The sequence below is a fragment of the Litoreibacter janthinus genome (assembly GCF_900111945.1).
GTDB classification, from domain to species: Bacteria; Pseudomonadota; Alphaproteobacteria; order Rhodobacterales; family Rhodobacteraceae; genus Litoreibacter; species Litoreibacter janthinus.
This window is the reverse complement of record NZ_FOYO01000001.1, coordinates 2517156-2744905: the sequence shown is the minus strand read 5'-3', so window position 1 is coordinate 2744905 and position 227750 is coordinate 2517156. Positions and strand designations below refer to the sequence as shown.

The 227750-nt window shown below is 58.2% G+C and carries 212 protein-coding genes, 3 tRNA genes, 1 other RNA gene and 1 pseudogene (1 of these 217 only partly in view); 109 read left to right on the top strand and 108 right to left on the bottom strand.

Annotation, left to right across the window (positions count from 1 at the left end; genetic code table 11):
• Positions 1 to 151 precede the first annotated feature (151 nt).
• From fabD to BM352_RS13660, 5 genes are all read left to right on the top strand, one after another.
• Positions 152 to 1090, top strand: a complete 939-nt coding sequence (gene fabD, locus BM352_RS13680; protein WP_090217833.1) for an ACP S-malonyltransferase — start codon at positions 152 to 154, stop codon at positions 1088 to 1090.
• Positions 1083 to 1643, top strand: coding sequence for a hypothetical protein (locus BM352_RS13675; RefSeq protein WP_090217831.1), 561 nt, complete (start codon positions 1083 to 1085; stop codon positions 1641 to 1643). The genes fabD and BM352_RS13675 overlap by 8 nt, the downstream gene beginning before the upstream one ends.
• A 24-nt stretch (positions 1644 to 1667) precedes the next feature.
• On the top strand, positions 1668 to 2405 hold the full coding sequence (gene fabG, locus BM352_RS13670) for a 3-oxoacyl-ACP reductase FabG (protein WP_090217828.1): 738 nt from the start codon (positions 1668 to 1670) through the stop codon (positions 2403 to 2405).
• A gap of 218 nt (positions 2406 to 2623) precedes the next feature.
• A complete protein-coding gene (locus BM352_RS13665; RefSeq protein ID WP_090217826.1) occupies positions 2624 to 2857 on the top strand; it encodes an acyl carrier protein in 234 nt (77 codons plus the stop codon).
• 230 nt (positions 2858 to 3087) lie between these two features.
• Positions 3088 to 3441 (top strand): VOC family protein, encoded by a 354-nt coding sequence (locus tag BM352_RS13660; protein WP_090217823.1) that lies wholly within the window; start codon positions 3088 to 3090, stop codon positions 3439 to 3441.
• 392 nt (positions 3442 to 3833) lie between these two features.
• Here BM352_RS13660 and BM352_RS13655 read toward each other — a convergent pair whose 3' ends face one another.
• The gene (locus tag BM352_RS13655) at positions 3834 to 4514 is read right to left on the bottom strand and encodes a glutathione S-transferase family protein (protein ID WP_090217820.1); all 681 of its coding nucleotides are present in this window, start codon (positions 4512 to 4514) and stop codon (positions 3834 to 3836) included.
• 105 nt (positions 4515 to 4619) lie between these two features.
• Here BM352_RS13655 and fabF point away from each other — a divergent pair, with 105 nt between their 5' ends.
• From fabF to cysE, 5 genes are all read left to right on the top strand, one after another.
• Positions 4620 to 5873, top strand: coding sequence for a beta-ketoacyl-ACP synthase II (fabF, locus tag BM352_RS13650; RefSeq protein WP_090217817.1), 1254 nt, complete (start codon positions 4620 to 4622; stop codon positions 5871 to 5873).
• Positions 5874 to 5880: 7 nt separating this feature from the next.
• Complete coding sequence (mltG, locus tag BM352_RS13645) at positions 5881 to 7038, top strand: endolytic transglycosylase MltG (protein WP_090217815.1); 1158 nt, start codon at positions 5881 to 5883, stop codon at positions 7036 to 7038.
• A gap of 443 nt (positions 7039 to 7481) precedes the next feature.
• Positions 7482 to 9986 (top strand): phage tail protein, encoded by a 2505-nt coding sequence (locus BM352_RS13640; protein ID WP_090217812.1) that lies wholly within the window; start codon positions 7482 to 7484, stop codon positions 9984 to 9986.
• Positions 9979 to 10689 (top strand): DUF2793 domain-containing protein, encoded by a 711-nt coding sequence (locus tag BM352_RS13635; protein WP_090217810.1) that lies wholly within the window; start codon positions 9979 to 9981, stop codon positions 10687 to 10689. The genes BM352_RS13640 and BM352_RS13635 overlap by 8 nt, the downstream gene beginning before the upstream one ends.
• A 106-nt stretch (positions 10690 to 10795) precedes the next feature.
• Positions 10796 to 11605: a serine O-acetyltransferase gene (gene cysE / locus BM352_RS13630; RefSeq protein WP_090217807.1), complete on the top strand. Its 810-nt coding sequence runs from the start codon at positions 10796 to 10798 to the stop codon at positions 11603 to 11605.
• Between the two features lie 69 nt (positions 11606 to 11674).
• Here the strand turns inward: cysE and BM352_RS13625 are convergent, their stop codons facing one another.
• The 14 genes from BM352_RS13625 to BM352_RS13560 all read right to left on the bottom strand — a co-directional run bounded on the left by BM352_RS13625 (position 11675) and on the right by BM352_RS13560 (position 23891).
• On the bottom strand, positions 11675 to 12973 hold the full coding sequence (locus tag BM352_RS13625; protein WP_090217804.1) for a pyruvate dehydrogenase complex dihydrolipoamide acetyltransferase: 1299 nt from the start codon (positions 12971 to 12973) through the stop codon (positions 11675 to 11677).
• Between the two features lie 12 nt (positions 12974 to 12985).
• Positions 12986 to 14359, bottom strand: coding sequence for a pyruvate dehydrogenase complex E1 component subunit beta (locus BM352_RS13620; RefSeq protein ID WP_090217801.1), 1374 nt, complete (start codon positions 14357 to 14359; stop codon positions 12986 to 12988).
• A 3-nt stretch (positions 14360 to 14362) separates the two neighbouring features.
• On the bottom strand, positions 14363 to 15364 hold the full coding sequence (gene pdhA, locus BM352_RS13615; protein ID WP_090217797.1) for a pyruvate dehydrogenase (acetyl-transferring) E1 component subunit alpha: 1002 nt from the start codon (positions 15362 to 15364) through the stop codon (positions 14363 to 14365).
• Between the two features lie 159 nt (positions 15365 to 15523).
• Entirely contained in the window at positions 15524 to 15826 is a 303-nt protein-coding gene (locus tag BM352_RS13610) for an FtsB family cell division protein (RefSeq protein ID WP_090217796.1), read from the bottom strand.
• 115 nt (positions 15827 to 15941) lie between these two features.
• Positions 15942 to 16835, bottom strand: coding sequence for a fructose bisphosphate aldolase (locus BM352_RS13605; protein WP_090217794.1), 894 nt, complete (start codon positions 16833 to 16835; stop codon positions 15942 to 15944).
• 92 nt (positions 16836 to 16927) lie between these two features.
• Positions 16928 to 17698: an SDR family NAD(P)-dependent oxidoreductase gene (locus BM352_RS13600; protein WP_090217792.1), complete on the bottom strand. Its 771-nt coding sequence runs from the start codon at positions 17696 to 17698 to the stop codon at positions 16928 to 16930.
• 3 nt (positions 17699 to 17701) lie between these two features.
• Complete coding sequence (locus BM352_RS13595; protein ID WP_090217789.1) at positions 17702 to 18880, bottom strand: phosphoglycerate kinase; 1179 nt, start codon at positions 18878 to 18880, stop codon at positions 17702 to 17704.
• A gap of 94 nt (positions 18881 to 18974) precedes the next feature.
• The gene (gene gap / locus BM352_RS13590; RefSeq protein ID WP_090217787.1) at positions 18975 to 19979 is read right to left on the bottom strand and encodes a type I glyceraldehyde-3-phosphate dehydrogenase; all 1005 of its coding nucleotides are present in this window, start codon (positions 19977 to 19979) and stop codon (positions 18975 to 18977) included.
• A gap of 492 nt (positions 19980 to 20471) precedes the next feature.
• Complete coding sequence (locus BM352_RS18980; protein WP_175500691.1) at positions 20472 to 20615, bottom strand: hypothetical protein; 144 nt, start codon at positions 20613 to 20615, stop codon at positions 20472 to 20474.
• A gap of 24 nt (positions 20616 to 20639) precedes the next feature.
• Positions 20640 to 21638 carry a type I glyceraldehyde-3-phosphate dehydrogenase gene (gene gap / locus BM352_RS13580; protein WP_090217783.1) on the bottom strand — a complete coding sequence of 333 codons (999 nt, stop codon included), beginning with the start codon at positions 21636 to 21638 and terminating at the stop codon, positions 20640 to 20642.
• A 196-nt stretch (positions 21639 to 21834) separates the two neighbouring features.
• The gene (msrB, locus tag BM352_RS13575) at positions 21835 to 22308 is read right to left on the bottom strand and encodes a peptide-methionine (R)-S-oxide reductase MsrB (protein ID WP_090217780.1); all 474 of its coding nucleotides are present in this window, start codon (positions 22306 to 22308) and stop codon (positions 21835 to 21837) included.
• A gap of 71 nt (positions 22309 to 22379) precedes the next feature.
• Entirely contained in the window at positions 22380 to 22928 is a 549-nt protein-coding gene (locus BM352_RS13570; RefSeq protein ID WP_090217778.1) for a fasciclin domain-containing protein, read from the bottom strand.
• A gap of 126 nt (positions 22929 to 23054) precedes the next feature.
• Positions 23055 to 23438 (bottom strand): cell division protein ZapA, encoded by a 384-nt coding sequence (locus BM352_RS13565; protein ID WP_090217775.1) that lies wholly within the window; start codon positions 23436 to 23438, stop codon positions 23055 to 23057.
• A gap of 3 nt (positions 23439 to 23441) precedes the next feature.
• Positions 23442 to 23891, bottom strand: a complete 450-nt coding sequence (locus BM352_RS13560; RefSeq protein WP_090217774.1) for a hypothetical protein — start codon at positions 23889 to 23891, stop codon at positions 23442 to 23444.
• Between the two features lie 213 nt (positions 23892 to 24104).
• Here BM352_RS13560 and tkt point away from each other — a divergent pair, with 213 nt between their 5' ends.
• Entirely contained in the window at positions 24105 to 26120 is a 2016-nt protein-coding gene (tkt, locus tag BM352_RS13555) for a transketolase (RefSeq protein WP_090220267.1), read from the top strand.
• 72 nt (positions 26121 to 26192) lie between these two features.
• Here the strand turns inward: tkt and BM352_RS13550 are convergent, their stop codons facing one another.
• The 6 genes from BM352_RS13550 to BM352_RS13525 form a co-directional block, all read right to left on the bottom strand.
• Positions 26193 to 26558, bottom strand: a complete 366-nt coding sequence (locus BM352_RS13550) for a glutaredoxin (protein ID WP_090217771.1) — start codon at positions 26556 to 26558, stop codon at positions 26193 to 26195.
• A gap of 12 nt (positions 26559 to 26570) precedes the next feature.
• A complete protein-coding gene (grxD, locus tag BM352_RS13545; RefSeq protein ID WP_090217768.1) occupies positions 26571 to 26933 on the bottom strand; it encodes a Grx4 family monothiol glutaredoxin in 363 nt (120 codons plus the stop codon).
• Between the two features lie 3 nt (positions 26934 to 26936).
• Positions 26937 to 27161, bottom strand: coding sequence for a BolA family protein (locus BM352_RS13540; protein WP_090217766.1), 225 nt, complete (start codon positions 27159 to 27161; stop codon positions 26937 to 26939).
• 72 nt (positions 27162 to 27233) lie between these two features.
• A complete protein-coding gene (purL, locus tag BM352_RS13535; protein WP_090217763.1) occupies positions 27234 to 29393 on the bottom strand; it encodes a phosphoribosylformylglycinamidine synthase subunit PurL in 2160 nt (719 codons plus the stop codon).
• A gap of 75 nt (positions 29394 to 29468) precedes the next feature.
• Complete coding sequence (locus tag BM352_RS13530; protein ID WP_175500690.1) at positions 29469 to 29912, bottom strand: hypothetical protein; 444 nt, start codon at positions 29910 to 29912, stop codon at positions 29469 to 29471.
• A gap of 148 nt (positions 29913 to 30060) precedes the next feature.
• A complete protein-coding gene (locus tag BM352_RS13525; RefSeq protein WP_090220264.1) occupies positions 30061 to 30966 on the bottom strand; it encodes a LysR family transcriptional regulator in 906 nt (301 codons plus the stop codon).
• Between the two features lie 149 nt (positions 30967 to 31115).
• Between BM352_RS13525 and BM352_RS13520 the strand changes: the two genes are divergently transcribed.
• Positions 31116 to 34523 (top strand): indolepyruvate ferredoxin oxidoreductase family protein, encoded by a 3408-nt coding sequence (locus tag BM352_RS13520; RefSeq protein ID WP_090217758.1) that lies wholly within the window; start codon positions 31116 to 31118, stop codon positions 34521 to 34523.
• 5 nt (positions 34524 to 34528) lie between these two features.
• Here BM352_RS13520 and BM352_RS13515 read toward each other — a convergent pair whose 3' ends face one another.
• Entirely contained in the window at positions 34529 to 34756 is a 228-nt protein-coding gene (locus tag BM352_RS13515; RefSeq protein ID WP_090217755.1) for a sulfurtransferase TusA family protein, read from the bottom strand.
• 82 nt (positions 34757 to 34838) lie between these two features.
• Here BM352_RS13515 and BM352_RS13510 point away from each other — a divergent pair, with 82 nt between their 5' ends.
• The 4 genes from BM352_RS13510 (at position 34839) to BM352_RS13495 (ending at position 38508) form a co-directional block, all read left to right on the top strand.
• Positions 34839 to 36119: a hypothetical protein gene (locus tag BM352_RS13510; protein ID WP_175500689.1), complete on the top strand. Its 1281-nt coding sequence runs from the start codon at positions 34839 to 34841 to the stop codon at positions 36117 to 36119.
• A complete protein-coding gene (locus BM352_RS13505; RefSeq protein WP_090217752.1) occupies positions 36116 to 37468 on the top strand; it encodes a cytochrome P450 in 1353 nt (450 codons plus the stop codon). Before BM352_RS13510 ends, BM352_RS13505 begins: the two co-directional genes overlap by 4 nt.
• Positions 37461 to 37940 (top strand): DUF3592 domain-containing protein, encoded by a 480-nt coding sequence (locus tag BM352_RS13500; RefSeq protein WP_090217750.1) that lies wholly within the window; start codon positions 37461 to 37463, stop codon positions 37938 to 37940. Before BM352_RS13505 ends, BM352_RS13500 begins: the two co-directional genes overlap by 8 nt.
• 289 nt (positions 37941 to 38229) lie before the next feature.
• Positions 38230 to 38508, top strand: a complete 279-nt coding sequence (locus tag BM352_RS13495; RefSeq protein ID WP_090217747.1) for a hypothetical protein — start codon at positions 38230 to 38232, stop codon at positions 38506 to 38508.
• Here the strand turns inward: BM352_RS13495 and BM352_RS13490 are convergent.
• The 8 genes from BM352_RS13490 to BM352_RS13455 all read right to left on the bottom strand — a co-directional run bounded on the left by BM352_RS13490 (position 38505) and on the right by BM352_RS13455 (position 43741).
• Positions 38505 to 38720 carry a ribbon-helix-helix domain-containing protein gene (locus BM352_RS13490; RefSeq protein ID WP_090217745.1) on the bottom strand — a complete coding sequence of 72 codons (216 nt, stop codon included), beginning with the start codon at positions 38718 to 38720 and terminating at the stop codon, positions 38505 to 38507. The two genes, BM352_RS13495 and BM352_RS13490, sit on opposite strands and share 4 nt — an antisense overlap.
• Positions 38717 to 38890, bottom strand: a complete 174-nt coding sequence (locus BM352_RS13485) for a DUF4169 family protein (protein ID WP_090217743.1) — start codon at positions 38888 to 38890, stop codon at positions 38717 to 38719. The genes BM352_RS13490 and BM352_RS13485 overlap by 4 nt, the downstream gene beginning before the upstream one ends.
• Entirely contained in the window at positions 38887 to 40278 is a 1392-nt protein-coding gene (fumC, locus tag BM352_RS13480) for a class II fumarate hydratase (RefSeq protein WP_090217741.1), read from the bottom strand. The genes BM352_RS13485 and fumC overlap by 4 nt, the downstream gene beginning before the upstream one ends.
• A 96-nt stretch (positions 40279 to 40374) precedes the next feature.
• Positions 40375 to 40890, bottom strand: coding sequence for an SspB family protein (locus BM352_RS13475; protein WP_090217738.1), 516 nt, complete (start codon positions 40888 to 40890; stop codon positions 40375 to 40377).
• 70 nt (positions 40891 to 40960) lie between these two features.
• Positions 40961 to 42166: a chromate efflux transporter gene (chrA, locus tag BM352_RS13470; protein WP_090217736.1), complete on the bottom strand. Its 1206-nt coding sequence runs from the start codon at positions 42164 to 42166 to the stop codon at positions 40961 to 40963.
• Positions 42163 to 42948 (bottom strand): chromate resistance protein ChrB domain-containing protein, encoded by a 786-nt coding sequence (locus BM352_RS13465; protein ID WP_090217734.1) that lies wholly within the window; start codon positions 42946 to 42948, stop codon positions 42163 to 42165. The genes chrA and BM352_RS13465 overlap by 4 nt, the downstream gene beginning before the upstream one ends.
• A gap of 110 nt (positions 42949 to 43058) precedes the next feature.
• Entirely contained in the window at positions 43059 to 43421 is a 363-nt protein-coding gene (locus BM352_RS13460; RefSeq protein ID WP_090217732.1) for an antibiotic biosynthesis monooxygenase family protein, read from the bottom strand.
• The gene (locus BM352_RS13455; protein WP_090217729.1) at positions 43418 to 43741 is read right to left on the bottom strand and encodes an NIPSNAP family protein; all 324 of its coding nucleotides are present in this window, start codon (positions 43739 to 43741) and stop codon (positions 43418 to 43420) included. The genes BM352_RS13460 and BM352_RS13455 overlap by 4 nt, the downstream gene beginning before the upstream one ends.
• 131 nt (positions 43742 to 43872) lie before the next feature.
• On the opposite strand from BM352_RS13455, the gene BM352_RS13450 reads away from it, so the two are divergent.
• On the top strand, positions 43873 to 44547 hold the full coding sequence (locus BM352_RS13450; RefSeq protein ID WP_090217727.1) for an ArsR/SmtB family transcription factor: 675 nt from the start codon (positions 43873 to 43875) through the stop codon (positions 44545 to 44547).
• Between the two features lie 5 nt (positions 44548 to 44552).
• On the opposite strand, the gene ssrA is transcribed toward BM352_RS13450, so the two are convergent.
• Positions 44553 to 44902, bottom strand: a transfer-messenger RNA (tmRNA) gene (gene ssrA, locus BM352_RS13445).
• Between the two features lie 122 nt (positions 44903 to 45024).
• On the opposite strand from ssrA, the gene BM352_RS13440 reads away from it, so the two are divergent.
• On the top strand, positions 45025 to 47052 hold the full coding sequence (locus BM352_RS13440) for an FG-GAP-like repeat-containing protein (RefSeq protein ID WP_175500688.1): 2028 nt from the start codon (positions 45025 to 45027) through the stop codon (positions 47050 to 47052).
• A gap of 57 nt (positions 47053 to 47109) precedes the next feature.
• On the opposite strand, the gene BM352_RS13435 is transcribed toward BM352_RS13440, so the two are convergent.
• Together BM352_RS13435 and BM352_RS13430 are read right to left on the bottom strand one after the other, a co-directional pair.
• Positions 47110 to 48159 (bottom strand): extracellular solute-binding protein, encoded by a 1050-nt coding sequence (locus tag BM352_RS13435; protein ID WP_090217721.1) that lies wholly within the window; start codon positions 48157 to 48159, stop codon positions 47110 to 47112.
• An 89-nt stretch (positions 48160 to 48248) separates the two neighbouring features.
• The gene (locus BM352_RS13430) at positions 48249 to 48977 is read right to left on the bottom strand and encodes a FadR/GntR family transcriptional regulator (protein WP_090217719.1); all 729 of its coding nucleotides are present in this window, start codon (positions 48975 to 48977) and stop codon (positions 48249 to 48251) included.
• Positions 48978 to 49083: 106 nt separating this feature from the next.
• On the opposite strand from BM352_RS13430, the gene BM352_RS13425 reads away from it, so the two are divergent.
• The 5 genes from BM352_RS13425 to acuI all read left to right on the top strand — a co-directional run bounded on the left by BM352_RS13425 (position 49084) and on the right by acuI (position 53334).
• Positions 49084 to 49821, top strand: coding sequence for a DUF2182 domain-containing protein (locus tag BM352_RS13425; RefSeq protein ID WP_090217716.1), 738 nt, complete (start codon positions 49084 to 49086; stop codon positions 49819 to 49821).
• A gap of 15 nt (positions 49822 to 49836) precedes the next feature.
• A complete protein-coding gene (locus BM352_RS13420; RefSeq protein WP_090217713.1) occupies positions 49837 to 50478 on the top strand; it encodes a DUF1326 domain-containing protein in 642 nt (213 codons plus the stop codon).
• The gene (locus tag BM352_RS13415) at positions 50475 to 50981 is read left to right on the top strand and encodes a DinB family protein (RefSeq protein WP_090217710.1); all 507 of its coding nucleotides are present in this window, start codon (positions 50475 to 50477) and stop codon (positions 50979 to 50981) included. The genes BM352_RS13420 and BM352_RS13415 overlap by 4 nt, the downstream gene beginning before the upstream one ends.
• 256 nt (positions 50982 to 51237) lie before the next feature.
• On the top strand, positions 51238 to 52338 hold the full coding sequence (locus BM352_RS13405) for a dimethylsulfoniopropionate demethylase (protein WP_090217705.1): 1101 nt from the start codon (positions 51238 to 51240) through the stop codon (positions 52336 to 52338).
• Between the two features lie 12 nt (positions 52339 to 52350).
• Positions 52351 to 53334: an acryloyl-CoA reductase gene (gene acuI / locus BM352_RS13400; protein ID WP_090217701.1), complete on the top strand. Its 984-nt coding sequence runs from the start codon at positions 52351 to 52353 to the stop codon at positions 53332 to 53334.
• Between the two features lie 71 nt (positions 53335 to 53405).
• Here acuI and BM352_RS13395 read toward each other — a convergent pair whose 3' ends face one another.
• Positions 53406 to 55229, bottom strand: a complete 1824-nt coding sequence (locus tag BM352_RS13395) for a BCCT family transporter (RefSeq protein WP_090217699.1) — start codon at positions 55227 to 55229, stop codon at positions 53406 to 53408.
• A 206-nt stretch (positions 55230 to 55435) separates the two neighbouring features.
• Between BM352_RS13395 and BM352_RS13390 the strand changes: the two genes are divergently transcribed.
• The 9 genes from BM352_RS13390 (at position 55436) to BM352_RS13350 (ending at position 65428) form a co-directional block, all read left to right on the top strand.
• Complete coding sequence (locus BM352_RS13390; RefSeq protein ID WP_090220259.1) at positions 55436 to 56659, top strand: aminotransferase class V-fold PLP-dependent enzyme; 1224 nt, start codon at positions 55436 to 55438, stop codon at positions 56657 to 56659.
• Positions 56656 to 58074, top strand: a complete 1419-nt coding sequence (locus BM352_RS13385) for a cryptochrome/photolyase family protein (RefSeq protein WP_090217696.1) — start codon at positions 56656 to 56658, stop codon at positions 58072 to 58074. Before BM352_RS13390 ends, BM352_RS13385 begins: the two co-directional genes overlap by 4 nt.
• 104 nt (positions 58075 to 58178) lie before the next feature.
• Positions 58179 to 59414 (top strand): SAM-dependent methyltransferase, encoded by a 1236-nt coding sequence (locus tag BM352_RS13380; protein ID WP_090217694.1) that lies wholly within the window; start codon positions 58179 to 58181, stop codon positions 59412 to 59414.
• A gap of 8 nt (positions 59415 to 59422) precedes the next feature.
• Positions 59423 to 59881, top strand: coding sequence for a TrgA family protein (locus BM352_RS13375; protein WP_090217692.1), 459 nt, complete (start codon positions 59423 to 59425; stop codon positions 59879 to 59881).
• A gap of 4 nt (positions 59882 to 59885) precedes the next feature.
• Positions 59886 to 61022: an NUDIX domain-containing protein gene (locus BM352_RS13370; RefSeq protein WP_090217690.1), complete on the top strand. Its 1137-nt coding sequence runs from the start codon at positions 59886 to 59888 to the stop codon at positions 61020 to 61022.
• A gap of 55 nt (positions 61023 to 61077) precedes the next feature.
• On the top strand, positions 61078 to 62106 hold the full coding sequence (locus tag BM352_RS13365) for a cysteine synthase A (protein ID WP_090217688.1): 1029 nt from the start codon (positions 61078 to 61080) through the stop codon (positions 62104 to 62106).
• On the top strand, positions 62107 to 64533 hold the full coding sequence (locus BM352_RS13360) for a DUF3772 domain-containing protein (protein ID WP_090217685.1): 2427 nt from the start codon (positions 62107 to 62109) through the stop codon (positions 64531 to 64533). It begins immediately after the preceding gene.
• Positions 64530 to 65243: an alanyl-tRNA editing protein gene (locus BM352_RS13355; protein WP_090217682.1), complete on the top strand. Its 714-nt coding sequence runs from the start codon at positions 64530 to 64532 to the stop codon at positions 65241 to 65243. The genes BM352_RS13360 and BM352_RS13355 overlap by 4 nt, the downstream gene beginning before the upstream one ends.
• Positions 65244 to 65338: 95 nt before the next feature.
• Positions 65339 to 65428 (top strand) — tRNA-Ser (locus BM352_RS13350).
• Between the two features lie 200 nt (positions 65429 to 65628).
• On the opposite strand, the gene BM352_RS13345 is transcribed toward BM352_RS13350, so the two are convergent.
• Together BM352_RS13345 and BM352_RS13340 are read right to left on the bottom strand one after the other, a co-directional pair.
• Positions 65629 to 66225, bottom strand: coding sequence for an SRPBCC family protein (locus tag BM352_RS13345; protein WP_175500687.1), 597 nt, complete (start codon positions 66223 to 66225; stop codon positions 65629 to 65631).
• 40 nt (positions 66226 to 66265) lie between these two features.
• Positions 66266 to 67171, bottom strand: coding sequence for an SDR family oxidoreductase (locus BM352_RS13340; RefSeq protein ID WP_090217676.1), 906 nt, complete (start codon positions 67169 to 67171; stop codon positions 66266 to 66268).
• Between the two features lie 119 nt (positions 67172 to 67290).
• On the opposite strand from BM352_RS13340, the gene BM352_RS13335 reads away from it, so the two are divergent.
• On the top strand, positions 67291 to 67902 hold the full coding sequence (locus BM352_RS13335) for a helix-turn-helix transcriptional regulator (protein WP_090217673.1): 612 nt from the start codon (positions 67291 to 67293) through the stop codon (positions 67900 to 67902).
• 148 nt (positions 67903 to 68050) lie between these two features.
• Here the strand turns inward: BM352_RS13335 and BM352_RS13330 are convergent, their stop codons facing one another.
• Positions 68051 to 68680: an MSMEG_1061 family FMN-dependent PPOX-type flavoprotein gene (locus tag BM352_RS13330; RefSeq protein WP_090217671.1), complete on the bottom strand. Its 630-nt coding sequence runs from the start codon at positions 68678 to 68680 to the stop codon at positions 68051 to 68053.
• A 332-nt stretch (positions 68681 to 69012) separates the two neighbouring features.
• On the opposite strand from BM352_RS13330, the gene BM352_RS13325 reads away from it, so the two are divergent.
• The gene (locus tag BM352_RS13325; protein WP_090217668.1) at positions 69013 to 69639 is read left to right on the top strand and encodes a YdeI/OmpD-associated family protein; all 627 of its coding nucleotides are present in this window, start codon (positions 69013 to 69015) and stop codon (positions 69637 to 69639) included.
• A 48-nt stretch (positions 69640 to 69687) separates the two neighbouring features.
• On the opposite strand, the gene BM352_RS13320 is transcribed toward BM352_RS13325, so the two are convergent.
• The gene (locus tag BM352_RS13320) at positions 69688 to 70359 is read right to left on the bottom strand and encodes a TetR/AcrR family transcriptional regulator (protein ID WP_245780991.1); all 672 of its coding nucleotides are present in this window, start codon (positions 70357 to 70359) and stop codon (positions 69688 to 69690) included.
• A gap of 77 nt (positions 70360 to 70436) precedes the next feature.
• Here BM352_RS13320 and BM352_RS13315 point away from each other — a divergent pair, with 77 nt between their 5' ends.
• The 5 genes from BM352_RS13315 to BM352_RS13295 all read left to right on the top strand — a co-directional run bounded on the left by BM352_RS13315 (position 70437) and on the right by BM352_RS13295 (position 75861).
• The gene (locus BM352_RS13315) at positions 70437 to 71777 is read left to right on the top strand and encodes a flavin-containing monooxygenase (RefSeq protein WP_175500686.1); all 1341 of its coding nucleotides are present in this window, start codon (positions 70437 to 70439) and stop codon (positions 71775 to 71777) included.
• Positions 71777 to 72679 carry a bile acid:sodium symporter family protein gene (locus BM352_RS13310; protein WP_090217664.1) on the top strand — a complete coding sequence of 301 codons (903 nt, stop codon included), beginning with the start codon at positions 71777 to 71779 and terminating at the stop codon, positions 72677 to 72679. Before BM352_RS13315 ends, BM352_RS13310 begins: the two co-directional genes overlap by 1 nt.
• A complete protein-coding gene (locus BM352_RS13305; RefSeq protein WP_090217662.1) occupies positions 72676 to 73611 on the top strand; it encodes an SDR family oxidoreductase in 936 nt (311 codons plus the stop codon). Before BM352_RS13310 ends, BM352_RS13305 begins: the two co-directional genes overlap by 4 nt.
• Entirely contained in the window at positions 73608 to 74372 is a 765-nt protein-coding gene (locus BM352_RS13300; protein ID WP_090220254.1) for an SDR family NAD(P)-dependent oxidoreductase, read from the top strand. The genes BM352_RS13305 and BM352_RS13300 overlap by 4 nt, the downstream gene beginning before the upstream one ends.
• A gap of 106 nt (positions 74373 to 74478) precedes the next feature.
• On the top strand, positions 74479 to 75861 hold the full coding sequence (locus BM352_RS13295; RefSeq protein WP_175500685.1) for an MmgE/PrpD family protein: 1383 nt from the start codon (positions 74479 to 74481) through the stop codon (positions 75859 to 75861).
• On the opposite strand, the gene BM352_RS13290 is transcribed toward BM352_RS13295, so the two are convergent.
• The 3 genes from BM352_RS13290 to BM352_RS13280 are packed head-to-tail and all read right to left on the bottom strand — an operon-like array spanning position 75858 to position 78517.
• Positions 75858 to 76625 (bottom strand): hydroxypyruvate isomerase family protein, encoded by a 768-nt coding sequence (locus BM352_RS13290; protein ID WP_090217657.1) that lies wholly within the window; start codon positions 76623 to 76625, stop codon positions 75858 to 75860. The genes BM352_RS13295 and BM352_RS13290 overlap by 4 nt on opposite strands.
• Positions 76625 to 77269: a 3-oxo-tetronate 4-phosphate decarboxylase gene (gene otnC / locus BM352_RS13285; protein ID WP_090217655.1), complete on the bottom strand. Its 645-nt coding sequence runs from the start codon at positions 77267 to 77269 to the stop codon at positions 76625 to 76627. Before otnC ends, BM352_RS13290 begins: the two co-directional genes overlap by 1 nt.
• A gap of 57 nt (positions 77270 to 77326) precedes the next feature.
• The gene (locus tag BM352_RS13280; protein WP_090217654.1) at positions 77327 to 78517 is read right to left on the bottom strand and encodes a winged helix-turn-helix domain-containing protein; all 1191 of its coding nucleotides are present in this window, start codon (positions 78515 to 78517) and stop codon (positions 77327 to 77329) included.
• Between the two features lie 117 nt (positions 78518 to 78634).
• On the opposite strand from BM352_RS13280, the gene BM352_RS13275 reads away from it, so the two are divergent.
• Positions 78635 to 79819 (top strand): FAD-dependent monooxygenase, encoded by a 1185-nt coding sequence (locus tag BM352_RS13275; RefSeq protein WP_175500684.1) that lies wholly within the window; start codon positions 78635 to 78637, stop codon positions 79817 to 79819.
• Positions 79820 to 79835: 16 nt separating this feature from the next.
• On the opposite strand, the gene BM352_RS13270 is transcribed toward BM352_RS13275, so the two are convergent.
• From BM352_RS13270 to BM352_RS13160, 23 genes are all read right to left on the bottom strand, one after another.
• Complete coding sequence (locus tag BM352_RS13270) at positions 79836 to 81458, bottom strand: ComEC/Rec2 family competence protein (RefSeq protein ID WP_090217649.1); 1623 nt, start codon at positions 81456 to 81458, stop codon at positions 79836 to 79838.
• Positions 81455 to 83668 (bottom strand): gluzincin family metallopeptidase, encoded by a 2214-nt coding sequence (locus BM352_RS13265; protein ID WP_139229832.1) that lies wholly within the window; start codon positions 83666 to 83668, stop codon positions 81455 to 81457. The genes BM352_RS13270 and BM352_RS13265 overlap by 4 nt, the downstream gene beginning before the upstream one ends.
• A complete protein-coding gene (locus tag BM352_RS13260) occupies positions 83665 to 84831 on the bottom strand; it encodes a patatin-like phospholipase family protein (protein WP_090217643.1) in 1167 nt (388 codons plus the stop codon). The genes BM352_RS13265 and BM352_RS13260 overlap by 4 nt, the downstream gene beginning before the upstream one ends.
• A gap of 27 nt (positions 84832 to 84858) precedes the next feature.
• The gene (locus BM352_RS13255; RefSeq protein WP_090217640.1) at positions 84859 to 88782 is read right to left on the bottom strand and encodes an eCIS core domain-containing protein; all 3924 of its coding nucleotides are present in this window, start codon (positions 88780 to 88782) and stop codon (positions 84859 to 84861) included.
• 29 nt (positions 88783 to 88811) lie between these two features.
• Positions 88812 to 92081 carry a hypothetical protein gene (locus tag BM352_RS13250; protein WP_090217638.1) on the bottom strand — a complete coding sequence of 1090 codons (3270 nt, stop codon included), beginning with the start codon at positions 92079 to 92081 and terminating at the stop codon, positions 88812 to 88814.
• Between the two features lie 88 nt (positions 92082 to 92169).
• A complete protein-coding gene (locus BM352_RS13245; protein WP_090217636.1) occupies positions 92170 to 93804 on the bottom strand; it encodes a hypothetical protein in 1635 nt (544 codons plus the stop codon).
• Positions 93797 to 96805 carry a baseplate J/gp47 family protein gene (locus BM352_RS13240; protein WP_090217633.1) on the bottom strand — a complete coding sequence of 1003 codons (3009 nt, stop codon included), beginning with the start codon at positions 96803 to 96805 and terminating at the stop codon, positions 93797 to 93799. The genes BM352_RS13245 and BM352_RS13240 overlap by 8 nt, the downstream gene beginning before the upstream one ends.
• Entirely contained in the window at positions 96802 to 98010 is a 1209-nt protein-coding gene (locus BM352_RS13235) for a baseplate J/gp47 family protein (protein WP_090217630.1), read from the bottom strand. The genes BM352_RS13240 and BM352_RS13235 overlap by 4 nt, the downstream gene beginning before the upstream one ends.
• Positions 98010 to 98408 (bottom strand): GPW/gp25 family protein, encoded by a 399-nt coding sequence (locus tag BM352_RS13230; protein ID WP_090217628.1) that lies wholly within the window; start codon positions 98406 to 98408, stop codon positions 98010 to 98012. The genes BM352_RS13235 and BM352_RS13230 overlap by 1 nt, the downstream gene beginning before the upstream one ends.
• Positions 98408 to 99232, bottom strand: coding sequence for a phage baseplate assembly protein V (locus BM352_RS13225; RefSeq protein WP_090217626.1), 825 nt, complete (start codon positions 99230 to 99232; stop codon positions 98408 to 98410). The genes BM352_RS13230 and BM352_RS13225 overlap by 1 nt, the downstream gene beginning before the upstream one ends.
• A 10-nt stretch (positions 99233 to 99242) precedes the next feature.
• Entirely contained in the window at positions 99243 to 100412 is a 1170-nt protein-coding gene (locus BM352_RS13220) for a phage late control D family protein (RefSeq protein WP_090217622.1), read from the bottom strand.
• Positions 100412 to 100747: a LysM peptidoglycan-binding domain-containing protein gene (locus BM352_RS13215; protein ID WP_090217620.1), complete on the bottom strand. Its 336-nt coding sequence runs from the start codon at positions 100745 to 100747 to the stop codon at positions 100412 to 100414. Before BM352_RS13215 ends, BM352_RS13220 begins: the two co-directional genes overlap by 1 nt.
• Before the next feature lie 4 nt (positions 100748 to 100751).
• On the bottom strand, positions 100752 to 101381 hold the full coding sequence (locus tag BM352_RS13210) for a hypothetical protein (protein ID WP_090217617.1): 630 nt from the start codon (positions 101379 to 101381) through the stop codon (positions 100752 to 100754).
• Positions 101371 to 101583 carry a hypothetical protein gene (locus BM352_RS13205; protein ID WP_090217614.1) on the bottom strand — a complete coding sequence of 71 codons (213 nt, stop codon included), beginning with the start codon at positions 101581 to 101583 and terminating at the stop codon, positions 101371 to 101373. The genes BM352_RS13210 and BM352_RS13205 overlap by 11 nt, the downstream gene beginning before the upstream one ends.
• Positions 101580 to 102965, bottom strand: a complete 1386-nt coding sequence (locus BM352_RS13200; RefSeq protein ID WP_090217612.1) for an ATP-binding protein — start codon at positions 102963 to 102965, stop codon at positions 101580 to 101582. The genes BM352_RS13205 and BM352_RS13200 overlap by 4 nt, the downstream gene beginning before the upstream one ends.
• Positions 102962 to 103921: a Pvc16 family protein gene (locus BM352_RS13195; protein WP_175500683.1), complete on the bottom strand. Its 960-nt coding sequence runs from the start codon at positions 103919 to 103921 to the stop codon at positions 102962 to 102964. Before BM352_RS13195 ends, BM352_RS13200 begins: the two co-directional genes overlap by 4 nt.
• 1 nt (position 103922) lies before the next feature.
• On the bottom strand, positions 103923 to 104897 hold the full coding sequence (locus BM352_RS13190) for a hypothetical protein (protein ID WP_090217607.1): 975 nt from the start codon (positions 104895 to 104897) through the stop codon (positions 103923 to 103925).
• Positions 104894 to 105682 carry a hypothetical protein gene (locus BM352_RS13185; RefSeq protein WP_090217604.1) on the bottom strand — a complete coding sequence of 263 codons (789 nt, stop codon included), beginning with the start codon at positions 105680 to 105682 and terminating at the stop codon, positions 104894 to 104896. Before BM352_RS13185 ends, BM352_RS13190 begins: the two co-directional genes overlap by 4 nt.
• Positions 105682 to 106194, bottom strand: coding sequence for a phage tail protein (locus BM352_RS13180; protein ID WP_090217602.1), 513 nt, complete (start codon positions 106192 to 106194; stop codon positions 105682 to 105684). Before BM352_RS13180 ends, BM352_RS13185 begins: the two co-directional genes overlap by 1 nt.
• A gap of 55 nt (positions 106195 to 106249) precedes the next feature.
• Positions 106250 to 107848 (bottom strand): phage tail sheath family protein, encoded by a 1599-nt coding sequence (locus BM352_RS13175; protein ID WP_090217599.1) that lies wholly within the window; start codon positions 107846 to 107848, stop codon positions 106250 to 106252.
• 523 nt (positions 107849 to 108371) lie between these two features.
• Positions 108372 to 109343, bottom strand: a complete 972-nt coding sequence (locus tag BM352_RS13170) for a glucokinase (protein WP_090217597.1) — start codon at positions 109341 to 109343, stop codon at positions 108372 to 108374.
• A 5-nt stretch (positions 109344 to 109348) separates the two neighbouring features.
• On the bottom strand, positions 109349 to 110662 hold the full coding sequence (locus BM352_RS13165) for a GH1 family beta-glucosidase (RefSeq protein ID WP_175500681.1): 1314 nt from the start codon (positions 110660 to 110662) through the stop codon (positions 109349 to 109351).
• On the bottom strand, positions 110662 to 111708 hold the full coding sequence (locus tag BM352_RS13160; protein ID WP_090217594.1) for a substrate-binding domain-containing protein: 1047 nt from the start codon (positions 111706 to 111708) through the stop codon (positions 110662 to 110664). Before BM352_RS13160 ends, BM352_RS13165 begins: the two co-directional genes overlap by 1 nt.
• A gap of 285 nt (positions 111709 to 111993) precedes the next feature.
• On the opposite strand from BM352_RS13160, the gene BM352_RS13155 reads away from it, so the two are divergent.
• The 7 genes from BM352_RS13155 to BM352_RS13125 all read left to right on the top strand — a co-directional run bounded on the left by BM352_RS13155 (position 111994) and on the right by BM352_RS13125 (position 121341).
• Positions 111994 to 113349 carry an ABC transporter substrate-binding protein gene (locus BM352_RS13155; RefSeq protein WP_090217592.1) on the top strand — a complete coding sequence of 452 codons (1356 nt, stop codon included), beginning with the start codon at positions 111994 to 111996 and terminating at the stop codon, positions 113347 to 113349.
• A gap of 502 nt (positions 113350 to 113851) precedes the next feature.
• The gene (locus BM352_RS13150) at positions 113852 to 114754 is read left to right on the top strand and encodes a carbohydrate ABC transporter permease (RefSeq protein ID WP_425434557.1); all 903 of its coding nucleotides are present in this window, start codon (positions 113852 to 113854) and stop codon (positions 114752 to 114754) included.
• Positions 114754 to 115878 carry a carbohydrate ABC transporter permease gene (locus tag BM352_RS13145; RefSeq protein ID WP_090217590.1) on the top strand — a complete coding sequence of 375 codons (1125 nt, stop codon included), beginning with the start codon at positions 114754 to 114756 and terminating at the stop codon, positions 115876 to 115878. Before BM352_RS13150 ends, BM352_RS13145 begins: the two co-directional genes overlap by 1 nt.
• A 12-nt stretch (positions 115879 to 115890) precedes the next feature.
• On the top strand, positions 115891 to 117543 hold the full coding sequence (locus tag BM352_RS13140; RefSeq protein ID WP_090217588.1) for an alpha-amylase family glycosyl hydrolase: 1653 nt from the start codon (positions 115891 to 115893) through the stop codon (positions 117541 to 117543).
• A 16-nt stretch (positions 117544 to 117559) separates the two neighbouring features.
• Positions 117560 to 118657 (top strand): ABC transporter ATP-binding protein, encoded by a 1098-nt coding sequence (locus BM352_RS13135; protein WP_090217585.1) that lies wholly within the window; start codon positions 117560 to 117562, stop codon positions 118655 to 118657.
• 168 nt (positions 118658 to 118825) lie between these two features.
• Entirely contained in the window at positions 118826 to 120631 is a 1806-nt protein-coding gene (edd, locus tag BM352_RS13130) for a phosphogluconate dehydratase (RefSeq protein ID WP_090217582.1), read from the top strand.
• A gap of 65 nt (positions 120632 to 120696) precedes the next feature.
• Entirely contained in the window at positions 120697 to 121341 is a 645-nt protein-coding gene (locus BM352_RS13125; RefSeq protein ID WP_090217579.1) for a bifunctional 4-hydroxy-2-oxoglutarate aldolase/2-dehydro-3-deoxy-phosphogluconate aldolase, read from the top strand.
• A 69-nt stretch (positions 121342 to 121410) separates the two neighbouring features.
• Here BM352_RS13125 and BM352_RS13120 read toward each other — a convergent pair whose 3' ends face one another.
• The 4 genes from BM352_RS13120 to BM352_RS13105 form a co-directional block, all read right to left on the bottom strand.
• A complete protein-coding gene (locus tag BM352_RS13120; protein ID WP_090217577.1) occupies positions 121411 to 122973 on the bottom strand; it encodes a trimethylamine methyltransferase family protein in 1563 nt (520 codons plus the stop codon).
• A 221-nt stretch (positions 122974 to 123194) separates the two neighbouring features.
• Entirely contained in the window at positions 123195 to 124355 is a 1161-nt protein-coding gene (locus BM352_RS13115; RefSeq protein WP_090217576.1) for a TPM domain-containing protein, read from the bottom strand.
• A 42-nt stretch (positions 124356 to 124397) separates the two neighbouring features.
• On the bottom strand, positions 124398 to 125192 hold the full coding sequence (locus BM352_RS13110) for an isocitrate lyase/PEP mutase family protein (RefSeq protein ID WP_090217573.1): 795 nt from the start codon (positions 125190 to 125192) through the stop codon (positions 124398 to 124400).
• On the bottom strand, positions 125189 to 126361 hold the full coding sequence (locus tag BM352_RS13105; protein ID WP_090217570.1) for a pyridoxal phosphate-dependent aminotransferase: 1173 nt from the start codon (positions 126359 to 126361) through the stop codon (positions 125189 to 125191). Before BM352_RS13105 ends, BM352_RS13110 begins: the two co-directional genes overlap by 4 nt.
• Positions 126362 to 126619: 258 nt before the next feature.
• Here BM352_RS13105 and cysS point away from each other — a divergent pair, with 258 nt between their 5' ends.
• The 3 genes from cysS to BM352_RS13090 are packed head-to-tail and all read left to right on the top strand — an operon-like array spanning position 126620 to position 130381.
• Complete coding sequence (gene cysS / locus BM352_RS13100) at positions 126620 to 128023, top strand: cysteine--tRNA ligase (RefSeq protein WP_090217567.1); 1404 nt, start codon at positions 126620 to 126622, stop codon at positions 128021 to 128023.
• A complete protein-coding gene (gene cimA, locus BM352_RS13095) occupies positions 128020 to 129639 on the top strand; it encodes a citramalate synthase (protein WP_090217565.1) in 1620 nt (539 codons plus the stop codon). The genes cysS and cimA overlap by 4 nt, the downstream gene beginning before the upstream one ends.
• Positions 129629 to 130381 (top strand): squalene/phytoene synthase family protein, encoded by a 753-nt coding sequence (locus BM352_RS13090; protein ID WP_090217562.1) that lies wholly within the window; start codon positions 129629 to 129631, stop codon positions 130379 to 130381. Before cimA ends, BM352_RS13090 begins: the two co-directional genes overlap by 11 nt.
• Here BM352_RS13090 and BM352_RS13085 read toward each other — a convergent pair.
• From BM352_RS13085 to cobA, 3 genes are read right to left on the bottom strand one after another with little or no spacing between them, the layout of a single operon-like run.
• Positions 130374 to 131615: an MFS transporter gene (locus BM352_RS13085; RefSeq protein ID WP_090217559.1), complete on the bottom strand. Its 1242-nt coding sequence runs from the start codon at positions 131613 to 131615 to the stop codon at positions 130374 to 130376. The two genes, BM352_RS13090 and BM352_RS13085, sit on opposite strands and share 8 nt — an antisense overlap.
• Before the next feature lie 9 nt (positions 131616 to 131624).
• Positions 131625 to 132914 (bottom strand): cobyrinic acid a,c-diamide synthase CobB, encoded by a 1290-nt coding sequence (locus tag BM352_RS13080; protein ID WP_090217557.1) that lies wholly within the window; start codon positions 132912 to 132914, stop codon positions 131625 to 131627.
• Positions 132911 to 133762 (bottom strand): uroporphyrinogen-III C-methyltransferase, encoded by an 852-nt coding sequence (cobA, locus tag BM352_RS13075; RefSeq protein ID WP_090217554.1) that lies wholly within the window; start codon positions 133760 to 133762, stop codon positions 132911 to 132913. Before cobA ends, BM352_RS13080 begins: the two co-directional genes overlap by 4 nt.
• 97 nt (positions 133763 to 133859) lie before the next feature.
• Between cobA and BM352_RS13070 the strand changes: the two genes are divergently transcribed.
• From BM352_RS13070 to BM352_RS13055, 4 genes are read left to right on the top strand one after another with little or no spacing between them, the layout of a single operon-like run.
• Positions 133860 to 134903, top strand: coding sequence for a cobalt-precorrin-5B (C(1))-methyltransferase (locus tag BM352_RS13070; RefSeq protein WP_090217551.1), 1044 nt, complete (start codon positions 133860 to 133862; stop codon positions 134901 to 134903).
• Entirely contained in the window at positions 134900 to 135631 is a 732-nt protein-coding gene (locus tag BM352_RS13065; protein WP_090217549.1) for a cobalt-precorrin-6A reductase, read from the top strand. The genes BM352_RS13070 and BM352_RS13065 overlap by 4 nt, the downstream gene beginning before the upstream one ends.
• The gene (locus tag BM352_RS13060) at positions 135618 to 136241 is read left to right on the top strand and encodes a DNA-3-methyladenine glycosylase family protein (RefSeq protein ID WP_090217546.1); all 624 of its coding nucleotides are present in this window, start codon (positions 135618 to 135620) and stop codon (positions 136239 to 136241) included. The genes BM352_RS13065 and BM352_RS13060 overlap by 14 nt, the downstream gene beginning before the upstream one ends.
• Entirely contained in the window at positions 136238 to 136909 is a 672-nt protein-coding gene (locus BM352_RS13055; RefSeq protein ID WP_090217543.1) for an alpha/beta hydrolase, read from the top strand. The genes BM352_RS13060 and BM352_RS13055 overlap by 4 nt, the downstream gene beginning before the upstream one ends.
• On the opposite strand, the gene BM352_RS13050 is transcribed toward BM352_RS13055, so the two are convergent.
• A complete protein-coding gene (locus BM352_RS13050) occupies positions 136875 to 137390 on the bottom strand; it encodes a hypothetical protein (protein ID WP_217643019.1) in 516 nt (171 codons plus the stop codon). The two genes, BM352_RS13055 and BM352_RS13050, sit on opposite strands and share 35 nt — an antisense overlap.
• A gap of 231 nt (positions 137391 to 137621) precedes the next feature.
• On the opposite strand from BM352_RS13050, the gene BM352_RS13045 reads away from it, so the two are divergent.
• Positions 137622 to 138206: an HNH endonuclease gene (locus BM352_RS13045; protein WP_090217541.1), complete on the top strand. Its 585-nt coding sequence runs from the start codon at positions 137622 to 137624 to the stop codon at positions 138204 to 138206.
• Here the strand turns inward: BM352_RS13045 and BM352_RS13040 are convergent.
• Positions 138203 to 139105: a cation diffusion facilitator family transporter gene (locus tag BM352_RS13040; RefSeq protein WP_090217538.1), complete on the bottom strand. Its 903-nt coding sequence runs from the start codon at positions 139103 to 139105 to the stop codon at positions 138203 to 138205. The two genes, BM352_RS13045 and BM352_RS13040, sit on opposite strands and share 4 nt — an antisense overlap.
• Before the next feature lie 9 nt (positions 139106 to 139114).
• Positions 139115 to 140074, bottom strand: a complete 960-nt coding sequence (locus BM352_RS13035; protein ID WP_090217534.1) for a radical SAM protein — start codon at positions 140072 to 140074, stop codon at positions 139115 to 139117.
• A gap of 191 nt (positions 140075 to 140265) precedes the next feature.
• Between BM352_RS13035 and zwf the strand changes: the two genes are divergently transcribed.
• The 3 genes from zwf to pgi are packed head-to-tail and all read left to right on the top strand — an operon-like array spanning position 140266 to position 143959.
• Positions 140266 to 141717: a glucose-6-phosphate dehydrogenase gene (zwf, locus tag BM352_RS13030; protein ID WP_090217530.1), complete on the top strand. Its 1452-nt coding sequence runs from the start codon at positions 140266 to 140268 to the stop codon at positions 141715 to 141717.
• Positions 141717 to 142364 carry a 6-phosphogluconolactonase gene (gene pgl, locus BM352_RS13025; RefSeq protein ID WP_090217528.1) on the top strand — a complete coding sequence of 216 codons (648 nt, stop codon included), beginning with the start codon at positions 141717 to 141719 and terminating at the stop codon, positions 142362 to 142364. The genes zwf and pgl overlap by 1 nt, the downstream gene beginning before the upstream one ends.
• The gene (gene pgi / locus BM352_RS13020) at positions 142364 to 143959 is read left to right on the top strand and encodes a glucose-6-phosphate isomerase (RefSeq protein WP_090217525.1); all 1596 of its coding nucleotides are present in this window, start codon (positions 142364 to 142366) and stop codon (positions 143957 to 143959) included. Before pgl ends, pgi begins: the two co-directional genes overlap by 1 nt.
• A gap of 6 nt (positions 143960 to 143965) precedes the next feature.
• On the opposite strand, the gene BM352_RS13015 is transcribed toward pgi, so the two are convergent.
• From BM352_RS13015 to BM352_RS12990, 6 genes are all read right to left on the bottom strand, one after another.
• Entirely contained in the window at positions 143966 to 144439 is a 474-nt protein-coding gene (locus BM352_RS13015) for an acyl-CoA thioesterase (protein WP_090217522.1), read from the bottom strand.
• A 6-nt stretch (positions 144440 to 144445) separates the two neighbouring features.
• Positions 144446 to 144519: transfer RNA gene (locus BM352_RS13010), tRNA-Gly, on the bottom strand.
• A gap of 35 nt (positions 144520 to 144554) precedes the next feature.
• Positions 144555 to 146585 (bottom strand): ASKHA domain-containing protein, encoded by a 2031-nt coding sequence (locus BM352_RS13005; protein WP_090217519.1) that lies wholly within the window; start codon positions 146583 to 146585, stop codon positions 144555 to 144557.
• A 288-nt stretch (positions 146586 to 146873) separates the two neighbouring features.
• Positions 146874 to 147956 carry a methyltetrahydrofolate cobalamin methyltransferase gene (locus BM352_RS13000; protein WP_090217517.1) on the bottom strand — a complete coding sequence of 361 codons (1083 nt, stop codon included), beginning with the start codon at positions 147954 to 147956 and terminating at the stop codon, positions 146874 to 146876.
• 12 nt (positions 147957 to 147968) lie between these two features.
• A complete protein-coding gene (locus BM352_RS12995; RefSeq protein WP_090217514.1) occupies positions 147969 to 148898 on the bottom strand; it encodes a methylenetetrahydrofolate reductase in 930 nt (309 codons plus the stop codon).
• A 31-nt stretch (positions 148899 to 148929) separates the two neighbouring features.
• A complete protein-coding gene (locus BM352_RS12990) occupies positions 148930 to 149229 on the bottom strand; it encodes a virulence factor (protein ID WP_090217512.1) in 300 nt (99 codons plus the stop codon).
• Between the two features lie 263 nt (positions 149230 to 149492).
• Here BM352_RS12990 and BM352_RS12985 point away from each other — a divergent pair, with 263 nt between their 5' ends.
• Positions 149493 to 150635 carry a Ppx/GppA phosphatase family protein gene (locus BM352_RS12985; protein WP_090217509.1) on the top strand — a complete coding sequence of 381 codons (1143 nt, stop codon included), beginning with the start codon at positions 149493 to 149495 and terminating at the stop codon, positions 150633 to 150635.
• A 72-nt stretch (positions 150636 to 150707) separates the two neighbouring features.
• Positions 150708 to 151451, top strand: coding sequence for an RlmE family RNA methyltransferase (locus tag BM352_RS12980; RefSeq protein WP_090217507.1), 744 nt, complete (start codon positions 150708 to 150710; stop codon positions 151449 to 151451).
• Here the strand turns inward: BM352_RS12980 and BM352_RS12975 are convergent.
• On the bottom strand, positions 151448 to 151990 hold the full coding sequence (locus BM352_RS12975; RefSeq protein WP_245780990.1) for a YaiI/YqxD family protein: 543 nt from the start codon (positions 151988 to 151990) through the stop codon (positions 151448 to 151450). The genes BM352_RS12980 and BM352_RS12975 overlap by 4 nt on opposite strands.
• A gap of 26 nt (positions 151991 to 152016) precedes the next feature.
• On the opposite strand from BM352_RS12975, the gene guaB reads away from it, so the two are divergent.
• The 4 genes and pseudogenes from guaB to BM352_RS19160 all read left to right on the top strand — a co-directional run bounded on the left by guaB (position 152017) and on the right by BM352_RS19160 (position 157035).
• Positions 152017 to 153465, top strand: a complete 1449-nt coding sequence (gene guaB, locus BM352_RS12970; RefSeq protein WP_090217505.1) for an IMP dehydrogenase — start codon at positions 152017 to 152019, stop codon at positions 153463 to 153465.
• Positions 153466 to 154647 carry an RsmB/NOP family class I SAM-dependent RNA methyltransferase gene (locus BM352_RS12965; protein ID WP_090217503.1) on the top strand — a complete coding sequence of 394 codons (1182 nt, stop codon included), beginning with the start codon at positions 153466 to 153468 and terminating at the stop codon, positions 154645 to 154647.
• A gap of 157 nt (positions 154648 to 154804) precedes the next feature.
• A pseudogene (locus tag BM352_RS12960) lies at positions 154805 to 156534 on the top strand (two-component system sensor histidine kinase NtrB); the annotation flags it as partial.
• 21 nt (positions 156535 to 156555) lie between these two features.
• The gene (locus tag BM352_RS19160) at positions 156556 to 157035 is read left to right on the top strand and encodes a response regulator (protein ID WP_245780988.1); all 480 of its coding nucleotides are present in this window, start codon (positions 156556 to 156558) and stop codon (positions 157033 to 157035) included.
• Between the two features lie 13 nt (positions 157036 to 157048).
• Here BM352_RS19160 and BM352_RS12955 read toward each other — a convergent pair whose 3' ends face one another.
• Positions 157049 to 157663, bottom strand: coding sequence for a sulfotransferase family protein (locus BM352_RS12955; RefSeq protein WP_090217501.1), 615 nt, complete (start codon positions 157661 to 157663; stop codon positions 157049 to 157051).
• Positions 157664 to 157842: 179 nt separating this feature from the next.
• On the opposite strand from BM352_RS12955, the gene recA reads away from it, so the two are divergent.
• From recA to BM352_RS12940, 3 genes are all read left to right on the top strand, one after another.
• On the top strand, positions 157843 to 158940 hold the full coding sequence (gene recA, locus BM352_RS12950) for a recombinase RecA (protein ID WP_090217498.1): 1098 nt from the start codon (positions 157843 to 157845) through the stop codon (positions 158938 to 158940).
• A gap of 152 nt (positions 158941 to 159092) precedes the next feature.
• Positions 159093 to 161741, top strand: coding sequence for an alanine--tRNA ligase (gene alaS / locus BM352_RS12945; protein ID WP_090217496.1), 2649 nt, complete (start codon positions 159093 to 159095; stop codon positions 161739 to 161741).
• 1 nt (position 161742) lies between these two features.
• Entirely contained in the window at positions 161743 to 162033 is a 291-nt protein-coding gene (locus tag BM352_RS12940; RefSeq protein WP_090217494.1) for a DUF1330 domain-containing protein, read from the top strand.
• 67 nt (positions 162034 to 162100) lie between these two features.
• Here BM352_RS12940 and BM352_RS12935 read toward each other — a convergent pair whose 3' ends face one another.
• Entirely contained in the window at positions 162101 to 164509 is a 2409-nt protein-coding gene (locus tag BM352_RS12935) for a GcvT family protein (RefSeq protein WP_090217492.1), read from the bottom strand.
• A 100-nt stretch (positions 164510 to 164609) separates the two neighbouring features.
• Between BM352_RS12935 and BM352_RS12930 the strand changes: the two genes are divergently transcribed.
• Together BM352_RS12930 and BM352_RS12925 are read left to right on the top strand one after the other, a co-directional pair.
• Entirely contained in the window at positions 164610 to 165941 is a 1332-nt protein-coding gene (locus BM352_RS12930) for a DUF2254 domain-containing protein (protein WP_090217490.1), read from the top strand.
• 109 nt (positions 165942 to 166050) lie between these two features.
• The gene (locus BM352_RS12925) at positions 166051 to 168462 is read left to right on the top strand and encodes a GcvT family protein (RefSeq protein ID WP_090217488.1); all 2412 of its coding nucleotides are present in this window, start codon (positions 166051 to 166053) and stop codon (positions 168460 to 168462) included.
• Here BM352_RS12925 and BM352_RS12920 read toward each other — a convergent pair.
• The 8 genes from BM352_RS12920 to BM352_RS12885 all read right to left on the bottom strand — a co-directional run bounded on the left by BM352_RS12920 (position 168459) and on the right by BM352_RS12885 (position 174841).
• Entirely contained in the window at positions 168459 to 168821 is a 363-nt protein-coding gene (locus BM352_RS12920) for a DUF1304 domain-containing protein (protein ID WP_090217485.1), read from the bottom strand. The two genes, BM352_RS12925 and BM352_RS12920, sit on opposite strands and share 4 nt — an antisense overlap.
• 79 nt (positions 168822 to 168900) lie before the next feature.
• The gene (locus BM352_RS12915) at positions 168901 to 170205 is read right to left on the bottom strand and encodes a branched-chain amino acid ABC transporter permease (RefSeq protein WP_090217482.1); all 1305 of its coding nucleotides are present in this window, start codon (positions 170203 to 170205) and stop codon (positions 168901 to 168903) included.
• Positions 170202 to 171212, bottom strand: coding sequence for a branched-chain amino acid ABC transporter permease (locus tag BM352_RS12910; protein ID WP_090217479.1), 1011 nt, complete (start codon positions 171210 to 171212; stop codon positions 170202 to 170204). The genes BM352_RS12915 and BM352_RS12910 overlap by 4 nt, the downstream gene beginning before the upstream one ends.
• On the bottom strand, positions 171212 to 171571 hold the full coding sequence (locus BM352_RS12905; RefSeq protein ID WP_090217476.1) for a hypothetical protein: 360 nt from the start codon (positions 171569 to 171571) through the stop codon (positions 171212 to 171214). Before BM352_RS12905 ends, BM352_RS12910 begins: the two co-directional genes overlap by 1 nt.
• On the bottom strand, positions 171571 to 171996 hold the full coding sequence (locus tag BM352_RS12900) for a hypothetical protein (protein WP_090217474.1): 426 nt from the start codon (positions 171994 to 171996) through the stop codon (positions 171571 to 171573). Before BM352_RS12900 ends, BM352_RS12905 begins: the two co-directional genes overlap by 1 nt.
• Positions 171959 to 172795, bottom strand: a complete 837-nt coding sequence (locus tag BM352_RS12895) for an ABC transporter ATP-binding protein (RefSeq protein WP_090217472.1) — start codon at positions 172793 to 172795, stop codon at positions 171959 to 171961. The genes BM352_RS12900 and BM352_RS12895 overlap by 38 nt, the downstream gene beginning before the upstream one ends.
• Positions 172792 to 173571, bottom strand: a complete 780-nt coding sequence (locus BM352_RS12890; protein ID WP_090217470.1) for an ABC transporter ATP-binding protein — start codon at positions 173569 to 173571, stop codon at positions 172792 to 172794. The genes BM352_RS12895 and BM352_RS12890 overlap by 4 nt, the downstream gene beginning before the upstream one ends.
• Positions 173572 to 173644: 73 nt before the next feature.
• On the bottom strand, positions 173645 to 174841 hold the full coding sequence (locus BM352_RS12885; protein ID WP_090217467.1) for an ABC transporter substrate-binding protein: 1197 nt from the start codon (positions 174839 to 174841) through the stop codon (positions 173645 to 173647).
• Between the two features lie 195 nt (positions 174842 to 175036).
• Between BM352_RS12885 and BM352_RS12880 the strand changes: the two genes are divergently transcribed.
• Positions 175037 to 176125, top strand: coding sequence for a PQQ-dependent sugar dehydrogenase (locus BM352_RS12880; protein ID WP_090217465.1), 1089 nt, complete (start codon positions 175037 to 175039; stop codon positions 176123 to 176125).
• A 59-nt stretch (positions 176126 to 176184) separates the two neighbouring features.
• Here the strand turns inward: BM352_RS12880 and BM352_RS12875 are convergent, their stop codons facing one another.
• From BM352_RS12875 to BM352_RS12865, 3 genes are all read right to left on the bottom strand, one after another.
• Entirely contained in the window at positions 176185 to 177582 is a 1398-nt protein-coding gene (locus BM352_RS12875) for a TRAP transporter large permease (RefSeq protein ID WP_090217463.1), read from the bottom strand.
• Positions 177582 to 178211 (bottom strand): TRAP transporter small permease subunit, encoded by a 630-nt coding sequence (locus BM352_RS12870; RefSeq protein WP_090217460.1) that lies wholly within the window; start codon positions 178209 to 178211, stop codon positions 177582 to 177584. Before BM352_RS12870 ends, BM352_RS12875 begins: the two co-directional genes overlap by 1 nt.
• Before the next feature lie 100 nt (positions 178212 to 178311).
• Positions 178312 to 179325, bottom strand: coding sequence for a C4-dicarboxylate TRAP transporter substrate-binding protein (locus BM352_RS12865; protein ID WP_090217458.1), 1014 nt, complete (start codon positions 179323 to 179325; stop codon positions 178312 to 178314).
• 102 nt (positions 179326 to 179427) lie between these two features.
• Here BM352_RS12865 and BM352_RS12860 point away from each other — a divergent pair, with 102 nt between their 5' ends.
• Positions 179428 to 180183 (top strand): HpcH/HpaI aldolase family protein, encoded by a 756-nt coding sequence (locus BM352_RS12860; protein ID WP_090220241.1) that lies wholly within the window; start codon positions 179428 to 179430, stop codon positions 180181 to 180183.
• A 66-nt stretch (positions 180184 to 180249) separates the two neighbouring features.
• Positions 180250 to 181005, top strand: coding sequence for a hydroxyacylglutathione hydrolase (gene gloB / locus BM352_RS12855; RefSeq protein ID WP_090217456.1), 756 nt, complete (start codon positions 180250 to 180252; stop codon positions 181003 to 181005).
• 61 nt (positions 181006 to 181066) lie between these two features.
• On the opposite strand, the gene BM352_RS19295 is transcribed toward gloB, so the two are convergent.
• The 4 genes from BM352_RS19295 to BM352_RS12835 form a co-directional block, all read right to left on the bottom strand.
• On the bottom strand, positions 181067 to 181243 hold the full coding sequence (locus BM352_RS19295) for an invasion associated locus B family protein (RefSeq protein WP_090217453.1): 177 nt from the start codon (positions 181241 to 181243) through the stop codon (positions 181067 to 181069).
• An 89-nt stretch (positions 181244 to 181332) separates the two neighbouring features.
• The gene (locus BM352_RS12845; RefSeq protein ID WP_090217450.1) at positions 181333 to 182079 is read right to left on the bottom strand and encodes a formylglycine-generating enzyme family protein; all 747 of its coding nucleotides are present in this window, start codon (positions 182077 to 182079) and stop codon (positions 181333 to 181335) included.
• 17 nt (positions 182080 to 182096) lie between these two features.
• The gene (gene nirK / locus BM352_RS12840; RefSeq protein ID WP_090217447.1) at positions 182097 to 183320 is read right to left on the bottom strand and encodes a copper-containing nitrite reductase; all 1224 of its coding nucleotides are present in this window, start codon (positions 183318 to 183320) and stop codon (positions 182097 to 182099) included.
• A 59-nt stretch (positions 183321 to 183379) separates the two neighbouring features.
• Positions 183380 to 183811 (bottom strand): pseudoazurin, encoded by a 432-nt coding sequence (locus tag BM352_RS12835; protein WP_090217445.1) that lies wholly within the window; start codon positions 183809 to 183811, stop codon positions 183380 to 183382.
• Positions 183812 to 183968: 157 nt separating this feature from the next.
• On the opposite strand from BM352_RS12835, the gene BM352_RS12830 reads away from it, so the two are divergent.
• Entirely contained in the window at positions 183969 to 184688 is a 720-nt protein-coding gene (locus BM352_RS12830; protein WP_090217443.1) for a Crp/Fnr family transcriptional regulator, read from the top strand.
• Between the two features lie 9 nt (positions 184689 to 184697).
• Here the strand turns inward: BM352_RS12830 and BM352_RS12825 are convergent, their stop codons facing one another.
• Positions 184698 to 184913, bottom strand: coding sequence for a DUF1858 domain-containing protein (locus BM352_RS12825; protein ID WP_090217439.1), 216 nt, complete (start codon positions 184911 to 184913; stop codon positions 184698 to 184700).
• Between the two features lie 121 nt (positions 184914 to 185034).
• Between BM352_RS12825 and BM352_RS12820 the strand changes: the two genes are divergently transcribed.
• From BM352_RS12820 to BM352_RS12785, 8 genes are read left to right on the top strand one after another with little or no spacing between them, the layout of a single operon-like run.
• Complete coding sequence (locus BM352_RS12820) at positions 185035 to 185487, top strand: c-type cytochrome (RefSeq protein WP_090217437.1); 453 nt, start codon at positions 185035 to 185037, stop codon at positions 185485 to 185487.
• A gap of 12 nt (positions 185488 to 185499) precedes the next feature.
• Positions 185500 to 186849 carry a cbb3-type cytochrome c oxidase subunit I gene (locus BM352_RS12815; protein WP_090217435.1) on the top strand — a complete coding sequence of 450 codons (1350 nt, stop codon included), beginning with the start codon at positions 185500 to 185502 and terminating at the stop codon, positions 186847 to 186849.
• A gap of 2 nt (positions 186850 to 186851) precedes the next feature.
• Entirely contained in the window at positions 186852 to 187646 is a 795-nt protein-coding gene (locus tag BM352_RS12810; RefSeq protein WP_090217433.1) for a CbbQ/NirQ/NorQ/GpvN family protein, read from the top strand.
• A 5-nt stretch (positions 187647 to 187651) separates the two neighbouring features.
• Complete coding sequence (locus BM352_RS12805; protein ID WP_090217430.1) at positions 187652 to 189535, top strand: nitric oxide reductase activation protein NorD; 1884 nt, start codon at positions 187652 to 187654, stop codon at positions 189533 to 189535.
• A gap of 1 nt (position 189536) precedes the next feature.
• Positions 189537 to 189710 carry a protein NnrT gene (locus BM352_RS12800; protein ID WP_090217428.1) on the top strand — a complete coding sequence of 58 codons (174 nt, stop codon included), beginning with the start codon at positions 189537 to 189539 and terminating at the stop codon, positions 189708 to 189710.
• Positions 189707 to 189946 (top strand): NnrT protein, encoded by a 240-nt coding sequence (locus BM352_RS12795; RefSeq protein WP_090217423.1) that lies wholly within the window; start codon positions 189707 to 189709, stop codon positions 189944 to 189946. The genes BM352_RS12800 and BM352_RS12795 overlap by 4 nt, the downstream gene beginning before the upstream one ends.
• Positions 189947 to 189958: 12 nt before the next feature.
• Positions 189959 to 191146 carry an NnrS family protein gene (locus tag BM352_RS12790; protein WP_090217420.1) on the top strand — a complete coding sequence of 396 codons (1188 nt, stop codon included), beginning with the start codon at positions 189959 to 189961 and terminating at the stop codon, positions 191144 to 191146.
• Positions 191147 to 191149: 3 nt separating this feature from the next.
• Positions 191150 to 191818 carry an NnrU family protein gene (locus tag BM352_RS12785; protein WP_090217418.1) on the top strand — a complete coding sequence of 223 codons (669 nt, stop codon included), beginning with the start codon at positions 191150 to 191152 and terminating at the stop codon, positions 191816 to 191818.
• Between the two features lie 293 nt (positions 191819 to 192111).
• On the opposite strand, the gene BM352_RS12780 is transcribed toward BM352_RS12785, so the two are convergent.
• From BM352_RS12780 to BM352_RS12770, 3 genes are all read right to left on the bottom strand, one after another.
• Positions 192112 to 193215: a sensor histidine kinase gene (locus tag BM352_RS12780; protein ID WP_090217415.1), complete on the bottom strand. Its 1104-nt coding sequence runs from the start codon at positions 193213 to 193215 to the stop codon at positions 192112 to 192114.
• Positions 193215 to 194003 (bottom strand): alpha/beta fold hydrolase, encoded by a 789-nt coding sequence (locus tag BM352_RS12775; protein WP_090217413.1) that lies wholly within the window; start codon positions 194001 to 194003, stop codon positions 193215 to 193217. The genes BM352_RS12780 and BM352_RS12775 overlap by 1 nt, the downstream gene beginning before the upstream one ends.
• Positions 194004 to 194296: 293 nt before the next feature.
• Positions 194297 to 194386, bottom strand: a tRNA-Ser gene (locus BM352_RS12770).
• Positions 194387 to 194566: 180 nt separating this feature from the next.
• Between BM352_RS12770 and BM352_RS12765 the strand changes: the two genes are divergently transcribed.
• Positions 194567 to 195388 (top strand): DUF2059 domain-containing protein, encoded by an 822-nt coding sequence (locus tag BM352_RS12765; RefSeq protein ID WP_090217410.1) that lies wholly within the window; start codon positions 194567 to 194569, stop codon positions 195386 to 195388.
• Here the strand turns inward: BM352_RS12765 and BM352_RS12760 are convergent.
• Entirely contained in the window at positions 195385 to 195669 is a 285-nt protein-coding gene (locus BM352_RS12760) for a hypothetical protein (RefSeq protein WP_139229830.1), read from the bottom strand. The genes BM352_RS12765 and BM352_RS12760 overlap by 4 nt on opposite strands.
• A gap of 249 nt (positions 195670 to 195918) precedes the next feature.
• Between BM352_RS12760 and BM352_RS12755 the strand changes: the two genes are divergently transcribed.
• The 16 genes from BM352_RS12755 (at position 195919) to BM352_RS12680 (ending at position 210925) form a co-directional block, all read left to right on the top strand.
• Positions 195919 to 196620: a 50S ribosomal protein L21 gene (locus BM352_RS12755; protein WP_090217405.1), complete on the top strand. Its 702-nt coding sequence runs from the start codon at positions 195919 to 195921 to the stop codon at positions 196618 to 196620.
• Positions 196621 to 196631: 11 nt separating this feature from the next.
• Positions 196632 to 196901, top strand: coding sequence for a 50S ribosomal protein L27 (gene rpmA, locus BM352_RS12750; protein ID WP_090217402.1), 270 nt, complete (start codon positions 196632 to 196634; stop codon positions 196899 to 196901).
• 81 nt (positions 196902 to 196982) lie between these two features.
• The gene (locus tag BM352_RS12745; RefSeq protein ID WP_090217400.1) at positions 196983 to 197582 is read left to right on the top strand and encodes a LysE family translocator; all 600 of its coding nucleotides are present in this window, start codon (positions 196983 to 196985) and stop codon (positions 197580 to 197582) included.
• Positions 197582 to 198118, top strand: a complete 537-nt coding sequence (locus BM352_RS12740; RefSeq protein WP_090217397.1) for a GNAT family N-acetyltransferase — start codon at positions 197582 to 197584, stop codon at positions 198116 to 198118. Before BM352_RS12745 ends, BM352_RS12740 begins: the two co-directional genes overlap by 1 nt.
• Before the next feature lie 55 nt (positions 198119 to 198173).
• Positions 198174 to 199211: a GTPase ObgE gene (obgE, locus tag BM352_RS12735; RefSeq protein WP_090217394.1), complete on the top strand. Its 1038-nt coding sequence runs from the start codon at positions 198174 to 198176 to the stop codon at positions 199209 to 199211.
• Entirely contained in the window at positions 199199 to 200317 is a 1119-nt protein-coding gene (gene proB, locus BM352_RS12730; protein ID WP_090217391.1) for a glutamate 5-kinase, read from the top strand. The genes obgE and proB overlap by 13 nt, the downstream gene beginning before the upstream one ends.
• 33 nt (positions 200318 to 200350) lie before the next feature.
• On the top strand, positions 200351 to 201619 hold the full coding sequence (locus BM352_RS12725) for a glutamate-5-semialdehyde dehydrogenase (protein WP_090217388.1): 1269 nt from the start codon (positions 200351 to 200353) through the stop codon (positions 201617 to 201619).
• A 96-nt stretch (positions 201620 to 201715) separates the two neighbouring features.
• Positions 201716 to 202738, top strand: coding sequence for an ATP-binding protein (locus tag BM352_RS12720; protein WP_090217385.1), 1023 nt, complete (start codon positions 201716 to 201718; stop codon positions 202736 to 202738).
• A 141-nt stretch (positions 202739 to 202879) separates the two neighbouring features.
• Positions 202880 to 203863: a PstS family phosphate ABC transporter substrate-binding protein gene (locus BM352_RS12715; RefSeq protein WP_090217383.1), complete on the top strand. Its 984-nt coding sequence runs from the start codon at positions 202880 to 202882 to the stop codon at positions 203861 to 203863.
• Between the two features lie 91 nt (positions 203864 to 203954).
• Positions 203955 to 205331, top strand: coding sequence for a phosphate ABC transporter permease subunit PstC (gene pstC, locus BM352_RS12710; protein ID WP_090217381.1), 1377 nt, complete (start codon positions 203955 to 203957; stop codon positions 205329 to 205331).
• A 12-nt stretch (positions 205332 to 205343) separates the two neighbouring features.
• The gene (gene pstA / locus BM352_RS12705; protein WP_090217379.1) at positions 205344 to 207122 is read left to right on the top strand and encodes a phosphate ABC transporter permease PstA; all 1779 of its coding nucleotides are present in this window, start codon (positions 205344 to 205346) and stop codon (positions 207120 to 207122) included.
• Positions 207123 to 207164: 42 nt separating this feature from the next.
• On the top strand, positions 207165 to 207929 hold the full coding sequence (gene pstB / locus BM352_RS12700) for a phosphate ABC transporter ATP-binding protein PstB (protein ID WP_245780987.1): 765 nt from the start codon (positions 207165 to 207167) through the stop codon (positions 207927 to 207929).
• 13 nt (positions 207930 to 207942) lie between these two features.
• On the top strand, positions 207943 to 208662 hold the full coding sequence (gene phoU, locus BM352_RS12695; protein ID WP_175500678.1) for a phosphate signaling complex protein PhoU: 720 nt from the start codon (positions 207943 to 207945) through the stop codon (positions 208660 to 208662).
• A 1-nt stretch (position 208663) separates the two neighbouring features.
• Positions 208664 to 209350: a phosphate regulon transcriptional regulator PhoB gene (gene phoB, locus BM352_RS12690; protein ID WP_090217373.1), complete on the top strand. Its 687-nt coding sequence runs from the start codon at positions 208664 to 208666 to the stop codon at positions 209348 to 209350.
• 379 nt (positions 209351 to 209729) lie between these two features.
• Entirely contained in the window at positions 209730 to 210173 is a 444-nt protein-coding gene (aroQ, locus tag BM352_RS12685; RefSeq protein WP_090217371.1) for a type II 3-dehydroquinate dehydratase, read from the top strand.
• Positions 210170 to 210925 (top strand): LuxR family transcriptional regulator, encoded by a 756-nt coding sequence (locus BM352_RS12680; protein WP_090217369.1) that lies wholly within the window; start codon positions 210170 to 210172, stop codon positions 210923 to 210925. Before aroQ ends, BM352_RS12680 begins: the two co-directional genes overlap by 4 nt.
• 359 nt (positions 210926 to 211284) lie before the next feature.
• On the opposite strand, the gene tsf is transcribed toward BM352_RS12680, so the two are convergent.
• Both tsf and rpsB read right to left on the bottom strand, forming a co-directional pair.
• Entirely contained in the window at positions 211285 to 212160 is an 876-nt protein-coding gene (tsf, locus tag BM352_RS12675; RefSeq protein ID WP_090217366.1) for a translation elongation factor Ts, read from the bottom strand.
• 78 nt (positions 212161 to 212238) lie between these two features.
• On the bottom strand, positions 212239 to 213012 hold the full coding sequence (gene rpsB / locus BM352_RS12670; RefSeq protein WP_090217364.1) for a 30S ribosomal protein S2: 774 nt from the start codon (positions 213010 to 213012) through the stop codon (positions 212239 to 212241).
• Between the two features lie 293 nt (positions 213013 to 213305).
• Between rpsB and BM352_RS12665 the strand changes: the two genes are divergently transcribed.
• From BM352_RS12665 to BM352_RS12650, 4 genes are all read left to right on the top strand, one after another.
• On the top strand, positions 213306 to 213710 hold the full coding sequence (locus BM352_RS12665; protein ID WP_090217362.1) for a hypothetical protein: 405 nt from the start codon (positions 213306 to 213308) through the stop codon (positions 213708 to 213710).
• A 45-nt stretch (positions 213711 to 213755) separates the two neighbouring features.
• Entirely contained in the window at positions 213756 to 214631 is an 876-nt protein-coding gene (locus tag BM352_RS12660) for a PfkB family carbohydrate kinase (RefSeq protein ID WP_090217360.1), read from the top strand.
• Entirely contained in the window at positions 214628 to 215530 is a 903-nt protein-coding gene (locus BM352_RS12655) for a pseudouridine-5'-phosphate glycosidase (RefSeq protein ID WP_090217358.1), read from the top strand. The genes BM352_RS12660 and BM352_RS12655 overlap by 4 nt, the downstream gene beginning before the upstream one ends.
• A gap of 99 nt (positions 215531 to 215629) precedes the next feature.
• On the top strand, positions 215630 to 216337 hold the full coding sequence (locus tag BM352_RS12650; RefSeq protein ID WP_090217356.1) for a DUF502 domain-containing protein: 708 nt from the start codon (positions 215630 to 215632) through the stop codon (positions 216335 to 216337).
• A gap of 71 nt (positions 216338 to 216408) precedes the next feature.
• On the opposite strand, the gene BM352_RS12645 is transcribed toward BM352_RS12650, so the two are convergent.
• Positions 216409 to 218220: an extracellular solute-binding protein gene (locus tag BM352_RS12645; protein WP_090217354.1), complete on the bottom strand. Its 1812-nt coding sequence runs from the start codon at positions 218218 to 218220 to the stop codon at positions 216409 to 216411.
• A gap of 292 nt (positions 218221 to 218512) precedes the next feature.
• Here BM352_RS12645 and BM352_RS12640 point away from each other — a divergent pair, with 292 nt between their 5' ends.
• The 3 genes from BM352_RS12640 to BM352_RS12630 all read left to right on the top strand — a co-directional run bounded on the left by BM352_RS12640 (position 218513) and on the right by BM352_RS12630 (position 221146).
• On the top strand, positions 218513 to 219298 hold the full coding sequence (locus BM352_RS12640; protein WP_090217352.1) for a 3-hydroxybutyrate dehydrogenase: 786 nt from the start codon (positions 218513 to 218515) through the stop codon (positions 219296 to 219298).
• A gap of 28 nt (positions 219299 to 219326) precedes the next feature.
• On the top strand, positions 219327 to 220355 hold the full coding sequence (locus tag BM352_RS12635) for a patatin-like phospholipase family protein (RefSeq protein ID WP_090217350.1): 1029 nt from the start codon (positions 219327 to 219329) through the stop codon (positions 220353 to 220355).
• A gap of 134 nt (positions 220356 to 220489) precedes the next feature.
• Positions 220490 to 221146 (top strand): aquaporin, encoded by a 657-nt coding sequence (locus BM352_RS12630; RefSeq protein ID WP_090217348.1) that lies wholly within the window; start codon positions 220490 to 220492, stop codon positions 221144 to 221146.
• On the opposite strand, the gene BM352_RS12625 is transcribed toward BM352_RS12630, so the two are convergent.
• The gene (locus BM352_RS12625; RefSeq protein WP_090217346.1) at positions 221130 to 221753 is read right to left on the bottom strand and encodes a helix-turn-helix domain-containing protein; all 624 of its coding nucleotides are present in this window, start codon (positions 221751 to 221753) and stop codon (positions 221130 to 221132) included. The two genes, BM352_RS12630 and BM352_RS12625, sit on opposite strands and share 17 nt — an antisense overlap.
• A gap of 58 nt (positions 221754 to 221811) precedes the next feature.
• Between BM352_RS12625 and BM352_RS12620 the strand changes: the two genes are divergently transcribed.
• From BM352_RS12620 to BM352_RS12605, 4 genes are read left to right on the top strand one after another with little or no spacing between them, the layout of a single operon-like run.
• A complete protein-coding gene (locus tag BM352_RS12620; RefSeq protein ID WP_090220237.1) occupies positions 221812 to 223296 on the top strand; it encodes a class I adenylate-forming enzyme family protein in 1485 nt (494 codons plus the stop codon).
• Positions 223289 to 223933: a DsbA family oxidoreductase gene (locus BM352_RS12615; protein ID WP_090217343.1), complete on the top strand. Its 645-nt coding sequence runs from the start codon at positions 223289 to 223291 to the stop codon at positions 223931 to 223933. The genes BM352_RS12620 and BM352_RS12615 overlap by 8 nt, the downstream gene beginning before the upstream one ends.
• Positions 223930 to 224406: a metal-dependent hydrolase gene (locus tag BM352_RS12610; protein WP_090217341.1), complete on the top strand. Its 477-nt coding sequence runs from the start codon at positions 223930 to 223932 to the stop codon at positions 224404 to 224406. Before BM352_RS12615 ends, BM352_RS12610 begins: the two co-directional genes overlap by 4 nt.
• A complete protein-coding gene (locus BM352_RS12605; protein ID WP_090217339.1) occupies positions 224403 to 225590 on the top strand; it encodes a multidrug effflux MFS transporter in 1188 nt (395 codons plus the stop codon). Before BM352_RS12610 ends, BM352_RS12605 begins: the two co-directional genes overlap by 4 nt.
• Here the strand turns inward: BM352_RS12605 and mfd are convergent.
• A protein-coding gene (gene mfd / locus BM352_RS12600; RefSeq protein ID WP_090217337.1) for a transcription-repair coupling factor crosses the window boundary here: on the bottom strand, positions 225587 to 227750 show its 3' portion. It continues 1277 nt past the right edge of the window; the window shows 2164 of its 3441 coding nt (coding positions 1278-3441); its start codon lies off the right edge, out of view; the stop codon is at positions 225587 to 225589. The two genes, BM352_RS12605 and mfd, sit on opposite strands and share 4 nt — an antisense overlap.

Here is a 227750-nt window from a genome sequence, read left to right as displayed (position 1 = left end):
GGGTTTCCGGTTAGGCTATGGCGAAACTCATGTCGATCCTATCTCAGAATTGCGCACAGGATTTGTGCACTTAGGGGTCGGGGCGCTTGTGAGGGGGGATCGTGTCGGCTAGACCCGTATAAAACGCCTAATCCATGAAGGGGAGCAGCCAATGCGCGCATTTGTATTTCCGGGCCAAGGGGCCCAGACCATCGGGATGGGGCGCGATTTGGCCGAGTCCTACCCAGAGGCAAAAGCCGTCTTCGACGAGGTCGACGAGGCGTTGGGCGAAAAGCTGTCCAAGCTGATCTGGGAGGGCGAGCAAGATACGCTGACTCTTACCCAAAACGCACAACCCGCGCTGATGGCAACGTCCTTGGCTGTCATGGCCGCGCTGAAATCCGAAGGGGTGAGCATTGACGCTGCTGCCTACGTCGCAGGCCATTCGCTGGGCGAGTATTCTGCCTTGGCCGCTGCTGGCTCTATTACCGTTGCGGACACTGCTCGGTTGCTGCGGACCCGCGGCTTGGCAATGCAAGAGGCTGTGCCGGTCGGTGTCGGTGCAATGGCGGCGCTGCTGGGTTTGGACTTCGCGACAGTGCAAGAGGTGGCCGCGGAGGCCGCAGGGGACGACGTTTGCCAAGCCGCGAATGACAATGATCCGGGCCAAGTTGTTGTGTCCGGTCATAAAGCTGCGGTGGAGCGCGCGGTGGAGATCGCCAAGGCGCGCGGTGCGAAGCGTGCGGTGCTTTTGCCTGTTAGCGCTCCATTCCATTGCGCTCTTATGGAGCCTGCCGCCCGCGTAATGGCAGGGGCGTTGGACGATGTGGATATCGAAGTCCCAGCTGTTCCGGTGGTGGTGAACGTGCTTGCCTCCGCCGTGAATGACCCGCTGACCATTCGCAACCTGCTGGTCGAGCAAATCACCAGTTCCGTGCGCTGGCGCGAAAGCATTGGGTACATGGGCGATCATGGTGTGACCGAGATTTGGGAGATCGGTGCAGGCAAAGCGTTGTCGGGTATGATCCGACGCATCAATCGCGACATCGGCACCCTTGCGGTTGGAACGGCTGACGATGTGAAGGCGGCCGTGGAGTCGCTGAGTGCATAAAGCCCGCCTTCTTTCGCTGGCCCTTCTGGCGGGCTGCGGGACGGTCGAGAACATGTCCCAAACCCTGAACTTGCAGGTTGAAGGGCAGGTTCTGCGCATGGATGGCATCATCAACACCCGCGCGCTCAGGCAGTTTGTGGGGGTGTTGGACGATAATCCGACGCTGAGAGAAGTCGTTTTAGGCAAGGTTGAGGGTTCTCTGGACGACGACGTGGTCGCTGAGATGGGATACACGTTGCGGGACCGCGGCTTGGCGACACGGATGCTGCCATCCTCCGAGGTGTATTCGGGCGGGGTCGATCTATTCTTGGCCGGTGTGCAGCGCACGGTGCCTGCGGGCGCTGTTGTGGGTGTGCATGAATGGGAAACCGGGTTCGGCACGGCTCGAGACTATCCGCGCGGTGCCAAGCAGCACGAGCCAACGCGCGGCTACATTGAAGATATGTTGGGCTCTGACGCCTTTTACTGGTTCACAGTGGAGGCCGCACCGTTTGACAGTGTGCATGTTATGACCCGAAATGAGTTAATCAAATACGGTGTGGTCACACGCTAACGAAGTTTAAGAAAGGGCAGTAAGATGTTTAACCTAGAAGGAAAATCGGCGCTGGTAACGGGTGCGTCCGGTGGTATCGGCGGCGAGATCGCCAAAGTGTTACACGCACAAGGCGCAACGGTCGCGCTGTCTGGCACACGGGTAGAACCGCTGGAGGCATTGGCAGCTGAGCTGGGCGACCGTGCGCATGTACTACCTTGCAACCTGAGCGACTTTGAAGCCGTCGACGCGCTTCCCAAGCAGGCAGTCGAGGCGATGGGCGCGGTGGATATTCTGGTCAACAACGCGGGGATCACGCGGGACAACCTGTTCATGCGCATGTCGGATGACGAGTGGCAATCGGTGATCGATGTCAACCTGACCTCGACCTTCAAGCTGTGCAAAGGCGTTTTGCGCGGCATGATGAAGGCGCGTTGGGGGCGGATCGTGAATATCTCCAGCGTTGTCGGGGCCACGGGCAATCCGGGGCAGGGGAACTACGCGGCATCCAAGGCTGGAATGGTGGGGATGTCCAAGTCGCTGGCCTATGAGGTCGCGTCGCGCGGGATCACAGTCAATTGCATCGCGCCGGGCTTTATCACCACCCCAATGACAGAAAAGCTGACGGATGACCAAAAAGCTGGCATCCTTGGGCAAATTCCGGCTGGCCGGATGGGCGACGCAGGTGAAATTGCTTCGGCCGCACTCTATCTTGCCAGCGCCGAGGCGGGCTATACTACAGGGACGACGCTGCATGTGAACGGCGGAATGGCAATGATCTAAGCGCTGCGGCGCGGCGATTTCCCTAAGGTCAAATGAGGGTTGTATAAGCGTTTGCGTTCCCCATTTGGTGTGCTATAGGCGGCGCAGATACGCTAGGGGGTTTCCTCTGGTGGCCGCGTTTGCGGCGAGATAACAGGCCAAATGGCCGATACCAACTGGGCGGGGAAACCTGCCCGCCACAAATCGGGGCCTTCCCGAGCAACTACGAGGAATACAACATGAGCGATATCGCAGACCGCGTTAAAAAGATCGTTGTCGAGCACCTTGGTGTAGAAGAAGACAAAGTTGTTGAAAACGCATCGTTCATCGACGATCTGGGCGCAGACAGCCTCGACACCGTTGAGCTGGTTATGGCGTTCGAAGAAGAGTTCGGGATCGAGATCCCAGACGACGCTGCAGAAACCATCCAGACTTTCGGCGACGCGACGAAATTCATCACCGAAGCTTCCTAAGTTCACCTTACAGCTTTGACGAGATTAAAGATGGCGCTCTTCGGGGCGCCATTTTTTGTTTTGGGAAAAGATGTTTGATTGTCGGCTTTGCGGACGAAGCACCAATTCGCTGCGGCTGCGCCAATGTCTGCTTTTGGACGGCGACTTCGACGTAATTGCCTTTATAGTCTTCGGCCATATGGCGAAGTCTTGATAGAAGAGGTGGGCAGCAAGTCCTTTGGGAGGAAGAGATGGCCGTCGAGAAAGTTGGTTTTGTTGGTTTTCGTTCGACTGATCTAGAAGCCTTACGTGAGATTTTTGAAGAGGGTCTCGAAATGGTTCCGACTGATACATCACCTGATCAGGTCGGGTATCTTCTATCAGACGGTACGCGGTTGGAAGCTTACGGCTATGCAAACGCCTTCCACAGTTTCTTCACGACGGGGCCAGTCGTCGGTTTCTCAGTTCCGGATTTCCAAAGAAGCTGGGAGCGACTGACGCGGATCGGAGTTGAGCAACTCACCGAAATCCAATCCGAAGATGACCGTCATTGGGTGCACTTCCGATTGCCCGATGGAACAGTGGCTGAACTCGTTGGCTCCTAGACGGGGATGATCGGAATATCAGACAAAAGCCCCTTGCCACAACTTATGTGCCCAAGTTGGCCGTACATGGCGGCTTATACTCGCTCAATCAACCGGCGAATACTTTCAGTTTTCTGGCCGTCCCGCCATGAACGGTTCGGAATGACGCGTGGCTTCGTTCATTGCGCTATCAAGAGCTTTTGCTTTGCCCCGTTTATGCATCAAATCCGGCCTTAGAAACATCGATGTACCGCTGTCCGCACAGAAACGAATGTGAACAGGCTACCCACTTCCGTCAGATATGCAGGTACTTCTGAGGGCGTGTCAAAACCGGACATTCGTGCACTGTGCCGCATCCGGCAAGTTGGGCTCAAAATGGACATTCACCTAAGCTATTTACTGATCAAGTTGCCTCACCCCAACTTCCCCTCCATCCACTCCCGCATATGCGGGCGGTAGAACGCCAGTTCCTGCACGACCTGGGGAAGGGCGGACATCTGCGCGCGGTAGGTGCGCACGGTGTCTGACCAGTGCAACAGGGGCAGGACGGTGTGGGTCTCCATTAGCTCCAGCCATTCCAACGTGACGATCAAGCCGCAATCACTTAGCCAGAGGCGGTCGCGGGGGAGCGGGCTTTGGTCTAGCAGCGTGCTCAGCGCAGTCAGGCGTTTGGTGATCTCGGCGTGCGCTGCCTGCACCTCGGACGCAACGCGCGTAGCCGGCGAGACATTGCGGAACAGCAACCGTAGCGCCGGTTCCAGTCTTGTGTCGTGAAAGCGCGACAGCTCGCGGCATTTGGCGCGCGGGATAAGGCCCTTGGGCAGCATCGCGGGGTCGGGGTGTTTTTCGTCGAGGTATTCGGCAATCGCCTCGCTGTCTGTCAGGATCAGCTCTTTGTCGGCCAACGCGGGAAGGTTCCCCGTGGGGACCAGCGACAGGTAATCCTCGGGCGGGGCCAGGTCGCGCCAGTTCAGCCCCTTGGTGCGCAGCACGAGGCGGAGTTTGGCACAATAGAGTGAATGATCGACGGAATAGATGTCATACATAGCCCAAGTGTAACCTTCCCCCTTGCAGGCGTGAAGTTGCCAATCCATCTTGTGCGCAGTTATGAATTCCCATGCTGACGCCTTGCCCCTTTGGGTCGTGGGCGTGTAAGACGCGGGGGATAAACCTTGTGCTATAGAAAAAAGGGGTGGGGTATGCGTCGAGTTGTTGTGACCGGTCTTGGGATGGTAACGCCTTTGGGCGACGGCGTGGAGACCACGTGGAAGAATGCGCTGGCAGGAAAATCCGGGGCGCGGACTATTCAGAAATTTGATGCCTCCCATCTGGGGACGGGCTACGCCTGCGAAGTGCCGCGCGGTGAGGGCGAAGGCGAGTTCAACGCCGACATCTATATGGAGCCCAAAGAGCAGCGTAAGGTTGACGACTTCATCCTTTACGGGATGGCTGCAGCCCAACAGGCTGTGGAAGACGCAGGCTGGACCCCCGAGGACCAAACCGAACTGGAACGCACCGGCGTGATGATCGGCTCTGGCATTGGCGGGCTATCCTCGATTGCCGACACGGCTGTGCTGATCAAGGAACGCGGCCCACGCCGCGTGTCGCCGTTCTTTATTCCGGGGGCCTTGGTGAACCTGGTGTCCGGGCAAGTGTCCATCCGCTATGGCTTCAAGGGACCGAACCACGCTGTTGTGACGGCGTGTTCCACCGGTGCGCATGCCATTGGCGACGCCGCACGGTTGATTGCGCTGGACGACGCCGATGTGATGATTGCAGGCGGTGCGGAGAGCCCGATTTGCGAGATTGGCATTGCGGGCTTCAACGCATGCAAAGCACTGTCGACGACTGGCGCGGAAGATCCAACCAAAGCCTCTCGGCCTTGGGATGCGGACCGCGACGGCTTCGTGATGGGCGAGGGCGCGGGCGTTGTCGTGCTGGAAGAGTACGAACATGCCAAAGCGCGCGGTGCGAAGATTTACGCCGAAGTGCTGGGCTACGGCCTGTCGGGCGATGCCTATCACATCACGGCACCGCCCCCTGACCACGAGGGTGCAGAGCGGGCGATGCGGGCGGCAGTGAAACGCGCGGGGATCAAGCCGTCGCAGATCGACTATATCAACGCGCATGGCACCTCGACCATGGCCGACACGATTGAGTTGAGCGCCGTGGAGCGGCTGCTGGGCGATGCCTGTAAGGGCGCGACCATGTCGTCAACCAAATCAATGACGGGCCACCTGCTGGGTGCTGCCGGCGCGATCGAGGCGATCTTCTGCATTCTAGCATTGCGTGACCAGATTTGCCCGCCCACGATCAACCTTGATAATCCGGCGACAGAAACGGACATTGATCTGTGTGCAAACAAGGCTGTAGAGCGCGAAGTTAATGTCGTTTTATCCAACAGCTTCGGCTTCGGCGGCACCAATGCTTGCCTGATTATGGGGAAAGTGTAATCCGCTCATGTGGAAATCTATCGCCTCGAACTTTCTGACTCTGTTTATCTTGCTGCTGATTGCTGCCGGCGCATTGGTGGGCTGGGGGCAGTCGCAATACAGCAAAACAGGCCCTTTGGACGACGCGATTTGCGTTCGGGTTCCTTTGGGCGGTTCGATGGCGCTGGTGTCGCGCGAGCTTGAGGCGAAAGGCGCGGTGTCCAACGGGCGCATCTTCCGCATTGGCGCGGACTATGCGGACAAGTCGCAGAAACTCAAAGCGGGCAGCTTTCTGGTGCCAGCCGGCGCATCGATGGAAGAGATCGTTGATATCGTGACCCGCGGCGGTCAGAACACCTGTGGCACGGAAGTGGTTTACCGCATTGGCGTGACCTCGCGCCGCGCGGTGGTGCGTGAGTTGGACCCTTCAACGAACGCATATGTGGAAACCGCGAACTACACCCCCGGTGTGGATGAAGTTCCGGCGGAGTATCTTGAAGCGCGCGACGACCGTGATGTCCGATACCGCGTTACCGTGGCTGAGGGCGCGACCAGCTGGCAGATTGTCGACAGCCTGCGTGCGCTGGACGTGCTGGAAGGCGAGATCGACGCAACGCCCGCAGAGGGGAGCCTTGCCCCCGACAGCTATGAAGTGGTGCCCGGAGCGCAGCGCGAAGAGTTGATTGCGCGGATGACGGCGGCTCAGGAACGGATTTTGGCTGAGGCTTGGGAAAACAGAGACCCTGATGTTCCGCTGAAATCCCCTGAGGAGGCGCTGGTGCTTGCCTCAATCATCGAGAAAGAGACCGGCATTGCCGAGGAGCGGCGTCAGGTTGCCAGCGTGTTCACCAACCGTTTACGCCAAGGAATCAAGCTGCAAACCGACCCTGCTGTGATCTACGGGATTACCCGGGGGGAAGGCGTTCTTGGACGCGGCCTGCGGCAGTCGGAGTTGCGCCGCGAGACGCCCTTCAACACCTACGTGATCCCGGCCTTGCCACCGACGCCGATTGCCAACCCTGGCCGGTTGTCGATCGAGGCGGCGCTGAACCCAGACGAAACCCCGTTCATCTTCTTTGTGGCGGATGGCACCGGCGGCCATGCGTTTGCTGTGACGATCCAAGAGCACAACGAAAACGTGGCGAAGTGGCGCAAGATCGAAGCAGAACGCAACGCCAATAACTAGGCAGGAATTGACGTTAACGCATTGTTAACAAACGGCGTTCGCAACTTCTGGTGAGGCGCAACTTCTTGACTTTTGCCCTTTGGTGAGAGACAAGTCTTCTCAAGACGGACGAATAGAGAAAGCGGCTCGGGTCACGAGGATCCAAGGCCGCTTTTTTGTTTTTCCGTCCCTAGACTGAGCCTCCCCGCCGCTGGCGAGGGACGCAGGAGGCCCCATGACAGAGACCCCTGATTCACCCGGCTCGCCGGACACATTGGTGACGAAGACTGTAGACGAGATTTTGGAGGACCTAACGATCATGGCCCATGACCTGACGATGGAAGTCAGACGGGAATGGCGGCGTGTGCGTACAGACCAATCGGTTCCTTCAACCCTGAAAGCAAAGCTGAAGACGGATCTTCAGCATCTGTTGAACACGAGTAGAGACGCAGAAGGAAAACTGGATGAACACCGCAGAAAGCGTGCCGGTCGAGCTGGAGAATACGCCCTCGACCTTGGAGCAGCCCGAATTGAGATCAGGCGCCGCCTTGATAGCATCCGCGCCGCGAGCGGTGCAGGACGCCTTTCTTGACGGGTTGAGCGAGCAGGAAATGTCGGCTCTGCCGTTCCTGTTCGACTTTTGGGCCCATCCGCATCAGCTGCCACCGCAAGTCGATTGGCGATCTTGGGTGATTATGGGCGGGCGCGGCGCGGGTAAGACACGTGCCGGCGCCGAATGGGTGCGGATGATGGTCGAAGGCAACATGCCCGGTGACGCGGGCCGTGCGCGGCGCGTGGCGTTGGTGGGCGAGACGTTTGACCAAGTAAGGGACGTGATGATTTTTGGCGACAGCGGGATACTGGCATGCTCGCCCCCTGATCGGCGCCCTGAATGGCAAGCGACACGGCGTCGCCTTGTGTGGCCGAACGGAGCTGTCGCGGAGGCGCATAGCGCGTCCTCGCCTGAGCATATGCGCGGCCCGCAGTTTGACGCGGCTTGGGTGGATGAGATTGGCTGCGCCGCAATCAACAAAGCTCCGAACGAGCCGAACAAGTTTCTAGATCCGAAATCTAGCGAAAGCGCGATCCCGCATTTCTCAAGCGGCAAGCGGGATGACTATGTTCAAATGCAGTACTTGCGCGCCTATTACGGCTTTTTTGGTGAATCCGAGAACAATCCCGAGAGCTCTCTTTACGACGGCCCGATGGTGGACATGTCGCGGGCTTTCGTTTGGGCGTGGGATGCGCGACCTTGGCCGAATTTTCCAAGCGATCTTTCGATTTGGAGTGACGGGCAAAATCACGTGACGGGGCATTGGCTGACCGGTCGGACCTCTGTGATGCCGTTGGCGCATGTCGTTGGTGAAATCTGTGAAAGTGTCAGCTTCATAGATTATGACGCGACCAACCTTCATGGCATCGTGCGCGGTTTTAGCGTCGCCGATTTCGATACACCCCGCGCGGCATTGCAGCCGTTGATGATCGCGCTGGGTTTCGATGCGATCGAACGCGGCGGCAAGATTGTGTTTCAAACCCGAAAGGATGCGAGCGAACATGGCGTGAGCGATGCGGAGTTGGTGGTCAATTCCGGGGACGCCACGCTTGAGAAGGTTCGCGCGCCAATGGCAGAGGTCGTGGGAGAAGTGCGTCTTGGCTATGTCGAGGCCGAAGGTGAGTTTGTCGCGCGTATTGCAGACGCTCGGTTCCCCCATGATGGCACATCTGACGTAACCCAGAACGAATTACCGCTGGCGCTAACCGAAGCGGAGGCGACCACAATTGCCGAGCGTTGGTTGTCGGAAGCCCGGGTTTCACGGGATGCGGTCAGCTTTTCTTTGCCACCCTCTCGCAGCGATCTGAGGGCAGGCGACCTGGCAGAGCTCACGGATGCGCGGGGTGACACGACATTGTACCGTGTTGACCGGATAGAGGATCGCGGTGCGCGCCGGATTGAGGCAGTGCGGGTGGAGCGCCACATTTACACACCAAGCGAAGCAGTCGAGACAGTCGGCGAGGTGCGCCCCTTTGCGGTGCCTGTTCCGGTGGTGGCTCAGTTCATGGACCTGCCGCTTCTTAAAGGGGACGAGGTTGCGCATGCCCCATATGTGGCAGCGTTCGCACGACCTTGGCCGGGCGGCGTTGCTGTCTATGGCTCGTCAGAGGATAGCGGCTACGACCTAAACTCGGTGATCGAGCAGCCCTCGAGGATTGGGGTGTTGGAGACTCCCCTTTTGGCGGCGAAAGCAGGTATCTGGCAACGGGGAGAACCACTGAGGGTCAAGATTTCGGGAGCTCCATTGAGCTCCGTTACCCGAGAGGCAGTTCTGAACGGGACCAATGTTGCGGCGATCGGTGACGGCTCGTCAGATAATTGGGAGATCATCCAGTTCGCTCAAGCAAACCTTGTTGGCACAGACATGTTCGACCTGTCGGATCTGTTGCGGGGGCAGGCGGGGAGCGACGGTCTGATACCAGAGCTTTGGCCCGCAGGTAGCCGGATTGTGATGCTTGATGGCGGGCCAGCCCAAATTACAGCGCAACTATCCAATCGTGGGTTGGCGCGGCATTACCGGATTGGCCCCTCGCTTCGGCCGTACGATGACCCGTCCTACAGATATTATGTCGAGGCATTTCAGGGGATTGGATTGCGACCGTACGCGCCGACGCGGCTCAAGGCCCACAACACTGGCAGCGATCTGGCCCTAAGCTGGATCCGCCGCACGCGGATCGACGGAGATAGTTGGGCTTCGGTGGAAGTTCCATTGGGTGAAGAAGTCGAGCGCTATCTCGTACGGATAAGCCAAGGCGGAAGCGTCAAGCGAGAGATCGAAACGGCCACCCCATCTTGGATCTATTCAAGCGCAGCGCAAGCCGCCGACGGGCTGACAGGCCCCTATGACATCGAAGTAGCGCAAGTGTCGTTGCGCTTTGGACCGGGATTATTCTCAAGGATCGAAATCAATGGCTGAAACAACAACTCTGAAGCTTCCTTTGCTTGCGGCATCACAGGCTCAGAAGCATGTAACCGTGAACGAGGCGCTGGCAAGGATTGACGCGGCACTGCAACTTAGCGTGCTCAGCCGGTCCTTGGCAACGCCGCCCGCCTTGGCCGAGGAAGGGGATTGTTATCTCGTTCCGGCGGGCGGGGTGAATGCTTGGGACAATGAAGACGGTAATCTTGCGTTCTTCCTGAACGGCGGATGGGAGTTCCTGACGCCGCTGGTCGGGTGGCGCCTTTACGTGGCTGATGAAGCGGTCAGGGTTAGTTTCGACGGCATTGAATGGCAGGATAACGTGCTGTCATCATCGCCCTTTGGTGCCTCGATGCGGGCCGAAACTGTCGAATTCGACTTTGATATTGGTGCCGGAGCTAACGCCCTTACGGGTTTTGTTATTCCAAACGGCTCTGTCGTGCTTGCGATTACTGGGTTGGTCGTCGCGCCGATAACAGGAACTTTGAACGATTGGTCGTTAGGAGTGGATGTCTCCGATACGCGCTACGGAAGCGGCCTTGGCATAGGCGCGGGGTCTTGGCTGCGCGGGATAACAGGGCAGCCACAGGCCTATTTTAGCAACACGCAGCTTAAACTTACGGCGAATGGCGGGGATTTTGCTGGGGGCACAGTTCGGCTTGCGGTGCATCTGCTTCGGTTTGATTTGCCGCGCGCCTAACCAGCCGTGATGGGCGAGATCACGCTTTTGCGCGTGACACGGGATTGGAATTGCCAGATTTTGCCTATGTAGTGTAAGGAAGCAGTGACACCTGAAAGGATAACTGATGGCACATTCCAACCCGAAGCTGGCCGAGGTTGACCCGGTCTGGGCCCAGATCACGGATGAAGCACGCACTGCCATCACGGCGGAGCCGCTTTTAGGGGGGCTTGTCCACGGCTCTGTTTTACATCACAAAAAGCTGGAAGCAGCCCTTGCGTATCGCTTTTCGCAGAAACTCGCATCCCCTGAAATGTCAGAGCAAATCCTGCGTGAGATCGCGGATGAAGCCTATGCCGTAGAGCCCTGGCTGGGCGAGGCCGCACGGGCCGATATCGTTGCAGTTTACGATCGTGACCCTGCTTGCGACCGGTTCATTCAGCCTGTTTTATTCTTCAAGGGGTTCCAAGCCATTCAGGCCTACCGCATTGGTCACTGGCTTTGGCATCAAGGGCGCAAAGACATGGCCTATTTTGTCCAGATGCGAACATCCGAGGCATTTGGCGTAGACATTCACCCTGCCGCCAAGATTGGCAAAGGCATTATGATTGACCATGCCCACTCCATTGTGATTGGCGAGACGGCTGTGGTGGGTGACAACGTATCAATGTTGCACTCGGTCACGCTGGGCGGGACCGGTAAAGAGCATGATGACAGACATCCCAAGATCGAGAACGGGGTGTTGATTGGAGCGGGTGCCAAGGTGCTTGGCAATATCATAGTCGGCCACTGCTCGCGGATTGCTGCTGGTTCGGTTGTGCTGGAGGCAGTGCCGCCTATGAAAACCGTAGCTGGCGTTCCTGCCAAGATCGTGGGCGAGGCGGGCTGTGCACAGCCGTCGATTTCTATGGATCAGATACTCGGCCGAAAGAGCTAATCTTAAAGACTTAAAGCAAAAAAGGCCGGATCCCTCGATCCGGCCTTTTTCGTTCATATGAGTACTTGATTATGCGAGCATGCCCATCGGGTTCTCAAGGTTATCCTTGATCGCGTTGAGCAAATTGGCCCCGAGCGCGCCGTCAATCACACGGTGATCGACGCTGAGCGTGGTGGACATCACAGTTGCGACTTTCAGCTCTCCGTCATCGCCAACAACAGGCTTCTTCGCACCAGCTCCAACTGCCAAGATCGCGGCATGCGGCGGGTTAATGATGGCGTCGAAATTGTCGATACCGAACATGCCCAGGTTGGAGATTGCGAAGCTGCCGCCTTGGTATTCGTGCGGCGCAAGTTTGCGGTCGCGGGCGCGGGCTGCAAGGTCTTTCATCTCGGTCGACAAAGCCGATAGGGACTTCATCTCGGCGTCTTTGAGCACAGGCGTAAATAGGCCGCCCTCGATTGCCACAGCGACGGCAACGTCCGATGGCTTCAGGCTAAGCGTCCGATCACCGGCCCAGACAGCGTTCGCATCCGGCACCTGTTGCAACGCCAGAGCGCACGCTTTGATGATGAAGTCGTTAACGGACAGTTTGATGCCGCGAGGCTCCAGCGTTTTGTTCAGCGTAGAGCGGAACTTGAGCAAGGAATCCAGTTGGATGTCGCGACGCAGGTAGAAATGCGGCACCGACTGCTTCGCTTCTGTAAGGCGCGCTGCAATAGTTTTGCGCATCCCGTCGAGTGGCTGTTCCTCGTATTCGCGGCCCTCGTACATCTTGCGTACTTGATCAGTTGTCGGACCTGAGGCCATTGCGGCGCCAGCGGGCGCTGCTGACGGCGCAGCGGTGGCCGGAGCTGCTTTGGGGGCTGCGTTCGCGTTCTCGACGTCGGCTTTGACGATGCGGCCTTTCGGACCCGAGCCCTTTACGCCAGCAAGATCAATCCCTTTGTCGGCGGCGATACGGCGTGCCAGAGGGGAGGCAAAAACGCGGTCGCCGTCGGCGCGGGCAGGGGCAGCGGGCGCAGAGGATGCTGCCGGTGCGGCTGCTTGTGCAGCTTTGGGCGCCGCTGCAGGGGCTTCGGCAGGTGCCGCAGAGGAGGACGAGCCGATATCGTCGGCGCTCTCGCCATCTTCCAACAACACAGCGATTGGCGTATTCACTTTGACGCCATCTGTGCCTTCGGCAATCAGGATTTTGCCAACGACGCCTTCGTCGACGGCCTCAAATTCCATGGTCGCCTTGTCGGTTTCGATCTCGGCCATGATGTCGCCGGAGTTAACCGTGTCGCCTTCTTTAACCAGCCATTTGGCCAGTGTGCCTTCTTCCATGGTCGGGGAAAGCGCGGGCATGAGAATTTCGATGGGCATGATCTGCGCTCCTTAACGGTAGGTGACAGCTTTGACGGCGTCGATGACCTCTTTGGTCGTCGTCAGCGCCAGCTTTTCGAGGTTTGCAGCGTAAGGCATCGGGACATCCTTGCCGGTGCAATTGATCACAGGCGCGTCGAGGTAGTCGAACGCCTCTTGCATCAGGACCGAGCTGATATAGCTGCCGATGGAACACACGGGGAAGCCTTCCTCGACTGTCACGCAGCGGTTGGTTTTCTTGACGCTTTCGATGATCGCACCGGTGTCCATCGGACGCAGCGTGCGCAGGTCCAGAACTTCTGCGCTGATGCCGTCTTCTGCAAGCTTATCAGCAGCTTCCAGCGCATACCTCATCCCGATGCCGAAGCTGACAATGGTAACATCTGTGCCTTCGCGCCAGATTTTGGCTTTGCCGAAGGGAACGGTATAGTCGTCCATCACCGGCACGTCGAAGCTCTGACCGTAAAGGATCTCGTTTTCGAGGAAGATCACCGGGTTCGGATCGCGGATCGCCGATTTCAGCAGACCTTTGGCGTCGGCTGCGGAGTAGGGCATGACAACTTTCAAGCCTGGAATTTGGCTATACCAAGCAGCGTAGTCTTGCGAGTGTTGTGCGCCGACGCGTGCTGCTGCACCGTTGGGGCCACGGAACACAATTGGGCATCCCATTTGGCCGCCGGACATATATAGCGTCTTCGCAGCGGAGTTGATGATGTGGTCAATGGCCTGCATGGCGAAGTTGAAGGTCATGAACTCCACGATCGGGTTCAAACCACCAAAGGCGGCTCCCGTCGCGATGCCGGCAAAGCCGTGCTCGGTGATCGGCGTATCGATGACCCGCTTGGCGCCGAATTCGTCCAGCAGACCTTGGGAGATTTTGTAAGCGCCTTGATACTCGGCGACTTCTTCACCCATCAAGAACACGTCTTCGCTGCGGCGCATTTCCTCGGCCATGGCGTCGCGTAACGCCTCGCGGACCGTGGTGGGCTTCATTTCAGTGCCTTCAGGAATTTCTGTTTCAGCCGGGACGACCACGGCAACAGGTGCGCCAGGATTGGCGGCAACTGGTTCGTCGATCGGGGCCTTGTCGCCAGCATCGCTTGACCCGCCGCCGGACGAGGCTTGAAGATCGTCGGCGCTTTCGCCTTCTTCCACCAGAATGGCGATAGGCGTGTTCACTTTGACGCCCTCGGTGCCTTCGGCGACTAGGATTTTGCCGACAACTCCTTCGTCGACGGCTTCAAATTCCATCGTGGCTTTGTCAGTTTCGATTTCGGCCATGATGTCGCCGGAGGAGACCGTGTCGCCCTCCTTGACCAGCCATTTTGCAAGTGTGCCTTCTTCCATGGTGGGGGAGAGGGCGGGCATTAGAATTTCGGTCGCCATGTCTTAAGCCTCCGCTTCCATGTAAATGTCGGTGTAAAGCTCGTCCAAGCTTGGCTCCGGGCTCTCTTTAGAGAACTCAGCGGCCTCGTTGACGATGGCTTTGATTTCTTTGTCGATCGCTTTCAAATCATCGTCGGACGCATGCTTGCCGGTCAGCAGCATGTCGCGCACTTGCTCGATGCAATCACGTTCGTCGCGCATTTTCTGAACTTCTTCACGGGTCCGGTATTTTGCCGGATCAGACATGGAGTGACCACGGTAGCGGTATGTTTTGACTTCCAGAATGTAGGGGCCTTTACCTGCGCGGCAGTGCGCGACGGCTTTTTCGGACGCTTCTTTGACCGCAAGTACGTCCATCCCATCGACCGCTTCGCCTTTGATGCCGAAAGCCGCGCCGCGTGTGTAAATGTCGGGGGAAGACGTGGAGCGGGCCATCGCCGTGCCCATGGCATATTGGTTATTCTCGATCACGAAAATCACTGGCAAGTCCCACAGTGCTGCCATGTTGAAGGCTTCGTAGACCTGACCTTGGTTCGCCGCGCCGTCGCCGAAATAAGTAAAGGTTACGTTGTCGTTCCCTTTGTATTTGTCAGAGAAGGCCAAGCCCGCGCCGAGCGGAACCTGTGCTGCTACAATCCCGTGGCCGCCGTAGAAATGCTTCTCCTTGGAGAACATGTGCATCGAGCCGCCCTTACCTTTGGAGTAGCCGCCTTCGCGGCCGGTCAGCTCTGCCATGACGCCTTTCGGGTCCATCCCACAGGCCAGCATATGGCCGTGGTCGCGGTAGGAGGTAATGCGCTTGTCGCCCTCTTTGGTCGCTGCTTCCAATCCAACCACAACAGCCTCTTGGCCGATATAGAGGTGGCAGAACCCGCCGATGAGGCCCATGCCGTAAAGCTGGCCTGCTTTTTCTTCGAAACGGCGGATCAAAAGCATGTCACGGTAGTAGCTAAGAAGCTCTTCCTTCGAGACATTCGCTTTCTTGGTGGTTTTCTTGGCAGCCATGCTGGCAGTCCTCCCAGAGTGTAAGCGCAAAAGGGTATAGTTTAACGTTAAACTATCTTTTACCAGAGCTTTTTGGAAAGATCACCCCTCTTTAATTGCCGCAAGGTAAATTTCCCTGAGGCACGAGCATGGGCCGAAAAATATTTTTGTTATAAGTGCTTAGCGCAGAAGAATCTCGTCGGAACGCATCAGCCCAAGCGTGGAGCGGGCCTGCATGTCCAAAAGATCCAAATCCAGATAGGTGTCAGAGAGTCGGCGCGTTTTGTTGCGCATGTCGGCAACCTCGGCTTCCAAAGTGTCCAATTCGGTGCGCAAGGTTTCTATCTCGGCTTCGACTTGCACGCGACGAAAAATGCCGTAGTCGCCCTGAACCGCGGCGAACACGAAATACGCCCCCATCAGGAAGAGAAGTGAGAAAATCAGCAATGGTGTAATACCGAAAGCGGTGCGCGGGTTGGTCATGTTAAGCCTCAGGCGCGTCTCTTACTGGACGCTGCCCTTCATGACTCGCACATGCGATTCGGTTTGTGAATCCCCAAATTGCAAAAAACGCAATTTTTATTGGGGTTTTCGGCAATTATCCCGCGACAGATGCGTCATAGATGCTGTCGATCGTGCCTGCGATCATCTCGTTGAACTCTGCATCGCTTTGCTGGGCCGAAAGCCCTTCCGTCAAAGCGCGCGAGAAACTGGCAATGACACCGGCGTTTTGCGACAGGCGGTTGTTGGCTTCCTCGCGTGAGTAGCCACCAGACAATGCCACAACGCGCATCACGCGGGGGTGGCTAACGAGTGGCGCATAAAGGTTCGCGACTTCTGGCAAGGTCAGCTTCAGCATGACGTCTTTGCCTTCGGGCAGAGCATCCAGCTGTTTGGTCAACTCAGCCAACAGGATCGCCTCTGCTTTGGCCTTATCGGTGATAGAGATCGTGACCTCCGGCTCGATAATTGGAACAAGGCCGTAGCCCAAAACTTGGCGACCCACGTCGAATTGCTGTGCTGCAATGGCGGCGATACCGGTTTCCGACGCGGCAGAGATGACAGAGCGCATCTTGGTGCCAAACATACCTTTGTCGCGGCCACGCTTCAGAAGTGCGTCCAATCCGCCAATATGTTTCATCAACTGCACGCCGTCTGCTTCGGCTTCGAGCCCTTTGTCGATCTTGAGGAACGGGACCACGCCGCTGTCTTCCCAGATAAACTGACCTGAAGGCACGCCGTCCATTTCGCGGTCCATGGTTTTCTCGAACAGGATCGCTCCAATGACCTTCTTTCCATTAAATGCAGGGGCCTTCACGATCCGCGTGCGCATCTGATGGATTTGGTCGAACATCTCTTCGTCATTGGCGTAAGCGTCTTCCTCGACGCCATAAAGCCGCAAGGCCTTTGGGGTCGACCCGCCGCTTTGGTCCAAGGCGGCGATAAAGCCATTGCCGTTACGGATTTGTTCGAGCTGTTCGGAATTCGACATGTGGTCCTCGCCTTGGATGCGCTAAGTTGAGCAATCTCTAGGGGAGGCTCGATTACGTTGCAATCATGCTTGCGCTAACATGGCGCAACCAATCAAGATCGCACGTAAAACTGGGCCACTACCCACGTTAAAACGCGTCCTGGTAGAAAACGCGGTAGGATCGAGAATACTTTATTGGACAACCCCGGGACGACCACCCGCTTGCCGCGCACCATACCGGCCCAGCCTGCGTCTGCCACGGACTCCGCGCTCATCATTAGCCCCAGCTTAAGCAATCGAACGTCTTTCATGTCAGCGTCACGGAAAAACTCGGTCTTTGTCGGGCCAGGGCAAAGGGCCGTTATGGTGACACCGCTGCCCGCCAATTCTTGCGCAACAGCCTCAGACAGCGACAAAACATAGGACTTGCTGGCGTGATAGACGGCCATTTGCGGGCCGGGCATGAACGCGGCAGTCGAGGACACATTCAGGATTTTGCCCGCGCCGTTGGCGACCATGTGCTGAACAGCGGCTTTCATCAACTGCGTCGGCGCGATCATGTTGACCTGCGACGATGCCTCTTCACGTGCCGTGTCGGTCGTGGAGAAGGGGCCGTTGATCGCAAGCCCAGCGTTGTTCACCAGAACCTCGATCTGGCCTATCTGGCGTGCTTCGGCCCAAAGGCTTTTCGCGCCATGGGGATCGTTCAGGTCCGCCACGATGACATGCACTTCGCGGCCTGCTTGTAGCAGCTCGCCGGCCAATGCGTTCAGCTTGTCTTTGGAGCGCGCACTCAGGATCAAGTCGCACCCGTCCTGAGCTGCGCGGCGGGCGATGGCTTTGCCGATCCCCTCAGATGCTCCGGTGATCAGCACATAGCCCATCGGTTATCCCTCTAATGCCGCTACGCCGGGAAGGGTTTTGCCTTCCATCCATTCGAGAAACGCCCCACCTGCGGTCGAGATGTAGGTGAAATCCGCTGCCGCATCCGCGCCGTTGAGCGCAGCCACGGTATCGCCACCGCCAGCAACCGAGATCAGTTTGCCAGCGCGGGTCAGGTCCGCCGCCTTGCGGGCCGCGGCGTTGGTTGCCGCGTTGAAAGGCTGGATTTCGAACGCACCCAAAGGGCCATTCCAGATCAGCGTGTTGCTGTCGCTAAAGACCTGCTCCAACGCCGCCACGGTGTCGGGGCCTGCATCAAGGATCATCGCATCGGCGGGGCATTGGTCAACGGGCAGGATTTGGTGATCCGCGCCAGCTTTGAATTCGCGGGCGACGACGATGTCAGTCGGCAGGTGAATTTTGCACTCGGCGGCGTCGGCCTTGGCGAGGATGTCGCGCGCGGTGTCGGCCAGATCATGTTCGCAAAGGGATTTTCCGACATCGATCCCTTGCGCGGCAAGAAAGGTGTTCGCCATGCCGCCACCGATCACCAGATGGTTCACCTTGCTGACGAGATTGCCCAACAAGTCCAGCTTGGTCGATACCTTCGCACCGCCAACAACAGCGCAGACGGGGCGCTTGGGCGTGGCCAAAGCACCTTCCAGAGCGCTCAGTTCGGCCTGCATCAGGCGGCCAGCACAGGCTGGCAGCAGCTTTGCAAGCGCTTCGGTCGAGGCGTGGGCGCGGTGTGCCGCTGAAAACGCGTCATTTACATAGACGTCGCCCAGACCGGCAAGGCGCTGCGCGAAGCTCGCGTCATTGGCCTCTTCGCCCGGATTGAAGCGCAGGTTTTCCAGCAACGCGATTTCGCCGGGCTTCATTGCCGCGACGCGCTCGCCGTAATTGCCGTCGATAAAGATGACAGGTTGGCCCAGAATGTCGGACAGGGTAGGGGCGACGTGGCTCAGCGACATCTCGGGGACGACCTTGCCCTTCGGGCGGCCGTAATGGGCCATCAGGATCGGCTTGCCGCCAGCGGCCAGAACATCCTGCACTGTTGGCACGATACGGTCGATCCGGGTCGTGTCGGTGACACGTCCATCCTCCATCGGCACGTTGATATCCACGCGGATCAGCACGCGTTTGCCGTTCAGATCCATATCGTCGAGAGTTTTCCAAGCCATCAGTGCCGTCTCCATAAATGCCTACGGCCCGCTTCTATAAGGAGCGGGCCGCGTGATCTAGTCATGTGATAGGTAAGGGGAAACAAATCCGACCTTAGATCAGCTTGCCCATTGCAACAGCCGTGTCAGCCATACGGTTGGAGAAGCCCCATTCGTTGTCATACCAAGTCAGGATGCGGACCATGGTGCCATCCATAACTTTGGTTTGATCTGCCGCGAAAATGGAAGAGCGTGGATCATGGTTGAAGTCGGAGCTGACCAGCTTCTTGTCAGTGTAGCCGAGAATGCCCTTCAAAGGGCCGTTGGCAGCGGCGGCTGACATTAACTCGTTGATCTCTTCGACAGTGGTGGCACGAGCTGCCTCAAATGTCAGATCGACGACGGACACGTTCGGTGTCGGGACGCGGATCGCCACACCGTCCAGCTTGCCGTCAAGTTCGGGCAGAACCAGACCAACAGCTTTGGCCGCTCCGGTAGAGGTCGGGATCATCGACAAAGCCGCCGCGCGGGCGCGGTACAGGTCTTTGTGCATTGTGTCCAACGTCGGCTGGTCGCCTGTATAGCTGTGAATAGTGGTCATGAAGCCTTTGACGATGCCGATATTGTCTTGCAGCACATGGGCAACGGGCGACAGGCAGTTGGTGGTGCAGGACGCGTTGGAGACAACGATATCGTTCGACGTCAGAGTGTCGTGGTTCACACCGTAAACGATGGTTTTATCTGCATCCTTGCCGGGGGCAGAGATCAGAACACGCGAAGAGCCGTTTTCCAGATGTGCTTGGCAGGCTTCTTTAGAAGTAAAGATACCGGTGCATTCCAAGACGATATCCACGTCGGCCCATGGCAGGTCCGCAGGATTGCGAAGAGCGGTCACAGTGATCGGGCCACGGCCGACGTCAATCGTGTCGCCGCGTACGGTGACTTCCTGAGGGAAGCGACCATGAACGCTATCATATTGCAGCAGGTGGGCGTTGGTCTCGACCGGCCCCAAATCATTGATTGCGACAACTTCGATATCGGTGCGGCCGCTTTCAACAATAGCGCGCAAGACGTTACGCCCGATCCGGCCAAAACCGTTGATGGCTACTTTAACTGACATGGGGGAAACCCTCCTGATGGGAGATTGGAGAAACTGTTACCGCTAACAATTACATTTTGGGGCAAAGGTCAAGCTTTGGGTCGTTCACATGAAGCAGGAGGGGAGAAGGATTTTCGAGGGGGAATTGGCGGTCGGGCCTTGCGGGGCTTGCGCTTATTGTCATCAAATTACCAACGTGTTTGTTTAACAGTAAGGCGGTCTTCGACATATCGTAACATACATCTAGGATTCCTCAGAATGCTCAAGAAGCCAAAAACGAGAGAATCTCTAGAAGTTATGCTGGCCTCCTGCTCAGACCCCCTTTTTCCCGAGGGGATGGGAGAAGCACGCGTGACTTTGAATAGTCGCGATGTTTCTGGCCTGTCCGAGTTTGGACGGTCACCGCGTGACCTTGCGGAAGAGCTGGGAGGGAAGGCGCGCCGACTTTTCAAGACAGCGAAGGGGGCCTAGTTTCTCGATCACCAAAGCCGTCTCCGGCAGCCCGGCCACCACTTACCGCCAGAACGCCATATACTCGGTCAGGACCATGAGTTTCTTGCCCAGGAAGATGTGCAAATCCCAGCCGAAAACGAAAAGATCAGCGGCAAGAATGCCGCCGATCAGAAGCGCCAGAATTATGGCAATCTTGTTGGTCATGTAAGGCGCGGGCCCTCTGAGGTGTCAGAGGCGTCCCATTGCAGAGGCCACGTCGGCCATGCGGCAGGAAAAGCCCCATTCGTTGTCATACCAAGCCAATACCCGAACCGTGCGACCGCCGACAACCTTTGTCTGGTCTGGCGCGAAGATGGAGGAGTAATTGGTGTGGTTAAAGTCGATGGAAACTTTCTGCTCTGGGTCGTAGCTCAGCACGGCGCCCATGTGGCCAGCAGCGGCTTCGCGCACCACTTCGTTCACGTCTTCGACGGTCACGTCCTTGGACGCCTCGAACGTGAGGTCGACGGCGGAGACATTGGGCGTAGGGACGCGCATCGCGGTGCCGTCCAGCTTGCCTGCCAGCTCTGGAAGAACTTCACCCAAGGCTTTGGCGGCACCGGTAGAAGTCGGGATCATCGCCATGGCCGCTGCGCGGGCGCGATACAGGTCAGAGTGGCGACGGTCCAGCGTTGGCTGGTCGCCTGTGTAGCTGTGGATCGTCGTCATGATGCCGCGCTCGATGCCGATGGTGTCGTTCAGGACTTTTGCCAAGGGGGCGAGGCAGTTGGTGGTGCAAGACCCGTTGGAGATCACTTTGTGCTCCGGCAAAAGGTCACGGTGGTTCACGCCGTAGACAATGGTGCGATCCACGTTACTGGCAGGGGCCGAGATCAACACGCGCTTGGCGCCGCGCGACAGGTGCACTTCGGATTGCTCTTTGGAGTTGAACTTGCCGGTGCATTCCAGAACCACGTCTACGCCGCTCCAGTCCAGTTCTTCGGGGTTGTAGGTCGAGAAAACCTTCATTGGACCGCGGCCGATATCCATCGTGTCACCGTCGACGCGAACCTCTTGGCCAAAGCGACCGTGGACACTGTCGTATTTCAGCAGGTGGGCGTTGGTCTCGATAGGACCGGTGGCGTTGATGGCGACGACTTGAACATCGTTGCGCGCGCTTTCAGCGATATGGGCCAATGTGCAACGGCCGATACGGCCAAACCCGTTGATAGCTACGGTGGTGGTCATGGTCACTGGTCCCTTTACGCTCCGTTCAATCTAGTCACGGGGTATAAGGTGCGAGACCCAGTCTGGATAGGCAGATTTTGCTGAAAAATGAGGCTGTTAGCGTTAACAGGTAAACAATTCGCATGCGCAGAATGCCGCAGTTTCCGTGTTAGCGTTAACGAATTGGAACGCTTTGCAAGAGGCGTCCGAGACCGACTCACCCCGTGCGGAAGATCAGGCTCGAGCCGTTGAGGCAGTGACGTTTGCCGGTGGGCGCGGGGCCGTCATCGAAAATGTGGCCCAAATGACTGCCACACCGACGGCAATGAACCTCGGTGCGCGACGTGAATAGGTTGTTGTCAGGTTTGGTGGCCACTGCGTTCTTCAGCGATGCCGTGAAGCTGGGCCAGCCGGTGCCAGAATCGAACTTGGTTTGCGAGGAATAAAGCGGCAAATTGCAGCCACGACAGATATAGGTTCCAGCGCGTTTTTCGTCGTTGAGGGGGCTGAAATAGGGCTTCTCGGTCTTTTCCTTTCGCATGACCAGATACTGGGTGTCGCTCAGCATGGCCCGCCATTCCGCCTCGGTCCGAGTGATCTCGAAATTTCCTCCTGCCGCATGACCTGTACGGGAAACGCAGATGGCAGCAGTCGCGCTGAGCAAAAAAAGTCGGCGGGTCTGGGATGGCATGGTTTAGAACTCCTCGGATGGCTGAATGTGGGGGAGGGTGGCCCGACCGGGCCACCCGTAGATCGTTGCAATTATTTCGGCACGAGTACCGAGTTTACCACGTGGATAACGCCGTTCGACTGGTTCACGTCAGGGATGACCACGCCAGCGCCGTTGCCGCTTTCGTCAACGATATAGAGTTTGCCGCCCTTCACTGTGGCCGACAGCGTGTCGCCGGACACTGTCAGGAACTGGTAAAACCCGCTGTCGGAGGCTTTCGCCTTGGCGACCAGATCGGCGCCCGACATCTTGCCGGCCACGACATGGGCTGTCAGCACTTTGGTGAGAGTGGCTTTGTTTTCGGGCTGCAGCAGGGTTTCGACGGTGCCAGCTGGCAGGGCGTCGAAGGCAGAATTGACTGGCGCGAACACGGTGAACGGCCCAGGGCTGGCTAGGGTGTCAACCAAGCCTGCGGCCTTGACGGCGGCGACCAGCGTTGTGTGATCGGCGGAGTTCACTGCGTTCTCGACGATATTCTTGCTCTCGAACATCGGAGCGCCGCCCACATCTGGGTTCGCAGCGAAGGCTGTTGCTGTCAGGGCAAGGGTGGCTGTGGTGGCTGCGATGAAGTGCTTGATCATTAGTGTTGTCCTTTGCAAAGAGCCAGACGAACTGTCCGGTCATGCAAGAACACACGAGCACTGCGTTATAAGAGTTTCATGCCACCTGCGGAAAAGCGGTCACGTATCCGTGACCGCCCGCATCGGTCAGGCGCGTTTGGCTTCCAGCGACTCTGCCAGAGCTTCGGATCGCGCAGCCAGCTCTGCCAACGTATCGGTGACAGAAGCAGGCACTACGGGCACTTCTACTGTCTGCACAGGGGTTGATTTCACGCTTTCCAACTCGCGGCGCATCTTGTCCAGACGGTCTTCGGCGGCGCTGAGATCCTCTTCAAGACCGGCGGTCTTGTCGGCCAGCATCAGACCCGCCATCAACAGCATCCGCGTCTCGGGCATCCGTCCGATCTGTTCGGCCAGCACGCTGGCTTCGTTATCTAGAAGTTTGGCGGCGGTCTGCAAGAAATGCTCTTCGCCAGTCTGGCAGGCGACTTGGAATGTCCGGCCGCCGATCTCAATGTTAATCTCCGGCATAGCTTATCCTTCCTTAACCAGTGGGGCGATGTCGCTCAGAATTTCTTCCATCTCCGCCAGATCGGCGGCGCGGGCGGCGTGCAGGGCGGCGTTCTCGGTTTCAAGCGCAGTGTTGATCGCGGTATCGGCCCCTTGGTGTTCGGCATTGGCGGTGCGCAACTGCTTGTTGGTTTCGCGCAGCGCTCCCATAACAGCCTGAAGGCGCTTGTTCTCGGCATCAAGGAATTCCAGCCTGTCCGTCAGGCGGGCCACACGGGTTTCAAGCCGTTCCATACGAGCTAGGCTTTGTTGGCCCGCTTCCACCAGCCGCGCATTGGTGTCGCGCTCGATTTCCAGCTCTTCAACCAGATCGGCATCAGGTGCTGCGGGTGCGCTGGCGATCTGGTCGGCGCTATACGCAATTCGGTCCAACGCAGTGATAATGCGCTGCTCTAGCTCGGTGACATCAGTCATATGGGTCCCTCGTCTCGTAGGAGCGTCAGAAGGCGGTTTTTACCGCTACGAATCAACTCCGTGCCTCACAGGCTTGATTTTAACCACAGATTGCGGTGAATGCCTCCTCTTTCGGTGGATCAAGCGGCGAAGGGGTGGCTTCCAAGTCTTGAACTTCGCGTGAACGCTGGTATCACCGCCTTCGACATATACCGCCAAATAAGGATCAGGCCTTTGGATATTGCTGCTTTGCGCAAAGCCCACCCCGAACACTGGATGCGCGCTGCCGCCATCCGTACTCTGACGCTGGACGCTGTTGCTGCGGCAAATTCCGGCCACTCTGGTATGCCGATGGGCATGGCCGACGTTGCGACGGTTCTTTACGAAAAGCACCTGAAATTCGACGCCTCCGCCCCTGATTGGCCTGACCGGGACCGCTTCATCCTGTCGGCGGGCCACGGCTCCATGTTGATCTATTCGCTGCTGCACCTCACCGGCTATTCCGACATGACGCTGGAACAGGTCAAAAACTTCCGCCAGCTGGGCGCGATCACCGCAGGCCACCCTGAATACGGCCACGCCAAAGGCATTGAAACAACCACTGGCCCACTTGGGCAAGGTATCGCCAACGCTGTGGGTTTTGCCTTGGCAGAAGAAAACCAGCGCGCTCGTTTCGGCAAGAAGCTGGTTGACCACTACACCTACTGCATCGCGGGCGACGGGTGCCTGATGGAGGGCGTCAGCCAAGAGGCGATCGGCATTGCTGGCCGTCACGAACTCGGTCACTTGATCGTGCTCTGGGACAACAACAACATCACCATCGACGGCACGGTAGAGCTGTCCGACCGCACCGACCAAGTCCAGCGTTTCAAGGCGTCTGGCTGGCATGTGCAGGAGATCGACGGTCACGACCCAGAGCAAATCGATGCGGCCATCGAGAAAGCCAAGAAGACCAAAAAGCCGTCTATGATCGCGTGTAAAACCCATATCGCGCTTGGCTCTTCGGCCCAGGACACGTCCAAAGGCCACGGTGCCCTGACCTCCGCAGACCTGATCCGCGACACCAAAGAGGCTTACGGCTGGTCTTACGGTCCGTTTGAAATCCCTGACGACGTCAAATCGCAATGGGAAGCCATCGGCAAGCGCGGCGCGTCAGAGCGTCAGGCTTGGGAAGCCCGTTTGCTTGAGGTGTCCGGCTCCAAGCAAAAGGAATTCGCCCGTTGCTACGCAGGGGATGTGCCCAAAAAGCTGTCCGCGACGATCAAAGCGCTGAAAAAACAGATCAGTGAAAGCCAGCCCAAGGTTGCCACGCGTAAAGCATCCGAAATGGCGTTGGAGGTTATCAACCCGATCATGGGCGAAACCTTTGGCGGCTCGGCTGACCTGACAGGTTCCAACAACACGCTCACATCGGATATGGGCGTGTTTGGCCCCGACAACCGCAAGGGCCGCTACATGTATTACGGCATCCGTGAGCATGGCATGGCTGCGGCGATGAACGGCATGGCTTTGCATGGCGGAACAAAGGCTTACGGCGGAACATTCATGTGTTTCACTGACTATGCGCGCGGGGCAATCCGCTTGTCCGCGCTGATGGGCGTCCCGGTTACATACGTAATGACTCATGACAGCATCGGTCTTGGTGAAGACGGCCCGACCCACCAACCGGTCGAGCATCTTGCCATGTTGCGCGCGACACCAAACCTGAACGTGATCCGCCCGGCGGATGCCGTTGAGACGGCGGAAGCTTGGGAGCTTGCATTGGCGTCAAAATCAACGCCAACGGTCATGGCGCTGTCACGTCAGAACCTGCCAACCGTGCGCACAGATCACACGCTGAAGAACCAGACCTCCATGGGGGCCTATGTTCTGGCGGAGGCCGAAAGCAAGCGACAGGCGATCCTTATGGCAACCGGCTCTGAAGTGGAAATCGCTTTGGCTGCCCGCGATTTGCTTGAGGCAGAGGGCATCGGCACTCGCGTCGTTTCCATGCCATGCTGGGAATTGTTCGATCAGCAAGACGAAAGCTACCGCCGCAAAATTCTGCCAGCAGGGCCGGTGCGGGTTGCCGTTGAGGCCGCTGTTGGCTTTGGCTGGGATCGCTGGCTCTTTGGCGAGCGCGGCAAGCGCGACAAGGGTGGCTTTGTCGGGATGGAGGGCTTCGGCGCCTCTGCACCAGCTGAAACCCTTTACGAGCATTTCGGAATCACAGCGCAGGCCGTGGCCGATAAGGTAAAGAGCCTTCTCTAAGGGGCTAACCTAAAACAAAAAAAGCCCGGCAGAAGAGGTCTTCAGCCGGGCTTTTTTGTGGACGGCGTCACCCTAAGGGTTCATGTCGCGGAACTGCTGGGCCACGGCCTCGTCAAAAGGAACCTTTTTCGAGGTCAGGATTTTGTCCAGCTGTTTGGACTTCAGCGCGGGCGTCAGGTTGTAGCTGTCACAGATGAACTGGCCATCGATGAAAAACTGCGCCACTTGTTGCCAGTCCGAACGTTGCTGAACAGCGGCAAGCAAGCGCGGATCGCGGCTGACATCGACGGGATGGAAATCAATTTTCAACGCGCCAAGAATGTCGCGCGCCATCATCGACTCCGCGTCCGTCGGGGCTTGAACCCCGCCATTCATGAACAAGACCACGCGATGCTCAGAGAAGATATCATTCAGGTATTCTTCAATCTCATCGCTCATGATCTTGGCCCTTTAGCTGTTATGTTCGCGGATCTTGTTGGCCGCGTCCTTGTCGAAGCTAACACCGTTTTGCTCAAGCAGGGTATCCAACTCGCCGGACAGCGTCATCTCGGTGATGATATCGCAGCCGCCGACGAATTCGCCTTTGACGTAAAGCTGCGGGATCGTCGGCCAATCCGAGAATTCCTTGATGCCGGACCGGATTGCGTCATCGGCCAGCACGTTCACGTCCTTGTAGTCGACGCCCATGTAGTTCAGAACGCCCGCCACTTTGGACGAAAAGCCACATTGCGGCATCTGAGACGTGCCTTTCATGAACAAGACAACATCGTTGCTGTCCACGGTTTCTTTGATCTGGGTGTTTGCGTCAGTCATCACTTACTCCGGTGCTTTTGTTGTCAGGGCCAGCGCGTGCAATTCGCCGCTGTCCACTTTGTCTTTTACTGAGGCCATGACCGCGCGCTGTTGTTGCACGCGGTTCTGACCTTTGAAGCTTTCATCCACCACGAGCGCCGAGAAATGCGCGCCATCATCGCCCTCAACGGCGATTTTAGCATTGGGGAACGCGACGCGGATCAAATCCTCGATATCTTTGGGTTGCATGGGCGCACGGGGCTCCTGTGAGGTTCGTTCGTTATGAAGGTAGGCAGCCGTTCGGTGGGTGACAACCCACGTTCACGCGACGGCGGCCTCAAAGCTTGTATGATAGACTTCGGACAGCTCTGCCAGCGGCGCGGACGAGGCCCCGATGGTCACGGCATCCCCTCCAAATTTGCCGATGCTGGCGAGGGTGACACCGGCCTGACCTGCGGCGGTCATCAAAGCCTCGGCCTTGTCAAAGGAGCAGGCGATCAGATAGCGGCCCTGGTCTTCGCCAAAGGCCATCTGCGTCGCGTCGTCATCCAATGTCACGCCAACGCCTGCGGCATCAGCCATCTCGAAGGCGGCCACGGCCACGCCGCCATCGGACACGTCGGTGCAGACGTCGATCCACTGGCGTTCAGCGCGAATGAAGTCGCCATTGCGCTTTTCGGCGTCCAGATCGACATGCGGCGCATCGCCGTCCTCACGGTTAAACACCTCGGCGAGCAGGGCGGACTGGCCCAAATGACCAACCGTATCGCCAAGCATCAACAAGACATGGCCCTCGCGCACGGTGCCCGCGATGATGTCGTCGAGATGCTGGATCAGACCGACCGCTCCGATTGTTGGGGTTGGAAGGATGCCGGTGCCGTCTGTCTCGTTGTACAGCGAAACATTGCCCGACACGATCGGCATGTCCAAAGCTTTAACGGCAAGGCCTATGCCTTTGATGGCACCCACAAATTGCCCCATGATCTCGGGCTTTTCAGGGTTGCCGAAATTCATGTTGTCGGTGGTCGCCAGTGGCACAGCACCCACAGCGGTCAGGTTGCGGTAGGCTTCGGCCACAGCCTGCTTGCCGCCTTCAACGGGGTTCGCTTTGACGTAGCGCGGGGTCACGTCGGAGGTAAATGCAATTGCCTTGTCTGTGCCATGCACCCGCACGATGCCAGCACCCGCGCCGGGCGCGTTGATGGTGTCGGCCATGACTTGGCTGTCATATTGCTCCCACACCCATTGTTTGCGCGCATAGTTCGGGCTGGTCAGGATCATTCGCAATGCGTCGATAGCGTCGACCTGCGGGATATCCTCCAACGGCGCGGCGGCAGGGGTTTCTACCCAAGGGCGGTCATATTCAGGGGCAGAGCCGGACAGCGTTTTCAGCGGCAGGTCGGCTTTGACCTCGTTGTTATGCATGATCAGGAAGCGGTCTTCGTCGATCGTCTCGCCGACAATGGCGAAATCGAGGTCCCATTTCTCGAACACCGCGCGGGCTTCGGCCTCAAGCTCTGGCTTCAGCACCATCAACATGCGTTCTTGAGACTCGGACAGCATCATCTCGTAGGCGCTCATGTTCTCTTCGCGCTGCGGCACGTTTTCGAGATAGAGCTTTACGCCAAGGTTCCCCTTGTCGCCCATTTCCACAGCGGAGCAGGTGAGGCCAGCAGCCCCCATATCTTGGATCGAGATCACAGCACCGGTCGCCATCAGTTCCAGCGTGGCTTCCATCAGGCGTTTCTCGGTGAACGGGTCGCCAACTTGCACGGTGGGGCGCTTGTCTTCGATCGTGTCGTCGAACTCTGCAGAGGCCATGGTCGCGCCGCCCACACCGTCACGGCCGGTTTTTGCGCCCAGATAGACCACGGGCATGCCCACGCCCGACGCGGCGGAGTAGAAGATCTTGTCGGTGTCCGCGATGCCAGCGGCAAAGGCGTTCACTAGACAGTTGCCATTATAAGCAGGGTGGAAGCGCACTTCGCCGCCCACGGTCGGCACGCCAAAGCAGTTGCCATAGCCGCCCACGCCCGCCACCACGCCGGACACAAGCTGGCGGGTTTTCGGGTGGGCTGGCTCCCCGAAGGACAGGGAGTTCATCGCTGCAATCGGTCGCGCGCCCATGGTGAACACATCCCTAAGAATGCCGCCCACACCGGTCGCGGCGCCTTGGTAAGGCTCGATGTAGGACGGGTGGTTGTGGCTCTCCATCTTGAAGACCACGCATTGGCCGTCGCCGATATCTACGATGCCTGCGTTCTCGCCCGGACCGCAAATGACCTGAGGGCCTTCGGTGGGCAACGTACGCAGCCATTTCTTGGAGGATTTGTAAGAGCAGTGCTCGTTCCACATGGCCGAAAAAATGCCGAGCTCGGTAAAGGTCGGCTCGCGGCCTATGATCTCCAGAATGCGCTGGTATTCGTCAGGCGAAAGCCCATGCGCTGCGATGAGATCATCGGTGATTTGTGGTTCCTGCATTCCGTGAATTCCCCAGATCAGTTCTGCTTGCGCACCTCATATTGCACAGGGGCCGCAGGGGGAAGGGGGGATGGGCTATTCTTCTTTCGTCAGGGACGCGATCCAAGCTTGCAGGGCAATTATGACTTTCTGTCGCCACGCCGCTGAATTTCGCCCGCCATTGGCTTTTTCCTGACTGTTGAAGACATTAAAAAGGAGTTGCGCTTCTTCTTTCGACAATTTCAAAGCTGCGACTTGGCGCGACACCTCATCCTGGCTGGGGTTTTTTCCGGCCATGCCCGACAATTCTTGGTAGCCGATAGCTGTGTCGACCTGCTGTTTCGGAGAAAAGCGATTGAACGCGCCTAGATACTCCATAACCCCGATCGCAAGTAAGACGAGCATCAGGATAAGCACGACCCAAGGTGTGATGCCGTCCAAACCGAATACAACGAGTAACATTTGAATCTCCTGATATCGGGAAAAAGAATACCACAAGGGCAAGCTAAAACCTAATTGCCCAAAAAAAAGGCCGAGCATAAAGCTCGGCCGAAGTCCAACAGGGAGGTGGGAAACACATAATGTCTCCCGATGACTGTGAAGTAGGCATCCAGACCGCTTGGATCAAGAAAAATAGGCAGTTTTTAAAGCATAACCGGTATGCGCTCAGCGCATATCAACCCCTAAATTAATCCTTTTCAGACATTTGCACGCGTTTCTTCTGTTCACTGATCTGCTCAACGACGAAGTCGCGGAAGGCCGAAATGCGTTTGGACTGCCGGAGTTCTTCGGGAAAGGCGAGGAAAACCGGCACGGCGTTCGATTCGACTTCCGGCAGCACACGCACCAGTTCCGGGTCGTCGATTGCCACGTAATCCGGCAGGACGCCCACGCCCAGATCGTTGCGCACCGCTTGAAGACAGCCAAAATAGTTGTTCACCGTTAAAAGATTGGGCAGGTCGTAGCTGATCAGTTCGCGCACCAAAGTCGCACCAGCTGAAACCTGCTCGGAATTGACGTTTTGGCAGATCAGGCGGTGGTTCTGCAGGTCTTCCATGGTTTGCGGAATATCGTGCGTGGTCAGATAGTGACGCGACGCATAAAGGCGCATCCGAACCGACATCAGCCGTTTGCGCACCAGATCAGCCTGCGACGGCTCTTTCATTCGGATCGCAACATCTGCTTCGCGCATGGGCAAATCCAGCACGCGCTCGTCCAGCATCAGGTCGATATTCAGATCGGGATAGTTGGCATAGAAACTCGACAAGCGCGGAGCCAGCCAAAGCGAGCCGAAGCCGATGGTTGTGGTCACGCGCAGTTCGCCGAACACTTCTTCTTCGCTGTCTCGAATGCGGGCCGATGCAGCATCAAGGCGCTTGGTCATGGCGCGGGTCGCGTCAAACAGCAACTCGCCTTGCTCCGTCAGGATCAGGCCGCGCGCATGGCGGTGGAACAGGGTGGTGTTAAGAGAGTCTTCCAACGCGCGCACCTGCCGCGACACGGCGGATTGTGATAGGTGTAGGGTGTCGCCCGCATGTGTCAGGCTGCCCGCATCAGCAACCGCATGAAAAATTCTCAACTTGTCCCAATCCATAAAGGACCCACTTTCTATCATAACGCGTTCGATTTCGCCCATGTAACCTGTCGGGGGCTAAACCGAAAAGAGATCATTTGGAAAAATCATTTGATAGGTCAGCTTTTGTGACCTATAATGCGAATAACCTGAGCACTGGGAGGCGCGGCATGGGCGATCAATCTATTTCACTGAATGACCGGTATGACCTTGAGAAGTCACCAGTTCTCCTGAACGGCACTCAGGCGCTTGTGCGTTTGATGCTGATGCAAAAGGCGCGGGACGCCGCGGCAGGGCTGAACACCGCCGGATTCGTTACGGGGTATCGCGGCTCGCCTTTGGGCGCGGTCGACATGCAGATGACCAAAGCCGCCAAAGTGCTTGGGCCTGCCGATATCAAGTTTCAACTTGGTCTGAACGAAGACCTGGCCGCGACCGCGATCTGGGGCTCCCAGCAGGCGGAACTGCGGGGCGAGGGGCGATATGACGGCGTCTTTGGCCTTTGGTACGGCAAAGGCCCGGGTGTGGACCGATCCGGCGACGTGATGCGCCACGCCAATATGGCGGGCACGTCCCCCAATGGGGGGGTGCTGATGGCGATGGGGGATGACCATACGGGTGAATCCTCGACCACGTTGCACCAATCCGACTGGGCAATGGTTGATGCCTATATGCCGGTTCTGTCGCCAGCAGGTGTGCAGGAAATACTTGACTACGGCATGTATGGCTGGGCCCTGTCGCGGTTCTCCGGCCTGTGGGTCGGGCTTAAGACCATGAAAGACACGATCGAGGTTACGTCCGTCGTCGATGGTCGTCCCGACCGGATGCAATTCATCACGCCAGAGTTTGATATGCCTGAAGGCGGGCTGAATATCCGGCTGGTTGATACGCCGCAGCTGCAAGAGGCGCGCGTGATTGATCACCGCAGGTTTGCAGCGGAAGCCTTTGCAAAGGCGAATAAAATCGACAAACGTGTTTGGGGAAAGCCCGGCGCGAAGATTGGCTTTGTGGCTGCCGGCAAGAACTACCTTGATCTGGTCCACGCGCTGTCGCTGCTCGGCATCGACGCAGCCGAGGCCGAGCGGCTTGGCATCACCACCTACAAAGTCGGACAGGTCTGGCCGCTGGACATGGACAGCTTCCACGATTTCGCGGAAGAACTGGATTTGATCATCGTCGTCGAGGAAAAGCGCAAGCTGATCGAGGTGCAGGTCAAAGAGGCGCTGTTTGACGATCACCACGGCCAGCGCGTCTATGGCTGGCACAAGGGTGATACTTGGGAACATGGACGCCGGATGGAGTTGTTCCCGACGCGCGCAGCGCTTGATCCCATTGATATTGCCGAAAAAATCGGAGGTATCCTGATCGAAGAGGGGCGCCGCACCGACCGGATCGAGGCTGGCTTGGCGAAGCTGGCAGAGGCACGGCGGTCCGACAATGCTCAGGACATCGCGGCGCGCCTGCCGTATTTCTGCTCCGGCTGCCCGCATAACTCCTCGACCAAGGTGCCCGAAGGCTCTCGCGCCTATGCGGGGATCGGGTGTCACTACATGGTGCAATGGATGGATCGGGAGACCGTCGGTTTCACTCAGATGGGCGGCGAGGGCGCAAACTGGATTGGCGAAGCGCCATTCAGCACCCGTGATCACGTTTTTCAGAACATTGGCGACGGGACCTATAACCACTCCGGCATTCAGGCCATCCGCGCGGCCGTCGCGGCGGGCACCAACATCACTTATAAAGTCCTCTATAATGACGCCGTGGCGATGACCGGCGGGCAAGGCAATGATGGCGGGCTGGATGCCCCGCGCATCGTGGCTGAACTGCGCGCGATGGGCATCAAGGATTTGGTGGTGGTCTATGACGAGAAGGAAGATGTCGACTTCTCGCAATTCCCGTCCGACGTGGAGCGTTTTGAGCGCGACCAGATGCCCGTTGTTCAGGAAAAACTGAGCAAGGTCAAAGGTGTATCTGCCATTGTTTACATTCAAACCTGCGCCGCCGAGAAGCGTCGCCGCCGCAAGCGTGGTCTGTTTCCCGACCCAGACAAGCGCGTATTCATCAACACGGATGTTTGCGAGGGCTGTGGCGATTGCGGCGTTCAATCCAACTGCGTTTCGATCATTCCGGCAGAGACAGAGCTTGGCCGTAAACGCGCCATTGACCAGTCCTCCTGCAACAAGGACTTCTCCTGCGTGAACGGCTTCTGCCCGTCCTTCGTGACGGTGGAAGGCGCGCAATTAAAGAAACAAGCCACCGCAGAGGTGGATCTACCCGATCTTCCCTCACCAACGCTTCCGGTGATCGCAGGCACCCATAACGTTGTGATCACAGGTGTCGGCGGCACGGGCGTCGTAACCATCGGTGCTGTTTTGGCGATGGCGGCTCATATCGACGGAAAAGGCGCGGGGATGATGGAAATGGCGGGGCTCGCGCAGAAGGGCGGCGCGGTTCATATCCATTGCCGCCTTGCGAATGCTCCCGAAGACATCAGCGCGATCCGCGTCGCCACAGGCGAGGCTGACGCTGTCATTGGCGGTGATTTGGTGGTGACGGCTGGGGCCAAAACCATGGGGCTGATGACGACCAATCGCACCGGCGCTGTCGTGAACAATCATGAGATCGTCACAGGCGATTTCACCCGTGACACAGAGTTCAAGATACCCTCGGATCGTCTACAGCTTTCACTTCAGGCGCGGCTACAAGATGAGGTGCAGTTCTTTGATGCGTCGGAACTCGCCCGTGTGCTGATGGGCGACAGCATTTACTCCAACATGATGATCTTCGGGGCGGCGTGGCAGCGTGGTTTGCTTCCGATCAGCCATGACGCGCTGATGCAGGCGATCGAGTTGAACGGTGCCGCGCCAGAGCGCAACAAACGTGCGTTCGAGCTTGGCCGCTGGGCCGCTGAGCACCCGCAAGATGCGGCAAGCTACACTGAAAACAAGGTTTTGGGCCTGCCCAAGTCGTTGGATGACAAAATAGCGTTTCGTAGCAGGCATTTGCAGGCCTATCAGTCTGGCCGTCTGGCAAAACGGTATGAGAACGCTTTAACCAAAATCGACGATCCAGCGCTGAAGGAAGCCGTAGCAAAAGGCTACCACAAGCTCTTGAGCTACAAGGATGAATACGAAGTCGCGCGCCTGCACCTGGAGACCGAGGCGAAGGCCCGTGAGGCGTTTGATGGTGACTTGAAGCTCACCTACCACCTCGCTCCTCCGATCTTGTCGAAGATGGGTGCGAACGGCCGCCCGATCAAACGGGAATACGGCCCTTGGATGGTCCGCGCGTTCCGGATTCTGGCGAAGATGAAAGGCCTGCGTGGCACTCCGTTCGATCCGTTTGGCTATAGCGCCGAGCGCAAGACGGAGCGCGCGTTGATCAAGCAATATGAGGCTGATTTACCTAAGATCCTTGCCGCCTCCAACCGTGAAGCAGCTATCGCTCTGGCGGAATTGCCGCTGCAAATTCGCGGTTTCGGACCGGTGAAGGATGCCAACGAAAAGAAAGCGGCGAAACGGCGGGAAGAATTGCTGGCGGCCTTGAACGCGGCAGAGCCGTCAATGGCGGCACAGTAAGCGCGTTAGCCCTTGCGCAAATGGTAGATTTGATGCGCGTCTGCGTCGGCCACTGACACCAGTTCATGGCCGGCTTCGGCGCAGAAATGTGGCATGTCGATCAGGGCTGCCGGATCGTCAGCCAATACGCGCAAAACCTGCCCCGAAGACAAGGCCTGCAACCGCTTGCGTGCCTTCAGCACCGGCAGGGGGCAAAGCAGCCCCAAAGCGTCAAGTTCAGCGTCAAAATCCATAGTAGTGATCTAGGGGACACGACTGTGCTTGTCCACGTGCACGGTTCTTACTTTTGCCCAAAACGCGGGCTAACGTGCGGCAATGAATGAGGTGGCAGATCACAAGCAGGCACAAAGCGTGCAAAGACGGCGGGTGTTTTACATCCCCGGCTATGATCCCATTCATCCCCGCCGCTACCGAGAGCTTTACCGGAAAGAGGGCGCGGAGCAGGCGAAGATCAGCGGTTATCAGGTTGATCTAAAACCGAAAACAGGTGAAGAAATCTACGGCTGGTATGCCGCATCAGAGATCGACGGGAAGCGCACCAACGCGCAGGTCGATGTGTTGGTGTGGTCTGACATCGTGCGCAGTTCAATGTCGAATTCCATCCCAGCAACCTACTTGCAGCTTCTGCGCACAGCGTTTGCTTATATCTCGACAGGGGCTCTGTTCCGGCTGATGCGCCTGCGCAAAGGGCCAATCATCGCGGCGCTGTATCCCATTGGCATGTTGCTATTGCAACTGCTGGTGGCATGGGTGCTGGGCCGCGTCGCGGGACGGGTTTTGGAATGGGGCGGCGAGCGGCTGCTTCGCTGGGTTTTCGGCCCGTTGATATCCGGCCATTATGTGTGGATATTCGAAGCCTTGGGCTGGGCGCTGACGTTGTCCATCGTGGTGTTGATCCTGCGATGGTTCAAATCCAAAGACGGTAAAATCTACGCGTACTATCTGATGCATGATTACGCCTATTCCGCCCGCTGGATGGGGGCCAACCCGCCCGCACTGGAAGAGCGCATGGCGGAATTTGTCGACGTCATCGCAGCGGCTTTGCAAGACGACGTGGACGAAGTTCTGGTTGTGGGCCATTCTTCCGGCGCGCATTTGGCGGTGTCGATCCTCGCTGACTTGATCCGCGAGGGCGGCGTGCCTGCAAACGGGCCGAAACTGGCATTTCTGAGTTTAGGGCAGGTGGTGCCGATGGTCTCCTTCCTGCCCAAGGCGGATCGATTGCGTGGCGACTTACACTTCTTGTCGTCCAGCGATGCGCTTACATGGATTGATGTCACTGCGCCGGGGGATGGCTGCGCCTTTGCGCTGTGCGATCCGGTATCCGTGAGCGGCGTTGAGCCTAAGGGTAAGAAATGGCCGCTGGTGTTTTCTGCCGCCTTCACACAAAGCCTCAGCCCTGAGCGGTGGGCGGAGTTGCGCTGGCGCTTCTTCCGGCTGCATTTCCAGTATCTTTGCGCCTTTGACCGGCCTAAAGACTACGATTACTTCCAGATCACGGCAGGACCGTTGACGCTCTATGATCGCTATCATGATCGCCCGCAGTCGCGGTCGCGCATCGATGTGCCTGCCTCCGGCTACACGTCCATGACATGATCCCTCCCAAACCGCCATCACGCCCCGAAAAGGTTTCGCTGCTAAAGTATGTGCGGCTGTTCCGGCAGGACATTCTGTCAGCACAGCCCGCGAAATTGTATCGCGCGTGGATGGCTGAGTTCAAAACGCCCTTCTTTCGCAGCTACATGATCAACCAGCCGTCACTGGTGAAGACGGTCTTAAACGAGCGTCCGCGGGACTTCCCGAAATCCGACCGCATTGGCGCCGGGCTAAGACCGCTGCTCGGCAATTCTGTCTTTCTGACCAATGGCGAGACGTGGGAACGGCAGCGCCGCATCATTGATCCGTCCTTTGAGGGAGGGCGTCTGCGCGACACGTTTCCTGCCATGTGGGATGCGGGGCAGGCGGCCACTGCGCGCTTGGGCGAGGGAATCCAAGAGGTCGAGGAAGTCACGAGCTTTGCCGCCGCCGATGTGATCTTCCGTACGCTCTTTTCTATTCCGATCGAAGACCGCATTGCGCAGGCCGTGTTCACCGAGTTTCGCGACTACCAGCGCACGCAACCCATTCTGAACCTTGCCGCCTTTGTCAAAGGCCCCAGATGGATGCCACGTCTGTTTCGAAAGCGCACGAAAGACACCGCGCGCTCTATCCGTGCGCTGATCACGCAGCTGACCGAAACGCGCATGGTGCAGATCAAAGACGGCACCGCGCCCGATGATCTGGCGACCAAGATCATGACGACCGCCGACCCCAAAACCGGCGAGACTTTCACAACGGAAGAAATGGTCGACCAAGTGGCGATCTTCTTCCTCGCAGGGCACGAGACCAGCGCGTCCGCCCTTGCATGGACGCTCTATCTTTTGGCGCTGTTCCCCGAATGGCAGGACAAGCTGGCGGACGAGGCCAAAGCCTTGGATGAAGGGTGTGATTTCAAAGTCATGTCCAAGCTGCGGGTCTCGCGTGATGTGTTCCGTGAGGCCCTGCGGCTTTATCCACCGGTGCCGATGATGGTGCGCGAGAGCACATGTCCCGAAACGTTCCGTGACCGCGCGATCAAGCCCGGGGCGCAGGTGGTGATCTCGCCGTGGCACCTGCATCGTCACGAACGCCTGTGGGACAACCCCGACGGGTTCGATCCCGCACGATGGGCAACAGAGAACGGAAAACAATGTATGCGCGAGGCGTTCATACCGTTCTCCAGCGGGCCACGTGTTTGCACAGGAGCGGGCTTCGCGATGGTCGAGGGGCCGTTGTTGCTATCTATGCTGGTGCGCACTTTCCGGTTCGAGACCACCGACCGCACCCCGGTTCCCGTCGCGCATTTGACCGTGCGCTCAAAAGACGGAATATGGTTAAACCTGACAAAGAGAGCGCGCGATGAATGATGACCCTTCGGATTACCGCAAAGAATACGTCCCGCCTTGGGGCGTGATTGCGATCTGCTTTGCTCTGGGGCTCGTGTTCCTAGGGATGGGCAATGCTGACCGTGTGTTCTGGCATCTGACCTCGGTGGGCGATCCTGTGCCCGGGCGTGTTGTGGAGACCCGCAGCCATCGAGTGTCGCCCAGAGATACCTACCTTACCTTTACGCCCCGTGTAGAGTTCACCGATCCCGGCGGTGTGCAGCGCGAGATGAACGTCGAGACCGGCTCCAGCCATTACAACTTCCGCAAAGGCGACAGGGTCACGGTTCTTTGGAGGGCAGAGGATCAGTCGATCGCCATTGAGCTTCCGTTCAAGCGGCATTTCGGTCTGTCGATCCTCTTGTGGACCTTCACTTTGATCGGCGCGGGGCTGGTGTTGCTGTCTTTCTGGTTCATTTTCGGTCGATGGCGCGGACGGCGACGTCAGGATTAAGGCTGCCGAATTGTCGCCAAAGTGGAAACAAATAACGTAGCCTCAACGGCATTGGTTCTCGGAGCGGGTTCGATCCAAGTGTCGGATTTGACAGCATTTGGCATGTGACGCGGCGTCATAAGTGGCGCATATCGATCCGCCGACGTCAAATAAATCTTTCTTTTACATAGACATACCGATCTCTCGTTTTTGCCAGCTGGGCATTTGGGGGAATTCGGGTTGCTGTTCCCCCTGAAAGCCACACAGGCAATGGCCGACATTTGCATCACTGATCGAAAGGGATGCTGCCATGATGACCTTTGATAAATTCGCAACGACCGCCAGACAGCTGTTTGGTGCGATGACACTGCCCCGCATTCGCATTGCCGTGCCAGCGCTAGGCCGAAGATCCACTGTGGATCACGCACCAGTCGCGGAGGACAGGCTTGGCCGAGATGAATTGATGCAGCTGTTCAAATCAGACCTCACGGCGATGAAGACCTTGAAGTCCACGCCCGCGAAAAAGAACGTGGTCCCGCTGCGACCCGTTCGTGTTGCTGCTTTGGCAGGGCTGAACCGCGCGGCCTAGGGCGTTGTCAGGTCGCGCAAAACGAAAAGGCGGATGGCTGAAGCGAGGCCGATATCTGTCCCGCGTTCGCGATCAATCTGTGCCGCGAGGTCGTTGATTGGCCGGCCGTCCTGCGCCGCAATCCGGCGGAACTCGGCCCAGAATTCGTCCTCAAGGGACACCGACGTGCGGTGCCCCTTGAGGGTCAGAGAGCGTTTCTTAGGTCTGCTCACTTGTCCAGCTTATGGCCGTCGAGCTTGGTGCGAGCGGCAAGCTGCGCTTTCATGTCAGCCTGCTTTTGCTCTTTGGTGCGCCCGAATTTGAGAGCATTGGCATCGCCCTGCGCCCGTTTGTCGGCGCGTGTGCGTTCCTTGCGAGCCTTGCTCAGGTTCTTGGCTTTCATTTTGGTCCAATCATATCTTCAGGCCGCACCACGCGGTCGAAGGTTTCCGCATCAACCAACCCAAGTGCAATCGCCTCTTCCTTGAGGGTCGTGCCGTTCTTATGGGCGGTTTTGGCGACTTTTGTTGCGTTGTCGTAGCCGATGGTGGGGGCCAGCGCGGTCACCAGCATCAGTGACTCTTTCATCAGCTTGTCGATCCGTTCCACATTGGCCTGCGTGCCAACCACCATGTTGTCGGTGAAGCTGCCAGCGGCGTCGCCAAGCAGTTGCATGGACTGGATGACATTGTAGCTCATCATCGGGTTGTAGACGTTTAGCTCAAAATGGCCCTGAGAGCCAGCGAAGCCCACGGCTGCGTCGTTGCCCATGACGTGGGCGCAGACCATGGTCAGCGCTTCTGCCTGCGTCGGGTTCACTTTGCCCGGCATGATGGAGGACCCAGGCTCGTTTTCCGGCAGGATCAACTCGCCCAAGCCCGAACGCGGGCCGGAACCCAGCAAACGCATGTCGTTGGCGATCTTGAACATCGACGCGGCGACGGTTTTCAAGGCGCCGGAGAACATGACCATTGCGTCATGCGCGGCCAACGCTTCAAACTTGTTTGGCGCGGTGACGAAGGGCAGGCCGGTGATGGCGGCGATCTCTGCCGCGACTTTCTCGGCAAAGCCTTTACGGGTGTTAAGGCCGGTGCCAACTGCCGTGCCGCCTTGGGCCAGCTCGTAGATGTCAGGCAGGCAGGCTTCGACCCGCTCGATGCCTTTTTTCATTTGGTGCGCATAGCCACCGAACTCTTGGCCCAGCGTCAATGGCGTCGCATCTTGGGTGTGCGTGCGGCCGATCTTGATGATGTCTTTGAACTCTACGGATTTCGCTTCGAGTGCGGCGTGCAGTTTGCGCAGGCCGGGCAGCAGCGTGTCACGGGCAACCATGCCGATCCCGACGTGCATCGCAGTCGGAAAGGTGTCGTTGGACGACTGGCCCATGTTGCAGTGGTCGTTCGGGTGGACGGGGGATTTGGAGCCCATCACGCCACCCAGAATTTCGATCGCGCGGTTCGAGATCACCTCGTTGGAGTTCATGTTGGATTGTGTGCCGGACCCCGTCTGCCAGACAACCAGCGGGAAGTTATCGTCGAACTTGCCGTCGATCACCTCTTGGGCGGCCTGCTGGATTGCGGGCGCCAGATCGGCATCCAGATCCCCGAACTCAAGGTTGACTGCGGCGGCGGCTTTCTTGATCACACCAAGCGCGCGGACGATGGCAACCGGCTGTCGCTCCCAGCCAATTGGAAAATTCATGATTGAGCGTTGCGTTTGCGCGCCCCAGTATTTGTCGGCAGGGACCTCTAGGGGGCCAAAGCTGTCGGTCTCGGTGCGGGTCGCGGTCATGAGGGTCGTCCTTCCAAATGCAAGTTTGGCCCCGATGTAGCGGGGTGCGGGCGACTTGACAATTAGCGGATGACGTAAGGTTGCGCTAACAGGCGCTCAAGGCTTGCGAAAAGCGTCGAGCGAGACGACTTCTGCTTCTTTTGCCGCGCTTTTTGCGTGGTCATGCTTGCTGACAGGCTCTTCGGCCTTGTCCAGATCAAGCGCCTCTGCGAGGTCGACATCCGGTAGCTCTACCACCTCGTGCTCTTCGTCCTCATCGTCTTGGCTTTCGAACCGCAGGCCGAATTCCACAGACGGGTCCACGAAGGTTCGGATGGCATCAAACGGGATCGCCAATGGTTCGGGATTGTCGCCGAAATTCAGGGTGATCTGGAAGCCGTCCGGGGCCACGATCAGATTGTCGAACCAGTGCTGCACCACGATCGTCATCTCCGACGGGTAGCGGTCGAATAGCCAATCTGCCATTTCAACATCGGGGTGACGCGTGTCGAAGGTAATGAAGAAATGATGGTCGCCCGGCAGCCCATTTGCCCCGACATCTTCCAACACCTCAGCAATCAAGCCGCGCATCGCGCGATGCATCTTATTGCCATAGTCGATTGTGTCGGACATGTCGTCTTAGCCCTCTGGTTTGACCTCGGAACCTACCATGCGCGGATTCGCAGGGAAGGGAAAGGGGGACTCAAACCAGCCCGTTCAAAACCAAGCCAAGTGCCGCGCAAACGGGCAAAACCACGAGCATATCCCATTTGCGCCAAAGCAGCAGAGCGGCGGCGACCAGCGCAATTGTGATCGGAATTGGCTGCGGTGTGCTTGTCTCAAGAAACACAGCTCCAGCGAACCATAGCCCCAGATTGGCGATGACACCGACCACGGCGGCTGTGATCGCGCTCAGCGCTCCCGACAGGCGCGGCATATGGGCGAGGCGGTCAATATAAGGGGCACCCGCGAAGATCCACAAAAAGCACGGCGCGAAGGTCACCCACAACGTCACCAATCCCGCGATCAACGCCAGCGCCACACCGCCTGCCTTGAAGCCAGCGACCATGGCCACGAATTGCGTCACGAGGATCAACGGGCCGGGGGTGGTCTCTGCCAGCCCCAAAGCATCTACCATTTGCGCCGTGGTCAGCCAGCCGAACTCTCCGACGACCGCTTGCGTCATATAGGCCAGCACCGCATAGGCCCCGCCAAAAGTTACGACCGCTAGGGTCGAGAAAAACAGCGCCATCTCCACCAAGATGGCGGGCGCGGTCAGCGCCAGCAGCACAACAGGCGCAAACCAGATCACCAGCCAAAGCGCCACGGTCTTGAGCGTGTCGCTGGCAGAGGCTTTCGGGGCAGGGGCTCCGCCTTCCGCTTCTCCCTTTAGGGCAAGGGCTCCAATGGCAGCGGCAACCAAAATGACCAGCGGGAAGGGCGCGTTAAGCGCGAACAACGCCAGAAAGCTGGCGGCTGCGATCATGTAGTGGATCAGGCCGTTCAGGGCCTTCTTCGCGACCTTGATAAGGGCTTGGATCACGATCACGACGACGCAGGCTTTCACGCCGATGAACAGCGACTGCACAAGCGGAAGCTGGCCATAGACCCCATAAGCCAAGGCCAGTGCCATGATCACCAAGGCGCCAGGCACGACAAACAACAGCCCAGCTAAAAGCCCGCCGGTCACCCCGCGCATCCGCCAGCCGGAATAGGTGGCAAGTTGCATCGCCTCCGGCCCAGGCAACAACATGCAAAAGGACAGCGCGCGCAGGAATTGCGCCTCGGTCAGCCAAGCGCGGTCTTCCACCAGTTCCTTGTGCATCAACGCAATCTGCGCGGCAGGGCCACCAAAGGACAGCACCCCTATGCGCCCGAACACGCGGGTCATTTCGGCCAGCGTTGTCATGCGCCCGCTCCGGGCCAGTCATGCCCTTCGCCTTGTCCATCCCGCGCCCAGCGGTAGAGCGCGTCATAGAGTGCCATGCCTGTCTCCAGTTGCGCGGTGTCGTCTCTATATTGCCGTGACAACCCCACCGATAGGGCCAGCAGGCCCGCAGCCTCCGGCGCGAGGTCGTGGCGATTGGTATCCGCCGCGCGGATGACGGTTGCCATGGTTTGCAGTGGTGGCGTGTCGAGCTTGAAGGTGGTGAGCATGGTGTCAAAGGTGCACCGCTCGCCCTCATGGGAAAACGCAACACCATCGACATCGAACGGTGTTGCATCGAATTTTTCGGCGACGTTGAGCACCTCGGCGGGCGGCACAAACAGAAACTGCGCCATTGGGTCTACAAACCGCCGGATCAGCCATGGGCAGGCGATGCGGTCGATCTTCGGGCGGTGACGCGTGACCCATAGGGGCGCGGGGATGGCGGCGGCGGGGATCAACGGCAATCCTGCGTCGCGCCACGCGACATTGCCCCCCTCAAGGGCTTCGGCTTGAAGGCCCTTGGCGCGCAAAAGTGCCGCCGCGCCATGGCTGAGCTTCCGGCCTTTCTGACAGACAACGACCACAGGACCATCGCCCGTAAATTGGTCGATTTGCGTATGTGGCCACCGTTGCGCTGTGGGGATCAGACGCGGATCCTCGGCAAAATCAGCGTCGATGCAGACGTCCAGAAGGGTCGGCGCCTCGGGCGTGCCGATCAGGCGCATCAATGCGGTGGGAGTAATTTCTGTAAAGCCAGCCATGGTAAAGCACCCCGTGTTTTCGTGGCAAAAGGGTGCGAACTTTCGGCTGTCGCCTCACGGGGTGTCGCGGGGTCCCCATGCGGCCAGAGTGCCTTGCAGCTCGAAAGCCGTCAAGGGCGGTAAGGGCATCCATGCGCCGCGTTGCTGTCGGCGGGAGCCTGATCGCGCCGCTCGTCCAGCCCGTAATCTCGGATGACAGACCCGATGCGCAGTCGGTAGTTCTCGAAGATGCCACTACGGCCTGCGTTTTGCGCCGCGCGGTGTTCCGCCAGTGACCGCCAGTTTGCCAAAGCCTCTTCGTCGCGAAAGAAGCTGAGGGACAGCATTTTGCTTGGATCGGTGATGGACTGGAACCGTTCGACAGATATGAACCCGTCTACCTCCTCCAGCAGCGGCCGCAGGCCCGCGGCGATGTCCAAATAGGCGTCTTTCTTGCCCTCGGCGGGGGTGACTTCGAAGATGACGGCGATCATGTGCGGCTCCCATGGGGTGTGCTGGCCAGCTTCAGGAAGGTGCGGTCCTCGCGCAAGATAAACTTTTCGGATTGGGCGAACTCATAGTTCTCACGGCCCAAGGGATCGGCGGCAAGCCTCGCGCGGTAGGCCTCGTATTCAGCCAAGGACGGGATGTTGTAGACCCCATAAGCCAGCGTGGAGGAGCCTTCGTGAGGTGCGTAATACCCGATCAGGTCCGCCCCGTTGCGCGGGATGGCTTGGCCCCAATTGCGGGCATACTGCTCGAATTGGGCGCGTTTGGTGGGGTCGATCTGGTAGCGGATGAAGCAAGTCAGCATGGGGGTGTCTCCTTTGGTGCTGACCCTTCATAGCTGTTCGGTGTGCTTGGATAGTTCGTTACAGGCCGAACTGTACTTGCAAATCTCTGTTGCTCATGGTTCGGTCTGTCCCGAACTATGGAGTGCGCATTATGAAAGACGGCCCCGACATTGCCCGTATCGCCAGCTTGATCGGAGATCCCGGTCGCGCCAACATGCTCGCCGCCTTGATGAGTGGCAAAGCCCTGACGGCGGGCGAGTTGGCATCTGAAGCGGGGGTAACCATGCAAACTGCGTCGGGCCATCTGACGCGTCTGGAAGAGGGCGGATTGATCGCACGGGAGCGCCAAGGGCGGCATCATTACTTCCGGCTTGCCGATACGGATGTGGCGGGGGTGCTGGAAGCCTTGATGGGGTTGGCGGCGGCCAAAGGACAGTTGCGCACCCGCACCGGCCCGCGCGATCCAGAGCTGCGCCGCGCGCGGGTGTGCTACAACCATCTGGCGGGCGAGGTTGGCGTAATGCTTTACGACGGCCTGCGCGCGCGCGGCGTTCTGACGGGGGAGGGCGATGGTATCACGCTCAGCGAGGCTGGGCGGGCAGAGATGACTGCACTTGGCGTCGAACTGAACCAAATGTCGCGCAGTCCCGAGTGTAAATCCTGCCTCGACTGGTCGGCGCGGCGGTCGCATCTGGCTGGGCGTCTGGGACGGGGCATTCTGGATTTCACCTTCGCGCAAGGCTGGGCCGTGCGGCCAACAGGGACACGCATCGTGCGCTTTACCGGCATCGGCGAGGGCGCGTTTCGCAAGGCGTTTCAGGTGTGAGGGTAAGCGCAGGTTTCTGTTGCCAGGTACCTGCAAACCCCGCCTTAAGCTGCTAGGCCTAAGGGCTTAAGTTTTCAATAGTTCCGACTGCTTACGCAGCCATCGCCATTGGAGCTTTGTTGTCGTTTGCAACTAGCTTGAATGTACCGATAACGGTGGTAACTCACCGAGACAAAGCTTACCCCTTTAGACGTTCGTCGATCCTATTTCGACCCCATGATCCCCAAACGAGGGAGTGTTGGTGGAGTCGCCGGGTACCGCCCCCGGGTCCGATCCGCTTATTACGAGCGCGTTTATGTCCATAGTCCCGAAGGACCTCTAATATATAGGAGGGACAGGCTGCGGTTGCAATTGCTCATCCTAAGTCTTTGAAACCACCCTCGTTCCGCACTTCTTAAATTTTTCCTTGTTTTGAAGGCCAAGTGCGGGAATGCTGATCCAATAGTTAACGGTTTTTTAAGCTTTTGGAGGGTTGCAGTGATTGTTCAGCCGGATTGGGCCTTTACAGGACAGGCCAGCACCGACGAATTAGGGATTGAAGTTGCAACCGCTGGAGATGTGAACGGCGACGGCTATGACGACGTGGTTGTGGGCGCCTATCAGGAAGGGGCCGCAGGTGCGCCCGGCGGGGCTTACGTTTTTTTCGGCAGCGCTGACGGGCTGTCCGAAACGCCTGACTGGCACTATCAACACGACATGCCACTTGCCAATTTCGGACGCTCCGTCCGCTCGGCGGGTGATCTGAATGGTGACGGCTTTGATGACATTGTTGTCGGTGCACCGACCTTTTCCAATCGACCCTCAGACATGGTTCCGGGCTCTGCTTATGTGTTCTTTGGTGGCGTAAATGGGCCATCGGCCACGCCTGACTGGTCGGTGACCTCGCCGCAATTTGGCGACCGGTTCGCGCGGGCTGTGGGCGGCGTCGGGGATACTGACGGGGACGGGTTCGACGATTTGCTGGTCGGAGGCTACTTCCACGACATCATGTTCGAGAATGAAGGCGGGATTATCCTGTATTCAGGTGGCGTCGATGGGCCATCAAATCATCACGATTGGGTCGGACTTGGCGGAGGCGTCGGGGCCGGGCTTGGCTGGGCTGCGGGGGCGGGTGGCGACATCAATGGCGATGGCTACGCAGACGTAATCGCCGGCGCACCGAAGTTTGATGCAGGCGAAGGGCCGGAAGGGCGGTTGTTTGTCTATTACGGCGGTGAGAACGGATTGAACACCACGCCTGACTGGACATGGGATATGGGCGACCGTGGTGCTGATCTGGGACGCAGCTTTGCCTCCGCCGGTGACATAAACGGGGACGGGTTCGACGACGTGATTGCGGGCGCACGGCTGGCAGATGACCCTAGCGGTATCGCGAAATCCGGCGCGGCAATGGTCTTCTTCGGCTCTGCCGACGGGTTGCTTGAGGAGCCAGCGCTGGTGCTACGTGGGGAACACACTCTGTCGTTCTTCGGCAATTACGTCACGGGACTGGGCGACATCAACGGCGACGGGTTTGACGACTTTGCGGTCGGAGCACCGGGGGCGTCGTCGTTTTCCGGCCGGATTTATGTCTATTTGGGCGCGGCGGACGGGTTGTCCGAAGATCCCGCTTTGATCTTGGAGAGCCCGGACCAAGGCAGCGCCTTCGGTTTTTCCGTCTGGAGCGCAGGCGACATCGACGGCGACGGGCTTGGCGACATGATCGTCGGTGCGCCGTTCACCGATGTCGGCGATCTGGAGTCGGCGGGGGCTGCCTATGTCTACACGGGCGCCACGCTGAGCGCGATGATCGCATCGCCGTCTGATCTTGAGTGGCAGGTCGTGGCGGGCAACGTTCTTGATGATGTGTTGGTCGGCGGTGACACCAACGATCTGCTCATCGGCCATGGGGGGCAGGACAGCCTCACGGGTGGGGCGGGCAACGACCGCTTTGTGATTATGCCGAACAGCCCGTTGACCGTGATCGAAGACTTCATGACCGGTGAAGACGTGCTGGACCTGAGCTATCTTGGCATCCGCCGCGCCGAATTGGGATATCGGATGTCGGCCGAAGGCGAGTTGATCTTGCTGGTCGGGCAGGGCGACGAGGTGCTGCTGCGTGGCGTTACCTCTGGAAGCCAGTTCAACGACGAGACGGACATCATGTTCTACGAGGGCGAGTTGGAAAGTGGCTTGGACATCGTCGGGACGCCAGGCGACGACCTTTTGGAAGGGCTTCACACGTCCGACAATCTGGTTGGCGGAGCGGGTGACGATGTTCTAACGGGCGGCGGCGGTGCGGACCATTTCATCTTTGCGCCCGGGTCGGGCCATGATGTCATCACGGATTTCGTCAGCCGCGTCGACAAGGTCGACCTGACGGGCTACGCGACGGATGCCTCAGCCTTAAGCGTCGGGTTCACTGCGGAGGGGTTTGTGCAATTGACCATGCCCGATGGCAGTCAGATCGTTTTGCAGGGCCATGACAGCAGCACGGGCTTTTCGGGCGACGACATACTGTTTTAGGGCACAAGAAGGAGCGGGCCATGCTTGCACAGCCACGCTCCGAGGTCTTGAAACGGCTTAGAAACCGGCTTTGATGCGCTCGAATTCCTTGATCATCATTTCACGCAGAGAAATGTCCATCGGCAGCTGTTGCAGCTGCGGGGCAGTGATCTGGTTCAGTCCCACTTCGGTCAGGGTTTCTTCGCTGAAGCTGCCCATCGCGGTGGTGTTGGAGTGACCGTAGCCCCATTCGTTGACGATGTAGTCGGCTGTTTCCTGCGACAGGAAGCTCTCGATGAAATCATGGGCTTTCTCTTCGGAGCCGGGACCGTCTTTGAGGTTCACGTAGCCACAGAACCAAGCGGACGAGCCTTCTTTGGCCTGACGCTCGAACCCGATATTGTAGCCGTCGCCGACCATTTGCACCGGCGTTTCGTTCCACGACCAAGCAATCAGCACTTCGCCGGTAGCCATAAGCTGAGCCAGCTCTGCACCGTCTGCCCAATAGGCGCGGGCGTTTGCATGGGCCTTGCGCAACCATTCGGAGGCTTTCTTGAAATCTTCCTCCGTGGCTTTGGTCCAGTCAGAAGTGCCGGTCGCGAGATAGGCCAGCGCGTAGGAATCCTCGACGTTATCCGGCAGCGAGGTGCGTCCAGACATTTCAGGGTCGGTAAAGACTTCGAGCGAGGCGACCTGCTCTGGTTTGATCTCATCGGCGTTGTAGGCAATGCCCGTCATGCCCAGATCGGTCGGAATGAAATAGACGGCACCGTCGCGGACGAATGTCGGATCGGTCCGGTAGTTCTCTGCCAGTGTCGCGTAGCTTGGCACTTTGGAAATGTCCCAAGGTTCCAGCAGGCCAGCCTGAAACCATTTCTCGATGGACTGGGAGCATGGATGTGCGATGTCTGCCTTAAAGCCGGAGCGCAGTTTCTGAAAAGCTTCTTCCTCCTCACCGAAGAACGCGTAGGTCGGGCCGGAGCCGTGCTTTGCAGCGTAATTGATAAAGAAGCCTTCTTCCTCGAAGCCGGACCAGTCAAAGACCAAAAGGTCAGGGTCGGCAGCGAAAGCTGCGGTTGAGGCCAAGGTAAGGGCTGCGGTGCCCAGCAGTTTGGTCAGGCGGTTCATTTGTTGAAGTCTCCCAGATGGATAAAGGCGATACTGGGATCGGAGCCTAGGCGAGCTATCGAGGGGCGGCAAGCGGTAAACTCACCGCATTATCGGTGGGCCCGGGCGTCCATCACATCCTTCGCAAGCGAAATGGTGTAGGTCTCCAGCGCCAGCAGGGCCGCGTCGGCTTGGGCGGCGTTCTGGGCTTCCAGCGCATCGGCGATTTGGCCGTGCAGAGCGACGATCCGTTCGCGCGATCTTGCTGTGAAAGTGATCATGTTCATCAAGGGTTGCATCGCCTCGACAGCGCCGGCCAACTGGTAGGACATCACAGGATTCTGCGCACCGTCGACTAGTGCACGGTGGAAGGCGACATCGGAGGCGCAAAACGCCTCGTCGCTGAGGCCGGGTTGGGACTGGCGGAATATCTCGGCACGCATGGTGGCCAGATGGTCGGCGCTGCGACGTTCGGCGGACAGAAGGGTGCAGGCCCGTTCCAGCGCGAACCGAGCTTCACAGGCGGTGGCAAAGGACACCTCATTCATCGACAAAAGAAGTGTCGAGGTGGTGATCTGCTGTGCATAGGCGTCGGGGTAGGTCAGATGGTTGACGAAGGCGCCACCCGTCGCGCCACGCTGCGTGCGGATCAATGCTTGTGCGGCCAGCCGCTTCAGCGCCTCGCGCACGGTGGGGCGGGAGACGTTGAACTGTTCTGCAAGCTCCGCCTCGGAGGGGAGGCGGGCGTCTACGATCAACTCGCCCGCGATAATGGCGTCGCGGATGGAGCCTGCGATCTGGGCGGATAGATCGCCTTGTGGAGTAGAAGGGTTTTTCATCTGTCTCGCGTCAAATTCAATTGTCAGACATATAAAAGTCTGACACCTTAACCTAACAGGTCGTGGGGGAGTCGCAACGCGCATGTGGTCAGATAGGATCAGAGCAATGTCTGGAGCGCACTGGCTCGTGCTCTTTGGACTTATACTGGCCTCTTGGGCTGCGCTTTATGCGATGTCCGTGCCCGCCGAGATGCGTCTGCTCGAACAAGTCTATGGCCGTGATTTCTGGATCGCGCTTTGCACCATTACGCCTGATGCGGCTGGCTTCCTGCGCATGATCTTGATGTGGTGTTTGATGTCCGCAGCGATGATGGCCCCCACAATCTTGCCTGCCTTGGCGACTTATGACGATCTGACCCATGTGAGTGACCGCGCGCATTTCGGGACTTTGGTGTCGGGCTATCTGGCCGTCTGGTTCGGCTTTTCGATCCTTGCGGCAGGGCTGCAAATGGCGCTGTTTCAGGCGGGATTGATCGGAACATTCGGCGACAGTCTGTCCGGCGTGTTGTCCGGCGCTTTGCTTGTTATGGCGGGGCTGTACCAGTTCTCGACCCTGAAAGAGGCTTGCCTGAGCAAATGTCGCCAACCGATGACCTTTTTCATGCAGCATTTTGACGAAGGCCCGTGGCGGAATGGCGTGCGTTTGGGCTTGGTCTGTCTGGGATGCTGCTGGGCGTTGATGCTTTTGGCCTTTGTCGGCGGCGTGATGAGCGTCGGCTTCATGGGGCTCGCGACACTGATCATGGTGGTTGAAAAACTGCCTGATCTGGGGCGCTATATAACGAAACCACTGGGGGGGCTCTTGCTGATGGCAGGGGCGTGGACTCTCATGACTGCGATTTAAGGGAAGGAAACTACCATGGCGTTAGACGCGCAAGAGCTTGGGACTGTTCCGTGGAACATCAAGGGCGAGCTTATTCTCAACTGTAACTGCACGGTGTTTTGCCCCTGCGTCGTGTCGCTGGGCAAACATCCGCCCACCGAGGGCTATTGCCAGGCGTGGTTGGGCATTCGCATCGACGAAGGCCATTACGGCGACGAAGACCTGTCCGGCACGGCTGTTGGCATGTTGATGGACATTCCTGGCAACATGGGGCGCGGCAACTGGAAAGCTGCGGCCTACATCGACGATCAGGTGTCCGAGGCGGCTTATGACGGTCTGGTCGCGATTTTATCGGGGGCCGCACGTGGCACAACCGGCCTGTTCAGCATGTTGGTCGGGGAGTTCCTTGGGGCCGAGCGCGCGCCGGTGTCCTTCACCACTGAAGGCAACGCGCGCCGCCTGATGGTTGGCAAGAAGATCCAAGGCGAAGTTGTGCCCGTGTCCGGCAAAGACGGCAAGGACATGGTGATCACCAACACCGAATACTGGATGGGGCCGGACATCACCGTGGCGACTGCAAACAAAGGCAAAGTGCGGGCTTACGGACGCGTCTGGGACTTTGACGGTCGCTCCGCCGAGATTTGCCAGATCGATTGGGGAGGGCCTGCGCCAAAATGATTACTGTTGAATATTGCCGCATGATGGCCCGCTACAATGCGTGGCAGAACCGCGGGCAGATGGATGTGATGAAATCCCTTAAGCCCGCAGATCTGACGCGGGACCGCAAGGCGTTCTTTGGCTCGATCTTCGGGACGGCGAACCATTTGCTGTGGGCGGACCGGCTTTGGATGTCGCGCTTTGATGGTGGGTTCGCGCCTCGTGAAACCGCTGCGGAAAGCGCGCAACTACATGACAACTTGCAACTTTACTTCGATGACCGAATGCGCACCGATGCACATATCAACCGGTGGGTGGCGGGGCTGTCTCAGGTCAGCCTGATTGGCCCTTTGACCTATCATTCGGTTGTGGCTGATCGCGAAATCAGCAAGCCGGTAGCCATGTGTGTGTCGCATTTCTTCAACCACCAGACCCATCATCGCGGGCAGATCCACGCGATGATGACAGCGGCGGGTCACACGCCCGGTGATACAGATCTGGTGTTTTTGCCGGATGACGATTGATGCCAGTTGTTCTGGCAGCAGTGCTGGCAGTCGCGGGCTTTGTCTGGTGGAGTTGGGGGCGCCGACGCGCAGGGGATGAGGTCGCGTTTCGGCTCGACTCCCTGTTCAGGCGTAAACCTTGCAAATGGAAAGCAACGGGCGACGCCAAAGGGGCGCTGGAAGACTATCAATGTGCCGTTTGCGGCGTCACCGCGTTCAGTCGCACGGGCCAAGGACCCGTTGATTGCAAGCGCAGCCTGAGAGGAGGGCTTTGAACATGGCCACTATCGCACCATCGCGCCGCGTGCGCCGAACGCCGTTCTCTGACGGGGTCGAGGCAGCGGGCGTCAAAGGTTACACGGTTTATAACCATATGCTGTTGCCGACGGTGTTCCGTTCGGTTGTCGAGGATTACCACCATCTGAAATCGGCCGTTCAGGTCTGGGACGTGGCGTGTGAGAGGCAAGTAGAGCTGCGCGGGCCGGATGCGGGCCGCTTGATGCAAATGCTGACGCCCCGCGATCTGCGCGGGATGCTGCCGGGCATGTGCTACTACGTGCCCACAGTGGACGAAACGGGCGGGATGCTGAACGATCCCGTAGCGCTTATGCTGTCGGATGACCGCTATTGGGTGTCCATTGCCGACAGCGATATGTTGCTTTGGGTCAAGGGGATAGCCTACGCCTTTCATCTAGATGTGATCGTGGACGAGCCGGATGTCTCCCCCCTTGCGATCCAAGGGCCGAAGGCCGATGAACTGGCGGCGCGGGTCTTTGGAGACGGTGTCAAAGATCTGCGCTTTTTCCGCTATGGCTATTTCGACTTCCAAGGCCAGCAGATGCTCGTGGCGCGGTCGGGTTACTCCAAGCAAGGCGGATTCGAAATCTACGTCGAAGGGGCCGAAAACGGCATGCCGCTTTGGAACGCGCTGATGGAGGCAGGCAAGGATCTGGACGTCCATGCGGGCTGTCCAAACTTGATCGAGCGGGTCGAAGGCGGGCTGCTGTCCTATGGCAACGACATGACACGCGACAACACCCCGCATGAATGTGGTTTGGGGCGGTTCTGTTCAACGCAGACGGCGATCGGCTGTGTCGGGCGCGATGCGCTGCTCAGGGTGGCCAAAGAGGGGCCTGTCAAACAAATCCGCGCGATCAGCATCGAGGGCGAGTTGCCCCCCTGCGACCGGCTTTGGAAGATCACCGCAAAGGACAAGGTGATCGGGCAGGTGACCTCGGCAGCGAAAAGCCCTGATTTCAACACCAATGTCGCCATCGGCATGGTCCGCATGACCCACTGGGACGAAGGCACGCAAATACAGGTGGAAACACAAGACGGGCCGCGCATGGCGACGGTTCACGAAGAATTCTGGATATAATGGAGAGAGCATATGTTTAACGCACTGATCGTCGAGAAGGATGAAGAGGGCAAAACCAGCGCCTCCGTCCAAAGCATCGGCGAGGACCGCTTGCCCGAAGGAGACGTTACTGTTGCCGTGGAATACTCCACGGTGAACTACAAAGACGGTCTGTGCATCGGGCCGGGCGGTGGCTTGGTGCGCAATTATCCTCATGTGCCTGGCATCGACTTTGCGGGGACCGTTGAGACGTCCGATGACGACCGATACAAGCCCGGCGACAAGGTTGTTCTGACCGGCTGGCGCGTGGGCGAGGCCTATTGGGGCGGCTACTCCCAGAAGGCCCGCGTAAAGGCGGATTGGCTGGTGCCATTGCCCAAAGGGTTGGACACGCGTCAGGCCATGGCGGTTGGCACCGCTGGCTTCACCGCGATGTTGGCGGTGATGGCGCTGGAAGATCACGGCATCAAAGACGGGCCCGTATTGGTGACGGGGGCTGCTGGGGGCGTTGGCTCCGTGGCGACGGCCATCTTGGCCAATCTTGGCCATGAGGTTGCTGCAGTGACGGGGCGGCCAGAAACAGCGGATTATCTCAAAAGTCTCGGCGCGACACAGATCGTAGCGCGTGACGAGATTAACGAGACCACCAAACGTCCGCTTGAAGCGGAAACCTGGGGCGGGTGCGTCGATGCCGTGGGCGGCGAGATGCTGGCGCGGTTGCTCGGACAGATGAAATACGGCGCGTCCGTTTCGGCCGTGGGTCTCGCGGGCGGGGCTGGCCTGCCTGCGACGGTCATTCCATTCCTGCTGCGTGGGGTGAACCTGTTGGGGATCGACAGCGTGATGCAGCCCTATGACAACCGCCTGCGGGCGTGGCAGCGGATCGCGAAAGACCTGCCGATGGACAAGCTGGAGGCCATGGTTCAGCCCGCGACGCTTTCGGATTTGCCGCAACTGGGCAAGGACATCCTCAAGGGGCAGGTGAAGGGTCGCGTTGTAGTTGACGTCAACGCGTAGACCACCGCATCCGAAGAACGCAAAACGGCGCCCGATCTGGGCGCCGTTTCTATTTGTGGCCGTCTGATTGTTTACTCCGCCGGCTGACTTCCTGCGGCGAACTTGTCGCGCTTGCCGTCGCGGTATAGCGCCTTTGTCAACGAGATCATCATTAGCCCCATGACCATTGTAAACGGAAGCGCGCCGATAATCATCGCGTTGCGCAATGCATCCATCGGGTTGTTGTCCCCCGCAGCAAGCAGCAATGTGCCGATCACCAAGGTCAGGATGACGCCCCAAACGATGCGGTGCTTGATGCCGGTTTCCTGTGCGCCGCCGGACATGATGGTGTTCATCACCAAGATGCCAGAGTCGGCAGAGGTCACGAGGAAGGTCATGATCAGAACCACACACATGATGGTGATGGCAGACAAGAACCCGCCGGAGATCATCTCGCTCAGTGTGACGAACAGCTTGGCGGTGTTGGAGGCTCCGATGATGGCACCATCTGCGCCACCTGTAAGCTCTAGGTCGATCGCAGTGCCGCCAAGGATGGTCATCCATGCAAAGCACACCAGCGACGGCGCGATGACGCAACCGATGATGAACTCACGTACCGAACGGCCTTTGGAGATGCGCGCAAGGAACAGACCCACGAATGGCGAAAACGCGATCCACCAAGCCCAATAGAAGGTTGACCACCCGGATTGCCAGCCGAACTGGCGACCTTGGTTGCCCGCCTCATAGGCCGCAGCCAGAACATCGTCTGGCAGCTCTGCCGCAGCCCCTTCAAGGCCGGATTTAAACCCGTCGAAAGAGCCCCAAGCATTCGTCGCCCCAGCCATCAGATCACCGGCCAGGGGTTTGGCGGCGTCTGGCAACGCGGCTGCAAACGCTTCAGCCGATTGCGGCCCATAGGCGCCGAAGGACAGTTGCACGAAGTTCAAGATGTAGTCGATGAAGGCCGCGCCATAAGTCGACAATGCGAAGGTGAACGATCCGAACACGATGAACACCAGCAGCAAGATCAACGAGAGGACCAAGTTTAGGTTGGAAAGATACTTAACGCCTTTGCCCACACCCGACACCGCCGAGATGATCGACATGGCCATGATCACGACAAGGCCAGCGACTAGGCCAACTTTGCCCGGTGCTGGGGCGTCGCCCTCCATATTCATCATCCACTCCATTCCGGTGATCGCGTAGACCCCGTCAATGAACTGGCTGACCCCAAAACCGATCGTCACGGACACGCCAAGGATCGTCGCAACAACACCAAGCACGTCGACGACATGGCCCAAGAAACCGTTCATCGCACTGCCGAACAACGGTGTCAGAGCCGAGCGGATCGTCAATGGCATGTCGCGCGTGTAGGCGTAATAGGCAAGGCTCAGCCCGGTGATGACGTAGATTGCCCAAGCATGGAAGCCGTAGTGCAGGAACGTATAGCGATAAGCCGATTGCAATGCTTCCTCCGAATTGGCCGGAACGTCGCCTGCCAGCACGACAGGGTTGGAGCCCCAAAGACCCAGCGGCTCGGCGGTTGCGAAGACCATGAGGCCGACGCCCAGACCGGCGCCAAACATCATCGAGAACCAAGAGAAATTCGAAAACTCCGGCTTTTCTCCGGGCGCGCCCATGACGCGGCTGCCCGTTGACGGAATGATTGCGATGATCGCGAGGAAGAAGAAGAACAGCCCCGTGATTATGACGTAGAATGAGTTGAAGCCCGCGAGTATGAGGCTGTTCCAACTGCCAAGCGTGCTGTTGGCATTGCCCGGAAAGACCAATGCCCACAACACCAAAGCGACCATGATCCCTTTGGAGATCAAGGCGATTGGAACACTGTTTCCGTGGTAGAAGCCGCCATCAGCGGTCCTGATGTCTAAGTCGGTGAAGGGTGGTTTGATACTCATGTTTCCCTGTCCTTTTTTGGGCGGGGCATTCAGTCTGTTGTTCTTAGAGATCTTGTGCGCCCCGACTTTCCGTCCTTCTGTGACGGATCATGGCGAGAGCCTAGGCTGGTGACAGAATGTCGCAACGCCTGAATGCGGTGCGATTCCGCCCAATGACGACAGATTGGGCGCTTGCACCTAGAAAACTGGCAGGCCAATGTTGCAATATGAAGCTAGATATTGAATTCGTTCGGGCGCAATTCCCGGCTTTCGACGCTGCCCCGTTGAAGGGGCAGGCTTTCTTTGAAAACGCAGGCGGCTCTTACACTTGCCGGCATGTTATTGACCGGCTGCACCGGTTCTATACGGAGCGCAAAGTGCAGCCCTATGCCCCTTACGAGGCGTCGACCCTTGGTGGTAGCGAAATGGACGAGGCGCGGGTCCGTCTGGCGGCCATTCTGGGGGTTGATACGGACGAGCTGTCTTTCGGGCCGTCGACCACCCAGAACACATACGTTCTGGCGCAGGCCTTCGGGCAATGGATGCAGCCCGGCGATGCGTTCATCGTGACCAATCAGGATCACGAGGCGAATTCCGGCCCTTGGCGCAGACTGGCAGAGCGCGGATTCGAGATGCGCGAATGGAAGATCAATCCCGAGACAGGGCATCTGGACCCCGCCGATCTGGCGAACCTGTTAGACGACAAAGTGCGGGTGGTGGCATTCCCGCATTGCTCCAATGTGGTGGGGGAGATCAACGATGTCGCTGCGATCTGCAAGATCATCCATCAGGCTGGCGCGGTCGCCTGCGTCGATGGCGTCTCCTATGCGCCACACGGGTTGCCCGACGTGGGCAAGCTGGGCGCGGATATCTATCTGTTCTCGGCCTATAAGACTTACGGGCCGCATCAGGGCATCATGGTGATCCGCCGCGATCTGGGGTTCAAGCTGCCTAATCAGGGCCACCATTTCAACGGTGACAGCCTCTACAAGCGCTTCACACCCGCGGGGCCGGATCATGCGCAAGTCGCCGCCAGCGCAGGTATGGCGGATTACATTGACGCCCTTTATGCGCACCACGTCGGCGGAGACGCTGCACCATCCGTAAAAGGAGCGGCGGTGCATGATTTGATGCAAGCCCATGAGCATGAGGTGCTGCAACCGCTGCTCGACTACGCATCGGCCAAGAACTCGGTCCGTTTGATCGGGCCTGAACAGGCGGCGTCACGAGCACCGACCGTTGCGCTGGCGCTGCAAGCGAACGCCGAAGAGGCCGCAGCGCAATTGGCACCGCACGGTATCATGGCGGGCGGCGGTGATTTCTATGCGCAGCGTCCGCTGGGGGCGATGGGTGTGGATATGGATCTTGGCGTGCTGCGCTTGTCTTTTGTGCACTATACTTCAAAAGCAGAGGTTGACCGGCTGATTGAGGCGCTAGATCACGTTCTATGAGTGATACACCAATTCTGTTCTGGTTCCGCCGTGACTTGCGTCTGGGTGACCATGAAGGCCTGAGTGCCGCTGCCGCCACGGGACGCCCCGTTATTCCTGTTTTCATCCACGACGAGGTTGTTGAGACCCACGGCGCCGCGCCCAAATGGCGGTTAGGTCTCGGGGTCGAGCATTTTGCAGGAACGCTGGAAGGGATCGGCTCCAAACTGATCTTGCGGCGTGGCAAGGCGCTGGACGTGTTGCGCGATCTGATCGCGCAGACAGGGGCAGGGGCCGTTTGGTGGTCGCGCGCCTATGACCCTGCCGCGATCGCGCGGGACACAGGCGTAAAAGAGGCGCTCAAAGATGACGGGATCGACGCGCAGAGTTTCAGGGGGCATTTGCTGTTCCAACCTTGGTCGGTGGAGACCAAGACAGGGGGCTTTTACAAGGTCTTCACCCCGATGTGGAAATCCGTGCGCGGGCGGGAGCTTGCGGCGGACATCTCGGCGGTGAGCGAACTATGCGCGCCCAGCACATGGCCCGCCTCGGACGACATTGAAGATTGGCAAATGGGCGCTGCAATGAATCGCGGCGCGGATATTGTCGGCAAGCATGTGGCGGTCGGGGAGCAGGAAGCCTCTACCCGGCTGGCCACGTTCATTCGGGACCGCATTGCCGGATACAAGGACGCCCGCGATCAGATGGCGGAGCGCGGCACCTCCATGCTGTCGGAGAATCTGACCTATGGCGAAATCTCGCCCCGACGGTGCTGGCACGCCGGATGGCGGGCACTGCATGACGGCAAGTCCGGGGCAGAAACCTTCCTGAAAGAGCTGGTCTGGCGGGAATTTGCCTATCATCTGGCCTACCACACTCCGCGCATTATCGACCAGAACTGGCGCGAGGAATGGGACGCATTTCCGTGGAAAGATGACGAGCGCGCCGCCGAGGTGAAAGCGTGGAAACAGGGGCGCACGGGCATTCAATTGGTCGATGCCGCCATGCGCGAGATGTATGTCACCGGTTACATGCACAACCGCGGGCGGATGATTGTGGCGTCTTACCTGACCAAACATTTGATGACCCATTGGAAAGTGGGGCAGGCGTGGTTCGATGACTGCCTGATCGACTGGGATCCGGCTTCTAATGCAATGGGATGGCAGTGGTCTGCGGGATCCGGCCCCGATGCGACACCCTATTTCAGGGTGTTCAACCCGGCGACGCAGGCCGAGAAGTTCGACGAGGACCGCAGTTACCGCGCGCGATATCTGGGGGAGCTTTTCGCCAATCATGGCGCAGAGGCCGAGGACTATTTTGCAGCTATTCCGAAGTCGTGGAACATGGCGATCAGTGACGACTATCCCAAACCCGTTGTTGCTTTGGACGAGGGGCGGCAGCGTGCATTGGACGCCTATCAGCAGCGCGACGAGTAGAGCGCAGTAAAATCTCACGAAGAAACACGACCCTGTTGCTTTACTTGAGAAATTTCGGGCTATCTGTCAAAATTCTAAGAGTGTCTTAGTTTGGGAGGCAGGGCATGAATGCTCTCACAGGCGAGGTTATGACCCAAGAGGTGCTGACGCACACGCAAGGTCACAGTCATCTGCCGCGGTACTTTGCACAGGCGTTTTCGACTGCGCAGAAAATGCGGGCGGGGCGGCTGGATATGAAGCTGCCGGATGGACGGGTGTTCCGCGCGGAAGGCCGCGAGGCTGGCATTTGTGCCGAGATCGACATTCACAACAATGATCTGTTCGCCCGCCTGATCCGCGAAGGGGATTTGGGATTTTGCGATGCCTATCTGGACGGCTGGTGGACGACACCGGACCTGCAGGCCTTCATGGACCTCATGCACGCAGATAACGAGGAGGTCTATGACGGCTTCCCCGGGCTGGGCTTGGTGCGGGCCTATGAGAAAATGCGCTTTTGGATGCAACGCAATTCCAAAACCCAAGCGCGCAAGAATATCTCCTACCACTACGATCTGGGAAACGAGTTTTACGCGCTGTGGCTGGACAAAACGATGAGCTATAGCTCAGCATTGTTCAAAGGCGATGAAAGCCACGAGCAGGCCCAAGAGAACAAGTATGCGTCGATGCTCGAGCAGATGGGCGCGCAAGCGGGCGACCACGTGCTTGAAATTGGCTGCGGCTGGGGCGGATTTGCGGAACATGCCGCTCGCAAAGGGATCAAGGTCACGGGCCTGACAATTAGCCAAGAGCAGCATGATTACGCAGTGGAGCGCGTTGCGAAGGCGGGCCTAAGTGATCTCGTTGAGATCAAGATGCAGGATTACCGCGACGAACGCGGCGAGTATGACGGCATTGCCTCTATCGAAATGTTTGAAGCTGTGGGCGAGAAATACTGGCCTGTCTATTTCGACACGATCCGCGACCGCCTGAAGCCCGGAAAATGTGCCACCTTGCAGATCATCACAGTCGAGGATCGCCGCTGGGAGGTCTATAACCGTCAGGTGGATTTCATCCAGAAGTACATCTTCCCGGGTGGTATGTTGCCATGCCCCTCGGTTCTGCGACAACAGATTGATCGGGCGGGACTGGAGCTGGTCGGATCTATTGAATTTGGAGAAAGCTACTCGAAAACCCTGCGGATCTGGCACGACACATTCAACGGCAGATGGGAGGAGGTCGCGGCTTTGGGCTTTGATCAGCGGTTCCGCAATATGTGGAATTTCTATCTGACCTCTTGCGCCGCTACGTTTTGGAGTGGAAACTGCGATGTGACGCAGATCACCATGAAAAAAACCGAGTAGTTTCTAAAATGACCACCACTGCCAAGATGCCCACCGCAGCGAAACTTGTTGCCGGCGTCATTTTTGCTGTCACCGGATATTTGGTGGCAGAATTCATCCGGCCGACCCTTCCTGAAGGGCAACCGTTGAAATGGTTGTTGCCCGTTTGTGTTGGTGTTCCTTTGGTTGTCGGCTGGCGCGTGATGGGCAAGCTGGTTGGTAAAAACTATGGCGCGAGCATGAACAACGGCTTGTATGTTGTTGTTTTATCTACGGTATCAGTCACGTTTATTTTCGCTGTCGCTCTGATGATCAAAAAGTCGCGCCGCCTGCAATATGACGGCCCGATGGAAGCCTTGGTTGATGTGTTTGCGTTAATGCTCGAATACGGTTTGCTTTTGCTGAACCCGTTCGTACTGGCGACTTTGGTGATCGGCGGCTTCTTCGGCGGCATCGCCTCCGAGTGGGCGCATCGCAAGTTCGAGTGATCGCGTGAGCCAAGCGAATATCCCGACCGACATCGTTGTTTTCGGCACCCTAAGGGATCCCGAACTGCTTCAAGCCGTCATAGGCGCTGTGGCAGATGCGCAACCCGTGGCGTTGCAAGACCACGGCGTTTTCGCGGCCGCCGGAGAGACCTTTCCGCTGCTTTTGCCTATCAAAGGCGATCAGGCGGAAGGGCTGCTGTTACAAAACCTGACCGACGAGCAGGTGGCGCGGCTGGATTACTACGAAGCGCCGTATGGCTATTATTTGGACCCGGTTGTGCTGGCAGATGGCCGCGCGGCGCGGCTCTACAGGCCCGCTGAAAACCTCTATGAGCGCGGTACGCCGTGGAGTTTAGCGCACTGGCAGGCCACTCAAGGCCCGATGACGCGGGAGGCTGCACGCGAGATTATGGGGTTGTTCGGCGCGGTTTCCGTTTCGGACTTGATGCCGCTGCTGGGGCCGATCCGGTCTCGGGCGCAGGCTCGGGTGAATGCGGTCACCGACCCTGTGGCAAACACATTGCGCCAAGGGTTTACACGTGAGGACGTCGTGCTGGAGGCGCGGCATCGTCCGTATTCAAAGTTCTTTGCTGTTGATGATCTGTCGCTGCGCCACCGCCGATTTGACGGCGGAGAAAACGTTGTTGACCGGACCGTGTTTGTGGCGGTCGATGCGGTTGTGGTGCTGCCTTATGATCCGGTGCGTGACACGGTTTTGCTGGTCGAGCAGTTCCGTCCAGCGCCCTATGCGCGCGGGGATCTGAACCCTTGGTGCCTTGAAGCTGTTGCGGGCCGGATCGACGGGGGTGAAACTGCGGAAGCTGCCGCCCGCCGTGAGGCGCTTGAAGAAACCGGCGTGGCGCTGTCGAAACTGCTTCCAGCCGCCAATTTCTACCCGTCACCAGGGGCGCTCACCGAGTATCTCTATTGCTATATCGGCCTTGCTGATTTGCCCGATGATGCCGCAGGGCATGGCGGTTTGGCCTCGGAGGCGGAAGACATCCGGTCGATTGTCATCAGCTTTGACGTGCTGATGGAGGCGGTGCGCCGAGGCGAAGTCCAAAACGGGCCGTTGCTGATCTGCGCGCTATGTCTGGAACGTGAACGCACGCAACTGCGTTCGGACGCAACACCTGCTTGAGTTCGCTCCGTGCGATGCCTATCAAAGGCTAAGTGCTGAACAGGAGTTGTCGCTGATGACCATCAGAAAGAATCTAGTCGAGTTGGTGGGCAACACGCCGCTGATCCGGTTGAACGCGGCCAGCGAGGCAACGGGCTGCGAAATCCTCGGTAAGGCCGAATTCATGAACCCCGGCCAATCGGTCAAGGATCGCCCCGCGCTTTATATCATTCGCGAGGCCATTGCCTCGGGTGCGCTGAAACCGGGCGGCACAATCGTTGAAGGCACGGCGGGCAACACGGGCATCGGTCTTGCATTGGTGGGCGCGTCCATGGGGTTCAAGACGGTGATCGTCATCCCAGAGACGCAGAGCCAAGAAAAGAAAGACATGTTGCGCCTCGCGGGGGCCGAACTGGTGCAGGTGCCCGCGGCGCCTTACCGCAACCCGAACAACTTCGTGCGCTATTCCGAGCGGCTTGCAAACAAGTTGAACGCGACGGAACCGAACGGGGCCATTTGGGCCAACCAGTTCGACAATGTTGCCAACCGTCAGGCGCATATCGAAACGACTGGCCCTGAGATTTGGGAGCAAACCGGCGGCAAAGTTGACGGCTTCATCTGCGCTGTGGGCTCTGGCGGCACTTTGGCGGGGATCGCCATGGCGTTGCAGCCCAAGGGTGTGAAGATCGGTTTGGCCGACCCGATGGGCGCCGCGCTTTACGACTGGTACACCAAGGGCGAGTTGACCATGGAAGGCGGCTCGATTGCCGAAGGCATCGGTCAGGTGCGCATCACCAAGAACCTTGAGGGGCTGACGCCGGACTACAATTATCAGATCCCTGACGAAGAGGCTTTGCCGATTGTCTTCGACATGCTGGAGCATGAGGGCCTGTGCCTTGGCGCATCCTCTGGCGTGAACATTGCGGGCGCGATCCGGCTGGCAACAGACATGGGGCCGGGCCACACAATCGTGACGATCCTTTGCGACTATGGCACGCGGTATCAATCGAAGCTCTGGAACCCGGAGTTCCTGAAAGAAAAGGGCCTGCCATTCCCTGAGTGGCTGGCGCGCGAGCCTCAGTTAATGCCAAGCGTCTACGAATAGATGACCGGTTTTGGTTTGTTGCGCGCGCTGCTTATTGCGCTGACGTTGTGTTTCGGCGTTGTTGCAGGGCATGGCCCCGTTTTGGCGCAAGCAGTCACATTAGAGACAGGCGCGCCGGATTATGAGGCGTGGGAGCAGGACGCGACGCGGGCCAATGACGTTTTGGAGGCCAACCGTGCTTCTCTTGACGGGCTTCAGACGCTACGTGCACAGCTGGTCAGTTGGCGCGAGCTGTTTTTGCGCCGCCAGTCTGTCAACAAAGACCGTATTGCCACTCTGAAAAGCCAGATCGAAGCGCTTGGGGCCGCCCCCGCTGACGGCGAAACTGAAGCGGTCGAGATTTCCAACCGTCGTAACGAGCTCAATACAGAGCTTGAAACGATTACAGCGCCGATCCGACGGGCGGAAGAAGCGTATACGCGCGCGGATGGTTTGATCTCTCGGCTCGATAGTATCGTCAGGGACAGGCAAACCAACCAGATCCTAGAACTTAATCCGACGCCTGTGAATCCGGCTCTCTGGCCCGAAGCGGCGCTATCGCTTGCCGACGTCTGGGGCAAGGTCGTGGCCGAGGTGAAGACCAACTACGCGTCGACCCTTCGCTCCGAAGAATTGAAAGGCAATCTGCCGCTGATCGTGGTGTTGCTTGTGGCAGGCCTTGCGCTGGTTTTGCGCGGAGGTGCGTGGGTCGAGCGGGGGCTGACTGCGCTGCGGGGCAGTCGCCATTCCAGCCGTGCCCGTGTCAGGGTCGGCGTTTTCCTGATCTCGCTTGTCGCTGTGGTGTTGCCCATCACCGGCCTGATCCTGCTGCTGACTGCCGCGGATCAGAGCCAGTTGAGCGGTCTCGCGGGGTCATCGCTGCTTGATATTCTGTCCGCTGTGGTCATCATCATCTACGTCGCCCGCTGGCTTGGCCGTCAGATCGCGCCTCCCGCATATCCGCCTCATGCACTGCTTTTGCTTAGCGAGGGGCAGAGCCTGCAGATGCGGGTCTTGATTAATTTCGGGGGCCTACTGATTGCGGCGAACGCGGCGGTGACAGGCCTTCTGACCGCAGGGTTGATGTCCGAAACAGCCGCCTCCGTGTTGGGGTTGCCAGTCATTGTTTTGGCTGGGTTGATACTGTTCCGCATTGCGCAGCTGATGGTGACGTCGGCCAAAGCCGCACAAGCCAAAGCGGCCGAGGATGCAGCGCTGGCAGAGGGCGACAATCCTTCGGCGGAAGCCCCGTCTGGCGTCGTCGTTCGCTATCTGGGGCGCGGCGCACGGGTCGTGGCCATTTTGGGGCCAGTGCTTGCAGCGATCGGATACACGTTTGCTGCAAACGCCTTGGTCTATTCTTCCTATCTGACGCTCGCGTTGATGGCTGGCGTTGCGATCCTTCAACGTCTGGTGCGCGACATCTATGCCATGATCCGTGGAGAGGAAGCAGGCTCCACAGGCCTGATCCCTGTCCTCATCGGCTTTGGCCTTGTGCTGTGTGCGCTGCCAATTCTTGCTTTGATCTGGGGCGCACGCGTCACCGACCTGAGCGAGGCGTGGAAGCTTGTGGCCGCAGGTGTGCCTTTGGGCGAAAGCCGTATCTCGCCAGTGGATTTCCTGAAGTTTGCGATCATATTCATCCTCGGCTATGGCCTGACCCGCTTGATGCAAAGCACGCTCAGAGGCCAGATTTTGCCACGGACCAAGCTTGATACGGGCGGGCGCAATGCCATGGTCGCGGGGACCGGCTATATCGGGATTTTCCTCGCGGCGCTGATTGCGATCACCAGCGCGGGGATTGATCTGTCGTCGCTAGCAATTGTGGCTGGTGCGCTGTCGGTGGGTATTGGTTTCGGCCTTCAAACCATCGTGTCGAACTTCGTGTCAGGGATCATTCTGTTGATCGAGCGACCGATTTCCGAAGGCGACTGGATCGAAGTCGGCGGCACCATGGGGGTCGTGCGCGATATTTCGGTGCGGGCGACGCGGGTAGAGACCTTTGATCGTCGCGATGTTATCGTGCCGAACGCCGACCTGATCTCCACCTCGGTCACGAACTGGACCAAAGGCAACCTGACAGGGCGGATTATTTTGCCCGTAGGGGTCGCCTATGGAACCGACACCCGCAAGGTTGAGCGGATTTTACGCGAGATCGCAGAGGCGGAGCCTTTGGTGATCCTGAACCCGCCACCGAATGTCTTGTTTACGGGATTTGGGGCTGACTCACTGGATTTCGAAGTGCGCGCCATTATCCGCGATGTGAACTACGTGGTGAAAGTGCCCTCGGAGATGAGGCATGAAATCGCACGCCGCTTTGCTGCGGAAGGGATCGAGATACCGTTTGCCCAACGCGATGTCTGGCTGCGCAACCCCGAAGCGCTGAACCCGCCTCCCGCCGAGAAACCAGCTGCGAAGAAAACCACAAAGAAGGACCCGGACGCATGAGCCTGTTGTTTCGCGATGACGCCTACATGCAACAGGCGCAAGGGTCCGTTCTTGCGCTGTCCGGCCAAGGTATCGTTCTTGACCGCGCGCTGTTCTACCCCACAGGGGGCGGGCAGCCCGCAGACACGGGTAAGCTGGAATGGGATGGCGGTGGTTGTCGTATCATAGATGCGCGCAAAGGCGACGGTGAACAGGTCATTCTGGTCCCGGAAGAGGGCGCTGAACGTCCGGAGCATGATGCGGTCGTGACTCAAGTGCTCGACTGGGATCGCCGCCATGCGCATATGCGGATTCACACGGCGCTGCACCTGCTATCTGTGGTGATCCCTTTGGGGGTGACTGGCGGTCAGATCGGCGCAGAGAAGGGCCGCCTCGATTTTGATATGCCAGAGCCGCCTGAAGACAAGGCTGCGCTGGAGGACGAGCTGAATGCGCTCATCGCCCGCGATCTAGACGTGACTGAGCAGTGGATTTCCGACGCAGAGCTGGAGGCGAACCCCGGGTTGGTGAAAACTATGTCGGTGCAGCCGCCCAAAGGGGCAGGGCGCGTGCGCCTCGTGCGGATCGGAACCGAGCGGGAGCAGATTGACTTGCAACCCTGTGGCGGGACCCATGTGGCCCGCACGTCAGAGATTGGCCGCGTGCGCATTGGCAAGATCGAAAACAAGGGCCGCAATAACCGACGGGTGCACCTGCATCTGGACGGCTAAGATGGCCCTGCGGCGACACGGGTTTAATATCTATCTGAAAAGAGCCGATTTGCCCCTTGCGCTTCCCCCGTGCTTTTGGCTAAACCCTGCGCCACGGACAGGTGGCCGAGTGGTCGAAGGCGCACGCCTGGAAAGTGTGTAGGCGGGAGACCGTCTCCAGGGTTCGAATCCCTGTCTGTCCGCCACCACCCCTTTTTTTGTAGAGTTTGATCCGTATGGCGCGCAGCGCTGGATCGGGTGGATGCTTGTGAACGATCAGACGGAAAAGACTGATGCTTCCGAAGGTCACGACGTCGCGTTGAAGAGCGGCGAGCAGATCTGTCATCGTTAGGCGACGTCCACGACTGCACCAAACTGAGGCAATCGTGGGCCGCCAAGATGCAGGTTACTTCTCTGCGGCGGCCTTCAGCTCTGCATTGAATAATTGATACATCGGCAAAAGTTGGGTGACGAAGTTTGCGGCATAAGGGTTGTCGACAATGCCGTCGGATTGAATGAACAGCGTTCTGTCGTCACAGGGCTGGACTTGATAGAAATGATTGTCGTGCCCACCCCCGATGTCCGCTGGGAATGGATCAGACCATCCGATTTTGCTGCCCTCTTCATAGATCAGTGTGTGCGGAATTTCGTTCGCAACAGGGTCGCCATTTTCGTCAACCCCGAAGAGGAAAGTGATCACGACGCGTCCGCCATTTCGGATGTCGCCGGTCATGCCCTGCAAGGTGCCCGTGCTCCAATCTGCCATAGCCTCGAAATCGGTTAGGGTGGCCCAAACATCTGCCGCTGGGGCGTCGATTAGGATGGATGTATTTACAGTGGCATGGGTCGCGTTCAGTTGCGCGATGCTGCCGCTCATCATCGTGGCATCACAGGCCAATTCTGCGCCTTGGCCAGACGTTTCGGCAAATATCGGGGTGCCGCTGGTAACTACGACAAGGGATGCGACAAGGCAGGCGGACTTGGAGAGGCGAGGGTGTGTCATGTTCATTCCTGTGACTTCAGAGATTGGCTGTTTTGAGGTGTTACGCTTTGGCGCGCAGTCGGTTCACCAGCAGGTCGTCCCGCAATATTTCGGGTTTGAGCGCGGTAAGCTCTGTGACATCCCAGTTGGCGCTCAGGTATCGTCCTTTGGCCCAATCCGCGTCGCCAGTGCTCAGCCAGACAGCAAAGCTCGCGGCCAAACTCGGGTCGTCGACAAGATACTCATGCATATGGGCGGGCATGCTGTGCCCGATATCCGTCGCGACGCCACCTGGATGGACAGCAAAGCACTTGATCCCGTCCTCGTCGTGGTCACTTTGCACGAACTCGCACAGACGGTTGATAGCATGTTTGGAGGTTTGGTAGTCGGACGCGCCCGGCATTACAAACTGCGCACCGATTGACGAGATGAGGATAAGATGGCCGCCGCTGCGGCCCTCGGCGCCCCGTGTCTTGGCGCTCTCGATCAGATGGGGCAAGGTGTAGCGGATAACGTGGTAGCTGCCCTGCATATTGACCTCCCAGTTGCGCCACCAGCCTTCCGGATCGCTTTCACCGATCTTAACCCACGGCCCAAGATATCCCGCGTTGGCATCTGCGACATCGATGGCTCCGAACTGTGCTGCGCAATCCTTTACTGCAGCTTCAACTTGGCGTGCATCCGTGACATCACAAACCGCGTAAGCGCATCGTGTGTTCGGGTTGGCAGTCCTCACAAGGTTCTGCGTCTCTTTCAGGGCTTCCTCAGAGCGTGCTGTGAGGTAGACCGCTTTGGCACCTGCTTGCGCAAAAGCCGTGGCGGTGGCCTGACCGATCCCCTTTGACGCACCAGCGATGAATATGACTTTATCTGAGGCGCTGTCTTTGAGCGCCACTTGCGGATCGATTGCGTCATAGCAGGTGTTATGCGCCGTAAGATCGAGGAACTGGGATTGAATGGATGACATGGGACTACTCCTGGCTTCCCCTACGTAAAGATTCGCCTGCTAATCTATCTAGACTTTGAGCTTTACTTCACGCCTCATTTTCAGAACTGTACGATCGTACAGTTTTAAAGAGGGCGCGGATGAGTTCGGGATTTAGCGATGCACTCTTGCGTGACATAAAAAACCTTGCACCATCAGGGTTTAGGGTCGTTCGAAATGCAAGCATCACTGATGCGGTCAGCGACTTCGTCGAAGGTATGCCAGAGGCGTGGGTCAAGGTTTACGTCAAAGGCGGCTATGCAATGGGCGACCCGGTCTTTCTGTGGTCGGTCCTGAACAGCGGTTCCAAACGCTGGTCGGAAATCAGAATAAACGACTTCCACGGGGTCCTTGAAAAATCAAAAGAGTATGGGCTGAATTTCGGTGTTGTCACTTCGCGACTAGAGAACGGACGGTTCTCTATTCTGTCAGTGGCGCGCGCCGACCGAGAGTACACGGACGCAGAGATCGATTTATGCAAAGGCCTGTTAGACAAGGCGGTTTTGGAAGGGGGCACGATCGCCTTATTGAAGCCTACCGAACGGGACGTTTTGTGGGCCTTGTCACAAGGCGAGACTCTCAAGGATTTCGCAGAGCAAACGGGTGTCCCGATCTCTACGATCAAGGATCGCCTGAGACGGGCGCGTATTGCGCTTGGAGCCAAAACCGCAGCTCAGGCTGTCGCAGAGGCGATACGAAAGAAGCTGCTCTAGCAGACGGTCGGCGTAGGAGGCGTTTGGGGCAAAGTGGTGGTTTGTTCTTACGAGCGAGGCGGAGCTGTTCAAGCGCTCTTGAGGTTCTGAAAGAACTTACCATTCACGCAGCAAAGTTCCGCAGCACCGGAAAGCTAAATACCATTATTCAGTATAGGCGAGCGCCTTCATCGGCAGAGTGATCTTCCTGAACGTCGTCGAGCGTTTGCTCTCTATCAACCGTCTCAATTACCCACTCTGCAAGCGTCGGCGCAGACTTCCGCGGGGGCCAATGATCCGGATGCCACAATCGAGAGCGGATGAAAGACTTCGAGCAATGCATGAAGGCTTCTTCGACTTCGATCACCAAGGCGAGCAATGGCTCTTTTCCGTTTACCGCATGCCTTTTGCTAATGGCTGCGTCCTTCACGATGCGGGCCTTTCCAGCAATTCGGAGTGTGTCTCCATGGCCGGGCACGATGAACAATAGCGCCACATTGGGGTCTTCCAAAAGGTTTTGAAACCCGTCGACCCGATGGTTGCCAAGCCTATCGGGGATGATAAGCGTCTTGTCGTCGTAAACCTCTACAAACCCTGCCGGGTCGCCCTTGGGCGACACATCGATGAGGCCGTCGGTTGCTTTGGTGGCCACAATAACAAATGGCGCAAGTTCGATGAATTTTCGGGCCACGTCATTCAAGCGGTCACTCACCTTGAGGAAAGTGTTGGTGAAACCCTCGGTTGGCAATAGCTCCCTGAGGCGTTCGACGGTCTCGATCTGTTCATCAATTTTCAGCACGACACGCTCCGGATAAGTGTTTGGAACGAGTCTACGCCCAAAGCCCTATTTCTCAAAGCCGCCCTGGTTGGCCGACTTCCAGTACACTCTTTGGCTGGCGCATCGAGTCTCGCGAGACTTGTCGTATCAAGTGAAAAGCCTTGGAAGTGGATATAGTATGAACGGCTGTGCGCGATACTCAGGCATTCCAAATCAAGTTCGGGAGCTTGCGTTCCCGCACAAAAAAACGGTTCCGCCGCGCGATCACACTCAATGAAATCATTCGCGCGCTCGGCCAAGGGGAGTAATGTGCCTCAGAGGGTGCGGCTCGGGTGCGAAAGGAGCGACTGGGGATGGCGATGATCACCGACGCGGATGATTTCTTTACCAAGGGGTGTGGTCGGTGCGGCCGCTTCGACACGCCGCAATGTTCAGTGCAGCGGTGGGTCGACGGGCTGCGCGATCTGCGCCGCATTTGCCTTGATATGGGGTTGGTAGAAACTGTGAAGTGGGCGCACCCCACCTATATGCACGCTGACCGCAACATCGCGATCCTCGGCGCCTTCAAGGGCGATTTCAGGCTTAGCTTCATGAACCCTGGACTTCTGAAAGACACCGAAGGCGTGTTGGAGAAGCTGGGACCGAACAGTCAGACGCCCGGAACAATCCGCTTTAGGGATTTTGCACAGGTTAGCATCATGGAACCGGTGATCCGGTCATATCTGGGGCAGTTGATGGCTCATGCCGAGGCAGGGACGAAACCACCGAAAGTCGACCGCAAGAGCGATATGCCCGATGAGCTGAGCGCGGCGCTGGACGATGATCCGGAGTTGGCTGACGCGTTTCACGCCCTGACACCGGGTCGGCAGAAGAGCTACATGTTCAACCTCAATCAGGCCAAGACATCCGCGACCCGCGTGGCCCGGATCGAGAAGTTTCGTGACAAAATACTTGCGGGCAAGGGCGCGATGGAGCGTTAAGGGTCGCGTCGTTGCAGCCATTAAAGTGCGACCAACATACGACGCGCCTTAGCTGGCGTTCGACAAGAGAGCCATGTAGCCCGCGGCTGCGTATGTGACTAAGCCGTCTAGCCCAACGTGCGCGCCGCCTTGTGCGGGTTGCCCTGCAAGCGCGGCGATGCGCCAGCGCGACGTTGACAGGGCCAGCATCGAGGAGACCGTGTAGACAAATCCCTGAGAAATGGCCAAGGGCTGCGCATCCGGAAAACGGGATTGTAGCGCTACCAAGAAATGCTGCGCCGTAGGATCGAAATAGGTCGCGGCCAAATCCGACCATCGCACATCGGAGGAGATTTGCGCCACAAGCCGTGCATAGGCCCGCCAGCCCAGATCATCCTCAGCAAGATGCAAGAACGGCCCGATAAATGCAGTTAGAATGGCGCTCAAGGCAGCGTCATCAGAGACGGTCGATAAGGTCGGTGCAATCAGAGTGAGTTGCTCTTGTCTCAACACGGCCAATGGTTGGGCGCGGCGGGCGACAATGGCCTCGAAAAACACTTCCTTCGGGCCGCCGTGGTGGTTCACCAGAGCGGTCTGCACATCGGCTGCTTTCGCAATATCGCGGATCGATGCGCCCTCGAATCCCCGCTCTGCAAACAACTGCTCGGCGGCGTCGAATATCCGCTGACGGGTGGCCAAGGACCGTTTGGACGGCGCTCTTTTTCTTTCTAATTCATTCACTTCACGTCCTTTCAAAATACATCTTGCCTTAGTTTGAACGATCGTTCAATTTAATTTGCGACGGAGGAGACATTTCCATGACACAGGCGAAGGTCCCGGCAGTGCTGACGGGGACAGAAAATTCCTATGCGCTGATCGGAGCGGGCCCGATGGGCCTAGCGATGGCAAAGAACCTTGCAGAGCAAGGCATCGCGTTTCACGGGTTCGAGCTACACAGCGATGTGGGTGGGCTGTGGGATATAGATGCGCCGCTGTCCACAATGTATGACACCGCGCACCTGATCTCGTCCAAAACCATGACAGAATTCGCCGATTATCCGATGGATGACAGTGTCGCCGAATACCCGTCGCACCGCGAATTACGCGATTACTTTCGAGGGTTCGCAAAGGAATTTGGCCTTTATGAGCACTATACCTTTGGCGCAAAAATCCTGTCCGCTGAGCCGCTTGGGGATAGCGGTGACGGCTGGCGCGTCACTTGGGACTGTGATGGTGCAACGCAATCTGCCGTCTTTGCGGGGGTTTTGATCGCCAACGGCACTTTGTCAGAACCCAATATGCCAGACTTCAATGGCGCATTTGATGGCGAGTTGATTCATTCCAGCGCCTATCGTTCCCCCAAGCAGTTCGAACGAAAGCGCGTGCTGATTGTGGGGGCGGGCAACTCTGGCTGCGACATTGCGGTGGATGCCATTCACCACGGAGTGTCGTGCGAATTGTCGATGCGGCGCGGCTATTATTTTGTCCCCAAATATGTGTTTGGCAAACCTGCGGACACGATGGGCGGGGCGATCAAGCTGCCGATGTGGCTCAAGCGCAAAGTTGACGGGACCATTCTGAAGTGGTTCGTCGGCGACCCTCAGAAATACGGGTTCCCGAAACCGGATTATGCGCTCTACGAAAGCCACCCAGTGGTGAATTCGCTTATCCTGTTCCACGCAGGGCACGGGGATATCAAGATCCGCGCCGACATTGAGCGGCTGGACGGGAAGACCGTTCATTTTAAGGATGGCACGCAGGGTGAGTACGACATGATCCTCGCGGCGACAGGCTACAAGTTGCACTATCCGTTTATCGATGATGCCCTGCTCAACTGGCAGGGCTCTGCCCCGCATCTGTATCTGAATGCCATGCATCCCACACGGGATGATCTGTTCGTGCTGGGTATGGTCGAAGCGTCAGGCCTTGGTTGGCAAGGGCGGCATGAGCAAGCCGAAATGGTCGCGCGCTATATTGCAGGCTTGGGTAAGGGGACTGCCGCCGCCAAGGCGCTTCAGGCCGAAAAGGCTGAGGGGTTTGAGCGTGCGACTGGTGGGATGAATTATATCGACCTGCCGCGCATGGCTTATTACGTTGATAAAAACACCTACCGGAACGCGGTGACAAAGCAGATCAGAACGCTGAAAGCGGGGGCGTGATGGGCGACGTAGACGGCATCTTGCTGAATTTCAGCCCCGGAAGCCTCATGCTTCTGAATGCCATTCTGGCGGTGGTGATGTTCTCGGTTGCGCTGGATTTGAAGCCGGACGATTTCCGTCGTGTCGCAAGCTCGCCCAAGGCCTTGATCACCGGCTTGTTCTCGCAATTTCTGGTGTTGCCTGCGCTGACATTTCTTATGGTGCTAGCGTTGAATCCACGGCCCTCCATCGCGTTGGGGTTGATCCTCGTGGCGGCGTGTCCGGGTGGAAACATTTCCAATTTCATCACGCACCGTGCGGGGGGGAACTCCGCGTTGTCGGTGTCGATGACAGCGTTCGCAACAGTGGGTGCGGTGCTGCTTACACCTCTCAACATCGCGTTTTGGGGCGGGCTCTACGGCCCGACGCGCGAGATTTTGAAAGCGACGGCAATCGACCCGATCCAGATCGCGATCACCGTAACGCTGATGCTGTTCTTGCCCTTGGTGCTTGGCATCTGGCTCAACAACGCCAGACCCGAGCTTGCGGCGCGTTTGCGCAAGCCGTTGCAGCATGTGTCGCTGGGGATTTTCGTGGCCTTTGTCATTCTGGCCTTGGCGGCAAACTGGGCGTTCTTTTTGCAGTATGCGTGGATGGTGGCAGGGCTAGTCGTCCTGCACAATGCGTTGGCGCTGTCGGGTGGGTTCATAGCCGCAACGCTGGCAGGCCTCAGCCCCTATGACCGTCGCGCGATTACCATCGAGACAGGCATTCAGAATTCCGGCCTTGGCTTGGTGCTGATCTTCGGCTTTTTCGGCGGGCTTGGTGGGATGGCGGTCGTAGCCGCGTTCTGGGGAATCTGGCACGCGATTTCTGGCATCGCACTGGCGGCATTGTTTAACCGGACCGAGGCGGCGCGATGACGCGGATTCTAATCACCGGAGCTGCGGGCGCTGTTGGGCAGGCGCTGATGCAGGAACTGGCAGGCACAGGGCATGAGGTGATCGCCACTGACTTGCGTCGCCCGACCTTGCCCGACGGGGTGCGGTTCGAGGTGCTGGATGTCACCACCGACGCGCCGGACCATGTGATCGGGGCGGTGAAGCCAGATACAGTTGTCCATCTCGCCTCCATCGTGTCGCCGCCGAAAAACTCCACGCGCGAGTTCGAGTATGACGTTGACGTGAATGGCAGCCGTGCCGTCATTGGGGCCTGTGTGACGCACGGGGTGGGGCGCATCGTGGTTACGTCATCGGGGGCCGCCTATGGCTATCATGCGGACAATGCGGTGCCGCTGACCGAAACGGACCCGATCCGCGGCAATGAGGCGTTTCCCTATTCGCACCACAAGCGCTTGGTCGAAGAGATGCTGGCCGAGGCGCGACGCGATCATCCTGAGTTGCAGCAGGTGATCTTGCGTGTTGGCACAGTGCTGGGGGCAGGGGTTGAGAACCAGATCACGGCATTGTTCCGCAGCCCAAAGCTGCTGATGCTAAGGGGCTATGAAAGCCCGTTTGTATTTATCTGGACCAAAGACCTTGCCCGAATTTTGCTCCGCGCGGCCACAAACGGGCCTGCAGGCATTTTTAACGTTGCTGGCGATGGCGCGTTGGGTCTGCCGGATTTGGCCAAAGCAATGGGCAAGCCGCTGCGCCAACTGCCCGCGTGGTTGATTGAAGCCGCATTGCGGGTGGCCAAACCGCTCGGCCTGGCACGGTACGGGCCGGAGCAGGTGCGGTTCCTGAAATATCGCCCTGTGCTGGACAACACCGCCTTGAAGCAGGATTTCGGATATACGCCGGAGTTGACAAGCGCCGAGGTTTTCGAGCTTTGGAAAAGGGCGGCGGGCCTTTGAAAACGGCCGTAATTACAGGCGGTGCCGGCGGGCTGGGACAGGCGTTGACCCATGATCTTTTGCGCGCGGGCTGGCATGTGGTGGTGCTAGACCTTCCAGGTCCCGAGCTTGACCGAATTGCCGCCCAAAACGGCGTGACCGCGCTAGCGAGCGACCTGTGCCGCGAGGAAGACTTGTGCGAGGCCGTTGGTTCGATCCTCAAGGCGCGGCCCAGCATCGATCTGGTGATTTACAATGCGGGTCTGACCCTGATTGGTGCGTTCGACCAGCAAGAAATGGCGGCCCATCGCAAGTTGTTCGAGGTGAATTATTTCGCCGCGGTGTCCTGTGCCGCGTTGTTCTTGGAGGCGGTCCGCAAATCCAAGGGCACCCATCTGGCAGTGTCTTCGGTTGCGGGCTTTGCGCCGCTGACGCGCCGGACGGCCTATGCCGCTAGCAAACATGCTCTGGAGGGGTTCTTTAAATCCCTTCGCTCGGAAGAACGCCCCTATGGCGTGCGGGTTCAAATCGCGGCGCCGTCCTTTGTGGGCACAAATATCGGTCGGCCCGATGATCAGGGGAATGGGCTGTCGCGGCCCGGCGCGGCCTCGGATGCGGTTGATATCATGACACCGGAGCAAGCCAGTGCCGTCATCTTGCGTGGTGTGTCCAAAGGGGCGGATATGATTCCCGTGGGACGGGTGGCTTGGATGGCGTGGTGGCTGAACGGCTTGGTGCCAAGGCTGTATCAGCGGGTCATGGAACGGAAGATTTCGGACTAGCGCTTTTTGCTCCCATTGACCGAGGGTTGGCCGCAATCCCGGCTTGCATGACACTGCAACCGCGCTAGCGTGGCGAAGGATGGTCTTTGCGACAGGGAAATCTCTTATGACCGAAATGGAAGTGCTCGCCGGCCCCAAACCGATTTTTGATGATCTGAGCAAATGGCTGCACGGGCTGGATGCGGATGCACTACCGGTAGAGGTCATGAGCACAGCCAAGTTGCTGGTTCTGGACCTGCTTGGCGTTCTGGCCGCAGCGCACCGCTTAGAGGCAGGGCGCATCGCACGTGATCACGCCGTCCGCCACTGGGCCGCTGGGCCAGACGCCCCGAAAGCGCGGCTGGCATTTGACGGTCGCGTGGCGTCCTTGCCCGGGGCGGCGTTTGCGATGGCGACGCAGTTAGACAACCTTGATGCACATGACGGCTGGCAGCCATCCAAGGGCCACGCAGGGGCGGCGCTGTTGCCTGCGCTGCTCGCGTTGGCAGAGGATGCAAAAGCGCTGTCTGGCCGCGAGGCTCTTGTGCTGATGATCGCGGGTTACGAGACCGCTTATCGCGCCGCTGCTGCCTTACACGGGACGGTGCCGGACTATCACACATCGGGCGCGTGGAATGCCCTTGGCTGTGTCGTGATGGGCGCTCGGTTGCGCGGGGTATCGGACGACGTCTTCCGGCACGCGCTTGGTATTGCGGAATATCACGCCCCGCGCAGCCAGATGATGCGCGAGATCGCCAATCCGACGATGTTGCATGACGGAACCGGTTTCGGTGCGCCGGTGGGGCTCTATGCGCTGCTTATCGCAGAGGATGGCTTTACCGGAGCGCCCGCTGCAACGATCGAGTTTGACGACGCAGCAGGATACTGGGCCGATCTGGGAAAGTCATGGCTGACCTGCCAACAATATGTGAAACCCTATCCGATCTGTCGGTGGGCTCATGCGCCCATTGATGCCGCCTTGGGACTTAAGGTGGCCCACGAAATTGATGCCAAAGACATTGCGGCGGTCGAGGTTCATACCTTCAAATACAGCGCTGACCTGAGCATGAGCGTGCCTGACACCGCGCCCAAGGCGCAGTATTCGTTGGCTTGGCCCGTGGCCTGCGCCTTTGCGTGCGGCGTGGTCGGGGTGGATGAGGTGATGCCCGAAGCTTTCGAGGATAAAGAGCTGATCCGGCTCACACATCTGACCACCGCCCATGTCGATCCCGCATTGGAAGCTGACTATCCGGCGCGGCGGCAAGCCTCCGTGCGGGTGACGTTGACCGATGGACGTCGTTTCGACAGCGGCGTCGTGGAGGCATCGGGCGGGCCTGACCCACAGCCCACCGAAGCCGAGATCGTTGCAAAATTCAGACGCTTTGCGGGCAGCGTCCTGAGCGTTGCACAAGTGGAAGAATTAGAGCGCGCGGTGATGAGTTTGGACAGCCAAGACGCGGACTTCAAAGCTTTGGTGAAGCTTGTAGCAGAGATGAAGATCGCGCCCTAACTGTATGAATTCATCCAGCTAAGACCAGATTCTACAGCGCCACGCGGCTTGTATTCTGCGCCGAATGGGGTGGCCCATCCCAGCTTCGCCAGTTCAGGCAGAAGCCTCGGGAAATTCACCTCGCCCGTGTCGGGCTCACCACGATCAGGCACGGCGGCGAATTGCACGTGGCCGACCTGCTTCTGACACCCTTTGAAAAGGTTCAGAAGATCGCCCTGCATGATTTGCAGGTGATAGCAGTCAAACATGATTTTCAGATTTGGCAGATCGACGTCTGCTAGCGCCTCCTGCGCCTGCGGGACGGTGCCGATGTGATAGCCATTTGCATCGCGGTGGTTCAACGGCTCGATCAAGATCGTGCGTTGCGTCAGGGCGGCTTGGGCGCAGGCATAGCGCAAATTCTGGGCGAAGGTGGCCTTAGTCGCAGCGCTTTGGTCGGTAAAGCCCGCCATGACATGGACATTCATAGCCCCGATCTCGCGGGCGTAGGCCAACGCCTCGTCAATGTAACCTCGCGCTTCGGACTCGCGTCCGGGAATGGCGGCGCAGCCGTTGTCTCCGGCGGCAACGTCACCGCGCTGTGTGTTCAGGCCCAGACACGGCAAGCCGGTTTCGTCCAAAGCAGCTTTGACCTCGGCGGAAGGCGTGGCGTAAGGCCAGTGCAGCTCCACAGCGACAAAGCCTGCCTCTTTGGCATTGTGGATCGCATCGGGTAAGGGCAGGTCGTTCCATAGAAAGCCCAGATTGGCTGAAAACTTCACCATTATTCCCACTCCACATCGAATTTGGTTACGAGGTTTTGGACCTGTTTTGCACTGAGCATCCGCGGGTTGTATCCGCGCATCAGCAGGGCGAGGCGGGCGGTGTCTTCCAGCTCTTCAATCGCATTGCAGGCGGCTTCGACATCCTTGCCAGCCACCACGGGCCCGTGATTGGCAAGCATTACCGCGGTCCGTTTACCTTCTAGCCCGCGCACGGCTTCACCCATCGCAGGATCGCCGGGCATGAAGAAGGGCAGCAGTTTGACCTTGCCCAGCTTCATGATCGCATAGGGGGTGAGCGGCGGCAGGAAATTATCCTCGTCCGCATCGGGCATCATCGACCACGCAACAGAGTGGCAGGCATGAAGGTGGACAACGGCCCCCGCGCTCGAACGTGTGTCGTAAAAGGCAGCGTGGAGGGGCATTTCCTTGGTTGGCGGGTCGCCGTCCACTAACTGGCCGCTTGGATCAAAGCGGGACAGACGGGCAGGGTCCAGACGCCCGAACGATGTGCCGGTGGGCGACACAAGCAAACCACCATCCTCGGTGCGGGCCGAGATGTTACCAGTCGAGCCTCCAGTGAGGCCGCGATCAAACATGGATTTCGCCAGCAGGCAAATCTGCTCACGCAGTTGGGTCTCGGTCATGGGGCCTCCAAATGCAGTCAGATGTTCATCGCCGTAAAGCGCAAAGAAATCAACCTTTTACCGCAGCCAACCTTTTGCGAACTCCAGGTTGGTGGTGCCTGCAAGGGCTGCGCTGCGGGCGATCGCAGTTTCCAGCGCTTTGATGCGACCGCTGCCCATGCGCACGCCACGTTCGGGCCAAAAAGCGCGCACGGACATCACATCTTGCGCTCGGTTGGCCTTCATATCAATGCGTCCGATCATGCGGTCGCCTTCCATCACCGGGAACACGTAGTAGCCGTATTGCCTCTTGGCCTCCGGAACAAAAACCTCGATCCGGTAGTGGAAGCCGAACAGGCGTTCGGTCCGTTTGCGATCCCGTAACGCAGGATCGAACGGGGAGAGAATGCGCACGCGCTTGGTCGGCTCCATCAGTGGCACATCCAGCACGTCCGGCCGCGCGAAGGAGCGGCGGGGTTTGCCTTGGGCGGTGTCCAACATCACCTCGATCAGGTCGCCCGCTGCGAGTTGGGCGGCACACCAGTCCCGCGCCTCGGCTGGGGTGATGATATCCCAAAAGGCGGCCAGTTCGCCCGAGGTGGCAAAGCCCAAACAGTCCATCGCCGTGGTGCAGGCGTGGTCGATCGTCTCTTCGGGAGTGAACCTTTGGTTGAGATGCTCGGGGGGAATAACCCGTTCTGTCAGGTCGTAGAACTTGCGAAAGCCCTCGCGGCGGGTGACGGAAAGCTCACCCGCGCGCCACAGATATTCCAGCGCGGTTTTTGACGGATGCCAATCCCACCAGCCGCCAGAGCCCTTTTTTTCATCTTCGCCCACATCAGCGGAACAGCAGGGACCATAATCGGAAATGCGTTTGAGGACTGTCGCAAATCTTTCTTCGAACCCGTCGCGGTGCCAATTCTTGTAGCGCACCCGCAGATTGGCCGCATCACGCGCGAATTTCAGCCGCCAATGACCAAAATTATCCATATCAATCACTGAGGCATCATGGGTCCAGTGCTCGAAGACGAGGCGGTCTGCCAATAGCTTGTCGAGCGCTTTGGGGCGATAATTGGTCCGGCGGGCGTGCAGGATCATATGGTGGGCGCGCGCGACGGTGTTGATGCTATCAAGTTGCACGAAAGTCAGGTCTTGCAGCATCTGGTGCAAATCACCGGCTTTCCCAAGTCCGGTCGGCGCTTCACATAGCCTATGCCGCGCCAGATGATGGTGGCGCACAGTGGAAAGCGGAATAACGGGCAGGGTCATGCGTGGCTCCAGCGGTGTTTTGCCACTATGGCGCAGCAGGGGTCTTTCGCGCCACCCGGAACCTGCGTATCGTCGCGAAAAAGACATCGGCAAGAAAAATCGGGGCGGCTAAGTTTCATGACCAAAAAACGCGCAGTAGTTGCGGGCGGCGGTATCGGCGGTCTGGCTTGTGGTCTGGCGCTGGCGCAAACGGGCTGGGAAGTCGAGGTATTGGAGCAGGCGCCAGAGCTGGCAGAAGTTGGCGCAGGCCTTCAAATCAGCCCGAACGGGATGGCCGTGCTTGATCGTTTGGGCGTGACCCCGTTGATTGAAGGTGCGTTGTTCGAGCCTGAGGCAATCGAGCTGCGAATGGGGCGCACAGGCCGACAAATATTCCGGCTGCCGATGAAAGGCACTGCCGAAGCGCGTTGGGGCAACCGGTTTATCCAGATACACCGTGCGGACCTCCACTCGGCGCTGGCAAAAGCGCTGCGTGCGCAGCCATCCGCACGGGTGCGGACCAACGCGCGCATCACGGGATATGTGCGGGAGCGCGGCGGCGCGTCTGTCTATCTGGACCGTGGTGACCGCGTGTTTGGCGACATCCTTGTCGGGGCGGATGGCGTGCGCTCTCAAATCCGCCAGCAAATGTGCGGTGGGGATCGCGCTCGTTTTACAGGAAACGTGGCGTGGCGCGCTGTGGTGCCCGTGGCGGCTTTAGGGGAAAACGCCCCGCCGCCAATTGGCGTCATCTGGGCTGGCCGCAAAAAACATGCGGTGACCACGCGGATCAAAGGCGGCAGCCATGTGAACTTCGTGGGCATCGTCGAGCAGGACAGCTGGACCGAAGAAGGCTGGTCCATTCCGGGCAACGTTGAAGAGGCATTGGCCGATTTTGGCGATTGGCAACCTTGTTTAAGGTCGGTGCTGGAGGCGTCGACCGGATTGTTCCGGTGGGCGCTGTATGGTCGACCCCCGCTTGCCAAATGGTGCGATGGGCCGGTGACACTGCTGGGCGATGCGGCACATCCGATGCTTCCGTCTATGGCGCAAGGTGCGGTAATGGCCTTGGAAGATGCGGTGGTTCTGGCAGATGCTCTGTCACAGGACGGCGATAAGACAAGCGCGCTGCAAAGCTACGAAGCGACGCGCAAACCGCGGGTCACCAAGGTTCAGGCCCGATCTGTCGCAAATTCGCACATGTTCCACCGTCACAGCACGCTGTCACAGGTTGCAACTTACGCTCCAATGGCCGTTGCGTCCCGCTTGTCGCCCGCCTTAATACACCGCCAGCAAGACTGGATTTATGGATATAAAACATAATCTTGCGACCCGCTTCTTACGGAGCCACCGGGGTGTCCTCGACCACATACTCGATCGCCACCTCTTCACTGCGGGTGGCGTTCAGGAAAGCCTCCCACATCGCGTCGAATTCCGGCCCTGCATGAGCGTCGTGACGCTCAGGTGTGTGGGGTTCAATCATCAGCAATCTGGATCGTGTTTTATCGATCAGCGCGTGTTCGATCGCCTTCATGGGATGCCGCCACGGTCGCGATTTGCCCCAGGCCCAAGTTTTGTTGGACGGCACCATCGCCACAAAATCATTCGCATAAGCGCCTTGGGCCATCCAGTTGAGGTTGGGGTGGGCGCTGTCCAGCGAGCCGTTGAGCGTGGCATTGTGAGACCCGTGATGCCCCGCCTTGTAAAATGTGCAGCGGGCCAGCAGATCTTTTGCGGTGATCGTCGCGCCGTCGATCTGCCATGACAGATCAGCCCAAGACACCCATGATCCGCGCTGCGCATCGCCGGTGAACAGCATGGTCTTGCCGCTCTTTTCCAATTCAAAAGCAAGCACTAACGAGGTGTTGTTCACTTCGGAATTCAGCCGAAGCGCCAACCCTTCGGCCTCTCCCATCCAGTCGCCATCGATGCGGCGGTCCGCTGCATCCTCGGCCAAATAGGTCCTCGAAAGATAAGACCGCTCGGGTGCTGCGTCTTCCTTCACGCTGTCGCTGATCTCGCCTTCGGCAATGACGTAGCGCGGTGCGAAGGGCGAAGAGCTTTTGCCCTTCGTGTCCCCGTCAAACGCTGCGAACAAGCCTGCGCCGACATCGCCCATGGCAAATGGCCCAAGGTGAAACTCCTCGGATTGGCGTGGATCGAGGCTGGTGAGCAAGTGTTGGTCGCGCGGTGGGCCGAAGGGGAAGACGCGCACATCTTTCACGCCTTTCAGCGCAAGAGGCGGATCACCGGGGGACAAGAACTTAATCTCGCCTTTCACCATCGATCGCAGCCCGGCAAGCCGTTCCTTGTAGCGTTTGCCGCGAATTTTGGTGCTGCGCGCGGCGGCAAAAGCGTGTTCCGGCCCTTCGATCATGTCGCGTGGGGCGACGCCCATTTCGATACAGGCCTCTTTCAAGACCGCCGCGCCGGTTCTGTGGCCCGTCTCAAGCTCCAGAAACTCCGCGATCTCTTCTGCTGCCCCTTCGGGCGCACCGATGCCCTGCAACGCGGTGAGCTTCTCGTGGGCGAGGGCCAAGGTCAGCAGCTTGTCTCCGTAAATCTCGCGGTAACGGTTGGCATCCGCGTCGGTTTCGTCTTCCGTCCAAGCAAGCCAGAGGTCTTCGACATGAAACTTCGAGAACGGATGTGTGTCGTCGCCCGCCTTGGGAAAGCCGGAGACGTGATCCTCATGCTCGTGCGTGACCACAACCACATCCAACTTGCCGCCAGTGTCTTTCCAGATCTCTTCAATGACGGCGTCGATGTCGATCTCTTTTGCCACCAAGTCATCCGGCGTGCTGCCTTTCTTGCGACCGCAATCGATCAGCATAAAGAATGGCTTAGGGCTGCGGCTGCGCTTGAAGGTCAGCAAGAAACAGTCGCCATGGCCTTGCCGATACATTCTGACGCGTGCGCCGGATTTCGGGGCCTTCAGTCGTGGGGTCGGGGGCTTGGTCATTGGAAACCGTCCTTCACATGGGGCGGGTGGTGCAGATCGGCAAAGGCCGCCGCGCGCGAGGAGCGACCGGAGTAGAATGCATTGGCTGTGCGCGCGTCGGTGCTGTCGATATAGGTGCGGCAGGAGGCAAGCCCGGCCGGATCGTCCACCGCATGGGTGGAGCGGATCAGCCGTGTGATCTTGAAGCTGCGCGCGTCGACCAAAAAGGTGGTTCCTGCGCGAAATTTGAAGTCGCAATCGCGATTGGAGTCTCTTGGATCAATGGGGCGGGCATCCTCATGGGCCTGCCTGTCTGGGTCTAGGTAGCCGCGCCGCGTCTGGATCACCTCGATCACGTATTCACGTTCCGGCCGCCCGCCTTGGCCCAGCCTGCGGGCGATGCGCAAGGCTGCGACATGCAGCGAGGGCAATTCGGTGGTGCGGGAGCGGCGCACGGTGGCGGGGGCGTCAGGCGAAAAGGTCAGCCCGCTGAGTTCGGCAAAGCGGGGCGAGCTTGCAGAGTTCATCAGTAGCCACAACAGCCGCTGATAGTGGCTGGAGGCGTGGTAGACGATTTCGCGGTCGCGGCTGTCATCAACCTCCAGCAAGTTTAGATCCAGTTGCAATGCACGGGCTGGCACCTTTTCCTTGACCGTCATGGTCGTGCTCGCGTCGTTGAAGCGGGTCAGACGTTCATGCACCAACAAGCCGACGCGTTGCGCCTCAAGCTCCGCGCGTTGCACTTCGGCCTGATAGCGCGCGCGGCGTTCTTTGCCGGTGTGGCTCATCGGGCTGGCGAAGTGGGACAGCATTTTTCGGGGCTGGGACAGCATAAGCCCTAGATTGGAATGGATTTTGTCGAGCCAGTCCATGTTTTCGGAAATTCCGCGCAGGGCCTGACGGTCGGCTTCGGCCACGGCAAGGGTCGGCCAGCATAATGCGGGCTCCGATATGGCAGGCATGCCTTCGGGCAGGATGCCCCAGCTGGCGAAGGCTTCGATAAACGCCGCGCGGTAGCTCTGGGTGTCTTCAGGGAACAGATCGCTATCTGCGGTTATGATTGCGCGTAGGTAATCCCCAAAGCTGACATTGACCGGCGGGGTATAGTCCATCGCACGGATGCAGATGCGCATGACACGGCGCGCACATTGAGCGGCTTCTGCCGCAAGGCGACGCTTCAGGTCTGGGTCAATCGCGCCGTCACGCAGAACACCAGACCCGTTGGAGGCGATGCGGAATAGATCACCGACGCGGGTTTTGTAGATCGTCAGAAAGGCGCGGAACACCGCTGCAACAAGGACCGCGCCGCGTTCATGCGGGCCTGTCGCATCGCGCAGTTTTGTCGGGTCGGGTTCTTTGGCTTTCCAAACCCCATGCTCGTTCACGCCACCCAAAAAGTCGCGCAATGCGCCACCGCGCCCGACGGCTTGGCCAAATTCCTGCGCCAGTTCGCCCAGCAGGTTCTGTCGACTGAGATCGCCACGGGTCTTGGCGATCTGATCCTCCAGCACCGAAGGGAACGAGAACAGCTGGAACAGCGCAATAATATCGGCGAACGCCTCGTGCAGCGCCCGCATGTCAGGGTTGGCGTCTTCAGCGAAGCTGGGATGAAGCCCGTCCAAGATGGCGTGGACGGTCTCGTGGACAATGATGTCATGGCTCAGGCAAGTGAAAACCGTGGTGCCGGACGGGGCGCTGGTGCTGTTGGGGCCTGCGGTGAAATAGCCGAAGAGCAGGGCCTTTTTGTCGGGATTGTAGTAGGCGTTGGCCTCGCGCAAAGCGTGGGGATAGATGCGCAAACGTCGGGTGAATTCATAGCTCCAGTCAGGGTCTTTGCCCTTGGTTTCGATCTTGCGCACCGTTGGAGCCCACTGGATCACGCGACCCAAAGCCTCTTCGAACGCGGCGATCGTGTTCATCGAGACTGCATAGACCATTTGCTGGTGGAACTGCGGGTTCTCGGGCGAGGGGCGCAACCCGTCATTGAACATGGTCGCATCGTCATTGAGATTGACCGGCGCGTAAAAGGCTCGGCTGGCGGGGTCGAAATCCACCACTTCGACATAGTTGCCTTTGGGGCCGAAAAACGGCTTGGCCGGATCCTGCGGGTCCAATTCGAACGGCAGGGTGATCTTGACGGTGCGTGCGCCCCGATGGGCGAAGCTGCGCGCGGTGGATGGATCAAACGCAAAGACGTTCAGCCTGCGCGGTGGTCGGAAGTCTGGCATCATGGCAGCACCGGCGCGGCGTCAGGGGCAGGGGCTTCTGGCATCACGAATTTGCGGATCGTGGCATCGGCATAGGAATAGCCTGCCAAGACCGCCGCGCGTTGGTTATCTATCGGGAACTTTTTCAGGCGTGTCGCCATGTCTGAGGCCAGTTTGAGTTGTGCGGGGCTTGCTTTGAAACCGTCCCATGCCAGATTGGTTGTTGGTGTCTTTATGGTCCAATACGCGCCGTTGCGCTCTTTCAACCCGTCTGACAGTTGGTTGCGGAACATGTTGACCAGCATCCTTTCGCGCCAGTTTACCGACACGTCCAGAAACGTGTTCACGATGCGCATCATCATGCCCAGCCGGAATTGCGAGGCCTTGGCGGGGTTGTTCGATCCCGCGTTGGAAGCGAACAGGATACCGCATCGCTTCCAGATCGGCTCCAGCCCGATATTGTCATAGACGCCGCCATCAACCAGCACAGGGTTCGTGCGCAATGCTTCGGAGTCGTAGCGTGCGCCTGCGGGGGCGGTCACGGTCTCGTCGCTCAGGTCGAGGCGCAGCGGGGCAAGTATCGGCGGGAAGCCGGAGGAGGCCGCAACGGCTTCGCTGAGTTTGACATTGTGGGTGGTCGATATGAACGCCTGCCAATCCGCCACATATTCCTTGGTGAACCGCACCAGCCCACCGGTCTGAAGGTTTGACGCACAAAACAGAAAACGGCGACTGGCGGTGATCGTGTTCAGCTTCTTGTTGTGAAAGATGTGTTTGTCATAAGATCTCGCCAGTTGGTTGCCGCCCGAAATCCCGGGCACCAGCCCAAGCACCGACACGCCAACATCTATGCTCAGACTTGTCGCGGCCATCAGCGGCTTGATGAAATGCTCGCTCATGGCTTCATGGGTCGCGACGTGGGGGGCTTTGCCGTTCCAATCGATCTTGTCCCAGTTCATCGCCAGAATACCGGTGGTGATTGACCCGCCCGAGACTGAAGCGATGCGCGATGCACGAGACAGGATGCCCAACTCGTTCAGGCGGATTACTGCGCCTGCGTGGAACAATGACGCACGATATCCGCCGCCAGAGAAGGCAAGACCAATAGCAGAAGGATCGTATTTGCTGTCGCGGCTTTCTGACGAGCGAAAGAAGCCGAGTTCAGTGGAGGCGGGGGATAGGGGCATGTGTCATTCTCCAAATCAAATTTCGTTTTATTGGAAGAGCTTGACGGTTTCGGATTCCGCCTTTCTCAGGGAAACATACAGATTCTTTAATACAATTTTCATCTTACGCTCGGCACCGGCCGGGTCCGAATTGATGGTCTTCACCTTTGCCACTTCGGGCAAATATACCTCCCGCACCGCGCTGGCGTGGTTGGCGGTCCGCGACTCCAAAACACGCTGGATTGCGGCCCGTTTCTTGGCGACGAAGCTTAACCGTGCTGCGGGAATGCCAGATCGCACATATTCCGCGGCGTCGCTTTGATAGTCGGCGGTCTTGACCGGTGCTCTCACGGTGTCGACGGGTTGCTTGACGGCCGAAGTCACTTCAGTCGCCAGCGGTCGATAAATGGGCACGGCAAAGCCGTCATCGTCAGCATAGCCCAAAACTTTGGGTTTGTCGGAAAATAGAGGCGTGGCCTCCAGCTCAGCCAAACGGTCCAAACGGGCTTGAAGTTTTGACGTCGCGTTTTTGTCGGAGGCTAGTTTGACCGGCAATTTTTCGTGTGCGTCGATGATTTTATGGCTCTTGGCGGCATGGACGAAGGCCTTGTCGAGGATGTGATCATACTCGATAAAGTCTCCTATCTTCGATGAGCGCGCGCCGTATTTCATGCCAATTCCTTCGATTTTGATCAGGTCATTTCCATTCGCCTGACCGCCTTCGAACAGGATGTCGCTGCCGTTATTGGCCTTGGCGGTGGCGAGTGTGTGTGGCGTTCGTTTGGGTTGCACGCGGTCGAGCCCGTAAAGCGCCATGTTCTGTGCCTTCAGTGCTTCTATCCCCTTAATGACGTTGGTTTTTACGAGATCAGAAGCAGACGGATCGGCTTGATAAATTGCTTTGATATCCTCGGCCTCGGCGTTGAGTTGTGCTTTGATCGCTGATTTGACATCACTCACCCGCTCGTCGACAGTTTTCTTTGACAGGGCAGCTTTTATGATCGTGCTGGCGTCTGGAAGGTTCTTGCCTTTGCCCTGAATATGGTTGCGGTGGTAGACCGCCATAGCAGGGAAGCCTCCGGCGTCCGGGCCGATCTTGTCGCCTGTGGCTTTACTGTTGAGCAGTCCCAGTACGGGAGCCGCTTCTTTCTGAACGCTGGCTTCCAGGCTGGTGCCCGGCAACGCATTGATGCCGGTTTTATTCGCCTTTTTCTGCCGCGATGCCCGTAAGAATTCAGAGTCCAGCTGTGGTGTTCCTGACAGATCATTCAGAACATGGAGCTGTTCGAAGACCCCCAAGGGAAACCGCTTTTCGATGGTGTGATCCAGTTCGTAGAATCTTGAAAGCCGATAGCCGTCTTTGGGATCATTCTTCGAGGCAGCAGCAGTGAGTTTACTATAGGTGTCGACCGTACCCTCGAAAAACTCGGAACGCGGCTCTTTGTTGCGCAGGAGGGACTGACCTTTGCCCGAGGTATCGAGGAAGGGGTTCTTTTCGATATCCAAGCCCAAGCGTTCGAACTCCTCTGCCGCTTCGATGAGCTCGGCGTGCAGGGTTGCGTATTTGGTTTGATTGTTCTGCTTTTGGGATTGCGGGTCGATGCCGCTGGTAACTTCTCCGGTTTCGGACGCGGATTCATTGCTGGATTTCTCCAGAGTGTTGGACGCTTCGGTCGCGCTTTTCTCTTTGTTATCGGCAGTCTCGGCATTTGTGGCTGGGCCTTTGCCGCTTAGTGGCCCGTCTTCGGAGGCCATATACACCTCGACCTTCTTGCCGACATACTTGCCATAAAGGGTGTGAGGGGTGCGTCCGATCTTGAATGCCTTGGACGGCAGCTTTCGCTTGCCGTTCAGCTTGCCGATCAGTTTCGAAAAGAGCGCTTTCGCTTTCTTGATGACGAAGCCGATCATTTTGCCCATAGCCTTTTTCACCGGCGCTTGAAGTCTGGCGATGATCTCTCTGATTTTGGTGGATATTCCGGTGATGCCGAACGCCGCTGCGAGGAATGAAATGACAACCGGCACCGTGCGCCCGATCGTCTCTTCAATGAAGTTTGCGGCAGACGAAACCTGACCTCTGGCGATGGCACCAATGGACGAGAAAATGGACTGGGCAACGGCCATGATCTGGTCGAGCCGCTCAACAAAGGCGACAATCAGGTTGTAGATGGACAACACCACCTTCACCACTGCGCCAATCGGGTTCGAGAGCCCGGCAAGCAGGCCAATGCCCGCCTTGACGATCGACGTCGTAACCATGCTGATCAGCCCGCCGATCAACGTGGATTTGAAGTTCTCGATCATCTCCAGCATTTTTTGCCAGATGCCTGCGAACCCTTCCTTCAGCAGGACACGCACGATTTCGACCGATGCCTCGATCATCGCGACTTTACGCTCACCTGATGGGCCGAGCTTTTTGACCAGCTCTTTGCGAAAATTGGCATAGGTGATGCCAAGAAGTTGCATCGCAAGCGACATAAGCCCTTTGAAATCCAGCTTTTCGGGCATGGTGATGCCTGCCTTGGCGACGGCCCCGAAAAGCCAGCCCAGAAGGCCCTTTTTTAGATGCGCCAGAATGTTGGTGCCGAACTGCTTGAACCCGCCGACGACGGCCCTGACAAGGTTCATGGCGAAGCCAAGTGGATCTTTCACGATCAGACCAAGCACCTGACCTGCGCCTTGCAAGACGCCCCAAACCTTCGCGGCCCAAGGCCCAGCGAGCTTCAACGCGCCTTGCACGATCAGCTCCAGAACCTTTTTGCCGACATCGGTGGCGAACGTGATGATATCGCGCACCAAGGGCGCGAACAGGCCGATGATGTATTTGATCGTCCCGGACCAAGGCGCGTCCCAGATCTTGTCGATCAGGCCGCTGACGCGACTCCATGTGATGTTCAACTGAGACAGTCGCAGCTTGGTCCACGCGAACGCATCTTCAACGACTTTGGCTTCTTTGAGCTTGTCGAACAGGACGGTGCCAAGCGGGATCAGGCCAAATAGCCCTTCCAGCAGGTTGGAGGCGGTCATCGGGACCTTCTTGCCGGAGATCAGGCGCTTGCCGACCAGCACAGTGATCAGCGTGTAGCCCGGCACATGGCGCGCGTAGCCTTCCAATTTACCTGACAGCCAGCCTTCCTCCTCCTCGCGGCGTATCGGCTCGCGCTGCACAACACCGTCTTGGCCCTGCCTGCGGTTGATGGGCAGGCGATCCGCGCCTTCGGTCTGTTGCACGACGTGCGTCAGTTCATGAGCCATGAGCCGCGTGTTGGTGGGGCTTTCGCCACGCCCCAGCCAGATGCGGTTGCGGTGGGCAAAGGCGCGGGCACCAATGCGGGCAGCGGCGTCTTGATCGGCGGGGCCGTCATGGAGGCGGACATGCTCGAAGCTGGTGCCAAAATGAGGCTCGATCCTCTGCCGCACCCCGTTTGGCAAGGGGCGACCGGGGCCGGGGTTGGCGACAAGGCGCGATACATCGGCGGGTGCCCGGCCACCCATGCGTCCGACGGCAGCCTGCGGAGCGGCAGAGGCCTGAACCGCGCCTTCGGCACTGCCGCCAGCGGCCATAGGCTCGCCACTTTCCAGCTCGTCCATGTCAGTGGCTTCCAGACCGTCGGCCGCAACATCGTTTTCTGTGGGCAGTTCGAAATCCTGATGCTCCGCAGGGGCGGGGTCGGGGGTGAGCTCATCCAGATTGGGCTGGCTGGTGGCGTCGCGCCGTAGGGGGGCGGCGGTGGCTGGTCCAGCCCCACCGGCAGCGGCAACAGGGGGGGAGGTCTGAGTTGGTGCCGTCGCCCCAACGACGCGCGCGGCCATGGTTTCGGCCTCCCGTTCCGCCGGATCATTGACCGCCCCAACAGTGAGCGAAGGCTGAATAAGGACCGCGCGCGCAAGCGATGGCTGCGGGCGGCGCACAGGAACCACCGACCTTTGGGGCCGTGCCGTTCGGGTGACTGTGCGCGCCTTGGTTTTCATGATTTATCCACCTTGCATTTCAACGTCACCTAAGATGACCTTTTGGGCTTGGTGGTGCGCCGCCTCGCTGCACGTTCAGCGCGGAGTGCGCGCTTTTTCGTGCGAGTTTCCGTTGGGGTGGGCGGCGTAGTAGCGCTCGCTCCCGTTCCCAAATTTCGCGCGGGAGGCATTGACAGGATGACGTTCGTCTCTCGGTTGATGGCCGCCGCGGGCGTCGTTGCCCGTTTGGCTTCGTCCTTGCGAGTGTCTTCCTTCGGCTGGTTTTCAAGCGCGATTGCAATGGCAGCGGCGGTGACCTTGGCGTTTGCCAGTAACCCCGGCTGAAAGACAATATCCGTATCCTTGGCTTTCGTATCACTCGCGGCTGAGCCACTACTGCGCTTACCAGTTTCAGTTGTGTCGGCCGCAAGCTGCCCGCCTAGGAACGTCCCTGTGAAGAGCGGCACCATGAGCCTACCGAAGAAGAACGCTTGTTTGATGACAACAAACTCGATCGCCGTCTCGCCTTTGGCGAGCAATGCAACGGTGTCGCCCTTCTGCGGGCGGCGGTTGAGCAATGGTTTGCCCTCTGGGGCGAGTGCTAGCAATTCGTCGATGCTCGATACCACTGGCGGTTCCGAAAGCTCGAAACCTGCGTTCTTGAGCAGTGACAGCGAATCCTCGACGGTTTTGCCTGTCACGTCCTCGATTTCTGGGTTGTCGGCGCGTTGCCACTGGTTCAGCACGGACGCCGCGCCACCGATGGTTTGACCACTGTTCGTGGTCGTCACGCTGCCGCCATAGGTTGGCTTCGGGGGCCAAAGCGGAGTGCCATAGGGCGGATCCCACGGGGCGGCGCCCGCTTCGCGCAACCATTCGCGAAGGCGGACGGCAGGACTGGCTTCGGCGCGCAATTGTTCTTCGGCGCAAAGCTCTTTGACGCCTGCCAGAATATCGCCCACGACATCGCCCAAATAGAAGCGCTGGCTGCGAGGTGTGTTGGCCTGCTTGCGACAGCACATCATGCAAACATCCGTGGCCGCGACCTTTCCTGCGGAGTAGTTGGACAAGGTCACGCAGGCGAGCGGGATCAAGCTCCATTCGTTCGTGTCCAGTCCGGGGCAATCGGGGATAACATTATCGCACAGGCAATCGAGGCGGAACTCTTCGTCCTTTTTCATGATCGCCGCATAGCGCAATGTCATGCTGACCAGATCGCGCTGTCCCTCAGAGCCCTTGATGCCGGAATCGCGGAGATCCTTGTCCAACGTCTCGTTAATGGTTTGCAGCTCGTTCTTTTTTGCCTCCCACAGTGGGTCGCCAGAGTTCTTCAGGGCGCGCCCGTATTCGTCGATCAACTCGTTCAAAAGCAGATTGCCTTGTTTCACTTCGGTTGACGTTAGTTCGACATTGTCGATGACGCTGATTGCGTTGCGCAGGCAGATGTGAATTTTGGTAAGCGTGCGCATCCGAACGGGTTGGTCTGGCAGCTTTTCGAACAGTTCGCTCTTGGTGAGGGCACCTTTTCCTTGCAGGCAAATCTGTACCTGGTCCGACAAGGTGAGGTCCGCATCTCGGTAGATCAGGTGCGCGGGGGCCAGAAAGATGGTCTGCGCATTTCCGTTCACCCCGAGCGCGAGGCAGATTTCATCATTCGTTTTGGAATAGGCCTCGAAGTTCTTCACATCCTTGGCGTGCAAGAGCTGTTCCGGCGAGAGGCCGTCGAGCTTGATCGTCTGACGCGTCACCTCGTGCAGGGTGCCGTTGCGATCCAGTGCGACGCCGCCGCCAAGCTCGATGCCATCAGGGGTGAGTTGTGCGCTCAGTCCGCATACCACGCCCCAATCCATCATCGTGCGGAGCATCAGTTGTAGCTGTTTGTTGTCGTCAGCGCGGCACAGTGCGTTCAAAGCATCATCGACGGAACTGGAATTTTTCAGCGTGTCACATGCCTCGTCGGAGGGAGTGAAGGCCACGTGCGTCGCGTCGATCTCGCAGACACGATCCAGCGCGTCCTGGACAGTTTCGGTGCCGCCCAACAGATCGCAATCGGGATCGGAGTCATAGCTGACATGACCCGCAGGCAAATCTGCAAGCGTCGGAAACGAGAGGCGACGACGCAAGGTGTCAGGAAGAGGGAGAAGTGTTTCGGAGTCGCTAAAGCCCAACGGGCAGAAATGGTGCAATGGACCCAAAGGCGGCTGCGGGCGGCCCAATGGCTCACCGTTCAGTAAGGCTTGCTCGTCTTCGGGGGCATATCGGCGCAACTCCGCCAACCAGTAGTCACCCGCGACCATTTCTTTGCCGCCATGCTCAAGCTGCACAGTGAAGAACTCGGTGGTCAACGTAATTTCGGCGGTGTTGACGCTTGGCTTGGCGCTCGCGGCACTGGGACCGGTGACTTTGGATTTGGTGTCCAGCGGCAATCGCACCATGCCGTCCCAACGGCGCACATGGGTGTAGCCAAGCGCTGGCGTGTTCTTGGGCAGTGTCGGATCATCTGGAGTGTCGGAGCTCAGGTCCGTCGAGAAGGCACCGCGCGCGGGGACGTGGGCCTCATGGAAATAGCCCAGTTGGGCTTCGGTGGAGGCGGAAAAATACTCGTATACGGCTTTATCCCGCTCTAGCGCTGTGCGGGTGTCGAGCGGCTCCACCGCCTCCGCGTTTTCGGACGACCAAGCAAGACGGATGGCGGACAGACTTCCCTTGCCGTCGCGTTCTACAGAGATAACTTCAAAGCGGATCAGAGCATTCGGCAGCACCTTGTCGATGCTGATCAGTTCAGCGCAGGGATCGCAGGCGTCAAACTCTGTCGTAGTTTGCGCCAGCTTTAGGGATAATTCTGCGTTTCCTTTTGCCCTGAAGGCCGGGTGCCCGGATAGGGCCTTTGGTAAGTCTTCCACACTGCTGAACTCGGGCAGGCTTTTAATCTGGACCAGCGTGCGGGTCCGGTATGAGGTTTCGGCCCCGTGAAGCCCTGCATCGGCCAAGTAGGGCTGCTCATGCGCCATAATCGGGCGCTCCCAGACATCCACATAGACCAACCCCTTGGTCAGGTCAGGGCCGTTTGGTAGATCTTCTTGCAAGGCAAATGCGGACGAGAGGTCACGGCCTTCTTTCTCAGTTGCCCCAAGCCTGAAATGCCCTTGTTTGCCTTGGGCAAATACGGTGCCGGGTTGAACGAAAGCGTCGCCCTCTTTATTGAACGCGATCATGCCTCCTGCTGCGGGGACGCCAGACCCTGCGAACGCCGCACCTTGGGCTTCGTCGCGGTCTTGATGGATTTGTCCGGCCTCGGTCAGATCCGCGTCGGTAAGCATTGCCCCTTGGACGTGACCAATATTCGAGTAGCGGTTTGCTTCGTGAAAACTGAGCCTAGAATGTGAGCCCTTCATCTGAAATCCCTCTCTATGTGTCGCTGTCAGCGGAGCCCGAAATGGGTGGGCTCAGGGCCAGCATGGGGTCGTAAAAAATGGCGATCTCCTGCCCAAGCGGCAGGAATTGTTCGAGCTTCTTTCTCAGCGCTCGTAGGCTCGCGGCGTGATAAAGCCCGTGCCCCACGCCGATCTCACCTTCATCTTCCGCGCCGGCGGTGATAGCGGCCGGTGTGTCGGTATCGAGCACCGCATATCCAGCCTCGCCATATCGGGCAATGCGCTTGACGCAGGTCTTGCCGGACTTATGCCAACGGTCGATGAATTGGGGCAGGGCCGTGGTGTTCGAGCCGCTGCGCGCATCAAGGCATTGTTTTGTCCGTTTGCGACCCGGATCGCGCGGAGCGAAGCGGGAATAGCGGATGCAGCTTGGCGCGGTCTCCCCATCGGCACAGACCAGCGTGTCGGCGAGCGAGGCGAACAAGCAATCGGACGCATCGAGACGGGTGAAATCCGCGGCCTCCATCACGGTGCAAAATTCCATCTGGCCATGGCGACGGTCCGCGAGGATCAGCTCGAAGACCGAATTTTGCGCGCGAAAGCTCACTTCGCGAGTTTTGGGCAGCGCGAGGTCAACTGTGTGCACGGCGCAATCAATAAAGCTAACAACGGTGTTGGCTGCGCCTTTCAATGTGACCGGACCCTTTGCGCTGACAAAACGGATGCCTTCGAACGTCACAGCGCGGTTGGGCAGGTTCAGTTTGGCGGGCGTTCTGGCTATGACGGCAGGGCCGGTGATCCCTTCGCCGAGCTGCTCCATCGGGAGCAGATCTTCAGCCCGCAACACCTGCTTTTCGCCTAGCAACGTATTTAGAGATTTCTGGCTCAGAGCGACCTCAGGCAGCGCGTCATGAAAGATGCCTTGCGGCGGGCGCACATGAATCAACGTGCGTCGCGGATGGGGGCCGATGCGGCGCACACGCTCGGGGTCGCGCAGATCGGGCGTGCGGGCGGTGCTGTCGTCATAGGCGCGTGGAAAGCAGGGCACGCCGCCCTGTGCCAGCGCGCGCCAGTACAGGTCGGATGCGTCAGGATCATTCCTGTCAGGCTTCAGATGATACAACGGATTGGAGCCGTCCTTATCGACAACCGCACGGTCAAGCTTGCGAAAATCCGGTGTGATGACATTGGCGCTGCCGGTTGTCTCGGGGCGTTGGGTGAAGGGCGGCAAATCCATACGCGGGGTTTGCGCCGTCATCCTCCAGCCTTCCTTGGCCACGGTTTCGGTGCGGGCGACCACATCGCCGATATCGTCAATCGACGCCAATGTGCCTTTCGATTTGAACCACGCGACGGAATGGTTCAATTCCTCGGCGCGGGCGACGGGGTCCGGGGCCGTCAGCTCCGCCCCCAGCAGTTCCGCCAGATAAGGGACAACCCAAGGCTGGATCGTGCGCCCGTCGTCCAGTGGTTCGGCAAAGCTGTCGGCATGAGCCTGTTCTGTGGTGGCGCGGATCTGGTCCAGCAGATGGCCGAACCCGTGCAAAAGGGCCTCAAGATCGCCCAGTTCGTCGGGTGTGGCTGTATCACGATACCGGTATTCTTCGGGTAGTTCCCGATACAGGATGCGGCCAGCCCGCGAGCGCAGATCATTGAAGCTGTCAGTCATGTAAACCTCGCACATTCACGGAAATGGAGGGCGCGCCGGAAATCGCCGCGGCGGTGGAATTTTCGCCGATATGGGCCACCTCATTTGCGCGGGGGAAAATGGTGACGATCTGGTCGTCGCGCACCATCACATGGGGCAGGCTGCGCGGGGTGTCGGGACCATAGTCAAAGCGGGTGATGATGCTGGTGGCGACGCCGGGGACGGCCTCCAGCGCGGCGATCGCCTCCGAGATATACGCAGGCTGGCCGAAATCACGACCTTCGAGCGCGAAGCGCGACCGCAGGGCGGAATCACACGCCCCTGCGATGTCGGTGGCGTCATAAGAGGTCAGGTCGGCCCGCACATCGGCCCAGATGCGCAGGTAAAGCGGCGCGTAGGCTTCGAAGGCCAGCGATACACCGGGCAGGACTCTCGCGCCCAAGGCTTCCTGCAAGTCACGCTTGAGTTGCGCGCTTAGCTCGGCGCCGCCTGCGGGAACGACATGGAGCTTGACCAAACGTGAGCGCCGCGCGCTGGCCACTTCCTTGGCCCGCGCCCGCCAGATGGCCGCGTGACGCATACACAGCATCTCGGTATCGCGCAAAGACACGGCCCGCCCGTTGGAAGAGAGGCGCGCCGGCGCAGAGCTGCGCAGGCTGTCCACAGGCTCGCGGTTGGCTCCACCGGAGGAGGCAAAAGGCTGGTAGATCGCTTTGACATGCGCGTGCTTTTTTGCGGGCTCTACCAGCGAGAAGGGCGGCACGCCCGACCCGCGCGCGCCTGTGCCGATGCGGTGCCGCAGCAGTGCTACATTGTTGGTGCCGGTTGGCAGGCGGCGGCGGAAATGGATCGTCAGAAACCCGTCTTCGCCAAGCGTGGAAGACCAACTGCGCGTCCCGTCCGCCGCAGGGTTGATATAGTCGGCATAGGGCCAGACTTCGCCTTCAACGGTGACATCAAGTGCTGGCATGACGCCGCTTTCTGCAACTGGGGACGGGACGTGGCTGACATCGGCCAATTGCAGCAAGAAGCTCTGGCGCATACGTTCGCCATCGCCCGATCCCAGCGTCTTGGGACCTTTGCTTTCCCCGTGGCCTGCGACCACCGTATTCAGCCGGAACACTGTGTCCCCGCGGCTCATCTCGGCAATCGATCCGGCAATGTCCAAACTGACCTGCACGCGGTTTTGACCCAATGGTTTGATCGTCGCGAGACTGGCTTGGACGTTGGTGGTGCCATCAGTGATGATCAAAGGCCGCCCGGGGCGCAGGATGTCCAGCGCCTCATCTGGGATGTTCTCAAGCGTCAGAAGCGCCAGATTGCCGAATTCGGCTGGGTTGTAGTCGTGATCTTCAGGTCGCAAAGACATGCGCATCGGGCCGATGAATTCCGACGCGTGCGGGGCAGGGACGGCGGCGTCGAATTCGATATGAAACTGCCCCTTGTCCTGCCGCAGGCCTAGAACGCGCAGGGCTTGCATCGTGCGGTTTGTGCGGTGACGTCGAATGAAATGTGCGCCGCGTGACAGGCCCTTGGGCAGGGTGCCCCGAAAACTTGCGACTTTGCGGCTGCTTTCGCCCGTCACCTTCGGATCTTGGGAAAGTTTGGCATCGATCGCTTTCTCACCGCGCAATCGCATGTAAACGACATCGGGGCGTTCGGGTGGACGGAATGTGTAGCCCATAACCTTCGCGCCCGAGGTATCTGCGATGACTGCGCTCACGCCATCTCGAACCGCTCGCAGCCCCTCAAGCCCGAAGTCATCTGAGCTTTTCTCCCAGACTTGTGCGACGACCTCGCTTCCATCGAGATAGAACACGCGGTCGATGTCGGGGCTGGGGCCTTGGAATACCCCTGCTTTGATGCTGGCGAGCGGCGTCAGCGCCGCCAGTTGGAACGCTTCCGGAAGATCCAGCCCTTCGGGCAGTGCAAGGGAAACGCGGGTCTCATCGCGATCCACAACGGCTAGGATGCGTGAGGGTGTCAGGCCGCGCAATTCGACAAGATCACCCTTTTGGAGCGCATTGGACGTGTCGAGTTCGACGACCGCAATACCAGCTGAGCTACGCGGCAGAGCGCGCAAAACATCCGCCGGATCGCGCCACAGACGCGCGGACGAAATCGCGGGTCGGCGGGTCAGGCCTTGGGCAAAGTTCAGCTCCAAGATGGTGTCGTCATTTTCCTCGCTCAGGTCGTCAACACCCGACAGCGTTACGACCTGATCCTTGCCTTTGCCCGAAATGATCGCCAACTCACCCGGTGCCAAGGCTCCGGCGTCAGGGTTTAACCAGACGCTGTCTCGCGCGGGTAGGGGTGTTGCATTGACGTTCCAGCCTTCCACCCGCGCGGCGTTTAAGGCGGGGTGGGCAAGGAGCTTGTTCAACGTCTCGAAGATCAGGGGTTTGCCCGTTGCGGGGCTGTGTTTCATCGCCAGACCCGCTGTGATTTCTACAGCGCCTAACTCGGGCTTTAGATCAAGCGCGACAAGCGTGCTCGCAGAGGCTGCTGGCGTAGGTTGGTAGTTTACCAAAGCGGCAAGGCGGCGCAGGTTGTCCCATTGAGTTGCAGTGCGCAGGTAGCCCTCGTTGGCGTAGGCGTTCAGATGGCCAAGTGTGACGTGGCTGGCCCGCGCGAAGGCGCGCAGGATGTCCCATGTGTAATCCCCGTCGCTGGTATTCATATATTGTGCGCGGATGCGGATACCGCGCTGGCCGCGGCTTTCCAGTGTTGGGCCGGTCTCGGTCTCGGCGGGCAGCGCGCGGGCCAGCCGCTGCCAGACAACCGCATTGCGCAAGGCTTCAGTATCGACCTGCGCGCGGGCCAGGTCTGCAGTTTCGTTCAGAAACAGATCGCGTAAGACATCGGGCTGGCGCATTTCGACTGGGACACCCTTTGCATAAAGCCCCGTCAGTATTTCGCGTAGGCGTTCGAGCCAGATGGCGGCGTCCCCGTCGACATAGTCAAACCGGCTCATCCCCGAGCGATTCCAGCGTGTAAGATCTGTGGAGGTTGTGCGGCTCATCCGGTCTCTCCTCCTTGGACTGTGACGCGGAACGCTCCTCGCTCTGGGGCGCGGGTGTCACCTGCGCATAGAACGTAGCTGTCAGGATCAACTGCAATGAACCCCTCCGCACCGCGATCCTCGAACGCGCGTCCGACGCGGCGGAAGCGGTTCAGGCACGCCACAGCCACGCCCTCGATCTGCATGGCACTCTCAATGATGTCGGAGGCATAGATCGCCTGGCCAAAGTCGAACCGGCCGGGCTCGAAGAAGCCGCCCTGATCTGATGTGAACACTGCCGCTACGGCCTGACGCAGCTCTGACCGGAAGAAGCCCGGCTTGGCGCGAACGGACAGCGTGACGTTGATGGGCGCGGCGCGGGCGGGTTCCAGAAAAACCTCCGATCCGATCATCCGATAGGCATCGACCAGAACCCGAAGGATGGCGCGGCCTGTCAGCTTTGGGCCAAGCGGGGGGAGCGCCAGATTGCGATTGGAATGAAAGCCGGTGATCTGATCCCACAAGTCCGCCCTCAAACGGTTGGGTCGCGGTGCTGACGTTGGCCCGTCATGGAGGGGCGCATCCATCGGCAAGTCATCCTCAAGAAGTGTTGCGATCAGGATGGAGTTCCATGCGCCGGACCAAACCAAACGCGTCTGGGCAAGCGCCACAAGCGGGTGGCTTTGCAATATCGCGCTGTGATCTTCGAGCGTTACCATCCGGTGTTGCGCCGCGATCTGGCTGGGGCCTTCATGGCGCGCACGATCCATAGCGGACGGGACGCGGAGCCAGTATTGCTCCAATGCCTGTGCGTCTGTGGGGTTTGTCCCAACGGGGCGATATAGGCGGTGTGCCTCGGCTAGGTCTGCGTCATCGGGCTGCCAGCCGATCATCGCAAGGAGCCTGCGCACCGATCCAGGTTGGCGCGCTGTGTCCAGGAACCGTTCAGCCTGCACGCGATCAAGCGCATGGGAGGCGCGGTCCAGAGCGGCTGAGAGCAGCTCGACCAGCACAACTTCCATGTCCGCAGGGGTCCAGCGGCGCCGGTCAGGATAGCGCGAGGCGAGTTCTTGCATCATGAACAGACGGAAGCTGTCATAGTCGCGCACCTTCCAGTCGAAATCGTCTTCGACGCCGGGGATGGGCAAGGGCAAGACCTGTTCGCGGCTGCCACAGTCAGGGCAGGTGCCATCGAATATTAGCTTGGCTGGGGCAAGGTCGGCCATCACGTCACCTCAAATCGATGGGTTTCTTCTCGGGCCAGCGCCGCGATGGTGTAGCTGATCTCAACCATCAGAACTTCGGGTTGATCGGGCGGAGCGCCCACATCCACGCGGATTGTTTTGGGGTCCACTTCGCCCGCCAGAGCCTCTGCAAGTGCACCGTAAAGGCGGTTTTGCGCCAACTCCCATAGCCCAACCGCGTTAGGCTCGAACACATGCTGGCGCGCGCCAAACCCGTATTCTGGGCGGAACACCCGCTCTCCCGGTGAGGTGAACAGAACCTGCTCGACCTGCTGGCGGATGTGGTCGAACCGCGCCACCTGCGCCGCGCCGCTTTCCGTCATGCGGAAGGGGAAGGCCATGTAGCGGACGCGCGGCAGGGTGTTTTCATGCTGGGCCATCAGCTTGCCGTGCTCTTGGTGGTCAGGACCGACGGGGTCAGCGGTACAATCGGCGGCGAGGTCGGCGCGCCGATCGAGGTCGCGTTATGGGTGTGGGCATTAAACAGCGACAGGAAAGTGGTGCCTTTGATCAGCGGCTCGCCCCCCGATCCGGCGACCGTCACCATGGAGCCTTCAATGTTCACGGTTGCCGAAGATTTCACTTCAACACCGCTGCCTGACATGCTGATTTCGTTGCCATTCGCATCGGTGCAGGTGACGCCGGACGACGTCATGACCAATTCGTTGCCGTTGCCGTCGGCCACGGTGAGCTCCCCGTCTGCGGCGTTGAGCGTGACGGTCGACCCGGCAGAGTCTGTCAGCACCATGGAGCCGTCCTGGTCCATCACGACCGTCGCTTCGGCGGCGGATCTCAGGGTCACGACCTCTGCGTCTTCCGTGTCATCAAGCGACAATACGTGGCCACTTTCGGTTTTGATCAGCTTCACTGACTGTCCTGTGTGCTCCTCCGGGACTTCACCACCCGTGCGCCAGAATGTGCCGGTCCACATCGGGCTGGCGGCGTCGCCTTCAAGAAACTCGGCCACAACCTGCGAGCCGACGGGGGGGATGGCGAGCGTGCCGAAGCCTTCCCCTCCGCCATAGGCAACTACGGGCAGAGCCCAATCAGACGTCTCTGAGCCCAGAACAGACGGGATCACAAGCTTGCAACGCCCGCGCAATTCCGGGTCTTCGACATCAGCCACAAAGGCGCGGTACTTGCCAAAATAGCTGCGTTGCTGCTTGCGGATCGTGCTTTCGAGGGCTTGGAAAACCTCTGACATCTCAAACTCCTCAGAACAGGTTCTGGATGGCGGACAAAACGGACGACAACGGTGGTGCGCCGATCGCTTCGGTCTCGCCCACGGCGTTGCGGATCAACTGGAATTGTTGGCGGTAGCCATCGGGAGAAAACTGGTGCGTGACAGTGTCGACGTAGTAGATCCCACCATTGCGAGAGCCGACGCCATCGACCGTGACCGTTCCGCCGACGCGCAAGACATGGCCGTAGAGGGTCCCGTCCAATTCGCCACTGGCTTTGATGCGAAAGCTGGCCTCATTGACCAAACCTTGCGCGCGCGCGGTGACTTCATCCACGGTCTCGTCGCCTTCGCCTTTGATGCGGGCAATCGCTGGGGTGCCGAGTCCAGCGCCCTCTGACGCGGCGGGGTATCTTCCCAACAGCGGCAGGTCCGCCACGGCTTCGCCAGTCACGGCCTCGGCACCGTCCGTCGCTGGGGCTTTTTCCCACGCCACGATGTCAGGTTTGTTGGCCTCATCTGACACCTCGAAGTTGAGGCAATTCGTGGCGCTACCGGCATAAACCATGATCTTGGCCTGTGGGTCGGACTCCAGACGCTTGGGGCCAAAGTAAATCTCGCCACGCTCGAAGATCATCTCGAACCCGTTGGCTTTGGCGCGGTCCTGCAAGAAGGCAATCGGGGTTGCGTCTTGGGTCAGCGCGCGTGCGCTGGCGCCCTCTGGGCCGCTGGCAAGGGTCAAAGGCAGGGGGCTGATTAACTCTTCCAGAATGGCGCGATCGGTCATGGGGGCGGTCTCGTCCCCCCAGATGCGGCGCTGGTGCTCGCGGGACAACGCGGCGCTGTCGTCGAGACATTCGATCACCAGCTTCGCTTCACCACCATTTTGGGGATAACTGGGTTTCAGTTCCATGATGTAGCCACGAAAAACTTCTTCGATATGGGTTTGGAAGTCTGCGTTGATGACGATTGCGGCCCAGCGGGCGAACAAGCCTGAATCCGCCGCCATGTAGTCCCCGTTGGTGTCGCGCCGGTCATCGATGGTGATCGACGCACTCGCGGCCTCCATGCGTGCGGAGCGCACCTCGATGGAGGAGACCAAGTCGGCTAAGCTTCCCAGATCGGCTTGTTCAGCCCCCACAAGGATTTCGACCGAAGCGGCCTGACGAAATCCGGGGTCTAGGAGTTGATCCAGCAAGCCCATCACCGCACCTCACGCCTGCGCGGCACAAGAAGTGTAGCGCCGGCTTTCTCTGCTGCTACTTCGGGTTTGTCGGGATGACCGTCGGGGCCATAGATCAAATCTTCGGGGAACATGATTTGCGTGTTGCAGTCTGCGAGACGTCGCCAATCCCTTGGGTTAGCGTAATAATTTTGCGCCATCTGGTCGAGACGGTCGCCTATTTTAACGCTGTGTTCCAGCACAGCTTCGGGGTTGGCAATCGCGCGGCCCCGCACGCCGCGAAAGCCGCGCGTACCGTCTTCCGGTGGCTCGAATAGGGCGGTTGTTTCGTAGTAGCTGCCTTTGAAAAATGCCATCGCGCTATCCCCCCAAGCCAGAGACAAGGTTTAGCCCTGTGCCGATGGTCTGGCGGACCTTGTCGGCAAGGAAGAACGGGTTGGCGCTTTCGATGACCTGCATCGTCAGCCCCATTTCGGCGCGGTAGGGCATCAAGTTGGGCAGATGCAGCGTCTCCTTTTGCGTGACACCGGTCAGGAAGACCGGAAGCAACTGCATCCCCCAAGCGAACACAAGAACGGAGGCCGTTTCGTCCCGCTCGAACGCCCGCGCGCCGGACAGCCCCAAAGACGCAAGTACTTTCACGCCGCCGGGGCCTTGGGCTTTGGGCTCTGCCATGGACCGCAAGGTGTCAATCTGGGGCTGAACACCAAAGGTCTTGGCAATGGCGTCCCCGTCATTGAGGGCATCTGTGGCGTCCAACAAGATCGTGACCGAAAAGCTCTCGGCCTGCATTTCAACGCCTTGGGCCACGCGGGAGGTTTCCAGAGGTGAGAGGAAGTCATAGCCGCCGCGCGATCCCGGTGCGTTCCCCGTTTTGACCGTCACTGTGCGAGAGCGGCTGATTTCCTGCGGGTTGAACTTGAAGATCAACGCCAAGGGAGGGAGTGTCAGCCCGTATTCGAACAACATGCCTTTCGTTTCAACGGCCATGACGCCCGCCTTTCAGCCCTGCGGTGACCTGACTGGCCAGCACGGTTCCGCGTTGGCCGTGGCTATGGATCGCAATCGGCCCGTTCGGTTGCGCCCCTTTGGCCAAGGCCTGTCCAACTGCCTCTGCAATGGCGCGGGCATCATGGGACGCGGTGGCCGCCATTGAGGCAGGAAGTTTAACAGTTAAGCGCTTGAGCTTCATCGCGTAACCTCCAGATATTCAGAAAGATATCCGATTTCTGAGGGGCGCACTTGGCGCGTGTCTTTGGTGAGCTCTGCCCAGATCGCGCGGGCAATGTGGGGCAGGTCGATATCGCCTTTCTCAGCATAGGCGAGCATCGCTGCATAGGTCGCTGCGTTGGCAATAGCGCCGCCTGACAGGCGTGCGGCCGCACCAAGGCGTTCGAGGTCCAGTCGTTCTGCCAATGGCGCTTGAGGGGGAAGAAGCACCCGCCACAGCGCAGTGCGGGCTTCGTCATCCGGGGTTGGGAAGTCCACTACAAGCTGGAAGCGGCGCAGGAAGGCGGGGTCGACATTGGCACGCAGGTTGGTGGTCAGGATTACGGGGCCGGAATGCCGCTCGAACCGCGCGAGCATGTGACTAACCTCAAGGTTGGCATAGCGATCGCGGGCGTCACTGACTTCGCCGCGCTTGCCCAGCAAGCCGTCCGCCTCGTCGATCTGCAAAATGGCGTTGCGACCTTCGAGACTGTCTAGCAGCGCGTTGAGGTTCTTCTCTGTCTCGCCCACGTATTTCGACATAATGCGGCCAAGATCGAGGCTGTAGAGCGCCCAAGGCGTGCCAGTGCGTACAGTGAGCTCAGTTGCGAGAACTGTGGCCGCGAAGCTCTTTCCCGTGCCGGAGGCACCGGAGAACAGCGCCAAGGGGCCATGCACGGCACGCGCTCCCCAGTCGCGGGTCAGTGCGTGGCGATGCTCCACCCACGCCCCAAACTCGCGCAGCTGGCGCAAAATCGGCTCCGGTAGCACCAGCTGATCCCAAGTGCCGCGCGCCGTCGATAGCGATGCACCAGGCGGGGGCGACAGCTCTGGATCGCGGCCCAGAAGGGTGCGGATCAAAACGGGGCCGGGGCGGAGCGTTTGTGCGGGCGTGTTCCCTTCGACCTTCAGCAGACCCGACGCCACCATCGGGGCGGTAGGCGTCAGGCGCGCAATCAGGGCGGCGATTTCGTCGCTGGTCTCAAGCATCAACAGCTCTTGCACCAAGGCCAGACCCGGCCACGGCGTGCCAAGTTCGGGCTGTAAGGATTGGATGCGTGGTGCGAAGGCCGGGCGCGCGACAGGGGCGAGTGCCAAGGCCATCAGGTCTATGTCCTGCGGGGTCAATTGCTCCAGCACATCACCAGAGATCATAGCGCTTAGGCCTTGCCAGCTGCCTGCTGCGCGCGCGTCCGAGACGCACGATGATAAGGCCGCAAAGCGGTTTGAAAATTCGTCATCTAAGCTCGTGCCCGTCCGCAATGCTTCGGCCAAGGACAGCATGTCGTGCACACGCGCCCATTCAAGATCCATGCTTGAGGAAATCGCGTCGACGCTTGTCACGGGAGGGGTCTCGACATTCATGTGATCACCACCCGCACAGTGTTGCCCGCTGGCATATCCGCGCCGTCGGGACGGATGATCAACGTGGCCACGTCTCCGGAGGCAGCATCCGTCAAAACGACAGATGTGGTCGGTGTGTCGAGATCCAGCGCTGTAGCCGCGATTGTAGCGGGCTGGGCGGCTTGGATCTGCGGCGTTCCATCCGACCTGACCCAAGCGACGGTGATCTGCACATCCTCATTTTTTGGGCCGGCGATAGCGAGTTGAACCTGAGCCGTGCCGGTTGGCACCGATGCGTCCGAGGAGAGCATGTTGCCGTCGCGGATCATCGAGAAGGGTAGCCAGTTGGAAAGGGCATTCGGGGCCGTGATGGCGATAGGTGTCGGGCCAATCTCGGTATCAGGGACCGCGTCCGGGCCAAGATCCAGAACAACGCTTTCCACCGGTGTCGGCGGCGGCAGATATGTCAATGGTTCCAGCGGGATAAGTGCCAATTCGTAAGCGACGGATAGCCTGTAAGAGATTTCGTTCCCCTGAATGGACCAGATGTGGTTCATCTCCTCCATTTCGGTCGCTTGCAGGACTGCTTGAAGGCGATACTGGCTGACCTCCGGCGCGGGCACGCCGCCGGGCAGGATTGTCGGGATGACTGGTTGCGACTGCAATACCCGCACCGCGTGGCCCAGCACGCGCAAATCCTTATCCTTAACTTGCGCATCAGTGGCGTTGGAGAACGCCGTCAGCAGAACGTGGGCCCGAACGAAGGCCGGTTCATTCAATGTCAGGTCCGGATGGATGCCAGATGGTGAAATCCTGTAGCAAAACACGTTCAGTACGGCCTTGTCGGAGCCTTTGGCCTGCTCGGCCGCTGCGTTCGGGCTTTCGACTGTGACGGTCACATCTTGTGTGAAACTTGCCGCCAGATGGTCGGCAAAGCCTTGCATGGCTACGGAAAGGGAGCTTGCGTCGATCGCCATCTCAGAAGCCCCCAAGATAGCGGCGGCGCGCCATTGCGGACAGGTCAGCCATCGGCGAGGACGGCGCAGCTGCGCGTGCGGACTCATGAATGACAACGTCGACTTGGTCGATGACCACTTTGGCGGGGCCGTGCTGTTCTGGCGCGGCGTCGCGGGGCGGATCAAAGCGGGCAGGCGGTTCTATGGCGCTGTCATGGATAGCCTGCTCGAACGGTGCAGGTGTGGTGTCGGATTCCTGTGATGGCAATGGTCCGGCCTCGGTCATCGCCGGGATAACTGGGGCGCTTGGCATTGCTGCGGGGCCGGGCGTGTGCTCGCGGCGCAGGGCCATTGCGGCAGGTTGCTCGTCCATGCCAGACATGTTGGCAGGCTTTGGGCTGCTTTCGGCCGTCAGGTTCTGCTCATCGGGGGGGCTGAGCCGCGCCAGGGGCTGGGCGTCCTCCTCCTCCATGCGGTGGAGGGGTCGTGCCTCGTCGTCATATGCGCGGTGTAAGGGCTGTGCCTGCTCTTCTTCCATTCGGCGTAAGGGTTGAGCCTCTACTTCTTCGTCCGCGGCGCGGCGCATGGGCTGCGCCTCGTCCTGCTCTGTATCCGTGCGCTGCAGGGTTTGGGCTTCTTCCTGCTCAGCGCGGCGTGCGGGTTGGGCTTGGTCTTCCTCTGACCGGCGCAGGGGTTGGGCTTCATCCTCGGGTGCACGGTGCAGGGGTTGGGCTTCGTCCTCTTCCGCGCGACGTAAAGGATGCGCTTCTTTTTCGTCTAGACGGGCAAGCGATGGTGCAGGGCTGTTCTGCCGCCTCAATGGTGTGATCTCTTCCTTGGTTTCTTGCCGCTTAAGGGTCTGTGCCTCTTCCTCCTCTGCCCTTCGTAGAGGTTGTGCCTCGTCCATCGGTTCCGCTGAGCGGGCGATGCCCTTAACGCGGGCGGTTGCGATAGTCCCGTGACCTGCGCGGGGTAATAGGCGGCTCAGCAAGCTCATCGTCCCGCGGCCTCTGCGATGAGGCCCGCGTAGGCCTTGCGGCGGGCTGAAGGCATGTCGAGGATTGCGTCCTCGGCCCAGTGATAGGTTTTGGCCAACAGATGAACCTGACGGAGCAAGCGGCCCGCGTCGGGGAAGGCGAAAGTCAGCGGGTCTAGTCGAACTTCCGTCTCGGCGTCGCAGGTTGGGCAGGTGCTGGTTACAGTTTCGGTGATGTCAGGGGTTGCGGCATCAAGCTGGTTGTCGATGAGTTTAAGGTCAGAGGGGTTGAACAGCGCGGCCTGTGCTGGGGCCTCGCTGTCCAACCCGCACGATGCCGCCAACACTTGAGGGGCGTCATGTGGGGCGGCATGGGCCAGAGCGCGTTCCGTCGTCCCGTTGGGAACTTCGAACCGGCGCGGACCGAGAGATGTTTCAACTTCGACAACTGGAAACGCATCGGGGATGTCGGAGCGTGGCGTGTCGGCTAGCGATAGCGACAGATCGAAGACCTCCCCGCACGACGTGCAACTGGCTTGGTACCAGCGTTGGCCGGGCAGGAAGGTCAGCGCCGCACGGGTGAGACACCACGCACGGGCACCGGTGGCCAGACGCTCTACTAGGTCACGGGTTACTGGCAGGCCACCAATGGTTGAAAACAGCGCGCCTAAGACTCCGGTGACCCGCTCGGGCCGGGTCGGCAGGCGCATGGCGTCGGCCAAGGCTAGCTCGACCCGACCCGTTAGGGCACGGGGGTCCGCTGTGGGAAATCCCACGGCGAGGGTAATGGGCGCGCGGTCTGGCATCAGGTTTCAGATGGCTCGGCGACAGCGGCGTCACGGGTGAAACCTTCATAGGCAAGCGTAATGGATTGAATTCCAACAGCATTCATGCTGTTCGCATCCATTTCTGGCAGGGCCTGATACTCGGTCACGAAGGCACGGCGCAGCACGTAGGAGATCGCAGGCGTGCCTTGAAGATTGAGCACATTGATCACCACATCGCGGCGGAAGTTCAGCAGGCTCATGCCTGCGTCGCCATCGGCCACGTTGTTGACCGCATTGGCCCATTCCTCAAACACGGGGTCGTGGCTTAAGCCTTGTTCCAGAGTGACATTTTCGAACTTCGTGCCACCGGGCATGGCGCGTTGGTAACTGGGATCACCAGCAGCGCGCCAGTTGACGACTTCGGTGGTTTTTTTCAGGGCACCCATTTTGGAGAGACCCGCGACCACCTTACCGCTGATCACCACCTGAAACTTGAAGGTGCGGTAGGGGTCGTAGCGGTGCGCATTGGCAGAGAACATAGGGGCTGGCATTTGAAATAGTCCTTTCGGCAGAAAGCGTTATGTCTGAAAACTCATGTGACCGGCGCTAGGCGGTTTGCCCGACCTTCTGGCTGATCTGAACCACGACAAATTCGGCTGGTTTCAACGGTGCGAACCCGACAGCGACCCGAACGATACCGGCGTCGATGTCGCCTTGGGTCATGGTCGATCCCAGCCCGCAATTAACGAAGTATGCGTCACTGGACTTCGCGCCTTGGAATGCGCCTGCGCGGTGCAGCCCATCCATGAAGTTGCCGACCGAGGCGCGTAATCCGCCCCAAAGCTTGTGATCGTTCGGCTCGAACACAACGGCTTGCAAGGCATTGTAAAGGCTTTCGCCGATCATGTTCTGCGTGCGGCGAACCGAGATATAGCGGTATTGCGGCTTGGCCTTCGTCGCCGTGGTGCGAGCGCCCCAAATGACCGTAGGGCCGGTGATCGACCGCAAGCAGTTTACTCCCCATTCGTTGAGGTTGTCCTGCACGCCGTTGCCAATCAGACGCTCCGGTCCAAAGGTGCCACGGACGCCCGCCTCCAGACCTGCGGGGGCCTTCCAGACGCCGCGGGTTCCGTCGATGCGCGCCCACATACCAGCGGCCACGGCAGCGGGGCCAACGGCAAAGCTGCGCGGCTCGCTTGGGGCAAGTTCCGCATCGAAATGCGGGTTTCCGAGCTGGACGCGCGGGTAATACAGCGCGGCGTAGGGGGAGTTGGTGAAAACCGCGTCCTTAGCCTCTTTCGGGGTGGTGATTATCGCGTCGCCGGGATCCACGATCACCATGCGGTTTTGCATCTTTTCGGAATGGGCAATGGCTTCTTGATAGATCGTCTTGCCGCTTGGGTCGGGGATGACGTTTGGCAACACGATGATGGATACGTCGCGGTAGTCTTCCAGCCGCGTCAGCGCCTCGGTGTATTGCGCTTTGGCGGGGGCACCGGTGTCCACACCGCCTGCGGTCACGTCGTTCACCACCTTGTCACTGGTTGGCATGGCGACTTCGGCACCAAAGGCGACCTCGATCAGCGTAGAGCCCTTTTTGATCGTCTCGGTGGCCAGATCGGTGGCGGCTTTCAGTTTGACGGCGTCAGTGCCGTCCCCGACTTCCCAAGCAAAGCCAGTGAAGCTTTCGATGACCTGATCGAGTTTCTTACTGTCGTCGGGCTGTAGGGCCCATGTGCCGACAGTAATGTCAAATGTGGCCGTGTCCTTGTTGCTGGTCATCTGCACAAACAGGTTGTTCGCCCATATGCCGTTGTCCTTGGCGGTGACGGTCACCGATTTCGGGTCCGTCGCGCCAGAGATTTTCAGCTGCGCAGTCGCCTTGGTGCCGCCGGACCCTTCGACCGGCACGATATAGGCCTTGGTGCCGCCATTGGTGAAATAGGTGTTAACGGCCAGCCCGAAGAGGTCGGGTTTCGTCGAGTCGGCCAGTTTTTTGACACCGCCTGCCGACCCGTCTCCGGGGCCAAATAAGGTCGTGTATTGCGCGGGGGAGGTAATGAAGGTTGGTGTCCCGCCTGACTTGCTGACGGCAGTGCCGCGCCGCACATGACCGATGAAGGCGGTGACCGATGTGGAGGCCGCTTCGATGGCTAACGCGTTGGAAGGGACGTGTTCGATATAGACGCCTGGGTGTTGGTACATGGGGCTCTGGCTCCTTGGCAGCGTGAATGTCAGCAGATTCGGTCCGGCCCCGAGCCGGCGGGCGCGGAAACGGTTGGACTGGTCTTGTTTTCGCCGAAACGCGCGAAGCCCGCTGGCCCTCGGGCACGGGGGAGAACCGCGCGAGAGGGCCAAACGTTTCGACACAAAAGGGGACGGTGCTGGGGGCACCAATGTGCCGTAACGCGGGGCTTGCGGTGCCCGGCGGCCTGCAAAGGGAAAATCCTCGTCGAAAGCAGCGCGGCCGGGCGGCAAGTAGAGTTACGTAATCAAATAAGCGGTTCACTCTCCGCCTATGGGAAAACCCTGCGCGATTCCCCTTGAAACGATCAAGTACGGAGTTAACGCTACGTTAACGTCGGCTGGCAAAAGTCTTTATAAACAGGCGCTTAGTCAGCGTGAATAAGGTGTGAAAGGACTTTCACGCCCGTGAAACGCATTCCCTAAGGGGATTTCAGGGGTGTTTTGAGCGCGCAGACCTGTCTGAGTCTCAGGTGCTCGCAGCCTAGTTGTTAGCGGCAAGATAGTTTGCACAGCCGGTCAAGGCGGCGAAGTCGTCCTCGATCACGCAAACCTCGAAGTTTCCCATGAAGCCAGCGAAGCGCCCTTTGTCCCGAAAGGCGTCTGCAAATCCAAGCGATGCGAAATGGCGCGAAAATGCCCGCGCAACGCCACCCGAGAAGAAGATGCCACCAAAGGGCAGGTGGATCAGGGCGAGATTCCCTGCAACGGTTCCAAGCATCCGCACGAACATCTCCGCAGCTTCGCGCGCACGTGGGTCCGTGCCGTTTTCGAATCCGGCCATAATGTCTGCTGCGCGCGCTTCGCGTGGCTCGCCCGCGTCTATGCCAAGCCACGCGTAAACGCGCTCTAGCCCACGTCCTGACATCATGTCTTCTACGGCTGGGAAGCCATGAGCATTCTCAAAATACTGGGCCAGCCGAAGTTCTGTCTCGGACCGTAGGGGCAAGTTGGCGTGACCACTTTCCGAAGGGGGGACATGCCGACCCCAGCGGGTTTCATACACAGGTGCCACGTTGAAACCGGTGCCGACCCCGATTACCAGCTTGGTGGCTTTGGCGTCGTGATCCTTGTCATGCGCGGCCACTAACTGCGTCACCGCGTTGTCGCCCAGGGCGCCCAGGGCGTGTCCCTGCGCCTGAAGGTCGTTCAGCAGGCAGGCGGTCTCGGCGTTGGCGGCGCGCGCGAGGGTTGCCTCGTCCAGTTCCCAATCAAGATTGGTCATGGTACCGCGCCCGTCTTTGACGGGACCCGCAAGCGCGACACAGGCTGCTTTGCAATCTACCTTTTGTGCGTCGATGAAGGCCCGCAGCACAGATTCCAGCCCCGCATAATCTACATTTGCATAGCGCGTTACCGTTTCGGTCAGCAGCTGCGTGCCTTCCGCAAGGGCGACACGCGTGTTGGTGCCGCCAATATCGGCCACGAGGGAGTAGGTGTCAGCTGGGCGGTTCATAACGGTCAGGCTTTCAGGGCACGTGCAAGCGCGTGGTAAGAGGCTTTGGGCGTGCGTTCAAGTGTATCGAAGTCAACATGGACCAGCCCGAACCGCTTTTCGTAGCCCAAGGCCCATTCGTAATTGTCCAAAAGGGACCAGAAGGTATAGCCCGCCAAAGGGGCGCCGTCGGCGATTGCATCGCGGGCGGCGGCCAGATGTTTGTTGAGATAGTCGATGCGCGCGGCATCCGGCATGTCACGCATGTCGGGGTTCGCCATGCCGTTCTCTGTCACATATAGGGGGAGGCCATTCGTGTAGTTGTCATTGACCCAATTCAGGAAATACCGAAGCCCTTCAGGATAGATTTCCCAACCCATTTGCGTCTTTGGCAACGGGCCCTCGACATCATGGTGGGACGGCCACGCCTCGGCATTTGCAGAAATTCGTTTGCAAGTGTAATAGTTTAACCCTAGCCAATCCAGCTTTTGACCAACCAGCGGGAAGTCATCCTGCCATCCTTTCGGCATATGGGGCTCCAGACCCTCCATAACGTTTTCGGGGTAGGCGCCATTGAACAAGCCGCCAAGGAAAAAGCGGTTGTAGTAGCCGTCGTAAAGTGCCGCTGCTTTGTGGTCTGCCTCGCTGTCGGTCGCAGGGTGCGCGTATTCGAAGTTGCACACCGCGCCGACATTTTTGACATTCAGATCGCGAAGCACCTCCACTGCGCGGCCATGTGCGCACAGGACGTGATGCATGGCATGGGCGGTGGCGCGAATGTCACGCAGGCCGGGTGCATGATGACCAAGGAAGTGGCTTAGCCAGCCGACACACCACGGCTCGTTGATAGGCGCAACCGAGAACATGCGATCCCCGATCCGGTCCATGATGACGCGCGTGTAATCGCCAAACCAATGCGGCAGATCAGGATTGCGCCACCCGCCAAGATCCGCCAGCGCCGAGGGAAGTTCCCAATGGTAGAGCGTCGCCATGGGTTTCAGGTTGCGCTCCAGCATGGCGTCTACAAGCCGGTCGTAGAAGTCGAGGCCTTCGGCGTTCGGGGTGCCGCGCCCCTCTGGCATGACGCGCGCCCACGAGGTGGAAAACCGATACGCGTCTAGCCCCATGGCGGCCATGAGGTCGAGATCTTCCTCGAAACGGTGATAATGATCGCAAGCAACTGCACCATGTTCCGCGCGGACAACATTGCCGGGCGTCTGGGCGAAATCGTCCCAATGGGTGCGCCCGGCACCGCCAAAGCCATGCCCTTCGATCTGATAGGCCGAGGTGGCGGCTGCAAACAGAAAGCCGTCGGGAAAATCAGCGCGGGAGTGTTGCATCAGGCGAAGGCTTTCACGGCTTGAGCGGGGGCAGGGCCGGTGGATTGGCCGACCAAAAGCTCGGCCTCCCACAATTCGTGGATTGGCCCGCTTGCCTTTCCTTCGATCAGGTCGAGAAGCATTTCACCACAACGGCGGCCTGCGTCCCGCACGGACGAGCGCGTTGCAGTGAAAATCGGCGACCCCACACCGTTGGGAAGATATGAAAGCGCGTCATCAAAGCAGATGATGGACACGTCTTTCCCGATTGCCAGCCCGCGCTCTTCAACAGCGCGCCTAACCCCAAGCGCAGGGATCAGGGACGAGGTAATAATTGCGGATGGCGGAGTTTCCGCGTCGAGCATCTCGCAGGCTTTGGCGTAGCCGAACGGCTCGGTCATTTCGAAGGAATGGGTCAAGGCAGGATCAACCGGTAGACCGCGCGCTTCAAGGGCGCTGGCGTAACCATCCCGCCGCCGCATGGCGAAGTCCATTGACTCTATGCCGTTGATCAGCCCGATCCGCCGGTGGCCCAGATCCAGCAGAAAGTCCGTTGCGCGTTGAAACGCGGAGCGGTTGTTCACATCCAGCCAGCTATAAGGGGTTGTGCAGTTGCTGGATCGACCATGGACCACGAAGGGCAGGCCCAGTTTGTCGAGCAGAGGAATCCGCTCATCATCTAGCCGCGGTCCATGCACAATGACGCCATCGACTTTGCCTTCGCGCGCAAGGCGCTCGTAAGCTTGCGCCTCGTCGGAATCGTCGACCACAGATACGCGCATGTCGTAGCCACGGCTGGCATATGTCTCGCCGGCGCCTGCAATGAAGTCAGAGAACACGCAGTTCACCATTTCATGGTGATTGGAGAGCGGGATGACGTGGCCGATGGACATCGTGCGCCCGGTGGCGAGGCTTTTGGCGCGGGTGTTCGGGTGATAATTATGTGCGTGGGCCGCTTCCATAACGCGCTTGCGCGTGGCTTCCTTGACCTCCGGATACCCGTTCAATGCGCGGCTCACCGTGGTTTGTGACAGGCCCAACAGGTCAGACAGTTCTCGCAAATTCATCTGGCTCGGACCTCCCGCGGATTTTCAAAGCGCTTTGAATATTTGATTAATTCTTACGGTCAGTTTGTCAGCCCGTCAAAGGGGTTTATTTCTGCTGCGTCGCAGAGATTTCCTTCGCAACCGCAGAAATACTATGTTTTTCATGACCTAGACAGGACAGTTTGTTGACAGGAAGCTAACGCTAGGCCATTTACTAAAGCATCCAAAGCGCTTTGGGGATTGCGATTCTCATGGCGTGGCGTTCAAAAATTCCGGCGCATTACGCGCCGACACTGGGAGGAAACCATGAAATCACGTCTTTATACCTCGGCTGCAATCGTTGCCCTAAGCAGCGCTGCCGCATTCGCAGACGGTCACCTTGCCTTCGGCATGGAGGGGGGCGACTTTAGCTGGGACAGCTACAACGCCTTCGCTGACTCCACAGATCTGACTGGCCAAACGGTCACGATCACTGGCGCATGGACCGGCAACGAGAAAGAAAAAGTCGAGAAAGTCTTTGCATATTTCACCGCCGCAACTGGCGCCGAGGTGAATTACTCCGGCTCTGACAGCTTCGAACAAGACATCGTGGTGTCCGCACGCTCCGGCTCTGCGCCGAACTTGGCGGCCTTTCCACAGCCAGGGCTGGCGGCAGACATGGCCAGCCAAGGTTTGCTGACGCCACTGGCAGACGGAACCGATGCTTGGGTGCGCGACAACTTTGCAGCGGGTCAATCCTGGGTTGATCTGGGGACCTATGCAGACAAAGACGGCAACGATCATCTCTATGGCATGTTCTACCGCGTCGACGTGAAATCCCTTGTTTGGTATGCTCCAGAAGCCTTTGACGAAGGCGGCTACGACATCCCAGAGACGATGGAAGAGCTGAAAGCGCTGACCGACCAGATCGTTGCGGATGGTGGTACGCCTTGGTGTATCGGTCTGGGATCGGGTGCGGCCACCGGCTGGCCTGCGACCGACTGGGTCGAAGACATGATGCTGCGCACCAACTCGCCCGAAGACTATGACGCGTGGGTGGCCAACGAAATGAAGTTTGACGATCCTAAAGTGATCGCTGCCATTGAAGAGTTTGGCGCATTCGCCCGTAACGATGCTTATGTCGATGGTGGTTCCGCCGCAGTGGCCAGCACGGATTTCCGTGACAGCCCAGCGGGTCTCTTTGCGATCCCGCCGAAATGCTACATGCACCGTCAGGCGTCCTTCATTCCAGCGTTCTTCCCAGAAGGCACCGAAATGGGGACAGATGTAGATTTCTTCTACTTCCCGGCCTATGCCGACAAAAATCTTGGCAAGCCCGTTCTTGGGGCAGGGGCGCTGTTTGCGATTACCAATCCGTCCGACGCGGCCAATGCGTTCATCGAATTCATGAAGCTGCCAATCGCGCATGAGATGTGGATGACCCAAGGTGGCTTCCTGACTGCGCATGCGGGGGTCAATCTTGCGGCCTACGCGGATGACAGCCTGCGCGCGCAGGGTGAAATTCTGCAAAACGCCACGACTTTCCGTTTTGACGCCTCCGACCTGATGCCAGGTGAGATTGGTGCAGGCGCGTTCTGGACCGGTATGGTCGACTATGTCACCGGCACGTCTGCCGAGGATGTGGCAAAGGGCATTCAGGAACGCTGGGACGCGATCCAGTAAGCCTCGGTCTTATGCAAAAACGGGATGCGCCACGATCTGGCGCATCCTGCCCCGAGGGGCGCGGGATAAAACGCCCACCTGATACAAATGCCAGCTGTGAAAGCCGATTGGGGGGCATATCCCTCCGAAGCATCGTCAGCACGGGGCACTTTCGGAGGACCGATCCATGTCACCATTGTTGCAAGGCGTCCTTACCATCCTCGTCGGGGTTGGCGGTTGCGTTGGCTACTTTATCTTGTCGAACCTGTTCATCGACAAAGTTCTGTTCCGACCCGTCGCATTGGACGCGGTGCGCGTTGGCAAACGGCGCAAACTGGGATTGGTCGCGGTTGTTGTTCTTTTGGTAGCATTGTCCACGGCGGTGGTATTCGCGTTAGGTGGCCTACTTCCGCAAAGCGTCGTGAACATTCTGGTCACCCCAGTGGCGAGCATCGTCGCGCTGGCGCAATGGGCCGGTGGCGTTTGGGGCGTTATCATTGTGGCTTTGCTTTTGGCGGCAGTGATGGTTTTCGCACCGTGGGCATGGCTGCCAAAGCGGGCCGTGACACTGGGCGAGAACATCAACCGGGCCAACATGATCCGCCCATGGTTGTTCTTGTTTCCGGCGCTCTCTGCACTTGGGCTTTACCTGCTTTATCCGGTGGTCGGATCGTTCTACCGCTCGCTCTTCAACCGCAGCGGGGATGACTTCATCGGGTTCGGGAACTACGCCACCATGTTCGCCGATGACGGCTTTCAGGTTGCGCTGGTCAACAACTTTCTTTGGGTGCTTGTGGTGCCTGCCGCCGCGACGTTCCTAGGGTTGCTGGTGGCGCAGCTGACTGACCGCCTGGTGTGGGGCAATATCGCGAAGTCACTGATTTTCATGCCGATGGCTATCTCGTTTGTCGGGGCGTCGCTGATCTGGAAATTCGTCTATGCCAACAACCCCGATATCGGGTTGATCAATGCGATCCGCGACAGTTTTGGTGCGGCGCCGCTGGATCCGCTGCAACTGCCGTTCTGGAACAACTTCTTCCTCATGTTCATTTTGGTGTGGATCCAGACGGGCTTTGCGATGGTGATCCTGAGTGCCGCCCTTCGTGGCATCCCCGAAGAAACGATTGAGGCGGCGATCATTGACGGCGCCAACCCGTTTCAGGTGTTTTTCAAGATTAAGGTGCCGCAGATTATGGGGACGATTGTGGTCGTATGGACCACCATCACCATCCTTGTGCTTAAGGTGTTCGACATTGTCTACACCATGACAGGAGGCAATTTCGGCACTGAAATCCTGCCCAGCTACATGATGAGCTACATGTTCCGCGATGACGGGCGCGCAACGGCGGTGGCCTTCGTCATCATGATTATCGTGCTTCCGGTGATGATCTGGAACATTCGCCAAGCTCGCGCGGAGATGAAATAATGGACAACATTGCTGGAACCAAATCCTCGCTGTCTTGGGCGGTCAACATCTCGGTCGTGCTGCTCGTTGTCTTGTGGTTGATCCCGACAATCGGCCTTCTTGTGTCGTCCTTCCGCGACCGTGACCAAATCAGCGCCACGGGGTGGTGGCTGTCACCATTTCCGGTAGAGCAAAATTATCAGGCCAAAGCGCCTGCAGGGGACGTTAAAGTTGTCGATGGCATCTACATCATCGAAGGCAATGTGTTTGGCGACGAGACGGGGGCTGTGGCCCGCTTCGGCGGCACGCGCGCTGCGCCGACAGAATTCAAAGCGGGTGACACAGCGCAGTTGACGAAGGACCGCACGCTGACGGTGCAATCCGATGGCAACTACGTTTACACCTCACCCGCGGATATCAAGCGCGACCCGTCGGTCTATTACTCGGCGTCCAGCCCGCCGGATTTCTCGTTGAGCAACTACCGAACCATTCTGGCCTCCGACAACATGGACCGTGCGTTTATCAATACGTTAACGGTGACCATTCCGGCCACCATTATCCCAATCCTGATCGCCGCTTTCGCAGCCTATGCGCTTGCTTGGATGGACTTCAAAGGGCGCGGCTTCTTGATTGCTTTGGTCGTTGGGCTGCTGGTTGTGCCCTTGCAGTTGGCACTGGTGCCACTGCTAACGCTTCACAATAAAGTTGGTATCGGGCAAAGCTTTCTGGGCATCTGGATGGCGCATACGGGCTTTGGGCTACCCTTGGCGATCTACCTTTTACGCAACTACATGGTTGGCCTGCCGCGTGACATCATTGAATCCGCCAAGGTGGACGGGGCGACGGATTTTCAGGTCTTCACCAAGATTGTTCTGCCGCTGAGCTTTCCCGCGCTCGCCAGCTTCGCCATCTTCCAGTTTCTGTGGACGTGGAACGACCTGTTGGTGGCCAAGGTCTTCCTGCCGTCCAACTCTGAGTCTTGGGTGATGACTGTCAAAATCGCCGACGACCTCTTGGGCTCCAAGGGTGGGGACTGGGGCATCCTTGCCGCGGCGGCCTTCATTTCGATCGCAGTGCCGCTGATCGTCTTCTTCACAATGCAACGCTATCTGGTGCGCGGTCTGTTGGCCGGCTCCGTCAAATAACAAGAGACCGATATGAGCGAAATGGACCCAAAACTGCAGGCCTCCACAGCCATCGACAAAGACTGGTGGCGCGGGGCTGTGATCTACCAGATATACCCGCGTAGCTTCCAAGACAGCAACGGCGACGGCGTGGGCGATCTGCTCGGGATAGTGTCGCGTATTCCCTATATCGCCTCGCTTGGGGTGGATGCGATCTGGATCAGTCCGTTCTTCACGTCACCGATGAAGGACTTTGGCTACGACGTCAGCGATTACTGTGACGTGGATCCGATGTTCGGGCAGTTGAGCGATTTCGATGTGCTGGTGAACACAGCCCACAGCCACGGCTTGAAGGTCATGATCGACCTTGTGCTGTCGCACACGTCTGATCAGCACGCTTGGTTTCAGGAAAGCCGTGGCAGCCGCGATAACGACAAATCCGACTGGTATGTCTGGGCGGATCCCAAGCCGGATGGCACGCCGCCGAACAACTGGTTGTCGATCTTCGGTGGCTCTGCGTGGCAATGGAATGCGCGTCGCGAGCAGTATTACTTGCATAACTTTCTGGTTTCGCAGCCAGATTTGAACTTCCACAATCCAGATGTGCAGGACGCATTGCTGGACGCGACACGCTTCTGGCTGGATCGGGGCGTGGACGGGTTCCGACTTGATACGATCAACTTCTATTTCGCCGACAAGCAGTTGCGCGACAATCCCGCTTTGCCGCCCGAGAAGCGCAACGCCAGCATCGCGCCCTCGGTGAACCCGTATAATCATCAAGAGCATCTCTATTCCAAAAACCAACCCGAGAACCTCGAATTTTTGAAGCGGTTCCGCGCCTTGTTGGATGAGTATCCGGCCAGCACTTGCGTGGGTGAAGTGGGCGATGCGCAACGCGGGTTGGAGCTGTTAGGCGAATACACCGAAGGCGACGACCTCGTGCATATGTGTTACGCGTTCGAGTTTCTTTCGGCGGAACCGCTGACCGCACAGCGCGTGATGGACACCATGGGCAGCCTCGACAATTCGGCCCCTGATGGCTGGGCCTGTTGGGCGTTTTCCAACCATGACGTGATCCGGCACACGACGCGTTGGAACCTGACCCCTGCGGCGCATCGCTGCTACACGACGATGATGAGCGCGCTGCGCGGCTCTCTGTGCATCTACCAAGGTGAGGAGTTAGGCCTACCGGAGGCCGACGTGGCGTTCGAAGACTTGCAAGACCCTTACGGAATCGAGTTCTGGCCCGACTTCAAGGGGCGGGATGGCTGCCGCACACCGATGGTCTGGGAGCCGTCGAACCAGAACGGCGGCTTCACCACGGGCGCGCCTTGGTTGCCGGTGAGCCACGATCATCTGATGCGCTCGGCCGAGACGCAGGAACAAGATCCCGCTGCGCCACTGCATCACTATCGCCGCGCTTTGGCTTTTCGCCGCACGCATCCGGCCTTGATGAAGGGCGCTCATTCGGGGTTTCGTGCCGAGGGCGACGTGCTCAGTTTCAAGCGCAGCCACGAGGATCAAACCATTTTCTGCGCCTTCAATCTGTCTGACACACCGTCAACGGTTGACATGCCAACCGGCGATTGGGTGGCGATCGGGGCGGAACTGGGCTCGACCGGTGCGGCAGCAGACGGAAAGCTACATCTAGGGCCGTGGCAGCCATGCTTCGCGCTTCAACGGTAACGGGGAGGATAGGACAATGGCAGACCTGAAGCTTACGGGCGTTGGCAAAAAATATGGCGGCACAGTCGAGGTGCTCAAAGAGATCGATCTCGACATTACTACGGGAGAGTTGATTGTTTTTGTTGGCCCGTCCGGTTGCGGCAAATCTACCTTGTTGCGGATGATTGCGGGTCTGGAGAAGATCACGTCCGGTGAGCTGCAAATCGACGGCGAGGTGATGAACGACGTTCCTCCGGCGCAACGTGGTATCGCGATGGTGTTCCAGAGCTACGCGCTGTACCCGCACATGACTGTGCGTGATAACATGGCCTTTGCCCTGAAACTTGCCAAGAAATCCCCCGATGAGATTGATGCAGCCGTGAACCGTGCGGCCAAAGTGCTGCAACTGGACGAGTATCTGGACCGCCTGCCGAAAGCCTTGTCAGGAGGTCAACGTCAGCGGGTCGCCATTGGTCGCTCCATCGTGCGTGATCCGAAGGTTTATTTGTTCGACGAGCCGCTTTCCAACCTCGATGCCTCTTTGCGTGTCGCCACGCGTATCGAGATAGCGCAACTCAAGGAATCCATGCCGAACTCTACGATGATCTACGTCACCCACGATCAAGTGGAAGCCATGACACTGGCGACCCGTATCGTGGTTTTGGCCAATAAGGGCATCGCGCAGGTCGGCTCGCCGCTGGAGTTGTATGAGACGCCAGAAAACGAATTCGTTGCGCAATTCATCGGGTCGCCTGCCATGAACTTGATGGCTGGCGAAATCGTTGAAACTGGCAAAAATACCACCGTGACGTTGACCGAAGGCAAGGGGACTATTTCGACGAATATTCCAACTAACGCTGAGGATAAGGGTCTGAAGGTGAATGTTGGAATTCGTCCCGAAGACATGATCGCAACGGACCAGGATAACTACGCCTATTCTGGAACCGTCGATATCGTTGAGGCCTTGGGTGAGGTGACTCAGCTCTACTTTGCCAAATCAGCGCCAGAGCATGAACCTGTGATTGCCAAGCTACAGGGTATTCACACTGACCTGCGCGGCAAAGTGATCAACATGACGGCCGATCCGGCAAAGGTGCATCTTTTCGCGGACGGCCGGTCTCTGCTGTATCGCTGAAGTAGACCTCGACCGAGTTTGGCGCTCGACCGAAGTGTCGTATGATTTGAAGAATAGTTTTGGCGCTACGGGCGAGGACTGCGTCACTCCGGCGCAATTCGTGACCGCTTGGGGGGTTTACCGTTAGCGCTAACAGGCGTATACGAAGCTCAACACACGGAGGGCTCCATGCCGTTGAATTCAAAAATCGAAGACGTCACCCAACGGATCGTCAATCGGTCCAAAGACAGCCGCGCCACCTACATGGCGCGTATGCGCCAAGCTGCCGAGGAAGGTCCTCGCCGCGGCCACCTGACTTGTGGCAACCAAGCGCATGCCTATGCCGCGATGGAAGGCGATCAAAAACCCATGCTTGAAGGGCAGGGTGGCAATATTGGGATCGTTACCGCGTATAACGATATGCTTTCAGCGCATCAGCCGTTCAAAGACTATCCTGATCTGATCAAAGCAACGGCACGGGCCAATGGCGGCACCGCGCAGGTTGCGGGTGGCGTGCCGGCCATGTGCGATGGCGTGACACAGGGTCAGGTGGGCATGGAATTGTCGCTGTTTTCGCGCGATGTGATCGCACTCGCCGCTGGCGTGGCGTTGAGCCATAACACGTTTGATGCGGCGGTCTACCTCGGGGTCTGCGACAAGATTGTGCCAGGCTTGGTGATCGCGGCGGCGACCTTCGGCTATCTTCCTGGGATTTTCCTGCCTGCAGGGCCAATGCCTTCCGGCTTGCCGAATGACGAAAAGGCCAAGGTTCGCCAAAAATTTGCATCTGGTGAAGTGGGTCGCGATGCACTCATGGCGGCAGAAATGGCGTCTTACCATTCCCCAGGCACATGCACATTTTATGGCACCGCGAACTCCAACCAGATGCTGATGGAGTTTATGGGGCTGCACTTGCCCGGCTCCAGCTTCGTCAATCCCGGCACCGACATGCGCGATGCGTTGACCAACTACGGGGCCAAACGGGCGCTGGAAATCACGAACCTCGGAAATGACTATACTCCGGTTTGCGACATCCTTGACGAGAAGACCTTTGTAAACGGTCTTGTCGGATTGATGGCCACAGGCGGATCCACCAATCTGGTGATTCACATCATCGCTATGGCGCGTGCAGCGGGTGTGATCCTTGACCTGCAAGACCTGTCCGACATTTCCGACGCAACTCCGCTGATGGCGCGTGTTTACCCGAATGGCTTGGCCGACGTGAACCATTTCCACGCCGCTGGTGGGTTGACCTATATGATCGGTGAGCTGTTGGACGCAGGTCTGCTTCATCCTGACACTCGCACTGTAATGGGCGACGGGCTTGCAATGTACGCTCAGGATCCGAAGCTGCGGGACGGCAAATTGACTTGGGAAGACGCGCCACGCGAGACCCAGAACGACCGGATCTTGCGTCCGGCATCCAATCCATTTGCACCCGAAGGCGGGCTGAAACAGCTCAACGGCAATCTGGGCCGTGGCGTGATCAAAGTGTCCGCAGTTGCCCCCGAACGCCATGTGATCGAGGCGCCCGCGCGGATTTTCCAAACGCAAGATGCAGTCAAGGCCGCGTTCAAAGCCGGCGAATTCACTTCGGACACGATTGTTGTAGTCCGGTTCCAAGGCCCGAAAGCCAACGGTATGCCAGAGCTGCACGGCCTGACCCCGATCCTAGCAGTGCTGCAGGATCGTGGGTTGAAGGTCGCTTTGGTCACAGATGGCCGTATGTCCGGGGCGTCCGGCAAGGTGCCTGCGGCGATCCATGTTTGCCCGGAGGCGGTTGATGGTGGCCTGATCGGCAAGTTGCAGGACGGCGACCTGATCCGGCTTGACGCGACCCAAGGTACGCTGGAAGTGCTAACGCCGGACGTGCAGTCGCGAGCCGCAACCGCCCCTGACCTGAGTGATAACTCGCACGGGATTGGTCGCGAGCTGTTCTCCATCTTCCGCGAAACCGCGGGCACTGCTGCCGATGGTGCAGGGGTTGTGGTTTAGTCGCGCGACGTGTTCTAGATATCTAAGGGTCGGATGCATTAACGACCTGACAACAAGGATAGAAAATGATGACTCCTCTTCAAGCCAGCCAGCTTGCCCGTGAAATCTGCGAACTTGCTCCTATTGTCCCCGTTCTGGTCGTCGACGACGCGGCGCATGCCGAGCCTTTGGCACAAGCCCTTGTTGCGGGTGGGTTGCCTGCTTTGGAAGTTACATTGCGCACACCTGCGGCGCTGGAAGTGATTGCGGAGATGGCAAAGGTCGAAGGTGGTGTCGTTGGGGCAGGGACACTTCTGACCCCCGCTGATGTTCATGCGGCGATCGATGCTGGCGCGAAATTCGGCGTCTCACCCGGTGCTACGGACCGTTTGCTGGATGCGTGTGAGGAGGCTGGACTTCCATTGCTTCCGGGCGTTGCGACTGCATCGGAGGCGATGCGCCTTCTTGAACGCGGTTACACTATGTTGAAGTTTTTCCCGGCAGAAGCCTCCGGCGGAGCACCTGCGTTGAAGGCCATTGGTGCGCCGATCCCGCAAGTGAGCTTTTGCCCGACAGGAGGCGTAAGTCCCAGCAATGCAAAGGATTACCTAAGCTTGCCAAACGTGATCTGTGCGGGTGGCTCTTGGGTCGCGCCGTCCGACAAGGTGCGTGCGGGCGATTGGGATGCTATCACCAAGCTGGCCAAAGACGCTGCGGCTTTGCCGCGCTAAAGCTTCGCTGTACAAATGCAACGGACTGGGCCTGCCCCCGTCCGTTGCAATTCAATGAGCCGAAGCGCCTTAGACGGGCAGGTGGATGGCAAATCTCTTGCGGATGGCAGCATCTACCGCCGGATCGAACTCCGCCAAGGACCGCTCCGCCAGAATTGCCTCTTTCTTCTCGGTTGCTTTCTCTAGCAGGTCTGGCTTGTCCTTCTCCGCCCATTCTTTGGGAGAGGTGCGGTCGCCCAAGTTGGGGTAGACATAGTCACTTTCCATCCGGCTCAGTGTTTGGTCTGCGCCAAGGTAATGGCCCACGCCTTTCGCCCCGTTTACCCCAAGACAGGTCGCGCGCATCACGTCGAGCGCAAGTGTCTCTTCGTTTACGTCGATCCCGCGTACGCAACGCAGGGCTTGGCCAATCAAGTCGTCGCCCAAGATCAAACTCTCGTGGCAAAAACCCAGCAATGACGCGTGCATCCCCGCCGCCTCATAGACCATGTTCAGCCCTGACAGCCCCGCCATGACGTTGGAGCACATTTGCTCCCAACCCGCCTGCATATCCGGCATTTTGGAATCCGACGCACCAGCAGCAGCGCCGCCGGGAATGCCATAAAACTGGTGCATCTGGGCGCAGCCAGCCGTTAGCAATGCTTGTTCACCCGAACCAACGGACATGGCACCCGTGCGCAGGTCCAGCCCGAAAGGCCAAGTGCCAAAGATCGCAGGATAGCCGGGTTGGATGGCGTTTACATAGACAACACCCGCAAGGCACTCCGCCACGGCTTGCACAATTGCGCCTGCGACGGGCGAAGGCGCGGTGGCCCCTGCCATGCCTGCCGACAACAACAACACCGGCATTCCACCTGCGATGCATTCCTCCATGACGCGGCACGCTTCTGTCGCGAATTTCATCGGGGGCACCACAAAGCAGTTGGAGTTCGACAAAAACGGACGCGCGCGCCAGGCGTCTTCACTGCCCGCGATCATGTGCAGAAGCTCTAATCCACCTGCAACGTAATCTGGCTCGGTGAAGGAAACACCGACATGCTTCTTGGTGCCGCGACAGCAGGCATAGATCGTGTTCAGGTCCATCTCGTAATTGTTCGGGATATCACGACAGACCATCGGGCGTTGCAGGAAGTGGATGTTGTCCAACCGGTCGGCAATCCGCGCCGCATCAAACAAATCCTGCACGGTGCTTTCGCGGTAGTCTCGCCCGGCAACATCAACAAGATGGACGGCGGCGCCCGCGGTCCCGTAATGGACCTTTTTGCCGCCGAGATGCATATCCCGCGACGGATCACGCCCGTAAAGCGTGACATCCTTACACGCCACCGCAAGCATGTCTTCGACCAAGGCGCGCGGGAAGCGGATGCGGCCGTCATCGCCCAGAATAGCGCCCGCGCCTGTTAGAATGGCAATGCCAGTGTCGGGGGCATCGGCCAGCCCGATCTCTTCAAGCGCGGTCAGTGCAGCCTCGTGAATGTTGGCGATGTCGATATCTGACAGAACGCGCAATTGCCCGCCTTGAAGGCCCGGGCCGATGGCGCGTTTGTCTAGGGCGAGGGGGGCAGACCGTATGGCGCGGCGCGCGGCGCGTCCGCCACTGCGACGAGGGGAGCTTGGGGTTTGATCGTTCATTGTCGGGTCTTTCGGAAAGGAAATTGGGAAAGGATCAAATCACTTTCATGCCGGACGACCGCGCGCAGCGCGACCGCGCCGCGCCCCGATTGTGCGGGTCACCAAAACATCCATGCATCCGCGTTGCTGCATAAAGCCCCTCCGATCTACCGATTTTGGCAAGCGGCGAGGGGTATTCTGTCCTGTTTGCGCCAATCGGGTCTGTTTGCGTCAATAAATCGCTACCAGCTGCCCGACGCACCGCCACCAGACGAGCTGCCTCCACCGAATGACGATGAGGAGGACGAGCTGCCGCCAAAGCTGGAGGAGCTACCGCTGTCATTGCGGGAAATGCGTGGGATCGACTTTTTCTCCGACGCGGTGTGGCCGCAATTCTGGCAGGTGTGGTCCAGCTGCGCGATGCCCATGCTGATGGTGCTGGGATGCGACAGAACCGTCCGCTTGGTCTCGTAGGTGTGGTAGCCACATTCAGGGCAGGCAGCATGTTTTGAGAACATTTTCGGGTAGCCGACAACGGTGACATGCTCGTCATTCGTACAAAACCACACGCCGTAATCTTTGGACTGGACGCGCTCTTCGACCAGTTGCCCGTGATCCAGATACTGGTCTTCTTGTGCTTCACCCAACCGCATCATCATGTTTCCGCATTCGGGGCATTTGCGGGGGCGATAGCGTTGAAAACCGCGGAAGCCGAAGAAGCCCGCCACGGCGGTGATGGCAGCAAGGATCATAGCACCAATCGGATTGCCGTCGAAGAACGCCCGAATGCGGTCGAGTAGCCCGGTTTGACGCGGCTCGGGAGGCTGTTCCAGCACGCGGGGCTGTGGGGCGACGACAGGCTGCGTCTGCGGTTGCGTTTGGTCTTGTGGGCTTGCTGCGCGTTGGTCATCAGGGTGAGTGATCCGGCTTAATGCGGCGCGCGTGCCTGCCAGAATGCCATCTGCCACGCGGCCTTCGCTGAAGGCGGGAATGATGTCGCTTTGAATGATGCGCGCCGCGATGCCGTCTTGGCGGGCAGGGTAGCCCGCGCCAAGTGCAATGCGCACCTCGCGGTCCTCAATCGCCACGAGAAGCAAGATGCCGTCATTCCGTTCGGCATTTCCGATACCCCAGCCATTGAACAGGTCTTTGGAAAAGCTCGCGATGTCGGTCGAAGGAAGGTAATCCTCACGTGATCGGATGGTCACCACCGTCATTTCGCGGCCGGATTTTTCACGGGCGGCCTGAAGCTCTGCGTTAATTCGCGCCTCTGCTTCGGGGCTTAGAATGTCCGCAAAATCATTGGTGAGGATAGTATAATATTGCGGATAGGGCAGTTTGTCCTGCGCCGCAGTTACCGCGGGCACAAGGGCCACAAGCAGCACCATAAGAAAGCGAACCATCAAATTTATCCCGTCCAAGAGCCTTAGACGACGTGATGCCCGCTAACTTAATAGTTTGTCCACCTCTGCACTTGAGATTCCTTGGCTCAGAGGTGTGAAATCGCCATCCTTCAGCATCGACAGGCCTGCGTCATGGATCACGCGATGCGTCGCCCGCGCCAGAGCGGAGCCAACGGAAATGCGGGCGGCCCCCAAAGCCGCGTAATCCGCAAGGCTGTGTTTTGCGTTGCGTCCCGCGGCCAGCACGTTTACCGGCTTGTCGGTCGCGTCAATGACGCGTTTCAGGTCGTCCATCGTTTTTGGAATTGGCACATAGAGCCCGTCGGCCCCGGCCGCATCAAAGGCGCGAATACGGCGAAGTGCTTCTTCGATGTCATAAGCTCCGGTCATCACCCCATCTGCGCGGGCGACGAAGAAGAAATCCTCGCTTAAGGCGCGTGCAGCGCTGGAGGCTGCGCGTACGCGTTCTACCGCAAGATCAAAGTCATAGACGCGATCGGATGCCTCAATGGTGTCTTCAATGCAAATTCCGGCTAACCCGGCTTCACCCGAGAGGCGGACCGTCTCTGCGCAGGTCTCCGGTGCTTCGCCAAAGCCATCTTCAAAGTCCCCTGAAACCGGCACATCCACCGCCGCCACAAGGTCTTGCGCATGAGCAAGCGCCTCATCCCGGGTGACTTTGCCGCCGTCTGGTCGTCCTAAGGTAAAAGCATGGGCTGCCGAGGAGGTGCCGATGGCCTTGGCGCCCAAACCTGCCAGCATCTTGGCCGACCCTATATCCCAAGCGTTCGCCAGAACGAACGGATTGCCCGGTTGGTGCAGTTCGCGGAAGGTCATGGCTGTATCTCCTTGGCAAAGTCGACAATTGTTTTAAGTGCGGTGGCGAAAGCGTCGTCGTCAACAGTCATGGCAACACGTACGTGGCCCGCGGCACTGGAGCCGAAGCTTTCGCCCGGCATCACGGCGATTTTGTGCGTGTCGAGCAACTTTTCGGCAAAACCCTCGCCTGTCAGTTCGGTCGCGCGCATATCGAGCATCATATACATCGCCCCGGATGACGGGACGAGCCCGACGACGTTTTGCTCGGCAAGGATCGCCTGACCAATTGCGCGGCGGCGGCGGAAGGGGGCGCCCACCTTTTCTTCCAGAGCTAACCCTTCGCCCAAGGCGAAAACAGCGGCGTCCTGAATGTACCCTGGCACGCCGTAGGTGGTATGCGTGGCCAAGGTGATCAAATTGGCGATAACGTCTTTCGGCCCGACGATCCAGCCAACGCGGCTTCCGGTCATTGCATGGCTTTTTGACATGGAACCGACGACCAGCGTGCGCTCTGCCATGCCCTCTAGCGTGCGGGGGCTGATATGCGTGCCTTCCCAGACTTGGGTGTCATACACCTCGTCCGAAATGCACCACATGTCGTATTCGCGGCAGGCACGCGCGATGCCTTCGACTGTCTCACGGGTGTAGACGACACCGGTCGGATTGTTCGGGCTGTTGACCAACAGCGATTTGGCGCCAGAGGATTTCGCTGCAATATCCGCAAAGGCTGGCTGGAACGCATTTTCCGGCAAGCAAGGGACAGCGCGTGGTACAGCGCCAACGCTGCGCAGGGTGCCGGGGTAGGTGGCGTAATAAGGGTCGCAATAGAGCGCGACATCGCCTTCGTCACACACAGCATGATGCGACGCAAACAGCGCCGACTGGCCACCGGGGGTAATCAGAACGTTGTTACGCGTGGTGTGCACACCCGTGCGTGCGGTCAGGCGGGCGGCAACGGCGTCTCGCAAGCTATCGGTTCCGGGCACCATAGCGTAGCCGGTATGCCCTCCGCTGGCAGAGCGGTGCATGGCATCCAGAATGCTTTGATCGGTGCGGATGTCATGCTCGCCAATTGTCAGTTCGGTCACAGCCACGCCGTCATCGACCATCTTGCGCGCCTTGTAAAACACGTCCCAGCCGTCCGAGCCGCCGCCCGTAAGGCCAACAATTCGTTTAGACATATTCATAAGCCGCTCCTTTTGCCTCACGCGAATGGGCCAGCCCAGACCCACAGTGTCAAATCGAATTTTGTGATAGTCATCATTGCTGACCTAAATCCGCGCTCGACCGATTGGTCAACGCCTGCTATGCAATCCTTATGACGACACGCACCATCATTATTTGTTGCTGCATTACCTTCTGAGTTTCTCAGGCGGGTCGTTTTGCGTTTTCCATCTTAGGTCAGTTTCGCTACACCCGCCGCAACACCTGCGCGTGAGGCCCTTATGACGATCAAGCTTTATAACACAAAGACCCGCTCCAAAGAGGTCTTTACCCCGATCGACCCGAACAACGTGCGCATGTATGTCTGCGGCCCGACCGTTTACGAGCGTGCGCATCTGGGCAACGCACGCCCCGTTTTGGTGTTCGACATGCTCTACCGCCTGTTGCGCCATGAATACGGTGCGGATCACGTGAAATACGTGCGCAATTTCACCGACGTGGATGATCGTATCAACGCCACAGCCTTGGCGCGCAAAGAGGCGGGTGCCAGCGGCACGCTGGAAGAGCTGATCAAGGCCCGCTCCGACGAGACAATCGAGTGGTATCACGACGACATGGATGCGCTTGGCGCGATGCGGCCCGATGAAGAGCCACGCGCCACGGCTTACATCGGCGCAATGATCGCGATGATCGAAGACCTGATCGCCAAAGGCCACGCCTATGCCGCAGAGGGTCATGTGCTGTTCAAAGTGCGCAGCTACAAAGATTACGGCAAGCTGTCCGGCCGTTCGGTTGATGATATGATTGCCGGTGCGCGGGTCGAAGTGGCGCCCTATAAAGAAGACCCGATGGATTTCGTGCTGTGGAAGCCGTCCTCGGACGATCTGCCCGGTTGGGAGAGTCCATGGGGCAGGGGCCGTCCGGGCTGGCACATCGAATGCTCCGCCATGGCGTACGAGCTGTTGGGTGACAGCTTTGATATCCACGGCGGCGGCAACGACCTGACCTTCCCGCACCACGAAAACGAGATCGCGCAGAGCAAATGCGCAGGCCACGGTTTCGCGAATGTCTGGATGCACAACGAGATGCTACAGGTCGAGGGCAAGAAGATGTCCAAGAGCTTGGGCAACTTCTTCACGGTGAGGGACTTGCTGGACCAAGGCGTGCCGGGCGAGGTGATTAGGTTCGTGATGCTGTCCACCCATTATCGCAAGCCGATGGACTGGACGGAGAAGAAGCGGGAAGAGGCGGAGAAGACGCTTGGTGACTGGGTCAAAGCAACTGATGGAGTTGTGCCGAGCTTGCCTGACAAGGGTGTAGTTGCAGCACTTTCAGATGATCTAAATACTGCTGGAGCGATTACCCGTCTCCATGAGCTTTCCAAGTCCGAAGATAAGGCGAGTCTGAAAGCTTCTATCCATTTTCTAGGAATTGATATCGACAAGTTCGCGAAGGAGCAGTCGATCTTGAGTTCGATTGAGGAGGGTTTGAAGACAGCGCCGATTGTAGAAGCGCTTGAGATTGAGTTGAGAAAAGCGCGACTTGAGAAGAATTTTGCCCGTGCTGATGAAATCCGAGATGGGTTCAAGAATGCAGGGCTCGCTATTACCTATGACAGCGATGGCGGTATAACTTTCAAACGAGAAGCGAATTTCGACCCCACCAAACTTGAGGCCCTCAAATGAGCCCTCGCGAACGGATCACGCTTTTCGACACCACTTTGCGCGACGGGCAGCAGACGCAGGGGGTGCAATTCTCTACGCCTGAGAAGGTCGAGATTGCCAAAATGCTCGATAAACTCGGCATCGACTACATCGAAGGTGGCTGGCCCGGTGCGAACCCGACGGATAGCGAATTTTTCGCCAATCCGCCCAAGACCTTTGCCACCATGACCGCGTTCGGAATGACCAAGCGTGCGGGGCGCTCGGCGGGCAACGACGACGTTCTGGCCGCCGTTTTGAACGCCAACACGCCAGCGGTGTGTCTTGTGGGCAAGACGCATGACTTTCATGTTGAAACCGCGCTTGGCATCTCCCTCGACGAAAACCTTGAGAACATTGAGAAAAGCTTCGAGCATGTCATCGCGCAAGGCCGCGAAGCGCTGTTTGATGCCGAGCATTTTTTCGACGGCTACAAATCCAATCCCGATTATGCGCTCTCCTGCATCCACGCGGCGTTCAAGGCCGGCGCATTGATCGTCCTGTGTGATACAAACGGTGGCACGCTCCCTTCGGAAATCTCTGAGATCGTCGGCAAAGTTATCGAAAGCGGTATCCCCGGGAAGCGGCTTGGCATCCATACACATAACGATACCGACAATGCTGTTGCGGGCTCCTTGGCGGCGGTTGACGCAGGTGTGCGCCACATTCAAGGCACACTGAATGGGCTGGGGGAGCGGTGCGGCAATGCCAACCTGACTTCCCTGATCCCGACGCTGCTGTTGAAAGAGCCTTACCGGTCAAACTACGAGATCGGGGTAAGCGAGGACAATCTACACCTGCTAACACTGGCGTCACGCAAACTGGACGACATCCTGAATCGCGTTCCCAACAAGCACGCGCCCTATGTCGGGGCCTCCGCTTTTGCGCACAAGGCTGGCCTTCACGCCTCTGCCATCCTCAAAGATCCGACGACTTACGAGCATATCGACCCCGCCTTGGTCGGCAACGCCCGCATCATCCCCATGAGCAATCAGGCAGGGCAGTCCAATCTGCGCAAGCGCCTCGGTGAGATGGGGCTGAAAGATATTGATGCCAATGCCTTGCCGCGTATTCTTGATGTTATAAAGCAGCGTGAAGATGAAGGCTATTCTTACGACACCGCGCAAGCCTCCTTCGAGCTTCTGGCCCGTCGGGAGTTGGGCCTGTTGCCGAACTTCTTCGAGGTGAAGCGCTACAAGGTTACGGTGGAGCGCCGGAAGAACAAATACGACAAGATGGTCAGCCTTTCGGAAGCCGTAGTCGTGGTCAAAGTGGGCAAAGACAAGATGCTGTCCGTTTCCGAAAGCCTTGACGCGACAGGGTCTGACCGTGGCCCTGTGAACGCCCTGTCCAAGGCATTGGCCAAGGATTTGGGTCCGTATTCCGCGCTCATCGAAGATATGCGGCTGGTGGACTTCAAGGTCCGTATCACCCAAGGCGGCACCGAGGCTGTGACCCGCGTCATCATTGACAGCGCTGACAGCTCTGGCCGCCGCTGGTCAACCGTCGGCGTGTCCCCGAATATCGTCGATGCCTCGTTCGAGGCGCTGCTGGACGCGATCAACTGGAAGCTGGTGCAAGAGGGCGCGCATGTCTCTTGAGGCCTGTCGCTCCCTTGTGGAGCGCGCTGATCCCGACAGATTTGCCGCGGCGCAGTTAGGGACTGAGGCGGCACAAAAGGTTATGTGGCCGCTTTATGCGATGAATGTCGAAGTCAGCCGCGCTCCGTGGGTCACACAAGAGCCGATGATCGCAGAGATGCGTTTGCAATGGTGGCGTGACGCGCTGGAAGAAATCGTTGAAGGCAAACCTGTGCGCGGTCACGAGGTCACCCTCGCTCTTGCCGCCTCCATCGGCGCGTCGGAAGCGTTGCAACTAGACCGATTGGTGCAAGCCCGCCGTTGGGACATCTACAGTGAGCCCTTTGAAAGCGAAGCTGCGCTGCTCAGCTATCTCGATGACACTGCCGGTGGGCTGATGTGGTCAGGGGCTGCGGCACTTGGCGCACCGACTGACGCCAAGGAAGACGTCTTCGCGTTCGGGCGGGCTACGGGTTTGGCGCGTTTCTTGCAAGCTGTGCCAGAGCTGGAGGCGCGTGGACGCTATCCACTGGTGGATGGTCGGCCGCAGGGGGTGGCCGATCTGTGTGAGCGTGTTCTGACCACCATGCCGAACTACAAGGCGTTAAAACGCCGTTTGGGTGGTGATGCAGCGTCTGTCCTGATCGAAGGTTGGCAGGCGCGCGTCTTGCTGAAACAAGCCAGCGCAAATCCCGCGCGGGTTGCGAACGGTGCTCTGGCCCTAAGCGAGTTTGGCAAGCGTTGGCGGTTGCTGCTTAGTTAGTGGCGGTTTTTGGCCGCAGAGCCAGCCAGATCAACGCGCCTCCCGCAAGCGTCAGGAACGGGACCATCGCGATGTTCACGGCGTTCCAGCCTTCGATTGCCGAGCCGCCGGAGCAGTTCATCAACCCGCCAGATGCCAAGGACGCCAAGGTCACGCAACCGAAAACGATCGAGTCGTTCAGGCCTTGGACGACACCGCGCTCCGCAATCGTGTGGGACGAGGCGAGCATTGTTGTCGCGCCAATAAAGCCGAAGTTCCAGCCGATGCCCAGCAAGATGAGCGCCGCGAAGAAATTGCCCAGCGTCACACCTGTAAGGGCCACCACACCAGCAAGGCCGAGGATTACGAGGCCGGTTGCGACGATTTTTTCCACGCCAAAGCGGTTGATCAAATGGCCAGTGAAAAAGGACGGGATGAACATCGCAAGCACGTGGGCCGATACGATGTCATTGGCGCTGTCTGCGGTGTATCCGCAGCCCATGACGGCCAGCGGGGTCGACGTCATGACCAAATTCATCAACGCGTAGGACACCATCCCGCAGATTACTGCGACGCCAACGCGCGGCGTTTTCAGCAACTCCATCTTGGATCGGACGGCCTCGGTGGTTTTCGCTTTGGCGGCGGCCATTGCTGCGGCGTTGGGCAAGTCCAGCAGGAAGAACAAAGACATTCCGACAAGGTTCAGCACCACAATCGCTATGTAGCTGCCCAAGAACGGGATCACGCTGAAGTCAAACATCACCTTGTTCAGCTGTGGGCCGACGATCGCTGACAACAAGCCGCCCGCCATGACATAGGAAATCGCCTTTGCGCGGAACTGCTCGGATGCGCCGTCGGCTGCGGCAAAGCGATAGAATCCCTGCGCAGACATGTAGATACCGCTGATATAGCTGCCCAGAAGCAAAAGCAGGAAGGAGCCCAGATAAAGCCCGAACCCTGCGACCGTTGCGCCCAAAGCTCCTGCGATCGCGCCGATTACAAACCCCGTGCGCCGTCCGCGGCGTTGCATCAAGGGGCTGATCCATGGCGCTGTCGTCATCGAACCAAAGACGATCATCGAGATCGGCAGGGTGGCGAGGCAGGGATTCGGCGTCAGTGAATTGCCGACCAATCCGCCCACAACAAAGAGCATGGGCATCTGGCTGCCCAGTATTGCTTGGGCAGCAACCAGAACCGCGACGTTGCGACGGGTGCGGGGATCGGATTTGGCGGGGGCGATAGTAGCGTCAGACATATGCTATCGCTACGCCTTGAGGGCGAGGGTGTCCAGACGATCAATCACATGCGCGAATGAGCCACAGACACGCCCCTTTCGCAGCCCCATGGGCGGAAGCGCTGAGCCCTCGGCATCAGTAGCGTCGAACAACGGCTCGCCTTCGGCTTTCAGCGTGGTGGCGTAGTGGAATTCGTGGCCTTTGAACACGCCCTTAAACGGAAGGCATGTCCCGGCGAGGTTCCGATAGCCCAGATGAAGTTTCCGTTCAGCGAAGCTGGTCTGTAACGCGAGCAACCCAGCCATCTTATGGGAGGTACCATCTGCGTCAATCAACGCTTCCCCGAGCACCATGTAACCTCCGCATTCTCCATATATATCAGCTGTTTCGGAAGCCTTTCTCAAGCTGTCCATAAAAGTGTAGTTACCGGAGATGCGCGCTGCGTGCAGTTCGGGATAACCACCGGGTAGGAACACAAGATCGCACGGGGGGACCGGCTGGTTCTTCAATGGCGAAAACGTCTTGATTAACGCCCCTCCAGCCCGCCAATCGTCCAGCAAATGGGGATACGCAAAAGCAAACGCTTCGTCTTGAGCCACCGAGATGCGTGGGTAAGGCAGGCTCGCCGTTGGATGACCCTGCGCGCGCATGACAAGGCTCGAAGGCAATGCGCCCAGATCAACATGGGCTTCCACGAGATCGGCCACCTCATTGAGCCACTTGTCTAGGTCGGGGCGCTCGGAGGCTTGAACCAACCCGAGATGCCGTGACGGGTGGGCCAAATCAGGGCGCCGTGGCAGGGCCCCTAAAACTGGCAAATGATCGGGGAAGTGACGCCGCAGCATGGCCTCGTGGCGCGGGCTGGCAACTTTATTGAGGATGACGCCTGCCACATGAACGCCTTCGCGATGGCGCGCGAAGCCTTCTGCGATGGCGGCCGCGCTTTGCCCCATGCCAGAACCGTCGATGACAAGAACAACTGGAACCCCGAGGATCTGTGCGACATCAGCGGCGGATCCTTTGCCATCGGGCATCGCGCCATCAAACAGGCCCATCGCGCCTTCCACTACAAGGAAGTCGTCGCCCAGTCCTTGTGCCAAGGAGCGGATGCGCTCGGGGCCCATGGCCCAAGCATCAAGATTGAAGCAGGATCGCCCGCAAGCCGCTTCGTGAAATCGCGGATCGATATAATCAGGGCCGGATTTCGCGCCGCGCACAGGGCCGCGACGCGACAGCGCACGGAGCAGGCCAAGCGTGACTGTTGTTTTTCCGGAGCCGGACGAGGGGGCGGCAATCAACAGCCCGTGGCCCGGGATCATGCGCTTTCGGCCGGACGGCCCCGACCCAACGGGTCCAGATTGCGCGGTGCCTCGCCCGCCATTTGGCCTTGCCAATCCAGCACCTGACGCATGGCAACTGCGCGGCCCACACAAATGATCGCGGGCGGTTCGGCCCCAGCAGCCTCGATATCGGCGACGCAGGTGCCAAGGGTGGTTTCAAGCACTTGCTGTTGCTCGGTCGTGGCGGTGGTGACGATGGCGACAGGTTCAGTAGCCGGGCGGCCAGCGGCCAGCAGTTGCGCGGTGATATGGGCGATATGCTTCATTCCCATATAGATCACGATCACCTGCGAGCCTTTGGAAATCGCGGTCCAGTCAAGACTGCTTGTGGCGTTGCCGGACTGGTCGTGGCCGGTCACAAAGGTCACCGATTGGTTCACGTCGCGGTGGGTGACAGGGATGCCTGCGTATGCCAAGCCACCGATCCCTGCACTGATGCCGGGAATAATGCGGATCGGGATGCCGTGCTGGACCAGAGTTTGCGCCTCTTCACCGCCACGTCCAAAGACGAAGGGATCGCCGCCTTTCAAGCGCAGAACGCGTTTGCCCTCGCGCGCCAGATCGACCAACCTGAGAGAGATGTCGCGTTGCTTTGCCGACGGCTTACCGCCGCGCTTGCCTGCATAGATGTGTTCGGCCTGCGGCGCCCAAGCCAGAATGGCCTCTTGGACCAATGCGTCATAGATCACCACATCCGCCTGCCGAAGCGCATTCAACGCATGCAGTGTCAACAGACCCGGATCACCGGGGCCAGCGCCACACAACCACACCCAACCTTTTTCAAGGACGGGCCATTGGCCTTGGGGAAGGGGCATCGAGTCGCTCATGGGTCCTTTATGACCTGTAACCCAGCCGTGCAAAAGCGAAAGAGCGACGCCGCAATCGCCATTGGCGGCGCGATGACGTGGCGCTAAGGTCGCGCCTATGAGTGATGAAACCCCTCCCAAACTGCGACGTGGCTGGACCACTGGAGCCTGTGCGACGGCCGCAGTGAAGGCTGGATTGCAGATACTATGGGGCGAGGGCACCCCGACAGACGTCACAATCACATTGCCCAAGGGCGAAACACCGGTTTTTGCGCTAGCAACCGTCTCTGAAGGTGCCGGATGGGTCGAGGTCGGGATCGAAAAGGACGCAGGCGATGACCCCGACGTAACACACGGAGCTCTGATCAAGGCCCGCGTCGCTGCCTCTGACGGAGGCGTTGTCTTTCGCGCAGGCGAAGGCGTGGGAACTGTTACCAAACCGGGGTTGCCGATTGCAGTGGGAGAGCCTGCGATCAACCCGATGCCGCGCGCGATGATGGACGAAGTTGTCGCAGAATTGGCCGGCGAGTACGGAAAAATGCCTGATGTCGAGATCACGGTGTCTGTTCCAAATGGGGCGGAGATTGCGAAGAAAACATGGAACCCAAGGCTGGGGATTGTCGGAGGGCTATCGATCTTGGGAACCACAGGCGTGGTGCGTCCGTTCTCGTGCTCGGCGTGGATCGCCTCAATCCACCGCGGGATTGATGTCGCGCGGGCGGTGGGGCTGACCCATGTTGCAGGGTGCACCGGCGCCACCTCGGAGCGCGTGGTTCAAGAGATGTTGGGACTGCCTGACCACGCAATGCTGGATATGGGGGATTTCGCGGGTGGGCTGCTCAAGTACCTGTCGCGCCATCCGGTGGATAGGATCACGATCGGGGGCGGGATTGGCAAGATGACGAAGCTGGCGCAAGGCGCGCGCGACTTGCATTCCAAACGCTCTCAAGTTGATTTTAATGCTTTGAATGAATGGGTTGCAGTAGATATCTCAGGTTCCAATACGGCGCTGGAGGCAGTGACGGCTGCACCTGAACTGGCTGAGCGTGTGGCACGGGAAGCGTTGGGAAACATCAAAGCTATCCTGAAAGACGCACCGGTCGAGCCAAGCGTCGTGATTATTGATCGGGCGGGCAATGTGCTCGCTAAGGCAGGGCTATGAAGATCCTGCTTTTGGCGGGCACAAGCGAGGCCCGGGATTTGTCGATTGCGTTGCAAGCGCGTGGCCACACGGTCGTGGCCTCACTGGCAGGCGCGACCCGTGCGCCGCGTGACTTAGGCTGTAAGATGCGGATCGGCGGGTTTGGGGGCGAGCAGGGATTTCGCGACTGGCTGGCTGCTAATCCGGTGGATCTGGTGATCGATGCGACGCATCCTTTTGCAACCAGAATATCTGAGCGTACAGCACGAGTTTGCGCGGATGAGGGTATCCAATGTTTGCAAGTAAGACGTGAAGAATGGTCGCCAACCATCGACGATAAATGGAATTTTATTGATGAACCCCCTGAAGCAAATGGCGTCATTGAAGCGGGCTCGCGGGTGTTCCTTGCGACGGGGCGACAAACTCTTGAACAATTCTCAGGTCTGTCGACATGTTACCTGATTTGCCGTCAAATTGATCCGCCGGAGGGGCCATTTCCGTTCAGCAATGGAGAATTTTTGGTCGGGCGCCCTCCGTTTTCAATCGAGGATGAGGTGCGCCTGTTTACCAAGCTCAAGATAGACTGGCTTGTCGTGAAGAACGCTGGCGGGGAAATGTCCCGCTCCAAGCTTGATGCTGCGCGGCAGTTGGGGATGCGGGTGCTGATGATTAACCGAAAGCCCCCGCCGGAAGGGGCCATCGTCACGACGGTTCAGGCTGCGCTGGATTGGCTCGATGCGCATTATTAAAGGTGACCCATGTGTGGCTGAAGGTGCCGCGTGGTTGGCGGGCCGCGAGCCACGCTTTGCGCTGGCGTTGGAGCAAGTTGGACCATTGCCCTTGCGCCTAAAGCCGGAGGGGTTTTCCGAGCTGCTTTCCGCAATCATGGGCCAGCAGGTCTCTATTGCCTCTGCGGCGGCGATCAACGCGCGGCTACGCGAGGCGGGGATGACGCATGAGGCGGCGGTAGCCGCGGCCAGCGAGGAGGAGCTACGTGCCTGTGGGCTGTCACGCCAGAAGATCAAATACGCCCATGCCTTGGCAAATTCCGGAATCGACTTTGATGCCTTGCGCGGTCAGTCGACCGTTGAGGTCGTCAAAACGTTGACCGCGGTTTCAGGCATCGGGACTTGGACGGCCGAGATTTACGCGATGTTCTCATTGGGCCATGCAGATGTTTTTGCATCAGGTGATTTGGCCCTACAGGAAGCGGCGCGGATTTTGTTTGAACTGCCAGCGCGTCCCAAGGAAAAAGAGATGCGTCAAATGGCGCTAGAGTGGTCACCGTGGCAAAGCGTTGCCGCCCGCATCTTGTGGGCCTATTACCGAGTGGCGAAAGATCGAGAGGGGATCACATGACACGGGTTTTGGAAAGCAGCCGCAAGGCGTCGAAATCGGGCGAGGACAGCTCGCTGGTGATCTTCCTGCACGGCTATGGTGCCGATGGTGCCGACTTGCTGGGGCTAGCGGATCCGCTTTCGGAACATTTGCCTGATACTGTCTTTGTCGCCCCCAACGCGCCAGAGCGCTGCATCGGTAATCCGATGGGATATCAATGGTTTCCGATCCCATGGATCGACGGCTCCTCCGAAGAGGAATCAGAGCGCGGGATGATGCAGGCGGTCGAAGACCTCAACGCCTATATCGACGCGACGATGGAAGACGAAGGTGTCTCCGAGGCAGAGACCATCCTTGTCGGCTTCTCGCAAGGGACGATGATGGCGCTGCATATCGCACCGCGTCGTGAGGATCAGTTTGCCGGTGTTGTCGCGTTCTCCGGACGGCTGCTGCGGCCGGAGTTGCTAAAAGACGAGGCAAAGTCGAAGCCCCCAGTGATCTTGATCCATGGAGATCAGGACGACGTTGTGCCACCGATTTCCATGCCAGAAGCAGGCGATGCGCTGCAAGAAGCAGGCTTTCCGGTCTATGGCCATGTCATGAAAGGCACGGGCCACGGGATTGCACCGGATGGCCTAGGTGTCGCGCTGTCCTTTATTGGGCAGCAGCTGGGATTGGACCTTGGTTAAGGCGGCGGGCGGCACCTTTGAGTAGCGCGCGCGCATAGAGTTTGTGCAGCGGAAGCAACGCGTTGAACAACATGCCTAGCTTTCCGGTGCCCTTGTCGACTGTTACCGCTGAACCGAAATAAAGCTGCGTTCCGCCAGCGACGTTTTGCGCCATGAACCAAGATCGGGTTTTGGCGGCCATGTCACACATCAGCAATTGTGAGCCCGTGCGGTCTTCGAGATCCCATGCTGCAAAGCGTTGTGTGCGGGCATGAGCAATATCAGATGCGTCTTGGTCGGTTGACGGGCGGCGTGCGGCGATCTTCAGAACAATTCTCTCGCACCGAAACAGCGGTGCCGTGTAAAACGCTTCGACGAACTCCGCGAGTGATACCGACCGCGCGATACTGAGAGAAAAGCAGTCTGTATAGTGTCCGGAGCCGTCATCATAACGGCGCAAGAGCGCGTCTTTGGGCAGAGGAAGGGATGAAATAGTGGGCACCGCTTTGATCCTTGCATTGCTCGTTGCAAGCTTAGCTACCAGTTGATCCTTATGTCAGTTGGGAAAATCGTCACATGCACGTCACATCGCGCTGCCAGGTGTGTTGAAGCAAGTTCCATATAGCGGGGCTTGTCAGCTTTGAATAACGATATATAGTTTTTTGTAAGACTGGGGCGGGGCTCCCCGCTCTGGTGTTTTCAACGGCACGACAGAGCAGGAGACTTCTTCTCTATGGACGGCGACTTCAGGCAAGATTTTGTACGAGAACCGGGGTGCTTGAAGCACAATCCTGCACTGGTTCTGAACGCAGATTACCGGCCCCTTTCCTATCTGCCCTTGTCGCTGTGGACTTGGCAGGAAGCGGTAAAAGCTGCGTTCTTGGATCGTGTCACTATTCTGAGCGAGTATGACGACGTTGTCCGATCTCCGACCATGGAAATCAGAATTCCGAGCGTGGTGGTGCTGAAAGACTATGTGAGGCCGCAAAAGAAAGTGGCATTCACGCGGTTCAACCTGTTTTTGCGCGACGAGTTTTGCTGCCAATATTGCGGATCGCGGGGCGATTTGACGTTTGATCACGTTGTGCCGCGCGCGCATGGTGGGATCACCTCGTGGGAGAATGTCGTCGCCGCCTGTTCCAAATGCAACCTGCGCAAAGGGTCAAAGTGGCTGCACCAGTCGGGGATGGCGTTGCGGAAGCCGCCATGCCGGCCGAATTCTAGTCAGCTTCTGAATATGGGGCGAAAATTTCCGCCGAACCATTTACACGAAAGCTGGATAGATTTCCTGTATTGGGATGCCGAACTCGAAAGCTAGGCGTGGCCGATGATTTCGGCAACCGCGCAGGCATCATCCGGATGTTCGAGTTCTAGAATGATTTCGGATATGCCGTGATTTTGTTTGATTTTCGTTTTCAAGGAGTTGCGTACTGACATTGATGTATCAGACGTAACTATATGTGCGCTCAAAGCTGCTTGATCCTCTTCCATCTGCCAGACATGCAGGTGGTGTACGTCAACGACTCCGTCATGTTTGCGGATGTCCGACAGCAACGCTTCCATATCCAACTGCGGTGGCGTGCCAAGCATAAGGACGCGGATCACAGGGCCGATCTCGCGGACGGATTGCCACAGAATGTAGCCTGCAATCAGGAAGGTTATGAGCGGGTCAATCAACCACCAGTCAAACAACAAAATTGTCGTACCGGCGATGATGACCGCAACGGAGCCCAACGCATCCGCCAGATTGTGAAGAAACGCGGCCCTGATATTCATCGACGATTTGGACATTGAATATGTGAGCGCCGCAGTCACGAGGTCCACGATCAATGCTGCAACTGCGATCCACACGACCAACCAACCGTCAACAGGGCTGGGGCTCCAGAGGCGCAGAGTGGCCTCATACAGAAGATACAGGCCGATCACGATCAGCGTTGTGTAGTTGATCAGCGCAGCGACGGTTTCGGCGCGTCTGTAACCGAAGGTCATCGTTGCGTCAGCGGGTTTGCGACCGATTTTTCGCGCAGCAAATGCGATGATCAAAGCGACGGCGTCAGAGAAGTTGTGTAGCGCGTCGGCAATGAGCGCGAGGCTGCCGGACAGGATGCCACCGACAACCTGCAACACGGTGAGGCCCATATTCACGGCGATGGCCCAAGCGACTCGTACGTCGCCGTCTTCCGGACTTATGTGGTGGTGATGATGATCATGCGGCATATCAGGTGTTTACGCCGAACAGCTGGCCCCGCCAAGCACGCAGAATTTGGCGCAATGCGGATGGTTAAGTTGCACATCGCGTTCAGCCTCTTTGAGCGTCGCCCCAAGCTCGAATTCCGGCGCGTAGGCCAGCAATGTGCAGGCCAGAACAGCCGGTTTGTCGGCGCCCTTGCGTTTCACCACCATGCGCGAGGAGGAGCACATAACTGCGTCTGGCGACTTGTTGAGGATACCCCAGCAATCCGTGGTAATTTCCGGGACCTCTACCTGTTCATCCATTTCTGGAAAAAGAACAGTCTCCGCAGGGCTTTCCGCGTCGATACTAAAGTTAAACCTCTCGTATAGTGCAGCGTAGCCTTCGCGCGCAGACACATCGCTTTCTGCCCAAACAGAACGGCCAGCAACGGCCATTTTCGCACCTTGCGCGCGTAGCCATTCCATTCCCTCGATGGTGCGTGCAAAGGCTTCTTTTCCGCGCTCTTTGTCGTGCACCTCGGGTGACCAGTGGTCGAGGGAAATCCGAAGGGTCAGTTTGTCTCCGTACTCGGCGATGAGAGCGGACAAGGCCTCCCGCACCGATTTTCGCATCATCGGGCGCATCGCGTTGGTCAGGATCAGAACGTCATAGCCGCGCTGGAGGGACACCCGCGCCATCTCGCACATATCAGGGTTCATGAAGGGCTCGCCGCCAGTAAAAGCGATCTCGCGCGCTGACCAGTTGCGATCTTCGAGCTGGTCTAGATAGTCTTCAACCTCTGCGGTCGTCAGATACACCAAGGCATCGTTTGTCGGGGAAGACAGAATGTAGCAGTTCTCGCACTCGATGTTGCACAACGTGCCGGTGTTGAACCAAAGCGTTTGAGGGCTCGTTAAGGCGACCGACGCGCGGGTTTCGCCCTTAGCTGTTATGAAAGGATCGGAAAATTTCCCAGCATTGGCGTGTTTTCCTTGGTCAATCTGATCTTTCATACGTGTCGCTCCATTCCCTTTGGGCTATGGCTAGCGCGTTGTCATAAGAAGAGAAAGTCTTCAAAGTATCATCTGACACGGTTGTGACCACAGCGGAGGGTGTTAGGATACGGACCTGAAATTTGCTCTGGAAATGACGCCTCGTTAGCGCTAACAACGCGCGAAAGCTTTGCCAACAGAAGGGTAATCCCATGGTCTCACGTGTCATACCAGTAGATAGCTTTGATCTTGTGATCTTCGGCGGCACAGGCGATCTGGCCCGTCGAAAAATATTGCCCGGTCTGTATCGCCGCTTTCTCGCAGGCCAAATGCCTAAAGACGCACGGATAATTGGTGCGGCCCGTAGCGATCTGGACGACGAGGGATTTCGGGCTCTCGTGGGCGAGTCCATTGAAGAATTCGTGTCGGAGAAGAAGCGCAAGCCGAAAGTTGTTGAGGCGTTTCTGGCTCAATTGCATTACACCGCTATCGACGCCAAAGGGGCTGGAGGCTGGGATACGCTGGCCAAACTGGTGCGCAAGGATGTCGTTCAGGCGTTCTATTTCTCGGTCGGGCCTAGCCTGTTTGGCGATTTGGCCACACGGCTGCACAAGCACAAGATTGCCAATGCCGAAAGCCGGATCGTAGTCGAAAAACCATTTGGCCGCGATCTTGAAAGCGCAAAGGCCCTGAACGCTGTGCTGGCGGCGAGCTTTGACGAGCACCAGATTTACCGCATCGACCACTACCTTGGCAAAGAAACGGTGCAGAATCTTATGGCGGTGCGCTTTGCCAACATGCTGTTCGAGCCGCTATGGAATGCCCAATATATCGACCACGTACAAATTACCGTCGCCGAAACCGTCGGCGTAGGTGGACGTGGTGGCTACTACGACAAATCCGGCGCGATGCGGGATATGATCCAGAACCACCTCATGCAGCTGCTGTGTCTGACGGCTATGGAGCCGCCCTCGCAATTTGACCCCGACGCCGTGCGGGACGAGAAATTGAAGGTGATCCGCGCGTTGGACCCTTTGCCGTCTGAGAATATCGTTCGCGGCCAATACGCAGCCGATGACGAGCAGGAGTCCTACATCAAGCACTCCGAGAATCCGTCCAGTAAGACCGAGAGCTACATCGCGATGAAAGTGGACATTTCCAACTGGCGTTGGAAGGGGACACCGTTTTACCTGCGGACAGGCAAGCGACTGAAAGCGCGGATGTCAGAGATTGTCATCCAGTTCAAAGAAGTGCCGCACTCGATTTTCGAAGAAGATGCAGGCAGCAAGGCCAATGTGCTGGCTATCCGGCTACAGCCCGACGAGGGCATGGATCTGCGCGTTACCATCAAAGAACCAGGGCCGGGCGGTATGCGGTTGGTGGACGTGCCACTCGACATGACCTTTGCGGACGCACTTGGGCCGGAAGGTGCAGATGTGCCGGACGCCTATGAACGGCTGATAATGGATGTGATCCGTGGTAACCAAACGCTGTTCATGCGTGGAGACGAAGTCGAAGCCGCGTGGGCATGGACCGACCCGATCATCAATGCGTGGACGGAACGCGGCGACAAACCGGTGCAATATGAACCGGGAACATCGGGACCAGAGGATGCGTTAATGCTGTTGCACCGCGACGGGCGACGCTGGCGGGAGATCAAGTAATGAACCTCGTAGAATATCCAGACCGCGACATGATGATGATCGACCTTGCCAATCATTTGGCAGGGGAGCTGGCCGAAGCATTGATGACCCATGAACACGTCAGCTTCGCCGTTCCAGGAGGCTCTACGCCGGGGCCGGTGTTCGACGCGCTGTGTGCGGCGGATCTGGATTGGTCGCGCGTGAGCATCCTTGTGGGCGACGAGCGCCGGGTGCCTGCGGACCACGAACGCTCGAACGAGCGCATGATCCGCGCACGCCTTCTGACCTCGCGGGCGGCTGCGGCGAACTACGTGTCGATCCGCCCGGAAGGCGATGTCTTGCCGGATATCTCAAACCATTTACCGCTTTCGGTGCTGGTCGTCGGGATGGGTGACGATATGCACACCGCCTCGCTGTTTCCCGGATCGCCCGACCTTGAGGCCGCGTTGGCTCCTGACGCGCCTGATCTGATGCTGGTTGAGGCTTCGGATGGTTTGGAGCCGCGCGTTACCCTTAGCGGGCGGGTTCTGGAAGAGGCGATGAGCACCCATGTACTGATCGCAGGCAAAGATAAACGTGACGCGCTGGACCGCGCTTCCCATGCCACCCGCATGGAAGCTCCGATCCGAACCGTCTTGGCGAATGCAACTGTACACTGGGCTCCGTAATGAACTGGACTGACCTCAAGAAACGTGCCGATGCTCGGGCAAACCTGTCCGAGTTGTTTGACCAGAACGCGGACCGAGCAAGGGAATTTTCCTTGCGATATGGCGACATGCTGTTCGACTACTCCAAGACCCATATCTCTGAGGATGACCGTGCGTTGCTTCTGGCGATGGCTGCGGACGCAGGTGTTGAGGCCCGTCGCGACGCGATGTTCGCAGGCGAGAAGATTAACGAAACCGAAGACCGCGCGGTGCTGCATACTGCGTTGCGTGAAATGGGTGAGCGTTCGGTGCTCGTGGCTGGCGAAGATGTCATTCCTGGTGTCCGGGCTACGCGCGCACGGATGGCCGAATTCGCGGATGGTGTACGCAACGGCAGCATCAAAGGGCAGGGCGGTGCGATTACGGATGTCGTCAATATCGGCATTGGCGGTTCCGACCTTGGACCCGCGATGGCCGTTCTGGCGCTCGCTCCTTACCATAATGGACCACGGCTGCATTTTGTCGCCAACGTCGATGGTGCGGATATCGCTGATACCCTGCGCGGGCTTGATCCTGCGACGACGCTGGTCATCGTGGCGTCGAAAACATTCACAACCATCGAAACGATGACCAACGCGCGCACCGCGCAGGCTTGGATGGCGAAGGCTGTAAAAGACACGGGCGCGCAGTTTGCGGCCCTTTCCACGGCTGACGAGAAAACCGCTGAGTTTGGGATCGCGCCGGACAGGGTGTTCGGGTTCGAGGACTGGGTCGGCGGTCGCTACTCCATGTGGGGACCGATTGGTCTGTCGCTGATGATCGCCATCGGCGCGGATAATTTCAACGCGTTCCTGAGTGGTGGCTACGATATGGACTGCCATTTCCGCGAGGCGCCGCTGAATGAGAACCTGCCCGTCATGCTGGCTTTGGTCGGGGTGTGGAACAACCAAGGCTGCGGTCACGCGACCCGTGCGGTTCTGCCATATGATCAACGCCTGACGCGGTTGCCTGCCTATTTCCAGCAGTTGGAAATGGAAAGCAACGGCAAGTCTGTGGCGATGGACGGCTCCGCGCTTGAAGTGAATTCCGGCCCTGTCGTCTGGGGTGAACCCGGTACTAACGGGCAGCACGCCTTCTACCAGTTGATCCACCAAGGCACCCGGGTTGTTCCGTGTGAATTCATGGTCGCTCGCAGCGGTCACGAACCTGAACTGGCGCATCAGCACGAGCTGCTGGTTGCGAACTGTTTGGCGCAGTCAGAGGCGTTGATGGTGGGCCGGAGCCTAGAAGAGGCCACGGCAATCATGGCCAGACGCGGGCTGACCGGCGACGAGTTGGACCGTCAGGCGCGGCACCGCGTGTTCCCGGGGAACCGCCCGTCCACCACGCTGGTGTATCCGAAGCTCACGCCGTTTGTGCTGGGCCAGATCATCGCGCTCTACGAGCACCGCGTTTTTGTGGAAGGGGTGATGCTGGGCATCAATTCTTACGACCAGTGGGGTGTTGAGCTTGGCAAAGAGCTGGCCAACGCGTTGACGCCAGTTCTACGTGGCGAAGCGTCGGACGAGGGCAAAGACAGCTCAACCCGCCTGCTGCTGGATTACCTTCGCGGATAACGGCGATCAGGCGTCTTCGGCGCCGTCACGCTCTTTCAGAAGCGCCCTGATCTCGTCAGGGATCGGGCGCTTGCTGCCATCTTCTTTGACCAAAACGACAATCGCGTGGGACGTCGTACGGAGTGCGCCGCCGGCCCAGACTGCGTAGTCCATCTGAAAGCTGGAGGTGCGCAATTTGCTGGCGCGTCCGGTGACGATGTAGTCCTCGTCCAGCTTGATTTCGCGCAGATAGTCCACCTGAACCTGACGCAGGACCATAATCAATGCGTTCTCACCAGTGAATGAAAAGCCGTAGGCCTTCATATATTGCAGGCGAAAATTCTCGAACCACCCCAGATACGCGGCGTTGTTGACGTGCCCCAAAGGGTCCAACTCACCGAAACGCGTGCAATCCGCGACGCCAAAGTTCCACGGCTCGGGAATGCCGAGCGCGCGAAGTGCGTCCGCGTCGAGCGGTGTGTGATAGGGGATTTTGTTCATAATATTTGGAGCGGGTAACGAGAATCGAACTCGTAACTAAAGCTTGGGAAGCTGCCGTGATACCTTTTCACCATACCCGCCTTGACCCTTGAGTTAAGTGAGCCGCGGGGTGGCGTCAAGAGCGCCTACGCCTCCTACGACCACCTTCTTTATCGCCTCCACCGGTGTTGAAGGTGACATCAGGCAGGGTCACGATCGAGTTCAGGATCGGGAAAGGTTCGACCGCGTTCGGGATATTCGAGGCGTTTACAAAATGCTCTTGGAAGCGTGGCTCGATGGCGGTTTCGATCTTATGGATGTTGCGCACCGTCTGCTCGATTTCGGCGCGGGCTTTGGTGTTCAGGAGCGCGATACGTGCGCCAGTCCCCGCCGCGTTCCCCGCGGAGGTTACCTTGTCGAGCGGCGCGTCTGGGATCATGCCCAGTACCATGGCGTGTTTGGGGCTTATATGCGCTCCGAACGCTCCTGCGAGAACCACGCGATCGACCTTGTCGACACCGAACTTATCCATCAACAGACGCGCGCCGGAATAGAGCGCAGCCTTGGCCATTTGGATTTCACGAATGTCGCGGTTGGTCACGGTGATCTGACGTTCACCATCCTCCCAGACCATATAGCTGTAGGTTCTTCCATCGAGAAAACAACGACTTGTGCCGGTTTGTTCAGGTGACCCGATCAGGCCGGGACCATCGACGATCCCCGCGAGACGCATCTCGGCCACCATCTCGATTATGCCGGAACCGCATATGCCCGTGATCCCTGTGCTGGCAATAACCTCGTCAAACCCGTCCTCGTCGGACCACACGTCGGAGCCGATGACGCGGAAGCGTGGCTCTTTGGTGATCGGATCAATCTCGACGCGTTCAATCGCGCCTGGCGCGGCACGTTGGCCGGAGCTGATCTGCGCGCCTTCAAAGGCGGGACCGGTTGGCGAGGAACACGCAAGCACCTTGTCCTTGTTGCCCAACAGGATTTCAGCGTTGGTGCCGACATCCACGATTAACACCAAGTCGTCAGATTTGTCCGGCGCCTCTGACAGCGCCACAGCGGCCGCGTCTGCGCCGACATGACCCGCGATGCAGGGCAGGATGTAAACGCGGGCAGCTGGGTGGAGGTTCAGCTCCAGCTCCATTGCGCGCAGTGACAGGGCTTCGGACGTGGCGAGCGCGAAGGGAGCTTGGCCCAACTCGAACGGATCAATACCCAGGAACAGGTGGTGCATGACGGGATTGCAGACGAACACAGCGTCGACGATCAGGCTGCGGTCGATTCCGGCTTCCGTTGCGATCTGCACGAATAGCGAGTTCATTCCTTCGCGCACCGCTTGTGTCATTTCCTCGGCACCACCTGCATTCATCATTGAATAGCTGACGCGGCTCATCAAATCCTCGCCGAAGCGGATTTGCGGGTTCATGATGCCGGAGGAGGCGACAACCTCGCCGGTCGCAAGGTCGCACAAATGGCCCGCAATGGTGGTGGAACCCAAATCGACAGCCAAGCCGTAAACTGACCCTTCGTAGAATCCGGGCCAGATATGCATGATGCGCGGCCCGAACATGTCGTCGCCCAAGTGGACGGCGCAGGTCACCTTCCATTCGCCTTTGCGCAAGGTGGGTTGCAGCGTTTTCAGAAGGCCAAGGTCGGCCTCCAGCTCCGGCAAACCCCAATCGGTACGCAGCGCCTTGATCAACCGCTCCAGATCGCCGGACGGCTCGTGCATGTCAGGCTGCTCTACCTCGACATAGAACAGTTTGGTGGAGGGGTTGAGCGTGATATCGCGCGCTTCGACGCGCTTGCGGACGACCTGTTTGTGCACCTGACTTTCCGCGGGCACATCGATTACGATGTCGCCTTGGACTTTCGCCTGACAGCCAAGGCGGCGTCCTTTGGGCAAGCCGCGCTTGTCGTCATAGCGCTGCTCGACGCTGTTCCAGTCGCTCAGCGCGCCTTCTTTCACCGTTACGCCATGCTTGGGGAACTCACCGTAAGAGGGCGTGATCTGGCATTTTGAGCAGATTCCCCGCCCGCCACAGACGCTGTCGAGGTCCACACCAAGTTGGCGGGCAGCTGTCAGCACAGGTGTGCCCACAGCGAAATGCCCGCGCTTGCCGGACGGGGTGAAGATCACAAGTGGGTCGTTGGACATGCGCGCGCTCCAAAGGGTTGCGCCGTATGTGTAGGTCTTTGACCGGCCTGCGCAATATCTGTCTGCGACAGGTTCTGGCCTAAATGCGCATGTTTGTTATGAGCCAGACTGAAGCGACCTCGAAAACGCATCATCGCAGGCGGAGTTTGTGTCTTCTTTGGGCTTCTAACCGTTGTTTGGTGCTGATCACTGCGGATGACTCTTGGCGGGTTCGACCGCCAGTGTGCCGCCAAATCTTGCTTTTTCTCTGTTGTTGCTTTGGGCGGTCAGAGCGCCGCGCGCTGAGGCTTAGCCCCGACGCCGACGCCCACCCGCGCGCCCGCCACGCGCTGCAGCGGCTGTGCCATCAGCGTTCTTGGGCTTGTTGAACGTGATCCAAGCGCCGCCGGACGGGTCTTGGTTCATCAGGAAGTTCGCGGCGCGAATAGCTTCCATTTCCTTACCGGGCTGCGGTTTAGTGGAGCCGAGGCCGGTCAGTTGCGCCAGCAATTCGGGGTCAATGTCATCTGGGACGATGATGCCAGCGGCGGCAAGCGCATCCAGCTTTTCCTGCATCTTGATCGGGCCGACGGGCAGGGCGACAGGGTTCATGATCGCGCTTGTCATGCCAGCGGCCATCGCCATCGGCAGGAAGGCGTTGTTGATGCCATGACGGTTTGGCAGCCCGAACGAGATGTTAGACGCGCCGCAAGTGGTGTTCACGCCCAGTTCCTCACGAAGGCGGCGTACAAGGGTGAAGACTTGCAAGCCTGCAGTGCCCATCGCGCCAATTGGCATGACCAGCGGGTCGACCACGATGTCATGGGCGGGGATACCGAAATCGGCCGCGCGCTCTACGATCTTTTTGGCCACGGCGAAGCGCACGTCCGGGTCTTCGGAAATGCCCGTATCATCGTTGGATATGGCGACGACTGGGACGTTGTATTTCTTGACCAAGGGCAGCACGAGTTCGAGACGCTCTTCCTCGCCGGTGACGGAGTTCAACAGCGGGCGACCTTCAGCGGCGGCCAAGCCGTTTTCAAGCGCGCCGGGCACGGAGCTGTCAATGCACAGCGGAATATCGGTGACCTTCTGCACGCGTTCTACCAGCTCTTTCATCAAGGTTGGTTCAACAAAGTTGTTGTCGGCGTAGCGGGGGTCTTCGGCCATCTTGTTGGAAAAGACAGCGCCGGAGTTGATGTCGAGCACATTGGCACCCGCCAAGGCTTGTGCGATTGCATCGGCCTCCACGCGGGAAAAATCGCCGCGCTCCAGCTCTTCGTTCAGGATCTTGCGGCCCGTGGGGTTGATCCGCTCCCCAATGACGCAGAACGGCTCGTCAAACCCGATCACAGTGGTTTTTGTTTTTGATTCCAATATGGTGCGGGTCATTGTTGATCTTTCTTATGCTTGGTCTGCTGGAACGGCGGAGCTGCCGCCATTTGCGATTGCCCAATTGGCATTTGTCTTGATGCCGCCGAGCGGGAAGAAATGCACTGCCTCGATGTTGAATTCGGGGTTCGCCGCCTTGTGTGCTGCCAGCGCCGTGATCACCTCGTTTGGCTCATAAGGGAGCAGTAGTTTGGTGACGTCCATCGCGCGCTTCTGGAGCACTTTGAGCGACGGGCCCACGCCGCAGGCAATGGCGAACTTGATCAAGGTTTGCAATTTAGCAGGGCCGGCGATGCCTATGTGAACTGGCAGGTCGATCCCCGCGGCCTTGATTGCATTTGCCCATTCTATGATCGGACCTGCCTCAAAAGCGAATTGGGTCGCCAGCGCCATCGTTGCATCTGACGTTTCAGAAAACTTCTGTTTCCAAGCAAGAGCTTCATCGACATTCTTCATGCTGCCATCAGGGTCGATGTCGCGGTTGCCCTCTGGGTGGCCGGCGACATGAATGCGATCGAAACCAGCTTTGCCGAAGAGACCGGTTTCCAGAAGCTGCATTGAACTGTCGAATGTGCCATGAGGCTCTGCCACACCGCCTGCAAGCAGCAATGCTTGCTTGACGTCAGCTTCGCCTTGGTAGCGGGCAATCCAGTCTGCGAGCGAAGCTTCGTCTTTGATGATGCGCGCGGGGAAATGGGGCATAACCTTGTAGCCGTCACGGTTCAGGCGGGCGGCCGTTGCGACCATGTCTTCGATGGGTGTGCCTTCGATATGGGCCACATAGACGCGCGTGCCTGCGGGCAGCAACTCGCGGAAATCTTCAACCTTTTCGGCCGTGCGGGGCATCACCTCGATAGAGTAATCCTTTAGGAAGCTCTCGACCTGCGGGTTTACGGTTGTCTCGGTCGCCGGTGCGCTGCGTTTGAAGTTTAACAAGGCCATGAGACCCTCCCTAATGCGTGTGACCATCGTTTCAGACGGCATTGCCATCATTCGCGATCAACTGCTTGATCCTGTCGGTGTCGTATTCGGCCTCTAGTCGGGCCGCTTCGGCTTTTGCGACCTCTTGGGGGTCGCCTTCGACTTCGTAAGGTGCCGCCTTGCGCCAATCGGCTAGATAGGCATCCGCGTCCTTGGCTCCGACCTTCATGGCGGCCCGGTCAATGGCTTGCTCGAACCGTTCCTCAAGCTGGACTTTATGGCCGCGCCGACCTTTGCCCACGATGACCTGAGCGGGAATGTCGCGCCAGTAAACTATGGTCACATCTGGCATCGTTCGAATCCTTCTTTTGGCGAGCCGTTTCAGAGACACTAGGCGTCCCTTGCGCGTGGCTAAGGTGTGTTTTCGACATTTGAACAGGGCAGAGCGACCCCATTCAGTTCACCACCTAGTTAGGATGGATCAAAGTTGCAGGCCAGTGGGGCCACGCGCCAAATGATTCATGGTTTTTATGAGGTTGGTCGAGGTCTGTGCTTGCTTCAGAGCATTTGCACTCCTACGCTGCTTGCAACCCTGATTTTAGGAGGCCCTGCGCCATGGCGAAACGTCCGCCACACAGCGCGGGCCCGTTCGTCAAACCGGCCCTAGTGCCGACCGCGCGGCCCGCGACCCTTCCTGCGCAAGCAGGCAAACCTGATCCAGCCGACCTCTACGCGGCGCTGGACCTTGGCACGAACTCCTGCCGGATGCTGATTGCCCAGCCCAAGGGTAGCCAGTTTCACGTTGTCGACAGCTTTTCCAAATCGGTTCAACTTGGGGCAGGGCTTGAAAGCTCTGGCAAGCTGTCGCGCAATTCGATGGCGCGCACCGTCGGGGCTTTGAAGATTTGCCAGAAAAAGCTGCGCCACCATGAAGTAAAAAGGATGCGGCTGGTCGCAACTGAAGCGTGCCGTCGCGCCAGTAACTCGGTCGAATTTCTGAACCTTGTGACGCGTGAAACCGGATTGGATCTTGAAATCATCGAACCCGAGGAAGAAGCGCGTTTGGCGGTGATTTCCTGTGCACCACTGGTGTCGGTTCAAACAGAACAGTTGCTGGTCGTCGATATCGGCGGCGGCTCGACGGAACTGGTTTGGATCGACCTGAGCCGTGTGCCCAAGGTCGATCGTCCTCGTGCCATCATGCGGCTGCATACGGGGTTTGACCCGAAAGACACCGAATTTCCTGCCGCTAAGGTCGTGGATTGGATTTCCGTACCGTTGGGGGTTGCAACCCTGCGCGACCAGTTTGTCGATGTCGACGATGACGGCGCGCGCTTCGCGTTGATGTCGTGGTTCTTCGAGGAAAATTTAGCCGAGTTCACGCCCTATATTGACGCAGACCAAGTCCGTGCCGGTTTTCAGATCGTCGGCACCTCGGGCACGGTGACCACCGTTGCGGCCTCCCATCTTGGCCTCAAGCGCTATGACCGAAACAAGGTGGATGGGCTTCGGATGACGTCCGACCAGATCGACCACGTGATCCAGAGCTATTTGCACATGGGCCCAGAGGGACGACGGACCGACCCGCGGATTGGCAAAGATCGCCATGCATTGATCATGTCGGGTGCTGCAATCTTGCAAGCGTTGCTACGGGTTTGGCCTACCGACCGCTTGTCTGTAGCGGATCGCGGCTTACGTGAAGGTCTCCTTTACGCGCAAATGTCGAGCGACGGCGTCTTGGAGGAGGGGCCTTACTAGGCTGGCCTTTATGTGGCTGGAGAGATAGGGAGGCTTCTCTCGGATTAGATTTTACTAAATGAAGTTGAGACCATGGCCAAATCACCCACCGGACCGAATGGCGGCAAGACCGGCAATACCTCAGGGCGCGGACAGCGTGATCTGAAGGTTAAGGTGAAGTCTGCGCGCGGGCGGACCATGTCTTCGACGCTTTGGCTACAGCGGCAGTTGAACGACCCTTATGTGAAGCGGGCCAAGGCCGATGGGCTTCGCGGGCGGGCCGCTTACAAGATTTCCGAGATTGATGACAAATACCGTTTCCTGACACCGGGCAAGCGCGTTGTCGATCTTGGCTGTGCGCCTGGCGGCTGGTGCCAGATTGCGTCCAAGCGCGTGAACGCCTTGGGCGAACGCGCTGGCAAGTCCCAAGGTTCGGTGCTGGGCATAGATTTGCAAGAGGTAGAGCCGATTCCGGGCTGCGAACTCCATGTTCTCGACTTCCTTGAAGAAGGGGCCGATGACAAAGTGAAAGAATGGCTCGGCGGGCCCGCTGATGTGGTGATGAGCGATATGGCGGCAGCGTCCTGCGGTCACAAGCAAACAGACCACTTACGGATCATCGCCTTGTGCGAAGCAGCGGCCTATTTCGCATTCGACGTGCTGGAAGAGGGTGGCGTGTTCGTGGCCAAGGTTTTGGCTGGCGGCGCGGAGGGGGAGTTGCAGCACATCCTCAAGCAGAAATTCAAGAAAGTGGCGAATTTCAAGCCGGGGGCCAGTCGGTCGGACAGCTCCGAAAAGTTCGTCGTTGCCCAAGGGTTCAAGGGGCGCGAGGACTAAAGTCCTTCACGTTTGAGCCTTTGCAACTCACGGTCCAGTGCGTTCAGGAAGTTTGACCGGTCTTTTTGGGAGAAGGGCGCCGGGCCAGACGTCTGTTCCAGCCCCGCCCGCAAGTCCGCCATAATGGCCCGCGTGGCGATAGCGCCGCCGATGTTTGACGTGTTGAACGGCTTTCCCGTTGGAGACAGGACCGTTGCGCCAACCTCGATACAGCGCCCTGCCAGCAAGATGTCGGCGGTGACGACCACGGCTGCGGGTGTCGCGTTTTCTGCGATCCAGTCATCCGCCGCGTCAAACCCGTCAGAGACCACCTGCATGGAAATCAACGGATGGTTGGGCGTCCGCAGGTAGCTGTTGGCGACCAAGGTGACGGGCGTGTTAAGCCGATATGCGACTTTGAACACCTCGTCTTTGACGGGGCAGGCGTCGGCGTCGACAAGAATATTTGGCATATTTGGTGCTCCGAACGTGTTTGCGCCCATTTGCCACAAAATCTGCCCTTTCGCATCTGCGAAATCCATGAAATAGGAAACTGCCAAACGAACCCTCCCCAAGGAGTTGCCCCATGGAGATTCGCGAGGCCCTCACCTTTGACGATGTGTTGCTTGTTCCAGGCGCATCCAACGTGCTGCCATCAACGGCTGACACGCGCACTTTTGTGACCAAATCGATTGCGATGAACATTCCTTTGCTCTCTTCAGCAATGGATACAGTAACCGAGGCCCGGATGGCGATCGCCATGGCGCAGGCTGGCGGGATTGGCGTGATCCACCGCAACCTCGATACCGAAGAGCAGGCCCGTCAGGTCCGCCGCGTGAAGCGGTTTGAAAGCGGTATTGTTTACAGCCCGATCACGCTGACATCTGACCAGACCCTTGCCGACGCGAAGGCGCTGCAAGAGCGCTACAACGTGTCCGGGTTTCCAGTGGTCGACGCTAAGGGACATGTGCTTGGCATCGTGACCAACCGCGATATGCGGTTTGCCAGCGACGACAGGACGCCGGTGTCCGCAATGATGACCAATGACAACCTTGCCATGTTGCGCGAGCCTGCCGATCTGGGCGAGGCCAAGTCGTTGATGGAAAGCCGCCGTATCGAAAAGCTTTTGGTGGTGGACGGGAAGGGTAAACTGACGGGGCTTTTGACCCTCAAGGATATTGAGCAGGCGGTGCTGAACCCGCAGGCCTGCAAGGATGAGCTGGGCCGCCTGCGCGTGGCTGCAGCCACTACTGTTGGCGATGCCGGGTTCGAGCGCTCCGAGGCCTTGATTGATGCAGGCGTCGATTTGGTCGTCATCGACACGGCGCATGGGCACTCAGAAGGGGTGGGCATCGCGGTGGAGCGGATCAAGAAGCTTTCCAACAAGGTGCAAGTCGTTGCAGGCAACGTTGCCACAACAGAGGCAACGCGCGCACTTATCGGCGCAGGGGCGGACGCGGTGAAAGTGGGCATTGGTCCAGGCTCGATCTGCACCACCCGTATGGTTGCCGGTGTGGGCGTGCCCCAACTGACGGCCATCATGGACTGCGCTTCGGGGGCCGGTGACGTGCCGGTTATTGCCGACGGCGGTATCAAATTTTCGGGCGATTTCGCGAAGGCGATTGCTGCTGGCGCAAGCTGCGCGATGGTCGGCTCAATGATCGCAGGCACGGACGAATCCCCCGGAGAAGTCATTTTGTATCAAGGCCGTAGCTTCAAAAGTTACCGCGGCATGGGGTCTCTTGGCGCTATGGCGAGCGGCTCGGCCGATCGGTATTTCCAGAAGGATGCTGCATCTGACAAGCTGGTCCCAGAAGGCATTGAAGGGCAAGTGCCTTACAAAGGTTCCGCCAGCGCGGTTGTGCACCAGATGGTCGGCGGTTTGCGTGCAGCCATGGGCTATACCGGCTCCGCCACGATCAAGGACATGCATGAGCGCGCGAATTTCGTACGCATTACCGGTGCGGGCCTGAAAGAGAGCCACGTGCACGACGTGCAGATTACCCGCGAGTCTCCGAACTACCGGGTGGGTTAAATGACGCCCTCGGCGCGCCTGTCAGCGGCGATCGAGGTGCTTGACCAATATCTGTCAGGCACCGCTGCAGAAAAGGCGCTCACCAACTGGGCGCGCCGGTCGCGTTTTGCGGGCTCCAAGGACCGTGCCGCTGTGCGCGACATCGTGTTTGATTGTCTGCGAAAACGTGGGGAATACGCGCGACTGGGACTGACGGCGCGCGCGCTTGTTCTGTGTCATGCGGCGCAAGGCGCTTCATCGGACGAGGTGAAGGACGTTTTCTCAGGAGAAGGGCATGCTCCCGGGCCGCTGAGTGCCGAGGAAGCGGCAGGGCTGAACGAAGTCGAGCCAGAAATCTCACGTGACATGGCTTTCAACATGCCGGATTGGTTAGCCCGAGAATTAAAGGTCTCGGTTGGGGACGACGCGCTGGCGGTTGCCAAAGCTCTAACCGACCGAGCTGCGGTGTTTCTTCGGGTGAACCTGTCGCGAGGGACGCGAGAGCAGGCAATTGCGTCGCTTGCTGCCGATGGTGTGATTGCACAACCGCATGAACTCGCGTCGACCGCACTTCAAGTGATTGAAAATCCGAGAAAAGTCGCCGCGAGTGGTGCGTATCAGAATGGACTGGTAGAGCTTCAAGATGCCGCGTCTCAGGCGCTTTGCGCTGAACTCCCACCCGTCGGGCGTATGCTGGACTACTGCGCTGGCGGCGGCGGTAAAGTGCTGGCTTACGGGGATCGAAATGATGCTCAATTGTTCGCGCATGACCTCAATACGCAGCGCCTGCGCGACCTTGGCCCGCGCGCCAAACGGGCAGGGGTGAAGGTTCAAACTCTTACCAAAGAACAGTGTCGCGCCAAGGGGCCGTTTGATCTGGTGCTATGCGATGTACCGTGCTCAGGCAGTGGCGCATGGCGGCGGTCGCCGGAAGGAAAGTGGTCGCTCTCAGAGGCCGCGTTTGAGGAGTTGCTTGCAGTTCAACAAGCTATTTTAGGCGAGGCGAAGGACCTGGTGGCAGATGGCGGCGTTCTGGCCTACGCGACCTGCTCGGTCTTCTCGCGTGAAAACGAAACCCAGATCGCCCGGTTTTGCACGGATCATGGCGGCTGGCGCTGTGAGTTTGAGCGCAGGTTTTCCCCGCTGGAAGGCGGCGACGGGTTCTATATCGCGTACTTGACGAATGACCGAAGCTTTAAATAGTCATCCAAAGCCATGACGTTAAGGGCCAATTAAGGCTTCTGACTGAAGGTTTTGGGGATTGATTCTATTTGGAGTGCGGGGTTTGAACCAACTGGTAGAGACACGAAGCGTTCTGGACCGGGCTAGGGCAGGTTTGGCCGCGCGGCAATGGCTACCAATGACTTTGGCGATCGCTCTGGCACTCGCTTTCCTGCTCATTCCTGATGTCCGTGTTTTCGCCGGTGTCGCTTTCGCCAGCGTTTTTGTGGCAATTGGCATTCTACTAAAGCATCAAGCGATAAGCGCTGGCGCATCGGATGCGTCATCATTTGAAGATTTCATCGCCCATGATGATATGGCGGTATTCGTAACTGACCCATCCGGCTTTATCCTGTCAAGAAATGTAGCTGCGCTCGATTTGTTCTCTTCGCCCGAGGGCGATGCGCTCGAACAAGTGCTCGGGCAACTCATGGGCAATGCGAACGCAATAGTGTTCCGGCTTCAGGCAAAGGCTCAAAAGGCCGATTCCGCGCATGAGCATGTGGTGACCCGTCGCGGCAATTTCGACATTTCCACTTACCGAGTGGCAAACTCTGAAAATTTGGTTTGGCGCATAAACGGCCAGCCCGATCAACCCGGCGCGGGTCACGCTGCAGACAGGCTGTCGCTCCCGATGTTTACGACCGGCGGGTCAGGCACCGTGTTGTTCATGAACGAAGCGATGCGAAAACTCACAGGTGAGCGGCCCAAGTCACTGAGCGCAATTTTTCCGACTATCCCAGACAGCTCAGGCCAACAGTCTGTGGTGAGTGGCGTGGACGGCCCGGTTGATGTCATGGTCATTATTGTGGATGCGGTACTTGGTCGGACGGAATATTTTCTTGCCCCGGTGACCGAGACAGAGCGCCCTGCAAATATCATGGCCCAGTTGGAAGATTTCCCAATTGCGCTTCTGGAGCTGGATCCAACTGGCCGGATCAAGGATTCGAACCGGATTGCGCGATCGTTGTTGTTCCTTGGTGAAGACCCCGCTGACAACATGAGTGATTTAATCGAGGGGCTTGGGCGACCCTTGAGTGCGTGGCTATCCGAGGCTGCAGAAGGCAAAGGGTTGCATAGAACTGAAGTTCTGAAATGTCGACGAGGACCTGACGAGATGTATGTGCAGGTGACATTGGGTCGTGCAATTAGCGATGGCGAAGTGTCCATCATAGTTCTTGTAAACGACGCGACTGAGTTGAAATCCCTTGAGGAACAGTTTGTTCAAAGCCAGAAAATGCAGGCGATCGGCCAACTTGCGGGCGGTGTGGCCCATGACTTCAACAATCTTCTGACCGCGATCTCTGGTCATTGTGATTTACTGATGCTTCGACATGATCCCGGCGATAACGATTTTGCCGACCTAGAGCAGATCAATCAAAACGCCAATCGCGCAGCGTCGTTGGTCGGTCAACTATTGGCGTTCTCGCGTAAACAAAACCTCCAGTTGGAAGTTCTTGATATGCGCGACACTCTCTCAGATCTGACCCATTTGTTGAACAGGCTTGTCGGAGCTCAGATCTCCCTGACATTGACACATGACCCCAACCTGATGTCGGTCCGCGCGGACCGGCGTCAGCTGGAGCAAGTATTGATGAACCTCGTGGTCAATGCGCGTGATGCGTTGAGCGGGCACGGGCAGATCGGAATTGAAACGCGAAACGTAAAACTCAACTCGGAGTTGCGTCGTGATCGCGCTGTGGTTCCGGCAGGTGATTATGTTTTGGTCAAAGTCAGTGACGATGGTTGCGGCATCCCTGCCGAGAAACTCCCCAAGATTTCGAGCCATTTTTCACGACCAAGAAAACCGGCGATGGAACTGGACTCGGATTGTCCACTGCATATGGGATTATCAAGCAATCTGGTGGATTTATTTTTGCTGATAGCGAATTGGGTAAGGGAACAGTCTTCACGATCTATTTTCCCACACATGACAAACCAGTTGTAGCGACGAAGTTTGTCGAACCTGAACCCATTCAACTGGATGCCGGACCGGCGGATGGAGTTGTCTTGCTCGTCGAAGACGAAGCACCGGTCCGGGCGTTCGCAAGCCGCGCCCTGCAGTATCGCGGGTTTCAGGTGATCGAGGCGGATTGTGGTGAAACCGCACTGGATATTCTGGAAGACTGTAGCTTGGATGTTGATGTGGTTTTGACCGATGTCATCATGCCTGGGATGGATGGCCCGACCTGGGTGAAAGAGGCCCGCAAATTGCGCCCGCACCTTCGGGTTGTCTTTATGTCGGGTTATGCAGATGGAAGTGCAGTGGAAGAACAACTCACCGTTCCGGAATCTGTCTTTCTGCCGAAGCCGTTTTCACTTAATCAACTGACTTCGACCGTGGCAGCACATCTCAGCCCGGCTGCGTAAGCTCGAGACCGCTTCAGGAAAGGGACAATGGGCCTTCTTCTAAGGCGGCATAGATATCGAAATCTAGCGCGCATCTTTTGTGAAGTTCAGCCCGCAGGTCAGGCGACAAAGCCAGTTCGCGCTTTGGCGATTGATTGACGGCCTTCAAGGTAATCTCGTGGCTCAATCGGTTCTCTAGGAACCTAACCGCTGCACCGAGATCGCGATATGAGAACAAGTGATTGACGAGTAAATCCCCACTTTTGTCGGTCACAAAGCGGGCCTGACTGCCGACCTCAGCATAGGAAGGTTGATCGGAGGATAGATATGCAGCGACAAACGCGTCGAAGGTCATGTTTGCTGTGCTGTTGGGATGCCCGTCGATCGCTGGACGCTGCCTGTAGCGGTACCAGCTTCCGAGCCACTCGACAGGCTCGCGCATCACCGCCATTGTTTCGATCGGCCGAAGGTTTCCACGTTCAAACAGCTTGCGATACTTGGATTCGAAACCGCGCGCATTGGTGTGCTTGATTCCCGGTGGATCACGGAACACAGCAGAGGCTTTTGACCCTAAAGCCCGCTCCAACGCTGATGTTCCGGTTTTAGGAACGGCAAGGAAAGCGAGGCGCTCCTTAAAAAAGATCATCATTGTGGGGGCGCCCGGCTGTTTTTGCTATGTTTTAAACTACTCCTTAACCGGTGCACAGAAAAGATGGCTAAAGTTTTTACTTGAAGTGTTCTCTTTTTGTCCTCATATAGGTGAGAACAAGAGGCGAACATAAGCAGTCATTGCCGCGCATAAGCCGGTGTGAAATAAGGGACGAAACCATGGCAACAGCAGAACTCCTTAAAATGAATCCTAAAGACCAGTCGGACAAACAAAAGGCGCTGGATTCGGCGTTGGCACAGATTGAACGCCAGTTCGGTAAGGGCTCCATCATGAAGCTGGGCGGCGAGAACGCAATTCAGCAAATGGAAGCCATTTCGACTGGGTCTCTGGGGCTTGATATCGCGCTTGGCATTGGCGGTTTGCCCAAAGGGCGGGTCATCGAAATTTACGGGCCGGAATCGTCAGGTAAGACAACGCTGACGCTGCATTGCGTGGCGGAAGCGCAAAAGAGCGGTGGTGTATGTGCCTTCGTGGACGCAGAACACGCGCTTGATCCTCAATATGCGCGCAAGCTTGGCGTCGATCTTGATGAATTGCTGATTTCTCAACCCGACACGGGCGAGCAGGCGCTTGAAATCGTCGATACGCTGGTCCGCTCCGGTGCTGTGAGCTTGGTTGTTGTCGACTCTGTGGCTGCTTTGACACCGAAGTCGGAACTTGAAGGCGACATGGGCGATAGTTCTGTCGGCGTCCATGCGCGTCTGATGAGCCAAGCGATGCGGAAACTGACAAGTTCGATTTCGCGCTCGAACTGTATGGTAATCTTTATCAACCAAATCCGGATGAAGATCGGCGTGATGTTCGGCAGCCCGGAGACCACAACTGGCGGGAACGCGCTGAAATTCTACTCGTCCGTCCGCCTTGATATTCGCCGTATTGGCGCGCTGAAAGACCGTGACGAAGTGGTTGGCAACCAAACCCGCGTAAAAGTGGTGAAAAACAAGGTTGCGCCGCCGTTCAAGCAGGTTGAGTTTGACATCATGTATGGCGAAGGCATCTCCAAGATGGGGGAATTGCTTGACCTGGGCGTCAAAGCCGGGGTCGTCGAAAAATCTGGATCATGGTTCAGCTATGGGGATGACCGTATCGGGCAAGGTCGTGAGAACGCCAAGACCTTCCTGAAGGAGAACACCCGCATTGCGCTTGAGATCGAGGATAAAATCCGCGCCGCGCATGGGCTTGAATTCGACATGCCAGAGATCGAAAAAGCTGCGGTGGCAGACGACGACAGCGATGGGTTGATTGAAGGCGAGTAATGACTCGGCGGTTAAAATCGCAGTCTTAAAAATAGAAAAGGGCGGCTTTCGGGCCGCCCATTTTCGTTTCACAAAGCCAATTCGCAGGGGATGGCTTTACCTGCAGGACGTGGAGGGATATTTGCTGTTGCAAACAACGCAAAGTGATCCTTATGCCCAGCCTGAATGACATCCGCTCGACCTTCCTGCGCTACTTTGAAAAGCAGGGCCATTCCGTGCAACCATCCAGCCCTCTGGTGCCGCGCAACGATCCGACGTTGATGTTCACCAACTCGGGCATGGTGCAGTTCAAGAATTTGTTCACAGGGGTCGAGACCCGCGACTACACGCGCGCCACATCAGCGCAAAAATGTGTGCGGGCGGGCGGCAAACACAATGACCTGGACAATGTGGGTTACACGGCGCGTCACCATACCTTCTTTGAAATGCTGGGAAATTTCAGCTTTGGCGATTATTTCAAGGATGAGGCGATTGCATTTGCTTGGGAGTTGATCACCAAAGATTTCGGGATTGACAAGAACCGGCTGTCGGTGACCGTCTATCATACTGATGATGAAGCGTATGATATCTGGAAAAGCCTTGGCGTGCCTGAGGAGCGGATCATCCGGATCGCGACCTCTGACAACTTCTGGCAGATGGGGCCGACTGGACCCTGTGGCCCATGCACCGAGATTTTCTACGACCATGGTGAGCATATTTGGGGTGGCCCTCCGGGCAGCCCCGAAGAAGACGGAGACCGCTTCATCGAAATCTGGAACATCGTGTTCATGCAAAACGAGCAGTTTGAGGACGGCTCGATGCGTGCACTGGATATGCAGAGCATCGACACCGGCATGGGGCTGGAGCGGATTGCGGCGCTGTTGCAGGGTAGCCACGACAACTACGACACCGATCTGTTTAAAGCACTGATTGAGGCTTCGGCGAATGCGACCTCGACCGATCCGTTCGGGGATCAGAATGTCCATCATCGCGTGATTGCCGACCACCTACGTTCGACGTCGTTCCTGATTGCGGACGGAGTTATGCCCGCCAATGACGGTCGCGGCTATGTTTTGCGCCGCATCATGCGCCGTGCGATGCGTCACGCACATTTGTTAGGGGCGAAAGACCCTGTGATGTATCAGCTCGTTCCCGCGCTCGTCGGGCAGATGGGGGCGGCTTATCCTGAATTGGGTCATGCGCAGGCCCTGATCGAAGAAACCCTGCGTGCGGAGGAGACCCGTTTCAAGCAGACGCTGGAGCGCGGCCTTCGCCTTCTGGACGATGAGCTTGGTGGCCTGGCCGACGGTGCTGAACTGCCAGGGCAGGCGGCATTCAAGCTCTACGACACTTACGGATTCCCACTTGATTTGACGCAGGACGCTTTGCGCGAAAAAGGGCGCGGTGTTGACGTCGACGGGTTCGACGCGGCGATGGCCGAGCAGAAAGCCAAGGCGCGGGCGTCCTGGTCGGGCTCGGGGGAGGCGGCTGACAGCACTGTCTGGTTTGACATCGCAGACAAGCACGGCACTACAGATTTTCTGGGGTATGATACTGAGAAGGCCGAGGGTCAGCTGCTGGCGATCCTAAAAGATGGCGCGCAGGTTGACTCGGCGAAGACGGGTGAAACGGTGCAGTTGGTTTTCAACCAGTCCCCGTTTTACGCTGAAAGTGGCGGGCAGGTTGGCGATCGCGGGACAGTGAAAACCGACGCTGGCGCAGGCACCGTGACCGATACGCGGAAGTCTGCTGGCGTATTCATCCACTTTACCGATGTGACCGAAGGCGAATTGCGCGTCGGGGCGGGCACCGCGCTGGTCGTGGATCACAGCCGCCGCAGTGCAATCCGTGCCAACCACTCGGCGACGCACCTGTTGCATGAAGCCCTGCGCGAAGCGTTGGGTGATCACGTTGCGCAACGTGGCTCTTTGAACGCGGAAGATCGGCTGCGGTTTGACTTCAGCCACAACAAAGCGTTGTCGCTGGCAGAGTTGCGGCAGGTCGAGGCTGACGTGAACAGATTTATCCGTCAGAATTCCTCGGTCGAGACGCGGATCATGACGCCGGATGATGCCCGCGAAATCGGCGCGCAGGCCTTGTTTGGCGAGAAATACGGCGACGAAGTTCGCGTGGTGTCCATGGGCCGTGAGGCGACGGGTAAAGGTGCGGATGGCCAAACCTATTCCATCGAGCTTTGTGGCGGCACACATGTTAAGCAAACCGGCGATATCGGGATGTTCGTGACGCTTGGAGACAGTGCCTCCAGCGCAGGTGTGCGCCGGATTGAGGCGCTGACAGGGCAGGCGGCCTTCGATCACCTGAGTGCGCAGGATTCTCGTTTGGCCGAAACAGCTTTGGCGCTGAAATCCTCTGCCGAGGATGTGCCTGCGCGTGTGAAAGCCTTGTTGGACGAACGCAAATCCCTGAGCAACGAAGTGGCCCAGCTGCGACGAGAACTCGCGATGAGCGGCGGAGCGGCCCAAGCCTCTGACGAAGACGTTGGTGGCACCGCATTCTTCGCGCAGGTTCTTTCCGGCGTTTCCGGCAAAGATCTGCCCGCTTTGATCGACGAGCACAAAGCACGTATGGGGTCAGGGGCTGTTGTCTTGATCGCAGACGCAGATGGCAAAGCCGCAGTTGCCGCGGGTGTCACGGACGATCTGACAGACAAGCTTTCGGCTGTCGATCTGGTACGTGCCGCTGTTGCGGAGCTTGGTGGTAAGGGGGGCGGTGGTCGTCCCGCGATGGCGCAAGGCGGCGGCGCAAGCGCCGAGAATTCAGACGCAGCAATCAGCGCGGCGAAGGCCGTCATTGGAGGATAGAATGCCCACAGCTTTATGGATCGCACATGTGAAGGTGACGGACTCCGAACGCTATGCCAAATATGCGGCTGGCGCGACGGTTGCGATTGCAGAACATGAAGGTGTGTTCTTGGCCCGCAATGGTGCTTACGAGCAGCTGGAAGGCAATGATCGTGCGCGCAACGTTGTGGCTCGGTTTCCGTCGCTTCAAAAGGCGCATGATTGTTATTATTCAGATGCTTATCAGGCGGCTTTGAAGTTCGCCGAAGGGGCGGCCGAACGTGATCTGATGATTGTCGAAGAGCTGGAATAGCTTTTCGGTCGCACGCGCCTTAGCCCGCCAGAAGACCCTCTGGCGGGATTTCCTTTGTCCGGCGCCATCACCCACGCATGCGTGCTCCATCAGCGTCAAAGGGCGGTGTTGTGATCAGTGTGGCGGGGCGCAGTTGCCCTAGAATTTCGACCTCAACCTTAAGGCCTTCTTGCGCCAGTTCCCGTGGGATTAGCGCCATCGCTATGGATTTTCCTGAATGGTGGGCATAACCGCCAGAGGTGCAGAAGCCCTTGACCTCGCCATTGATAAAGACGGGCTCGTAAGCCGTGACATCTGCATCAGTCGCATCGACCTCAAACGCGCATAGCTGGCGTGCAGGCGGGGTGGTGCGCTCTGCCTCCGCTGCATTTCGTCCGATGAAGTCTGCGCTTTTCTTGAAGCTGATGAATCGGTCCATGCCTGTTTCCGCCGCTGTATAATCGGGCGAAAACTCCGACAACCAAGAGCCGAAGAACTTGTCGAGACGCAGGCTCATCATCGCACGCATTCCGAACGGGGTCAGGCCTTTGGGCTGACCTTTTGACCAAAGCGTGTGCCACAACTGGCGCTGATCCATGGGGTCGCAGTAAATCTCGAAGCCCAGATCGCCGGTGTAGCTGACCCGTTGAACGCGGCAAGCGACTTGGCCCACCGTCATGTCGCGCACATCCATGAACCGCATGGAAGAAACGTCGGTGCGCGTGCAGGATTGCAAAATCTCACGCGACAGAGGGCCTGCAATCTGGAATCCGGTCACTGCATCAGAGATGTTTTCGACGCGCACGCCGTCTGCCGCGTTCTGGTCGAACCACCGTTTGTGGTAGGACTGCGACCCGTAGGACGCCGTCAGGTAAAACTCGCTTTCTGTGGCGCATGACACAGTGAAATCCCCGATCAAGCGACCTTTGTGCGACAACATTGGCGTGAGTGACAGACGACCTGGGGCAGGGATGCGGCCTGCCATGATGCGGTCAAGCCAAGTACGCGCGCCGTCGCCTGAGACGCGAAACTTGCCGAAGTTCTGCACCTCGTTGATGCCTGCCGCGTTCCGAACTGCTGCGACCTCGCGCGCGGTGGCTTCAAACGCGTCGGAACGGCGGAAGCTGGGTGTCTCGAAGATTGGCTCGTCGTCTTGGGCGAAGTAGTTCGCGACCTCTAGGCCAAATTGCTGCCCCCAGACCGCACCCATATTCGTGAAGATGTCATACATAGGCGTGGTGCGATGCGGGCGGGCGGCTGGCAATTCCTCGTTCGGGTAGCTGACTGAAAACCTGCGCTGATAGTTCTCTATCACCTTTGGCCGCGTGTAGCCCGGCGTGATCCAGTCGCCAAAGCGGGAAACGTCCATGGCAAAAGTGTCGCGTTCGGTTTCGCCCTCGATCATCCACTGCGCCAGCATAAGGCCGACACCGCCGCCCTGTGAAAAGCCTGCCATCACGCCACATGCCGACCAGTAGTTGCGCAAGCCCGGCACGGGGCCGACCAGCGGGTTGCCGTCCGGGGCGAAAGTGAAGGGGCCATGGATGACCGATTTGACGCCTGCGCGTTCCAGCACGGGGAAGCGTTTGAAAGCAAAGGCGATTGAGTCCTCGATTTTGTCAAAGTCATCAGGCAGCAACTCATGGCCGAAGTCCCAAGGCGTGCCGTCAACGGCCCACGGGCGACATGGCTGTTCGTAGAAGCCGATGCACAACCCGCGACCTTCCTGACGCAGATAGGACTCGCCCGCAGGGTCCATGACATGTGGATGCTCTGTATCTCGCTCGTAAATTTCGGGCGTTTCTTCTGTGACCAGATATTGGTGCTCCATCGGGTGCAAGGGCAGGTAGACGCCCGCCATCGCCCCGACTTCGCGCGCCCAAAGCCCAGCAGCATTGACGACATGTTCGGCGTGGATCGTGCCTTTGTTGGTGACAACATCCCAAGTGCCATCAGGCCGTTGGGTGGTTGCCTCGACCTTCACATGCGTCTCGATTGTCGCACCGCCCATGCGGGCCGCCTTCGCATAGGCGTGGGTGGTGCCGGACGGGTCAAGGTGGCCGTCCAGCGGGTCGTATAAGCCGCCGACGATGCCATCCAGGTTGGTGATGGGCGCAATCTTGGCGATCTCTTCGGGGCCGACGATCTCGGTTTCTAGGCCCATGTAGCGGTGCTTGGCGCGCTCGGCCACAAGCATGTCGAAACGGTCCTTGTTGTCCGCCAGCGTCACGCCACCCACATGATGCAATCCGCAAGACATGCCGGTGATCTCTTCCAGCTCTCGATACAGCTTGATCGTATAGCCCTGCAACGCAGCCATATTGGTGTCGCCGTTCAGCGTGTGGAACCCGCCCGCCGCGTGCCATGTGGAACCCGAAGTCAGCTCTGAGCGTTCAACCAGCATGACATCGGACCAGCCAAGTTTTGTCAGATGGTACAAGACGGAGCATCCGACGACGCCGCCGCCTATAACGCAGACACGGGTGGTGTTTTGCATGGGAGTTCCTCATTGACTGTTTTGCGTTACTGTATGGAATACAAAGCCACCGAATTGCATGAAAGCGACGTCCAATGTCGAATAAGACCAAGGCACTAAGATGGATCGGGTAAGCTCTATCCTGAGCCATTTCGCGGCGTGGCCCAAGACATTGTTGCGGTTTGGTCAAGAGCTCTGGCGGGAGCTTTGGGTGCGCGTTGTGCTGATGGGGCTGCTGGCCGTGCTGGCTTTGGGTATGGCCCAATTGGTCGGGCACTTCCTGCCGCAAGACCTCAACGGGTTCGTTTCGGGTAAGGCCGCTGACCGCCTCTTGGGGATAATTGCTAACGCCATGCTTGCAGTGACGACATTTTCGCTGACGGTCATGGTGACAGTCTATCGAAGCTCGTCATCGCAATTCACGCCACGCCTGCACCGTTTGATCATTCAGGACCCCACAACCCAGAACACTTTGGCCGCATTTATCGGGGCATATGTCTATGCTCTGATCGGGATCATCCTGCGCGAACTTCAGGTTTTTGGCGATGACCATGCTGCGGTTTTGTTTGTCACGACGATATTGGTGCTGGCTTACGTAGTGGTTTCGATTATCCGCTGGGTTTTGCACTTGCAGACGTTCGGTAGTCTGATGGACACGACCCGACAAGTCGAAGGGATCACCCGAAAGCACTTTGATGCACGCCTGTCGAAGCCCTGCCTCGGGGCCAATCCTTGGACGCAGGATGTCAGCGTCCCTGAGGGGGCCGAAACCGTTCGGGCGTCCGAAGCCGGGTACATTCAGCAATATTACGAAGAATCGCTGGACGAGGCAGCCCGCACCTTTGGGGCAGAAATCTATATCTGCGCCGCGGTAGGGCATTTCGTGATGGCGGGCGAGGCACTTGCTTACTGGGTGACAAAAGGCGAAGCGGATGACGACGCAGGTGATGACTTCGCAAGCGTCATCCGCTCGCATATCCAGATTGGCGACATGCGCACTTATGATCAGGATCCGCGTTTCGGGTTGATGGTGTTGGGAGAGATCGCGTCCAAGGCGCTTTCTCCGGGTATCAATGATCCAGGAACAGCCATTGATGTGATTACGCGGGTGGCGCGGACACTTTCACTGTACCAAGATGAGACCACATCCGATGAGCCGCCGAAACACGACAGGCTTTGGGTCCGCCCGCTTGATCCTAAGGACTTGATCGAGGACGGATTTGGCGCCTTGGCCCGCGACGGGGCGAAGCTGATTGAAGTTCAGCAAAGGCTGCAATCTGCTTTCTCGCGCCTTATGGACCATGACTGCCCAGAGATGGCACGGGCTGCAAAGGTTGCGGCTTGCCTTGAGTTTCGGCGGGCCAAAGCAGCACTTGACTTCGAACCGGATGTGGAACGCTTGCGCAGCTCGACCGCGCGCTCAGTTTTAGAAGAGGTCGAGGGCGCAGACTGACCACCGCTTCATCGATTTGTCGCAGTGAGGAAAGTTTTGTCGCCTTGGAGGGATGACCACACCTTACGGAACCTGCACTCTGGCTGGAACCGGACAAGGATTTGAACCCATGAAGACCCACGCGCAGGCTGTTGTCATTGGGGGCGGCGTTATCGGCTGCTCCATCCTCTATCATCTGACCAAGCTGGGATGGACGGACGTTGTCTTGTTGGAACGGGATGAGCTGACCTCCGGTTCGACTTGGCACGCGGCGGCAAACATTCACGGGTTGCACGACAATAACAATATTACCCGCATCCAGAACTACACCATGGATTTGTACAATGCGCTGGAGGCCGAGACGGGGCAATCCTGCGGCGTGTTCCAGCCCGGATCGCTCTATCTGGCGCAGACCGAAGCGCGTGAGCACCAGTTGCGGCTGCAGGCGGCCAAAGCCAAGTATTACGGGCTGAACTTTTATGAAGTGGACCGTTCTGAAGCCGAACGTCTGCATCCGCTGGTCAATTACGACGGTATCCGCTGCATCATGTATGAGCCGTCGGGGGGCAATGTTGATCCGTCCGGAGTGACCAACGCCTATGCATCCGGCGCGCGCCAGAACGGGGCAGAGATTTACCGCTTCACCCCCGTCACCGCGACCGAGCAGCAATCAGATGGCACATGGGTCGTGAAGACCCCGAAGGGCGATATCGTGACGCCCGTGGTCGTGAACGCCGCCGGACTTTGGGGGCGCGAAGTGGCGGCGATGGCGGGGGTCACGCTGCCGCTTCAGCCGACGGAGCACCAGTATTTCGTCACCGAAACCATCCCGGAAGTCGCGGCAATGCCGAACCGACTCCCCTCTGTGGCTGACCGTGACGGCGAATACTACTTGCGGCAGGAAGGCCAAGGTCTGTTGGTCGGCGCCTACGAAAAAGATGTTCGCTTTTGGGCCGAGGATGGCACACCGCAAGGGTTCGGGCATGAACTGTTCGCCGACGATCTGGAGAGGATCGAGGACAACATGATGCGTGCGATCGACCGCGTGCCAGTGGTGGGCACTGCCGGCATCAAACGGGTGATCAACGGCCCAATGATCTGGTCACCGGACGCCAACGCCTTGTTTGGCCCAGTGCCGGAATTGAACGGCTATTTCTGTTGCAATGGCATCATTCCAGGCTTTTCGCAATCGGGCGGGCTGGGGTCGCTTACCGCTGAATGGATCGTCACAGGCGAGGCGCATTTGGACATGTTCCCGTGGGACATGGCACGATTTGGCGCATGGGCGGACAAGAAATTCACCAAGGCAAAAGTGGGCGACCAATACGCCAACCGCTTTTCGATCCATTTCCCGAATGAAGAACGCTCGGCAGGGCGGCCCGCCCGCGTACGTCCGATCTACGAGATACAAAAAGAAATGGGCGCGGTCTTCGGGCTTAACTACGGCTGGGAGCATCCACTCTGGTTTGCGGATGCGCCCGGTGTGCAAGACACCAACGGATTTACCCGGCAGAACTGGTTCGAGCCAGTTGGGGCAGAATGCCGGATGTTGCGCGAAAAGGCTGGGATCATTGATATCTCGAACTTCGCCAAATACAGCGTCAAAGGGCAGGGCGCGTCTGACTGGCTGAACTCTGTTTTCGCAAACAATATGCCCAAAGCCGTGGGTCGATCCTGTTTAACGCCCTTGATCGGTGTGCGCGGTGGAATCGCGGGTGACTTCACAGTGACCAAACTGGATGAGGAGGACTTCCTGATCATCGGATCCGGTATGGCGGAGCGGTATCATCTGCGCTTCTTCAACATGGTGGAAAGGCCCGATACGGTCAGCTTCGTCAGCATGACGGAGGCCATGTGCGGCTTCAACGTCGCTGGTCCTGACAGTCGCGCGATGCTGGAGCGTTTGACCAATACGTCTCTCGCGACTGAAGACTTTCCGTTCATGCGGTCGCAGAAGATCACCCTCGCAGGTGTGGATTTGATCACACTGCGCGTGTCGTTCACTGGCGATCTGGGGTGGGAGTTGCATTGCAAAACCGAGGATCAAAAACGACTTTACGAGGCGTTGATCGAAATTGGGAAGGAGTTCGGTGCAGGCCCCGTCGGCTCGCGTGCGTTGATGTCCCTTCGGGTCGAGAAGGGCTATGGCAGCTGGTCGCGCGAATACAGCCCCGAATACTGGCCTCAAGAAGTTGGGCTAGATGGACTGATCAAGATGGAAAAGGACTTCCTGAATAAGTCGGCCTACGCGGCGCTGAAGGACAACCTGCCGCGTGAACGCCTTAGCATTGTGGAGGTCCTTGACGTCGATCAGGCCGATGCCACGGGCGGCGAACCGATATTCCTGCCAGACGGCACACCTGTCGGACGGGTGAGTTCGGGCACCTATGGATACACGGTCGGTAAATCGCTTGCGCTAGGATTTCTGAAAGGTGTGTCAGCTGGCGACGAGGTGGACGTGATGATCCTTGGAAAGCCCCATCGCGGGGTTGTTCTTTCTGAGCCGCCGTTCGACCCAGAAGGGGCGAAGCTTCGGGCTTAAGTCAGGTAAAGTGCCAAGAGCGCGACGACTGCCGGAAAAGTTTGCACGTAGAGGATGCGCTTCGACGCTGTGGCCGCGCCATAGACACCGGCGACAGCGACGCAAATCAGGAAGAATGTGGCGACGTTCGTGGCCCAGTCCTGCGTTCGGATGATTAGCGACCAGATCAGGCCCGCCGCTAAGAACCCGTTATATAGGCCTTGGTTCGCGGCCATTGCTTTGGTCGGCTCAAACAGATCTTTGGGAAACTGCCGGAAGATTCTCGGGCCGCGCGAGGTCCAAGCGAACATTTCAAACCACATGATATAGGCGTGAAGCGCGGCGATTAGGCCGATCAGGATCATGGTTATGCTGGACATGACGACGTTTCCTTCGGTTTAAACGAAATCGCCGACGCCCATCTCAGGCATCGGCGTGTCTCTTACATCGCGGTCGAGGTTATCGCTCTGGTATCAAGCCGCGCGGACTGAACCGCAGAACGAGCAACAGAACCAACCCCATTGTCAGCAGTCGCATATGTGCGGCGCTTTCGATCAGATGGGATTTCAGCCAATAGCCGTCGCTCATCCCCGCTGTGACAAGGTTCATAAAGGCAAGGCCGATTGGCTCAACTTGCACCCAAAGGAACCAGATCAGGAAGCCGCCCAAAACTGAGCCAAAGTTGTTACCGGAGCCGCCGACGATCACCATCACCCAGATCAGGAACGTATACCGCAACGGTTGGTAGGTGCCGGGTGTAAGCTGCCCGTCAAGCGTGGTCATCATTGCGCCTGCCATACCGCAGATCGCAGAGCCGAGGATAAACACCTGCAAGTGCCGCGCCGTCACGTCTTTGCCCATCGCTTCTGCTGCGACCTCATTGTCCCGGATGGCGCGCATCATCCGGCCCCAAGGAGAGTTGAGCGCCTTTTGGGCCAGCCAAAGCAAGATGATCAAAACGATCGCGAACAGAATGGCGTAGACAAACTTGACGTAAAGCGTGGAGGCCGTCGTCGGATCCAGCCCAAGACCCGCCGCGCGGGCGATGAAATCGGCATTGCTCTGCAGATCAACCTCGTAGGGGACACCCGTCGGGCGTGGCAGGCCTACGACGTTCTTCACGCCACGTGACAGCCAGTCTTCGTTTTTCAGCACAGCGATGATGATCTCGGCGATGCCGAGCGTGGCGATGGCGAGATAGTCGGACCGTAGCCCGAGCGCTGTTTTCCCGATAATCCATGCAGCACCTGCTGCGAGCAACCCACCCACAGGCCATGCGACAAGGATCGGCAGGCCCAATCCGCCCAGATAGCCCGTCGCGGCGGGGTTCACAGCCTCAACGGCCTCAACGCCCGCGTCAAAGACATAGCGGAACAAGAAAAACCCGCCGATCAATACGGCAAGCATCGCAAGCGCGCGATTGCGTCCCGATGGCAGTTTTTGATGGACCATGATCGCGGCAATGATCGTGCCAGCGCCCAAGAGCAGCCCGAAAATAACTCGCACGCCGCCAGCCGACCACGCATCTGCATTCGCGGGCATGGAGGTGATGACAGCGGCCAGACCACCCAAGGCCACAAAGCCCATGATACCCACGTTGAACAGCCCGGCGAGGCCCCATTGCAGGTTCACGCCAAGTGCCATGACGGCAGAGATTAGCCCCATGTTCAGGATCAGCAGCGCCGAGTTCCAAGACTGCACAAAGCCGGTGAGAAGGATCAGCAGGCCAACGAAAACGAAAAGGAGTGCGTCGCGGCGGGTCATACGGATTGTCCTTTAAACAGGCCGGTCGGTTTGAACAGCAACACGATGATCAGGATCGAGAACGAGACCGCGAATTTGTAGTCGGTGCTCATCAGTTGCGCGAGCCCGTCCGGCGCCAGTGCATCGGGCAAAATGTAGTTTGCGACCTTCTTGAAGGCGTAGGTCACCGTCACTTCCGAGAAGGCGATGACGAAGCCGCCAGCGATGGCCCCCAAGGGATTGCCAAGACCTCCGACGATTGCAGCCGCAAAGATCGGCAGCAATAGCTGGAAGTAGGTGAACGGTTTGAACGATTTATCAAGGCCGTAAAGTGTCCCAGCGACGGTGGCGAGTGCTGCAACAATCAGCCATGTATACAGCACCACGCGCTCCGGGTTGATGCCAGAGAGTAGGGCCAGATCCTCGTTGTCAGAATAGGCGCGCATCGACTTGCCGGTGCGGGTTTTGTTGAGGAACCAGAACAGGATTGCCACAACGATGATCGCTGTGACAACTGTGATGCCTTGCGTCGTTTTGATCGCCAAGCCTTCGTCCAGACCTGTCATGGTCTTGAAGTTGCGGGCGGAGATGATGAAGCGCTCTCCATCCGCAAATCGTTGATCATCGGGCCCGATAATAAACCGGGTCAGACCGTTCATAATGAACATCACCCCAAGCGAGACCATCACCAGCACCACGGGCTTCACCTTTCGCTGCCTGTAGAATTGGTAAACGACCTTGTCAGTACCGATCAGAACCAAGCCAGTAAGCACGATGCCAAAGGGCAGGGCGAGCAGGGCGGTCGGCAATGGGCCGAAGCTGATGCCGAGGCTTTGAAAGCCCCACGTGATCAGGATGACGAACATCGTCCCGAAGGCCATCGTGTCGCCATGGGCAAAGTTGGAAAACCGCAGGATGCCGTAAATCAGCGTCACGCCAAGCGCGCCGAGCGCAAGTTGAGCGCCGTAAGCGGTGCCGGGGATCAGGACGAAGTTTAGAAAGGCCACAATGGCGTTGAGGAAGTCCATCAGTCTGCCCCTTCGCAGTTGCCGAGATAATTCACCATCAATGGCCCGTCATAGAGATGTGTGGAGTAACGTGCGGTGCCATCTGTCGCGAGGCTCATCAGGTTAAAGGCGCTATCGGTCACGCCGACATAGATGCGAACGGCGTCACTGCCGCCGACGCTGACAGGGAAGCTTTCTGCGTCGCTTACCAACAAGGTTGCGCCGTCTTTTTCCTCAATCGCAACGGTAAAGGCGCTGTCAGCGCAGGCCTCCGCCTCGAAGCATTCAGTGATGAAGGTGCATTGTACTGCTTCAGCCGCGACGGGGAGTGTAAGTAGAGACAACATGACAATTGCGGTCGGAGTGTTCGTTAAAAGCATTAGCTGGTTACCTTTGCTGCACTACATGTTCCAAAATAGGCAAGAAAGTCGCCGTTCTTGAACTGAATGTCCCAAAGAGCTTCACCCTTTGCACCAATCGTAATATTCTCCTTGGAAACCTCTGTTTTGAAGCTGAATTCCATCGCGCCACTTTTCAATTTTCTGGCTTTGGCTTTGTAGTCACCGCTACCAGTGACAACGACACGTCCGGACGCGTCCTTGTTTGCGATGGCAACCTTCCAATCAACGTCGGCTTGTTGACCGTCGGACTTTGTCGCGAGTGTGAATCTGCAATTGCGTTGCTCTGTCTGTGCGGCAACTGCTGCAGAAGAGAGGGCGGTTGTTATGATGGCTGTGATTGCGGCTCGGCTAATACTTGTTCTCACATCAGCCTCCCAAAAAGCTTTTGCGAACTTCGGGGTCATTCAGCAATGCCTGCCCGGTGTCGGTGAAGCGGTTGCGGCCCTGTACCAAAACATAGCCTTTGTCCGCAATTTCAAGTGCTTGTCGCGCGTTTTGTTCTACCATCAGGATCGAAATCCCGGTGCGAGCCACCTCGATAATGCGGTCGAACAGTTCATCCATGACGATGGGCGACACGCCTGCAGTCGGCTCGTCCAGCATCAGCACTTTGGGTTGTGTCATCAGAGCGCGGCCTACCGCCACCTGTTGACGCTGGCCGCCGGACAGTTCTCCGGCCGCTTGATTGCGTTTGTCGCGCAAGATCGGGAACAGCTCATAGACTTGCTCAATCGTGCTTTGAATATCGTCGCGGCGCAGGAAGGCGCCCATTTCGAGGTTCTCCTCGACGGTCATCGAGGTGAAAATGTTTGAGGTTTGCGGAACGAAGGCCATGCCTTTGGCCACACGTGCTTGCGGGGTCAGTGACGTGATGTCTTCTCCCCCAAGGCGCACAGCACCCTGGCGCACATCCAGCATTCCGAACACAGCCTTCATCGCGGTTGATTTGCCAGCACCGTTCGGGCCCACGATCACCGCGATTTCGCCTTCGTTCACGGCGAGCGTGCAGTCGTGCAAAATGTCAGGGCCTTGGCCGTAGCCGCCCGACATCGCGTCGCCGATCAGATAAGGCTCACCCGCAACGCCCTTTGTTGCCGCGTGCTTGGTCTTTTGTTTTTCGATTGTGCCACCCACAGCATTCGTCGGGTTTTTGCCTAATGACGCGTCTTTGTTGCCGCGCGCGCTGTAGTTATCATTGCTCATGCGGACGCCACCTTATTCTTAAGCCCGGTGCCCAGATAAGCCTCGATCACATGCTCGTTGGCCTTGATCTCGTCCAGCGTGCCTTCGGCCAGTACGCGGCCCTCCGCCATACAGATGACGGGGTCACAAAGGCGACCGATGAAATCCATGTCATGCTCGATCACCACGAAGGTGTAACCGCGCTCTTTGTTGAGGCGGATAATCGCGTCACCGATGGTGTTGAGCAGGGTGCGGTTCACGCCTGCGCCCACCTCGTCCAAAAACACGATCTTGGCGTCCACCATCATTGTGCGGCCCAATTCCAGCAGCTTCTTCTGTCCGCCGGAGATGTTGCCGGCCCGCTCATCACTGATGTGGTCAATGGTCAGGAACTCCAGCACTTCATCCGCTTTCGCAGCCAGCGCGCGTTCCTCGTCAGCGATCCGTTTGCGGCCGAACCATGTGTTCCACAACTTCTCACCCGCTTGATTGCCTGGCACCATCATCAGGTTCTCGCGCAGGGTCATCGAGGAAAACTCATGTGCAATCTGGAACGTGCGCAAAAGCCCCTTGCTAAACAGGGTATGCGGCGGAAGGCCGGTAATGTCTTCGCCGCCCATCGTCACTTTGCCGGATGTTGGTTGAAGAACGCCTGCGATCACATTGAAAAGTGTCGTTTTTCCGGCTCCATTGGGGCCGATCAGTCCGGTAATTGAGCCTTCCTGAATGGTGAGGGTCGCCCCGTCCACCGCATGGAAACCACCGAAATGTTTGTGAAGATCGTGGACCTGGATCATCTTATGCTGCCCCTTTGCAAAGGCAGCCCGAGATGCGAAACCTCGGGCTGCCTTTTTCGGTTAAAGAGTGATCTTAGCGATATTTGATCGTGGAGTAGACACCGTCAGAGAATTCGATCTCTTGGTAGTTACCAGCCGATTCACCAGCGCCGATTAGCTCGACTGCAGATGCACCGACATAGTCGATGTCTTTGCCTTCAGCGATCAGTTTGAGACCTTTTGCCAGCTCGCCCGGGAAAATCTCTTCACCAGGTGCGTTGGCGACGTCGAAGATGTGGTCTTTCAGGTCGGCAGATGCGGTGGATTTGGCAGCTTGCATCGCCAGCATGATCAACGCCGCGGCATCGTAAGATTCCGCAGAGAACGCGGAAGTGCCGTCATAGCCGGCAGCCGTAGCCATCTCGCCATAGGTGGCTGCACCTGCGCTGTCAGTACCAGGATACGCGCCGTAAGAGCCGTTCAGCTCAGCGCCGAAGTTTTCGTTCAACTTCGTGCCCACCATGCCGTCTGGCAGGTAGAACGTGTCAAACGCACCGGAGTCCAGAGCCGCACGGATAACGCCGGAGCCACCTTGATCAACATAGCCTGCAACAACCAGAACTTCGCCACCGGCGGATGCCAGTGCGCCAACTTCGGCAGAGTAGTCGGCTTTGCCGTCTTCATGTGCTGCGGAAATGGTAACTTCGCCGCCAGCTTCTTCGAAGGCTGCTTTGAATGCGTCGGCCAGACCTTTGCCGTAGTCGTTGTTAGTGTAGGTCAATGCCACGGATTTCACGCCACGATCCTGAAGGATATTCGTGATGATCACGCCTTGGCGCGCGTCGGATGGGGCGGTGCGGAAGAACAGACCGTCATCTTCTGCGGTGGACAGACCGGGGGAGGTTGCAGATGGGGATACCATCACCACACCGTTGGCGCGGGCCACGTTTTGCAAGATTGCGCCGGTCACGCCGGAACAGTCAGCGCCCATGATGGCGTTTACCTTGTCGGAGGTGACGAGACGTTCAGCAGCCGATGTTGCCGCGCCCGCGTCCACGCAGGTGCTGTCGCCGCGGATCGCTTCGACCTTGGTGCCGTCCAGCAGGGCGCCGGACTCAGAGACTTCCTTGATCGCCAGTTCAGCGCCGTCAGCCATTTGTGGCGTGATCGATTCCAGCGGGCCGGTGAAGCCCAGAATGATACCGATTTTCGCGGTTTGCGCGTGGCCGTCAGCGAAGGCGGCACCTGCCATCATGGCAGTGGCGGTGGTTGCAAGAAGCAGTTTTTTCATGAGTGATCTCCCTGATCTCTACTATTTATCGCACGACACTACGCACCGATTCCCCAAAAGAAAAGAGGGGTTGAATGCCTTGCCTTTACGGCAATTTGGGGGTGTCAGCCCCATCCCGACATCACGATCGGGTTAGAGAGATAGAAGCCCAAGCCGGACGTGCTATCTTCCTTATATTGCCACTCGGAGAGACGAATGACCCTGAAAATTACACTGATTGCCGCCATTTTGGCTTTGGGCCTGCCAGCACATGCGCTTGACAGCAGCTTGGGTCAATTGACCATCAAAAAGCTGGCTGACGGGTTTGACGAACCTTGGTCGGTAGAAAGCCTGCCAGACGGCGGGATTCTGGTCAGCGAGAGGGGCGGGGCCTTGACCCACCTGCGCGCCGACGGGTCACGCGTTGCGGTGAAAGGCGTACCAAAAGTCGTTGATCGCGGGCAGGGCGGTCTGCTGGACATCATGATCCCGCGCGACTTTACGAGAAGTCGCGAAGTGTATCTGAGCTACGCCAACCGGAACGGCGACAATTACGGGACGGCCCTCGGTCGAGGCAAGCTCAGCCCTGATGGCACCGCGCTGACGGGTTTCAAACGGATTTTCCAGCAGGCACGGGGCAGTAGCGACGCCAAGCATTTCGGCTCCCGCATGGTCGAGGCCCGTGATGGCACGATCTTTCTAACCATCGGCGAGCGTGGGGAGCGTCCGAAGGCGCAAGACCTGAGCAACCACAACGGCACCGTGGTGCGGTTACGCCGGTCCGGAGTAGTCCCACCCGACAATCCTTTCATCGGGATGCCGGGGGCAGAGCCCGAGATATATTCTTACGGCCACCGCAACCCGCAAGGCGCGGCGCTGGATCTAAACGGGAACCTCTATGTCGTCGAACACGGCGCGCGGGGCGGTGATGAGGTGAATGCTATCAAAGCGGGTGGAAATTACGGCTGGCCGGTAATCAGCTACGGACGACACTACTCAGGCCTCAAGATCGGAGAAGGCACATCGAAACCCGGTATGGAGCAGCCGGCACATTACTGGGATCCCTCCATCGCTCCATCCGGCATGATGATCTATTCAGGCAAACTCTGGCCGCAATGGAAGGGCGACATCTTCGTGGGGTCGCTGAAATTCGACATGATCTCGCGGCTCGATGGCAAAACCTTTGCTGAGGAACGACTGGAGGCCCCCGAAACCGGTCGTGTGCGCGACGTAATAGAAGGTCCGAACGGGCAGATATGGTTCCTATCGGTCATTGACGGCGCCCTCTACGAGATTACCCCCTAGTTTTCAGAGCGCTCCAACTGTTTCCATTTGGTTCCAAATACTCAAAAAGCTGACGCGCTTCACGCGAGCGATGGCAGCCAGAGCACGATTCCGGGGAAGGCAACCAGCATGGCTATCGTCAACCCGTCCGCGATGAAGAACGGTGTTACGCCCTTGAAAACGTCCTGCACGCTCAGGTCGTCGCGCACACCGGCAACGACAAAACAGTTCAACCCAATCGGCGGCGTGATCAGGCAGAATTCGGCCATTTTCACCACCAGGATCCCGAACCAGATCGCACACATCGGGCCAGACATGCCGAACGTGCTTTCCGCAGCGCTGACGGCTTCGCCCCCGTTCAATGCCATGACGGCAGGATAGACCACCGGCAGTGTGAGCAGCAGCATTCCGATTGCATCCATGAACATGCCCAAGACAGCGTAGGCCAGAAGGATGCAGATCAAGATCAACATCGGTGACATCTCGAGTGCGGTGATCCAGTCCGAAAACGCCCCCGGAAGGTCCGCAAAGCCCAGGAAGCGCACATAGATGAGCACGCCCCAGATGATGGTAAAGATCATCACCGTCAACTTGGCCGTTTCGATCAGGGCTTCTTTCAACTGGCCCCACCGCATCCCACGATAAAGGGCCATCAGGAACACGATAAACGCACCCACGGCGCCGCCCTCGGTCGGGGTCCCCCACGCGTCGCCAAACGGGTTGTATACAAAGAAGATGATGATCACGACCACCGCCACAATCGGCAGTGCGGGCGGCAAGGATGCAAAGCGTTGACGCCATGTGAAGCCCGTCACCGGTGGGCCGACATTCTTGAAAACCACAGCAATGCCGATGATCAACAGCGCATAGATCACTGCCGAGAATGCTCCGGGGATAAATCCTGCAAGCAGTAGTTTTCCCACGTCCTGCTCTACGATGATGGCATAGATCACCAGGATCGCTGATGGCGGAATAAGCGAGGCCAAGGTGCCGCCAGCGGCAACAACACCGGCTGCGAACTGCTTGTTGTAGCCGACCTTCAGCATCTCGGGGATGGCGATGCGGGCGAACACTGCGGCCGTTGCCACAGATGCGCCGGACACCGCGGCGAAGCCTGCCGTGGCGAACACTGTGGACACGGCCAAACCACCCGGCACCCAAGCAAACCAACGCTTGGCAGCCTCGAACAGGGCGGAGGTGAGTTTGGCGTAATAGGCGAGATAGCCGATCAGGATGAAGGTCGGGATCAGGCTCAGGGCTTGCGACGAAACTTTGGAATGGGGGACTTGCCCCGCGATCTTGACGCTGATCTCGATCGACTTCCAAAGGCGGTCTGGATTGTAATCAAAGCCGTTCCAGCGCAACCAGACTAACCCTAGAAGTCCGGCCATACCTGCTGCGAACGCCACGCGCATACCCAGCACAACCATAGCAAGCATGAAGCCGGATACCCAAAGGCCGATGGTGATTTCGTCCATTATTCGGATCCCTCAAGCTGCTCGGCCTCGAGGCGGGCCTGTTCAGCCACGGTCAGGATCAGCGGCACGGCGACCGGGTTTTCCAATCCCAAAACAAAGGCACGGCCGTATCCCCACGCTTGCAGGCACAACCGCAACGCGAGGACAGAGAAGGCGACTGGCACCAAAAGTTTGGAGGGCCAGATCGGCAGGCTGATATCGATGGAGCTATCACGGCTCCAGAAGGGCTTGGACATATCGAAGCTACGGTCGAAATGGGACCAACTTCCCCAAATGAGCGCAAGGATCAACACGAGGATAAACAGGATCGAGATCAACTCGAACAACCAAAGTGCGCGCCCCTTGAGTGAGCCAATCAGAATGTCCATGCGAATATGGCCGCCCTCACGCTGGACGTAAGAAATGCCCATGAATGCCATCAGCGGCATCGCGGCCTCGATCAAGTCGACATAGCCCATCAATGGCGCATTGAAGAATTTGCGGCCCGTAACGGAGTAGGCCGCCAGAAACATCAAAGAGAACACAGCGAGCCCTGACACAAGTGCGAAGATGCGCTCCAGCCTCACCAGCTTTCTGTCGAGCCCGCTTAGGAGGCTGGAATCCTCCAGCACGGCGGCTGATCCGGCCATGGCTGTCTCCCCCAATGGCCGCCAAGGCAGGCGGCTCTTATTGTTAGATGCAAGTCACCGCGCCTTCAGAGCAGTCCAAAGGCGCGGGATGACAGGTTGCTTAGCTACCGCGTTTTTCAGCCAGCGTTTTCTCTACCAGATCATATAACTCCTGACCCGGAATGCCTTGGGCCTCCATGTCCTTGATCCAAGCGTCGCGGATCGGATCGGCGGCAGTTGCACGGAACTCTTTCAGAACGTCATCGCTGATTTCGACCTTGGTCACGTTCTTCTCAGCCAGAACAGAGTCCCATTTCTCCAGCAGCTTGCCGTAGTTTTCGAGGTAATACGCGATTGCCTCGTCAACTGAGCTGTCCAATGCGGCGCGATGCTCGTCGCTCAGGGACTCGTAGGCGTCGATGTTCACAACAACAGGGCAGTTCACAGTGCCGGGGTTCAGGTTGGCGGTCCACCAGTCGGCCTGATTGATCGTACCAAAGGACAGGTGCGCGTGTTGGGCAAAAGCCACCGTATCAACAACACCGGATTCCATCGCCTGATAGGCCTCGGACGAGGTGACCGAGGTGGGAACCGCGCCGACAGCTTTGAAAGCATCGCCAAGGCCGCCCGTTGCGCGAACGCGCATACCCGACATGGATGCAAGTGTGTTGCGAGGCTCGCCAGTGCCGACAAGGTTGTATTGCGGCATGGGCGAAGTCATCAGCAGCTTGGCATTCCACTGCGCCATCTCTTCGGCGGCTGCGGGGTGTGCATAGACCGCGTTGGAAACCGCGACTTCCTCTTCAAGGTTGGCGACGCCGAGGAACGGCAGTTCCAGCACGGTAATCACGCGGTTCTTGTCACGGTGATAGCCGGCGCAGAACTGGGCCATCTCGAAGGCCCCGATGGAAATGCCGTCAAGGTTTTCGGTGTTCTTTGACAGCCCGCCGTAGCTGACATTCATTGTGAAGTCGCCGTTGGTCTTCGCGGAGACCAGCTCGGCCAGCTTTTCGACATGCTCGGTAAACGCGCGACGTTTACCCCAAACAGAGACGTTCCATTCAGTTGCTGCCGCTTCGCCAACAAATGAAAAAGTCAGCGCCACCACCGAGGTGGTTTTCAAAAGTTTGTTCATAGAGTCCTCCCAGACAGGATGTATTTCATCCATTTTTGTGAGACAGAGCATGTGATTAAATCTAAGCGGGTTCAACCGATTTTTGCTCTGAAAGGGATTGTTATGGGGTCACTCAAATCACGACTTGTCGCTGGAAAGGTCCAATCCGGTATCTGGTTGGGCCTTGGCAACGTCGCCTCTGCCGAGATCGCGGCCACATCGGGATTTGATTGGTGCCTGATCGACGCAGAGCATGGACACTATGACATTGCCACCATCGCGGCACAGGCGCGCGTGCTTGGGAATGATGCCTGCGTTCGCATCCCTCACGCTGAAAGCTGGATGATCAAACAGGTTCTGGATTTGGGGCTGCATACAGTCGTTGTTCCCATGGTCGATACGCCAGAGCAGGCCTTTGATCTGGCCTGTGCCATGCGATACCCGTCCCAACAGTTTCCCAGCGGGACGCGGGGCATCGGGGCTTCGATCGTGCGGGCGTCTGGCTACGACCATGACACGGATTACATGTCTCAAGCCAACGACCGCGTCTGCCTGATGGTGCAAGCCGAGAGCGCGACTGCGCTGGATAATCTGGATGCGATCTGCGCCACCGAGGGCGTGGACGGTGTGTTTATCGGTCCTGCCGATCTGGCAGCGTCTATGGGGTATTTGCACGATCTGGATGCGGCACCGGTGCGCGCAGCAATTGACAACGCTTTGGAACGCATCGCGGCATCGGGTAAGATCGCAGGATGCCTGAGCTTCGACGCACAGAGAGCGCAGCACTATGTCGACAAGGGCGCGCGCATGATCGCAATCGCATCTGATGTCGCTTTGCTGAGCGGCGCGATGCGCTCTGTACCGCGTCCAAAAGCTTAGCCACTTGTATTGGGCTGCATGGAATTCTACGCCTGTCAGTCAAATAGCAATTCCCGGAGGACTGTAATGCTACAGATACATCAATTCCCGCATCCACCGCTCGAAAACTACGGGGTGTTGATCCATGACCCCAAAACGGGGGAAACTGCAGCGATTGATGTCGGGCACGGTCCGTCCTACCAGTCGGCCATTGCTGAGACCGGTTGGACACCAACCCAGATTTGGGTCACCCACCACCACCATGACCACATCACCGGTCTGGCGGCGCTGAAGGTGTCATCCGGTGCCGGTGTATTTGGGCCTGCGGGGATCGACGGGATTGATCATGTTCTGTCAGGCGGCGACAGTTTCCAGTTCGCGGGGCGGGATGTGTCGGTGATCCATACTCCCGGTCACACAATGGACATGCTGAATTACCATATCGCCTCTGATGGCGTGGTGTTTACGGGTGATACGCTGTTTGTTATGGGCTGCGGTCGGCTTTTTGAGGGGGCGGCCGCTGACATGTGGACCAGTTTGCAAAAGCTGATGGATTTGCCCGAGCAGACCAGAGTTTACTGCTCTCATGAATACACCATGTCCAATGCCAAATTCGCGCTTTCTGTCGACCCCGAAAATCTAGCTTTGCGTAACCGCGCCATAGAAGTCGAACAGCTTCGCGATCAGGGGGATCCAACAGTTCCATCCACCATCGCAGCGGAATTGGCGACAAATCCGTTCCTGCGGTGCTCCGATGCCAAAATTCGCAATCATCTGCACATGGAAAACGCGAGCGATGCGGAGGTGTTTGCCGAATTGCGAAAGCGCAAGGACAACTTCTAGCGCTGCGCGGGATCGTCTGGCGGCTGTCGTTGTCCAAAGGCCCCGAAATTGCGCGCCGAAATTAAACGCTGTCATGCGCATTGGTGAAACCCGTTAAACCGAGTTCAAGGTCGAGGGTTTCGCGTGAACTTGAGGTTTGGACGTTGGCCTCCAGAACATAGCCGCGATTGATGGCTGTGAGTAGGGCAGGCGTCAACTTCAAGACCGCGTGGCATTCTTCACGTTCGCACGACAACATAAATGGCTGGAAACGCGGCGCGTGTTGGACTTCCGTCAGTCGATTGTTTGACGCGTCATAAGAGGCCTAATTCGAAATACTACCGAGCGTTAGGCGGGTTTGTCCGACACCAAGCGCATGCCTAAATGAGCGGGCGGGGTCCCAACAGCGCAACCGCCGCGGGCGGGATCTCGGATCAGGTAAGACATTGCGGCGACGTGTTCACCACCGACGAAGAAGGCGGGACAACGGTCGGAAGCGATTCCGTCTTCAACACCAGCGTAGCATTCCTGTGTCCATTCCCACACGCTTCCGTCGAGGTCTACGACCCCTTCGGGCGATGTTGAGAAACTGCCCTGAGGTTTGAGCGCACGCGGCGCCAAGCCCTCGGTGAGGTAGGCTGAGGCCCAAGTCAGGGAAGGGTCGGTGAAAATGGGATCCTGTACTTTTGGCAAGACGGATTGCGCCATCTGGTTCCATTCTTTGGCGGTCGGCAGGCGGTAGCTGCGCCCCGAAACCTCGTTGATCCACTTTACGTACTGTTGGACGTCAACATAGCTCAGTCCGGTTGCAGGGGTGAGCGCGGGGTCTTGGTCTGCGCGTGTCCGTAGTTTCAAGGCGCAAGCACCTTGGGCCACGCATTTATTCCATTCCGCAACGGTAACTTCGTGTCGTTGCACGTAGAGCGCGGAGCCATCTGGAAGGATGATTGGGGCGGCTGCCATGACCGGAAGGTCAGTCAAATCGGGGCCGCGCTGCATGAGCGCAACCCCGGCTGCGACCGCCGCCAAAAGACCCAAAGCCGCGAAACGAAGCAGTGTTCGGGACGGGAGTTTGTTTCTTTCAGCGGTGGTCATCGGTTTGTCCTTTAGGATCAGGTTTCGAAGCTATGCGGAGCGACAACTTGCTCCATCAAAGCGTTGTCCCATTCGCCCTCGACCACGAAGTGTGCAGTGGCCCCGAGCATGGCGCCTTCGATGAGGTTGTGGTTGACGTAGGCGTAAACGCCGGGCTGCTCGAAGGTATACATCGCCGCCACCGCGCTACCGCCGCGCACGAACCATGTCTCCATGCCGGTGAGTGGTGCATCGCTGAACGAAGATTCCCAGACGAAGTTACCGTGTCCGCCGATCAAGTGTGGACGCGAGTCCCGGTTGGCTTGGTTGTGGATCATCAAGACGGTCTCGCCAACAGCCGCCCGCAACGCGGTTTCGCCGGTCAAGGCGCCGACGGCACCGTTGAATACCGAGTGTGTCGGGATCAGTGTGCGCATCGCGTCAAGGCTGTCGGAATAGTCGTCGCCAGCGACCTCATAGGTCAAGAAGTCGCCGTTCTCGTCCATCGGCAGGTAGTAATCCTGCTCGCCGATATAGGCGATCCGGTCGTATTTTAGCGGATTTCCTTGCCCGTCTTTTAACCCGTCACGTGGTAGCACCATGACCGCGCCATTCATCCCGTGTGTCACGTGATAAGGGATCATCGCCCCTCCAGGTGCACAGTGATAGGTGAAGCAGCCGGGCTTGGTGGCTTTCCAGCGCAACACCGTTTCCTCACCCGGGAAAACGTGGGTCAGACCACCGCCGCCCAAGGCACCTGTGGAGGCGTGAAAGTCGATGTTGTGCTCCATTTGGCTGTCGCTCGGGTTGCGCAGGGTCAATTCGACCATGTCGCCCTCGTGGACAATGATCAGCGGGCCGGGAACCGAGCCGTTATAGGTCAGCGCCCAGACTTCGGCGCCGGTGTCTTCGTCGACGACCATCAGGCGCTCTTGGGTTTCCATAGTGATTTCGACGATTTTTGGCCCGCCGGTTGCGACCTGTTCATGGACAGGGGCGAAGGGTGGTGCGACCAGTTCTTGCTTGACGCGTGTGTAACCAGACAGATCGGCGGGTTTCGCGGTGCTCTCTGTGGCTTGCGGGGCGGCCGCTTTGTAAAGCTTGGCCGAGGTCGCGTTGATCGCTTCCATCTTGGGCGCGCGCGGTCTGATCATGGCGCCGGCACTCGCGCCGGTCATGGCCGCCGCGCCCGCGAGTACGGACCCGCGCAGCACATTGCGTCGGCTGGTTTTCATAAGCCCTGGATTGATGATTTTGGTCATGGAAGTCTCCATATTTTTTTGCGCGGGATTGGTTTGCTCAGACCCCGCAAGGATTGCTGTTAGAGATTGCCGAGCTGAGCTTCGAACCGCTCTTTGGCTTTTGGGGGCACCCGGCCTTCAAGAAAGTCGGCAGGGGCTTCGGTGTCGCCAACGGCAATGGTCATCACCATCCCCATGGCGTAGTGGGGTTTGCAGATCACGCCGTAGACGCCTTCGACATCCAGCGTGACCTCGATTTCTTCGTTCACCTTGCCTTTGAAAGCTTCGGCTCCTTCAGGGATCATGCCTTTGTTGATTTCAGCGTTGTGACCTTTGTTGGTGGCTACAAAGCGGATCGTGTCGCCAGCGGCGGCCTGAACGAAGGCAGGCTCAAACACCATCCGTTCGCCATCAGAACCCTTGTTCATCATTTTAATTTCGAAGGTCTCGGCAAAGCTTGCGCCCCCCATAAGAGCTACGAGCGCCAGAGCTGTTGCTAATTTGCGGATCATTGTATTGTTCCTTTCAGATCGCATTATCGCTTGATCCCAAGGGTAGTTGATTCAAAAGGCAGCTATTTGAGCCACAACAAACTTCTGGCCGATTGTCGGCGCGCCGACGGACAGTTGCAGATAGATTTGCTACAATTGATGTGGCATGAGGTTTGGCATGGAAGACCAAGCGCCCCGAAAAGTATTGCCGCGTCTCGACGAGAGCCTGCTGACGCATTTGCCGCCCTTCTCGAAGCTCGACAAGCGCCAGATCCGCACGATTCTGGATCAGGCGACCTCGCGGCGCTACGAGACCGGCATCGCGATATTCGAGGAAGGGCACGCCGCCGAGCGGTTCTATATGCTGCTTGATGGCTATGTGCGTGTGGTGCGCATCACCCCAACAGGAGAACAGGTGACATCGCTTCATATCCCAGCGGGACAGCTGATTGGTATTGCCCGCGCACTTGGACGCGATACCTATCCAGCAACCGCGATAACCGCCGCAGAATGCTTGGCACTCAGTTGGCCCATGCGGTTGTGGGATACGTTCGTGGCTGAATATGACGGCTTCGCAACGGAGACGTATAAGACCGTCGGTTTACGCGTTGGTGAGATGAACACCCGGATCGTCGAAATGGCGACCCAACAGGTCGAACAACGTGTGGCCAACGCTATACTTCGCCTGATTAACCAGACGGGCCGCAAAGTCGCTGACGGGATCGAGATTGATTTTCCGATCACCCGACAGGACCTGTCAGAATTGACGGCGACGACCCTTCATACCGTTAGCCGCTTGCTCAGCGGCTGGGAGAAGAAGGGCCTTGTCGAGAGCAAGCGTAAACGCATTAAGGTTTGCGATCCCCATGCATTGGTTATGCTGACTCAAGGCGCCTAAGACCGTCCCTCAGGCAATGTTTGCGATGGCTTCACGTAGTTCGGCCAAGAACATATCCTCGTCGAGATTATACTCGGCGCAGGCATCAATCACGGTATGAAACGGGCTGACAAGACACCCAACGCATAGCATCTGACGTCGTAAGAAAACCGGGATCACCTGCGGCCATTCCGTTAGCAAATCGGCCAGCGGCAGATCCGGATTGTCTAGATCAACTCGGCGCATGCGTGGTTCCTTTCATTGGTCAGGTTATCCTCTCCACCGTCTCAAACGTTGTGCCAGCGCAAACTTGGCCGTCGTGGCGCGGGCTAAAGCTGGGCATCCCCGAGTTCAAGGAGGCCACAGCATGGCTGAAATTCTGACCAAATCGCGGGCGCGCAACATCTTTTACGGGGGCTCGATATTCTTTGCCGTCGTCTTCGTAGTGCTGACCGCCCAGAGCCACAGATATGTGGTTCAAACATCTACTGCCGGAATGCCGCTGAGCGAGGACGTCGTCCTTGGGAAGCATGTCTGGGAGCGCAACTCCTGCATCAACTGCCACACGCTGCACGGGGAGGGCGCGTATTTCGCTCCCGAACTTGGCAACGTGATGACCCGCTGGGGCGTGCAGGAAGATCCGGAGGACGCGTTCGAGACGTTGAAGGCATGGATGGAGAGCCAACCGAGTGGGATCGAAGGCCGTCGACAGATGCCGGACTTCGGCCTCACCGATGAAGAGATTCGTGGACTGGCGGAGTTTTTCCGTTGGGCCGATCAAACAGACACACAGGGCTGGCCGCCCAATGACGCAGGCTAAGGAGGCCCGATCATGAAATATCAATCGCAAAAAGTGGCGCTGGCCTATTTCGTCTGCGCGATGGCGTTGTTCGGCATCCAAGTGCTGGGCGGGCTGCTTGCAGGCTGGATTTACGTTTCGCCCAACTTCCTGTCGGAACTGTTGCCCTTCAACATTATTCGCATGATTCACACCAATGCGCTGATCGTCTGGCTGCTGCTGGGCTTTTTCGGAGCCGCTTACTTTCTTGTGCCCGAGGAATCGGAACGGGAACTCTACTCGGTCAAACTGGCCTACCTGCAACTGATCATCTTGATGGTCGGCACGCTGGGCGCAGTTGGTTCGTACCTAGTGGGCATCCACGGCGGGCGCGAGTTCCTTGAACAACCGCTTTGGGTTAAATTTGGCATCCTCGTCGCGGCGCTGATCTTCTTGTTCAACATCTCGATGACGGTGTTGGCGGGCAAGAAGACGGCCATCACCAATGTGTTGCTGATGGGGCTTTGGCTGCTGTCGCTGTTGTGGATTTTCGCCTTCATCAACCCCGACAACCTGTCCCTGGACAAAATGTACTGGTGGTTCGTGGTTCACCTCTGGGTGGAAGCCACATGGGAGTTGGTTATGGCCGCAATCCTAGCCTTCCTGCTGCTAAAGTTGACGGGTGTGGACCGTGAGATTGTGGAGAAATGGCTCTACGTCATCGTCGCCACAGCGCTGTTCTCCGGCATCCTTGGCACAGGTCACCACTTCTACTGGATCGGCTTGCCGGGTTACTGGCAATGGGTGGGTTCTATCTTCTCGACTTTCGAGGTGATCCCGTTCTTCCTGATGATGAGCTTTGCCTTTGTCATGGTCTGGAAGGGCCGCAAGAACCATCCCAACAAGGCCGCGTTGCTGTGGTCTTTGGGCTCGTCCACCGTGGCGTTCTTCGGGGCTGGGGTCTGGGGCTTCTTGCACACGTTGCATGGCGTCAACTTCTATAGTCACGGCACGCAAATCACTGCTGCCCACGGTCACCTGTCGTTCTACGGGGCTTACGTAGCGCTGAACCTTGCAGTCTTCACCTATGCGATGCCGATGCTTCGCGGTCGGGAGCCTTACAATCAGGTGCTCAACATGGCGAGCTTCTGGCTGATGACAGGCGGCATGGCGTTTATGACCTTTGTTCTGACCTTTGCTGGTACGATCCAGACGCATATGCAGCGGGTCGTCGGTGACTACTACATGGAAGTCCAAGACAGCTTGTCGATCTTCTATTTGATGCGCTTTGGCGCGGGGTTGGCTGTGGTGATCGGCGCACTGTTGTTCATCTATTCGATCTTGGTCGTGCGGAAGGATGAGATCATCGCACCTGGCCCGGCCAACCCAGTTCCAGGAGAGTGAACATGAATATCGCAACCACTCCGACACTGCCGTTCTATCAGTCCACCGCGCAAGAGTGCGACCTGTTCGAAACGGCTTATGAAAACGGTTTGCCCCTTCTTTTGAAGGGGCCGACCGGCTGCGGCAAAACTCGCTTCGTGCAATACATGGCGGCGCGATTGGGCAAGCCTCTTTATACAGTTGCATGTCACGACGACCTGTCCGCCGCCGATCTGATCGGGCGCTACCTGCTTAAAGGCGGGGAGACGGTTTGGGTCGACGGCCCGCTGACTCGCGCTGTGCGTGAGGGCGGTATCTGCTACCTCGACGAAGTGGTTGAGGCCCGTAAGGACGTCACTGTCGTGCTTCACCCGTTAACAGATACGCGCCGCACGCTGATGATCGACCGGACGGGTGAGGAATTGGTTGCGCCGAAGGGCTTCATGTTGGTGGCCAGCTATAACCCTGGCTATCAGAACGTCCTGAAGCGCCTGAAGCCATCTACACGGCAAAGGTTTTTGTCGATCTCCTTCGACTTCCCCAAGCCGGAAACGGAAATTGCGGTCGTCTCTCAGGAAAGCGGTCTGGAACCCGGTCGTGTGGCACCTTTGGTGCGGCTTGCAGGGCATATCAGGGCTTTGTCTGGCATGGATCTGGAAGAGGGCGTCTCAACCCGTCTTTTGATCTATGCGGCGACGCTTATGGCAGGTGGGATGGGCGTCAATCAGGCGCTGGAAGCCGCAGTTATCGAGCCACTGAGCGACGAGCCAGACGTTCAACTGGCGCTGCGCGACCTCATCGCCACAATTTACGGATAAGCAGGATGCACCTTCTTGATCTCATGGAACCCGAAGAAACCGTCGGCAACCTATGGCACGATATGGCCAGCGGGATCGGGGCGGGGGTCACGCATCCCGAGGCGGGTGTATCGCTCGCCTCGGTCCGGCCAAGCCTTGCGGTGCTGTTTCGTGCGCTTGGTGGTGCTCAAGGGGTCGAACTGGGGGAGGCGAGTATCACCGTGTCCCAGCACCGTCAGCCGTTGCGACGCAAGCTTGGGGCGGAACGCGACCGTGAATGGGTGGCGCGTTTTGACGGTGAACGCCTGTCGCTCCCTCCAATGATTGCGGCCTTTCCCGACCGCGCCTTGAACCGCGCGGCCTATTTCTGGCTAACGGCTTTGGCAGCAGTCAGTGAGGTGTCGACCTTCGATTTGGCATGCGACGGCCCGGCGCTGGACGGCGCGCAAATTCGCGCCAACGCCGTGGCCGCCGATGCGGCATATGCTGCGTGCCCCGGTTTGAGGGAAACTTACGCGAAAATGGCCGATCTGTGCGTGGCCACGCGCCCTGATGTGGTCCGGCCTGCACAAGAAGCGATTTTGGAGACGGCAATTCGGGACCAGCTTTGTGGCGGGGCACCTGTCTTTGCGACCGATCCGGCTCCACGCGGCTATATGCCATTCGCGCCGGTGCCGATTTGGCTGCATTTTGCGCTCCCTGGGTCGGGCGTGGCAGCAACCGACGAACAGGCTGATCCTGCGACACCGCCACCGAGCGCTGCGCTGACGTCGCGCAAGCTGGGGGTGCGCAAGGATCAGGACCAGCAAAACCGCAAAGACAGCTTCATCATTCACCGCTTCGAGTCGATCCTGTCATGGGTGGAGTCGATGAACATCAACCGCAGTGTGGACGATGACGACGACGAGAACGCCCAAAAAGCGGCGGACGATCAAGACACCATCACATTGTCCAAGCAGGACCGCAAAGCGGCGACGCGCCTGCGTCTGCATCTGGATTTGTCACCATCAGATGCAGATCATGAGGCACTGGCAGGCACCCATACCTATCCGGAATGGAACCACCGCAGCCGCAGCTACATGGAGGACCATTGCCGCGTTCTGGATGCACCGGCACTGCCTGACGCGCAGCCTTACCGCCCCGATCCGCGACGAATTCGCGAGGTGCGTCGCCAATTCGAAGCGCTTCGGCCGCGCCGCATCTTGCAACCGCGCCAAGTTGACGGGACCGAGTTGGATTTGGACGCGCTTCTCAGCGCGTGCGCTGATCTGGTGGCAACGGGACGGGGCAGCGACCGCATCTGGCAATCCGCGCGTCAAATAGAACGGGACTTGTCTGTCGCGTTCCTGATCGACACATCGCGCTCAACCGAGGCCGCAATCGGCGATACCAGCGTGATCGAAGTGGCCCGCGAGGCCATGGCCGCCCTAGCTGCGGGCATTGATGCGGCTGGGGACCGTCTGGGTATCTGGGGGTTCTCCTCTTTGCGACGCGATCGCGTGTTTCTGACGCGCTGCAAGGAGTTCCACACCCCGATGAGCGACGAGATCACGGCCAATATCGGCGCGTTAAAGCCCGGTCACTATACGCGCTTGGGCGCGGCGATCCGGCATGTTTCGGCGCAGCTTGCCGATCAGCCCAGCGCGCGAAAGCTTCTGATTGTGTTGACTGATGGCAAACCCAACGATCTTGACCATTACGAAGGGCAGCACGGAATAGAAGACAGCCACATGGCTGTGCGCGAAGCGCGGCGCGCAGGGCTTAGTTTGCATGGTGTCGTCATCGACGAAGACGGGCAGGATTGGTTTGCCAGAATTTTCGGGCGTGGTGGCTTCACACTATTGCCCCATCCCGAGCGCCTGACACGGGCGCTCCCCGACATTTACCGCACTTTAACGCAGGAGACATGAAATGCGTATTTTGACCGTCCTTTTCGGGGTTGTCGCCATGCCGGCCTTCGCCAGCAGCTTTGATCGTCCAATCCCACAGCCGCAATCCGCCACGGCCGAGTTCTGGTTTGCCCTCAGCAGTCTGGCGCTAATTGCCGCGCTGGTCCTCGTGCAACGACTGGTTTCGCGAAAATGACACGCTCGGGCTGGTCCACGCCGCAGATTGCGCTGGCTCTGTACCCTTTCGGTGCGGGCGCTGCAGCGGTGAACGTCTTTTTCGCCTCCCTGATCTTTAGCTGGATAGGCGGGCCGGTGGCGTCCTCTGCTTGGTCGATCGGGTTGGGGTGTCTAATCGGGCTTCCGGCCACATGGTATTTCGCCCGACATATCCGCCATTTGATGGATGTGTCAGATGGCCGCGACACACAGTAGGGATTATTAGGCATGGCGCTTTCATCGGCAGAACAGATGCGCGCGTGGCAGGGTCCGGCGCTGTTTAGCTTCGGGTTCCGACCGTTCTTTCTATTTGGGGCGGTTTGGGCAGCACTCGCCATGATGATCTGGATCGCATCCTTGTCAGCTGTGATCGCGTTACCCTCGCGGTTCGATCCGGTCTCGTGGCACGCGCACGCCTTTCTCTTCGGCTATTTGAGTGCGGTATTGGCAGGGTTCTTGCTGACCGCAGTCCCCAACTGGACGGGGCGTTTGCCGATGGTCGGATGGCCCTTAGCAGCCCTGTTTGCGTTGTGGTGCCTCGGGCGATTGGCGGTCACGATATCGGCGCTTTTGCCTTATGCGGTCGCACCGGTTCTGGACCTCGCCTTTCCGCTGGTGCTGGGTGCAGTGATCCTGCGCGAGATCGTAGCGGGGAAAAACTGGCGCAACCTGATGGTGCTAGGGTTGTTGGCGGTGTTTACGCTCGCCAACGGGCTGTTCCATTATGAGGCTGCACGCGGGGATTATGCAGCACAAGGCATCGGGCTGCGGTTGGGACTTGCGACTGCCTTGATGATGATCGGTCTTATCGGAGGGCGGATTATACCGTCCTTCACGCGAAACTGGCTGGTGCGCATCAAGCACGACGCACGTCCGACACCACCGATGCAACGCTTTGACAAGCTCACTCTGCTGGCGAGTATCGCAGGACTTCTTGTCTGGGTGAGAGCGCCAGATGCCGTTGTCACAGGCGTAGCACTGGTAGCGATCGGACTTGCGCATTTGGTGCGGTTGGCGCGTTGGGAGGGGCAACATAGCGGCTCTGAGGCATTGGTCTGGGTCTTACATATCTCCTACATGTTTATCCCATTGGGGGCTTTGGCCTTAGGGGCAGACATCCTGATGGGCATCAAAGGGCAAGCCCCGGCTCAGCACTTATGGATGGCGGGGGCAATTGGTTCGATGACGTTGGCCGTGATGACACGCGCTACTCTGGGACATACTGGGCGTGATTTGCATGCGGGTCCTGCAACTTTAGCTATCTATATTGCGCTGCTGGGGGCAGTTCTGGCGCGCTTAGGGGCCGGAATGCTCCCGGGTTTGACAGAGCTGGCAGGAGTCTTATGGGTCTTTGCTTTTGGCGGCTTTGCCGTGGTCTATGGTCCACTTCTGCTGCGGCCCAAAACGAAGGGATAACCGATGACTTGGACAGGGTTTGCCTCGGTCTTTGCCGCGTTTTTCATAACCCATTCGATCCCCGTGCGCCCAGCGATCAAATCGCGCATCGTGGCTAAAATTGGCAGTCGGGGGTTCGGGCTGGCCTATTCCACCTTATCGCTTGGGATGCTGGCGTTGCTTATTTGGGCAGCAGGGCAGGCCCCTTATCAACAGCTCTGGCCACAGATGCCTTGGCAGCGTCACGTCGTTCATCTGGGCATGTTGATAGTATGTCTGGTCCTGGCATTGAGCATCGCGCGACCCAACCCATTTTCGTTCGGGGGCAAACACAATGACAAGTTCGACCCGATGCGACCGGGGTTGATCCGGTGGACGCGACATCCGATCTTGCTGGCGCTGGCACTTTGGGCTGGGCTGCATCTGTTGCCCAATGGTGACCTTGCGCATGTGCTGTTGTTTGGAGTTCTAGCTGGCTTTGCCATTGCCGGTCGGTGGTTGATCGATCGCAGAAAACGCCGCGAGATGGGGGAGGGGGTGTGGATCGCGCTAAAGGAGCAATTGGCACAATCGCCTATGTTCTATCGCGATGTTCAGTGGTCTGGCCTCATCTTCCGCTTGGCCTTGGCAATTACGGCCTACACGCTATTGATCCTAGCGCACCCCGTCGTGATCGGCGTACCGGCGCTGTAGGGCAAGCAAGGGATGAATGGTGGAGAGAAAAAGAGTCCGGATTGTTCTGCGGCCACTTGATAGAAAAGACTTCAGCCTGACAATCCGAACATGGTTCACCCTGTCAGCACCCGTATACGGCCTGATACACAGCTGCGAAGCCAGCACTGTCCAGCGTCTGGCTTCAATACCCAAAGAACATCCAAGCCGCTTCTTGACACTAGCGGTTCAACGAGATGCACAGGGTACGAAAAGCACTTTTCACAGCAAATGGATGGTCGAGCCGTGGAGCACTGGGCCAGGCTCTGCCTACCTTACCTCTCAGGTATCCGAAGCGAGAATATAGTATGGCTCTCGGTTGATCGAACATCCAGACTTCCATCATGCGCTTTGGCGATTTCGGAGGCTATATAGAGGCCCAGCCCCAACCCAATTTGATCGCCATGATTGTTGCTTCTTACAAATGGATCAAACAGCCTTTCGATCGCACAGGGCGGAATAGGCGGGCCATAGTTTTTAACGCTCAACTCAAAATAGTTATCAGCTGATTTTCTGGCAACAACATGGATCGGTCGTTTCGGGTCACCGTAGGTAATCGCGTTGCCTAGGAGATTTGACAAAAGTTGGCCAAGACGGGGCACATCGCATTTCACGTCATCGGCATTGCGAAGATCAAGTAACACGTCCCGGTCTGGGTGCACGGAACGCAGTTCAGCGACGACCTGTTCGATCTCACTTTCCAGTGTCGCCCCCTCCGAAAGAGTCAGATTGATCCCATCGCCCAAGCGGTTACGCGCAAAGTCCAAGATGTTGTCGATCAAGAGCGACATTCGCTGAATGCTGCCTCTGGTCAACGTGACGATGCGCTCGTTTTTCTCGCTCAGTGTCTCCCTCGAGAGAATGTTCATTGCAGAAGCGATCGAGGCCAAGGGGTTGCGCAGGTCGTGACCCAGTATCGCGATGAACTGCTCGCGAAGCTCGCCTTCACGTTGAGACGAAGTCAGTAGGGTTTCGGCTTCGACCTTGGCTTTGGCAAGGTCGCGCTCAAAGGCACGTCGGGCGTCTGCCAGTAAGAAAACGAAGGTTGTAACAGTGTTCTCTCCAGAGCCGCTAACCCCTGCGCTGAGCAATACAGGCGTCTTCGCGCCTTCACTGTTCACGAGATCAAGACTTGCTCCGTCGATTTGGCCTTTAAGGGTTAAAAGTGGCACGATACTGGTTTCAAAGACGATCATGCTGGCCTTGGAAAAGAGTTTCGCCAAAGGCGTTCCGCACAAATCAGCGGCAGATAACCCCAACCATTCGCCCAATCTCTCATTCGCCACGAGGACGGTTCCGAGATGATCAGTTTTGAGCACGCCGCAAGGCGCGCTTGACTGCATCAACGCCTCGTCAGAAAGCACTCCAGTATCAGACATCACACAAAATCGCGAATTGCGGAGATAACTTCTTCGGGCGCAGTCAGATTGGGACAATGGCCGGAGGCATTCAGCATAACGAGTTGGCTTCCCGGAATTTTGTCACGCACATAAGCCCCCACGCGCTCGGAGGCGATAATATCATTCCGGCACTGAAGGATAAGTGTTCTTGCGGTGACGTTCGGCAAATCATCGCGGTTGTCGGATGTGAATGTGGCACGGGCAAATCCGGTCGCAATATCGGGGTCGAGCTTGCAAATACTCTGGGCCAATTCCTCGCCGTGCTCGGGTTTGTCGGGATTGCCGACGATCATCGGAGCCATTGATGCAGACCATGCAAGCGGGTTTTCCTCTAACGAGGCAAGAAGGTCCTCTATGTCCTCTGCGCTGAAGCCGCCTTCATAATCGTCATCGTCGATATAGCGCGGAGAGGGGCCGACTAAGATTAAAGTTGAAAATATGTCTGGTCTTGCGGCGCTTGCCAGCGCGCCGATCATTGCACTGACAGAGTGCCCGACTAAGATACCTTCCCTGATGCCGAGTTCATCGGCAATTTCAACCACGTCTGCGGCATAGCCGTTCAAGGTAGCGTACTTTGCGGGGTCGTAAGCTTTGCTGTCAGAGCCGCCGGATCCAACATGATCAAAGGCAACAACTGTAAACGTGTCTTCGAAGTGCGGAGCCACGTTCCGCCACATCGATTGATCGCACCCAAATCCATGGGCAAACACCATCGAACGGGCACCGGAGCCCGAGATTTTTACGTTGTGCCGTGCGACTGCACTCATGTTCTTTCCAATCAACCCCGGAAAGGTGTGAGGGACTATATATAGCACGTCGGACGCTTTCCAAGCCCTTCGTTCTCTTAAGCAACGTGTTGGGCCCATGTGCTTTTGCTTGAGCGATCGTTCAACCATCGCGCAGCATTCCCCCGATGCTGTTGGTCGCGGGTCGAACAAAAAGGTGCTGTCGGAGGCACGCCTGAATGCCTGCTACTGCACCCAGAGATGGCCCGCATGGACTGAGTTGACCTGAGTCAAACGCGCTGCGCAAATAACTGTATTAAAAGAATGGAAAATTTTGGCGGAGAGACAGGGATTCGAACCCTGGGAACCCTCTCGAGCTCAACGGTTTTCGAAACCGTCCCGTTCGACCACTCCGGCACCTCTCCGCAAAGGCTGAATTGTGATCAGGTGGGCGGGGTTTAGCGGGCAACTTCGTTCGCTGCAAGCCCATCTGTGACGTTTTCCGCGCAAGGGTTCGCCACTCTCAATAAATTCATCCGCGGGGCCATTGTAGCAAACACAGCGGGGGCTTATCGTTGGCTCGAAGCATGCCCAAAGGAAACGCAATGCGCCTACTTACTGTTACCTTCACCGTATTGATGCTTTCGGCTGCGTCCGTCTCCGCCCAGAGTGCTTCGATTATCGAGCGCTACTTCACCGCGTTGGATATGGATACAGTGTTCGAGGTGTTGCGCGACGAGGGCGTGGAAGCCGGTCAGGACCTTTCCAGCAACGATGGTGTGACCCTGTCACCGGCATGGACCGCGCGGCTAAAGCGCATCTACGATCCGCAAAAGGCAAAGGTCGCATTTCTGGAAGGCATGAAAACCGTCGAAGGGATCGAGGAGTCAGAAGCCGCCGTGGTCTTTTTCGAAAGTGATTTGGGTAAGCGCATTGTGCAGATTGAGATCGACGCGCGCAAAGCGCTGAACTCCGACGCGGGGGAGGCGGCAGCGGCCGCCAACGTGGCAAAGCTGCGCAAAGACGACCCCGCGCTGTATCTGATGTATCAGGAATTCATCAAGGCGAACGATCTGATTGAAAGCAACGTGGCAGGCGCCCTGAACTCCAATCTGGCCTTCTACCGCGGCATGGCGACCAATGAGAACTATGCGGAAGGTCTTTCAGAGAGTTTCATGCTGAATTCCGTCTGGGAGCAGGAGCCGGAAATCCGCAAGGAAATGGAAGATTGGACAATCAACTTTTCCTCGGTGGCTTATAGCGGACTGAGCAAGGCGGAGTTGCAGCGTTATATCGACATCTCGAAAACGCCTGCCGGACAGCGGCTCAACACGGTGCTGTTCGCAGGGTTTGACCAGATGTTCGAGGAGCAAAGTTATGAGTTGGGGCGCGCGACGGCTGAATTCATGATTGGCGAAGACACTTAATTGCCATGGACCATGAGGCTAACTGTCAAAGCCTCTGGGTCATTGCTGAGGTTCGGGTCTCGGGCGAGGATTGCGCTCAGGTCAGCGTGTTTGGCATTTGGAACGCGGGCTAGGGCATAGCTTTCCAATAAAGCTGGGCCGCTACCATTCTGAATGTCCCGGCGCAAGGTCTCGAAGTTTGTGGTCACGTAGGTTTTGACGCGCTTTCGCCTTGAGTTGTAGTGGGCGTTTTGGACGGCGTTTCCGACGGCATAGGCGGGCAAAAATACGGGGTTTGGCACGTGAGACGGCGTGTTTGTGCTACATCCAGCAAACGCCAAGCAGATAAAGGCGAAAGAAGCGCGGATTAACCGCCGGAGCCTGTTGACAGAGATGCGCATTTCCAACATAAGCCCGCATCTGCGCATGGTGCGTGGATTTTTGCAATGACGTCCCGATCCGGGGGCGCGCTGTCCGAGGTGGCCCGAACGGGCCCATGAACGCCGCGAAATGCGGGGCCACAGGACGCGGAAGATAAAAGGGTATGCGATATGTTCGCGGTTCTAAAAACCGGCGGCAAGCAGTATAAAGTCGCTTCAGGCGACGTTCTGCGCGTCGAAAAGCTGGACGCCGCCGCTGGCGACAAAGTCCAATTCAACGAAATTCTGATGGTTGGCGGCACTGTTGGTGCTCCGTTGGTTGAAGATGCAGGCGTTCAAGCTGAAGTCATCGACCAGATCAAAGGCGTTAAAACGATCAACTTCGTGAAGCGTCGTCGTAAGCACTCGTCCAAGCGGACGAAGGGCCACCGTCAGCAACTGACGCTGCTCCGCATCACCGACATCCTTGAAAAAGGCGCAGGCAAGTCCGGCGTTAAAGCTGCTGTTGGCGGCGCAGGCGTGTCTGTTGCTGCTCTGGAAGCTGCTGCACCTGCAAAGAAAGCCAAAGCTGCTGCCAAGCCAGCCGCGAAAGCTGAAAAAGCTGCCGCCCCGAAGAAAGAGGCTGCACCGAAGAAAGCCGCTGCGCCTAAGAAGGCTGCTGCAAAAGCTGAAGGCGCGGACGATCTGACCCGCATCAGCGGTGTTGGCCCAGTGATCGTGAAGAAATTGCACGACCTTGACGTCACAACATTCGCCCAGATCGCAGCATGGACCCCAGAGGACATTGCTGATATGGACGAGAAACTGAATTTCAAAGGCCGCATCGACCGGGACAACTGGCTCGAGCAGGCTGCAGAACTCGCTAAAGGTTAAGGAGAAGCACAATGGCACATAAAAAAGCAGGTGGTTCATCCCGGAACGGTCGCGACTCAGCAGGTCGTCGTCTTGGCGTGAAAAAATTTGGCGGCGAAGCTGTCATTCCTGGCAACATCATCGTGCGTCAGCGCGGCACTGTTAAGTGGCCGGGCGAAGGCGTTGGCATGGGCAAAGATCACACGATCTTCGCAACTGTTGAAGGCAACGTTAAATTCCACAAAGGCCTGAAAGGCCGCACCTTCGTGTCGATCGTCCCGGTGGCGGAGGCCGCCGAGTAACCGAGACCCACAAGGTTTGAAAAATTTGAGGGATCGGTTGAAAAACCGGTCCCTTTTTCTTTTGCAACGTTAGGGCAGGCTATGAGCGTCGCCGCTGCATCATTTGCGATTTTTGCTGCGTCCCAGGTGGGCACGCCGGGGCCTGCCAATATGGCCCTGATGGCGACAGGTGCGCGATATGGGCTGCGGGCCGCATTACCGTTTGTTGCGGGCGTTGCACTGGGCAAGCAGCTGGTGATCTGGCCGGTGGGCTTCGGGTTGATGCAGCTGGCAGAAACCGCGCCCTGGGTCTTCGGCGCGCTGAAATGGGTGTCGGCGGGGTATATCATCTGGCTGGCTTGGCGGGTGGCAAATTTGCGCCTGAGTACCAATATAGAGGCAAAGGCACCGGGATTTGCGGCCGGATTGATTGTCCACCCGTTGAACCCCAAAGCATGGGCGATGATTACCGCGGGCTTTACGGCGTTTACCGAGCCCGGTACATCAACTTTTGAGGCAACTCTTACAATCGCCCTGATTTTGTTGACTGTGCAACTCATTTTGCACCCAATTTGGACCTATGGAGGCGAGCGCATTGCGCGCAGCGTGGCAGGCAAGCCAGCTGAAAGATATTTGATGTGGACCTTAGCGGCACTGACCGTCGCTAGCGTCCTTTTTGTACTATTTGCGGGAGGCAGATAATGAGTTTTCAAGGCACATATACCCAGCCAATCATTGAGGCTGACGGGTTTTCGTTGCGACCACTTCGGCGTGATGACGCGGGGCAAATTGGTCTGTACGCCGCAGATGCACGGATTGCTAAGGCGACATCTTCGATACCGCATCCATTGCCGCCCGGCACAACCGAAGGCTTCATAGAGCGTTCTTTGTCCGAAGACCGGCAAGAAGATGTCTGGGTAATTGATCCGTCTGAGGACGGCTCTCAGGTGCTTGGCTTGATCGGATTGAACCGAATGGACCGTGAGCAGTCAGAGATCGGATATTGGGTCGCCCCGCAACTTTGGAACAATGGTTTGGCGTCCAAGGCGGTCGAAGCATTGGTCGCAGCTAACCCACAGGCCTGCCGGACGCTGTTCGGCTCTGTTTTTCAGGACAACCCAGCCTCCGCGCGGGTTCTGACCAATGCAGGGTTCGAATATATTGGCGACGCAGAAACGTTCTCGGTTGCGCGTGATGCAACGGTGCCAACGTGGACCTATATCAAGAAGCTGGATTGAGCGTAGCGGACGGGTGCGCTAAGCCTGCGCCAATTCGCTTGAAAGGCCAAAGACAATGAAATTTCTCGACCTGACGAAGGTATATGTCCGCTCTGGTGGCGGCGGCGGCGGGAGCATCAGTTTCCGGCGCGAGAAATATATCGAGTATGGCGGCCCCGATGGTGGTGATGGCGGCAAGGGCGGCGACGTCATCGCCGAGGCGGTCGACGGGCTGAACACCCTTATTGATTTTCGTTATCAGCAACACTTTTTTGCCAAGTCGGGGCAGGGTGGCATGGGCCAACAACGCACCGGCAAGAGCGGCGACGACATCGTCCTGCGCGTGCCAGTGGGCACCGAGATCCTTGATGAGGATGAAGAGACGGTGATCGCCGATCTGACTGAAGTCGGCCAACGTGTCGTGCTGGCACAGGGCGGTAATGGCGGTTGGGGAAACCTGCACTTCAAATCCGCGACCAACCAAGCCCCACGGCGCGCGAACCCCGGCCAGCCGGGGGTAGAGCGCACCTTGTGGCTGCGCCTGAAGCTGATCGCTGATGCGGGCCTTCTGGGACTTCCGAATGCAGGTAAGTCGACCTTCCTAGCCGCGTCGTCTAATGCGCGTCCCAAGATTGCGGATTATCCGTTCACTACATTGCACCCTAATCTCGGGGTCGTTGGTGTGGACAATGCCGAATTCGTCATGGCTGACATTCCGGGTCTGATTGCGGGCGCGTCCGAAGGTAAGGGCATTGGCGACCGTTTTCTTGGCCATGTGGAACGGTGTTCGGTGCTGCTGCATCTGGTTGATGGCAGCTCTGAAACCGTGGCCGAAGATTATCACACGATCATTCAGGAGCTTGAAGCCTATGGCGGCGAGCTTGCGGATAAGCCGCGTGTCACCGCGCTCAACAAGATCGACGCGCTGGATGAGGAAGAACGTGCCACGAAGAAAGCCGAACTTGAGGCTGCGTGCGGTGGCAAGGTGCTGTTGATGTCCGGTGTCTCTCGCGAGGGGCTGGTAGAGGTTTTGCGTGCCGTGCGGGCCGAGATTCAGGAGGATCGTCTGCGGATAGCAAAAGGCAACGAGGAGCCTGAGCCGTGGCGCCCCTAACACCTCATCTAAAGGACGCGCGACGGATCGTTGTCAAAATCGGATCTGCGCTGTTGGTCGACCGTGCGACGGGTGCGTTGCGCGAGGAATGGCTGCGCGCGCTGGCCCTGGACGTTTTGCGCCTGAAGCAACGGTCGCAAGACGTGGTGCTGGTGTCGTCAGGCTCTATCGCGCTTGGGCGCACGGTGCTTGGTTTGGGCTCTGGCCCGCTGCCATTGGAACAATCCCAAGCTGCTGCGGCTGTGGGCCAAATCCGACTTGCCCGTGCGTATGAAGAGGCTCTGGCGCCCCATGAGGTTACGACAGCGCAGGTTCTCGTGACACTTGAGGACAGCCGTGACCGGCGCCGATACCTGAACTCCCGTGCCACGCTGGAACAGCTGTTGAGCATGGGCGTGGTGCCTATTGTGAACGAGAACGACACTATAGCCACGGATGAAATTCGTTATGGCGACAATGACCGTCTCGCGGCGCAGGTGGCAGTGACTGTTGGCGCGGATCTTGTGGTTTTGCTTTCGGATGTGGACGGGCTTTATACTGCCAATCCGAATGAGAATCCGTCCGCCGAGCGGCTTGAAGTTATTAAGGAAATCACCCCGGAGATCGAAGCGATGGCGGGGGATGCGGGGTCTGGCCTTTCCAAAGGCGGGATGAAAACCAAAGTCATGGCTGCCAAAACTGCGATGGCGGGCGGGGCTGCGCTGGTGATTATGGAGGGATCTGTCACGGGACCACTTCAGGCTTTGGAAGATGGTGCCAATGCCAGCTGGTTCTTGCCGCAGACCGACCCTCAGTTGGCGCGCAAGCGCTGGATATCCGCGATGAAGCCGAATGGTAGTCTGACACTGGATGCCGGTGCGGTGTCTGCGCTTGGACGCGGTAAGTCCCTTCTGCCGGCCGGCATCGTGCGGGTAAGCGGGCAGTTTGATCGTGGTGATCTGGTGTCACTGCACCGCCCAGACGGCACGACGATTGGTGTTGGTCTGTCGCGCTACACCGCTGAAGAAGCGGAGCAATTGAAAGGCCACCAATCCACCGAGATTGTGGACATCCTTGGCTACCCCGGGCGCGCTGCCCTTGTGCACCGCGACGACATGGTGCTCTAAACTTCCTCTAGAACATCCTGAAGGCCCGAACCCATGACACAAACCGACGCAAACATTCCTGCTCTGATGGCTGAGATTGGTCGCAAAGCCCGCGCTGCCGCGGCGGAATTGTCCTTTGCAACGGCCGAACGAAAGCACGCGGCGCTTGTCAGCGCAGCCGAGGCCGTTTGGGACCGCCGCGCTGAGATTATCGAAGCCAACACACTTGATCTGGAGTTCGGTCGCGAGAAAGGTCTGTCTCCTGCCATGATGGACCGGTTGATGTTGGACGAAGATCGCATTCGCGCCATGCAGGATGGGCTGCGTGCAGTGGCTGATCAGATTGATCCTGTCGGCGAAGTCATTGCAGAATGGGATATGGCGTCAGGCCTGCATATCAAGCGCGTGCGCACGCCGCTCGGGGTGATTGGCGTGATTTATGAAAGCCGTCCTAACGTGACGGCCGATGCCGGGGCGTTGTGCCTGAAGGCGGGCAATGCGGTGATCCTGCGGGGCGGCTCGGAAAGTTTCCATTCCTCCACTGTTATCCATGACTGCCTTGTCAAAGGTTTGCGAGACGCTGGGCTGCCCGAAAGCGCGATCCAACTGGTGCCCACGCGTGATCGGGCGGCAGTGTCGGAAATGCTGACGATGACCGACTGTATCGACGTTATCGTGCCCCGTGGCGGCAAAGGGCTTGTGGGGCTTGTCCAACGCGAAGCCCGCGTGCCGGTATTTGCGCATCTTGAAGGCATCGTTCACATCTATATCGACAAGGCCGCAGACCCCGTCAAAACCCTGAATGTCGTGCTGAATGCCAAGACACGCCGCACCGGAATTTGCGGCGCGGCAGAATGCTTGTTGATCCACGAAGATGTGGTCGAAACGATAGGGCAAGGCGTGATCCGCGCGTTGCTAGACAAGGGTGTGACAGTGGATGCCGACATGAAACTGTCGTCTATCGATGGGACAACGCCTGCTGACGAAAGCCACTGGGGGCATGAGTTTTTGGATATGGAAATCGCCGCGAAGACCGTTGCGAGTGTTGAGGAAGCGATGGATCACATCCGCCAATATGGCTCCAATCACACGGACTGCATTATGACCGAGGATCAGGCCACGGCCGACTTGTTCCTGTCGCGCCTTGATAGTGCGATCCTGATGCATAATGCCTCGACCCAATTCGCGGATGGCGGTGAGTTCGGCATGGGCGCTGAGATCGGGATCGCCACGGGCAAGATGCACGCGCGTGGCCCGGTTGGTGCGGAACAGCTGACGTCGTTCAAGTATATCGTGACGGGTGATGGCACCGTACGCAGCTAGATGGAAAGCTGCGTCGTCGGCTGTCCCTAACCGAAGGGTTAATTTTGCTCCATAGAGATCAGATCATGACAGAGCAAACTTTAAGGGGCGCGCCCGATGCTTGAGGCTGTTATTGACGGTATTCCACTGCCCGTACTGATCGTCTCGCAGAACCGGCATATTACCACGGCAAATCAAGGTGCCGTCGAGATGTTCGGGCGGGATATTTCAGGTTCGAACGCGATCTCGCTGCTCAGGCAGGGGCCAACGGTCGCCGCGATTGAAGGGGCCTTGGATGAGGGCAGGGCAGGCTCCGCACGGTTTTTGCTGTCAGGCGTTTCGGGCGAGAGCCCCTATTTGTGCAAGGCCAACCCTTTGCCGGACCGCTCTGCGGTTGTCAGCTTCGAGGATCAGTCTCGGCTTGAGGGCAGCGAGCTCATGCGGCGCGATTTTGTGGCCAATATCAGCCACGAATTGCGTACGCCTTTAACGAGTTTGATGGGCTTTATCGAGACTTTGCGCGGGCCTGCGCGCGGTGATGTGGACGCTCATGACCGATTTCTGGGGATCATGGAGCAAGAAGCCCAGCGGATGAACCGAATGGTCAGCGATCTGCTGTCGTTGAGCCGTGTTGAGGTGGATGAACGTGTCTGGCCCCGAGATGAGGTCGATGTCTCCGCCGTGCTTCGTTCGACCATTGCGACCCTAGAGGGGAAGCTTTCAGATTCGGGGATCGCTATTGATGCGGAAAATTTAACGGAGTGTTTTCCAGTGCGCGGGGATCGTGACCAACTTACCCAGTTGTTCCTGAACCTGATCGAGAATGCGATCAAGTATGGCGGCGGCGACAAAACCATTCATGTCGGCGTCAAGAAGGTCCAGCGGGATCAGGCTCTGCGTCAAGCAGCGATCCAAGTTGATATTCGTGACCAAGGCGTTGGAATCGATCCCATTCACATCCCGCGTTTGACCGAGAGATTTTACCGCGTAGATGACCATCGGTCACGTGACCTAGGGGGAACTGGGCTTGGTTTGGCGATAGTTAAACATATCGTCAACAGGCACCGTGGGCGAATAAAAATCACGTCTGAACAAGGTGTTGGAAGCTGTTTCTCGGTAATTTTGCCCGCTGTCGGGTGAATAAATTTCGGCACGCTCGGTGTTTGTCATGAAGGTGTTACAAAAGGTTCACAAAAGGTCAGCATGACGGTTCTAGATCGTCGGTCATGCGCTGCCGCCAAGGGGGTGGGGCGCGCTGAAATGACTTAAAGGAGTGACCCTATGTCGTTCGTCAAAACCGTGGCCTCAGCCGCAATCCTTGCCGCCGCAGCCGCGTCCGCTGCTGATGCCCGTGACCAGATCCGCATCGTCGGTTCTTCCACCGTATTCCCATTCTCGACCGCTGTTGCAGAGCAATTCGGTCGCTCCACCGACTTCCAAACGCCAGTTGTTGAATCGACCGGTTCCGGCGGCGGTATCAAGCTGTTTTGCGCCGGTGTTGGCACCGAGCATCCAGACATCACCAACGCGTCGCGCCGCATGAAGGCGAAAGAGTTCAAACTCTGCGCAGACAATGGCGTAACCGAAGTCACTGAAGCCGTTGTTGGCTTTGACGGTATCGTTATTGCCAATGCCAAAGGCGGCCCGTCACTTTCCGTTACTCGCGAGCAACTGGTGATCGCATTGGCCGCCCAGGGCCCATTGCCAGAAATGTGGTCCGATGTTGACCCATCGCTGCCAGCGATCAAAATCGAAGTGCTTGGACCACCCCCGTCATCCGGGACGCGTGATGCGTTCGAAGAGCTGGTTATGCACGAAGGCTGCGAAGGCGCAGGCATCGCGTGCGACGGCATCACTATCCGCGAAGACGGAGCCTATATTGAAGCTGGCGAGAACGACAACCTGATCGTCTCCAAGCTGGAAGCCAATCCAAACGCAGTTGGTGTGTTTGGCTTTTCGTTCCTCGATCAGAACTCCGACAAGCTGCAAGGCGCCGTTGTGGACGGCATCGAGCCAACCTTCGAGAATATTGCCGACGGCGCGTATCCTGTGGCCCGCTCGCTGTATTTCTACATCAAGAACGCTCATGTCGGCGTGATCCCTGGATTGCAGGAATACGCCAACGAGTTCATGTCCGAAGCCGCCGCTGGTGAAGAAGGCTATCTGGTCGACAAGGGTCTTATCCCACTGCCGGAAGACGAGTTCGAGACCATTTCAGGTAACGTGCAATCGCTGACCAAGATGACAGGTAACGAGTGGAACTAAGCCTATGGCTTAAGTAATCAGGGCAGGGGCGGCACCAAGGTGCTGCCCCTGCTGCTCGACGCAAGACCTACAGATTTCCTTCGGGGGACGGATGCTGATACTCACTTTCTTCGCGATCCTGGCGCTGGCGCTTGCGTTCTTTTTTCTCGGCCGCCGCCGTGCTCTTGCCGTGGTGCAGGGCGAAGTTCGCCAGCTTCATTCCCGTCCGAACTTTCACGGTGCGTTGGCACTGCTGGTGTCCGCCATCGCTGGCATCATTGTACTGGTGGTGGTCGGTCTGCTGTGGGGGGCTTGGGTTGAAAGCGCGCTGACCTCTTCCATTCTCGACGCGCAGCCTGAGTTGTCGCCGATCGAGGCCGAACTGGTCCTCTCGGACGCCCGCGCTCTTGCCAGCGGGGGCATTGCATCCAGAACTGATGCGCTGCGCGAAGATATTGCCCAACAGGTTTCCGCCGCAGAACGACTTCATCAATGGGGCACTATCGCACTGTCGGTTGTCGCCGCAGTTTCTGCTGGCATCTGGGCCTTGGGGAAAATCGCTCCGGACTGGAGGGCGCGCAACCGTTCCGAGACAATCATCGGGCGGATTTTGATGCTGACAGCGGTGATCGCGATCCTGACCACGGTCGGCATCGTGATGTCTTTGATTTTCGAGACGATCAACTTTTTCAACAACATTGACTGGCAGGTCCATAAGTTCCTGTTCGGGACAACCTGGTCCCCGTTGTCCGGCGTCCAGGCTGGCAAGCTTGATCCCGATAAGGTCGGGGCGATACCGCTGTTTGCCGGCACGTTGATGATCACTGTCATTGCCATGCTGGTCGCTGTTCCGATCGGGCTGCTTTCCGCGATATACCTGTCTGACTTTGCCGGACCAAAGGTGCGTGCATGGGCCAAGCCGATGCTGGAGCTGCTGGCCGGTATTCCGACAGTTGTTTATGGCTTCTTCGCGGCGATCACGCTTGCGCCGTTTATTCGAAATTCCGGCGAGGCCATTGGTCTAACCATCGCATCCGAGAGCGCCTTGGCAGCGGGGATTGTTATGGGGATCATGATCATCCCGTTCATCTCCTCCCTCTCGGACGATGTGATCAATGCGGTACCGCAAAGCCTGCGTGACGGATCCTACGGGTTGGGCGCGACAAAAGCGGAGACCATTCGCCAAGTTGTCTTGCCGGCCGCATTGCCGGGGATCGTGTCTGCTGTGTTGCTAGGGATTTCCCGCGCGGTTGGCGAGACGATGATCGTGGTAATGGCCGCAGGGCAGGGGGCGAACCTGACTGCCAACCCGCTGGAGGCCGTGACCACGGTGACCGTGCAGATCGTCATGCTGATCACCGGCGACACAGAAGCGTCGACAGCCGCAGGTCCTGCCTTCACGTTGGGGTTCACATTGTTCTGCGTGACCTTGCTTATGAACATCGCTGCGCAACGTGTCGTGCGCAAATATCGCGAACTTTACGACTAAGGGGCCTGGCAAATGGTTGATATGACAGCATTGACAGGCGGCCACACCGGCGAGGCCTCGACCAAACGGGTTCGAATGCGCCGTGCCGCCGAGACGCGCCTAAAGGCCTATGGCATCATCGCGTTGGCACTGGCGGCAGCCGCGCTGGTGGCCCTGTTGGGTTCGGTCTTCACCAAAGCAGGTGGTGCGCTGACGGAAACCTACCTGACGCTCCCCATTACCTTGGATGCCGCAGAGCTTGATCCGGACGGCACCAATGATCCGGCGATCATTCGTCGCGCGGATTTTTCGGGGTTGAGCAAGGATATGCTGAAAGAGCAGTTTCCGAATGCGAAAAGCCGCAGCGCACGGCGAGATTTGTATGACCTGATTTCTGCGGGGGCTGCATTTGAGCTTGCAGATAAGGTTTCTGCTGATACCTCGCTGCTTGGTCAGACGATCAACTATCCGTTTCTCGCATCCGATGTGACTGACCTTTACCTCAAGGGCTCGTTTGGCGCGTTCGTTTCAAAACCGGTCGAAGGCAACCTGACCCTCACGCAAGACGGCGAAAAGTATCTCGTATCCTCGACCGCAGATGATTTCACCAAGGCATTGGAACGCGTGAAAGAAGGTCTGATTGTCGAGGCCGACAAGGTCCGCGGTCAGGCGCGTTTGCAAAACAACGGGGTGGTGGAATTCGAGCGCCGCGCAGAGGCAGCTGAGACTGCCGAGGAGCGCGAGAAGAACACACAGCTGGCCACGGCCCGCGCCGCAGCGCGCGACGCGCTTTTGGCGGCGGCGGATGACCTAGAAGCTCGTGCGGCTGCCCCTGGTGGGGATGAAACATTGGGGGAGCACAATCGATCCGTACTGATCAATGTTGCAGATGGTTGGCTGAAGATGACACGCATCACGCCGAATGGTGGCGTTGCAGAGGCTGTTATCCCGATGGCGCGTGACGTCTCGGCGTCCAACAGTTGGGGGCTTTACACGACCGACCTGCCCGAGGAATCGCGCAAGGTGTCCGATCTTCAAATCATCTGGATCGAGGAATTGAAATCGCAGGGCAGGGTGGATGTGGTTTTCAACAGCCGCTTCTTCACCGCCGGCGACAGCCGCGAGCCCGAGTTGGCCGGCATTTGGGGGGCTGTGGCGGGGTCGTTCTGGACGATGCTTGTCACCTTCCTGCTGGCCTTTCCGACGGGTGTTCTGGCGGCGATCTATCTTGAGGAATTCGCGCCCAAGAACAAGCTGACCGACTTTGTCGAGGTCAACATCAACAACCTTGCTGCGGTTCCATCGATTGTGTTCGGCCTGCTGGGACTTTCGGTGTTCCTTGGGGTGTTCGGAGTGCCGAGGTCCGCGCCATTGGCGGGCGGTATCGTTCTGGCCTTGATGACCTTGCCGACGATCATTATTGCCTCTCGCGCCGCAATCCGCGCCGTGCCACCGTCAATCCGCGACGCGGCTGTAGGCCTTGGGGCATCGCCCTTGCAGGCCACGTTCCACCACGTCTTGCCACTTGCGATGCCCGGCATCCTGACCGGCACGATCATCGGGATGGCGCAGGCTTTAGGGGAAACAGCACCGTTGATCATGATCGGGATGGTGGCTTTCATCGTCGATATTCCCGGTTCGATCACAGACAGTGCCAGCGTGTTGCCGGTGCAGGTATTCCGCTGGTCCGACTTCCCGGAACGCGCCTTTGAGGCCCGAACCTCGGCGGCGATCTGCGTCCTTTTGCTTTTCCTAGTGGTCATGAACGCCATCGCTGTGTTCCTGCGAAAACGGTTTGAAAGGCGGTGGTAAAAGATGCTCGATACAACTCAGACACTTCAGACGGAGCGGACCATGTCCAAAGATATCAAGATTAGCGCCAAGGGCGTGGACGTGTTCTATGGCGACACGCACGCCATCAAAGGCGTGGACGTGGAGATCGAGAACAAAGCCGTGACGGCATTTATCGGCCCATCTGGCTGCGGGAAGTCCACCTTCCTGCGCTGTATAAACCGAATGAATGACACGATCGACATTTGCCGCGTGACGGGTGATATCCTGCTCGAGGGCGAAGATATCTATGCCAAGTCGGTCGATCCGGTGCAACTGCGCGCCCGTGTTGGTATGGTGTTTCAAAAGCCGAACCCGTTTCCAAAATCGATCTATGACAATGTGGCCTACGGACCGACGATTCACGGATTGGCGAAGAACAAAGCGGAACTTGATGAAATTGTTGAACAATCCCTGCGTCGCGCCGCGATCTGGGACGAGGTGAAAGACCGCTTGCACCAGCCCGGAACAGGCCTTTCTGGCGGGCAACAGCAACGCTTGTGTATCGGGCGCGCGATTGCCACTGCGCCAGAAGTTTTGCTGATGGACGAGCCATGTTCAGCGCTTGACCCGATTGCGACCGCACAGGTCGAGGAACTGATCGACGAACTGCGCGCAAATTACACCGTCGTCATCGTAACCCACTCTATGCAACAAGCTGCGCGCGTGAGCCAGAAGACGGCGTTCTTCCACTTGGGCGACCTTGTAGAATACGGCGACACCAACAAGATTTTCACCAACCCCGAAGACAGCCGCACCGAGAGTTACATCACCGGCCGGATCGGGTAGGGAGCTTAAAACAATGATGGACCAAGGACATATCGCCTCCGCTTTTGATCGTGATTTGGAAGCCGTACAGGCCCTGATCATGAAAATGGGCGGCTTGGTGGAAACTGCGATTTCCGACTCTGCACGTGCGCTAGAGATGCGCGACACCGAACTTGCTGAGCAAGTGCGCAAGAACGACAAGCTCATCGACGCGCTGGAAGAACAGGTCGCATCTGAAGTCGCACGTGTGATCGCTGTGCGATCGCCCGCGGCGGGTGACCTGCGAACAGTGCTATCAGTGCTCAAAATCTCGGGCAATCTGGAGCGCATGGGCGACTATGCCAAAAACCTCGGCAAGCGCACATCTGTCTTGTCTGAGATGCCAGCAGTCACAGGGGCAGGCGGCTCCTTGCGCCGCATGACACAACTGGTGAACCTGATGCTTAAAGACGCATTAGACGCCTATATCCAACGCGATGTCGCCTTGGCAGAGGATGTGCGCCAGCGGGATACGGATGTGGATCAGATGTACAACGCGCTGTTTCGCGAGTTCCTGACTCATATGATGGAAGACCCGCGCAACATAACTGCTTGTATGCATCTACATTTTATTGCGAAGAACGTGGAGCGTATGGGTGATCACGTCACCTCGATTTGCGAGCAAGTGATATATCTCGTGACCGGTGCCTTGCCAGATGAAGATCGCGAAAAGCAAGATAGAACCTCAACGGACAGCGCTATAGGTCAAGTTTAAGATGTCCACGCAACCTATTGTTCTTGTGGTTGAAGATGACCCGTCGCAGCGCGAAGTGCTGGCCTATAATATTCGGGCCGAAGGGTATCAGGTTGAAACTGCAGCAAATGGAGACGAAGCGCTTCTGCGTGTTCAGGAATATGCTCCGGATGTCGTCGTTCTGGATTGGATGCTTCCCAACGTCTCTGGCATCGAAATCTGTCGTCAAATGAAGGCCAAGCCTGAAACGCGCGGCATTCCGGTGATCATGCTATCAGCGCGCTCTGAAGAAGATGACCGTGTCCGAGGCCTTGAAACTGGCGCAGACGACTATGTGGTAAAGCCGTATTCGGTGGCGGAACTTCTGGCCCGCATTCGCACTCAGCTCCGTCGCTCGCGACCGTCTAGTGTGGGGCAAAGGCTCGAATTCGATGATCTGGTGATGGATATCGAGGAGCATCGCGTTTTCAGAGACGAGGTGCAGTTGAAGCTTGGGCCGACCGAGTTTCGTCTTCTGGCGACCTTTATGGAACGACCCGGTCGCGTTTGGTCGCGTGAGCAGCTTCTGGATCGTGTCTGGGGCCGAGACATCTATGTTGATACGCGGACTGTCGATGTTCATGTCGGCCGATTGCGCAAAGTTCTGTGTTCAACTGGGGGCGATGATCCAGTCAGGACGGTGCGCGGCGCGGGCTATGCACTAGGCTGAGACTTTGGATTGTTCATATATTTTAATGCCTTGTGATAACTTTGTGATGTAAGGCGCACTTTTTGATCCAATCATATGTTACATAATACTGATTACAAGCATTAAGGGTGTGTGATACCGGGGCGCCCCGATTTACATATGCCTGCCATCCGCGTGCCAACTTTTAGATCGCATGTTTCGCACCCTCTCGATGGTTTGATCGCCGGGCTCATGCTCTGGTTTCCGAGCACCCCTTCGTATGAACCATTCTGCTTTAGCTGGTCTCTAGCTTGCCGCGCTGCGTTAGCTATTGCCGGAAAGCGCATGTACTATCTGTAAATTACTCGACAGGATGGTTTCCACGCCCTAGTTATCTACTCGGAAATTCAAGGAACAACCGATGATCTCTGTACTTGTCCTCAATGGGCCAAATCTGAATTTGCTTGGCACCCGCCAGCCCGAGGTCTACGGTTCCGTTACTCTGGCCGATGTTGAGGATCTGTGTAGAAACCACGGGGCGACAGTTGGATTGGACGTTACCTGTCTACAGTCCAACCATGAGGGCGTTCTGATTGATGCGATACATGAGGCCAAGGGCGTCCATGGAGGGATCGTAATGAATGCCGGTGCCTTCACACACACATCAGTAGCGATTATGGATGCCATTGCGTCTGTTGAATTGCCCGTCGTTGAGGTTCACTTGTCAAACATCCACGCCCGTGAAGAATTCCGGCACAAATCCTTCGTCGCTCCGGTGGCCTTGGGTCAGATCGCTGGGTTCGGCGCGACGAGTTATGTGTTGGCACTGGACGCTTTGGCAAAACATCTTGGGTCAGAGGCATGATTCAGGAGCATCTCAGTGCAATCATCGCAAGCAATTCACTTGAAGAGGTGTGGTCTCTTCACACGGCCAAAATGGCGGAATTTGGTTTTGACCGGATCGTCTACGGCTATACCCGCTTTCGCACGGGCAGCACGCTCGGAGATTTGCAAGATGCTCTTATCCTGACCAATCATGACGCAGCATATGTCGAACACTTCGTTGGCGATGGCGCATATTATCAAGGTCCGATGGTGGCTTGGGCCGCGGAGAATGTCGGAGCTTGTAGCTGGCGTATGATGCAGGAACTGGCGATGAGTGGTCAGCTCTCCCCTGGTGAGATGGAAGTTGTTGCCCTGAACCAGCGGTTGGATGTGACGGCTGGATACACAGTTAGCTTCCACGACGTATCGCTTAGGGCCAAAGGCGCCACGGGACTGACTGCACGCCGTGGTCTGACACAGGACGACGTTGACGCGGTCTGGATGCAACACGGCGCTGATCTTGAGCTTGCCAATAAGGTTATGCATCTCAAGGTCACGCAATTGCCGCACACGACGGGCCAGCGCCGGCCCCTTACAGCGCGGCAACGCGAAGTTTTGGAATGGGTCGCCGACGGTAAGACTATTCAGGACACCGCCACAATCATGGGGCTCAATCCGGCCACCGTGGAAAAACACCTGCGGCTGGCGCGGGAGACACTGGATGTCGATACGACGGCGCAGGCCATTCTCAAAGCGTCCAGCCAGAACCAGTTCTTCTTGATCGAGCGTTAACCAGCCCCCTCCCCTAAAGCTCAGGATTGTCAGGTCGGATCCGCCCTACGCCCGCAGGGTATGGAAAGCCGTACTTTGCATTTTCGTGCTGCGCCGCAATATAGCGACATGCCTTATGAGTGACGGCTTCGGCCGTGAGGCATATGTCAGGGTGCACCTTGCATTTTCAAGGGGTGCTGCCAGTTGAGAGATTCTTGATTGGCGCACATTTACCGGGGGTCTCGACAGCCTTCGGCGAATGCTAGCTCTCCTCCCTGTCGGGCCCGCATCATCCCCAGCATGGGGGTCTGACAATAAGAAACGGCGCGACGGGTTTAACCCTCGCGCCGTTTTAAGTTCTCAGATGATGTTTAAGGCCATTAGCCTTTCAGCGTTGCCGCAACTTCTTCTGCAAAGTTCTCTTCTTTCTTCTCGATGCCTTCGCCGACTTCTAGGCGAACGAAACCGGTGATCTCTACGCCAGCTTCTTTTGCAGCTTCGCCGACGGTGACGTCAGGGTTCACAACAAACTGCTGGTTCAGCAACGTCACTTCGGCCATGAATTTCTTCATACGGCCAACAATCATCTTTTCGATAACGGCCTCTGGCTTGCCGCTCTCACGAGCGATATCCATCTGGACGTTTTTCTCTTTTTCGACAACAGCCGGGTCCAAATCCGCTTCGGACAAGGACGCGGGGTTCACAGCCGCAACGTGCATAGCGACCTGTTTGCCGAACGCTTCGTTCTCAGCGGAAAGTGCCACCAGAACACCGATTTTGCCCATGCCCTCGGCAGCTGCGTTGTGGACGTAGGAAACCACGGACGGGCCTTCCAAACGGGCCATGCGGCGCAGGGACATGTTCTCACCGATCGTCGCGACCTTGGCAGTGATGACGTCAGCGACAGTTTTTCCGCCCATGTCAGCCGCAGCCAGTTCTTCTGTGGTTTTGACGCCGATTGCGACATCGGCCACGCCCGCAACCATGGCTTGGAATTCGGCGTTCTTACCAACGAAGTCGGTTTCCGAGTTCACTTCCACAGCGACACCAACACCGCCATCTACTTTAACTGCCACAAGGCCTTCTGCCGCTGTGCGGCCAGACTTCTTAGCAGCTTTTGCCAAGCCTTTGGTGCGCAGCCAATCAACAGCGGCTTCCATGTCGCCATCGGTTTCGGTCAGTGCTTTTTTTGCGTCCATCATGCCTGCGCCGGTCGAGTCGCGCAGTTCTTTCACCATTGCAGCGGTAATCGCCATCTTGGTTCTCCTAATAGATGAGGTTAGCCCCGAAGGCCGGTACGGCCCTCGGGTAAAAGATAAAGTGACGAAAGGCGCTTAGCCCTCGGCAGGTGCTTCGGCAGCAACAGCTTCTTCAACAGGAGCTTCTTCCATCGCACCGATATCAACACCAGCAGCGCCCATCTGTGCTTGCATGCCGTCCAGAGCCGCGCGGGCCACCAGATCGCAATACAGGCCGATGGCGCGCGATGCGTCGTCGTTGCCTGGGATCAGGTAGTCGATACCGTCTGGCGAGCAGTTGGTGTCAACCACTGCGATCACTGGGATGCCAAGTTTTTTGGCTTCTGCGATGGCGAGGTCTTCTTTGTTCACGTCGATCACGACCAGCAGGTCAGGGACGCCGCCCATTTCGCGGATACCGCCGAGGGAAGCCTGAAGCTTGCCTTGGTCACGCTCCATGCCCAGACGCTCTTTCTTGGTCAGGCCGGTAAAGCCGTTTTCCATAGCTTCGTCGATAGACTTCAGACGGTTGATCGAATTGGAAACTGTTTTCCAGTTCGTCAACGTGCCGCCCAACCAGCGGTGGTTCATGTAGTACTGTGCGCATTTCTCTGCGGCTTCGGCGATCGGGCGTTGTGCCTGACGCTTGGTGCCGACGAACAGAATGCGGCCGCCTTTTGCTGTGGTGTCGCGCACAACTTGCAGCGCTTGGTCCAGCATTGGGACGGTTTGGGTCAGGTCCATGATGTGGATCCCGTTCTTGGCGCCGTAGATATACGGGGCCATACGTGGGTTCCAGCGTTGGGTTTGGTGACCAAAGTGTACGCCAGCCTCAAGCAGCTGACGGAGCGAAAATTCTGGCAAAGCCATGTCCGTTTTCCTTTCCGGTTTAAGCCTCAGCGGGGTGTCAGAGGCGTTTGCCTCAACCGGTGGACGTCATGGGATTTCTCCCCCAATCAGCCCGACCCCGCCTGCGAAGTGTGCGCCAACTACCCCAAGACCCCCTGTGCTGCAAGCCCCAAAGGGCTGTTTGGGCGCCGAAAGGTGAGTGATGCGTGAGAACGGGGTGAAATTGCCATGCATTCGGCACCCTACACCTATTCAAAGCCTGTGCCGAGGCGCAGCGTGAGAGGGTCCGTTAACCCGTATTTGGAGTAAATGTTATGAAAACTGCTATTTTCGCACTCTTCGCCGCGGCCGTTTCCACCGCACCTGCTATCGCCGTGGAAGCTATGCGCTGCAACGTCCAAACCAGCCCCGGCGTCTATCAGCCTGTGTTGCGCATTGTCACCCAAGGCAGTTCGCGCGATATCCGACTTGGCGCGGAAGGTCTGACACGCAAGATATTCTACCGGGACCGGCGTGTGGTGGCCTATCTCGCTCAGGCGATGGGCGTGGCACCACGCGATTTGCCGACCCAGATATCAAGCGTTTGCGGTGCGGTGGATGAAGTCGCCGCACGCGCAGCGCCTGCTGTGGCCGCGGTCGCAGTCCCTGCCCCGCCACCACCACCTCCCGCTGCAATTGAGAGCGTGTCGGAAGGCGATACAGATGAGCCGGTTTACTAAGATCGCCCCTTGAACCTGCGCTCATGGCCTGCTCTTAAGTCGGCCATGAGCAAGACACCTGACATCCTGTGCATCGGTGCCGTCCTCTGGGACATCATCGGGCGCCACGACAACGATATGGAACGCGGCCATGACCGCCCCGGCCGCATCACCCGCGTGCCCGGCGGGGTGGCGATGAATATCGCTATGGCCCTGCAAGCCTATGGTATGACCCCTGCCCTATTGACCGCCATCGGCCGCGACGCAGAAGGCGACGAGTTGCTGCGCAGCTGTGCAGACATGGGGATGATCACCGATCACATCTACCGCCCTCACGACCTCCCAACAGACCGCTACATGGCCATCGAGGGCCGCAACGGTCTGATCGCGGCGATTGCGGACGCGCATTCGTTGGAACAGGCAGGCGACGCGATCCTTACGCCGATGTCACGTGCGCTGCAGGGGTGGACGGGGCTGGTGGGTCTCGACGGCAATCTCACAGTGGATTTGCTCTCCCAAATCGCTTCCGACGAGGCTTTCGCCAAGGCAGACCTGCGCCTTGCGCCCGCATCCCCCGGCAAGGCAGAGCGCCTGCGTCCGTTTCTGAGCCATCCGACAGCCACACTGTATGTAAACCTTGAAGAGGCTGGATTGTTGCTCGACACCACCTTTCAGGACAGTGCGACCGCTGCCACCGCGTTGTTGTCCAAAGGGTTGCACCGCGCACTGGTCACAAATGGCGCTGAGGCCGCATCTCTGGCCTTGGGCAACAAATTGTTAACCTTCACCCCGCCCAAAGTAGAGGTGAAGCGCATCACTGGTGCGGGCGATACATTCATGGCGGCTCATATTTCGGCCGAGGCGACAGGCGCGACGCCAGAGACCGCACTGCAAAACGCAATGAATGCGACTGCGACCTACATATCCGGAGACAGCTATTGATCCCCTTGCATTACGCCCCCGAGGTTGAGGCCGCCAAGGCCGCCGGTCGCCCGATCGTGGCGCTGGAAAGCACCATCATCACCCATGGCATGCCCTACCCTCAGAACGTAGAAACCGCACGGTTGGTGGAGCAAACGATCCGTGACAATGGGGCTGTTCCTGCGACGATAGCTGTTCTCTCCGGGCAGCTTCATATCGGACTGACCGAGGCCCAGCTCGACACGCTTGGGCAAGCCAAGGACGTCGCCAAGTTGTCGTGCGCCGATATCGCGGCTTGCATCGCGACAGGCGGAACAGGGGCTACGACCGTTGCAGCGACAATGATCGCCGCACGCTACGCAGGGATTGAGGTGTTTGCGACAGGTGGCATTGGCGGCGTTCATCGCGGGGCAGAGCTGAGTTTTGACATCTCCGCCGACTTGCAAGAACTGTCCCAGACCGCAGTCACTGTCGTTGCGGCGGGCGCTAAGGCCATTCTGGACCTGCCCAAGACCCTCGAAGTGCTAGAAACGCTTGGCGTGCCGGTGATCGCATACGGTCAAGACAGCCTGCCGGCCTTTTGGTCCCGAGGTTCCGCACTGAAAGCGCCCTTGCGCATGGATGACGCGCAGAGCATTGCCACGGCCCACAGAATGCGGGCCGCCTTGGGATTGCCCGGTGGGCAACTGATCGCTAACCCAATCCCTGCCGATGCCGAAATCCCAGCGGCGACGCTATCGCCGATCATCGAGAAAGCGCTAAGCGAAGCAGAAGCTCAAGGGATCGACGGAAAGTCGGTAACGCCCTTCTTGCTGGGGCGCATCTTTGAGCTGACCGACGGCGCGTCGCTGACGGCAAACATTGCGCTCGTGCTCAATAATGCGCGATTGGCGGCAGAAATCGCCCGAAACCTGACTTAAATACACGTTGAATACCTGAAGCGCCTCACTGCCCGCTTGTCGGATGCAAAGAGGGGACATACATAGGTGCCTGACCGCAAAGAGAGACCTTACGCGCCCATGCTGCTGGACGACCTCGACCCCGACCATAACAAGAAGCCTCCGCGCAGGCCGGGGCTATTCGCGCGGATGCGCGGCAACTTCCTCGCGGGGTTGGTGGTCATTGCGCCCATCGGCCTGACGATGTGGATGGTCTGGAGCGTCGTGGGCTGGATTGACAGCTGGGTTCTGCCCTTTGTCCCCTACCACTACCGCCCAGAGCAATATATCGGCATCAACCTGCGTGGCGTAGGTGTGCTGTTCTTCTTGATGTTCACCATGGTCATCGGCTGGATGGGTAAAGGCATCCTTGGCCGCTCGTTCCTGCGGTGGGGTGAAAGCCTTGTGGACCGCATGCCGGTTGTCCGCTCCATCTATAACGGCTTGAAGCAAATTGCTGAGACTGTGTTCTCGCAGCGCGAAACGTCCTTCGAGAAGGCTTGCCTTGTTGAGTATCCCCGTCGCGGGATCTGGGCGATTGCCTTCATTTCGACTGGTGCCAAGGGCGAGATCGATCGCGGCATCCCTGTCGAGGGTGACATCATGTCGGTCTTTTTACCTACCACCCCGAACCCGACTTCGGGATTCCTTCTCTTTGTGCCCAAGGCCGATGTTATAGAGTTGGAGATGACCGTGGAAGACGCGGCCAAATTGGTGATCTCGGCAGGCTTGGTCTATCCCAACAAGGAAGACCCGTCGCAGCCCCCTGCCGCGTTGGCTGCGCAGTAATCAGCGCTCCTCTAAGTGAAATCGGCGGCCCCGCAGGAGCCGCCGCTTAACTTTCTAAATGCAAGACGGGCTCATTCCGACCACCAAACATCCGGCTGAAAACCGATCCAGTCGCCATATATTGGCAGTTTGTCCGAGAACTTTAAGTTGGCGTCATGGGCAAGCAGTGAAACGTTTGAATACCACAGTGGCACTGCGTAGCGCCCCGCGATCAGGATCCGGTCCAGTGCTTTGACAGCAGCGCGGTAATCCTCTTGGCTTTCCGAGGTCAACATGCGTTGGATCATCGCTTCGGCCGCAGGGCTGTTCATCCCCATCAGATTGCGCGATCCAGGGTTGGTCACACCATCGCTGCCCCAATACGACATCTGTTCGTTTCCGGGGCTTAACGACAAGCCGCGAATAAAGTGTGTCATGTCAAAGTCATAGGCATCGGTTCGCTCGCGATACTGCGCGCTATCCACAACGGTGACTGTGGCGAAGATTCCCAGACGTTCCAGATGCTCCTTGTAGATGTTGACGATCGACTGATGCTCGGCGCTGCCCTGTTTGAGCAAAATGTCAAAAACAAAGGGCTTGCCGTCCTGTCCGGTCAGAACGCCGTCTTTTACGACCCAGCCCGCCTCTTCGAGCAGGCGCGAGGCTTCGCGGATGCCTTTGCGGTTACGGGCTGAGCCGTCGCTGGCTGGCAAAACATACCCCTCCAATGTGCCCGGCAGAAGCTGGCCCTTATAGGGTTCAAGCAGCTCAGCCACCTTGCCACTCGCTTCGCCCGGTTCCATCGCCAGAACAGAGTTATGGAAGTAGGACGCTATCCGTGGCAGCCCGTCACCACCATTCAGCTTTCCATTGATGAATTCGTAGTTGAAGGCTTGCAACATCGCTTCGCGCACTCGCCAGTCTTTGAAGATGTCGCGGCGGGTGTTCATCACAAACCCGTCGATCCCTGTCGGGCGCTGGTGCGGAATCTCCGACTTCACGACCTCACCATTGGTGACGCGCGGAAAGTTGTATTGTTGCGCCCATTTGGCGGTGCTGGTTTCGCGGATGGTATTCAGCTCGCCTGCTTTGAATGCCTCGAACATGGCGGTGGCGTCGCCGTAGAATTCCATCCTCAGTTCGTCGATATTGTTCGTGCCACGACGAAATGGCACGTCACGCCCCCAGTAATCAGGATTGCGCTTGAGAGAGACAAAGCGTCCCGCCTCAAAATCGTCAATCACGTAAGGCGCAGACGAGATCGGTATTGTGTCTAGTCCGCTGTCTTCAAAGCTCGCGTCGTCCCATTGGGCCTTCTTCAGGATGGCGCGCATTCCCATGATCAGTGCCAGTTCGCGATCCGGCTCCTTAAAGGTGAACCGAATATTGCCGTCAGCGGTGATCTCGGATTTCTCAATTTTTGCCCACGTGCCTGCGTAGCGCGGATGGCCTTTTGTTCCCAAAGTCTCGTAGGACCAGATCACATCTTCGGCGGTCACGGGGCTCCCGTCAGAGAATCGGGCCTCGGGCCGAAGCTTGAATTCGACCCAGAGATTCGTCGAATCGGTCTCCACGGTTTCGGCCAGAAGCCCGTAAAGCGTGAATGGCTCATCCCACGACTGCCCCATCAGGCTTTCATATGCGAGGAAGCGGAGTTGCCACGGAACGCGTCCTTTGCGGATATGCGGATTGAGCGAATCGAACCCCCCGACCTCTCCGGTAACGATTCTCCCTCCTGTGGGCGCATTTGGATTTGCGTATGGGAGGGACACAAAGTCTGGTGGAAGTGCCGGGTCGCCATACATAGCTATGCCATGCTGCGGCTCGGCAAATACTGCGGTGGTCGCAAGGAATGCTGTTGCCGCCAGTCCTGAACGCACAAATTGGAAATAGTTTGATTTCATTTGGGTAACAATCCTTCAACGCCCTGCTCTGGTTGAGGATCATGCTACGCAGGGTTTCTAACCTTTTCAAACTTTTAGCTTGGCGGGTGGCGGTGAAATGCTTATAAAGAGTGCACTGCTCGATAGGTTTCTTGCCTGTATGAAACCTGCCTCAATAACTTAACGCCAGCTTCGTGCTGGCGTTTTTTTTTGCCCGCAACCAGTCGCTCAGCTAAGTGAGCGTTACCTTTCTCTGTATTTCGCAGGTGCAGCATGTAATCTGCGCGCAAACGTGAATGAAAGGATTCCGCTCATGGCCCTCCCTGCCCCTCTTCTTGGTAAAACCGCTGTTGTGACTGGCTCGAATTCCGGCATTGGCCTCGGGATCGCGCGCGAGTTGGCGAAGGCCGGTGCGAATGTCGTGTTGAACTCCTACACCGCAAATAAAGAGGACCATGAACTCGCTGACGAAATCTCGCGCGTCACCGGAAACGAGGCGCGATATATCCAAGCTGACCTGTCCAAAGGCGACGATGCACGCCGTCTGATCGAGACGGCTGGAAAATGTGACATCCTTGTGAACAACGCAGGTATTCAGCATGTAGCCCCGATCGACGAATTTCCCGTCGAGAAATGGGATGCGATTATCGCAATCATGTTGAACTCTGTCTTCCACACCACTGCCGTGGCCTTGCCGATGATGCGTGCGGCGGGTTGGGGGCGAGTTATCAATATCTCCTCCGCCCATGGCCTGACGGCCTCCCCTTTCAAATCGGCCTATGTCGCGGCGAAGCATGGTGTTGTCGGGATGACCAAAGTGGTCGCGCTGGAAACGGCACAGGAACCTATCACTGCAAACGCTATTTGCCCGGGCTATGTGATGACGCCATTGGTCGAGGCACAAATCCCTGACACGATGAAGAAATACGATATGGATCGCGAAACGGTGATCCGCGAAGTCATGCTCCAACGTCAGCCGTCCAAAGAGTTCGCAACGACAGAACAGCTGGGTGGCGTAGCGACATTCCTTTGCTCCGACGCTGCGACGCAGATCACCGGCACGACCATCAGCGTCGATGGTGGCTGGACCGCACTGTGATCTTGATCACCATATTGGCTGCACCAGAATGAAGAAACATATCAACCTTGCCCTTCAGGGCGGCGGAGCGCATGGCGCGTTCACGTGGGGTGTGCTTGATCGCATCCTGGAGGATGACCGTATCGAGATTGCCGCGATCACCGGCACCTCTGCGGGGGCCTTGAATGGTGCCGCGCTGAAATCAGGCTTGTTGGAAGGCGAAGCAGATGGCGCCAAGGCCAAGCTGGACTGGCTGTGGGGCGAAATTGGTGCGACGGACCAATCTCACCTTCACAGTTGGATGCATGGCATCACACCGGGGTCGGTGAGCCACGCGGTAGAGTCGTCGCCACTTTACCAAGCCATCGACATCTATAGCCGGATGGCGAGCCCTTATAATCTTGGCTTGTTTTACACCCACCCTTTGCGCCCGATTGTGGAGCAACTGAACTTTGACGAGGTCTGCGCCAAAGAAGGCCCCGATCTGTTTATCTGTGCTACGAATGTACGCTCGGGGAAAATCCGCATTTTCGATCATGACGACACAGACACCGACGCTATTTTGGCGTCAGGCTGCTTGCCCACAATTTTTCAGGCGGTGGAAATCTTCGACCCTAAAACAGATCGGATCGAGGCTTATTGGGACGGCGGGTATATGGGCAACCCTGCCCTCTTTCCGCTGTTCGAGCCTCAGTTTCCTGAGGATGTGGTGATTGTGAACATCAACCCGCTTCACCGCGAGGAGCTGCCTCGCAAGGCGACGGAAATTCAGAACCGCATCAATGAGATCAGTTTCAACGGCTCGTTGTTTCGCGAATTGCGGGCGATCCAGTTCGTGCGCGACCTGATCGCTAAAGGCAAGGTGACACGTGGCTCTATGAAGGATGTGCTGGTGCATATGATCTCTGACGACGCGCTGATGACCCAGCTTTCCGTGGCGACCAAAAGTATCCCGACACCATATGTTCTGCATGAGTTGAAGTCGGCAGGGCGCAAGGCGGCGGATGGATTCCTTGACGCTCATTTCGATGATCTGGGGCAGAATTCCTCGGTCGATTTGCGCGCGATGTTTGAATAGTCTTAAAAGCGTTACAGCGCGACTTTAGTGAGTTGCGACTACTTTGGAGACACAATGGAAATCTTGGGTTTGCGCCGCTGCACCTCGGCCGTCTGGTTTAGAATTCTATCCCCGTACACATATGGTGATTTTTTATGACTGGTCGCAAACTTGCAGCTGAAGCATTGGGTACGACACTGCTTCTGATATCGGTCGTTGGGTCCGGCATCATGGGCGAAAGCCTAGCTGGCGGGAACACCGCCATCGCCCTGTTGGCAAACGCCATTGCCACGGGTTGTATGTTGTATGCGATCATCACTGTCCTTGGCCCGATTTCCGGCGCGCACTTTAATCCTGCCGTGACGCTCGCCTTCCTCGTTCGTTGGGAAATCGCGCCGGCAATGGCTGTGGCCTATGTTCTGGCGCAAGTCTTGGGCGGCATATTGGGGGTCTGGATCACCCATTTGATGTTTGATCTGCCAATCCTGCAACTCTCCACAACAGAACGCGCAGGGCTCGGGCAATGGAGTGCAGAGGCCGTCGCCATGTTTGGCCTTCTGTTTGTGATCTTTGGCGGGCTGGCGGCCCGAGCGGATTCTGTCCCGACCCTTGTGGCGCTGTATATCACCGGCGCTTACTGGTTCACGGCATCCACTAGCTTCGCCAATCCCGCTGTGTCCATCGCGCGGAGCTTAACAGATACGTTCGCTGGTATTTTGCCCGCGCACGCGCCAGGCTTCATTGCAGTGCAAGTCGCCGCGACGCTGGTCTCCGTTCCGCTGCTAGGCTGGCTGTTCAGGTCATCGAAGTGACCCAAAGGATCAGCGCGTCTTCGGCGCTGGTCGATACCAAATTGTGCCCCATCGAAGCGTCGTAATAGGCGCTATCGCCGCGTTTCATGTCAACCGGTTCGTAGAACTCGGTAAACAGCCGCACGGAGCCGGTCAGAACATACAGGAACTCTTCACCGTCATGACGCACCCAGCCGTCGAATTCTTCGAAGCTGCGGGCGCGAATGCGGGCACGGTAGGGCAGCATTGCCTTCTTTGTCAGGCCAGCATTCAGCAATTCGTGTTCATAGGTAGGCGTGACATGGGTGGAGCCTTCGTCGGAGCGGGTCACGTCCATCCGGCCATTCACCTGTGCCTTCTTCGGCGGGGTGAACAGTTGCGGCATGCCGATGCCCAATCCTTCGGCAAGCTTCTTCATCAGCTCGAATGTCGGCGACATCTGATCGTTCTCGATCTTCGAGAGGGTCGAGCGTGCCAAACCCGCTTCCTTCGCAGCCTGCTCCAACGTCCAGTCACGCGCCTTGCGCAATTCGCGAACGCGCGCGCCAAGGTTTAGCGGCTCGACAGGGCTGTTCTCGCCGCTGGCGCGGGCAAGGCGGATAAGGCTGGGTTCGTCTTTGCTGGTCATGGTCGATCTTTTAGCGCCCTCTTGCAGCTCCTTGCAATGGGGGCTAGCCCTTTGGGCCATGCAATCTGTCTTCGATCAGGGCCCACCGCCACCCTGCCCCGCACCGTTCAATATGGCAGCTTACGTGCTGTCGCGAGCCAAAGAGTTGGGCGACAAGCCGGCGCTGCAAGTCGTGGGCGCAGAACCAGATATACTAAGCTACGGCGCGCTCTATGACCGAGTGACAGCCGTAGCAGGTGGCTTAAAGGCATTGGGCTTGTCGGAAGGTGACCGCGTGTTGTTTCGGTTGGGGAATACACCGGACTTTCCCGTGGCGTATCTGGCCTGCATTTGGGTTGGTCTGGTTCCGATCCCCGCCTCGTCGCAATTGACAGCATTTGAGGCCACCGAAATTGCACGTCAAACCAACCCCGCCTTGGTTTTGCATCAGGTTGGGGTATCGCTTCCCGATCACCCTGCCCCTGTTCTGGCCTCCTTGCCGGTTGCCGAACCTGCCTTGCCCGTATTGGGTGATCCCAACAGGCTCGCCTATATCATCTTCACTTCGGGCACGTCTGGTCGGCCCAGCGGTGTGCGCCATGCGCATCGTGCCATCTGGGCGCGTCGGATGATGTGGGACGGCTGGTACAGTTTGACCGAGCAAGATCGGGTGCTTCATGCCGGTGCGTTCAACTGGACCTACACCCTTGGCACAGGCTTGATGGACCCGTGGAGCGCCGGTGCCACCGCACTGATCCCTGCTAGCGGCATTCCCTCCGAAGCATTGGGCGGCTTGGTCGCGGAGCATCAGGCAAGTATCTTTGCAGCAGCACCAGGCGTTTATCGGCAGATATTAAAGTCGCCTTTGCCACAGATGCCCAACCTGCGTCACGGTTTGTCGGCGGGCGAAAGTTTGCCCCATGCGATCCGCCGGAAATGGGCGGAGGCTACGGGAACCGACATTCATGAGGCATTGGGCATGTCAGAGTGTTCCACCTTCATCTCGGGGAGCCCAAGCGCGCCCGCGGCGCCAAACACCTCCGGAAGACCGCAGGACGGGCGCCGCATCGCCGTCCTTCATGATGGACAGCCTGTAGCCCCGGATACTCCCGGCTTGCTGGCGATCCACCGCGACGATCCGGGCCTGATGTTGGGGTATCTGGATTCTGACCTGCCGTCTGGAGATTGGTTCATCACCGCCGACACCGTTTCGATGAGTGCGCAGGGCGACGTGACTTACTTGGGGCGCAATGACGATATGATGAACGCGGGTGGCTACCGCGTATCGCCCTTGGAGGTCGAAGCAGCTTTCTCTCAATCGCTTGGCATTACCGGCTGTGCCGCGACAGCTGTTGAAATCAAGGCGGACACTCAGGTCATCGCGCTGTTCTACACAGCGGACGCATTGATCGACGAGGCCGTTCTGCGCGCACATGCACAGACGCTGCTCGCAAGATACAAGCAGCCACGTCTTTACATCCACCGCGACACGTTGCCTAAAGGCGGAAACGGCAAGCTGAACCGACGCTTGCTTCGCGACGCATTTGAGGCCCTTGATGATTAAGCTCGACATTATTTCCGACGTTATTTGCCCGTGGTGCTATATCGGCAAAGCCCATCTGGACCGCGCCCTTGAGGCGAATCCAGACCACCCGTTCACCATCGAATGGCACCCGTTTCAGCTGAACCCGACGATGCCAGAAAATGGCATGGATCGCCGCGAGTATCTGGAGCACAAATTCGGCGGCAAAGAGGGTGCGGTGCGGGTCTATGCCCAAATCGCGCAGGCCGCAGAGGCCGCTGGACTCGACATTGATTTTGGTGCGATTCAGCGCACGCCCAACACGATCAATGCGCACCGCTTGATCCATTGGGCCGGGTTGGAGGGCCGTCAGACCGCAGTCGTCTCGAAACTGTTCAAAGCCTATTTCAAAGAGGGTCGCGACATCGGCGACATAAATGTGCTGCTCGACATTGCGGAGGCCGCGGAAATGGACCGCGCGATGGTCGAACGCCTCTTTGCGACCGATCAAGACGTCGCGGACATTCGCGCCCGTGATGCCAATGCCCGAGAGCGCGGCGTATCCGGCGTGCCGACCTTTGTTGTCGCCAATCAACATGTCCTGTCCGGTGCGCAGCAGCCTGATCTTTGGGGCAATGTGATCGGCGAGATCAACGAGCAGCTTGCAGCGCAGGAATGATCACGGCCCACCTTCCTTCCGGCTACATCCTTGGTCGAACTGCACAACGCTATGGCGTTCATCCTTGGTTGATGCCTGCGGCGCTACTTGGGGCTGTCCTGCCCGACTTTGATCTGATCTGGTTTTACCTCATCGATAATCGCGCTTTCCATCATCATTCCTACTGGGTGCACATTCCGGGATTCTGGCTTGTCGTCGCCGCCCTCACGCTGCTTGGCTTGCGCCAAGTCCGTCCAAGATGGTTGCCCCCAGCCCGAGTATTCTTCGCGGCAATCTTCTTGCATCTGGTGCTCGACACAGTTGCGGGTGACATCGCGTGGGCTTGGCCCTTCAGTGACCGGTTCTTCCACTTTTTCACAGTTCCAGCCACCCAGAGCCATTTTATTCTATCCTTCCTCCTGCATTGGACCTTTTCGCTGGAGTTGATGATCTGGGCGCTCGCCATCTATCTGTATGCAAAGGTCAAACTATGAACCGCCCCACACGGAGGCTTTCGCAGCCCGAGTTCATCGCATTGATTGCACTGACCTTCGCCATGGTGGCGTTCAGCACCGACTCGATGTTGCCCGCGCTGCCAGAAATCGCACAAGCGTTGACGCCAGATAATCCGAACAGGGCGCAGTTGGTGTTGACCAGCTTTATATTGGGGATGGGGATCGGGACATTATTCACCGGACCGCTCTCGGATCGTTTTGGCCGTAAGCCGGTGATCCTTGGCGGAGCGGTGCTCTTTGTCATCGGTGCTGCAATGGCTGGTCAGGCAGAGACAATGGAAACTATGCTCGCCAGTCGTATTGTGCAGGGGCTCGGGGTTGCGGGACCAAGGATCGTTGCAATCGCAATTGTCCGGGACTTGTATGAGGGTCGGTCGATGGCGGCAATCATGTCCTATGCGATGATGATTTTTACCCTCGTCCCCGCAGTGGCCCCCCTACTGGGCAGCTACATTATCGCTTATCTTGGCTGGCGCGCGGTGTTCTACAGCTTTGTGTTGTTTGCCTTTGTGGTGATCGGTTGGTTGATGATCCGCCAGCCCGAGACTTTGCCCCCGGAGGCTCGCCGTCCGTTCAAGCCATCAGCGTTGCTCGCGGCTATGAAAGAGTGCTTTTCCTATCGGGTCTTCACCCTATCGACCTCGGTCCAAATTCTGGCTTACGGAATGCTGTTTGGTTGCCTGAGCTCGACCCAGCAGATCTTCGAGACTACCTTTGATCGCGGTGCTGAATTCCCATTCTGGTTCGCGCTCATCGCACTTATTGCCGGCACGGCCTCGATCATCAATGCGCGGCTTGTGGTGCGTCTTGGCATGCAGCGCATGATATCTTTCGGGTTGGGCATGCAAATTGCCTTCTCCCTTGCGGTCCTGATGGCGACCGTATTTGGCAATGTGCCCTTTGCGCTTTACATCATATGGACCATATCTTTGTTCTTTATGGCGGGTTTGGTCATCGGGAACCTCAACGCCATGGCGATGGAGCCGGTTGGCCATATCGCGGGGCTTGCGTCCTCGGTGATAGGCGCGGTAGCGACCATTCTGGGTGTGGCGATTGCCGCCCCCATCGGGCTGGCGTTCAATGGCACGCCGCTGCCGCTGGCGATTGGCACAGCGCTGTTGTCAACCTTGGGCTTCGTCTTGGTGAAGCGCGGTCTACGCTAGGCTTTTTTCGCGGGTTTGAATGTTCCGGCATGTTCCGCCAGATCACGGGCTATGGCGAAGGCTCCCTTGATCTTGTCAGCCTCGTTCTTCCAGTCCCGCTTCACCACAACCTTGTTGTCGCGCAGCTTGGCCATATTCCGTTCGTCTTGAAGATAGGCAACCAGCCCTTCGGGTTTGGCGAATTTGTTGTTGTGGAACTCGATTGTGGCACCACGCTCACCCGCGTTCAGCTTGGCGATCCCTGCCCGCTTGCACATCGCTTTGATCCGCACGACCAGCATCAACGTGTTGACCTCGCGCGGCAGCTTGCCGAAGCGGTCAATCAACTCTGCCGCGAAGCCTTCTAGCTCCACCTTGGTGGTCAGGCCGGATAAGCGACGATAGAGGCCCAAACGCACGTCCAGATCAGGCACGTAGTCCTCGGGGATGAGGACCGGTACGCCGAGATTGATCGTGGGCGCCCATTGACCGTCATCATCGGTAAGCCCTTCCATCTGGCCGGAGCGTATTTTGGCCACGGCCTCTTCCAGCATCGACTGATAAAGCTCGTAGCCGACTTCGCGCATATTGCCTGATTGCTCCTCACCCAGAACATTACCTGCGCCCCTGATATCAAGGTCTTGGCTGGCGATGTTAAACCCGGCTCCGAGACTGTCAATGGACCCCAAAACCCGCAAACGCTTCTCTGCCGTCGGCGTCAGTTTCTGGCGAGGCTTGGTGGTCAGATAGGCATAGGCGCGGGTCTTGGAGCGCCCGACGCGACCGCGGATCTGATACAGCTGGCTCAGGCCAAACATGTCCGCGCGGTGAATGATCATCGTGTTGGCGGTCGGGATATCGATGCCGGATTCCACAATCGTCGTGGCCAGCAACACGTCATACTTGCCATCGTAGAAAGCATTCATCCGGCTGTCCAACTCGCCCGGTGCCATTTGGCCGTGGGCAACGAGATAGGTGACTTCAGGCACATGCTCCTTCAGCCATTCCTCAATCCCCGGTAAATCGGTGACACGCGGCACGACATAGAAGCTTTGCCCGCCACGGTAGTGCTCGCGCAGCAGCGCTTCGCGGATGGTCACAGTGTCGAATTCCGAAACATAGGTGCGGATGGCCAACCGGTCGATTGGCGGCGTGCCGATGATCGACAGCTCACGGACACCAGACAGGCTCAGCTGCAATGTGCGCGGGATTGGCGTGGCTGACAGCGTGAGCACGTGAATGTCGGAGCGTAGCTGCTTCAGCCGCTCTTTGTGTTGCACGCCAAAGTGTTGTTCTTCATCGACAATCAGCAGGCCAAGGTTTTTGATGTTGACCTGTTTGGACAACACTGCATGGGTGCCGACCACGATGTCAATTGTGCCATCTGCGAGGCCCTTGCGGGTCTCGGTCGCCTCCTTGGTCCCGACAAACCGCGACAGCTGTCGCACATTGATCGGGAAGCCGCGGAAGCGGTCTCTGAAGCTTTGGGTGTGCTGACGTGACAACAAGGTGGTCGGGGCCACCACCGCCACCTGCAAGCCGCTGGCCGCCGCGATAAATGCGGCGCGCATAGCGACTTCCGTTTTGCCGAAACCAACGTCGCCGCAGACCAAGCGATCCATCGGGCGACCCTTGGCCAGATCGTCCATCACCGCCTCGATCGTGGTGAGCTGGTCTTCTGTTTCCTCATACGGGAAGCGCGCGCAGAAGGCTTCCCACATGTCCGCCGGCGCCTCCAGAATAGGAGCGCGGCGGAGTTCGCGTTCTGCAGCGATGCGGATCAGGCGATCTGCCATATCGCGGATGCGCTGCTTTAGGCGGGCCTTCTTGGCCTGCCATGCGCCACCACCCAGCTTGTCGAGTAAGCCTTCCTCGTGACCATAGCGCGACAGCAGTTCAACATTCTCGACCGGCAGATACAGCCGGTCCCCGCCCGCATATTCCAGCAAGATACATTCATGCGGTGCGCCCGCTGCGGTGACCGTCTCCAAGCCGATGTAGCGCCCGATCCCGTGGTCCACATGGACGATCAACTCGCCCAAAGACAGGCCCTGAGCTTCAGTCAGGAAGTTTTCTGCCCGCTTGGTCTTTTTGGCGCGGCGGATCAGCCTGTCGCCCAAGACGTCCTGCTCCGAGATGACAGCAAGTCCGGCTGCAGTGAAGCCCTGTTCCAGACCCCAA

Coding starts and splice junctions, on each gene's coding strand:
- fabD (WP_090217833.1), top strand. CDS start 152: ATGCGCGCATTTGTATTTCCGGGCCAAGGGGCCCAGACCATCGGGATG.
- fabG (WP_090217828.1), top strand. CDS start 1,668: ATGTTTAACCTAGAAGGAAAATCGGCGCTGGTAACGGGTGCGTCCGGT.
- BM352_RS13665 (WP_090217826.1), top strand. CDS start 2,624: ATGAGCGATATCGCAGACCGCGTTAAAAAGATCGTTGTCGAGCACCTT.
- BM352_RS13660 (WP_090217823.1), top strand. CDS start 3,088: ATGGCCGTCGAGAAAGTTGGTTTTGTTGGTTTTCGTTCGACTGATCTA.
- BM352_RS13655 (WP_090217820.1), bottom strand. CDS start 4,514: ATGGATTGGCAACTTCACGCCTGCAAGGGGGAAGGTTACACTTGGGCT.
- fabF (WP_090217817.1), top strand. CDS start 4,620: ATGCGTCGAGTTGTTGTGACCGGTCTTGGGATGGTAACGCCTTTGGGC.
- mltG (WP_090217815.1), top strand. CDS start 5,881: ATGTGGAAATCTATCGCCTCGAACTTTCTGACTCTGTTTATCTTGCTG.
- BM352_RS13640 (WP_090217812.1), top strand. CDS start 7,482: ATGAACACCGCAGAAAGCGTGCCGGTCGAGCTGGAGAATACGCCCTCG.
- BM352_RS13635 (WP_090217810.1), top strand. CDS start 9,979: ATGGCTGAAACAACAACTCTGAAGCTTCCTTTGCTTGCGGCATCACAG.
- cysE (WP_090217807.1), top strand. CDS start 10,796: ATGGCACATTCCAACCCGAAGCTGGCCGAGGTTGACCCGGTCTGGGCC.
- BM352_RS13625 (WP_090217804.1), bottom strand. CDS start 12,973: ATGCCCATCGAAATTCTCATGCCCGCGCTTTCCCCGACCATGGAAGAA.
- BM352_RS13620 (WP_090217801.1), bottom strand. CDS start 14,359: ATGGCGACCGAAATTCTAATGCCCGCCCTCTCCCCCACCATGGAAGAA.
- pdhA (WP_090217797.1), bottom strand. CDS start 15,364: ATGGCTGCCAAGAAAACCACCAAGAAAGCGAATGTCTCGAAGGAAGAG.
- BM352_RS13610 (WP_090217796.1), bottom strand. CDS start 15,826: ATGACCAACCCGCGCACCGCTTTCGGTATTACACCATTGCTGATTTTC.
- BM352_RS13605 (WP_090217794.1), bottom strand. CDS start 16,835: ATGTCGAATTCCGAACAGCTCGAACAAATCCGTAACGGCAATGGCTTT.
- BM352_RS13600 (WP_090217792.1), bottom strand. CDS start 17,698: ATGGGCTATGTGCTGATCACCGGAGCATCTGAGGGGATCGGCAAAGCC.
- BM352_RS13595 (WP_090217789.1), bottom strand. CDS start 18,880: ATGGCTTGGAAAACTCTCGACGATATGGATCTGAACGGCAAACGCGTG.
- gap (WP_090217787.1), bottom strand. CDS start 19,979: ATGTCAGTTAAAGTAGCCATCAACGGTTTTGGCCGGATCGGGCGTAAC.
- BM352_RS18980 (WP_175500691.1), bottom strand. CDS start 20,615: ATGACCAACAAGATTGCCATAATTCTGGCGCTTCTGATCGGCGGCATT.
- gap (WP_090217783.1), bottom strand. CDS start 21,638: ATGACCACCACCGTAGCTATCAACGGGTTTGGCCGTATCGGCCGTTGC.
- msrB (WP_090217780.1), bottom strand. CDS start 22,308: ATGCCATCCCAGACCCGCCGACTTTTTTTGCTCAGCGCGACTGCTGCC.
- BM352_RS13570 (WP_090217778.1), bottom strand. CDS start 22,928: ATGATCAAGCACTTCATCGCAGCCACCACAGCCACCCTTGCCCTGACA.
- BM352_RS13565 (WP_090217775.1), bottom strand. CDS start 23,438: ATGCCGGAGATTAACATTGAGATCGGCGGCCGGACATTCCAAGTCGCC.
- BM352_RS13560 (WP_090217774.1), bottom strand. CDS start 23,891: ATGACTGATGTCACCGAGCTAGAGCAGCGCATTATCACTGCGTTGGAC.
- BM352_RS13550 (WP_090217771.1), bottom strand. CDS start 26,558: ATGAGCGATGAGATTGAAGAATACCTGAATGATATCTTCTCTGAGCAT.
- grxD (WP_090217768.1), bottom strand. CDS start 26,933: ATGACTGACGCAAACACCCAGATCAAAGAAACCGTGGACAGCAACGAT.
- BM352_RS13540 (WP_090217766.1), bottom strand. CDS start 27,161: ATGCAACCCAAAGATATCGAGGATTTGATCCGCGTCGCGTTCCCCAAT.
- purL (WP_090217763.1), bottom strand. CDS start 29,393: ATGCAGGAACCACAAATCACCGATGATCTCATCGCAGCGCATGGGCTT.
- BM352_RS13530 (WP_175500690.1), bottom strand. CDS start 29,912: ATGCTCGGCCTTTTTTTTGGGCAATTAGGTTTTAGCTTGCCCTTGTGG.
- BM352_RS13525 (WP_090220264.1), bottom strand. CDS start 30,966: ATGGATTGGGACAAGTTGAGAATTTTTCATGCGGTTGCTGATGCGGGC.
- BM352_RS13520 (WP_090217758.1), top strand. CDS start 31,116: ATGGGCGATCAATCTATTTCACTGAATGACCGGTATGACCTTGAGAAG.
- BM352_RS13515 (WP_090217755.1), bottom strand. CDS start 34,756: ATGGATTTTGACGCTGAACTTGACGCTTTGGGGCTGCTTTGCCCCCTG.
- BM352_RS13510 (WP_175500689.1), top strand. CDS start 34,839: ATGAATGAGGTGGCAGATCACAAGCAGGCACAAAGCGTGCAAAGACGG.
- BM352_RS13505 (WP_090217752.1), top strand. CDS start 36,116: ATGATCCCTCCCAAACCGCCATCACGCCCCGAAAAGGTTTCGCTGCTA.
- BM352_RS13500 (WP_090217750.1), top strand. CDS start 37,461: ATGAATGATGACCCTTCGGATTACCGCAAAGAATACGTCCCGCCTTGG.
- BM352_RS13495 (WP_090217747.1), top strand. CDS start 38,230: ATGATGACCTTTGATAAATTCGCAACGACCGCCAGACAGCTGTTTGGT.
- BM352_RS13485 (WP_090217743.1), bottom strand. CDS start 38,890: ATGAAAGCCAAGAACCTGAGCAAGGCTCGCAAGGAACGCACACGCGCC.
- fumC (WP_090217741.1), bottom strand. CDS start 40,278: ATGACCGCGACCCGCACCGAGACCGACAGCTTTGGCCCCCTAGAGGTC.
- BM352_RS13475 (WP_090217738.1), bottom strand. CDS start 40,890: ATGTCCGACACAATCGACTATGGCAATAAGATGCATCGCGCGATGCGC.
- chrA (WP_090217736.1), bottom strand. CDS start 42,166: ATGACAACGCTGGCCGAAATGACCCGCGTGTTCGGGCGCATAGGGGTG.
- BM352_RS13465 (WP_090217734.1), bottom strand. CDS start 42,948: ATGGCTGGCTTTACAGAAATTACTCCCACCGCATTGATGCGCCTGATC.
- BM352_RS13460 (WP_090217732.1), bottom strand. CDS start 43,421: ATGATCGCCGTCATCTTCGAAGTCACCCCCGCCGAGGGCAAGAAAGAC.
- BM352_RS13455 (WP_090217729.1), bottom strand. CDS start 43,741: ATGCTGACTTGCTTCATCCGCTACCAGATCGACCCCACCAAACGCGCC.
- BM352_RS13450 (WP_090217727.1), top strand. CDS start 43,873: ATGAAAGACGGCCCCGACATTGCCCGTATCGCCAGCTTGATCGGAGAT.
- BM352_RS13435 (WP_090217721.1), bottom strand. CDS start 48,159: ATGAACCGCCTGACCAAACTGCTGGGCACCGCAGCCCTTACCTTGGCC.
- BM352_RS13430 (WP_090217719.1), bottom strand. CDS start 48,977: ATGAAAAACCCTTCTACTCCACAAGGCGATCTATCCGCCCAGATCGCA.
- BM352_RS13425 (WP_090217716.1), top strand. CDS start 49,084: ATGTCTGGAGCGCACTGGCTCGTGCTCTTTGGACTTATACTGGCCTCT.
- BM352_RS13420 (WP_090217713.1), top strand. CDS start 49,837: ATGGCGTTAGACGCGCAAGAGCTTGGGACTGTTCCGTGGAACATCAAG.
- BM352_RS13415 (WP_090217710.1), top strand. CDS start 50,475: ATGATTACTGTTGAATATTGCCGCATGATGGCCCGCTACAATGCGTGG.
- BM352_RS13405 (WP_090217705.1), top strand. CDS start 51,238: ATGGCCACTATCGCACCATCGCGCCGCGTGCGCCGAACGCCGTTCTCT.
- acuI (WP_090217701.1), top strand. CDS start 52,351: ATGTTTAACGCACTGATCGTCGAGAAGGATGAAGAGGGCAAAACCAGC.
- BM352_RS13395 (WP_090217699.1), bottom strand. CDS start 55,229: ATGAGTATCAAACCACCCTTCACCGACTTAGACATCAGGACCGCTGAT.
- BM352_RS13390 (WP_090220259.1), top strand. CDS start 55,436: ATGAAGCTAGATATTGAATTCGTTCGGGCGCAATTCCCGGCTTTCGAC.
- BM352_RS13385 (WP_090217696.1), top strand. CDS start 56,656: ATGAGTGATACACCAATTCTGTTCTGGTTCCGCCGTGACTTGCGTCTG.
- BM352_RS13380 (WP_090217694.1), top strand. CDS start 58,179: ATGAATGCTCTCACAGGCGAGGTTATGACCCAAGAGGTGCTGACGCAC.
- BM352_RS13375 (WP_090217692.1), top strand. CDS start 59,423: ATGACCACCACTGCCAAGATGCCCACCGCAGCGAAACTTGTTGCCGGC.
- BM352_RS13365 (WP_090217688.1), top strand. CDS start 61,078: ATGACCATCAGAAAGAATCTAGTCGAGTTGGTGGGCAACACGCCGCTG.
- BM352_RS13360 (WP_090217685.1), top strand. CDS start 62,107: ATGACCGGTTTTGGTTTGTTGCGCGCGCTGCTTATTGCGCTGACGTTG.
- BM352_RS13355 (WP_090217682.1), top strand. CDS start 64,530: ATGAGCCTGTTGTTTCGCGATGACGCCTACATGCAACAGGCGCAAGGG.
- BM352_RS13345 (WP_175500687.1), bottom strand. CDS start 66,225: ATGACACACCCTCGCCTCTCCAAGTCCGCCTGCCTTGTCGCATCCCTT.
- BM352_RS13340 (WP_090217676.1), bottom strand. CDS start 67,171: ATGTCATCCATTCAATCCCAGTTCCTCGATCTTACGGCGCATAACACC.
- BM352_RS13335 (WP_090217673.1), top strand. CDS start 67,291: ATGAGTTCGGGATTTAGCGATGCACTCTTGCGTGACATAAAAAACCTT.
- BM352_RS13325 (WP_090217668.1), top strand. CDS start 69,013: ATGGCGATGATCACCGACGCGGATGATTTCTTTACCAAGGGGTGTGGT.
- BM352_RS13315 (WP_175500686.1), top strand. CDS start 70,437: ATGACACAGGCGAAGGTCCCGGCAGTGCTGACGGGGACAGAAAATTCC.
- BM352_RS13310 (WP_090217664.1), top strand. CDS start 71,777: ATGGGCGACGTAGACGGCATCTTGCTGAATTTCAGCCCCGGAAGCCTC.
- BM352_RS13305 (WP_090217662.1), top strand. CDS start 72,676: ATGACGCGGATTCTAATCACCGGAGCTGCGGGCGCTGTTGGGCAGGCG.
- BM352_RS13295 (WP_175500685.1), top strand. CDS start 74,479: ATGACCGAAATGGAAGTGCTCGCCGGCCCCAAACCGATTTTTGATGAT.
- BM352_RS13290 (WP_090217657.1), bottom strand. CDS start 76,625: ATGGTGAAGTTTTCAGCCAATCTGGGCTTTCTATGGAACGACCTGCCC.
- otnC (WP_090217655.1), bottom strand. CDS start 77,269: ATGACCGAGACCCAACTGCGTGAGCAGATTTGCCTGCTGGCGAAATCC.
- BM352_RS13280 (WP_090217654.1), bottom strand. CDS start 78,517: ATGACCCTGCCCGTTATTCCGCTTTCCACTGTGCGCCACCATCATCTG.
- BM352_RS13275 (WP_175500684.1), top strand. CDS start 78,635: ATGACCAAAAAACGCGCAGTAGTTGCGGGCGGCGGTATCGGCGGTCTG.
- BM352_RS13270 (WP_090217649.1), bottom strand. CDS start 81,458: ATGACCAAGCCCCCGACCCCACGACTGAAGGCCCCGAAATCCGGCGCA.
- BM352_RS13265 (WP_139229832.1), bottom strand. CDS start 83,668: ATGATGCCAGACTTCCGACCACCGCGCAGGCTGAACGTCTTTGCGTTT.
- BM352_RS13260 (WP_090217643.1), bottom strand. CDS start 84,831: ATGCCCCTATCCCCCGCCTCCACTGAACTCGGCTTCTTTCGCTCGTCA.
- BM352_RS13255 (WP_090217640.1), bottom strand. CDS start 88,782: ATGAAAACCAAGGCGCGCACAGTCACCCGAACGGCACGGCCCCAAAGG.
- BM352_RS13250 (WP_090217638.1), bottom strand. CDS start 92,081: ATGCTTACCGACGCGGATCTGACCGAGGCCGGACAAATCCATCAAGAC.
- BM352_RS13245 (WP_090217636.1), bottom strand. CDS start 93,804: ATGACTGACAGCTTCAATGATCTGCGCTCGCGGGCTGGCCGCATCCTG.
- BM352_RS13240 (WP_090217633.1), bottom strand. CDS start 96,805: ATGAGCCGCACAACCTCCACAGATCTTACACGCTGGAATCGCTCGGGG.
- BM352_RS13235 (WP_090217630.1), bottom strand. CDS start 98,010: ATGGCCGACCTTGCCCCAGCCAAGCTAATATTCGATGGCACCTGCCCT.
- BM352_RS13230 (WP_090217628.1), bottom strand. CDS start 98,408: ATGGCCCAGCATGAAAACACCCTGCCGCGCGTCCGCTACATGGCCTTC.
- BM352_RS13225 (WP_090217626.1), bottom strand. CDS start 99,232: ATGTCAGAGGTTTTCCAAGCCCTCGAAAGCACGATCCGCAAGCAGCAA.
- BM352_RS13220 (WP_090217622.1), bottom strand. CDS start 100,412: ATGGGCTTGCTGGATCAACTCCTAGACCCCGGATTTCGTCAGGCCGCT.
- BM352_RS13215 (WP_090217620.1), bottom strand. CDS start 100,747: ATGGCATTTTTCAAAGGCAGCTACTACGAAACAACCGCCCTATTCGAG.
- BM352_RS13210 (WP_090217617.1), bottom strand. CDS start 101,381: ATGGCCGTTGAAACGAAAGGCATGTTGTTCGAATACGGGCTGACACTC.
- BM352_RS13205 (WP_090217614.1), bottom strand. CDS start 101,583: ATGAAGCTCAAGCGCTTAACTGTTAAACTTCCTGCCTCAATGGCGGCC.
- BM352_RS13200 (WP_090217612.1), bottom strand. CDS start 102,965: ATGAATGTCGAGACCCCTCCCGTGACAAGCGTCGACGCGATTTCCTCA.
- BM352_RS13195 (WP_175500683.1), bottom strand. CDS start 103,921: ATGGCGATCGACGCAAGCTCCCTTTCCGTAGCCATGCAAGGCTTTGCC.
- BM352_RS13190 (WP_090217607.1), bottom strand. CDS start 104,897: ATGAGCTTGCTGAGCCGCCTATTACCCCGCGCAGGTCACGGGACTATC.
- BM352_RS13185 (WP_090217604.1), bottom strand. CDS start 105,682: ATGCCAGACCGCGCGCCCATTACCCTCGCCGTGGGATTTCCCACAGCG.
- BM352_RS13180 (WP_090217602.1), bottom strand. CDS start 106,194: ATGCCAGCCCCTATGTTCTCTGCCAATGCGCACCGCTACGACCCCTAC.
- BM352_RS13175 (WP_090217599.1), bottom strand. CDS start 107,848: ATGTACCAACACCCAGGCGTCTATATCGAACACGTCCCTTCCAACGCG.
- BM352_RS13170 (WP_090217597.1), bottom strand. CDS start 109,343: ATGAACCGCCCAGCTGACACCTACTCCCTCGTGGCCGATATTGGCGGC.
- BM352_RS13165 (WP_175500681.1), bottom strand. CDS start 110,662: ATGCAACACTCCCGCGCTGATTTTCCCGACGGCTTTCTGTTTGCAGCC.
- BM352_RS13160 (WP_090217594.1), bottom strand. CDS start 111,708: ATGAATTTGCGAGAACTGTCTGACCTGTTGGGCCTGTCACAAACCACG.
- BM352_RS13155 (WP_090217592.1), top strand. CDS start 111,994: ATGAAATCACGTCTTTATACCTCGGCTGCAATCGTTGCCCTAAGCAGC.
- BM352_RS13150 (WP_425434557.1), top strand. CDS start 113,852: ATGGTTTTCGCACCGTGGGCATGGCTGCCAAAGCGGGCCGTGACACTG.
- BM352_RS13145 (WP_090217590.1), top strand. CDS start 114,754: ATGGACAACATTGCTGGAACCAAATCCTCGCTGTCTTGGGCGGTCAAC.
- BM352_RS13140 (WP_090217588.1), top strand. CDS start 115,891: ATGAGCGAAATGGACCCAAAACTGCAGGCCTCCACAGCCATCGACAAA.
- BM352_RS13135 (WP_090217585.1), top strand. CDS start 117,560: ATGGCAGACCTGAAGCTTACGGGCGTTGGCAAAAAATATGGCGGCACA.
- edd (WP_090217582.1), top strand. CDS start 118,826: ATGCCGTTGAATTCAAAAATCGAAGACGTCACCCAACGGATCGTCAAT.
- BM352_RS13125 (WP_090217579.1), top strand. CDS start 120,697: ATGATGACTCCTCTTCAAGCCAGCCAGCTTGCCCGTGAAATCTGCGAA.
- BM352_RS13120 (WP_090217577.1), bottom strand. CDS start 122,973: ATGAACGATCAAACCCCAAGCTCCCCTCGTCGCAGTGGCGGACGCGCC.
- BM352_RS13115 (WP_090217576.1), bottom strand. CDS start 124,355: ATGGTTCGCTTTCTTATGGTGCTGCTTGTGGCCCTTGTGCCCGCGGTA.
- BM352_RS13110 (WP_090217573.1), bottom strand. CDS start 125,192: ATGACCTTCCGCGAACTGCACCAACCGGGCAATCCGTTCGTTCTGGCG.
- BM352_RS13105 (WP_090217570.1), bottom strand. CDS start 126,361: ATGAATATGTCTAAACGAATTGTTGGCCTTACGGGCGGCGGCTCGGAC.
- cysS (WP_090217567.1), top strand. CDS start 126,620: ATGACGATCAAGCTTTATAACACAAAGACCCGCTCCAAAGAGGTCTTT.
- cimA (WP_090217565.1), top strand. CDS start 128,020: ATGAGCCCTCGCGAACGGATCACGCTTTTCGACACCACTTTGCGCGAC.
- BM352_RS13090 (WP_090217562.1), top strand. CDS start 129,629: ATGTCTCTTGAGGCCTGTCGCTCCCTTGTGGAGCGCGCTGATCCCGAC.
- BM352_RS13085 (WP_090217559.1), bottom strand. CDS start 131,615: ATGTCTGACGCTACTATCGCCCCCGCCAAATCCGATCCCCGCACCCGT.
- BM352_RS13080 (WP_090217557.1), bottom strand. CDS start 132,914: ATGATCCCGGGCCACGGGCTGTTGATTGCCGCCCCCTCGTCCGGCTCC.
- cobA (WP_090217554.1), bottom strand. CDS start 133,762: ATGAGCGACTCGATGCCCCTTCCCCAAGGCCAATGGCCCGTCCTTGAA.
- BM352_RS13070 (WP_090217551.1), top strand. CDS start 133,860: ATGAGTGATGAAACCCCTCCCAAACTGCGACGTGGCTGGACCACTGGA.
- BM352_RS13065 (WP_090217549.1), top strand. CDS start 134,900: ATGAAGATCCTGCTTTTGGCGGGCACAAGCGAGGCCCGGGATTTGTCG.
- BM352_RS13060 (WP_090217546.1), top strand. CDS start 135,618: ATGCGCATTATTAAAGGTGACCCATGTGTGGCTGAAGGTGCCGCGTGG.
- BM352_RS13055 (WP_090217543.1), top strand. CDS start 136,238: ATGACACGGGTTTTGGAAAGCAGCCGCAAGGCGTCGAAATCGGGCGAG.
- BM352_RS13045 (WP_090217541.1), top strand. CDS start 137,622: ATGGACGGCGACTTCAGGCAAGATTTTGTACGAGAACCGGGGTGCTTG.
- BM352_RS13040 (WP_090217538.1), bottom strand. CDS start 139,105: ATGCCGCATGATCATCATCACCACCACATAAGTCCGGAAGACGGCGAC.
- BM352_RS13035 (WP_090217534.1), bottom strand. CDS start 140,074: ATGAAAGATCAGATTGACCAAGGAAAACACGCCAATGCTGGGAAATTT.
- zwf (WP_090217530.1), top strand. CDS start 140,266: ATGGTCTCACGTGTCATACCAGTAGATAGCTTTGATCTTGTGATCTTC.
- pgl (WP_090217528.1), top strand. CDS start 141,717: ATGAACCTCGTAGAATATCCAGACCGCGACATGATGATGATCGACCTT.
- pgi (WP_090217525.1), top strand. CDS start 142,364: ATGAACTGGACTGACCTCAAGAAACGTGCCGATGCTCGGGCAAACCTG.
- BM352_RS13015 (WP_090217522.1), bottom strand. CDS start 144,439: ATGAACAAAATCCCCTATCACACACCGCTCGACGCGGACGCACTTCGC.
- BM352_RS13005 (WP_090217519.1), bottom strand. CDS start 146,585: ATGTCCAACGACCCACTTGTGATCTTCACCCCGTCCGGCAAGCGCGGG.
- BM352_RS13000 (WP_090217517.1), bottom strand. CDS start 147,956: ATGACCCGCACCATATTGGAATCAAAAACAAAAACCACTGTGATCGGG.
- BM352_RS12995 (WP_090217514.1), bottom strand. CDS start 148,898: ATGGCCTTGTTAAACTTCAAACGCAGCGCACCGGCGACCGAGACAACC.
- BM352_RS12990 (WP_090217512.1), bottom strand. CDS start 149,229: ATGCCAGATGTGACCATAGTTTACTGGCGCGACATTCCCGCTCAGGTC.
- BM352_RS12985 (WP_090217509.1), top strand. CDS start 149,493: ATGGCGAAACGTCCGCCACACAGCGCGGGCCCGTTCGTCAAACCGGCC.
- BM352_RS12980 (WP_090217507.1), top strand. CDS start 150,708: ATGGCCAAATCACCCACCGGACCGAATGGCGGCAAGACCGGCAATACC.
- guaB (WP_090217505.1), top strand. CDS start 152,017: ATGGAGATTCGCGAGGCCCTCACCTTTGACGATGTGTTGCTTGTTCCA.
- BM352_RS12965 (WP_090217503.1), top strand. CDS start 153,466: ATGACGCCCTCGGCGCGCCTGTCAGCGGCGATCGAGGTGCTTGACCAA.
- BM352_RS12955 (WP_090217501.1), bottom strand. CDS start 157,663: ATGATGATCTTTTTTAAGGAGCGCCTCGCTTTCCTTGCCGTTCCTAAA.
- recA (WP_090217498.1), top strand. CDS start 157,843: ATGGCAACAGCAGAACTCCTTAAAATGAATCCTAAAGACCAGTCGGAC.
- alaS (WP_090217496.1), top strand. CDS start 159,093: ATGCCCAGCCTGAATGACATCCGCTCGACCTTCCTGCGCTACTTTGAA.
- BM352_RS12940 (WP_090217494.1), top strand. CDS start 161,743: ATGCCCACAGCTTTATGGATCGCACATGTGAAGGTGACGGACTCCGAA.
- BM352_RS12935 (WP_090217492.1), bottom strand. CDS start 164,509: ATGCAAAACACCACCCGTGTCTGCGTTATAGGCGGCGGCGTCGTCGGA.
- BM352_RS12930 (WP_090217490.1), top strand. CDS start 164,610: ATGGATCGGGTAAGCTCTATCCTGAGCCATTTCGCGGCGTGGCCCAAG.
- BM352_RS12925 (WP_090217488.1), top strand. CDS start 166,051: ATGAAGACCCACGCGCAGGCTGTTGTCATTGGGGGCGGCGTTATCGGC.
- BM352_RS12920 (WP_090217485.1), bottom strand. CDS start 168,821: ATGTCCAGCATAACCATGATCCTGATCGGCCTAATCGCCGCGCTTCAC.
- BM352_RS12915 (WP_090217482.1), bottom strand. CDS start 170,205: ATGACCCGCCGCGACGCACTCCTTTTCGTTTTCGTTGGCCTGCTGATC.
- BM352_RS12910 (WP_090217479.1), bottom strand. CDS start 171,212: ATGGACTTCCTCAACGCCATTGTGGCCTTTCTAAACTTCGTCCTGATC.
- BM352_RS12905 (WP_090217476.1), bottom strand. CDS start 171,571: ATGCTTTTAACGAACACTCCGACCGCAATTGTCATGTTGTCTCTACTT.
- BM352_RS12900 (WP_090217474.1), bottom strand. CDS start 171,996: ATGACCCCGAAGTTCGCAAAAGCTTTTTGGGAGGCTGATGTGAGAACA.
- BM352_RS12895 (WP_090217472.1), bottom strand. CDS start 172,795: ATGAGCAATGATAACTACAGCGCGCGCGGCAACAAAGACGCGTCATTA.
- BM352_RS12890 (WP_090217470.1), bottom strand. CDS start 173,571: ATGATCCAGGTCCACGATCTTCACAAACATTTCGGTGGTTTCCATGCG.
- BM352_RS12885 (WP_090217467.1), bottom strand. CDS start 174,841: ATGAAAAAACTGCTTCTTGCAACCACCGCCACTGCCATGATGGCAGGT.
- BM352_RS12880 (WP_090217465.1), top strand. CDS start 175,037: ATGACCCTGAAAATTACACTGATTGCCGCCATTTTGGCTTTGGGCCTG.
- BM352_RS12875 (WP_090217463.1), bottom strand. CDS start 177,582: ATGGACGAAATCACCATCGGCCTTTGGGTATCCGGCTTCATGCTTGCT.
- BM352_RS12870 (WP_090217460.1), bottom strand. CDS start 178,211: ATGGCCGGATCAGCCGCCGTGCTGGAGGATTCCAGCCTCCTAAGCGGG.
- BM352_RS12865 (WP_090217458.1), bottom strand. CDS start 179,325: ATGAACAAACTTTTGAAAACCACCTCGGTGGTGGCGCTGACTTTTTCA.
- BM352_RS12860 (WP_090220241.1), top strand. CDS start 179,428: ATGGGGTCACTCAAATCACGACTTGTCGCTGGAAAGGTCCAATCCGGT.
- gloB (WP_090217456.1), top strand. CDS start 180,250: ATGCTACAGATACATCAATTCCCGCATCCACCGCTCGAAAACTACGGG.
- BM352_RS19295 (WP_090217453.1), bottom strand. CDS start 181,243: ATGTTGTCGTGCGAACGTGAAGAATGCCACGCGGTCTTGAAGTTGACG.
- BM352_RS12845 (WP_090217450.1), bottom strand. CDS start 182,079: ATGACCACCGCTGAAAGAAACAAACTCCCGTCCCGAACACTGCTTCGT.
- nirK (WP_090217447.1), bottom strand. CDS start 183,320: ATGACCAAAATCATCAATCCAGGGCTTATGAAAACCAGCCGACGCAAT.
- BM352_RS12835 (WP_090217445.1), bottom strand. CDS start 183,811: ATGATCCGCAAATTAGCAACAGCTCTGGCGCTCGTAGCTCTTATGGGG.
- BM352_RS12830 (WP_090217443.1), top strand. CDS start 183,969: ATGGAAGACCAAGCGCCCCGAAAAGTATTGCCGCGTCTCGACGAGAGC.
- BM352_RS12825 (WP_090217439.1), bottom strand. CDS start 184,913: ATGCGCCGAGTTGATCTAGACAATCCGGATCTGCCGCTGGCCGATTTG.
- BM352_RS12820 (WP_090217437.1), top strand. CDS start 185,035: ATGGCTGAAATTCTGACCAAATCGCGGGCGCGCAACATCTTTTACGGG.
- BM352_RS12815 (WP_090217435.1), top strand. CDS start 185,500: ATGAAATATCAATCGCAAAAAGTGGCGCTGGCCTATTTCGTCTGCGCG.
- BM352_RS12810 (WP_090217433.1), top strand. CDS start 186,852: ATGAATATCGCAACCACTCCGACACTGCCGTTCTATCAGTCCACCGCG.
- BM352_RS12805 (WP_090217430.1), top strand. CDS start 187,652: ATGCACCTTCTTGATCTCATGGAACCCGAAGAAACCGTCGGCAACCTA.
- BM352_RS12800 (WP_090217428.1), top strand. CDS start 189,537: ATGCGTATTTTGACCGTCCTTTTCGGGGTTGTCGCCATGCCGGCCTTC.
- BM352_RS12795 (WP_090217423.1), top strand. CDS start 189,707: ATGACACGCTCGGGCTGGTCCACGCCGCAGATTGCGCTGGCTCTGTAC.
- BM352_RS12790 (WP_090217420.1), top strand. CDS start 189,959: ATGGCGCTTTCATCGGCAGAACAGATGCGCGCGTGGCAGGGTCCGGCG.
- BM352_RS12785 (WP_090217418.1), top strand. CDS start 191,150: ATGACTTGGACAGGGTTTGCCTCGGTCTTTGCCGCGTTTTTCATAACC.
- BM352_RS12780 (WP_090217415.1), bottom strand. CDS start 193,215: ATGTCTGATACTGGAGTGCTTTCTGACGAGGCGTTGATGCAGTCAAGC.
- BM352_RS12775 (WP_090217413.1), bottom strand. CDS start 194,003: ATGAGTGCAGTCGCACGGCACAACGTAAAAATCTCGGGCTCCGGTGCC.
- BM352_RS12765 (WP_090217410.1), top strand. CDS start 194,567: ATGCGCCTACTTACTGTTACCTTCACCGTATTGATGCTTTCGGCTGCG.
- BM352_RS12755 (WP_090217405.1), top strand. CDS start 195,919: ATGTTCGCGGTTCTAAAAACCGGCGGCAAGCAGTATAAAGTCGCTTCA.
- rpmA (WP_090217402.1), top strand. CDS start 196,632: ATGGCACATAAAAAAGCAGGTGGTTCATCCCGGAACGGTCGCGACTCA.
- BM352_RS12745 (WP_090217400.1), top strand. CDS start 196,983: ATGAGCGTCGCCGCTGCATCATTTGCGATTTTTGCTGCGTCCCAGGTG.
- BM352_RS12740 (WP_090217397.1), top strand. CDS start 197,582: ATGAGTTTTCAAGGCACATATACCCAGCCAATCATTGAGGCTGACGGG.
- obgE (WP_090217394.1), top strand. CDS start 198,174: ATGAAATTTCTCGACCTGACGAAGGTATATGTCCGCTCTGGTGGCGGC.
- BM352_RS12725 (WP_090217388.1), top strand. CDS start 200,351: ATGACACAAACCGACGCAAACATTCCTGCTCTGATGGCTGAGATTGGT.
- BM352_RS12720 (WP_090217385.1), top strand. CDS start 201,716: ATGCTTGAGGCTGTTATTGACGGTATTCCACTGCCCGTACTGATCGTC.
- BM352_RS12715 (WP_090217383.1), top strand. CDS start 202,880: ATGTCGTTCGTCAAAACCGTGGCCTCAGCCGCAATCCTTGCCGCCGCA.
- pstC (WP_090217381.1), top strand. CDS start 203,955: ATGCTGATACTCACTTTCTTCGCGATCCTGGCGCTGGCGCTTGCGTTC.
- pstA (WP_090217379.1), top strand. CDS start 205,344: ATGGTTGATATGACAGCATTGACAGGCGGCCACACCGGCGAGGCCTCG.
- pstB (WP_245780987.1), top strand. CDS start 207,165: ATGTCCAAAGATATCAAGATTAGCGCCAAGGGCGTGGACGTGTTCTAT.
- phoU (WP_175500678.1), top strand. CDS start 207,943: ATGATGGACCAAGGACATATCGCCTCCGCTTTTGATCGTGATTTGGAA.
- phoB (WP_090217373.1), top strand. CDS start 208,664: ATGTCCACGCAACCTATTGTTCTTGTGGTTGAAGATGACCCGTCGCAG.
- aroQ (WP_090217371.1), top strand. CDS start 209,730: ATGATCTCTGTACTTGTCCTCAATGGGCCAAATCTGAATTTGCTTGGC.
- BM352_RS12680 (WP_090217369.1), top strand. CDS start 210,170: ATGATTCAGGAGCATCTCAGTGCAATCATCGCAAGCAATTCACTTGAA.
- tsf (WP_090217366.1), bottom strand. CDS start 212,160: ATGGCGATTACCGCTGCAATGGTGAAAGAACTGCGCGACTCGACCGGC.
- rpsB (WP_090217364.1), bottom strand. CDS start 213,012: ATGGCTTTGCCAGAATTTTCGCTCCGTCAGCTGCTTGAGGCTGGCGTA.
- BM352_RS12665 (WP_090217362.1), top strand. CDS start 213,306: ATGAAAACTGCTATTTTCGCACTCTTCGCCGCGGCCGTTTCCACCGCA.
- BM352_RS12660 (WP_090217360.1), top strand. CDS start 213,756: ATGAGCAAGACACCTGACATCCTGTGCATCGGTGCCGTCCTCTGGGAC.
- BM352_RS12650 (WP_090217356.1), top strand. CDS start 215,630: ATGCTGCTGGACGACCTCGACCCCGACCATAACAAGAAGCCTCCGCGC.
- BM352_RS12645 (WP_090217354.1), bottom strand. CDS start 218,220: ATGAAATCAAACTATTTCCAATTTGTGCGTTCAGGACTGGCGGCAACA.
- BM352_RS12640 (WP_090217352.1), top strand. CDS start 218,513: ATGGCCCTCCCTGCCCCTCTTCTTGGTAAAACCGCTGTTGTGACTGGC.
- BM352_RS12635 (WP_090217350.1), top strand. CDS start 219,327: ATGAAGAAACATATCAACCTTGCCCTTCAGGGCGGCGGAGCGCATGGC.
- BM352_RS12630 (WP_090217348.1), top strand. CDS start 220,490: ATGACTGGTCGCAAACTTGCAGCTGAAGCATTGGGTACGACACTGCTT.
- BM352_RS12625 (WP_090217346.1), bottom strand. CDS start 221,753: ATGACCAGCAAAGACGAACCCAGCCTTATCCGCCTTGCCCGCGCCAGC.
- BM352_RS12620 (WP_090220237.1), top strand. CDS start 221,812: ATGCAATCTGTCTTCGATCAGGGCCCACCGCCACCCTGCCCCGCACCG.
- BM352_RS12615 (WP_090217343.1), top strand. CDS start 223,289: ATGATTAAGCTCGACATTATTTCCGACGTTATTTGCCCGTGGTGCTAT.
- BM352_RS12610 (WP_090217341.1), top strand. CDS start 223,930: ATGATCACGGCCCACCTTCCTTCCGGCTACATCCTTGGTCGAACTGCA.
- BM352_RS12605 (WP_090217339.1), top strand. CDS start 224,403: ATGAACCGCCCCACACGGAGGCTTTCGCAGCCCGAGTTCATCGCATTG.